Origin of the sequence: Burkholderia sp. AU38729 (assembly GCF_020419725.1) — a bacterium.
Taxonomy (GTDB): Bacteria; Pseudomonadota; Gammaproteobacteria; order Burkholderiales; family Burkholderiaceae; genus Burkholderia.
The window spans coordinates 1-227,656 of record NZ_JAIZQO010000011.1 but is presented as its reverse complement, the minus strand read 5'-3'; the positions used below and the strand labels follow the sequence as shown (position 1 = coordinate 227,656).

Annotated in this window: 201 protein-coding genes and 1 pseudogene (1 of these 202 cut by a window edge); 80 read left to right on the top strand and 122 right to left on the bottom strand. The window is 67.6% G+C overall.

The window, feature by feature from the left end; all coding sequences use genetic code 11:
* The 6 genes from LGM56_RS27865 to LGM56_RS27840 all read right to left on the bottom strand — a co-directional run.
* A protein-coding gene (locus tag LGM56_RS27865) for a glutathione S-transferase family protein (protein ID WP_226207297.1) crosses the window boundary here: on the bottom strand, positions 1 to 233 show its beginning. It extends 391 nt beyond the left edge of the window; 233 of the gene's 624 nt are visible here — the first part of the coding sequence; it begins with the start codon at positions 231 to 233; its stop codon lies off the left edge, out of view.
* A gap of 72 nt (positions 234 to 305) precedes the next feature.
* Entirely contained in the window at positions 306 to 1,805 is a 1,500-nt protein-coding gene (locus LGM56_RS27860) for a TIGR01777 family oxidoreductase (protein ID WP_226207296.1), read from the bottom strand.
* Entirely contained in the window at positions 1,802 to 2,674 is an 873-nt protein-coding gene (locus tag LGM56_RS27855) for a thiol-disulfide oxidoreductase DCC family protein (protein ID WP_226207295.1), read from the bottom strand. Before LGM56_RS27855 ends, LGM56_RS27860 begins: the two co-directional genes overlap by 4 nt.
* 99 nt (positions 2,675 to 2,773) lie before the next feature.
* Positions 2,774 to 3,244, bottom strand: coding sequence for a DUF2269 family protein (locus LGM56_RS27850; RefSeq protein ID WP_089496068.1), 471 nt, complete (start codon positions 3,242 to 3,244; stop codon positions 2,774 to 2,776).
* Entirely contained in the window at positions 3,241 to 4,548 is a 1,308-nt protein-coding gene (locus LGM56_RS27845; protein WP_226207294.1) for an SDR family oxidoreductase, read from the bottom strand. The genes LGM56_RS27850 and LGM56_RS27845 overlap by 4 nt, the downstream gene beginning before the upstream one ends.
* A gap of 88 nt (positions 4,549 to 4,636) precedes the next feature.
* Positions 4,637 to 5,170: a GbsR/MarR family transcriptional regulator gene (locus LGM56_RS27840; protein WP_011353812.1), complete on the bottom strand. Its 534-nt coding sequence runs from the start codon at positions 5,168 to 5,170 to the stop codon at positions 4,637 to 4,639.
* Positions 5,171 to 5,334: 164 nt separating this feature from the next.
* Between LGM56_RS27840 and fabV the strand changes: the two genes are divergently transcribed.
* A complete protein-coding gene (fabV, locus tag LGM56_RS27835; RefSeq protein WP_226207293.1) occupies positions 5,335 to 6,537 on the top strand; it encodes an enoyl-ACP reductase FabV in 1,203 nt (400 codons plus the stop codon).
* 64 nt (positions 6,538 to 6,601) lie between these two features.
* Here fabV and LGM56_RS27830 read toward each other — a convergent pair whose 3' ends face one another.
* Entirely contained in the window at positions 6,602 to 7,306 is a 705-nt protein-coding gene (locus LGM56_RS27830) for an SDR family oxidoreductase (protein ID WP_226207292.1), read from the bottom strand.
* A 341-nt stretch (positions 7,307 to 7,647) separates the two neighbouring features.
* Here LGM56_RS27830 and LGM56_RS27825 point away from each other — a divergent pair, with 341 nt between their 5' ends.
* Positions 7,648 to 8,232 (top strand): TetR/AcrR family transcriptional regulator, encoded by a 585-nt coding sequence (locus tag LGM56_RS27825; RefSeq protein ID WP_226207291.1) that lies wholly within the window; start codon positions 7,648 to 7,650, stop codon positions 8,230 to 8,232.
* A gap of 76 nt (positions 8,233 to 8,308) precedes the next feature.
* Here LGM56_RS27825 and LGM56_RS27820 read toward each other — a convergent pair whose 3' ends face one another.
* The 3 genes from LGM56_RS27820 to LGM56_RS27810 all read right to left on the bottom strand — a co-directional run bounded on the left by LGM56_RS27820 (position 8,309) and on the right by LGM56_RS27810 (position 10,324).
* A complete protein-coding gene (locus LGM56_RS27820) occupies positions 8,309 to 8,887 on the bottom strand; it encodes a hypothetical protein (protein ID WP_226207290.1) in 579 nt (192 codons plus the stop codon).
* Between the two features lie 109 nt (positions 8,888 to 8,996).
* Positions 8,997 to 9,782: a YhfC family intramembrane metalloprotease gene (locus tag LGM56_RS27815; protein WP_226207289.1), complete on the bottom strand. Its 786-nt coding sequence runs from the start codon at positions 9,780 to 9,782 to the stop codon at positions 8,997 to 8,999.
* 11 nt (positions 9,783 to 9,793) lie between these two features.
* Positions 9,794 to 10,324: a GNAT family N-acetyltransferase gene (locus LGM56_RS27810; protein ID WP_089428904.1), complete on the bottom strand. Its 531-nt coding sequence runs from the start codon at positions 10,322 to 10,324 to the stop codon at positions 9,794 to 9,796.
* Between the two features lie 205 nt (positions 10,325 to 10,529).
* On the opposite strand from LGM56_RS27810, the gene LGM56_RS27805 reads away from it, so the two are divergent.
* The 3 genes from LGM56_RS27805 to LGM56_RS27795 all read left to right on the top strand — a co-directional run bounded on the left by LGM56_RS27805 (position 10,530) and on the right by LGM56_RS27795 (position 11,953).
* Complete coding sequence (locus LGM56_RS27805) at positions 10,530 to 10,895, top strand: ArsR/SmtB family transcription factor (RefSeq protein WP_089428903.1); 366 nt, start codon at positions 10,530 to 10,532, stop codon at positions 10,893 to 10,895.
* Positions 10,867 to 11,352: an SRPBCC family protein gene (locus LGM56_RS27800; RefSeq protein WP_089496063.1), complete on the top strand. Its 486-nt coding sequence runs from the start codon at positions 10,867 to 10,869 to the stop codon at positions 11,350 to 11,352. The genes LGM56_RS27805 and LGM56_RS27800 overlap by 29 nt, the downstream gene beginning before the upstream one ends.
* A 124-nt stretch (positions 11,353 to 11,476) precedes the next feature.
* Entirely contained in the window at positions 11,477 to 11,953 is a 477-nt protein-coding gene (locus tag LGM56_RS27795; RefSeq protein ID WP_226207288.1) for an SRPBCC family protein, read from the top strand.
* Positions 11,954 to 11,981: 28 nt separating this feature from the next.
* Here LGM56_RS27795 and LGM56_RS27790 read toward each other — a convergent pair whose 3' ends face one another.
* The 4 genes from LGM56_RS27790 to LGM56_RS27775 form a co-directional block, all read right to left on the bottom strand.
* Positions 11,982 to 13,106, bottom strand: coding sequence for an amidohydrolase family protein (locus LGM56_RS27790; protein ID WP_226207386.1), 1,125 nt, complete (start codon positions 13,104 to 13,106; stop codon positions 11,982 to 11,984).
* Positions 13,107 to 13,113: 7 nt separating this feature from the next.
* Complete coding sequence (locus tag LGM56_RS27785; protein ID WP_089496062.1) at positions 13,114 to 14,421, bottom strand: MFS transporter; 1,308 nt, start codon at positions 14,419 to 14,421, stop codon at positions 13,114 to 13,116.
* 82 nt (positions 14,422 to 14,503) lie between these two features.
* Positions 14,504 to 15,784 (bottom strand): CaiB/BaiF CoA transferase family protein, encoded by a 1,281-nt coding sequence (locus LGM56_RS27780; protein WP_226207287.1) that lies wholly within the window; start codon positions 15,782 to 15,784, stop codon positions 14,504 to 14,506.
* On the bottom strand, positions 15,781 to 16,767 hold the full coding sequence (locus LGM56_RS27775) for a hydroxymethylglutaryl-CoA lyase (protein ID WP_206151014.1): 987 nt from the start codon (positions 16,765 to 16,767) through the stop codon (positions 15,781 to 15,783). The genes LGM56_RS27780 and LGM56_RS27775 overlap by 4 nt, the downstream gene beginning before the upstream one ends.
* A 172-nt stretch (positions 16,768 to 16,939) precedes the next feature.
* Here LGM56_RS27775 and LGM56_RS27770 point away from each other — a divergent pair, with 172 nt between their 5' ends.
* A complete protein-coding gene (locus LGM56_RS27770; protein WP_089496059.1) occupies positions 16,940 to 17,761 on the top strand; it encodes an IclR family transcriptional regulator in 822 nt (273 codons plus the stop codon).
* Between the two features lie 141 nt (positions 17,762 to 17,902).
* On the top strand, positions 17,903 to 18,541 hold the full coding sequence (locus LGM56_RS27765; RefSeq protein WP_226207286.1) for a 2-hydroxychromene-2-carboxylate isomerase: 639 nt from the start codon (positions 17,903 to 17,905) through the stop codon (positions 18,539 to 18,541).
* Between the two features lie 53 nt (positions 18,542 to 18,594).
* Here LGM56_RS27765 and LGM56_RS27760 read toward each other — a convergent pair whose 3' ends face one another.
* Positions 18,595 to 19,578: a LysR family transcriptional regulator gene (locus LGM56_RS27760; protein WP_226207285.1), complete on the bottom strand. Its 984-nt coding sequence runs from the start codon at positions 19,576 to 19,578 to the stop codon at positions 18,595 to 18,597.
* A gap of 101 nt (positions 19,579 to 19,679) precedes the next feature.
* On the opposite strand from LGM56_RS27760, the gene LGM56_RS27755 reads away from it, so the two are divergent.
* A complete protein-coding gene (locus tag LGM56_RS27755) occupies positions 19,680 to 20,912 on the top strand; it encodes an MFS transporter (protein WP_226207284.1) in 1,233 nt (410 codons plus the stop codon).
* A 429-nt stretch (positions 20,913 to 21,341) separates the two neighbouring features.
* Positions 21,342 to 22,034: a phosphatase PAP2 family protein gene (locus LGM56_RS27750; protein WP_226207283.1), complete on the top strand. Its 693-nt coding sequence runs from the start codon at positions 21,342 to 21,344 to the stop codon at positions 22,032 to 22,034.
* 100 nt (positions 22,035 to 22,134) lie between these two features.
* Here LGM56_RS27750 and LGM56_RS27745 read toward each other — a convergent pair whose 3' ends face one another.
* From LGM56_RS27745 to LGM56_RS27735, 3 genes are all read right to left on the bottom strand, one after another.
* Positions 22,135 to 22,794 carry a glutathione S-transferase family protein gene (locus LGM56_RS27745; RefSeq protein ID WP_089496054.1) on the bottom strand — a complete coding sequence of 220 codons (660 nt, stop codon included), beginning with the start codon at positions 22,792 to 22,794 and terminating at the stop codon, positions 22,135 to 22,137.
* Positions 22,795 to 22,920: 126 nt separating this feature from the next.
* On the bottom strand, positions 22,921 to 23,991 hold the full coding sequence (locus tag LGM56_RS27740) for a rhodanese-like domain-containing protein (RefSeq protein WP_226207282.1): 1,071 nt from the start codon (positions 23,989 to 23,991) through the stop codon (positions 22,921 to 22,923).
* Between the two features lie 141 nt (positions 23,992 to 24,132).
* Positions 24,133 to 24,786 carry a peroxiredoxin gene (locus tag LGM56_RS27735; protein ID WP_089428890.1) on the bottom strand — a complete coding sequence of 218 codons (654 nt, stop codon included), beginning with the start codon at positions 24,784 to 24,786 and terminating at the stop codon, positions 24,133 to 24,135.
* Between the two features lie 293 nt (positions 24,787 to 25,079).
* On the opposite strand from LGM56_RS27735, the gene LGM56_RS27730 reads away from it, so the two are divergent.
* Positions 25,080 to 25,985 carry an HTH-type transcriptional regulator ArgP gene (locus tag LGM56_RS27730; RefSeq protein WP_226207281.1) on the top strand — a complete coding sequence of 302 codons (906 nt, stop codon included), beginning with the start codon at positions 25,080 to 25,082 and terminating at the stop codon, positions 25,983 to 25,985.
* 150 nt (positions 25,986 to 26,135) lie between these two features.
* Positions 26,136 to 26,348 (top strand): DUF1059 domain-containing protein, encoded by a 213-nt coding sequence (locus tag LGM56_RS27725; RefSeq protein WP_089496053.1) that lies wholly within the window; start codon positions 26,136 to 26,138, stop codon positions 26,346 to 26,348.
* A 112-nt stretch (positions 26,349 to 26,460) separates the two neighbouring features.
* On the opposite strand, the gene ltaE is transcribed toward LGM56_RS27725, so the two are convergent.
* The 3 genes from ltaE to LGM56_RS27710 form a co-directional block, all read right to left on the bottom strand.
* Positions 26,461 to 27,474 carry a low-specificity L-threonine aldolase gene (ltaE, locus tag LGM56_RS27720; RefSeq protein WP_226207280.1) on the bottom strand — a complete coding sequence of 338 codons (1,014 nt, stop codon included), beginning with the start codon at positions 27,472 to 27,474 and terminating at the stop codon, positions 26,461 to 26,463.
* A gap of 167 nt (positions 27,475 to 27,641) precedes the next feature.
* Positions 27,642 to 28,196, bottom strand: coding sequence for a YMGG-like glycine zipper-containing protein (locus LGM56_RS27715; protein WP_226207279.1), 555 nt, complete (start codon positions 28,194 to 28,196; stop codon positions 27,642 to 27,644).
* Between the two features lie 13 nt (positions 28,197 to 28,209).
* Positions 28,210 to 28,536 carry a hypothetical protein gene (locus tag LGM56_RS27710; protein ID WP_039364383.1) on the bottom strand — a complete coding sequence of 109 codons (327 nt, stop codon included), beginning with the start codon at positions 28,534 to 28,536 and terminating at the stop codon, positions 28,210 to 28,212.
* 500 nt (positions 28,537 to 29,036) lie between these two features.
* On the opposite strand from LGM56_RS27710, the gene LGM56_RS27705 reads away from it, so the two are divergent.
* The 3 genes from LGM56_RS27705 to LGM56_RS27695 are packed head-to-tail and all read left to right on the top strand — an operon-like array spanning position 29,037 to position 31,638.
* Positions 29,037 to 30,449 carry a cytochrome ubiquinol oxidase subunit I gene (locus LGM56_RS27705; RefSeq protein ID WP_089496050.1) on the top strand — a complete coding sequence of 471 codons (1,413 nt, stop codon included), beginning with the start codon at positions 29,037 to 29,039 and terminating at the stop codon, positions 30,447 to 30,449.
* A gap of 30 nt (positions 30,450 to 30,479) precedes the next feature.
* The gene (gene cydB, locus LGM56_RS27700; protein WP_226207278.1) at positions 30,480 to 31,487 is read left to right on the top strand and encodes a cytochrome d ubiquinol oxidase subunit II; all 1,008 of its coding nucleotides are present in this window, start codon (positions 30,480 to 30,482) and stop codon (positions 31,485 to 31,487) included.
* Positions 31,459 to 31,638, top strand: a complete 180-nt coding sequence (locus LGM56_RS27695; protein ID WP_089496049.1) for a hypothetical protein — start codon at positions 31,459 to 31,461, stop codon at positions 31,636 to 31,638. The genes cydB and LGM56_RS27695 overlap by 29 nt, the downstream gene beginning before the upstream one ends.
* Before the next feature lie 175 nt (positions 31,639 to 31,813).
* Here LGM56_RS27695 and LGM56_RS27690 read toward each other — a convergent pair whose 3' ends face one another.
* On the bottom strand, positions 31,814 to 32,425 hold the full coding sequence (locus LGM56_RS27690; RefSeq protein WP_226207277.1) for a hypothetical protein: 612 nt from the start codon (positions 32,423 to 32,425) through the stop codon (positions 31,814 to 31,816).
* A gap of 167 nt (positions 32,426 to 32,592) precedes the next feature.
* Between LGM56_RS27690 and LGM56_RS27685 the strand changes: the two genes are divergently transcribed.
* Positions 32,593 to 33,498 (top strand): LysR substrate-binding domain-containing protein, encoded by a 906-nt coding sequence (locus LGM56_RS27685; protein ID WP_226207276.1) that lies wholly within the window; start codon positions 32,593 to 32,595, stop codon positions 33,496 to 33,498.
* A gap of 64 nt (positions 33,499 to 33,562) precedes the next feature.
* Here LGM56_RS27685 and LGM56_RS27680 read toward each other — a convergent pair whose 3' ends face one another.
* The 7 genes from LGM56_RS27680 to LGM56_RS27650 form a co-directional block, all read right to left on the bottom strand.
* Positions 33,563 to 33,847 (bottom strand): helix-turn-helix domain-containing protein, encoded by a 285-nt coding sequence (locus tag LGM56_RS27680; protein ID WP_089459154.1) that lies wholly within the window; start codon positions 33,845 to 33,847, stop codon positions 33,563 to 33,565.
* A 254-nt stretch (positions 33,848 to 34,101) separates the two neighbouring features.
* The gene (locus tag LGM56_RS27675) at positions 34,102 to 34,296 is read right to left on the bottom strand and encodes a YqaE/Pmp3 family membrane protein (RefSeq protein ID WP_089441448.1); all 195 of its coding nucleotides are present in this window, start codon (positions 34,294 to 34,296) and stop codon (positions 34,102 to 34,104) included.
* A 122-nt stretch (positions 34,297 to 34,418) separates the two neighbouring features.
* A complete protein-coding gene (locus LGM56_RS27670) occupies positions 34,419 to 34,952 on the bottom strand; it encodes a TIGR00725 family protein (RefSeq protein ID WP_226207275.1) in 534 nt (177 codons plus the stop codon).
* Positions 34,945 to 35,778, bottom strand: coding sequence for an ABC transporter permease (locus LGM56_RS27665; RefSeq protein WP_226207274.1), 834 nt, complete (start codon positions 35,776 to 35,778; stop codon positions 34,945 to 34,947). Before LGM56_RS27665 ends, LGM56_RS27670 begins: the two co-directional genes overlap by 8 nt.
* A 10-nt stretch (positions 35,779 to 35,788) precedes the next feature.
* Positions 35,789 to 36,877 carry an extracellular solute-binding protein gene (locus LGM56_RS27660; protein ID WP_226207273.1) on the bottom strand — a complete coding sequence of 363 codons (1,089 nt, stop codon included), beginning with the start codon at positions 36,875 to 36,877 and terminating at the stop codon, positions 35,789 to 35,791.
* A 26-nt stretch (positions 36,878 to 36,903) separates the two neighbouring features.
* Complete coding sequence (locus LGM56_RS27655; RefSeq protein ID WP_226207272.1) at positions 36,904 to 37,947, bottom strand: ABC transporter ATP-binding protein; 1,044 nt, start codon at positions 37,945 to 37,947, stop codon at positions 36,904 to 36,906.
* Between the two features lie 7 nt (positions 37,948 to 37,954).
* Complete coding sequence (locus LGM56_RS27650) at positions 37,955 to 38,806, bottom strand: ABC transporter permease (protein WP_089475835.1); 852 nt, start codon at positions 38,804 to 38,806, stop codon at positions 37,955 to 37,957.
* A gap of 161 nt (positions 38,807 to 38,967) precedes the next feature.
* Between LGM56_RS27650 and LGM56_RS27645 the strand changes: the two genes are divergently transcribed.
* Positions 38,968 to 39,864 (top strand): LysR substrate-binding domain-containing protein, encoded by an 897-nt coding sequence (locus tag LGM56_RS27645; protein WP_089496040.1) that lies wholly within the window; start codon positions 38,968 to 38,970, stop codon positions 39,862 to 39,864.
* A 91-nt stretch (positions 39,865 to 39,955) separates the two neighbouring features.
* Here LGM56_RS27645 and LGM56_RS27640 read toward each other — a convergent pair whose 3' ends face one another.
* Positions 39,956 to 41,632, bottom strand: coding sequence for an alkaline phosphatase family protein (locus LGM56_RS27640; RefSeq protein ID WP_264171007.1), 1,677 nt, complete (start codon positions 41,630 to 41,632; stop codon positions 39,956 to 39,958).
* A gap of 317 nt (positions 41,633 to 41,949) precedes the next feature.
* Between LGM56_RS27640 and LGM56_RS27635 the strand changes: the two genes are divergently transcribed.
* Positions 41,950 to 42,174 (top strand): hypothetical protein, encoded by a 225-nt coding sequence (locus LGM56_RS27635; RefSeq protein WP_027790361.1) that lies wholly within the window; start codon positions 41,950 to 41,952, stop codon positions 42,172 to 42,174.
* Positions 42,175 to 42,230: 56 nt separating this feature from the next.
* On the opposite strand, the gene LGM56_RS27630 is transcribed toward LGM56_RS27635, so the two are convergent.
* Positions 42,231 to 46,034 carry a DUF748 domain-containing protein gene (locus tag LGM56_RS27630; protein WP_226207270.1) on the bottom strand — a complete coding sequence of 1,268 codons (3,804 nt, stop codon included), beginning with the start codon at positions 46,032 to 46,034 and terminating at the stop codon, positions 42,231 to 42,233.
* A 148-nt stretch (positions 46,035 to 46,182) separates the two neighbouring features.
* Positions 46,183 to 47,619, bottom strand: coding sequence for a DUF1254 domain-containing protein (locus tag LGM56_RS27625; protein ID WP_226207269.1), 1,437 nt, complete (start codon positions 47,617 to 47,619; stop codon positions 46,183 to 46,185).
* Positions 47,620 to 47,957: 338 nt separating this feature from the next.
* Here LGM56_RS27625 and LGM56_RS27620 point away from each other — a divergent pair, with 338 nt between their 5' ends.
* The 3 genes from LGM56_RS27620 to LGM56_RS27610 all read left to right on the top strand — a co-directional run bounded on the left by LGM56_RS27620 (position 47,958) and on the right by LGM56_RS27610 (position 51,838).
* Complete coding sequence (locus LGM56_RS27620) at positions 47,958 to 48,209, top strand: toxin HicA (protein ID WP_226207268.1); 252 nt, start codon at positions 47,958 to 47,960, stop codon at positions 48,207 to 48,209.
* A complete protein-coding gene (locus LGM56_RS27615; protein WP_060074480.1) occupies positions 48,206 to 48,529 on the top strand; it encodes a type II toxin-antitoxin system HicB family antitoxin in 324 nt (107 codons plus the stop codon). Before LGM56_RS27620 ends, LGM56_RS27615 begins: the two co-directional genes overlap by 4 nt.
* A gap of 219 nt (positions 48,530 to 48,748) precedes the next feature.
* Positions 48,749 to 51,838 (top strand): heavy metal translocating P-type ATPase, encoded by a 3,090-nt coding sequence (locus tag LGM56_RS27610; protein WP_226207267.1) that lies wholly within the window; start codon positions 48,749 to 48,751, stop codon positions 51,836 to 51,838.
* Positions 51,839 to 52,165: 327 nt separating this feature from the next.
* On the opposite strand, the gene LGM56_RS27605 is transcribed toward LGM56_RS27610, so the two are convergent.
* From LGM56_RS27605 to LGM56_RS27590, 4 genes are all read right to left on the bottom strand, one after another.
* The gene (locus LGM56_RS27605) at positions 52,166 to 52,645 is read right to left on the bottom strand and encodes a GNAT family N-acetyltransferase (protein WP_226207266.1); all 480 of its coding nucleotides are present in this window, start codon (positions 52,643 to 52,645) and stop codon (positions 52,166 to 52,168) included.
* 165 nt (positions 52,646 to 52,810) lie between these two features.
* Positions 52,811 to 52,966, bottom strand: a complete 156-nt coding sequence (locus tag LGM56_RS27600) for a hypothetical protein (RefSeq protein WP_006481665.1) — start codon at positions 52,964 to 52,966, stop codon at positions 52,811 to 52,813.
* Between the two features lie 175 nt (positions 52,967 to 53,141).
* Positions 53,142 to 54,551, bottom strand: a complete 1,410-nt coding sequence (locus LGM56_RS27595; RefSeq protein ID WP_226207265.1) for a flagellar hook-length control protein FliK — start codon at positions 54,549 to 54,551, stop codon at positions 53,142 to 53,144.
* A gap of 92 nt (positions 54,552 to 54,643) precedes the next feature.
* Complete coding sequence (locus LGM56_RS27590; protein WP_089496033.1) at positions 54,644 to 55,342, bottom strand: MgtC/SapB family protein; 699 nt, start codon at positions 55,340 to 55,342, stop codon at positions 54,644 to 54,646.
* Positions 55,343 to 55,456: 114 nt separating this feature from the next.
* Between LGM56_RS27590 and LGM56_RS27585 the strand changes: the two genes are divergently transcribed.
* The gene (locus tag LGM56_RS27585) at positions 55,457 to 56,566 is read left to right on the top strand and encodes an AGE family epimerase/isomerase (protein ID WP_226207264.1); all 1,110 of its coding nucleotides are present in this window, start codon (positions 55,457 to 55,459) and stop codon (positions 56,564 to 56,566) included.
* Here the strand turns inward: LGM56_RS27585 and LGM56_RS27580 are convergent.
* Positions 56,539 to 58,158, bottom strand: a complete 1,620-nt coding sequence (locus LGM56_RS27580; protein WP_089433469.1) for a methyl-accepting chemotaxis protein — start codon at positions 58,156 to 58,158, stop codon at positions 56,539 to 56,541. The genes LGM56_RS27585 and LGM56_RS27580 overlap by 28 nt on opposite strands.
* Before the next feature lie 270 nt (positions 58,159 to 58,428).
* Here LGM56_RS27580 and LGM56_RS27575 point away from each other — a divergent pair, with 270 nt between their 5' ends.
* A complete protein-coding gene (locus LGM56_RS27575; protein WP_011353771.1) occupies positions 58,429 to 58,872 on the top strand; it encodes a PaaI family thioesterase in 444 nt (147 codons plus the stop codon).
* Between the two features lie 22 nt (positions 58,873 to 58,894).
* Here the strand turns inward: LGM56_RS27575 and LGM56_RS27570 are convergent, their stop codons facing one another.
* The 5 genes from LGM56_RS27570 to prpB all read right to left on the bottom strand — a co-directional run bounded on the left by LGM56_RS27570 (position 58,895) and on the right by prpB (position 66,300).
* Positions 58,895 to 59,947 (bottom strand): CaiB/BaiF CoA transferase family protein, encoded by a 1,053-nt coding sequence (locus LGM56_RS27570; RefSeq protein ID WP_226207263.1) that lies wholly within the window; start codon positions 59,945 to 59,947, stop codon positions 58,895 to 58,897.
* A 182-nt stretch (positions 59,948 to 60,129) separates the two neighbouring features.
* Positions 60,130 to 61,320 (bottom strand): 2-methylaconitate cis-trans isomerase PrpF, encoded by a 1,191-nt coding sequence (gene prpF, locus LGM56_RS27565; protein WP_089496028.1) that lies wholly within the window; start codon positions 61,318 to 61,320, stop codon positions 60,130 to 60,132.
* A gap of 26 nt (positions 61,321 to 61,346) precedes the next feature.
* Positions 61,347 to 63,941 (bottom strand): Fe/S-dependent 2-methylisocitrate dehydratase AcnD, encoded by a 2,595-nt coding sequence (gene acnD, locus LGM56_RS27560; RefSeq protein WP_226207262.1) that lies wholly within the window; start codon positions 63,939 to 63,941, stop codon positions 61,347 to 61,349.
* 78 nt (positions 63,942 to 64,019) lie between these two features.
* Positions 64,020 to 65,192, bottom strand: coding sequence for a 2-methylcitrate synthase (gene prpC, locus LGM56_RS27555; protein WP_031400290.1), 1,173 nt, complete (start codon positions 65,190 to 65,192; stop codon positions 64,020 to 64,022).
* A gap of 214 nt (positions 65,193 to 65,406) precedes the next feature.
* On the bottom strand, positions 65,407 to 66,300 hold the full coding sequence (gene prpB / locus LGM56_RS27550; RefSeq protein WP_226207261.1) for a methylisocitrate lyase: 894 nt from the start codon (positions 66,298 to 66,300) through the stop codon (positions 65,407 to 65,409).
* 170 nt (positions 66,301 to 66,470) lie between these two features.
* Here prpB and prpR point away from each other — a divergent pair, with 170 nt between their 5' ends.
* A complete protein-coding gene (gene prpR / locus LGM56_RS27545; protein ID WP_226207260.1) occupies positions 66,471 to 68,453 on the top strand; it encodes a propionate catabolism operon regulatory protein PrpR in 1,983 nt (660 codons plus the stop codon).
* Positions 68,454 to 68,488: 35 nt separating this feature from the next.
* Here prpR and LGM56_RS27540 read toward each other — a convergent pair whose 3' ends face one another.
* Positions 68,489 to 69,109, bottom strand: coding sequence for a CGNR zinc finger domain-containing protein (locus tag LGM56_RS27540; RefSeq protein ID WP_226207259.1), 621 nt, complete (start codon positions 69,107 to 69,109; stop codon positions 68,489 to 68,491).
* A 277-nt stretch (positions 69,110 to 69,386) separates the two neighbouring features.
* Here LGM56_RS27540 and LGM56_RS27535 point away from each other — a divergent pair, with 277 nt between their 5' ends.
* Entirely contained in the window at positions 69,387 to 69,770 is a 384-nt protein-coding gene (locus LGM56_RS27535) for a VOC family protein (protein WP_226207258.1), read from the top strand.
* 109 nt (positions 69,771 to 69,879) lie between these two features.
* Here LGM56_RS27535 and LGM56_RS27530 read toward each other — a convergent pair whose 3' ends face one another.
* The gene (locus LGM56_RS27530) at positions 69,880 to 70,728 is read right to left on the bottom strand and encodes an ureidoglycolate lyase (RefSeq protein ID WP_089496023.1); all 849 of its coding nucleotides are present in this window, start codon (positions 70,726 to 70,728) and stop codon (positions 69,880 to 69,882) included.
* Between the two features lie 664 nt (positions 70,729 to 71,392).
* Here LGM56_RS27530 and LGM56_RS27525 point away from each other — a divergent pair.
* Positions 71,393 to 72,214 (top strand): IclR family transcriptional regulator, encoded by an 822-nt coding sequence (locus tag LGM56_RS27525; RefSeq protein WP_226207257.1) that lies wholly within the window; start codon positions 71,393 to 71,395, stop codon positions 72,212 to 72,214.
* A gap of 173 nt (positions 72,215 to 72,387) precedes the next feature.
* Positions 72,388 to 72,939, top strand: coding sequence for a hypothetical protein (locus LGM56_RS27520; protein ID WP_039349620.1), 552 nt, complete (start codon positions 72,388 to 72,390; stop codon positions 72,937 to 72,939).
* Between the two features lie 688 nt (positions 72,940 to 73,627).
* On the opposite strand, the gene LGM56_RS27515 is transcribed toward LGM56_RS27520, so the two are convergent.
* From LGM56_RS27515 to LGM56_RS27495, 5 genes are all read right to left on the bottom strand, one after another.
* Positions 73,628 to 75,985: a GNAT family N-acetyltransferase gene (locus LGM56_RS27515; protein ID WP_226207385.1), complete on the bottom strand. Its 2,358-nt coding sequence runs from the start codon at positions 75,983 to 75,985 to the stop codon at positions 73,628 to 73,630.
* Positions 75,986 to 76,588: 603 nt separating this feature from the next.
* The gene (locus LGM56_RS27510) at positions 76,589 to 76,888 is read right to left on the bottom strand and encodes an H-NS family nucleoid-associated regulatory protein (RefSeq protein ID WP_089475849.1); all 300 of its coding nucleotides are present in this window, start codon (positions 76,886 to 76,888) and stop codon (positions 76,589 to 76,591) included.
* 103 nt (positions 76,889 to 76,991) lie between these two features.
* A complete protein-coding gene (locus tag LGM56_RS27505) occupies positions 76,992 to 77,264 on the bottom strand; it encodes a hypothetical protein (RefSeq protein WP_226207256.1) in 273 nt (90 codons plus the stop codon).
* Positions 77,265 to 77,325: 61 nt separating this feature from the next.
* Positions 77,326 to 77,853: a BON domain-containing protein gene (locus LGM56_RS27500; RefSeq protein WP_089496019.1), complete on the bottom strand. Its 528-nt coding sequence runs from the start codon at positions 77,851 to 77,853 to the stop codon at positions 77,326 to 77,328.
* Positions 77,854 to 77,910: 57 nt separating this feature from the next.
* Positions 77,911 to 79,389 (bottom strand): sigma-54 interaction domain-containing protein, encoded by a 1,479-nt coding sequence (locus LGM56_RS27495; RefSeq protein WP_089496018.1) that lies wholly within the window; start codon positions 79,387 to 79,389, stop codon positions 77,911 to 77,913.
* A 316-nt stretch (positions 79,390 to 79,705) separates the two neighbouring features.
* Between LGM56_RS27495 and LGM56_RS27490 the strand changes: the two genes are divergently transcribed.
* The gene (locus LGM56_RS27490; protein WP_089428826.1) at positions 79,706 to 81,109 is read left to right on the top strand and encodes a GntP family permease; all 1,404 of its coding nucleotides are present in this window, start codon (positions 79,706 to 79,708) and stop codon (positions 81,107 to 81,109) included.
* A gap of 247 nt (positions 81,110 to 81,356) precedes the next feature.
* Entirely contained in the window at positions 81,357 to 81,620 is a 264-nt protein-coding gene (locus LGM56_RS27485; RefSeq protein WP_089496017.1) for a DUF4148 domain-containing protein, read from the top strand.
* 77 nt (positions 81,621 to 81,697) lie between these two features.
* Here LGM56_RS27485 and LGM56_RS27480 read toward each other — a convergent pair whose 3' ends face one another.
* From LGM56_RS27480 to LGM56_RS27470, 3 genes are all read right to left on the bottom strand, one after another.
* Positions 81,698 to 82,063 (bottom strand): 5-carboxymethyl-2-hydroxymuconate Delta-isomerase, encoded by a 366-nt coding sequence (locus tag LGM56_RS27480; protein ID WP_226207255.1) that lies wholly within the window; start codon positions 82,061 to 82,063, stop codon positions 81,698 to 81,700.
* 73 nt (positions 82,064 to 82,136) lie between these two features.
* A complete protein-coding gene (locus LGM56_RS27475) occupies positions 82,137 to 83,732 on the bottom strand; it encodes a thioredoxin family protein (RefSeq protein WP_226207254.1) in 1,596 nt (531 codons plus the stop codon).
* Positions 83,733 to 84,005: 273 nt separating this feature from the next.
* On the bottom strand, positions 84,006 to 84,506 hold the full coding sequence (locus tag LGM56_RS27470) for a GNAT family N-acetyltransferase (RefSeq protein ID WP_226207253.1): 501 nt from the start codon (positions 84,504 to 84,506) through the stop codon (positions 84,006 to 84,008).
* A gap of 571 nt (positions 84,507 to 85,077) precedes the next feature.
* On the opposite strand from LGM56_RS27470, the gene LGM56_RS27465 reads away from it, so the two are divergent.
* From LGM56_RS27465 to LGM56_RS27455, 3 genes are all read left to right on the top strand, one after another.
* Positions 85,078 to 87,423 (top strand): phosphocholine-specific phospholipase C, encoded by a 2,346-nt coding sequence (locus tag LGM56_RS27465; RefSeq protein ID WP_226207252.1) that lies wholly within the window; start codon positions 85,078 to 85,080, stop codon positions 87,421 to 87,423.
* A gap of 270 nt (positions 87,424 to 87,693) precedes the next feature.
* Positions 87,694 to 87,963 (top strand): hypothetical protein, encoded by a 270-nt coding sequence (locus tag LGM56_RS27460; RefSeq protein WP_039349596.1) that lies wholly within the window; start codon positions 87,694 to 87,696, stop codon positions 87,961 to 87,963.
* A gap of 153 nt (positions 87,964 to 88,116) precedes the next feature.
* Positions 88,117 to 89,112, top strand: coding sequence for a DedA family protein/thiosulfate sulfurtransferase GlpE (locus LGM56_RS27455; RefSeq protein WP_226207251.1), 996 nt, complete (start codon positions 88,117 to 88,119; stop codon positions 89,110 to 89,112).
* A 55-nt stretch (positions 89,113 to 89,167) separates the two neighbouring features.
* On the opposite strand, the gene LGM56_RS27450 is transcribed toward LGM56_RS27455, so the two are convergent.
* From LGM56_RS27450 to LGM56_RS27420, 7 genes are all read right to left on the bottom strand, one after another.
* Complete coding sequence (locus LGM56_RS27450) at positions 89,168 to 90,628, bottom strand: OprD family porin (protein WP_089496172.1); 1,461 nt, start codon at positions 90,626 to 90,628, stop codon at positions 89,168 to 89,170.
* 165 nt (positions 90,629 to 90,793) lie between these two features.
* On the bottom strand, positions 90,794 to 91,813 hold the full coding sequence (locus LGM56_RS27445) for an ABC transporter ATP-binding protein (protein ID WP_226207250.1): 1,020 nt from the start codon (positions 91,811 to 91,813) through the stop codon (positions 90,794 to 90,796).
* Positions 91,810 to 92,802 (bottom strand): ABC transporter ATP-binding protein, encoded by a 993-nt coding sequence (locus tag LGM56_RS27440; RefSeq protein WP_089496011.1) that lies wholly within the window; start codon positions 92,800 to 92,802, stop codon positions 91,810 to 91,812. The genes LGM56_RS27445 and LGM56_RS27440 overlap by 4 nt, the downstream gene beginning before the upstream one ends.
* A gap of 1 nt (position 92,803) precedes the next feature.
* Entirely contained in the window at positions 92,804 to 93,706 is a 903-nt protein-coding gene (locus LGM56_RS27435) for an ABC transporter permease (RefSeq protein WP_089496010.1), read from the bottom strand.
* A gap of 13 nt (positions 93,707 to 93,719) precedes the next feature.
* The gene (locus LGM56_RS27430) at positions 93,720 to 94,658 is read right to left on the bottom strand and encodes an ABC transporter permease subunit (protein WP_089496009.1); all 939 of its coding nucleotides are present in this window, start codon (positions 94,656 to 94,658) and stop codon (positions 93,720 to 93,722) included.
* 11 nt (positions 94,659 to 94,669) lie between these two features.
* Positions 94,670 to 96,283: a peptide ABC transporter substrate-binding protein gene (locus LGM56_RS27425; RefSeq protein ID WP_226207249.1), complete on the bottom strand. Its 1,614-nt coding sequence runs from the start codon at positions 96,281 to 96,283 to the stop codon at positions 94,670 to 94,672.
* 179 nt (positions 96,284 to 96,462) lie between these two features.
* Positions 96,463 to 97,041, bottom strand: a complete 579-nt coding sequence (locus tag LGM56_RS27420; RefSeq protein WP_069252724.1) for a cupin domain-containing protein — start codon at positions 97,039 to 97,041, stop codon at positions 96,463 to 96,465.
* A gap of 503 nt (positions 97,042 to 97,544) precedes the next feature.
* Between LGM56_RS27420 and LGM56_RS27415 the strand changes: the two genes are divergently transcribed.
* Positions 97,545 to 99,065 (top strand): peptide MFS transporter, encoded by a 1,521-nt coding sequence (locus LGM56_RS27415; protein WP_089475860.1) that lies wholly within the window; start codon positions 97,545 to 97,547, stop codon positions 99,063 to 99,065.
* 120 nt (positions 99,066 to 99,185) lie between these two features.
* A complete protein-coding gene (locus LGM56_RS27410) occupies positions 99,186 to 99,392 on the top strand; it encodes a hypothetical protein (protein ID WP_089441397.1) in 207 nt (68 codons plus the stop codon).
* 46 nt (positions 99,393 to 99,438) lie between these two features.
* Here LGM56_RS27410 and LGM56_RS27405 read toward each other — a convergent pair whose 3' ends face one another.
* From LGM56_RS27405 to LGM56_RS27395, 3 genes are all read right to left on the bottom strand, one after another.
* Entirely contained in the window at positions 99,439 to 100,563 is a 1,125-nt protein-coding gene (locus tag LGM56_RS27405) for an OpgC domain-containing protein (RefSeq protein ID WP_226207248.1), read from the bottom strand.
* 397 nt (positions 100,564 to 100,960) lie between these two features.
* Entirely contained in the window at positions 100,961 to 101,860 is a 900-nt protein-coding gene (rarD, locus tag LGM56_RS27400) for an EamA family transporter RarD (protein WP_226207247.1), read from the bottom strand.
* Between the two features lie 19 nt (positions 101,861 to 101,879).
* The gene (locus tag LGM56_RS27395; protein ID WP_069253069.1) at positions 101,880 to 102,176 is read right to left on the bottom strand and encodes an acylphosphatase; all 297 of its coding nucleotides are present in this window, start codon (positions 102,174 to 102,176) and stop codon (positions 101,880 to 101,882) included.
* Between the two features lie 176 nt (positions 102,177 to 102,352).
* Between LGM56_RS27395 and hpnA the strand changes: the two genes are divergently transcribed.
* Both hpnA and LGM56_RS27385 read left to right on the top strand, forming a co-directional pair.
* Positions 102,353 to 103,360, top strand: coding sequence for a hopanoid-associated sugar epimerase (gene hpnA / locus LGM56_RS27390; protein ID WP_059780150.1), 1,008 nt, complete (start codon positions 102,353 to 102,355; stop codon positions 103,358 to 103,360).
* Between the two features lie 108 nt (positions 103,361 to 103,468).
* A complete protein-coding gene (locus tag LGM56_RS27385) occupies positions 103,469 to 104,911 on the top strand; it encodes a phage tail protein (RefSeq protein ID WP_226207246.1) in 1,443 nt (480 codons plus the stop codon).
* A 121-nt stretch (positions 104,912 to 105,032) separates the two neighbouring features.
* Here the strand turns inward: LGM56_RS27385 and LGM56_RS27380 are convergent, their stop codons facing one another.
* Entirely contained in the window at positions 105,033 to 106,220 is a 1,188-nt protein-coding gene (locus LGM56_RS27380; RefSeq protein WP_011353722.1) for a glycosyltransferase, read from the bottom strand.
* A 402-nt stretch (positions 106,221 to 106,622) separates the two neighbouring features.
* Here LGM56_RS27380 and ispH point away from each other — a divergent pair, with 402 nt between their 5' ends.
* Together ispH and hpnH are read left to right on the top strand one after the other, a co-directional pair.
* Positions 106,623 to 107,564, top strand: a complete 942-nt coding sequence (ispH, locus tag LGM56_RS27375) for a 4-hydroxy-3-methylbut-2-enyl diphosphate reductase (protein WP_089495999.1) — start codon at positions 106,623 to 106,625, stop codon at positions 107,562 to 107,564.
* Positions 107,565 to 107,576: 12 nt separating this feature from the next.
* The gene (gene hpnH / locus LGM56_RS27370) at positions 107,577 to 108,737 is read left to right on the top strand and encodes an adenosyl-hopene transferase HpnH (RefSeq protein ID WP_039349540.1); all 1,161 of its coding nucleotides are present in this window, start codon (positions 107,577 to 107,579) and stop codon (positions 108,735 to 108,737) included.
* Between the two features lie 231 nt (positions 108,738 to 108,968).
* On the opposite strand, the gene LGM56_RS27365 is transcribed toward hpnH, so the two are convergent.
* Together LGM56_RS27365 and LGM56_RS27360 are read right to left on the bottom strand one after the other, a co-directional pair.
* A complete protein-coding gene (locus tag LGM56_RS27365) occupies positions 108,969 to 109,457 on the bottom strand; it encodes a hypothetical protein (protein ID WP_226207245.1) in 489 nt (162 codons plus the stop codon).
* A 226-nt stretch (positions 109,458 to 109,683) separates the two neighbouring features.
* Positions 109,684 to 110,061, bottom strand: coding sequence for a hypothetical protein (locus LGM56_RS27360; RefSeq protein ID WP_226207244.1), 378 nt, complete (start codon positions 110,059 to 110,061; stop codon positions 109,684 to 109,686).
* A 490-nt stretch (positions 110,062 to 110,551) separates the two neighbouring features.
* On the opposite strand from LGM56_RS27360, the gene LGM56_RS27355 reads away from it, so the two are divergent.
* The 3 genes from LGM56_RS27355 (at position 110,552) to LGM56_RS27345 (ending at position 112,860) form a co-directional block, all read left to right on the top strand.
* Positions 110,552 to 110,905 carry a DOPA 4,5-dioxygenase family protein gene (locus tag LGM56_RS27355; RefSeq protein WP_089495996.1) on the top strand — a complete coding sequence of 118 codons (354 nt, stop codon included), beginning with the start codon at positions 110,552 to 110,554 and terminating at the stop codon, positions 110,903 to 110,905.
* A 117-nt stretch (positions 110,906 to 111,022) separates the two neighbouring features.
* Entirely contained in the window at positions 111,023 to 111,454 is a 432-nt protein-coding gene (locus tag LGM56_RS27350; RefSeq protein WP_226207243.1) for a nuclear transport factor 2 family protein, read from the top strand.
* Positions 111,451 to 112,860, top strand: a complete 1,410-nt coding sequence (locus LGM56_RS27345; protein ID WP_226207242.1) for an MFS transporter — start codon at positions 111,451 to 111,453, stop codon at positions 112,858 to 112,860. The genes LGM56_RS27350 and LGM56_RS27345 overlap by 4 nt, the downstream gene beginning before the upstream one ends.
* Positions 112,861 to 112,925: 65 nt before the next feature.
* Here the strand turns inward: LGM56_RS27345 and trhA are convergent, their stop codons facing one another.
* From trhA to LGM56_RS27330, 3 genes are all read right to left on the bottom strand, one after another.
* Positions 112,926 to 113,546, bottom strand: a complete 621-nt coding sequence (gene trhA / locus LGM56_RS27340; RefSeq protein WP_039349524.1) for a PAQR family membrane homeostasis protein TrhA — start codon at positions 113,544 to 113,546, stop codon at positions 112,926 to 112,928.
* Between the two features lie 181 nt (positions 113,547 to 113,727).
* Positions 113,728 to 113,934 (bottom strand): YbdD/YjiX family protein, encoded by a 207-nt coding sequence (locus tag LGM56_RS27335; protein ID WP_011353713.1) that lies wholly within the window; start codon positions 113,932 to 113,934, stop codon positions 113,728 to 113,730.
* 12 nt (positions 113,935 to 113,946) lie between these two features.
* Positions 113,947 to 116,025 (bottom strand): carbon starvation CstA family protein, encoded by a 2,079-nt coding sequence (locus tag LGM56_RS27330; RefSeq protein WP_089428804.1) that lies wholly within the window; start codon positions 116,023 to 116,025, stop codon positions 113,947 to 113,949.
* A 268-nt stretch (positions 116,026 to 116,293) separates the two neighbouring features.
* Between LGM56_RS27330 and dapF the strand changes: the two genes are divergently transcribed.
* The 5 genes from dapF (at position 116,294) to LGM56_RS27305 (ending at position 120,695) form a co-directional block, all read left to right on the top strand.
* Positions 116,294 to 117,109, top strand: a complete 816-nt coding sequence (gene dapF, locus LGM56_RS27325) for a diaminopimelate epimerase (protein WP_226207384.1) — start codon at positions 116,294 to 116,296, stop codon at positions 117,107 to 117,109.
* A complete protein-coding gene (locus tag LGM56_RS27320) occupies positions 117,100 to 117,993 on the top strand; it encodes an RNA polymerase sigma-70 factor (RefSeq protein ID WP_226207241.1) in 894 nt (297 codons plus the stop codon). The genes dapF and LGM56_RS27320 overlap by 10 nt, the downstream gene beginning before the upstream one ends.
* A gap of 177 nt (positions 117,994 to 118,170) precedes the next feature.
* Positions 118,171 to 119,193: a LysR family transcriptional regulator gene (locus LGM56_RS27315; protein ID WP_226207240.1), complete on the top strand. Its 1,023-nt coding sequence runs from the start codon at positions 118,171 to 118,173 to the stop codon at positions 119,191 to 119,193.
* Between the two features lie 205 nt (positions 119,194 to 119,398).
* Positions 119,399 to 120,154 (top strand): SDR family oxidoreductase, encoded by a 756-nt coding sequence (locus LGM56_RS27310; protein WP_226207239.1) that lies wholly within the window; start codon positions 119,399 to 119,401, stop codon positions 120,152 to 120,154.
* Positions 120,155 to 120,179: 25 nt separating this feature from the next.
* Positions 120,180 to 120,695, top strand: a complete 516-nt coding sequence (locus tag LGM56_RS27305) for an Ohr family peroxiredoxin (protein WP_089475879.1) — start codon at positions 120,180 to 120,182, stop codon at positions 120,693 to 120,695.
* A 55-nt stretch (positions 120,696 to 120,750) separates the two neighbouring features.
* Here the strand turns inward: LGM56_RS27305 and LGM56_RS27300 are convergent, their stop codons facing one another.
* From LGM56_RS27300 to LGM56_RS27290, 3 genes are all read right to left on the bottom strand, one after another.
* Positions 120,751 to 121,179 carry a PRC-barrel domain-containing protein gene (locus LGM56_RS27300; RefSeq protein WP_089495988.1) on the bottom strand — a complete coding sequence of 143 codons (429 nt, stop codon included), beginning with the start codon at positions 121,177 to 121,179 and terminating at the stop codon, positions 120,751 to 120,753.
* Positions 121,180 to 121,405: 226 nt separating this feature from the next.
* A complete protein-coding gene (locus LGM56_RS27295) occupies positions 121,406 to 122,536 on the bottom strand; it encodes a 3-deoxy-7-phosphoheptulonate synthase (RefSeq protein WP_089495987.1) in 1,131 nt (376 codons plus the stop codon).
* A gap of 192 nt (positions 122,537 to 122,728) precedes the next feature.
* Positions 122,729 to 124,045: a lipase family protein gene (locus tag LGM56_RS27290; RefSeq protein ID WP_226207238.1), complete on the bottom strand. Its 1,317-nt coding sequence runs from the start codon at positions 124,043 to 124,045 to the stop codon at positions 122,729 to 122,731.
* Between the two features lie 401 nt (positions 124,046 to 124,446).
* Between LGM56_RS27290 and LGM56_RS27285 the strand changes: the two genes are divergently transcribed.
* The 3 genes from LGM56_RS27285 to LGM56_RS27275 are packed head-to-tail and all read left to right on the top strand — an operon-like array spanning position 124,447 to position 126,718.
* The gene (locus tag LGM56_RS27285; protein ID WP_226207237.1) at positions 124,447 to 125,001 is read left to right on the top strand and encodes a hypothetical protein; all 555 of its coding nucleotides are present in this window, start codon (positions 124,447 to 124,449) and stop codon (positions 124,999 to 125,001) included.
* Positions 125,001 to 125,453, top strand: coding sequence for a hypothetical protein (locus tag LGM56_RS27280; protein WP_226207236.1), 453 nt, complete (start codon positions 125,001 to 125,003; stop codon positions 125,451 to 125,453). Before LGM56_RS27285 ends, LGM56_RS27280 begins: the two co-directional genes overlap by 1 nt.
* Positions 125,453 to 126,718 (top strand): hypothetical protein, encoded by a 1,266-nt coding sequence (locus LGM56_RS27275; protein WP_226207235.1) that lies wholly within the window; start codon positions 125,453 to 125,455, stop codon positions 126,716 to 126,718. The genes LGM56_RS27280 and LGM56_RS27275 overlap by 1 nt, the downstream gene beginning before the upstream one ends.
* Positions 126,719 to 126,809: 91 nt before the next feature.
* Here the strand turns inward: LGM56_RS27275 and LGM56_RS27270 are convergent, their stop codons facing one another.
* Positions 126,810 to 127,514, bottom strand: a complete 705-nt coding sequence (locus tag LGM56_RS27270; RefSeq protein WP_089495984.1) for a YceH family protein — start codon at positions 127,512 to 127,514, stop codon at positions 126,810 to 126,812.
* 402 nt (positions 127,515 to 127,916) lie between these two features.
* Between LGM56_RS27270 and LGM56_RS27265 the strand changes: the two genes are divergently transcribed.
* Positions 127,917 to 128,681: an SDR family oxidoreductase gene (locus LGM56_RS27265; RefSeq protein WP_226207234.1), complete on the top strand. Its 765-nt coding sequence runs from the start codon at positions 127,917 to 127,919 to the stop codon at positions 128,679 to 128,681.
* Positions 128,682 to 128,722: 41 nt separating this feature from the next.
* Here the strand turns inward: LGM56_RS27265 and LGM56_RS27260 are convergent, their stop codons facing one another.
* Genes LGM56_RS27260 through LGM56_RS27250 form a run of 3 tightly spaced genes read right to left on the bottom strand, consistent with a single transcriptional unit; the run spans position 128,723 to position 131,156 of the window.
* Positions 128,723 to 129,430, bottom strand: coding sequence for an MOSC domain-containing protein (locus LGM56_RS27260; protein ID WP_226207233.1), 708 nt, complete (start codon positions 129,428 to 129,430; stop codon positions 128,723 to 128,725).
* A complete protein-coding gene (locus LGM56_RS27255; protein ID WP_089495981.1) occupies positions 129,427 to 130,323 on the bottom strand; it encodes a dihydrodipicolinate synthase family protein in 897 nt (298 codons plus the stop codon). The genes LGM56_RS27260 and LGM56_RS27255 overlap by 4 nt, the downstream gene beginning before the upstream one ends.
* 50 nt (positions 130,324 to 130,373) lie before the next feature.
* Positions 130,374 to 131,156 carry an aldolase gene (locus LGM56_RS27250; RefSeq protein ID WP_226207232.1) on the bottom strand — a complete coding sequence of 261 codons (783 nt, stop codon included), beginning with the start codon at positions 131,154 to 131,156 and terminating at the stop codon, positions 130,374 to 130,376.
* A 134-nt stretch (positions 131,157 to 131,290) separates the two neighbouring features.
* On the opposite strand from LGM56_RS27250, the gene LGM56_RS27245 reads away from it, so the two are divergent.
* Together LGM56_RS27245 and hutC are read left to right on the top strand one after the other, a co-directional pair.
* A complete protein-coding gene (locus tag LGM56_RS27245; RefSeq protein ID WP_226207231.1) occupies positions 131,291 to 131,833 on the top strand; it encodes a helix-turn-helix domain-containing protein in 543 nt (180 codons plus the stop codon).
* Between the two features lie 30 nt (positions 131,834 to 131,863).
* On the top strand, positions 131,864 to 132,601 hold the full coding sequence (gene hutC, locus LGM56_RS27240) for a histidine utilization repressor (RefSeq protein WP_069252748.1): 738 nt from the start codon (positions 131,864 to 131,866) through the stop codon (positions 132,599 to 132,601).
* 82 nt (positions 132,602 to 132,683) lie between these two features.
* Here the strand turns inward: hutC and LGM56_RS27235 are convergent, their stop codons facing one another.
* Together LGM56_RS27235 and LGM56_RS27230 are read right to left on the bottom strand one after the other, a co-directional pair.
* Positions 132,684 to 133,532 carry a phytanoyl-CoA dioxygenase family protein gene (locus LGM56_RS27235; RefSeq protein ID WP_089495978.1) on the bottom strand — a complete coding sequence of 283 codons (849 nt, stop codon included), beginning with the start codon at positions 133,530 to 133,532 and terminating at the stop codon, positions 132,684 to 132,686.
* Positions 133,533 to 133,571: 39 nt separating this feature from the next.
* Entirely contained in the window at positions 133,572 to 134,375 is an 804-nt protein-coding gene (locus LGM56_RS27230; RefSeq protein WP_089495977.1) for an ABC transporter substrate-binding protein, read from the bottom strand.
* 445 nt (positions 134,376 to 134,820) lie between these two features.
* Between LGM56_RS27230 and LGM56_RS27225 the strand changes: the two genes are divergently transcribed.
* Positions 134,821 to 135,345: an XRE family transcriptional regulator gene (locus tag LGM56_RS27225; RefSeq protein WP_306427112.1), complete on the top strand. Its 525-nt coding sequence runs from the start codon at positions 134,821 to 134,823 to the stop codon at positions 135,343 to 135,345.
* 277 nt (positions 135,346 to 135,622) lie between these two features.
* Here LGM56_RS27225 and LGM56_RS27220 read toward each other — a convergent pair whose 3' ends face one another.
* The 6 genes from LGM56_RS27220 to LGM56_RS27195 all read right to left on the bottom strand — a co-directional run bounded on the left by LGM56_RS27220 (position 135,623) and on the right by LGM56_RS27195 (position 148,433).
* The gene (locus LGM56_RS27220; protein WP_089495974.1) at positions 135,623 to 136,483 is read right to left on the bottom strand and encodes a hypothetical protein; all 861 of its coding nucleotides are present in this window, start codon (positions 136,481 to 136,483) and stop codon (positions 135,623 to 135,625) included.
* 124 nt (positions 136,484 to 136,607) lie between these two features.
* Positions 136,608 to 138,356, bottom strand: a complete 1,749-nt coding sequence (locus LGM56_RS27215; RefSeq protein WP_413226804.1) for a ShlB/FhaC/HecB family hemolysin secretion/activation protein — start codon at positions 138,354 to 138,356, stop codon at positions 136,608 to 136,610.
* Positions 138,357 to 138,409: 53 nt separating this feature from the next.
* Positions 138,410 to 138,961 (bottom strand): hypothetical protein, encoded by a 552-nt coding sequence (locus LGM56_RS27210; protein WP_226207230.1) that lies wholly within the window; start codon positions 138,959 to 138,961, stop codon positions 138,410 to 138,412.
* 234 nt (positions 138,962 to 139,195) lie between these two features.
* Positions 139,196 to 139,468 (bottom strand): hypothetical protein, encoded by a 273-nt coding sequence (locus LGM56_RS27205; RefSeq protein ID WP_226207229.1) that lies wholly within the window; start codon positions 139,466 to 139,468, stop codon positions 139,196 to 139,198.
* A complete protein-coding gene (locus tag LGM56_RS27200) occupies positions 139,465 to 147,519 on the bottom strand; it encodes a hemagglutinin repeat-containing protein (protein ID WP_226207228.1) in 8,055 nt (2,684 codons plus the stop codon). Before LGM56_RS27200 ends, LGM56_RS27205 begins: the two co-directional genes overlap by 4 nt.
* A 239-nt stretch (positions 147,520 to 147,758) precedes the next feature.
* Positions 147,759 to 148,433 (bottom strand): ankyrin repeat domain-containing protein, encoded by a 675-nt coding sequence (locus LGM56_RS27195; protein WP_226207227.1) that lies wholly within the window; start codon positions 148,431 to 148,433, stop codon positions 147,759 to 147,761.
* A gap of 185 nt (positions 148,434 to 148,618) precedes the next feature.
* Here LGM56_RS27195 and LGM56_RS27190 point away from each other — a divergent pair, with 185 nt between their 5' ends.
* Entirely contained in the window at positions 148,619 to 149,479 is an 861-nt protein-coding gene (locus LGM56_RS27190) for a LysR family transcriptional regulator (protein ID WP_069252751.1), read from the top strand.
* 98 nt (positions 149,480 to 149,577) lie between these two features.
* Here LGM56_RS27190 and LGM56_RS27185 read toward each other — a convergent pair whose 3' ends face one another.
* The 3 genes from LGM56_RS27185 to LGM56_RS27175 form a co-directional block, all read right to left on the bottom strand.
* Complete coding sequence (locus LGM56_RS27185) at positions 149,578 to 150,051, bottom strand: nuclear transport factor 2 family protein (RefSeq protein ID WP_089484770.1); 474 nt, start codon at positions 150,049 to 150,051, stop codon at positions 149,578 to 149,580.
* A gap of 68 nt (positions 150,052 to 150,119) precedes the next feature.
* Positions 150,120 to 151,304: an amidohydrolase family protein gene (locus LGM56_RS27180; RefSeq protein WP_226207382.1), complete on the bottom strand. Its 1,185-nt coding sequence runs from the start codon at positions 151,302 to 151,304 to the stop codon at positions 150,120 to 150,122.
* Positions 151,305 to 151,389: 85 nt separating this feature from the next.
* Entirely contained in the window at positions 151,390 to 152,589 is a 1,200-nt protein-coding gene (locus LGM56_RS27175; protein ID WP_226207226.1) for an amidohydrolase family protein, read from the bottom strand.
* Positions 152,590 to 153,053: 464 nt separating this feature from the next.
* On the opposite strand from LGM56_RS27175, the gene LGM56_RS27170 reads away from it, so the two are divergent.
* Positions 153,054 to 153,701: a glycine zipper 2TM domain-containing protein gene (locus LGM56_RS27170; RefSeq protein WP_089428777.1), complete on the top strand. Its 648-nt coding sequence runs from the start codon at positions 153,054 to 153,056 to the stop codon at positions 153,699 to 153,701.
* A 221-nt stretch (positions 153,702 to 153,922) separates the two neighbouring features.
* Here the strand turns inward: LGM56_RS27170 and LGM56_RS27165 are convergent, their stop codons facing one another.
* The 3 genes from LGM56_RS27165 to LGM56_RS27155 form a co-directional block, all read right to left on the bottom strand.
* On the bottom strand, positions 153,923 to 155,314 hold the full coding sequence (locus LGM56_RS27165) for an amino acid permease (RefSeq protein ID WP_089433510.1): 1,392 nt from the start codon (positions 155,312 to 155,314) through the stop codon (positions 153,923 to 153,925).
* A 106-nt stretch (positions 155,315 to 155,420) separates the two neighbouring features.
* Positions 155,421 to 156,671 carry an NAD(P)/FAD-dependent oxidoreductase gene (locus LGM56_RS27160; RefSeq protein WP_226207225.1) on the bottom strand — a complete coding sequence of 417 codons (1,251 nt, stop codon included), beginning with the start codon at positions 156,669 to 156,671 and terminating at the stop codon, positions 155,421 to 155,423.
* A gap of 31 nt (positions 156,672 to 156,702) precedes the next feature.
* On the bottom strand, positions 156,703 to 157,056 hold the full coding sequence (locus LGM56_RS27155) for a RidA family protein (RefSeq protein WP_089475899.1): 354 nt from the start codon (positions 157,054 to 157,056) through the stop codon (positions 156,703 to 156,705).
* Positions 157,057 to 157,352: 296 nt separating this feature from the next.
* On the opposite strand from LGM56_RS27155, the gene LGM56_RS27150 reads away from it, so the two are divergent.
* From LGM56_RS27150 to LGM56_RS27140, 3 genes are all read left to right on the top strand, one after another.
* Positions 157,353 to 157,988, top strand: coding sequence for a helix-turn-helix domain-containing protein (locus LGM56_RS27150; RefSeq protein WP_011353677.1), 636 nt, complete (start codon positions 157,353 to 157,355; stop codon positions 157,986 to 157,988).
* A 135-nt stretch (positions 157,989 to 158,123) separates the two neighbouring features.
* Entirely contained in the window at positions 158,124 to 158,633 is a 510-nt protein-coding gene (locus LGM56_RS27145) for a GNAT family N-acetyltransferase (RefSeq protein ID WP_226207224.1), read from the top strand.
* A 281-nt stretch (positions 158,634 to 158,914) separates the two neighbouring features.
* Positions 158,915 to 160,273, top strand: coding sequence for an aspartate aminotransferase family protein (locus LGM56_RS27140; RefSeq protein WP_089495964.1), 1,359 nt, complete (start codon positions 158,915 to 158,917; stop codon positions 160,271 to 160,273).
* Positions 160,274 to 160,422: 149 nt separating this feature from the next.
* Here LGM56_RS27140 and LGM56_RS27135 read toward each other — a convergent pair whose 3' ends face one another.
* Positions 160,423 to 161,598 carry a M20 aminoacylase family protein gene (locus LGM56_RS27135; protein WP_226207223.1) on the bottom strand — a complete coding sequence of 392 codons (1,176 nt, stop codon included), beginning with the start codon at positions 161,596 to 161,598 and terminating at the stop codon, positions 160,423 to 160,425.
* Between the two features lie 49 nt (positions 161,599 to 161,647).
* Positions 161,648 to 162,880: a diaminopropionate ammonia-lyase gene (locus tag LGM56_RS27130; protein WP_226207222.1), complete on the bottom strand. Its 1,233-nt coding sequence runs from the start codon at positions 162,878 to 162,880 to the stop codon at positions 161,648 to 161,650.
* Positions 162,881 to 163,038: 158 nt separating this feature from the next.
* Here LGM56_RS27130 and LGM56_RS27125 point away from each other — a divergent pair, with 158 nt between their 5' ends.
* On the top strand, positions 163,039 to 163,515 hold the full coding sequence (locus LGM56_RS27125) for an Lrp/AsnC family transcriptional regulator (protein WP_226207221.1): 477 nt from the start codon (positions 163,039 to 163,041) through the stop codon (positions 163,513 to 163,515).
* A gap of 71 nt (positions 163,516 to 163,586) precedes the next feature.
* Here the strand turns inward: LGM56_RS27125 and LGM56_RS27120 are convergent, their stop codons facing one another.
* The 14 genes from LGM56_RS27120 to LGM56_RS27055 form a co-directional block, all read right to left on the bottom strand.
* Positions 163,587 to 165,311 carry a tannase/feruloyl esterase family alpha/beta hydrolase gene (locus LGM56_RS27120; protein WP_226207220.1) on the bottom strand — a complete coding sequence of 575 codons (1,725 nt, stop codon included), beginning with the start codon at positions 165,309 to 165,311 and terminating at the stop codon, positions 163,587 to 163,589.
* Between the two features lie 33 nt (positions 165,312 to 165,344).
* Entirely contained in the window at positions 165,345 to 166,493 is a 1,149-nt protein-coding gene (locus LGM56_RS27115) for a porin (RefSeq protein ID WP_226207219.1), read from the bottom strand.
* Positions 166,494 to 166,556: 63 nt separating this feature from the next.
* The gene (gene mhpT, locus LGM56_RS27110; RefSeq protein WP_089495959.1) at positions 166,557 to 167,762 is read right to left on the bottom strand and encodes a 3-(3-hydroxy-phenyl)propionate transporter MhpT; all 1,206 of its coding nucleotides are present in this window, start codon (positions 167,760 to 167,762) and stop codon (positions 166,557 to 166,559) included.
* A 211-nt stretch (positions 167,763 to 167,973) separates the two neighbouring features.
* Positions 167,974 to 169,881: a feruloyl-CoA synthase gene (locus LGM56_RS27105; RefSeq protein WP_413226803.1), complete on the bottom strand. Its 1,908-nt coding sequence runs from the start codon at positions 169,879 to 169,881 to the stop codon at positions 167,974 to 167,976.
* Entirely contained in the window at positions 169,878 to 171,326 is a 1,449-nt protein-coding gene (locus LGM56_RS27100) for an aldehyde dehydrogenase (protein WP_226207217.1), read from the bottom strand. The genes LGM56_RS27105 and LGM56_RS27100 overlap by 4 nt, the downstream gene beginning before the upstream one ends.
* A 71-nt stretch (positions 171,327 to 171,397) precedes the next feature.
* Positions 171,398 to 172,228 (bottom strand): p-hydroxycinnamoyl CoA hydratase/lyase, encoded by an 831-nt coding sequence (locus tag LGM56_RS27095; protein ID WP_089495957.1) that lies wholly within the window; start codon positions 172,226 to 172,228, stop codon positions 171,398 to 171,400.
* A gap of 234 nt (positions 172,229 to 172,462) precedes the next feature.
* Positions 172,463 to 172,966, bottom strand: coding sequence for a MarR family winged helix-turn-helix transcriptional regulator (locus LGM56_RS27090; RefSeq protein ID WP_226207216.1), 504 nt, complete (start codon positions 172,964 to 172,966; stop codon positions 172,463 to 172,465).
* A gap of 172 nt (positions 172,967 to 173,138) precedes the next feature.
* A complete protein-coding gene (locus tag LGM56_RS27085) occupies positions 173,139 to 174,041 on the bottom strand; it encodes an SMP-30/gluconolactonase/LRE family protein (protein ID WP_226207215.1) in 903 nt (300 codons plus the stop codon).
* A 51-nt stretch (positions 174,042 to 174,092) separates the two neighbouring features.
* Positions 174,093 to 175,112, bottom strand: coding sequence for an L-arabinose ABC transporter permease AraH (gene araH / locus LGM56_RS27080; protein WP_089428760.1), 1,020 nt, complete (start codon positions 175,110 to 175,112; stop codon positions 174,093 to 174,095).
* 32 nt (positions 175,113 to 175,144) lie between these two features.
* The gene (gene araG / locus LGM56_RS27075; protein ID WP_226207214.1) at positions 175,145 to 176,689 is read right to left on the bottom strand and encodes an L-arabinose ABC transporter ATP-binding protein AraG; all 1,545 of its coding nucleotides are present in this window, start codon (positions 176,687 to 176,689) and stop codon (positions 175,145 to 175,147) included.
* A 20-nt stretch (positions 176,690 to 176,709) separates the two neighbouring features.
* Positions 176,710 to 177,723: an arabinose ABC transporter substrate-binding protein gene (locus tag LGM56_RS27070; RefSeq protein ID WP_089495953.1), complete on the bottom strand. Its 1,014-nt coding sequence runs from the start codon at positions 177,721 to 177,723 to the stop codon at positions 176,710 to 176,712.
* Positions 177,724 to 177,797: 74 nt separating this feature from the next.
* Positions 177,798 to 178,727 carry a Gfo/Idh/MocA family protein gene (locus LGM56_RS27065; protein ID WP_089495952.1) on the bottom strand — a complete coding sequence of 310 codons (930 nt, stop codon included), beginning with the start codon at positions 178,725 to 178,727 and terminating at the stop codon, positions 177,798 to 177,800.
* Positions 178,728 to 178,763: 36 nt separating this feature from the next.
* Positions 178,764 to 179,693 (bottom strand): dihydrodipicolinate synthase family protein, encoded by a 930-nt coding sequence (locus tag LGM56_RS27060; RefSeq protein ID WP_226207213.1) that lies wholly within the window; start codon positions 179,691 to 179,693, stop codon positions 178,764 to 178,766.
* Between the two features lie 103 nt (positions 179,694 to 179,796).
* A complete protein-coding gene (locus LGM56_RS27055) occupies positions 179,797 to 181,548 on the bottom strand; it encodes an IlvD/Edd family dehydratase (RefSeq protein ID WP_226207212.1) in 1,752 nt (583 codons plus the stop codon).
* A gap of 114 nt (positions 181,549 to 181,662) precedes the next feature.
* Here LGM56_RS27055 and LGM56_RS27050 point away from each other — a divergent pair, with 114 nt between their 5' ends.
* Entirely contained in the window at positions 181,663 to 182,613 is a 951-nt protein-coding gene (locus tag LGM56_RS27050; protein WP_089443755.1) for a LysR substrate-binding domain-containing protein, read from the top strand.
* A gap of 24 nt (positions 182,614 to 182,637) precedes the next feature.
* Here LGM56_RS27050 and LGM56_RS27045 read toward each other — a convergent pair whose 3' ends face one another.
* Positions 182,638 to 183,114: an OsmC family protein gene (locus tag LGM56_RS27045; protein WP_089495949.1), complete on the bottom strand. Its 477-nt coding sequence runs from the start codon at positions 183,112 to 183,114 to the stop codon at positions 182,638 to 182,640.
* Between the two features lie 131 nt (positions 183,115 to 183,245).
* Here LGM56_RS27045 and LGM56_RS27040 point away from each other — a divergent pair, with 131 nt between their 5' ends.
* On the top strand, positions 183,246 to 183,887 hold the full coding sequence (locus LGM56_RS27040; protein ID WP_226207211.1) for a GntR family transcriptional regulator: 642 nt from the start codon (positions 183,246 to 183,248) through the stop codon (positions 183,885 to 183,887).
* A 134-nt stretch (positions 183,888 to 184,021) separates the two neighbouring features.
* On the opposite strand, the gene LGM56_RS27035 is transcribed toward LGM56_RS27040, so the two are convergent.
* A complete protein-coding gene (locus tag LGM56_RS27035; protein WP_226207210.1) occupies positions 184,022 to 185,062 on the bottom strand; it encodes a LacI family DNA-binding transcriptional regulator in 1,041 nt (346 codons plus the stop codon).
* Positions 185,063 to 185,251: 189 nt separating this feature from the next.
* On the opposite strand from LGM56_RS27035, the gene LGM56_RS27030 reads away from it, so the two are divergent.
* From LGM56_RS27030 to LGM56_RS27010, 5 genes are all read left to right on the top strand, one after another.
* Positions 185,252 to 186,400 (top strand): ABC transporter ATP-binding protein, encoded by a 1,149-nt coding sequence (locus LGM56_RS27030; RefSeq protein WP_226207209.1) that lies wholly within the window; start codon positions 185,252 to 185,254, stop codon positions 186,398 to 186,400.
* A gap of 9 nt (positions 186,401 to 186,409) precedes the next feature.
* Positions 186,410 to 188,395, top strand: a complete 1,986-nt coding sequence (locus tag LGM56_RS27025) for a beta-galactosidase (protein ID WP_226207208.1) — start codon at positions 186,410 to 186,412, stop codon at positions 188,393 to 188,395.
* A 63-nt stretch (positions 188,396 to 188,458) separates the two neighbouring features.
* The gene (locus tag LGM56_RS27020) at positions 188,459 to 189,718 is read left to right on the top strand and encodes an ABC transporter substrate-binding protein (protein WP_226207207.1); all 1,260 of its coding nucleotides are present in this window, start codon (positions 188,459 to 188,461) and stop codon (positions 189,716 to 189,718) included.
* Positions 189,719 to 189,772: 54 nt separating this feature from the next.
* Entirely contained in the window at positions 189,773 to 190,726 is a 954-nt protein-coding gene (locus LGM56_RS27015) for a carbohydrate ABC transporter permease (RefSeq protein WP_226207206.1), read from the top strand.
* Positions 190,727 to 190,743: 17 nt separating this feature from the next.
* A complete protein-coding gene (locus LGM56_RS27010) occupies positions 190,744 to 191,595 on the top strand; it encodes a carbohydrate ABC transporter permease (RefSeq protein ID WP_089475931.1) in 852 nt (283 codons plus the stop codon).
* 192 nt (positions 191,596 to 191,787) lie between these two features.
* On the opposite strand, the gene LGM56_RS27005 is transcribed toward LGM56_RS27010, so the two are convergent.
* The 3 genes and pseudogenes from LGM56_RS27005 to glcC all read right to left on the bottom strand — a co-directional run bounded on the left by LGM56_RS27005 (position 191,788) and on the right by glcC (position 195,612).
* A complete protein-coding gene (locus LGM56_RS27005) occupies positions 191,788 to 193,794 on the bottom strand; it encodes an ATP-binding protein (protein ID WP_226207205.1) in 2,007 nt (668 codons plus the stop codon).
* Between the two features lie 325 nt (positions 193,795 to 194,119).
* A pseudogene (locus LGM56_RS27000) lies at positions 194,120 to 194,569 on the bottom strand (DUF6306 domain-containing protein); the annotation flags it as partial.
* A 272-nt stretch (positions 194,570 to 194,841) separates the two neighbouring features.
* Entirely contained in the window at positions 194,842 to 195,612 is a 771-nt protein-coding gene (gene glcC, locus LGM56_RS26995; RefSeq protein WP_089428743.1) for a transcriptional regulator GlcC, read from the bottom strand.
* A 222-nt stretch (positions 195,613 to 195,834) separates the two neighbouring features.
* Here glcC and glcD point away from each other — a divergent pair, with 222 nt between their 5' ends.
* The 8 genes from glcD to LGM56_RS26955 all read left to right on the top strand — a co-directional run bounded on the left by glcD (position 195,835) and on the right by LGM56_RS26955 (position 206,618).
* Positions 195,835 to 197,334 carry a glycolate oxidase subunit GlcD gene (glcD, locus tag LGM56_RS26990; protein WP_226207203.1) on the top strand — a complete coding sequence of 500 codons (1,500 nt, stop codon included), beginning with the start codon at positions 195,835 to 195,837 and terminating at the stop codon, positions 197,332 to 197,334.
* Positions 197,334 to 198,410: a glycolate oxidase subunit GlcE gene (glcE, locus tag LGM56_RS26985; protein ID WP_226207202.1), complete on the top strand. Its 1,077-nt coding sequence runs from the start codon at positions 197,334 to 197,336 to the stop codon at positions 198,408 to 198,410. Before glcD ends, glcE begins: the two co-directional genes overlap by 1 nt.
* Before the next feature lie 24 nt (positions 198,411 to 198,434).
* Positions 198,435 to 199,655, top strand: coding sequence for a glycolate oxidase subunit GlcF (gene glcF / locus LGM56_RS26980; RefSeq protein WP_226207201.1), 1,221 nt, complete (start codon positions 198,435 to 198,437; stop codon positions 199,653 to 199,655).
* 19 nt (positions 199,656 to 199,674) lie between these two features.
* Positions 199,675 to 200,079, top strand: a complete 405-nt coding sequence (locus tag LGM56_RS26975) for a GlcG/HbpS family heme-binding protein (protein WP_089443739.1) — start codon at positions 199,675 to 199,677, stop codon at positions 200,077 to 200,079.
* Positions 200,080 to 200,122: 43 nt separating this feature from the next.
* Positions 200,123 to 202,297, top strand: a complete 2,175-nt coding sequence (locus tag LGM56_RS26970) for a malate synthase G (protein WP_226207200.1) — start codon at positions 200,123 to 200,125, stop codon at positions 202,295 to 202,297.
* 529 nt (positions 202,298 to 202,826) lie between these two features.
* A complete protein-coding gene (locus tag LGM56_RS26965; RefSeq protein WP_226207199.1) occupies positions 202,827 to 204,389 on the top strand; it encodes a sensor domain-containing diguanylate cyclase in 1,563 nt (520 codons plus the stop codon).
* 169 nt (positions 204,390 to 204,558) lie between these two features.
* On the top strand, positions 204,559 to 205,944 hold the full coding sequence (locus tag LGM56_RS26960) for a cache domain-containing protein (protein ID WP_226207198.1): 1,386 nt from the start codon (positions 204,559 to 204,561) through the stop codon (positions 205,942 to 205,944).
* Positions 205,945 to 205,973: 29 nt separating this feature from the next.
* Positions 205,974 to 206,618, top strand: coding sequence for a response regulator (locus LGM56_RS26955; RefSeq protein WP_089495933.1), 645 nt, complete (start codon positions 205,974 to 205,976; stop codon positions 206,616 to 206,618).
* 57 nt (positions 206,619 to 206,675) lie between these two features.
* On the opposite strand, the gene LGM56_RS26950 is transcribed toward LGM56_RS26955, so the two are convergent.
* Positions 206,676 to 208,199 carry an MFS transporter gene (locus LGM56_RS26950; protein ID WP_226207197.1) on the bottom strand — a complete coding sequence of 508 codons (1,524 nt, stop codon included), beginning with the start codon at positions 208,197 to 208,199 and terminating at the stop codon, positions 206,676 to 206,678.
* Between the two features lie 144 nt (positions 208,200 to 208,343).
* On the opposite strand from LGM56_RS26950, the gene LGM56_RS26945 reads away from it, so the two are divergent.
* Positions 208,344 to 208,982, top strand: coding sequence for a TetR/AcrR family transcriptional regulator (locus tag LGM56_RS26945; RefSeq protein ID WP_089475944.1), 639 nt, complete (start codon positions 208,344 to 208,346; stop codon positions 208,980 to 208,982).
* Positions 208,983 to 209,064: 82 nt separating this feature from the next.
* Here LGM56_RS26945 and LGM56_RS26940 read toward each other — a convergent pair whose 3' ends face one another.
* Complete coding sequence (locus tag LGM56_RS26940; protein ID WP_089495929.1) at positions 209,065 to 209,661, bottom strand: phospholipid-binding protein MlaC; 597 nt, start codon at positions 209,659 to 209,661, stop codon at positions 209,065 to 209,067.
* A 322-nt stretch (positions 209,662 to 209,983) separates the two neighbouring features.
* Between LGM56_RS26940 and LGM56_RS26935 the strand changes: the two genes are divergently transcribed.
* Entirely contained in the window at positions 209,984 to 212,617 is a 2,634-nt protein-coding gene (locus tag LGM56_RS26935) for an MMPL family transporter (protein WP_089495928.1), read from the top strand.
* Positions 212,610 to 213,584, top strand: a complete 975-nt coding sequence (locus tag LGM56_RS26930) for a VacJ family lipoprotein (protein ID WP_226207196.1) — start codon at positions 212,610 to 212,612, stop codon at positions 213,582 to 213,584. The genes LGM56_RS26935 and LGM56_RS26930 overlap by 8 nt, the downstream gene beginning before the upstream one ends.
* A 115-nt stretch (positions 213,585 to 213,699) precedes the next feature.
* On the opposite strand, the gene LGM56_RS26925 is transcribed toward LGM56_RS26930, so the two are convergent.
* The 5 genes from LGM56_RS26925 to LGM56_RS26905 all read right to left on the bottom strand — a co-directional run bounded on the left by LGM56_RS26925 (position 213,700) and on the right by LGM56_RS26905 (position 219,104).
* Positions 213,700 to 214,356: a phosphorylase gene (locus LGM56_RS26925; protein ID WP_241022391.1), complete on the bottom strand. Its 657-nt coding sequence runs from the start codon at positions 214,354 to 214,356 to the stop codon at positions 213,700 to 213,702.
* A 51-nt stretch (positions 214,357 to 214,407) separates the two neighbouring features.
* Positions 214,408 to 216,381, bottom strand: a complete 1,974-nt coding sequence (gene shc, locus LGM56_RS26920) for a squalene--hopene cyclase (protein ID WP_226207195.1) — start codon at positions 216,379 to 216,381, stop codon at positions 214,408 to 214,410.
* A gap of 15 nt (positions 216,382 to 216,396) precedes the next feature.
* Entirely contained in the window at positions 216,397 to 217,650 is a 1,254-nt protein-coding gene (gene hpnE, locus LGM56_RS26915; RefSeq protein ID WP_226207194.1) for a hydroxysqualene dehydroxylase HpnE, read from the bottom strand.
* Positions 217,651 to 217,663: 13 nt separating this feature from the next.
* The gene (gene hpnD, locus LGM56_RS26910; protein WP_226207193.1) at positions 217,664 to 218,512 is read right to left on the bottom strand and encodes a presqualene diphosphate synthase HpnD; all 849 of its coding nucleotides are present in this window, start codon (positions 218,510 to 218,512) and stop codon (positions 217,664 to 217,666) included.
* A gap of 259 nt (positions 218,513 to 218,771) precedes the next feature.
* Complete coding sequence (locus tag LGM56_RS26905) at positions 218,772 to 219,104, bottom strand: hypothetical protein (protein WP_226207192.1); 333 nt, start codon at positions 219,102 to 219,104, stop codon at positions 218,772 to 218,774.
* 175 nt (positions 219,105 to 219,279) lie between these two features.
* On the opposite strand from LGM56_RS26905, the gene LGM56_RS26900 reads away from it, so the two are divergent.
* The gene (locus tag LGM56_RS26900) at positions 219,280 to 220,164 is read left to right on the top strand and encodes an alpha/beta fold hydrolase (protein ID WP_226207191.1); all 885 of its coding nucleotides are present in this window, start codon (positions 219,280 to 219,282) and stop codon (positions 220,162 to 220,164) included.
* A gap of 54 nt (positions 220,165 to 220,218) precedes the next feature.
* Here the strand turns inward: LGM56_RS26900 and LGM56_RS26895 are convergent, their stop codons facing one another.
* The 3 genes from LGM56_RS26895 to LGM56_RS26885 are packed head-to-tail and all read right to left on the bottom strand — an operon-like array spanning position 220,219 to position 222,141.
* Positions 220,219 to 221,157 carry a GGDEF domain-containing protein gene (locus tag LGM56_RS26895; RefSeq protein ID WP_089443728.1) on the bottom strand — a complete coding sequence of 313 codons (939 nt, stop codon included), beginning with the start codon at positions 221,155 to 221,157 and terminating at the stop codon, positions 220,219 to 220,221.
* The gene (locus LGM56_RS26890) at positions 221,154 to 221,780 is read right to left on the bottom strand and encodes a chemotaxis protein CheC (RefSeq protein WP_039344650.1); all 627 of its coding nucleotides are present in this window, start codon (positions 221,778 to 221,780) and stop codon (positions 221,154 to 221,156) included. Before LGM56_RS26890 ends, LGM56_RS26895 begins: the two co-directional genes overlap by 4 nt.
* Positions 221,773 to 222,141, bottom strand: a complete 369-nt coding sequence (locus LGM56_RS26885) for a response regulator (protein ID WP_039344648.1) — start codon at positions 222,139 to 222,141, stop codon at positions 221,773 to 221,775. Before LGM56_RS26885 ends, LGM56_RS26890 begins: the two co-directional genes overlap by 8 nt.
* A gap of 473 nt (positions 222,142 to 222,614) precedes the next feature.
* Here LGM56_RS26885 and LGM56_RS26880 point away from each other — a divergent pair, with 473 nt between their 5' ends.
* Positions 222,615 to 224,873 carry a hybrid sensor histidine kinase/response regulator gene (locus LGM56_RS26880; RefSeq protein ID WP_226207190.1) on the top strand — a complete coding sequence of 753 codons (2,259 nt, stop codon included), beginning with the start codon at positions 222,615 to 222,617 and terminating at the stop codon, positions 224,871 to 224,873.
* Positions 224,874 to 224,925: 52 nt separating this feature from the next.
* Here LGM56_RS26880 and LGM56_RS26875 read toward each other — a convergent pair whose 3' ends face one another.
* Complete coding sequence (locus tag LGM56_RS26875; RefSeq protein WP_011353625.1) at positions 224,926 to 225,480, bottom strand: NADPH-dependent FMN reductase; 555 nt, start codon at positions 225,478 to 225,480, stop codon at positions 224,926 to 224,928.
* A gap of 366 nt (positions 225,481 to 225,846) precedes the next feature.
* On the opposite strand from LGM56_RS26875, the gene LGM56_RS26870 reads away from it, so the two are divergent.
* Positions 225,847 to 226,446, top strand: a complete 600-nt coding sequence (locus tag LGM56_RS26870) for an RNA polymerase factor sigma-70 (protein WP_069252807.1) — start codon at positions 225,847 to 225,849, stop codon at positions 226,444 to 226,446.
* The gene (locus LGM56_RS26865; RefSeq protein WP_089446749.1) at positions 226,424 to 226,645 is read left to right on the top strand and encodes a zf-HC2 domain-containing protein; all 222 of its coding nucleotides are present in this window, start codon (positions 226,424 to 226,426) and stop codon (positions 226,643 to 226,645) included. The genes LGM56_RS26870 and LGM56_RS26865 overlap by 23 nt, the downstream gene beginning before the upstream one ends.
* Positions 226,646 to 226,779: 134 nt before the next feature.
* Here LGM56_RS26865 and arsC read toward each other — a convergent pair whose 3' ends face one another.
* Positions 226,780 to 227,136, bottom strand: coding sequence for an arsenate reductase (glutaredoxin) (gene arsC, locus LGM56_RS26860; RefSeq protein WP_089495921.1), 357 nt, complete (start codon positions 227,134 to 227,136; stop codon positions 226,780 to 226,782).
* Positions 227,137 to 227,656 lie beyond the last annotated feature (520 nt).

Genomic DNA, 227,656 nt, shown 5'->3' with positions numbered 1-227,656 from the left:
CCGTAGCGGTTCGCGAGGTAGCGGATGATCGTGTTCGATTCCCAGAGCACGAAATCGTCGTCCTTGATGACGGGCACGAGACCGTTCGGATTCAGCGCGAGATAGGCCGGATCGTGGGTCGTGCGGAAGCCCGCGCCCCAGTCTTCCTGTTCGAACGGCAGGTTCAGCTCGGTGCACAGCCACAGCACCTTGCGAACGTTGATGGACGGGATCTTGCCGAGGATGTGCAGCATGCAGTCTCCTTGTGAGGTCGGATGCGGAGCGCCCGGGACGCACGACACGCGCCGAACGCGTTCACGCCGAGTTTATACGCGACCTCGGGGCAAGCGACAGGTCATATGCGGAAAATCCGCATGCGGGCGATTCGTCAGGTCACGCAGCGCGTGCTCGGCCGTCGGGTACCGGAACATGAATCCGTCCTGATGCAGGCGTGCCGGCATCACGCGCTGCCCGTCCAGCAGCAGCTCGGCCATCTCGCCCATCGCGACCCGCAGCGGCGCGGCCGGCACGTGCAGCCAGGCCGGGCGGCGCAGCACCTTCGACACGACCTGCACGAACTCGCGCTGGGTCAATGGCGCGGGTGCGACCGCGTTGTAGACGCCGTGCATGCCCGAATTCACCATCGCACGCGCGATGATCCGCAGCACGTCGTCCCGGTGGATCCAGCTCATCACCTGCGTGCCGTCGCCGAATCGTCCGCCCATCCCGAAGTAGTGCGGCAGCAGCATCGGGCGCAGCGCGCCGCCGGGGCCGAACACGACGCCCAGCCGCAGCACCACCGAACGAACGCCATGACGCTCGAGCGGTTGTGCCGACTGCTCCCACTGCCGGCACAGCGCCGACATGAAGCCGGAGCCGGCGCTGCTGCTTTCATCGAGCCGCTCGTCCGAAGGACGCACGCCGTAGTAACCGATCGCCGATGCCTGGATCCACGTGCGCGGCTTGACCTCGGCGGTTTCGACCCAGCGCATCAGCGATTCCGTCACGCCGACGCGGCTGGCGAGCAGCACCGCCTGCCGGCCCTTGCTCCAGCGTGCGCCGAGCACCGGCGCACCCGCGAAATTGATGACCGTGTCGAAACGCTCGTGCGGCTGCAGCTGTTCGACGGACGTCACGCTGCGCACGCGGCCGTGAAACTGGTAGGCCGCGCGCAGCGGATCGCGCGCCAGCAACGTGACCGCATGCCCAGCATCGAGCAGATGGTTCACGAGGGTTTCGCCGATGAAGCCGGTCCCGCCAGTGACGAGCACATTCCCCGGCGGCTGCCCCGCGAACGGATTGACGACCGGCTCGCGTCGCGCGATCCGGCAGGCCGCGATTCCGTCGCGGATTCCCGAAATCGTCACACCGACGGCAAAGAGGCTCAGCACCCAGCCGCGCCAACCGAGATCGAGCGCCTGCAGCGCGGTCGGCTCGTGCGCCCACGTGGCCAGCTGCATCGCGATCATTCCGAACAGCGCGCCGCCGTTGACGGCCAGCAGCGTGTGCAGCACGCGTTCGGTCGCCGGCAGCTTGCGGCTCTGGTCCTCGACGACGAAATCCCACAACGTCAGCACCACCTCGACGACGACCACCACCGCGAGGGCCGCGACCCACGCGCCGTGAAAGGCGACGTTCGCGATCGATGCGAACACGAGACCGTAAAGCACGGAGCGCACCGCGTGAATTCCCAGCTCGAGCCGCGCGCGCGGGCTATGCGGCAGATCCTGCGTGAGTTCGTGGTGATAAAGCGTATCGAATGCGCCCATCGCGCCCTGCACGATCAGCAGGTTGAGCGCCCAGTCGTAAGCAGGCAAGGTGTTCATACCGCGTCCCTCCTCCAAAGCCAGACAAGCGGCGACACCATCGCGACGAGTGCCGCCGCGTCGATCGCCACGTGGCCCGATACCTGGGCCTGCAATGAAAACAGCACGTCCTGCGGCGCCCAGATCAGCAGGCCGGCCAGCAGCCATCCCCACACTTCCCGTTTCTGCAACCTGTTGCCGAGGTGCACGAGCGCCAGCATCCAGACCGACGCGCATTGCACCGTCGCGCCCATCAGCGACATCCACCAGATCTGCTGCGCACGCGCCGCGTCAGGTGCCGTTCCCGTCCAGAAATGCAGCTCGATGGCGCGGTGATACGCGTCGAGCCACGGCGCGCTTGCAACCCAAGGAACGGCAACGCCGACGAGCAGGTGTGCAAGCGCCGCGCAGTACATCCAGGTCACGACGATCCGGCGCGCCGCGTCACCCACCGGACGATCCGCCGTGGGTGCGGCAGCACGGTCGCGACCGCTACCGCACGCCGCTCCGTCGCACGGCGCTTCGGCGCGATAGCCGAGCCAGCGCGATACCGCATGCCGGTTGCGCGCAAAGCGGCGATATAGCAGCGCCAACGCACCGCGCACGGCCGGCACGCGCAGCAACCGGACGACCCAGCGACGGCCGGTCAGCGCCTGGGCGGCCAGGATGCTGTCCACGCCGGTCAGCATGCGTCCGTCGGGCAAACGCGCGTGCAATTCGCGGTTCAGCGCGGGCAGGTCGACGCCCAGCGGCGCGGGATCGAAAACCGGCTCGGCGATATCGACGAAAGCCAGCCGGCGTCGCGCGTCGCGGGCCCCGAGACGCTTGATCTCCGCCACGCATAACGGACATCGTCCGTCGAAGTACAGCACCAGTTCATTTGAGTCCATGATTCGCATTCCTTCTTTTTTCTGTCGCATGCCTCATGAATCGATCGACTGCTTTCCGCTGTGCCGAACCGCTGCTTCTGTTCAGCGGCACCGGCACACTTACATCGGCTTGAGCACCATCAGGAAGTAGACGGTCAGCATTGCGAAGAACGCCGGATAGCCGAGCAGTTCCCAGCGCTTCGCGTAAAGCCAGTAGCGTTCCGGCAGCGCGGCCTCGCCGCTCGCATGAGCGAGCTTCGCCATCGCGGCCAGTTCGACCTGCAGCCACACGACCGGCAGCCAGCACACGCCGGCGATCGCGTACAGCACGATCGACGCCATGAGCCACGGCGTATCCCACGGCCAGCCGGCCGTATGCGCGAGCCACAGGCCCGATGCCGGCTGGAAGATCACGGCCGGGGTCGTGAACCACCAGTCCGCGCGCACCACGAGCCGCGACACGGCCGCAATGGCGGGCACCGAGCGCGTGCGGTTCGCGAAGAACAGGTAGAACGCGGTGCCGAACCCCGTGCCAACCAGCAGCACCGAGGACAGGATGTGAAGCGCCTTGATGACGAGATAGGTATTCATGGTTGTTCTTCTTCTGAAAAAAGGATCAACAGGATCGCGAGAATCGGTACGTTCTTGAGCACGGGGCCGAACGGTTCGGCGAGCAGGCCCGGCATCGTGACCGCGATGACGGCCGAATACGCGACGATCAGCGCGGCTTGCGCGGCCCACAGGCGGCGCGACGGCGCGACGACGGTTGCGACGCCGAACGCGAAGTCCAGCGCGCTGGCCGTATAGAGCGCGATCAGCGCGGGCAGCCCCGTCAGGTGCGCGGGTGCGAGCAGCGCGAGGCTTGCGTGCAGCGGATGGATGAACGCGCTGGCGATGGCCGTCCAGATCCACACGATCGCCAGCGCGCCCAGCAGCAGCGGACGACGCCACATCGCGAGCGCGTCGCGACGCAGCGCCGCGGCGTCCGCGCCGATGAAGCCGTCGATTCCGCGCGGCGGCCGGCCGAGCATCGCCGTGGCGGCAGCCGGATCGCCGGTGTTCCCGCCACGCAGCATCGTCCACGTATCGCGCGTGAACATCGCGCCCGGCAGCGTGCCGAGGAGCACGGCCGCCACACCGGCCAGCGGGCCCGGCAATCCGATGCGAACGGCCGGCGCAAACCCCAGCGCGGCGCGGTAGCGGGCCAGCATCTCGCGGTATTCGACTTCGTCGGTGCCGACCACGTCGATCACCGGGTGGCCGGCCGCCGGCGCATCGACGCACCGCGCGACGACTTCGGCGAGATCGTCGACGTGCACGGGGCGCAGCCGCTGATGGCCGCCCGCCGGCAGCACCTGCACCGGCAGGCTCGCGAGCATCCGGAAAAACCGCGCCGACGCGCCGTCCGTGCCGTAGACGAGCGCGGGACGCACGATCCGGAAGTCGATCGGCAGCGTCTGCAGGAAGCGGTCGGCCGCGACCTTGCTCGCGAAGTAGCGCGTATCGCCACGCTCGACGCCGAGCGCCGAAATCTGGATCACGCGCCGCACGCCTGCGCGGCAGCACGCGGTGAAGAGCGCGCACGGCGCGGCGCGATGCACGGCGTCGAGCGTCGCGCCGCGCTGATCGGCAAGGAGGCCGACCGCATTGATCACTACGTCGACGCCTTCCAGCCGCGCGAGCCACGCGTCGGGGTCGACGTCCTTCGCGAAGTCGATCGCGACGTCGGACGGGCCGGCCGCCTGACGCACGCCGCGCAGCACGCGATGGCCGCCGGCTTCGAGCCGCGCGCACAGTGCCCGCCCGATGAAGCCGTTCGCCCCGCACACGAGCACGGTCATGCTGCGCGCCCCGGTGCGGCCAGGCGGGCAGGTCGACGGCAAGACGGTGTCCATTTTCATCCTCTATTTACAGTTATTTCTGTACAGACAGAAATAACGACCCCAAAAAAAGCGGGCTGGCTGCCCGCACCGCGTGTCCTGCTTACTTCGACGGCTTGCGCCTGACCGTCTGGCTGATCTTCGCGCCGATGCCGAGCGCCTTCATCAGCGTATCGGGCTTGAGCCGCAGCATCTCGTCCGACCAGGTCGTGAGCGTCTCGACGAACTGCAGCGTGTCGCGGATGCGTTGCTCGGTCTCACGGCTCTCGTTCGCGATCTCGGGATTCGTCAGGCAGTCGCGCAGCACCGTGAGCGTCGGCTCGATCTCGCGCTGCCGCCGCCCTTCGACGATCAGCTTGAACAGTTCCCAGATGTCGGTCGACGTCTCGAAGTGGTCGCGGCGGTCGCCCAGCACGTGCACGACTTTCGCCAGCCGCCACGCCTGAAGCTCTTTCAGGCTCGTGCTGACGTTGGAGCGCGCCACGTTGAGCGTCTCGGCGATCTCGTCAGCCGCGATCGGCCGGCCGGCCAGATAGAGCAGCGCGTGGATCTGCGAGACGGTGCGGTTGACGCCCCACCGCGAGCCCATTTCGCCCCAGTGGAGAATGAATCGTTCGGCAATCGGTGTGAGTTCCATGACGTGAAATTTAGGCATTTCAGTTATTTCTGTCAAGAGAGAAATAACCGGACGAGCCGCCCGGTTCCGGAAGCGTCCGCCCGCGATCGGCCGCTTCCTTTACAATGCGCGGGATTTTCCGAATTCAGGCCGTCCCAGCCTTTCTGACTAGAGTAGAGGTTTCCATGATCATCAAACCGCGCGTGCGTGGCTTCATCTGCGTGACGACTCATCCGGTCGGCTGCGAAGCCAACGTCAAGGAACAGATCGACTACGTGACTTCGCACGGCCCGATCGCCAACGGCCCGAAAAAGGTGCTCGTGATCGGCGCGTCGACCGGCTACGGCCTCGCTGCCCGGATCTCGGCCGCCTTCGGCGCCGACGCGGACACGCTCGGCGTGTTCTTCGAGCGTGCCGGCAGCGAGACGAAGCCGGGCACGGCCGGTTGGTACAACACCGCTGCGTTCGAGAAATTCGCCGCCGAAAAGGGGCGCTATGCGCGCAGCATCAACGGCGACGCATTCTCCGACAAGGTCAAGCAGGTCACGATCGACACCATCAAGCAGGATCTCGGCAAGGTCGATCTCGTCGTCTACAGCCTCGCGGCACCGCGCCGCACGCATCCGAAGACGGGCGAAACCATCAGCTCGACGCTCAAGCCGATCGGCAAGACGGTCACGTTCCGCGGCCTCGACACCGACAAGGAAGTGATCCGCGACGTCACGCTGGAGCCGGCGACGCAGGAAGAGATCGACGGCACCGTCGCCGTGATGGGCGGCGAGGACTGGCAGATGTGGATCGACGCGCTCGATGAAGCCGGCGTGCTGGCCGACGGCGCGAAGACCACCGCGTTCACGTATCTCGGCGAGCAGATCACGCACGACATCTACTGGAACGGCTCGATCGGCGAAGCGAAGAAGGATCTCGACAAGAAAGTGCTGTCGATCCGCGACAAGCTCGCCGCGCATGGCGGCGACGCGCGCGTGTCGGTGCTGAAGGCGGTCGTCACGCAGGCCAGCTCGGCGATCCCGATGATGCCGCTGTACCTGTCGCTGCTGTTCAAGACGATGAAGGAAGCCGGCACGCACGAAGGCTGCATCGAGCAGGTGTACGGCCTGTTCAAGGACAGCCTGTATGGCACGAAGCCGCACGTCGACGAAGAAGGCCGCCTGCGCGCGGACTACAAGGAGCTCGATCCGCAGGTGCAGGCGAAGGTCGTCGCGCAGTGGAACCACGTGACGAACGAGAACCTGTACGAGCTGACCGACTTCACCGGCTACAAGACCGAGTTCCTGCGGCTGTTCGGCTTCGAGATCGCCGGCGTCGACTACGACGCGGACGTGAACCCGGACGTGAAGATCCCGGGCATCATCGACACCACCGTCTGACGGTACGGCCCGCCGCCCCCGCTGCACGCGCAGCCGGGGCAGCGGGCTCGGGATACCGGCGGCTTCAACGCGGCGCCGGTTCTTCCAGATAAACGCCCGACGACAGCGTGGCCTTCACCTGCCGCGTGAACTCGTCGGTCGACACTTCCTCCTCTCCCGCCTCGATCGCTTCGTATGCCTGGCGCACGACGTCGACCGGCGTCGCCTTCGGCACGTCGAGGCCGGCCGTCAGGTCGGTGTCGATGAAGCCGGCATGCAGCCCGACGACCTGCGTGTGCTGCTCGCGCAGCGAATGGCGCAGCCCGTTGGTCAGTGCCCACGCAGCCGATTTCGACACGCCGTAGCCCGCCAGGATCGGCCGGTTCACCCAGCTCGCGACCGACAGGATGTTCAGGATCGCGCCGCCGCCATTCCCGGCGAGGCTGCCCGCGAACGCGCGCGACATCGCCAGCATCCCGAACACGTTGGTTTCGAAGTGATCGCGCAATGCGTCGGGCGCGCCGTCGTCGGTCAGGCTGCCGAGCCGCGCAATGCCCGCGTTGTTGATCAGCAGCGTGACGTCGCGGGCGGCATCGGCCGCCGCGGCGACGGCTGCCGGATCGGTCACGTCGAGCTTCACCGGCACGACGCCCGGCAGCGTCACGGTGGCCGGATCGCGCGCCGCCGCATAGACCTTGCGCGCCCCTCTCGCCAGTGCCTGCTTCGCGAACTCGAGCCCGAGCCCGCGGTTTGCGCCCGTGATGAACACCACTGCACCTTCGATCTTCATGTTCGTTCCTTTCGCATGATGAATCGCATGCGCGCCGGCTCGCCGCGCGCCTGAGATCCGGTGGAAAACCAGCCTGCCCTTGCTTACCGAACCGTGGCGCCGCCGCCGGCAGACGGCGAGCCGCCCGCTGCCCGTGACCCGGCGGCGCCCAAGACCCCGACCGCTTGCCATCCGGTGTGCCGGCCGCGGCTTTGCGCCCGCCGCCAAGTCGGCTACACTCGATGTCAATGTCGATCACCATCGTCTTTGCGGTGCATTGTGTTCTCGCCCCTCGGGCATGTCAATGGTGATCGCCATTGTGTTTTCCAATCGACGCGATCGACAAAATCAGGGAGGGATCTATGGGCGTGTCAAGACAGCAGGCTGCCGAGAACCGGAGCGCGATCGTCGCGGCCGCCGAGCGGCTGTTCCGCGCGCGCGGCGTCGACGCGGTCGGGCTCACGGAGCTGATGAAGGAAGCCGGCTTCACGCAGGGCGGCTTCTACAACCACTTCAAGTCGAAAGACGCGCTGGTGGCCGAGGTGATGGAAAAGGCGATGCAGGACCGCGCGGATTCGCCGAACGCCGGCAGTCTCGACGCGCAGGTGGCGTTGTATCTGTCGGCCGCGCATCGCGACAACGTCGAGGCCGGATGCCCGCTGTCCGGTTTCGCGGGCGATGCGCCGCGCCTGACCGACGCGGCGCGTGCATGCTATGCGCACGGCCTCGCCACCTACCTCGATCGGCTGGAACGGATGGTGGCCACGGAAGGCGCGACGTCGGCGCAGACGCGTCGCGATGCGGTCGCGGTCTTCAGCCAGATGGTCGGCGCGCTCGTGCTGTCGCGCGCGATCGCCGGCACCGATCCGGCGCTGGCCGACGAGATCCTCGCCGCCGGGAGGGAGACGCTCACCGCCGGGCGCGACGATCCGGGCGCACCGGCATAGCCGCGCCCAAACGTCATGCTGCGTCGACCTGTGCGGCGTGTCGGCGTGCGCGGTGATATTTCAACGTCTTGCCGCGCTATTCGACCGCCCGTGCGGCATCCCACAGCGGCTGTGCGCCGCGCGCCGCATTCCAGGCGGCAAAACGCGTGCGCCACGCTTCGAACGGCTCCGCCAGCGGATGGCGCGGATCGTCGCTGAGCGAATATGCCATCCCTTCGATCAGCCAGCGCGGCCGGGTCGCGACGGCCAGGTTGCCGAGCACTTCGGCCTGCCGGTGATGGATCAGCTCGTGCGTGAGAAAGTAGGTCTGCCAGCCGCGCGGTGCGATCACCACGCCGAAATTCCCGAGCGTCAGCGCCGCGCGTTGGCCCAAGCCGAACGCATCGGCGCACGCTCGCGTCGAGCAGAACACGACGCGCGGCGCCGCCTGGAATGCACCGACGGCCGCCGCCGCGCGCGCATAGCCGTCGCGATAGAGCTGCCGCGCGTCGCCGAGCTTCGCGGCATCGTCCGTGCAGATATCGGCGCTCGGGCACGACACACCGGGGACCAGCGCGGGCGCGACGACGCGCAACGGCTTGACGAGCGCATACGCGGCAATCGGCAGCGCGACGAGCAGGCCCGTGAGGGCGAAAGCGACATGGGAGCGTTTCATCGGGGCGGTGGTTCCGGGGCGTTCTCGTTCTGCTGAAGTCTTCCTGCGTGAATATATCGGACCGGCGATGTCCGCGGCCCTGCTCGATTCTCGAACGGCGCCTTGCCAATCAGGCAACAGGCCCCGTGCTGGCCTCGCCGGCACCCGTCATCCGGCGGCTCCAGCGAACACCCAGCCACAGAAGCGCGACACCGCACACGAACAGGAGCACCTCGACCAGCACGGTATCGACATGCCAGTACCGCGTCAGCAGTACGGCGGCGAGGTCGAACAGGAAATGAAACGCGATCGCATACGCGAGCCAGCGCTTCGTGCCGCGGACGAATGCCTGCAGCACGATCAGCGACAGCCCCACGTGCGCGGCCATGGCGCTCACACGCTCGAACAGCGCGAGTAACGGCGACGCGAGTGTCATGCCGGAGAACTGCGACCCGATCAGCGACTGCGCACCTTCAGGCACCACGACGCCTGCTCGCGCGAGCAGGTAGGCGGCAGCGAGCGCGATGAATCCGACGCCGACCAACAGCATCGCTTCCAGCCCGCCGTGCCCGAGCCCGAGCATCACGGCCGTCGGCGCATCATGTCGCTTCGGCAGCAGATACCGGAAAGCGACCCAGCGCCCGCACTCCTCGAAGATGCCAGCCGTCAGCGCCGCGAACACGAGCATCGTCAGGTGCCAGCGGGGATCGTGCGCGAGCCAGTGGAACAACGGCACCTGCCACGACAGGCGCAGCACCGGCTGGAACACGAAAAAGGTCAGCATCCCGTAGAAAAACACCCGCAACGGCACCTGCGTGCGGCGCCGCCATGCGACCGCGAGCAACACCGGCGCGGTCAGCGCCACGACACCCGCCGCGAGTGTGAGGAACAGGAGCGCCGGGGCGACGGGATGCATGACGAATGCCGTTACGCGAGCTGCTTGTGGAAATACGTCGTCGCGCAGAGCGTGCCGTCGGGCATCAGCGCATAGTTCGGCACGACACCGACACGCTGCCAGCCGGCCCGCTCGTACAGCCGCTCGGCGTCGCCGCCCGTCACGGTGTCGAGCACGAGCACGGTCTTGCCCGCGTCGCGAGCGGCCGCATCGGCCGCCGCCATCAGCCGCGCGGCGATGCCCTGCCGGCGCGCGTGCCGCGCCACGAGCATCTTCGAGATATCGGCGCGATGCGGCTGGTTCTCCGGCTGCGCGGTCACGACCTGCACGGTGCCGACGATCCGGCCGGCCGCGTCCTCGGCAACGAGCAGGATGCGCTCGCCGTTCGCGACGCCGTCGGCGACGTTCGTCCAGAACGCGACGGCGGTCGCCCGCTCGATCGGCAACATGAAGCTGACGGACGCGCCGCCCTCGACGCAATCGATCAGCACGTCGGCGAGTGCCTCGACACAGCGCTTCGCTTCGTCCGCGCCGACGCGGCGGACGGTAACGGATTCGGTCATGCCAACTCCGGTAGTCAGTTGGGTCGCACTCGCGGGTTCGGCGTGCGTCCGGATGGGAAGGAAACACCGGCCTGCCGTCGCGGCTCGCGCGACGGCGGCAGGCGCTCGGCAACCCCGCACCCGGTCGGCGCGTGTTACCGCCCCATCATCCTACGCGACGAAAATTTCCGTTGCATCGCCGTTCGCCTCCCCTATACTTAGCCACATGGCTAACTTTCAACCCGGCATCAGCGACGTTTTCCACGCCCTCGCCGATCCGACGCGCTGCGCGATCGTCAGCATGCTCGGCCACGGCGAACGGACCGTCTCCGCGCTGGCCGAACCGTTCGACATGGCGCTGCCGTCGTTCATGAAGCACGTCGCCGTGCTCGAGCGCAGCGGTCTCGTCCAGACCCGCAAGGCCGGCCGCTCGCGCACCTGCACGCTGGTCGGCAGCCGGCTGACCGAAGCCGAGGCATGGCTTGCCGAGCAGCGTGCGCTGTGGGAAGCCCGATCCGATCGTCTCGTCGAATTCGTCGAACGCCGTCACCAGGAGGAGCAAGATGTCAGCCAGCCCCGTCGACCCCGTTGAAGCCCACGATCTCGTCATCACGCGCACGCTGCGTGCGCCGCGCCACGCGCTGTGGCGTGCATGGACCGACCCCGAACTGCTGAAGCAATGGTGGTGCCCGAAACCGTGGACCACCGAAGTGCGCGCGTTCGACCTGCGGCCGGGCGGCGCCTTCCACACCTACATGCGCGGCCCCGATGGGGGCACCAGCGACAATCCCGGCTGCTTCCTCGAGATCGTGCCGGAATCGCGCATCGCGTTCACGTCGATGCTCACGGGCGGCTGGCGGCCGCAGGCGCCGTGGATGGGCTTCACCGCGATCATCACGATGGCCGACGACGATATGGGCAGCCGTTACGAAGCGCGCGTGATGCATCCGGACGCCGCCACGCGCGAGCGCCACGAAGCGCTCGGCTTCTTCGAGGGCTGGAACACCTGCATCACGCAGCTCGACGAATTCGCGGCCGCATTGCGCTGAGCCGAGCGCGACCGCGTGTGCGGTCATTGCATGCCGCCGTTCGCGCGCCTAGGATTCCTGAAGGAAGCATGACGACACGCCGGCCGCCGGCGTGCACCGTCGTGCGCACGCCGCGGGAGGCCACATGTTGCACACGCACACGCATTCGACCCGGGTCAGCCGGCACCTGAACGCCCCGCGCGGCCGCGTCTACCGCGCCTTGCTCGATCCGCACGCGGTCGAGCAATGGAAGGTGCCCGACGGCATGACCTGCCGCGTGCATGCGTACGACGCGCGCGAAGGCGGTGCGCTGCGGGTATCGCTGAGCTACGACGCGTCGTCGGCCGGCACCGGCAAGACCACCGCGCGCACCGATACCTATCACGGCCGCTTCGTCACGCTCGTGCCGGACGAGCAGATCGTCGAGATCGACGTGTTCGAAACCGACGACCCGATGCTGCGCGGCGCCATGACGATCACGATCACGCTGTCCGACGAAGCGGGCGGCACGCGCGTGGACGCGGTGCACGACGGGGTGCCGCCGGGCGTGCCGGCCGCCGATAACGAAACGGGCTGGCAGATGGCGCTGGCGCGGCTCGCGGCGCTGGTGGAGGCCGGGTAAGCAAGCGCCGGACCCGTCGCGGCGCGCGTCAGCCGAGCCGGTAAGCGCGCGTGACCGTGCCGCGGAACAGCGCGTCGCGCTCGTCAGGGCTCGCCTGCGCGGTCAGCCGCTTGAACGCATTCCAGCCGTTCACGAACGAATACGAGCCCTTGTCGACCGGGAAATTGCTCTCGAACATGCAGCGTCCGGGGCCGAACGCGTCGATGCAGGTCATCATCCACGGCTTCCACGTGTCGGCGAGTTGCGCGGAAGACGGCGGCCGTTCGCTCTTCTCGAAATCGAAACCGTTGATGCGCATCCCGAGGCCGCCGACCTTCACGTACACGTTCGGCAGTTGCGCGAGCGTGCGCATCGACGCCGACCAGCGCTCGAACACCTCCGGCCGCTTGTCGGCATAACTGGCGATCCGCACGATACCGCCGCAGTGATTGATGATGACGCGCGTATCGGGGTTCGCCTTCGCCAGCTCGAACAGTTCGGGCAGTTGCGGGAAGAACAGCCACGCGTCGTACGAAAGCCCGAGCGGCGCGAGCTGCGCGACGCCCGCCCGGTACGCGGGATCGAGCAGCAGCCCGCGCGGCACCGCCGACAGCGGATTGGCGAGCGTCGAATCGGCGTCCCAGGTCGTCAGGTGACGAACGCCGCGGAAGCGCCCGCGACCGGCTTCGAGATGCGCTTCGAGCACCTCGCGCACGCGTTCGCCGAGACGCAGGTCCGCGTGGCCGACGATGCCTTTCGCGACCGCCACCGGGCCGTGCTGCAGCGGTTCGGTCACGCCGGCGACGTAGGCCGTCTCGCCCACTGGTTTCAGTTCGGCCGGGCCCGAGTCGCGATAGCGCGTCTGCGCCTGCATGTAGACGGACGCCTGGATGTTGTGGCCCGAGCGCGCATCCTGCAGATAGTCGTCGAGCATGTAGATCCAGCCCGGCCGCTCATAGAAATGATGATGCGCGTCGACGATCGGCAGGTCGGGCTCGAGCGCGGGTTCGAGCGCCGACGCGAGCCAGTCGGGGCGGACCGCGAGATAGTTGCTTTGCGTCGTCATGCGGGAAACTCCTTCCTGGGTGGCCGCGCGCGTCCCCGTGAACGCGGGCAGCGCGAGCGAGGCGGCGGCCGCGCCGAGCAGCCGGCGTCGCTTGATCGACATCGTCATATCCATGTCATTCGCTCCGGTCGAACGCATACAACGACAGCGTGAGCAGCGTCGTGATCGCCAGCACGATCGCGAGGCCGAGCATGCCGGCGGTAAAGGTGCCGAAGCTGTCCTTCAGGTAGCCGACGAGATAAGGGCCCGCGAAGCCGCCGAGCGCGCCGATCGAGTTGATCAGCGCGAGCCCGCCGGCCGCGGCCTGGCCGGACAGGAAGCGCGACGGCAGCGTGTAGAAGATCGTGCGGCCGGCGATCGTGCCGATCAGCGCAAGCGTGATGCCGACGAGTGCCGGCCCGAGCGTCAGGAAGTGCGTCGACACGCCGAGCGCCACCGCGCCGATGAACAGCCCGATCGCCAGGTTCGCGACCGGGCCGCCGCGCCGGTCCACGCGCTTCGCCCACCACAGCAGCGCGATGGTCGCGAAGAAGTACGGCACCGCGGACAGCCAGCCCGTCTGCATCGTCGACATGCCGTGCGCCTTCAGCATCTGCGGCAGCCAGATGCCGATCCCGTAGGACCCCATCGTGAAGCCGAACGAGATCAGCGCGAGCAGGTACACGCGCACGTCGCGCAGCGCGACGCCGAAGCGCTTCTTGCGGCCGGCGGCCGCGCCGTCGCGCTCGAACGCACGCTGCAGCGCCGCCCGCTCGTCGTCGGACAGCCACGCGGCATGCGCCGGCGAATCGGACAGCAGCTTCAGCACGAGAAAACCGAGCGCGCACGCCGGCAGCCCTTCGACGATGAACATCCACTTCCAGCCGGCCAGCCCGAGCACGCCGTCGAGCTGCAGCAGCCACGTCGACAACGGACCGCCGATCAGCGACGACAGCGGCGTCGACACGGTGAACCACGCCAGCACGCGCGTGCGGTAGCTCGCCGGAAACCACACGGCAAGGAAGAAGATCACGCCCGGAAAGAATCCGGCTTCGCCGATACCGAGCAGCAGCCGGATCGCGTAGAAACTCGTCGGCCCGGTCGCGAGCGCGGTCGCAGCCGCCATCAGCCCCCACGTGATCATGATGCGGGCAAGCCAGCGCCGCGCGCCGAAACGGTACAGCGCGAGATTGCTCGGCACCTCGAACAAGCAGTAGCCGGCGAACATGATCCCCGCGCCCCAGCCGAACTGCGTCGCGGTCAGCCCGAGGTCGCGGTTCATCGTCAGCGCCGCGAAGCCGACGCTCGTGCGGTCCAGATAGTTGAAGAAGTACGCGAGCGCGAGCAGCGGAATGAAGCGCCACGCGGCCTTGCGCACGGCCCGTTGCTCGAGCGACGCGTCGGTCTCGCGATCGTCGGCCAGTGCCGGGGAAGCGGATGTCATGGTTGTCTCCGTGGAGGGGGCGGCCGCGCCCGTGCGTGGCACGGCCGGGACGCCTTTGTTCGTTCGGTGAATCGCGGCCGCGCTACGCGCTCGCCAGTTCGTTCGGTGACGGCGCGCCGCCCGGCGCCGCGTCGTCCGCGCCATGCTGGCCCGCGACGACGCCGGCTTCGATCAGCGCACGCGCATCGTCCGGCGTGTAGCCGAGCTCGCCGAGCAGCGCGCGCGTGTCCTGGCCGAGTGCGGGCGGCGCCGTGCGCAGCCGCAGGCGTTCGCCGGCAAGCGTCAGCGGCAGCAGCGCGGTGCGGGTGTCGACCGGCCGCCCGGCGCTGCTCGCGTCGGCCGGCAACGTCACGGCCTCGAGGCCGCCCGTGGCGAGCAGGTGCGGATCGTCGAACAGGTCCTGCGGTTTCGTGATCGGCGCGTACGGCAGGCCGTTCGATTCGAAGATCGCGCCGATCTCCGCGGCCGAATGCGGCGCGAGCCGCGCGCGCAACTCGGGCAGCAGCCAGTCGCGCGCCTGCACGCGCAGGTTGTTGGTCGCGACGCGCGGATCGTCCTTCAGCGCGGCCAGGCCGAACGCGTCGCAGAACAGCGCCCACTGCGTGTCCGATACGACCGCGAGAAAGATCTGTTCGTCATCCTTGACTGAAAACACGTCGTAGACGGCCCACGCGGAAATCCGGCTCGGCATCGGCGATGCGGCCTGCCCGGTCACCGCGAACTGCATCATGTGCTGCGCGACGAGGAACACGTTGTTCTCGAACAGCGAACTCTGCACCTGCTGGCCGCGGCCGGTGCGTTCGCGCTGCGCGAGCGCGGCCATCGCGCCGATCGCGCCGAACATGCCGCCCATGATGTCGTTCACGCTCGCCCCCGCGCGCAACGGCCGCCCTTCCGGGCCCGTCATGTATGCGAGGCCGCCCATCATCTGCACCACTTCGTCGAGCGCGGTGCGATGCTCGTACGGCCCCGGCAGGAAGCCCTTGTGCGACACGTACACGAGGCGCGGATTCAGCGAGAAGAGCGCCGGATAGCCGAGGCCGAGCCGGTCCATCGTGCCGCTCTTGAAGTTCTCGCTGAACACGTCCGCGGTCGCGACGAGTCGCAGCACGATCTCCAGCCCGCGCGGATCCTTCACGTCGACCGCGAGGCTCTTCTTGTTGCGGTTGAACATCCCGAAGAAGCCCGCGCCGGAACCGCGCAGCGCGCGCGTGCTGTCGCCCGCGATCGGTTCGATCTTGATGACCTCCGCGCCGAGATCGGCGAGCAGCATCCCGCAGGTCGGGCCCATCACCATGTGCGTCATCTCGATCACGCGCGTGCCTGCGTACGGCAGCGTCGAAGCCGGTTGTTGGTCGTTCATTGCGCGACTCCCGTCAGGCATCCTTCCGGTTGCACCGCGCTCGGAGCGCGGCCGTCCGCGTAACGGAAGCCCTTCGGCAACCCGGCGTCCGGCACATGGCCGTATAGCGCCTCGGCCGGCAGCGCCGCGTGCAGGATCGCGCGCGCGGCGAGCAGCGCGTCGACGTCGATACCCGTGTCGAATCCCATCGCCTCGAGCAGGAACACGAGATCCTCGGTAACGATGTTGCCGGTCGCGCCCGGCGCATACGGGCAGCCGCCGAGGCCGCCCTGGCTCGCGTCGATCGTGGTTACGCCCGCGTCGAGCGCCGCGACCACGTTCGCGAGCCCCTGCCCGCGCGTGTTGTGGAAATGCGCGCCGCCGGCCTTGTCGCCGACTTCGCGCTGCAGCCGCAGGAACAGCCGGCGCACCTGCGCCGGATTCGCATAGCCGCTCGTGTCGGACAGCCCGATCTCGTCGACGCCGCATTCGGCCATCGCCGCCGCCATCGCGATCGTCTCGTCGTCGCTCACCGCGCCCGCGATCGTACAGCCGAACGCGACCGACACGCCCGCCTCGATCTGCACCGACGGAAACCGCTCATTGCGCAGCGCGACGATCGCACGCACCTCGTCGATCATCTGCGCGGGCGTCTTGCGGATGTTCGCCAGCGAATGCGCTTCCGTCACCGAGACCGGCAGCGTCAGCTTGTGCACGCCGGCCTCGAATGCGCCCTCGGCGCCGCGCAGGTTCGGCGCGAGCGCGGCGACGTGCAGCCCGGGAATCGCCAGCGCGTGCGCGACGACTTCGCGCACATCGGCCATCTGCGGCAACAGCTTCGCCGGCACGAACGACCCGACCTCGATCTCGCGCAGGCCGGCCGCGGCCAGCGCGGTGATCCAGCGCAGCTTGCCGGCCGTCGGCATCACGGCCTGGATGCTCTGCAGGCCGTCGCGCGGCCCGACCTCGCTGACCAGCACCTTCGGATATTCGGAAACGCTCATTTGACACCCCATCGTTCTGTCTGAAAGAACATAGTTCTGTTTGATAGAACTCTATGCGCGCGTTGAATGGGCGGTAAGCGGGGTATACCCGTGAGATTGCGATTTTTTGGAACTTGAGTTCTGTCAGGCAGAACGATATAGTCGATCGATCGTCCTCAGAAGGAAGCAGGGAGTGCCCAAGACTCAAACCGATCACGCCGGCAGCGAGCCCGATTCACCGGTCGAAGAAGCGTCCAGCGGCGTCGCCGTGCTCGATCGCGCGTTCGCGATCCTCCGTGCGTTCGGGCAGACCGACGACCGGCTGTCGCTCGCGGAGCTGTCGCGCCGCACTGGGCTGTACAAGAGCACGATCCTGCGCCTGCTCACGGCGCTCGAACATGGCGGCTTCATGCGCAAGCTCGACGACGGCCAGTACGCGATCGGACACGAGCCGCTGCGGCTCGCGGCGCTGTATCAGCGTTCGTTCCGGGTCGGCCCGGTGGTCGAGCCGCTGCTCGAGACGCTGAGCCGCGAACTCGGCGAAACGGCTTCGTTCTACGTGCGCCAGGGCGACATGCGCTCGGTGCTGTACCGGGTCGAGCCCGCCCGTGCGGTGCGCGTGTCGATTCGTGTCGGCGAGGAGTTTCCGGTGCGCCAGGGCGCGTCCGGGAAGGTGCTGCTGGCGTTTACCGACATGCAGGATGCGCAATGGCACGACGTGCGCGAACAGCTGTGGGCCGCGTCGTACGGCGAGCGCGACCCGGAGACGGCGTCGGCATCCGCGCCCGTGTTCGGGGCGGCCGGCGAGTGTGTCGGCGCGCTGACCGTATCGGGCCCGAAATCGCGGCTCGCCGACGCACCGGCCATGGCGGCGGCGCTCGCGATGCTGTTGCCGCTCGCACAGAAGGCGACCGTCGCGCTCGGCGGCTCAGGCGCACGCTACGACGCAGCGGCCGTGCGCGACAGCCTCGCGCGGCTCGCATCGCCAGCGGACCACGGCGACGCGGCGTCATAACCGGCAGCGGCGCGCGCCTGGCCACGCCACTGCGCAAAAGGCGGCTGCGTGCGACACTGGCCGCCGATGCATGCATCGCGCGCCGCCTGCGGGCGTGCCGCGCGAGCCACCGCCAACCGGACACGCTTGAGGGCCGCCACCATGAACGCCGCGCGCACCGCCACCTGGTATTTCGATTTCGTTTCGCCGTTCGCCTACCTGCAGCAGGAGCAATTCGACCGGTTGCCGGCCGCCGCCGCGTTCGAGCCGAAGCCCATCGTGCTCGGCGCACTGCTCGCGCACTGGGGCCAGAAAGCGCCGGCCGAGATCGCGGCGAAACGCGTCTTCACCTATCGCCACGCGCAATATCGCGCGGACAAGCTCGGCATTGCGTTCCGGATGCCGCCCGCGCACCCGTTCAATCCGATCAAGCCGCTGCGCCTCGCGATCGCGATGGGCAATTCTCCCGACGCGATCCGGCGGATCTTCCGGCATATCTGGCGTGACGGCCAGGACGTGTCGACGCCGGAAGGTTTCGCCGCGCTGTGCGAAGCGGTCGGCTTTCCGGAAGGCGTGACGGCCGTCGACGCCCAGCCGGTGAAGGACGCGCTGCGCGCGAACACCGACGATGCGATCGCGCACGGCGTATTCGGCGTGCCGACCTTCGCACTCGACGGCGACCTGTTCTGGGGCGAGGATGCGACCGATATGTACGCCGACTGCGCGACGTCGCGCGCATGGCTCGATTCGCCCGAGGTGCGCCGCATCAGCGCGCTGCCTGAAGGGATCCGGCGCGGCTGAAGCCGCTGCGGCCGCCCGCCGCCCTCCGCTTGCGGCACATCCCGCATCGGAGGTCAGGTATCGCGCCCTTCGACGAGCCCCGGCACGGCCTCGCGCATCATCGCGGCGAACCGCACGAGCCGCGACGGATAGAACTGCGCATGCGGGTAGGTCAGGTAGACGGGCAGCGGCGCGGCCTGCCACTCGGGCGCGAGGTGCACGAGCTCGCCGCGCGCGAGGTGATCGGCCAGCATCCATGACGAGCCGACGCACGCCCCCACCCCCAGCAGCGCCGCACTGCGCAGCGCGTACAGGTTCGCGGTGGTGATGCGCGGGCGCATCGCAATGCGTCGCGTCTCGCCCGTGACCGAATGCGTGAGCGCCAGCTCCGTGCGGTAATACGTGCGCAGCGCGAGCCACGGCAGCGCGGCGAGCGCATCGGGGTCGGCCGGCACGTCGGCGCCGTTCAGCACGGACGGCGAGGCGACCACGAAGCGCGGCACCTTCGAGAGCCGGATCGCGACCACGGCCGGATCGGTCGGCTCCCCCACCTGGATCGCGCAATCGATGCCGCTGCCGACGAAATCCCGCACCTCGTCCTGCAGCAGCCACTCGACCGACACGCGCGGATAGTCGCGCAGGAACCGCGCGAGCGGCTCGACGAAACGCTCCTGGCCGAACGCGTGCGGCACCGCGACCCGCAACAGCCCGTCCGGCTCCTCTTGCGCGCCGCGCAGATCGGCCTCGAACGCCGCCCAGTTCGCCAGCAGTTCCTTCGCGCGCTTGAAGCAGCGCTCGCCGTCGACGGTCAGCCGCATCGTGTGCGTGGTCCGCTGCAGGAGCCGCATGCCGAGCGAGCGCTCGAGCGCCTGCAGCCGCCGGCTGATCGTCGGCTGGGTCGTATGCAGTTGCGCGGCCGCGGCCGACAGGCTGCCGGCTTCGACTATGCGTACGAAGGTTTCCATCAGCTCGAAACGATAGCCGGCGCCGTCCACCGGCACCGCCTGAATGCGCGCAGACCCGCCAGCAGCGGGAGAGAACGGAGATTTTTCGGTCATTCGTGAAGCGTATAACAAATCTGCACAGGGCGGCACTACCGTGGCCGGCCGCATGCCGCCACACTCGCGTCCATTCCTTCATCGCAACCAGGATGCACGCCATGTCCACCCCGTCCCGTCTCGATGCCGCGCCCCGCGCCGCTCACGCCCCGGCCCACCCGGCCGCCCATTCGATGCCCGATCGCCGGCTCGTGCTGCTGCTCGCGGCCGCCGCCGGCCTCGCGGTCGCGCCGCTCTACTACGCGCAGCCGATGCTCGGCGCGCTCGGGCCCGATCTCGGCGCGTCGGCACGGGCGATCGGCTTCGTGCCGACGCTCACGCAACTCGGCTATGCGCTCGGCATCCTGCTGCTCGCGCCGCTCGGCGACCGTTTCGACCGCCGCCGCGTGATCGTGACCAAGGCCGCGACGCTGGTCGTCGCGCTGCTGCTCGCCGCCATCGCGCCGTCGCTCGGGCTGCTGCTCGTGGCGAGCTTCGCGATCGGCCTTGCGGCGACGATGGCGCAGGACGTCGTGCCGGCCGCCGCGACGCTCGCGCACGACGCGCATCGCGGCCGCATCGTCGGCACGGTGATGACGGGGCTGCTGCTCGGCATCCTGCTGTCGCGGGTCGTGGCCGGGTTCGTCGCCGAAACGGCCGGCTGGCGCGCGATGTTCGCGCTCGCGGCCGTCAGCGTCGCCGTGATCGGCGTCGTGGCCGCGCGCGGGCTGCCGCACTTCGAGCCGACCACGCGCCTGCCGTATCGCGCACTGATCGGGTCGCTCGGCCAGTTGTGGCGCCAGCATCCGGCGCTGCGCCGCGCCGCGCTCGCGCAGGGGCTGCTGGCCGTCGGGTTCAGCGCGTTCTGGTCGACGCTCGCGGTGATGCTGCACGGCGCACCGTTCCACCTCGGCAGCGCGGCTGCGGGCGCGTTCGGGCTCGCAGGTGCGGCTGGTGCGCTGGCCGCGCCGATTGCCGGGCGCCTGGCCGACCATCACGGCCCCGAACGCGTCACGCGCATCGGCATCGGTATCGCGACGGTGTCGTTCGCGTCGATGGCCGCCGCACCGTTGATGTCGGCGCATGCCCAGCTCGTGCTGCTCGCGGTCGCGACGATCGGCTTCGACCTCGGCGTGCAGGCCACGTTGATCGCGCACCAGGCAATCGTCTACCGGATCGACCCCGCGTCGCGCAGCCGCCTCAACGCGGTGCTGTTCGTCGGCATGTTCATCGGGATGGCGGCCGGCGCCGCGATCGGCAGTTTGTTGCTCGCGCAACTAGGCTGGAATGCGGTGACCGGGCTGGCCGTCGTGACGTCGCTCGCCGCGCTCGCCGTGCGGATCTGGCGCCACTGAAATTCCGCATCGCACGCCCAAGGCGGGCAGGCCCACAGGGCTTGCCCGCCTTTTCTTTTATTTTCGATCGCCGCACGCATGACGCGGCGCAACTCGGCCGATTCGTGCGCATCCGGCACGAAAAGCCCCCATCCCGCGCAAGGTCCACACCCGCTCGAACGAATGTCCAGTTCAACCGATTATTTTTCCGGCGGCCGTGTGCATCGATGCGAAAACGTCGGACGATTCGATGCGCCCCGCCACGTGGCGCTCGCCCATCCGGCCCCACCGCACCGCCCCGTTTTATCAGGGGATTCCCGGTATTTTTTCGCATTTTCTTCGAAATATCGGGTGACATACTTGCCCCCCGTTGCGCTCCGGTGCGAGCGCGCTTTTCGATCCTGCCGGCCGCATGTCATGCGCTGAGCGTCCGCCCGGGTCGCACAGAACATGAACGATTTCGACACCCCGATCCAGACCTTCCTCACCCACATCACGTTCGGCCCGCTGATGAATCACGCGATCCGCGTGATCGCGGGCCTGTACACGTTCAAGGGCTTCGTGCTCATTCCCGTGCTGTGCTGGCTGTGGTTCCAGCCCGGCCCGAACCGCGAGCGGCAACGCGAGCGGGTCGTCGCGACGATCGCGAGCGGGCTCCTCGCGCTCGCGTTCGGCCGGCTGCTCGCGCAGGTGCTGCCGTTCCGCGTACGGCCGATCTACAACCCCGACCTGCACCTGCACTTTCCGTCGGCGGGGCTCCGCGCGGCCACGCTGCAGGCATGGAGTTCGTTTCCGAGCGATCACGCGATGCTGTGGATGGCGATCGCCACCGGCATCTTCATCATCGCGCGCCGCGTCGGCGTGTTCGCGCTGGTGTATGCGGTCGTGTTCATCTGCGTGCCGCGCGCGTATCTCGGCTTTCACTACCCGACCGACCTGATCGCGGGCGCCGCGATCGGCATCGCGCTCGCGTGGCTGCTGACGCGCGATGCGATCCGTTCGCGCTTCGCGCCGCAGGTGCTCGCGATGATCAAGCGCTTTCCCGCGCCGGCCTACACGCTCGCGTTCCTGCTGTGCTTCGAGCTGATCACGCAGTTCGACGAACTGCTGACGCTCGCGCAGTCGGCCACCCACACGATGTGACGGGGAGACGCCGCGATGCTGCCGCTGCTGACGTTCCGCCGCCCCGGCACGCGCTGCCGGCCATGCGCAGTGGCGGCGCGCCGCGCGTCGCCCGCGCCGATCAGTCGCGATCAGGCGCACCCAGCGGAAAGAACGGGCGAAACGGCCGCGCCTCGTCGACCGCGCGCGCGAACGACGGCCGCGCCAGCAGACGCCGGCGATACGCCAGCACGTTCGCGAACGACGGATCGATCCGGTGCGTCCAGTCCGCGTAGAACAGGAACGGCGCCGCGCCGCAATCGGCGAGGCTGAAGCGGTCGCCGGCCGCCCATTCGCGATCGGCCATCTTCTTGTCCAGCCACGCGTACGACGTCTCCAGCATCGCCCGCGCATCGGCCACCCCGCGCGCATCGCGCTCGGCCTCCGGCCGCAGCGCGTCGAACACGACCTTCTGCTGCGGCGTCGACACGTAGTTGTCGAAGAAACGATCCATCGTCCGCACCTCGAGCGCCGCGTGCGGATCGTCGGGCAGCAGGCGCACGGGGCCCGGATAATTCAGGCCGAGATACTCGATGATGATCGACGCCTCGATCACCGTGCGGCCGGCATCGACGAGCACCGGAAAGCGCTTCAGCGGCCACAGCGCGGCCAGCTCCTGCATCGGCTTCGGATCGTCGTGCGCGAGCACGCGATACGCGAACGGCGTGCCGTTCTCGTACAGCGCGGTCAGCACCTTCTGGCAGTAGGACGAAAAGGGATGGGCGTAGAGCGTGGGCATCATCGTGCGGTCTCTCAGGGTTTCGGCGCCGCGTGATGCGGCGCCACGTGATCGGATACCTTGACGACGAACGGCACGCGGCCGTTTCGACAGCGAGTCGGCATTTATTTTGCCGTGCGAGTGGGGGCGTTACGATCGGCCGTCCATCACGACGCGCCCTTCGGCACGCCAGCGCAGCATCCCGCCACCGAGATTCGCCACCGTGTCGAAGCCGGCCTTCAGCAGAATGACGGTCGCCTGCGCGGAGCGCCCGCCGGCCCGGCACACGGTCACGACCGGCCGGTCGCGCGCGATCTCGCCGGCGCGCGCGGCCAGTTCGCCGAGCGGAATCGGCGTCGCGCCGGGCAGGTGGCCGAGCGGGCCGGCGAATTCGTCCGGCTCGCGCACGTCGACGACCTGCACCGCCGGCAGATGATCCTCGAGCCATTGCGGATCGATTTCCCAGAACCCGGCGAACGTATAGACGAGCGGCGCCCAGTCGGGCGCGGCCTGCACATCGGGCGCGTTCGCGGCGACGCCGCACTGCAGGTTCGCCGGCACCGCGACGTCGATCTGGCGCGGATGCGCGAGCCCGAGGTTGCGCATGTAGCCCGCGAAATCGTCTTCGCTCAGGTCGCCGCCGAGACGCGGATTGAAGCGCCGCTCCTCACCGACGCTCGTCACCGTGAGCCCGCGATAGTCGTGCGCCGGATACAGCAGGCACGCGGCCGGCAGCGTGAAAAGCCGGCCGTGCACCGCGCGATACAGCGCGCGCGGGTCGCCCTGCTGGAAATCGGTGCGGCCCGTGCCGCGGATCAGCAGGCAATCGCCGGTGAACGCCATCGATTCGTCGTCGAGCACGAGGCTGATGCAGCCGCTCGTGTGGCCGGGCGTCGCGCGCACGGTCAGGTAGCGCGCGCCGAACGCGCAGCGGTCGCCGTCGTTCAGGTAGCGGTCGGCGCCTTGCGCGCCGCTCGCGGCCGAGATCGCGATCGTGCTGCCCGTGCGCTGCTTCAGCAGCCACGCGCCCGTCACGTGATCGGCATGCACGTGCGTGTCGACGGTCGCGACGAGCCGCAGCCCGAGCTCGTCGAGCAGCGCCGCGTCGCGGCGTACCTGCTCGAACACGGGATCGATCAGCACCGCTTCGCGCGACGCGCTGTCGGCAAGCAGGTACGTGTACGTCGACGATTGCGGGTCGAAGAGTTGCCGGAAGATCATCGCGAAGTCGCTCCGTCGCTGGTTGAAGCTTGTTCGATGCGTACCTGATGCTGTCGTCCGGCCCGCGCCGCGACCTTCGCTATCGCGCGGGCCGCCCCCGTCGTGGTCCGGCATCGCCGGCATCCGGCCGGCACGGTGCGGTCAACGCGGCTGGGTCACGTAGCGCAGGTACGGCTTCAACGTCCGGAAGCCGTCCGGGTACTTCTGCTTCGCCGCATCGTCCGATACCGACGTCGGAATGATGACATCGTCGCCGGGCTTCCAGTTCACCGGCGTCGCCACCGTATGCTTCGCGTTGAGCTGCAGCGCGTCGAGCAGGCGCAGCACCTCGTCGAAATTGCGCCCCGCGCTCATCGGATAGACAAGCATCGCCTTGACCTTCTTGTCCGGCCCGATGATGAAGACCGAGCGAACCGTCGCGTTGTCGACCGCCGTGCGCGGGCCGCCGCTCGCATTCGGATGAATCATGTCGTACAGCTTCGCGACCTTCAGCTCGTCGTCGCCAATCAGCGGATAGTTGACCGCGTGACCCTGCGTTTCGGCGATATCCGCCACCCACTTCCGGTGATCGCTGACCGGATCGATCGACAGCCCGATGATCTTCGTGTTGCGCTTGTCGAATTCCGGCTTGAGCCCGGCCATGTAGCCGAGTTCGGTCGTGCACACCGGCGTGAAATCCTTCGGATGGGAAAACAGGATCGCCCAGTGGTCGCCGATCCATTCATGAAAGCGGATCGTTCCCTCGGTGGTCTCCGCGGTGAAATCGGGCGCGTCCTCGCCTAGTCGAATCGACATGTTCGTCTCCATCAAGTGGGTATCGTCACGACGCCCGCGCCGCGGCTTGCGCGCGACGCGCGATCGTCCGCGCGCGAAGGGCCGGCATGGCACATGCCGGGCGCCGCGCGTTCATATAGCCTAGTTCAAAATGCGCGCGCCACCGGCATGCGGCGTGCGGTATGCATGCGTGCCGCGGCCGATTCCGACGATGAATGCGGTGCGGCAGAACCTCGCGCCGCCCCCGGCCGCCGGTACGCACTGACTTACACTACCGGCTGTTCTCGTCTTACGTTCACAGGAATCCCGCCGACATGTCGATGACGATCGATCCGAAGCAGGCCGCCGCGCTGCTGGCCGTCGCCGACACGGGCAGCTTCGAGCAGGCCGCCGTGCGCCTGCATGTGACCGCCTCCGCCGTCACGCAGCGGGTCCGCGCGCTGGAAGCGAGCCTCGGCACGCCGCTGGTGCTGCGCACGCGGCCGTGCCGCCCGACGGTGGCCGGGCAGCGCGTGCTGCAGCACCTGCGCCGCGTCGCGCTGCTGCAGGCCGACCTGCAAAGCACGCTCGCGACCGAGCGCGAATCGCCGATCTCGGTCACGATCGCGCTCAATTCGGACAGCCTCGGCACGTGGTTTCTGCCGGCGCTGACGTCCGTGCTCGCGGGCGAGCGCATCCTCTTCGAGCTGATCGTCGAAGATCAGGACCACACGTTCGCGTTGCTCGAAAGCGGGATGGCGGTGGGCTGCGTGACGACCGAGCCGAAGCCGATGCGCGGCTGCCTCGCGACGCCGCTCGGCACGATGCGCTGCCGGCTGCTCGCGGCCGCCGCGTTCGCGGTGCGCTGGTTTCCGCGCGGGCTGAACCGCACGAGCGCGCGCAAGGCGCCCGTCGTCGCGTATTCGCGGCGCGATACGCTGCAGTCGTCGTTCCTGAAGGAGAAGTTCGGGTTGCCCGACGGCGCGTACCCGTGCCACTACGTGCCGGGAACCCATTCGCATTTCGCGGCGGTGCGGCACGGGCTCGGCTACGCGATGGTGCCGGAGCCGCTGATCGGCAGTGCACCGCTCGACACGCAGGGGCTCGTCGATCTCGCGCCCGCGCATCCGACCGACGTCACGCTGTACTGGCACGCGTGGACCGTGCAGTCGCCGACGATGGCGTCGTTGTCCGAGCGGGTCGTCGAAGCGGCGCGGCGGCTGCTTGCGCCGCTGCCGTAAGCACCGCCATCGCCACAGTCCGCGGTGTGCGGTATACCTGAAGGCGAGAAACCCCGCCGCGCCGCCTATACTTTTTCCATCGGCCTCGCGAACGCGCCGCGCGGCCGATCACGCCTATCCGGCCGCGCCCTTTCCCGCAAGGAGAACGTCATGTCTCGCCGCTACATCGATTGCCGCGAGTTTCCCAGCGCGACGAATTGCTCAGTCGCGATTTCCGCCGACTCCGACAACGAACTGCTGGAGGCCGCCGTGCAGCATGCGGTCCAGGTGCACCAGCACACCGACAGCGCCGAACTGCGCACGCAACTGCAAGCGCTGTTCCGCGACGGCACACCGCCCGCCGATGCACCCCGGCAAGCATGATCCGCCGGCTCGCCTGATATCGACAGACGGGTTGCCCCATCGCCCCCGTCGCCTCTCCGCCCCCTGCTTCGCGCCATCGGGCCGGCGTCCCCGCCGGCCGGCGCATTCCCCCTTACGCGCGGCGTTGCGCGAAATACGCACCGACCGCGTCGATGAACGTATCGATGTCCGCGCGCGATACGTCGCAGTGCGTGACGAAGCGCGACGCGTACAGCATCTGCGTGAGAATCCCGCGTTCCTTGAGCCACGCCTCGAGCGGCGCGCAATCGGCTTCGGGGAATTGCGCGAACACCATGTTCGTCGCGTGCGACAGTACCTTCACGGTATCGATCCGCGCGAGGCCTTCGGCGAGATGCGCGGCATTCGCGTGATCGTCCGCGAGCCGCTCGACATTGTGGTCGAGCGCATACAGGCAGGCCGCCGCGAGAATGCCCGACTGCCGCATCCCGCCGCCGAGCACCTTGCGCCAGCGCTGCGCGCGCTCGATCAGCGTACGGTTGCCGACCAGCACCGAGCCGACCGGTGCGCCAAGCCCTTTCGAGAAGCAGATCGACACGCTGTCGAACGGCGCGCCCAGCTCGGCGATCGAACGCCCCGACGCGACGGCCGCGTTGCATACGCGTGCGCCGTCGAGGTGCAGCGACAACCCGCGGCTGCGCGCGAACGCGGTGGCTTCCTGCACGTAGCCTGCCGGCAAAACCTGGCCGCCGATCGTGTTTTCGAGCGCGAGCAGGCGCGTGCGGGCAAAGTGATTATCGAGCGGCTTGATCGCCGCGGCGATCTTCGCGAGCGGCAGCGTGCCGTCCGGCGCGTTCTCGATCGGCTGCGGCTGGATGCTGCCGAGCACGGCCGCACCGCCGCCTTCGTACTTGTAGGTGTGCGCGAGCTGGCCGACAATGTACTCGTCGCCACGCTCGCAATGGGCCATCAGCGCGGCCAGGTTGCTCTGCGTGCCGCTCGGGAAGAACAGGCCGGCTTCCTTGCCGGCCCGCTCGGCCGTCACCGCCTGCAGGCGCAGCACGGTCGGGTCGTCACCCCATACGTCGTCGCCGGTTTCGGCGGCAGTCATCGCGGCCAGCATTGCCTGGCTCGGACGTGTCACGGTATCGCTGCGTAAATCGATCATCGCTGAGTCCTGGGTAAACGCGGACCGGAACCGATGCGTCCGGCCCTGCCGAAACGAGACTCAGAGTGTACGCAATTCATGCAGCGTGTGCGTATCGAAGGTCGCTGCGCGCACGGCTCACCTGGCGCACGTGCGCGCCATGCCGTACGACGCCGCCCGGGCCGCCGTCAGTAGCGCGGCGGCGGCGGTTGAACGCCCGCCGGCGGCATCGGCGGCGCCGCGCGCGGTGCGCCCCCATATCCGCCACCGCCATACCCGCCACCGCCACTGCCGCCGCTCATCCCGCCCGGCACCGGCACGCGGTTGCCGGTCGCGTACATGCATTGCAGGTAGCCATAGTCGTAGCGGCGCTGGATGTCGTAGGCCGAGCCTTGCGCGGCACCGGCGCCGACCACGCTGCCCGCGAGCAGTCCCGCACCCGCGCCGACGGCCGCACCCGTGCCGCCGTTGAACGCCGCGCCGGCCGCCGCACCCAGTGCGGTGCCGACGGCCGCGCTGCCGACCGCACTCGCGGTCGACGCCTGCCCGGCGCTCACGCCGCCCGATTGCTCGAACGCGTATTGGCGGCAGTTCGCATCGTCGGCGCGGAACTGGTCGAACGACTTGCCGGTGCCCGGCAGCGCCATCACGCTCGGCCCGGTCGGCATGTATGCGCACGCGCCGAGCAGGCCGGCCAGCGCCAGCGCGGCCGGCACGCGCAGCGGTCGAAATACGGATTTCATCGTCGCGCCTCCGTCACTGCGGCCGCGCCGGCACCGATCGCCAGCCCGACTTGCAGGTCTTCACATACGGGTAGTAATGCTTCGACGCGTCGCAGTAGTACCAGAGGTTCGCGTCGCCTTCGTCCTGCGGCTGGCCCTTCTCGACGTACTCGGGCGGCGGCCCCGGATCGACGGGCACGGCAACGACGGGCGGCGGGTAGTAGTAAGGCGCGGGGACGACGGGGTAGTAATACGGGTAGCCGGGGCCGATATAGACTCCGACCCGAGCGGCATGCGCCACGCCGCCCGTCGCGATCGCCACTGCGGCCACCGCGCCCAGTGCGAGCTTCAATCCATTCACGTCACGTTCTCCGGCTGGCGGTTCGTCGATGCGAACCCGACATCCCGAACGCTACGCCGCGCGCGATCCGTCATCCATTACGGGCCGGCGCGCCCATGTTGCGCGGCGTTACCCATGTGACAAACCCCATCGGCCGCGGCCCGCCGGCACGACCGCTTGCGTTACGCGATAACGCACTGAAACGGTTCGGCCGCGCGGGCGCCGTGACGCGCCGTGTCACGCGACGTTTGCGTCCGCGCCGAACCGTTCCGATGACGCGACGCGCCATATTGCCGCACGTGCGTCAGACCGCCACGCCGCGGCCGCGCGCGCCGCAAGCAGCCTTCTTGATACGAATCAACGATTTACCCTGGAAATGCGCGCGACGGGCTGGACATCTGCGACGAGTTGGCGCATTTCGCGGTGCAACATCGCGGCCCATACTCCAGCCAACCCCGACGCCCATCCGCCGGGGTCCGCCGGCACCCGCCGGCGGGTATCGTCAGCCTCGGTCAACTGGTATGGACACCGCTCTTTCGGCCCTCGATCTGGCCCGCCTGCAATTCGCGTTCACCGTCTCCTTTCACATCGTCTTTCCGGCGCTGAGCATCGGCCTCGCCAGCTTCATCGCCGTGCTCGAATATCGCTGGCTGAAAACCGGCAAGCAGTACTACAAAACCCTCTGCCTGTTCTGGTCGAAGATCTTCGCGGTCGCGTTCGGGATGGGCGTCGTCTCCGGCGTCGTGATGAGCTACCAGTTCGGCACGAACTGGTCGGGCTTCTCGAGCTTCGCCGGCGCCGTCACCGGGCCGCTGCTGATGTACGAGGTCATGACCGCGTTCTTCCTCGAGGCCGGCTTCCTCGGCATCATGCTGTTCGGCTGGAACCGCGTGAGCCCGCGCGCGCACTTCGGCGCGACGCTGATGGTCGCGATCGGCACGCTGATCTCGACGTTCTGGATTCTCGCGTCGAACAGCTGGATGCAGACGCCGCAGGGCTTCGAGATCGTCGACGGCCGCGTCGTGCCGACCGACTGGTTCGCGATCATCTTCAACCCGTCGTTCCCGTACCGCCTGTTCCACATGGCGATCGCCGCGTTCATCGTCGCCGCGCTGGTGGTGGCCGCGACCGGCGCCTGGCACCTGCTGAAGGGCCGCCGCGACAAGGGCGTGAAGAAGATGTTCTCGATGGCGCTGTGGCTGCTGCTGGTACTCGCGCCGCTGCAGGCCCTGATCGGCGACCAGCACGGCATCAACACGCTGAAGCACCAGCCCGCGAAGATCGCCGCGATCGAAGGGCTGTGGGAAACGGAAAAGGGCGGTACCGCGCTCAACCTGTTCGGCATCCCTGACATGAAGGCGGAAACGACCCGCTACGCGGTGAAGGTGCCGCACCTCGGCAGCCTGATCCTCACGCACAGCTGGGACGGGGAGATCCGCGGCCTGAAGGAATTCCCGCCGGAAGATCGCCCGAATTCGACGGTCGTGTTCTGGAGCTTCCGCATCATGGTCGGCCTCGGCTTCGCGATGATCGGCCTCGCCGCGCTCGCGTGGTTCCTGCGCCGCCGCGGCCGCCTGTATGAATCGAAGTGGTTCCAGCGCTTCGCGCTCGTGATGGGCCCGACCGGCTTCGTGTCGCTGCTCGCGGGCTGGGTGACGACCGAAGCGGGCCGCCAGCCGTGGGTCGTGTATGGCGTGATGCGCACCGCGCATGCGGTGTCGCCGCTGTCGGTGCAGCAGGTCAGCCTGTCGATGATGACTTTCGTGATCGTGTACTTCCTCGTGTTCGGCACCGGCGTGTACTACATGCTGAAGCTGATGAAGGCCGGCCCCGCGCTGCCCGACGTGAAGCACGACGACACCCCGGACACGCGCCCCGACCACACCGCGCGCCGCCCGATGTCGGCCGTCGACGAGCCGCTCGAGACCGTCTGAGCCCACCCTTTTTCGCATACGAGAAAACCTATGGACGTCACCGTAATCTGGGCCGCGATCATCGCATTGGGGCTCTTCATGTACGTCGTGCTCGACGGCTTCGACCTCGGCATCGGCATCGTCTTCCCGTTCTTCCCGGACGAGAAGGAACGCGACCTGATGATGAACACCGTCGCACCCGTGTGGGACGGCAACGAGACGTGGCTCGTGCTCGGCGGCGCCGGGCTGTTCGCGGTGTTTCCGGTCGTCTATTCGACCGTGCTGTCGGCGCTGTACCTGCCGCTGATCTTCATGCTGGTGTGCCTGATCTTCCGCGGCGTGTCGTTCGAGATCCGCGCGAAGGCGCGGCGCACGAAGCAGCTGTGGGATCTCGCGTTCATCGGCGGCTCGGCCGGCGCGACGTTCTTCCAGGGGATCGCGCTCGGCGCGTTCCTTCAAGGCATCAACGTGAAGGATGGCGTATTCGCGGGCGACCCCTTCGACTGGCTCACGCCGTTCAGCCTGCTGACCGGCCTCGGCCTGATCGTGACCTATGCGCTGCTCGGCTGCTGCTGGCTCGTCGCAAAGACGGAAGGCGACCTGCAGCGGCGCCTGCATCGCGTCGTGTGGCCGCTGACGGTCGTGCTGCTCGGCTTCATCGCGGTCGTCAGCCTGTGGACGCCGCTGCAGGATCCGGCCATCGCGCAGCGCTGGTTCGACTCGGGGCTGTTCTGGCGCCTGCTGCCGGTGCCGTTCCTGGTCGCCGCGTGCGCGGTATGGATGCGCCGCGCGGTGCGCGCCCGGCACGACATGACGCCGTTCGTGCTCGCGCTGGCGCTCGTGCTGCTCGGCTACGTCGGCCTGCTCGTCACGCTGTTCCCGTATGCGATTCCCCAGACGATGACGATCTGGGAAGCCGCGGCACCGCGTTCCAGCCAGACCTTCACGCTGGTCGGCGCAGCGGTTATCCTCCCGATCATCATCGCCTACACGACGATGGGTTACTGGGTATTCCGAGGCAAGGTGCGCCATGAAGACCAGCATTACTACCACCACTGATTCCGCCGATCGCCAGCCCGATGCGCCGAAGCCGCGCATGCGCGGCTGGATGTGGTTCGTCGTCCTGTGGGCGGGCGGCGTGCTCGGCGCCGTCACGCTCGGCTATGCGTTCAAGATCTTCATGAACCTGACGCTGTTTGCGGTGAAGTAGGCGAAGCGGCTGCCGGGTCGAGCGACGATCCGGGCAGCCGTTTTCTCGTCGACGGCTGCCGCTTCGGCCGGATGCACCGGGCGACGCGCCGACATCCGTGGCCATTCTCCGGGCAGCGGCGCGCACTCCGCTCCCGCTCCCCCTTGCGCTCCCGGCGCCGGCACCTGCGTGCCGCTCACCGCTCGCACGACGTCGTGCACATCGCCTTGTCCATCGCGCTGAAGAAGGTCTGGTAGTAATCGGGCTCGACGATGGTCTTCATCCGCGAGTCGCCGTTGCTGTCCCATACCGTGCGGTCGAATCGCGCACGCACGATCGCGTCGTGTGTCGCCGTCACGCGAACCGTGACGACGGCGGCAATCCGCTCGTGATCCGGCTTCGCGGGCAAGCCGCCGATGCGCGCCTTCAGCGCGCCGCGCAGCAGTTGCCGCCACTTCGGAATCAGCGTACCGCTGCGCCCACCCTCGATCAGCCCCGAATCGCGATCGACCGTCACCGGCGCATAACCCTGCGCGCGCAGCACGCCGGCCACCGCGTCGAGTGCGCGCCCCTGCGTCGCACCGGCATAGCGGCGATCGGTCATCATGCGCAGCGTCTGCTGCTCGCTTTCGGACAGGTCGACTTCGGTCTGGCTCGAGCTGTAGCGCACCAGCGATCCCCCGCTGCCGATCTGGCGTTCGTTCTCCGGCTTCGACGCACATCCGGCCAGTAGCGCGAGCAGCCCGGCACAGGCGAGCGCCAGCGCGCCGCGGCCGCGCGCCGGCGGCACCGCTGCCTCGCGACGCATCGCGCGCCGGGCGCGAAGTCGGCGGCGAATTACGGTTGATCGGCAATCGGGTGGCGCTATGATCGTCATCGCGGTGTTCTCCTGTCGGCGCCATCATAGGGACACGCCCCGACCGCCACAAACGACATTTTTTGACCCACTGTGTAGCTTTTCTTCGCGATCTCACGATGCGCCGATTGCCGCCCCTGAACGCGCTGCGCAGCTTCGAAGCTGCCGGCCGCCTGCAGAGCCTCACCCTCGCCGCCGACGAGCTGAACGTGACCCAGAGCGCGGTCGCGCAGCAGATCCGCGTGCTCGAATCGTTCTTCGGGCAGAAGCTGTTCGAGCGCGACGGACGCTCGTTGCGGCTCACGCCACGCGCGCGGCATTACCTCGTCGACGTCGCGAGCTGCCTCGGCCGGCTCGCTCAGGCGACGGGGCAGATGTTCGAACCCGGCGGCGGCCATCCGGTGCGGATCAACACGTCCGTCTCGTTCGCGCACGGATGGTTGCTCACGCAACTGGCTGCGTTCCATGCCGACCATCCGGACATCGACGTGCAACTCGTCACGACGCCCGACAACGAGCGCGACCAGTTCGACGAAACCTGCGACATCGTGGTTCGTCGCTATACACCGGAGCTGCGCCGCAAGGGGTTCGTGTCGCGGCCGCTGCTCGCGACCGTCGCGGTGCCGGTGTGCGCGCCGGGCCACCCGGTGCTCGACCAGGCGCGCACGCCGGCCGACCTGCGCAACGCGCCGCTGCTGCATTACGCGGGTTTGCCGCAGGCGTGGCAATACTGGTTCCATCAGGCGGGCTCGGTCGTCACCGAGACGCTGCGCGGGCCGTTTTATCGCGAGTTCTTCCTGATGATCAAGGCTGCGGCAAGCGGGCTCGGCGTGTGCCTCGCACCGCGCGCGGTGGTGCGCGACGACATCGAGCAAGGGCGGCTCGTCGCGCTGTTTCCGGAAGTCCACCTGGAAGCGCCGCCGTTTCATTGCCTGTATCGCGACGACGACGATCCGTCGCTGCGCACGTTCGTCGACTGGCTGTTCGCGCGGGCGGAGGCGCTGGAGGGGGCGCCGCCGGGATAGCCGGCGAGGGGTAGAAAGCAGGAACCGATGAAGCAGCCCAAGGCGGCTGCACCGTCACGTCCAGCTAGGCGTTCTGTCGCACCACACCGAGCTTCAATCCCAGCATGCCGAAGATGCGGTTCATCGTCTGTACCGTCCCGTCGCTGCGGCCTTGCTCGATATCCTGAATCGTCTTCGTCGACACACCGGCGAGCTTGGCCATTTCCGCGCTGGTCAGCCGCATCGCCTTCTTCAGATGACGTACCGATTCGCGCAACGACCACTCGGGATGCGCGAGCACGTCTTCGATCGCTTGTCGTCGGAGCGAAAGCTGTTCGGGAAGCGGCAGCGCGTTATAGCGTTTGTCCATTGCGTCACCCGTGCCTAGCGCAACGCATCCCGCTCACGCGCCAGCCGCTCGAGCCCCGGCTTCAGAAAGGCATGGACATCGTGCTCCAGCTTGAAATCAGAAGTCGTCAATTATTGGAAATACCGTCATTTCGTTGGAAATCTATACAAATTGCAACGAATAGCACATACAACTTATGTAGATTTCTGCCGAAACATGAATCCTTGCCGTTACTTCAGGCAGTGCTGAAAGCGCTCGGATTCTCGTTCAACGACCTATCGCCGCTCGCGCAGCGCCGCCTCGATCTTCCGATCGGTCTTGTACTGGCTCAGCGCATACACCGACCAGATCGCGGCCGGTATCCAGCCGATGATCGTGATTTGCAGGATCAGGCAGATGATCCCGGCGATCGGGCGGCCGATCGTGAAGAACTGGAACCACGGCAACAGCAGGGCAAGCAAAAGGCGCATCTGGACTCCTTTCGAGGCATCGTTGAAGGTTCATGCATCGCCAATATGGCGAGTTGTCCGCGCCATTTCAAGTCCGCTGCCGGCGATCCCCGGACGAGAAGCCTCAAACTCATCCCATCGACCTAAGCCGCGTCGGCCAGCCACCGCGCGACCCGCGCCACGAGCGGATCCGCTTCGTCGAAGCATTCGGCGCCCGCCACGCGCGGCGCGTCGCAAATCGCGAACACCGGCTTGCCCCACTGCAACCCGAGCGCGATCTCGGACAGCGTGCCGAGCCCGCCGCCGACTGCGATCAGGCACAGCGACGCACGCGCGACCAGTGCGTTGCGCGTGATGCCGAGCCCGGTCGGCAGCGCGACGCTCAGGTAGGGATTCGCGAGCGTCGCATCGTCTTCCGGCAGCAACCCGATCGCGCACCCGCCGGCCGCATGCACGCCGCGCGCGGCCGCCTCCATCACGCCCTGCTTGCCCCCGCCGACGATGGCGACACCCGCCGCCGCGAGCGCGTGCGCGATCCGCTGCGCGACCCGCATCTGTTCGTCGGTCGCCTCGCGCGGACCGATCACGCCGACCGGCATGCGATGCCGCCGCGCGCCGCGCTGCCGTTGCGCGAGTTGCGCCAGCGCGTCGCACGCCGCTTCCGACCACTCATCCATGACGTCGTTGCCGTACAAGGCCTTCTCCCAACGCAAGAACGCAGGTGCAGATCGCCGTCAGCACGATCGACAGCACCGCCGCCTGCGAGAAATCGGTTTGCCCGTCCGACAGCTTCAGATACATCAGCAGCGGCAGGATGTTGATCTGCGTGCCGGCCAGCGCGAGCGCCGTGCCGTAGGTGCCGAGCGCGATCGCCGTGACGAGGCACCACGCGGACGCGACCGACGGCCACAGTTCGCGCCACGCGACGTCGAGCCACGCACGCCACGGGCGCGCGCCGAGCGTCAGTGCCGCCTCGAGCGGCCGCCGGTCGAGATTCGCGAGCGCCGGGTAGATCATCAGCGCGACCCGCGGGATCAGGTAGTACGCATACGCGACCGCCAGCCCCGGCATCGTGTAGATCGCGCCGCCGAGCACGGTCGGGTCCGCGCCCAGCGACGCCGCGAGCGTGGTGACGAAGCCCGCGCGGCCGAACGCGAGGATGAAGCCGTACGCGATCACGAGCCCGGAGAACGCGAGCGGCACGCCGAGCAGCGCGAGCGTCCAGTGGCGGCGGGCAGGCGACTGCCCCGCCAGCGCGAACGCGACCGGCACGCCGATGCCGACCGACAGCGTGCCGGCGCCCACCGCCAGCGCCAGCGAATGCGCGATCGCATCGGCGACGAGCGGATCGTGCAGCACCACGCCGAACGCACGGCCGCCGTCCGTGAACGCCGAGCCGACGAGCGCGGCGAGCGGCAGCGCGAAGCACACCGCCAGCAATACCGCCGCCGGCACCGCGCCGAAGCGGCGCAGCACACCGCGTTCCGCCAGGGAGGTCTGCATCGTGTGCCCCTTACTGACCGAGCGTCGCTTGCGACCAGAGCTGGTCGATCTCGGCCTTGCGTGCGGCCGCCTTCGCCACGTCGAGCGGACGCACCTGCGGCGCCTTCGGCAGCTTCGCCGCGACATCCGGCGCGACCGGCGTGCCGGGCACGGCCGGCCGCACGAAGCCCTGCGCGAACAGCGCCTGACCGGCGTCGCTCATCACCAGGTTGAGCCAGAGCTGCGCGGCGGACGGGTTCGGGCCGTTCTTCACGAGGCTCATCGCATACGGCGCCGATACGCTGCCGTCCTGCGGAATCACGACGTCGGCCGCGTCACCCATGCCGTCGACGTACTTCGCCTTCAGGCCGTCGTTCTCGTAGCCGATCAGGATCGGGATCTCGCCCTTCACGAACTTCGCGTAAGGCGTCGTGCCTTCGACGCGCAGCACGTTGCCCGCGCGCTTCAGCTTGCCGAAGAATTCCGTGCCGGGCTTCGGGTTCTCGACGCTGCCGCCGTTCGCATACGCGGCCGCGAACACGGCGACCTGCCCCTGCCCGGTCGAACGCGGGTCGAGATAGACGACCGCGTTGCGATACTCCGGCTTCAGCAGGTCGGACCAGCGCTGCGGCACGTTCTTCACGAGCTTGCGGTTGACGAGGAACGCGATGTTCAGCGAGTGCACCGCGAACCAGCGGCCGTCCGCCGAGCGAAACACGTCCGGCAGCTTGTCGAAGTTGACCGGCTTGAACGGCGCGACGACATCCTTGCTTTCGGCGTCGAGCGCCGACGCAGCGAAGTAGTACGCGGTATCGGCCTGAGGACGGCGGCGCGACTTGTCGAGCGACACCACGGTCGCGGCCGAGCCGATGTCGTTGTAGGTGATCTCGACCTTCGGATAGCGCTTGCGGAACTCGGCGAACAGCGCCTTCCAGTTGGCCCATTCGGGGCCTGTGTCGAACGAGACGACGAGCCCTTCGTCGGCGGCCTTCGCATACAGCGCGTCCTCGCCCGGATATAGCGGCGCGGCGTGCGCCGGCGCGGCGGCCAGCGCCGCGAACGCGCAGAGCGCCAGCACGCCGGCGCGTAGGGTCTTCACAAGAGGGTGGCCTGCAGGCATCGGGGATCTCCGTTGAATGAAAGGGGTCATTGCGCGTCCGGCGCGGCCGGCAGCACGAGCAGATGGCGCGGGTCGATCGCGATCCGCCGGGTGGCCGGCACGCGGCCTTCGCACAGCAGCGGGTCGGCCGAGCCGGCGGGAAGGAAGTCGTAGCGTTGCGTCGCGCCGAAGTAGCGCACGTCGCCCGGCGCGCCGTCGATGCAGTTCACGCCGTGCGCCGGCGGATCGGCCTCCACGTGCTCGGGCCGCACCAGCACCTCGACCTCGGCGCCCGGCCGGTGCCCGCCGGTCTCGACGCGCAGCGTCGCGAACCGCACGTCGACCGTATCGTGCGCGGTCACGCGGCCGCGCAGCAGCGTCGAATGGCCGACGAAGCGCGCGACCTGCGCGGACGCGGGCCGCTCGTACAGGTCGCGCGGCGTGCCCACCTGCAGCACGCGCCCGCCGTCGACGATCGCGACGCGGTCGGCCATGCTCAGCGCCTCGTCCTGGTCGTGCGTGACGAGCAGCGTCGTCGCGCCGCACGCGCGCTGCAGCGCGCGAATCTCGTCGCGCAGCTGATGGCGGATGCCGGCGTCGAGCGCGGCCAGCGGCTCGTCGAGCAGCAGCAGCTTCGGCTCGATCACGAGCGCACGCGCCAGCGCGACGCGCTGCTGCTGCCCGCCGGACAGCATCGCGATGCCGCGCTCCGCCTGCGCCGCCAGGCCGACGCGCTCGAGCATGTCGCGCGCACGCTGCCGCCGCGCATGCGCCGCGACGCCGCGCATTTTCAGCCCGTACGCGACGTTATCCGCCACCGACAGGTTCGGGAACAGCGCGTAGTGCTGGAACACCATGCCGACCTCGCGCCGCCACACCGGCACGCCGGCCATGTCGGCGCCGCCGATCGCGATGCGGCCGCTGCCGCCGTCGAGCAGGCCGGCCGCGAGCCGCAGCAGTGTGGACTTGCCGGACCCGCTGCGCCCCATCACCGCGAGCAGCTCGCCTTGCGCGGCGGACAGCGTGACGTCGTCGACGCCGTGTCGCGCGCCGGGATACTGGAAACTGACGTGTTCGAACTCGAGACTCATGACGGACTCACTTCATACGTTGCACGGTGCCGACCGATACGAGCGTCGCGAGCACGGCGAGGACGAGCAGCACGACGGTCGCCGCGCAGGCCATCCCCGACGCGCCGTAGAACGCCTGCAGCAGCACGATCGGATAGTTGCGATAGCGAAAGCCAGCGATCAGGTTCGAGATCTGGAATTCGCCGATCGACAGCGCGGCCACCATCACGAGCCCCGAAAACAGGCTGTGCCGCAGGTTCGGCAGCACGATCGTGACGAACTGGCGCAGCGGCGTCGCACCGAGCGTCGCCGCGCAGGCCTCGAGGCGCGCGAGCCCGAGGTGGCGCAGATCGCTGAGCAGCGTCTGCAGCAGGTACGGCAGCGTCAGCACCGCGTGGGCCCCGATCATCAGCGGCAGCGTGCCGAGCCAGGGCAGCGTGTCGCCGCTGAAGATCGCGATATAGCCGAAGCCGAGCGTTAGCGCGGGCACGGCCACCGGCATCAGCATCACGACGCGCGTCGCCATGCCGCGCCCGGCCTGCGCACGGTGATGCAGCGCATACGCGAGCGGCAGGCCGACCGCGGCGTTCAGCGCGCAACACGCCAGCGCCACCGTCAGGCTCACGCCGAATGCGCGGGTGAAGCTGCGATTTCCGGCGAGATCGGCGAACCAGTGCCAGGTGAAGCCGGTCGGCAGCAGCGTGTTGGTCCACGACTGGCCCACCGAGCCGATCAGCAGCAGCGCGATCGGCAGCAACAGGTAGAGCCCGAACACCGCGACGAGCGCGTGCAGCAGGAAGCGTCCGGCACTCGGGCGCACCGGCCTGTTACGCGAAATCGGAACACCATCGGCCAGGGCCGGGGCGGTAGACGCAGGCATGAAAACACTCGCGGACAAGAGACGAAGACACCGCGCAACGCCCGCCGGGCGGGGCTGTCGCGCGTTTTCTGGATGGCCGCAGTGTGCGGATCCGACATGGCATCGTCATGAAAAAAACGTACAAAGCCCGCATCGATCTGTGCGCCGAAGGAATAGTCGCGATGAAGCACCTGTATCCGAACGTCTCGGAACTGCACGCATTCACCTGTTCTGCGAAGTATCTGAACTTCTCGTACGCGGCCCGCGAACTGGGCCTGACGCCCAGCGCGGTCAGCCGGCAGATCGCGAATCTCGAGGCGCTGTTCGGCGTGAAGCTGTTCGTGCGCGAGGGGCGCAGCCTCGCGCTCACGCGTGCCGGACAGGTGTACCACGCACGCGTCGCCGGCCCGCTGCGCGAGATCGGCAACGCGTCGATCGAACTGCTGAGCGCGCGCGAAAACGGCGACCTGCTGACGATCGCCAGCGTGCCGACGTTTACGACCAAGTGGCTCGTGCCGCGGCTCTCGCGCTTCCTGGCCGTCGCGCCCGGCGTCACGCTGAGCTTTCGCCGCCATCTCGCGCACGGCGACATCTTTCCGTTCGGGCTCGACGCGGCGATCCGCTACGGCGACGGGGCATGGGAAGGGGTGCGAAGCGATTACCTGGACGGGCGAACCTTCGTGCCGGTCTGTACGCGCGAATTCGGCGAGCGGCACGCGTTGCGCACGCCCGCCGACGCCGTCACGGCGCCGCGCCTCGTGCACGAGCAGGCGGAAATCGCGTGGTCCGCGTGGGCGGAACGCCATCGCGCGACGCAGATGAATGCGCTCGCCGGGCCGCGCTTCGAACAGTATTCGGTGCTGATCCAGGCCGCGCAGGCGGGACTCGGGCTCGCGCTCGTGCCGCGTTTCCTGATCGCGGACAATCTCGCGGCCGGCACGCTCGTCGAACCGTTCGATGCGCCCGTCGAGGTCGACGCGCAGGGGCACTACCTGTGCTACGCGCCGGAGCGCCTCGAGACGAGCGAAGCGTTGCGGCACTTCAGGGCATGGATGCTGGACGAATGCGCGCCGGCGTAAGCCGGCCCGCATGCGTCACGCGGCGGGACGCGCTCGACCGCGCGTCCCGCCGTACCGGACACCGCCGGGCAGCGGTGTCCGGCAGCCGTCGTCAGTGCCGATCGATACCGAGCCCCGGCAGCACGCCGGTGTTCTCGGCCACCACCGCATGCAGCAGGCGCGGGTTCGCACCGAGCAGCCCGAGGATCGTCGGCGCGACCTGCTTCGTGCCGACCGTGTCGGTCACCGTGCGTGCGCGATGCAGGCCCGGATACGACACGAGCAGGCCGAGGTGGCTGTCGTCCGGCGCGTTGCCGCCGTGCTCCTCGTCCTTCTTCGTGCTCGACGTGTAGATCACGCCCGGATTCGGCTGGACGACGATGTCCGGCGTGCGGCCGTTGGCCGGATCGCCGAAGCGCTCGGCGAGCGCCGCGCCGTACAGCACGTACGCCTGCGGGCCGTCCGCGCAGATCCCCGGCGCGTTGCAGCTGAGGTTCGCCTTCAGCGTCTGCACCACGGCCGTGCGCTGGTTGCGGTCGCGCAGCCAGATCAGGCCGACGTCGTCGGTCTGCACGAAGCCCGTGTCGACCAGGCCGGAGCCGTCGTTCAGGTTGCCCGTCTTCGTGTTGTTCTGGCCGAAGTTGCCGTTCGGGTCGATGTAGTTGTTCGCTTCGAGCAGCTTCGTCAGCGTGTCGCCGTTCTTCACGAGCTTCGTGCGATCGGCCGGCGACTGGCCATGCTTCGCCGTGACGATCACGGCCGTCGACGCATACAGGTTCGCCTGCTTCAGCGCCGCGACGACATGGCCGATCGAGTTGTCGACGTACGTGATCGCGTTCGCGACCTGCCCGTTCGGCGTGAAGTTCGCATCGAGATAGCCGCCGCCCTTCGCGACCGGCGCCTTCTGCGCGACGCTGAGCGTCTGGAAGTTGCCGCCGAACAGCGTCGGCACCGGCGCGCTCTTCGTGCCCGTCGAGTCACGGCCGTTGATCTGGTTGATCAGCGCCTGCACGTGCAGGTTGTCGAACTGCGCGGTATGCGAATAGACGTCGGTGTAGTCCGTCTTCGTCACCGGGTCGATCGAGTTGATCTCGGTGCGCATCAGATCGTCGACGCCGGTGCCCGACGGCCCGTTCAGCCAGTCGTAGCCCCACGCGTGCTTGTCGGCCCACGCGGTGGTCGCGTTCGGGATGCCGGCCTTCACGGCCTCGAACACGGTGTTGGTCTTCACGTAGTTGTGCGGATAGACCGGCACGCACTTGCCGTTGACCTTCGCGTTCGGGATCGCCTGCGGGTTGAACGCGCCGCCGCCGTTCAGGTGGACCAGCGCGCCGCCGTTCTGGGCGTCGATGCCGGTCGTCTCGTCGAACACGACGTTCCAGCCCTGCTTGCCCGAGCAGCTCGTGTCGCCCGGCGCGTACAGGTTGCGGTCGTACGACACGTCGTAGAACAGGCCGGCCGTCTTCGGCGAGCCGCCCGTCACGAGCGCGGCGAGGCCCGGAAACGAATCCGACAGGCCCGGCGTGTAGGCATTCGTGTACGTCACGCCGTGCTGCGCGAGCACCGCGAGGTTCGGGCACGTGTTCGCGCCGATGCAGCGCGCGAGATCCTGCTCGTGCAGGCCGTCGACGCTGATCAGCAGCACGTGCTTCACGACGCGGCTCGCGTGGCCGCGATCCTCGCCGTGACTGTCGTCGTCCTGCTGCGCGGCGTGCGCACCCGCACCGGCGAGCGCCAGCGCGCTCGCCACCATCGCCACCACCTTCCGCTGCTTACCAAGGAAAGACATGATCACCCCACCTCTTCGATTGACGTTGAACTGCGTGACTTGCCATCAGGCGCGCAAGACTATGGCTGCGCCGTGGGTCGCTCGCATGAAGCGGGGCTTTCTGTTTTCTATCAAACGTAACCAATCGCAAGTGACGCGAATCATTCGCAAAGCAAGGTGACCTGGCGCACATTGCGACGGGCGCGCTCACCTGCCGGCACTACACCGGTGCATCGGTCAAACCGCCGGCAACGTCATCGGCCGCACGATTTTTTTTCCGGCTTGGCGCGCGACTATTGGCGTGTGATAAAGGGTTTTCCCTGACCCGGAGCACGAGTATGTCGACCCTAGAAGCCCTCCGGTTCGTGCTGGACGATGCACGCACCCCCGAAATCATTCGCCACCATGTCGTCGACGCGTTGCAGTACGCGTTGCGCAACTACGGACAGGTGTTCACCGCGAAGGAAGTCGAATGGCTGGCGCAGTGGGACGACGCGCGTCTGCCGCTGGCTGCCAAGAAGGAACTGGGCAAGCGCGAGGAACCGGCGATCGCCGCGCGCTGAAGGAAACGCGCCGCCGCGCCCGAACGGATGAACGGACGCGGCGGCGGATGGCCTGCTTACTGCAGGCCGAAGTCGACGCGGGTGGTCGCGCCTTTGTCCTCGATGCCCTTCGCATCGAGCTTCGGCGCGACGACGAACACACGGCTCGAATCGATCTTCCCGTCGAGGTATTGACGCACGGCCTGCGCGCGCTGCTGCGCGAGCGCACGCAGCGCGTTGTCGTCGGCCGGCGCGTGCTCGGCGAGCGCCTTTTTCATGTCGGCGTCGGGCAGCGTCTTCTGCAGGCCGATCACGTTGCGCGGCTTCTTGAAGTCGGCGGCCTTGTACGCGCGCGTCAGGTACTTGCTGTACTCGGCCGGCTCGACCTTCACCGACATCGGGTCGATGCTCTCGCCCTGCCCGATCACGTCCTTCAGCTTCTGCTGGCGCACGAGCCGCTCGACGTACGCGTCGCCGAGCCCCGACGTGTCCTTCGCCGGATCGACGCGGCCGATCAGGTCGAGGCGGATCGACGGCTTCTCGGTCAGCATCTTCACGACGGTGTCGAGCTTCTTCTGCTGCGCGTCGTCGAGCTGGTACGAGCCCGGCGCGAATTCGACGTAGCCGAGATCCTCGCCGCCGCCGCCGAATGCATGCGCGAGCAGCGAGAACGGCGACGTGACGGCCTTCGCGATCAGGTTCAGCACCGCGCGCCAGATCAGCCCGCCGACGCTGAACTCCGGATTCGACAGCGAGCCCGACACCGGCAGGTTCACGTCGATCTGGCCGCGCGTGTTCTTCAGCAGCGAGATCGCGAGCTTCACCGGCAGCCGGGTCGCCGTGTCGTTCTCCACATGGTCGCCGAACGTGAGCTGGTCGATGAAGATGTGGTTGTTCGCCTTCAACTGGTCGTTCGCCAGTTCGTAATGCAGGTCGACGTTGAGCTTGCCCTTCGTGATCGGGTAGCCCGCGTACTTCGCAGAATACGGCGTCAGGTTGGTCAGCTCGATGTCGTGCGCGGTCGCGGTGAGGTCGAGCGCCGGCTTCTCGATCAGCGGGTTCACCGAACCCTTGATCGAGATCGGCCCGTTGCCCGCGAGGTTCGCGGCGACGTCGACCGGCGCGGACGTCGTCGAATCCGTGCCGAACGCGCCGACCGTGCCCTTGATCGCAATGAGGTTCGCCGTGTAGTTCGGCTTGATGAAGTTGTCGGTGTACGTCACGCGGCCGTTCTGCAGCAGCAGCTCGCCGAAATGCATGCGCACCGGGTTCTGCGGCGGCGGCGCGGCCTTCACGACCACCGTCGCCGAGGCGGCGGCCGGTGCCAACGCCTGCTGCGCGGCCGCGGCCGACGCGGCCTGGGCGGCGTCCGGCGGCGTCATGCCCGGCGACAGCGGCACCGGCTCGCCCTTGCTCGCGTCACGCGTGAGCGACTGCGCGGGGCCCGTTTCCTTCGCGACCACGTCCTTCAGGTTCAACCGCCCCTGCGCGTCGAGCAGCACGCGGCCGTAGAAGTTCGAGAACGTCACGCGCGCGGCATCGACGTCGGTGCCCTTCTCGTCGTAGTTCGCCTTCAGGTTCGTCAGCGCGAGCGAGCGCCAGCCCGCGAACGGGTCGGAGGTCGCCTTGTCGAGCATCCGCACGTCGACCAGCGCGACATCGCCGCGGTAGGTCGCGCGCGGCGCACCCTTCACCTGCGCGAACGTCAGGTTGCCCTGCGCGTTGAGCAGCGCACTGGCGATCGTCGCGTTCAGCGCACTGCCGAAATACGGCTCGAACGCGGCCGCGTCGAGGCGGTTGCCGTTGATCTTCAGGCCGAGCTTCAGCGGCTGCGCGGTCACGTCGCCCGTCACGTTCAGCGAACCCTTGCGGTTCAGCGTCGCCTTCAGCTGCACGGGCAGCGGCCGGGTCAGGTCGTCGCTGATCTTCTGCACCGCCAGGTCCAGCGGCTTGATCGCCAGCTTCACCGGGCGCGGCGTCGACAGGTCGGTGAAGTTCGCGGCGGAATCCTTCACGTTCAGCGCGTCGATCCGGTAATGCCACGACGGCGCGGCGGCCTCGGCCTTGCGCGCGACCGTGCGCTTCGGCACCGCGGCCTGCGCGGGTTCGGCCAGCGCCGCGAGGTCGATCTTGCCGTCCTTCAGGCGCTGCACGTCGAGCGCGAGCCCGCTGACGTCGACGCTGGCGATCTCCGCGATGCGCGTGGCCACGTCGACCTTCGCGATCTTCGCATGCGCGTCGGGCAGCACGATCGCGGGCGCCTTCGCATCGGGTGTCGCGATCTTCAGTGACTTCAGGCTGACCGTGCTGTCGGCAACCTGCGCGGCGAGCGGCGTCTTGCCCCAGTCGGCCTTCGCGTTGACGGTCGCGCCGAGCGTGCCGTCGAGCACGCGCGCCCGCGTCGCCTCGCCGAGGTACGGCTGCAGCGCCGGCAGCGCGAGCGCGGCGACCGTCAGCTTGCTCTCGACCTGCTTCTCCGCGAGATTGAACGCGCCTTCGGCCGTCACGTCGCCGCCGCGCGACAGCGACGTCGACAGCGTGTATTTCGCGGGCGTCTTGCCCTGCATCGTGAAGCCGTCGAGCGTCGCGGCGAGCTTCGTGAGCGACAGCGCGGTCGGCGTCGCCGGCACGCGGTCGTCGACGTTGACCGTGCCGCCGTCGATCGCGAAATGGCGGATCGTCAGGTCGAGCGGCGGCGCCTCCTTCGTTGCAGCTTCGACCTTCGCGCCGCTGGCGGTGGCTGCGGCAGCGGCGGAAGCGGCGGCGGCCCCCGACGCCGCCGGCTTGCCTTCGGCGGCCTTCGAGGCGGCTGCCGGCTGCGCGGCGAGCTTCTCGACGTTCAGCACGCCCTGCTTGTCGCGCGACAGGTCGACCACCGGCTGGTCGATCCGGATCTCGTCGAAATGCATCGCGTTGCGCAGCGGTTCGAGGCTGGCCGCCGCGACGTGCACGCCGCGCGCGGCGAACAGCGGCGCGGACGCATGGTCCGTCACCTTCGCGTCCTTCAGGTCGACGGTGCCCGACACGCGCAGCGCGGGCGTCTCGCCGCTCATCACGAAATTGACCGCGAGGTCGCTGCTCAAGAGGCCGCTCGTCACGGCCACCGGCAGCTTCGCCGGCACGTACGAGATCAGCTTCGGCACGTCGAGGCCGTCGAATTTCAGCGCGATCTCCGATTCGCGCGACTGCGCGAACGGCTTGGTCTTGCCGTCGATCGCGATCGGGCTGCCATCGAAGCGCGCGCGCAGCTTCGGCTCGACGAAGATGTCGGTCTTCGAGGCCAGCGTCGCGATGTACGGAATGCCGAGCGTCCAGTTGTCGACGACGTGCTTTTCGTTCAGCAGACGGTCGTCGAAATCGATCCGGCCGTTGTTGACCTGGATGTTCGACACCGAGAACTGCGTCGGCTTGCTTTCGGGTTTCGGCGACGGCGTCGAGAACTTCTCGATCAGGTCGGTGAAGTTGAAGCGTTGCGCGTCGTAGCGGACGATATGAAAGCGCGGCGAGTCGAGGCGCACTTCATTGACGATCGGCGCGCCGCGAAACAACGACGACCACGACGGCCGCACGACGAGCTTCGCGATGTCGATGAAGTCGCCCTGGCCGCCTTTGTCGCCGAGATGGATGCCGTCGGCTTCGAGGTTCAGCGTGTAGGGGTTCAGCGCGATGCGCTGGATCGTGGCGGGCCGGTCGAGCTGCTTGCTCAACTGCTGTTCGGCGATATGGCGGATCAGCGGCGGCGCCGCGAAGAACCCGAGCAGTCCGAATAAAACGATGAAGATCAGCAGGCCGATGCCGATGCGCCGGGCCCGGCGCGAACGTGCAACGCCACCGAGGGCATGGAGGGTGGAGGGTACGGTTTCTTTGTCTGCGCTTGCCATGCTTGAATGCCTCGGGATGGAATGCCGGGCCGCGCCGGAGAACCGGGCGGCCGCGCACGCTATCCCGAAAGTATAGGCTCAGGAGGGGACGGGACGAGGTTCGGGCGCCGTCGCGCCCGCCGGTCGGACAGCGCCGCCGGTCATCCGTTCATTTCCGGACGACGACGGGCGGCATCCACGACCCGTCGCTCGCCTGCGGCTTCGGCGCGTACAGGCGCAACGCGAGTGCGAAATCGGCGCGCGGCGCCGGCAGCCAGTTGGCCGCCTGCGTGCCGCCCGGCGACGCCGACACGACGATGTCGATCGAGCCGTCGTGGTTGCGGCGCAACCGGTCGCGATCGCCGAGCGAACGGCGTGCCGACCCGACGTCGGGCAGCGCGCCGTTGGTCGAATAGGGCGTCAGCGTCCAGAATGCACGCACCGGCGGCAGCGCGCCCGGCGCGAAATGCAGCACGTAGCGGTTCGCGCCGTTCAGCGGATGGCCGTCGCTGTCGACGCGGACGACCGCGAGCGTTTCGTCGTCGCGCGTCGCGGTGCCGAACTGCGTGTAGGCCGCGTACGCGCGCAGCGTGTAGTCCTGGCCGTACTTGCCGGCCGTATCGCCGATCCAGCTCCAGCCGTTCGCGTTCAGCAGGTTCGACGGCGGGGTCGAGAGCCGCGCGCGCGCCTCGGCGACGCCGGCCGTCGCGGCCGCGAGGCGGTTGCCCGCCCACAGCACCGGGTAGCCGGCCGACACGCCGATGTCGCCGAGCAGTTCCTGTGCGTGCGCATCGTCGGCCGGCGCCGGGTTGTCCTGCAGCGCCTGCGCGAAGCGCGTGAAGAACGCCTTCGGATCGAGTGCGGCCACCTGCTCGGCCGGCGTGCCGCCGCCCACCGCTTCGGACGGCGCGCTGCCCGCATGCACCGCGACCGACGCGCCGCGCGCCGCGCCCGTGTAGACGGACAGCGGCACCACGCGGATCGCGCGCTGCAGTTTCTTCACGTTCGTGAGGTCGCGCCCGCCGCTCGTCTGCAGCCGGACTTCGAGCCACGCATTGGCCGACGGGACGTCGATCCGGACCGCGCCCTTCGGCAGCGTGCCCTGCCAGTCCTTCACGGCGAAGGCAATCGTTTGCGATCGCGCGCCGCCGCGTGCCCCGCGTGCGGCCACGCTCGACGACGACCACAGCACGTTCGTCCACATGTCGAGTGCGCGCGCATCCCAGTAGCGGCCGCGCGTGTCGGGCAACGTGACGATCACGGGTTCGGTCGCGACGTCGAGCCAGCCGGTCGAGTCGAGCGTGTCGACGCCCGGCAGCGGCGGATTGACCGCGCCGACGGGCGGCAGCGCCTGCGCATGGCGCAGCGTGTTGAGCGGCGCCTGCCCCGGTTGCGCGCCGTCGCCGCCCGTCGCCGCTTCCTTCGCGACGTCCATCAGCACGAGCGGATACGCGTAGACATAGGAGTCGACGACTTCCGCGCGCATCCAGCCGGTTTTCCGCTGGATGGCGTCCGGTTGCGACGCGCACCCCGCTAGCAACGCCATGATGGCGAGCGACGCGCACGCGCGCCGCAGAGAAACTGATTCCTGCTGGTTTTCAATCATCGATTACTGGCCGAATATCGTTCTTTTCAGTCAACGCCTTGTTCGACTTGCGAATGGCGAAAGCAAGGCACCCCAGCCTGCCCGGACAACCGTCTCGCTACGGTTCATAACGGTGGGCGCTGATGTCAGGCCGGTATCATAGCGCCTCAGGGCATCCCCCAATATGCCGATTAGCGGGTGGCGCGTATCCGCGGGCTGACCAGTCCCAAATGTTTCGCCGGATCTCCAGGAAAATTGGGGCGGCATCGAGGCGATGTCGGCCGACTTCGGATCGGTCTCAGCGGCAATCGAGTTGTCATCTGGATTGACAAGTGGTGTCACTATTGACACCATTCAGCATGGCAAGCGATTGGAAGATCCTCGAGCAAATGAGGCGCGAGCCCGCGAATGTGCGATTCGGCGATCTGTTCAAGGTCTGCGAGACGCACTTCGGCCAGGCCCGCCAATCCGGTTCGAGCCACGCCATTTTCAAGACACCGTGGCAAGGCGATCCTCGAGTGAATATCCGGAGCGATCACGGGAAAGCCAAGGCCTATCGGGTGCGGCAGGTTCTCGACGCGATCGACCGACTCAAGGAACAGAAATCATGACTCAAGACCACTTTACGTACCGCGTAACGTGGTCCCCGGAGGACGGGGAGCACGTCGGCCTGTGCGCGGAGTTCCCGTCTCTTTCGTGGCTCGACGCGACGCCGGAAGGCGCGCTCGCCGGCATCCGCCGGCTCGTCGCCGATGTCGTGCGCGACATGACCGCGAACGGCGAAAAGGTGCCCGAACCGATCGCCGACCGCACCTATAGCGGTGAATTCAAGGTCCGCATCCCGCCGCAAGCTCACCGTGCGCTGGTGATCCAGGCCGCCGAACAGGGCGTCAGCCTGAACCGTCTCGCCAGCGCCAAGCTCTGCGCATAGCCAGCCACGCGATTGCGTGCAAGCACGTGACGCCCGGCCTTCCTCGTGGAAGCCGGGCGTTCGCTTTTTCCGGGTCGTGGCACCCTGTGATCAGGGATGGCCTTGAGCCGATCCGCCCGCCTTGCATCGCATGCATCAACCACCGCTTGACCTTACCATCGTGGGAATGTTGATACTGCGATCATTGGCGGCATGAGCCGCGCATTCAGGGAATCCGACATGACTGAACCACTTGCCTCCGCAGCGCTGCATACGATCGAGCTGAGCATCGACGGCATGCATTGCGGCGGCTGTACGGGCCGCGTGCAACGGGCGCTGGCCGCGGTGTCGGGCGTCGTCGAGGCGGCGGTTGACCTCGACACGCACACGGCGACGGTGACTGCGCACGATACTGTCGAAGCCGCGCAACTCGTCGAGGCGGTCGACGCAGCCGGCTACCGCGCCGCCGTGCGCGACCCGCTGGTCGAAGACGCCGCGACGCCGCATGCCCATCCTGTCGAAGCCTCACCCGCGCCGATGGCCGCAGCCGCTTCCACGACCCGCCACCCGCTTCCGGCCGACAGCACCACCATCGAACTCGATATCGACGGGATGACCTGCGCATCGTGCGTGTCGCGCGTCGAAAAGGCGCTGGCGAAGGTGCCGGGCGTCACGCGCGCGTCGGTCAACCTCGCGACCGAGCGCGCCACCGTCGATGCCGCGGCGAACGTTTCCGCCGTGCAACTGGTGGACACCGTGAAGCAGGCCGGCTACGGCGCGACGCCGACGGTAACGGAGGCCGGCGTCGCCGCGTTCGCGCCTTCGTCGCCTACCGCGCCCGCCAGCATCGAACTCGACATCGACGGGATGACGTGCGCGTCCTGCGTATCGCGTGTCGAAAAGGCGCTGGCGAAGGTGCCTGGCGTCACGCGTGCGTCGGTCAATCTCGCGACCGAACGGGCCACCATCGACGCCGCGCCCGATGTGACCGCCGTACAACTCGCCGAAGCCGTGAAACAAGCCGGCTATGGCGCGACACCGGTGGCCGGCGCCGCGATCCCGCCGGCAGCCTCCATCGCCCCCGCCGATCTCGAACTCGACATCGGCGGGATGACCTGCGCATCCTGCGCCGGCCGCGTCGAAAAGGCGTTGGCCGCCGTGCCGGGCGTCGCACGCGCTTCCGTCAACCTCGCGACCGAGCGTGCGTCGGTGCACGGCGCCGGCGCGCTCGACGCCGCGACGCTGATCGCAGCCGTCACCACGGCCGGCTACCGCGCGTCGCTCTCCGCCGCATCATCAGCCGGCGCCACCGCCGGGGCTGACGCGCAACCGGGCAGCCCCGCGCAAGACCCGGACGCCCGCAAGCACCTCGAAGCGATTCGCGAACGCGATCTCGTGATCTGGTCCGCCGTGCTGAGCGCGCCCCTTGTCGCACCGATGCTCGTCGCGCCGTTCGGCATCGACCTGATGCTGCCCGGCTGGCTCCAGCTCATGCTCGCGTCGATCGTCCAGTTCGGCTACGGCGCGCGCTTCTACCGCGCGGCCTGGCACGCGGTGAAGGCCCGCACCGGCAACATGGACCTGCTCGTCGCGCTCGGCACGTCGGCCGCGTACGGGCTGAGCCTGTGGATGCTGCTGCGCGCCCCCCTGCATCCCGGCCACCTGTATTTCGAGGCGTCGGCCGTCATCGTCACGCTGGTGCGCTTCGGCAAGTGGCTCGAGTCGCGCGCGAAGCGCCAGACCACCGACGCGATCCGCGCGCTGAACGCGCTGCGTCCCGACCGCGCGCGCGTCGTCGAGCACGGCGTCGAGCGCGACGTGCCGCTGGCGCAGGTCCGCGTCGGCACCCGCGTCAGCATCCGTCCCGGCGAGCGCGTGCCGGTCGACGGCCGGATCGTGTCGGGCCGCTCGCACATCGACGAATCGCTGATCACCGGTGAAAGCCTGCCCGTGCCGAAGGACGACGGCGACCCCGTCACGGCCGGCTCGATCAACGGCGAAGGCGCGCTCGTCGTCGAAACCACCGCGATCGGCGCGGAGACGACGCTCGCACGCATCATCCGCCTCGTCGAATCCGCGCAGGCCGAGAAGGCGCCGATCCAGCGGCTCGTCGATCGCGTGAGCGAGGTGTTCGTGCCGGCGATCCTCGGCATCGCGTTGCTGACGCTGGTCGGCTGGCTGATCGCGGGCGCCGGCACGGAAACCGCGATCCTCAACGCGGTCGCGGTGCTGGTCATCGCGTGCCCGTGCGCGCTCGGCCTCGCGACGCCCGCCGCGATCATGGCCGGCACGGGCGTCGCGGCCCGGCACGGCGTGCTGATCAAGGATGCGCAGGCGCTCGAACTCGCGCAGCGCACGACCGTGATCGCGTTCGACAAGACCGGTACGCTGACCGAAGGCAAGCCGTCCGTGACCGCGTTCGAAGCGGTCGACGTGCCGCATGACGAAGCGCTTGCGCTCGCGGCGGCGGTGCAACGCCAGAGCGACCATCCGCTCGCGCGCGCCGTGGTCGCCGCGCACGACGCCGACCTGGCCGCACGCGGCGGTGCGGGACCGTCGCCCGTCGCCGCCGATGCGCGTGCGGTGGCCGGACGCGGCGTGGAAGCGCGCGTCGGCGGGCAGTTGCTCGCGCTCGGCAGCACGCGCTGGCGCGACGAGCTCGGCATCGCGGTGCCGCCCGCGCTCGACGCACGCGCGGCGGAGCTCGAGCGCGCGGGCAACACGATCTCGTGGCTGATGCGCGCCGACGCGCCGCGCGCGTTGCTCGCGCTGATCGCTTTCGGCGACACCGTGAAGCCGGGCGCCCGCGACGCGATCGCGGCGCTGTCGGCGCGCGGCGTCGCGAGCGTACTCGTGACGGGCGACAACCGCGGCAGCGCGGCCGCCGTCGCGGCGTCGCTCGGGATCGCCGAGGTGCATGCGCAGGTGCTGCCCGACGACAAGGCGCGCGTCGTCGCCGAGCTGAAGCGCACGCACGGCGGGATCGTCGCGATGGTCGGCGACGGGATCAACGATGCGCCCGCGCTCGCCGCGGCCGATGTCGGCATCGCGATGGCGACCGGTACGGACGTCGCGATGCATACGGCCGGCATCACGCTGATGCGCGGCGATCCGGCGCTCGTCGCCGACGCGATCGACATCTCCCGACGCACGTACCGGAAGATCCAGCAGAACCTGTTCTGGGCGTTCGTCTACAACCTGGTCGGCGTGCCGCTCGCGGCGCTCGGCTGGCTGAACCCGGTGATCGCGGGCGCGGCGATGGCGTTCTCGAGCGTCAGCGTCGTGACCAACGCGTTGCTGTTGCGGAGATGGAAGGGGCGCGCGCGGTGATGTGTGCCGGTGATGTGTGCTGGTGACGTGTGCCGGTGACGTATGCCGGTGACGTGTGCCGGTGACGTGTGCCGGTGACGTGTGCCGGTGACGTGTGCCGGTGACGTGTGCCGGTGACGTGTGCCGGTGACGTGTGCCGGTGACGTGTGCCGAACGGCCGGATGGCCGTTCGGCGCTTGGCGCTTGGCGCTTGGCGCTTGGCGCTTGGCGCTTGGCGCTTGGCGCTTGGCGCTTGGCGAACAGGAAGGATCGTGAGGTCGGCCAGCATTGGCCGATCGCGGCGGGGCGAACCGCCAGCACACGACGACGCGGCGCCGGCCGGTGGCTTCAGTCCGAAATGACTGGCTTGATCAAGGTCGTCGTGATCGGCGCGAAGCCGCACGCACGATACAGCGCGCGGGCTGCCACGTTGTGATTGAACACCGACAGCCCGATCTCGGTGACGCCGTACCGGCGTGCCTCGGCATCGAGCGCCTCGAGCGTACGCGTGGCCCAGCCCTGGCGGCGCCGGGACGGGGCGATGTCGAGGTCGTAGATGAACAGCGTGCGGTTCGGCCCTTCAAGCACGATCGCGTACCAGAGGTCGCCCACCGCGTCGCCGCTGGCGCCGTCGATGAGCACGACGAGGGTCTGGCCGGAGGTACGCAGGCCGTCCGGCAGCAGCGTGTCGAAACAGGCGCGCGCCCGGCTGGCCGCGTCTTCGACCGCATTTTGTCCGGATGAAACGAGATCGCTCGCGTAGCCGTCGATGGCTCGCGTGCGGTACGCGTGGAATTCGCTGGCCGTCATCGGCCGCATTTGCAGCATGGCCCGGTCACCGTGTACGGAATCGGACTTCCAGTGTAGCGGGACGGTCGCGCCGGCGCGCGATGCAGCGGCGGAAAGCGGACAGGCAGGTACGGCAGGCGCCGCGCTGACAGCGAATCAGCGAATCAGCGAATCAGCGAATCAGCGAATCAGCGAATCAGCGAATCAGCGACGGTACAGGACGATCGGCACGAGGTGTGCACGGCGCACACGCTCGGCTTCGGCACGACGTGCAGCGTACGAGTATTCGGCGTCGAGCGGCAGGTGCGGAGACACGAAAAGGTCGTCGATCTTTTGCAGCAGGGCGAGGATGAAGCTCATGTGAGACTCCTGACAGATGTGGCTAGGGTTTTCCCTTAGATGGACTCCATTCTAAGGGTTTTCCCTTAACTCCGCCAGCGCACCGCATCAGTTTGCCGCATGCGCGCGACGGCGGATCGCCGATATATCACGGCGATCCTTGCTCCGTCGGGCTTCCAGGATAGGGTCGAAACAATTAACGCGTGCGGCGAGCGCGCTTCGCGACGGCCGCTTCGCGGTTCGCGTTGCGCTGAAGCCGGTCGACTTGCGACAGAAGCGCTTCGTGATGCTCTTCGAGCGTCATCAGCGTTGCCTGCTGTGTCGACAGATCGGCCGCGAGGCGATCGATCCGCTGCTGCTTCGTGGCGACGTCCTGCTTCAGGTGCGCGATCTGCCGAGTCTGCATCACCAGTGCGACGAGCCCGGCCAGCACGACGACGGCCAACGCCAGCAGCAGGCGGTTGACGCGACGCATCTCGCGATCGGCCGTGCGCGCCAGGCCATCCACATCGGCCTGCAGGACGGCCAGCCGGTCGGTCAGCGGGCGCAGGTGCGTATCCGGATCGAAGGCCGGCGCGGCCGGTTGCGTGCGCTCCGCCGACGGCTTCGTGACAAAGGAGGCAGCGGAAGCCAGCGGCTGCGTAACGGGGGATACGGTGGCGGCGACCCGCGGCGCGGCGTCATGGGCCTTCGCGGCGTTGGCCGTGTTCGCCGTGTTCGCCGTGTTCGCGGCAATCACCGGCTTGGCCGGCTGCGCCGACGTCTGCGGCTCGACCGTCGACACCGCGTCCGGCGCCGCGCTCACCGCGGTCGCTTCCGGCACCGTGCCAACGCTCGTCACGACCGGCGCGGATTGCTCCGTTGTCGCGTCGCTTGCACCGGCAGCCGCCCGGCGTTTGCCGCCCGACGACGCACGGCGTTCCTTCACGGCACCACCGGAGGACCGCCCTTCGCGGGATTTAACGGCGGCAGCAGCAACAACAGCCTTCTCAACTTCACCATCAGCCGCTTGAGACCCGGTCGCCTTCGCCGCAGCACCATCGGTTGCTTGCAACTTGGTCACCACCGTTGCGGCGCCATCGCTCGCAGGCCCATCGGCGGCCTTCGATGCGACGCCATCGGCCAGGGGAATATCGACCGCCTTCATCCCAGCCGCGCCAGAAGCCGGTACGACGTCGACGTTTGCGTCACCACCACCTTCAGGCGACGAAACGCCATGCGCCACCGTCGCGTCTCCAGGCGTCACCGCACCTTCCGCTGCTTCCACATGTCCTGCCGCGGCCACCCCATCCGGCGCACTGAACCCGTCCAGCGCAGCCTGCCGCCCGGACGCCACATCGTCCGCGACATCGACCGCAGCCTCGGCTTGCGCGCCCGCTTCGTCACGCGCCGTAGCCGGCACACGCTCACCCGGCTCGAGCACCGGATCGCCGAACAGGTCGAACGTCCGTTCGTCGCGCGACGCGTCGCCGGCCGGCGCACTGCCGGACCGCACCGTCGCCCTTGCTGACGTACTGCCCGCGGCAGCAGCCGAGCGCGGGCGCGAACGGGCCGACGAACGATTGGAACGGGAACGGGAGCGAGGCGAGGAAACGGATTCGGTCATGGAAATCGGATGGCGGGGCCCGCAAGCGCGGAACCGGATGTCGAACGGAATCGGTGGTCGGCCATTGTCGCATGCCCCATCGCCGATTCCGCCTATTCGTCGCCCGACAACCCATTGCCCTCTTCGAAACGCGTGACGCCCTTCAGCGCGCGCAGCTTGTCGCAGATCGCCTGGTATTCGAGTGCCGACACCCGCGCAAGCGCGATGCGCACCTCGTCATGCTCGCCCGTGTCGTCGGCGCGCTGCACGATGAACTGCTTCACGCGCGCACTGTCCGGGCCAAGCGCCGCGTGCAGCGAATCGAAGTTCAGCGTGCCGCTCACGACCGTCAGCGCGAGCTGGCGCCGCTGGCGCACCGTGAAGTAGCGTCGCTCCAGCGGCTTGATGCCGGCCAGGATGATCAGGATGATGATCGTCGCCGAAATCGACGCGACGTAGAGCCCGCCGCCCACCGCGAGGCCGATCGCGGCGACCGACCACAGGCTCGCGGCCGTCGTCAGCCCGCGCACGATCTCGCCGCGCAGCAGGATCGAGCCCGCGCCCAGGAAGCCGATGCCCGATACGACCTGCGCGGCGATCCGCGACGGGTCGAGCACGATGTGCTCGCTGCTGCCGAGTACGTCGGCGAACCCGAACGCCGACACGATCATGATCAGCGTCGAACCGACACAGACGAGCATGTGCGTACGCAGGCCGGCCGCCCACGACAGACGCTCGCGCTCGAAGCCGATGACGCTGCCCAGCGCCGCCGCGAGGACGAGCCGCATCACGAGTTCCAGGTTGCTCAGCATGCGATTTATCTCCTTTTTTGGTGTCGGCGGTGCGGAATGTTTTATCCTTGGCCCCGGTCGCGCCGATCCTCCGGGCCGCGCCCACACGTTTCGAACCCAGCGCTCAACCCCGTCATGTCCGTTTCCGACTCCGCTTCCGCCCAGGCCGCCCAGCTGCGCCACCATTTCGCGCACGTCGTCTTGCCGATCTGGCGGGGTTCAGGGTTCGACCAGACATTGCAGTTGCCGTTCGAAGCCGTCGATCCGGCCACCCATGCGCCGCTGCCCGTGACACGTTATCGCGCAATGGCCTCCGCCCGGCAACTGTTCGTGTTCGCGCAGGCCGGCGACATCGCGCACGCGGCCACGCTGTTCGACGCGCTGGGCCGCCACTTTCGCGACCCGCGCCACGGCGGCTGGCACTACAGCGTGGACGCGCAGGGCGCCCCGCTCGACACGACCAAGGATCTCTACACGCACGCCTTCATCGTGTTCGCGTGCGCCGCGTGGTATGCGGCGTCGGGCGACGCCGCCGCACGCCAGGCAGCCGAAGAGACCGCCGCGCTGATTCAGGACCGCTTCGCGCCGCACCGCGGCGACGCGCTGCTCGACGCGGCGCGCCACGCCGATTTCTCGTCATCCGGCAGCGGGGCGCTGCAGAATCCGCTGATGCACCTGACCGAAGCGTGGCTCGCGGCGGCGGCCGCATTCGGCGACGCGGCGTTCGACGACGCGCTCGCGCGCACCGCGCAGGCCGTCGAGCGCACGTTCGTCGATGTGGCAACCGGCTGCGTGGCGGAGCTGCCGCTCGGCGCGGCCGACAACCGGTTCGAGCCCGGCCATCAGTTCGAGTGGTTCTATCTGGTCGATGCGGCCGGCGCGCGGCTCGCGCAGACCGGGCTCCCCGGCGCGCTGGCGCGCGCATTCGTGTTCGCGGAGCAATACGGCGTCGATCCGCAGACGGGCGGCGTCTGCGCGGCGCTCGACGCGCAAGGCGCGTGCATCGACGGCACGCAGCGGATCTGGGCGCAGACCGAGTACCTGCGCGCGCTCGCGACGCACGGCGGCACGCCGGCCTCCGCGCCGCTCGCGCGGCAGATCGAACGCTTCGCCGCGCGCTTCCTGCATCCGCGCGGCTGGTTCGAGTGCAAGACGGCGGACGGGCAGGTGGCGCGCGCCGACATGCCGTCGACGACGCCCTACCACCTCGAGACCGCCTACGCGGCGCTGCCGGCCGGCGCGTAACCCGCGTCGTCGAACGACGGCGCCGCGCGCTCGCCGCGTGCGGCGCGGCCGTCGCCCAGTTCGAACACCGACACCGCCTGCATCAGGTGCGCGGTCTGGTCGTTCAGCGACGCGGCCGCCGCTGCGACCTCCTCCACCAGCGCCGCGTTCTGCTGCGTGAGCTGATCCATCTGCGTGACGGCCTGGTTCACCTGCTCGATCCCGACACTCTGCTCGACCGACGCCGCCGTGATCTCGGACATCGTCTGCACGACGCGCGTGATCGACGCCGACACCGTCCGCATCGCATCGCCGGCGCGCTCGACGAGCTCCGCGCCGCCGTTGATCTGCGCGACCGAATCCTCGATCAGCGCCTTGATCTCCTTCGCCGATTGCGCGCTGCGCTGCGCGAGCGAGCGCACCTCACCCGCGACGACCGCGAAGCCGCGCCCCTGTTCGCCTGCACGGGCGGCTTCCACGGCCGCGTTCAGCGCAAGGATGTTGGTCTGGAACGCGATGCCGTCGATCACGGAGATGATCTCCGCGATCCGCCCCGAGCTCTGCGCGATGCCGCGCATCCGGTCGATCACGCTGTCGACCACGCCGCCGCCGTGGCTCGTCGCCTCGAGCGCCGCGTCGGCCAGCGCGCTCGCCGCACGCGCGCTGTCGGTGTTCTGCCGGACGGTCGCCGTCAGCTCCTCCATGCTCGCGGCCGTTTCCTCGAGCGACGCGGCCTGCGTGCCGGTGCGCGCCGACAGGTCGGCGTTGCCGCCCGCGATCTCGCCCGCGCCGAGGTGGATCGCGTCGGACGCCTGGCGCACCGTTCGCACGGTGCCCGCGATGCTCGTCTGCATCGTGGCGAGGCCGCGCAGCATCCGGTCGATCTCGAACACGCCCCCTGCCCGCACGACCTCATCGAGCCGGCCCTGCGCGATCCGCTCGAAATGGCGGCCGGCTTCTTCCAGCGGCGCGACGACCGCGCGCCGCGCGGCCGCGTAGATCGCCGCGCTCGCCACGAGCATCGCCACCAGCAGCACGATGCCGACCGACTTGAACCAGAGCATGCCGCCGTCGATGGTGTCGAGCGCCGTGCGGCTCGATGCGCCGCCGTAGTCGGTGAAGCGGCGCAACTCGGCGATATAGGCGTCCTGGATGCTCTGCGTCGGCTGGTCGAGGAAAGCCTGGATGTTGTCGGCGTCGAGGAACTGCACGAGTTCGCCGAGCGCGCCGCGCAGCGCGCGATAGCGCTCGGTAAGCGCCGCGACGCGCGCGCGGTTGGCATCGTCGACCGGCTGCGCGGCCGTCAGCGCGGCGAACGCCTTGTCCGCTTCCGCGAGCGACGCGCCGGCATGGCGGATGATGTCTTCCGGCTTCGGGCCGCCGCGCACCATCCGCGTGCCGGCGCGTGACAGGTTGATGCGCGCGTCGAGCAGCTGCTGGGTCGCCTGGCTGGCCGCCTCGACCTGCGTGATCGCGACGTTCGACAGATCGTCTACGCCGCTGCGCGTCGACTTGAGCGCCCAGAAGCCGAGCGCCTCGATCGCGAACAGGAAGACGCAAAACACGGTCAACACGCCGAGCAGACCCGACGCGAGCTTGATTTTTCCGAACATGGGGGAGATTCCTGGAAAGCGGACGATGAGGCAATGCCCCGGCATTAGCGGCATTTCTTCGTCGGACTTTAGGTGCGGACGGCAACGAAATTCACGTTGTCCGCGCATTCCAGCGGAATCCCCCGCAAACAGGGAAATCTACGGCATTCGACGCAATAATCGCGTCGCATCACGCTGGAAATTGCGCGAAATGTGGACGAATTTCCTTGCTTATCGGCATCCCCCTTCCTAGAGTTCAGCGCAAGCGGGCACTCATTTCGAGGAAAGTCGATGACCGACATCACGGACCACGCGCGCGGCGCATTGCGCGCGCAACCGTTCAGCATGCTGCTGGGCACGGAGCTGATGCATATCGGCGACAACGAAGTGTCGCTGTGCCTGCCCGTGCGTGAGGAACTGCGGCAGCAGCACGGTTTCGTGCACGGCGGCGTCATCAGCTACCTCGCGGACAACGCGCTGACGTTCGCCGGCGCGCTCGTGCTCGGCCCGCGCGTGATCACCGCCGAATACAAGATCAATTACCTGCGGCCGGCCGTGAACGGCACGCTCGTCGCCCGCGCGAAGCTCGTCTACGCGGGGCGGCACCAGGCGACCTGCCAGTGTCATGTGTTCGTCATCGACGGCGACCACGAGCGGCTCGTCGCGATCGCGCAGGGCACGATCAACCGCGTCGGCGACGGCAAGATGCCGGATGCGCCGGAGGAAACGGCGTGAGCGGCCGGCAGCCGGTTTCGCGCTAACCCGCCCCGTCCCCCGTCAGCGGCAAAAACCGCGGCGCCACGCGCACCCGCACGTTGCCGTTCTCATCCGTCCGATAGATCCCGCGCGCCGCGTTGTGCGGATGCACGGCCGCATCGGCCACGCTCAGCACCGGCGCGAAACACGCGTCGGTGCCTTCGAGCAGCGCGCGCCAGTGCGCGGACGACTGCTGCGCAAATATCTCTGCGAAACGCGCCTTCAGCGCGGGCCAGCGCGTACGGTCGTACTGCGACGCCGGATCGACGTCGGTCAGCCCGAGCCGTTCGACCAGCAGCGCATAGAACGGCGGCTCGAGCGCACCGATCGTCACGCATTCGCCATCCGCGCAGCGATACACGTCGTAGAACGGCGCATCGTGAAAGAGGCTCGGCTGCGCGCCGTCGAGTTGCCCGTTCGCGCGCGCCCACAGCGCCAGCGAACCGAGCATCGACACGATGTCGACGATCGCGCCGTCGACCACGCGCCCCGGGCCGCCGCCGCGCACGTCGAACAGCGCGCAGACGATCCCGAACGCGAGCCCAAGCGCGCCGCCCGCATCGCCGACGACGGTCGGCGGCAACCCCGGCCGCCCGTCGCGCGGCGCGGACAACGACAGCAGCCCCGTCAGCGCGACGTAGTTCAGGTCGTGTCCGGCCGCCGCCGCGAGCGGGCCGTGCTGGCCCCAGCCGGTCATCCGCCCGTACACGAGCGTCGGCTTGCGGCGTGCGCAATCGTCGGGCCCGAGGCCGAGCCGCTCCATCACGCCGGGCCGCAGCCCCTCGATCAGCGCATCGGCCTGCGCGATCAGGTCGAGCGCGGCGTCGCGGCCGGCCGGCGACTTCAGGTCGAGTTCGACGATCGTCTTGCCTTCGCGCAGCAGGTCGCCGTCGCGGGCCTGCAACGCGTCCGGCGCGCTCGTGCGGCCGGACGGGCGCGCGATCAGCGTGATCCGCGCGCCCATCCCGGCGAGCATCCAGCCCGCGAGCGGGCCGGGGCCGAGACCTTCGAATTCGACGATATGGATGCCGGAAAGCGGCGCATCGAGCGGCATACGATTCTCCTGTCTGTGTCGCGTATCGCGACGGTCTCCGATGCCATACGCCTCGCATCGGATCGCGCCCGTCACGCGGGCGTCAACGCGTCAAATGAAAAATCCCTGCGTCGCGGGGGCCGCTTCGCAGGGATCGGGGTGAGCCGCGCGCATTCCGGCTGCCTTGCCGGAACCGGCCACGCTCAGAACGCGTCGCCCGGCACCCTCACCCAGCCTTCCATCAGCACGCGCGCACTGCGGCTCATGATCGCCTTGGTGACGGTCCACTCGCCGTTCTCGAGCTGCGCTTCCGCGCCGACGCGCAGCGTGCCCGACGGATGCCCGAAGCGCACCGCGTTGCGTTCGCCGCCGCCCGCCGCCAGGTTGACGAGCGTGCCGGGGATCGCCGCGGCCGTGCCGATCGCGACCGCCGCCGTGCCCATCATCGCGTGGTGCAGCTTGCCCATCGACATCGCGCGCACCAGCAGGTCGACGTCACCCGCGTTCACGCGCTTGCCGCTCGATGCGACGTAGTCGGCCGGCTTCGCGACGAACGCGATCTTCGGCGTGTGCTGACGCGTCGCGATTTCATCGAGCGTGTCGATCAGGCCCATGCGCAGCGCGCCGTGCGCGCGAATCGTCTCGAACTTCTCGAGCGCCTTCGCATCGCCGTTGATCGCGTCCTGCAGCTCGGTGCCCGTATAGCCGATCGCTTCCGCCTCGACGAAGATCGTCGGAATGCCCGCGTTGATCATCGTCGCCTTCAGCGTGCCGACGCCCGGCACCGCGAGATCGTCGATCAGGTTGCCGGTCGGGAACATCGACCCGCCCGCCCCTTCTTCCTCGGCGGCCGGGTCCATGAACTCGAGCTGCACTTCGGCCGCCGGGAACGTGACGCCGTCCAGCTCGAAATCGCCCGTCTCCTGCACCGCGCCATTCGTCACCGGCACATGCGCGACGATCGTCTTGCCGATGTTCGCCTGCCAGATCCGCACGGTCGCGACGCCGTCGCGCGGCACGCGCGAAGGATCGACGAGCCCGCCGCCGATCGCGAACGGGCCGACCGCCGCCGACAGGTTGCCGCAGTTGCCGGTCCAGTCGACGAACGCCTTGTCGATCGACACCTGACCGAACAGGTAGTCAACGTCGTGGCCGGGCCGCGCGCTCTTCGACACGATCACCGTCTTGCTGGTGGACGACGTCGCGCCGCCCATCCCGTCGATCTGCTTGCCGTACGGATCGGGGCTGCCGATCACGCGCAGCAGCAGCGCGTCGCGCGCGGCGCCCGGCGCCTGCGCGGCGTCCGGCAGGTCCTGCAGCCGGAAGAACACGCCCTTGCTGGTGCCGCCGCGCATGTAGGTCGCGGGAATCCTGATTTGAGGAGTGTGAGCCATGTGTGCGTTATCCCTGTGTGACGCGATCAAGCCGCCTGCGACGATTCGAGGAAGTCCTGCGCGAAGCGCTGCAGCACGCCGCCCGCCTCGTAGATCGACACTTCCTCGGCCGTATCGAGCCGGCACGTCATCGGCACCTCGACGCGCTCGCCGTTCTTGCGATGAATCACGAGCGTCAGGTCGGCGCGCGGCGTGCGCTCGCCGATCACGTCGAAGGTCTCGGTGCCGTCGATGCCGAGCGTCGTCCGGTTCGTGCCCGGCTTGAACTCGAGCGGAAGCACGCCCATCCCGATCAGGTTCGTGCGGTGGATCCGCTCGAAGCCTTCGGCGGCGATCGCCTCGACGCCCGCGAGCCGTACGCCCTTCGCCGCCCAGTCGCGCGACGAGCCCTGGCCGTAGTCGGCGCCGGCGATCACGATCAGCGGCTGCTTGCGATTCATGTACGTCTCGATCGCCTCCCACATCCGCATGACCTTGCCGTCCGGCTCGACGCGCGCGAGCGAGCCCTTCTTCACCGCGCCGTCGACGATCGCCATCTCGTTGATCAGCGTCGGGTTCGCGAAGGTCGCGCGCTGCGCGGTCAGGTGATCGCCCCGGTGCGTCGCGTACGAGTTGAAGTCCTCTTCCGGCAGGCCCATCTTCGCGAGGTATTCGCCGGCCGCGCTGTCCAGCAGGATCGCGTTCGACGGCGACAGGTGATCGGTCGTGATGTTGTCGCCGAGCACCGCGAGCGGGCGCATCCCCCGCAGCGTGCGCTCGCCGGCCAGTGCGCCTTCCCAGTACGGCGGACGGCGGATGTACGTGCTCTGTGCGCGCCATTCATACAACGGTGCCGCGCGCTCGCCCGCATCGGCGCTGCGCGCGAACATCGGTTCGTAGACCTTGCGGAACTGCTCGGGCTTCACGCTCGACGCGACGATCGCATCGATCTCCTCGTCGGTCGGCCAGATGTCCTTCAGCATGACGGGCTGGCCGTCCTGGTCGTGGCCGAGCACGTCCTTCTCGATGTCGAAGCGGATCGTGCCGGCGATCGCATACGCGACCACCAGCGGCGGCGATGCGAGGAACGCCTGCTTCGCATACGGGTGGATACGGCCGTCGAAGTTGCGGTTGCCGGACAGCACGGCCGTCGCGTACAGGTCGCGATCGACGATCTCCTGCTGGATCTTCGGGTCGAGCGCGCCCGACATCCCGTTGCAGGTCGTGCATGCGAACGCGACGATGCCGAAGCCGAGTTTCTCGAGTTCGGGCAGCAGGTTCGCTTCTTCCAGGTACAGCTCGACCGCCTTCGAGCCGGGCGCGAGCGAGCTCTTCACCCACGGCTTGCGCGTGAGGCCGCGCGCATTCGCGTTGCGGGCGAGCAAGGCCGCCGCGATCACGTTGCGCGGGTTGCTGGTGTTCGTGCAGCTCGTGATCGCGGCGATGATCACCGCGCCGTCGGGCATCTCGCCCGCCTTCTCTTCCCACTGGCCGGCGATCCCGCGCGCGGCGAGATCGGACGTCGGCAGCCGCTTGTGCGGGTTCGACGGGCCGGCCATGTTGCGCACGACGCTCGACAGGTCGAACGTCAGCGTGCGCTCGTATTGCGCGTTGGCGAGCGTATCGGCCCACAGGCCGGCCGCCTTCGCGTAGGTCTCGACGAGCTTCACCTGCTCGTCGCTGCGGCCGGTGAGGCGCAGGTAGTCGGTCGTCTGGCCGTCGATGAAGAACATCGCGGCCGTTGCGCCATATTCTGGCGCCATGTTCGAGATCGTTGCGCGATCGCCGAGCGTGAGGCTCGCCGCGCCTTCACCGCGGAATTCCAGGTACGCGCCGACCACCTTTTCCTTGCGCAGGAATTCGGTCAGCGCGAGCACGACGTCGGTCGCGGTGATGCCGGGCTGGCGCTTGCCGGTCAGCTCGACGCCGACGATGTCGGGCAGGCGCATCCACGAAGCGCGGCCGAGCATCACGTTCTCGGCTTCGAGGCCGCCGACGCCGATCGCGATCACGCCGAGCGCGTCGACGTGCGGCGTGTGGCTGTCGGTGCCGACGCAGGTGTCCGGATACGCGACGCCGTCTTGCGCCTGGATCACCGGCGACATCTTCTCGAGGTTGATCTGGTGCATGATGCCGTTGCCCGGCGGGATCACGTCGACGTTCTCGAACGCCTTCTTGGTCCACTCGATGAAGTGGAAGCGATCCTCGTTGCGGCGATCCTCGATCGCGCGGTTCTTCGCGAACGCGTCCGGATCGAAGCCGCCGCATTCGACCGCGAGCGAGTGGTCGACGATCAGCTGCACGGGCACGACCGGGTTCACCTTGGCCGGGTCGCCACCGCCGTCGGCGATCGCGTCGCGCAGGCCGGCGAGATCGACGAGCGCCGTCTGCCCGAGGATGTCGTGGCACACGACGCGCGCCGGGAACCACGGGAAATCACGTTCGCGCTTGCGCTCGATGATCTGCTTCAGCGAATCGGCAAGGATCGCCGGATCGCAGCGGCGCACGAGGTTTTCGGCGAGCACGCGCGACGTGTACGGCAGCGTGTCGTAGGCGCCGGGCGCGATCGCTTCGACCGCGGCACGCGCGTCGAAATAGTCCAGCGACGTGCCGGGCAGGGGTTTGCGGTTGGCGGTATTCATGGTGTGGGGAACTCGGGTATGGCGTCCGGCGCACGCCGGCCCCCGTCACGCGGGAGGCCGGTGTGCGCGGTGGGCATGTCAGCGCTTTTCGATCGGCACGAACTGCAGGTCTTCCGGACCGGTGTAGTTCGCGCTCGGGCGGATGATCTTGTTGTCGATGCGCTGCTCGATGATGTGCGCGCTCCAGCCGGACGTGCGCGAGATCACGAACAGCGGCGTGAACATCGCGGTCGGCACGCCCATCATGTGATACGACACCGCGCTGAACCAGTCGAGGTTCGGGAACATCTTCTTCGCTTCCCACATCACCGATTCGAGGCGCTCGGCGATGTTGTACAGCTTCAGGTCGCCCGCTTCCTTCGACAGCTTGTGCGCGACGCCCTTGATCACCTTGTTGCGCGGATCGGAGATCGTGTAGACCGGGTGGCCGAAACCGATCACGACTTCCTTGTTCTCGACGCGGCGGCGGATGTCGGCTTCGGCATCGTCCGGCGAGCTGTAGCGGCTCTGGATCTCGTACGCGACTTCGTTCGCGCCGCCATGCTTCGGGCCACGCAGCGCGCCGATCGCGCCGGTGATCGCCGAGTAGATGTCCGAGCCCGTGCCCGCGATCACGCGGCCGGTGAACGTCGACGCGTTGAATTCGTGCTCCGCGTACAGGATCAGCGACGTGTGCATCGCCTCGACCCACGACTTCGACGGCGTCTTGCCGTGCAGCAGGTGCAGGAAGTGGCCGCCGATCGAATCGTCGTCGGTTTCCGTCTCGATGCGCTTGCCATTGTGCGAGAAGTGATACCAGTACAGCAGCATCGAGCCGAGCGATGCCATCAGGCGGTCGGCGATGTCGCGCGCGCCCGGCAGGTTGTGGTCGTCCTTCTCCGGCAGCACGGTGCCGAGCACCGACACGCCCGTGCGCATCACGTCCATCGGGTGCGCGGACGCCGGGATCTGCTCGAGCGCCGCCTTCAGCGCGTTCGGCAGGCCGCGCAGCGCGCGCAGCTTCGTCTTGTACGCGGCCAGTTCGGTCAGGTTCGGCAGCGTGCCGTGCACGAGCAGGTGGGCGATTTCCTCGAATTCGCACGATTCGGCGACGTCGAGAATGTCGTAGCCGCGATAGTGCAGGTCGTTGCCGGTCTTGCCGACCGTGCACAGCGCCGTGTTGCCGGCCGTCACGCCAGACAGCGCCACCGACTTCTTCGGCTTGAATGCGCCTGCGGCGGCCGGTGCTGCTGCGTCTTTCGTCTCGCTCATGTTTCTGCTCTCCAATGTGTATCTGGGGTATGGGCTGTCGGCCGGACTTGGCGCTTTAGCGCCTAGTCCGGCCCCATGCTTCGCGGTCGGCCGGACTTGGCGCTTCAGCGCCTAGTGCGGCCCCATGCTTCGCGGTCGGCCGGACTCGGCGCTTCAGTGCCTGGTCCGGCCCCATGCTTCGCGGTCCGGAATCGTGTCCCGGCGCGCGGGCGCGTTACTTCTTGCCCTGCGCGAACAGCTCGTCGAGCTTGCGCTCGTATTCGTGATAACCGAGGAAGTCGTACAGCTCGGCACGCGTCTGCATCGTCTGCACGGCTTCCTTCTGCGTACCGTCGCGGCGCACCGTCTCGTAGAAGTTCAGCGCGGCCTTGTTCATCGCGCGATACGCGCCGCAGCAGTACAGCGCGATATCGACGTTCGCCTCGCGCAGCTCGTCGACCGTGAACAGCGGCGTCGAGCCGAATTCGGTCAGGTTCGCGAGGATCGGCACCTTCACGGCGGCCTTGAAGCGGCGGTAGTCGTCGAGCGTCTTCATCGCTTCCGGGAAAATCATGTCCGCGCCGGCTTCGACGTAGGCCACCGCGCGCTCGATCGCCGAGTCGATCCCTTCGGCGGCGGCGGCGTCGGTGCGTGCCATGATCACGAACTGGTCGTCGGTGCGCGCATCGACCGCTGCCTTGACGCGATCGACCATTTCCTCGATCGGCACGACTTCCTTGCCCGGACGGTGGCCGCAACGCTTCTGGCCGACCTGGTCTTCCAGGTGCACGGCCGCGACGCCGGCCTTGATGAACGAGCGCACGGTGCGCCCGATGTTGAACGCACCGCCCCAGCCGGTATCGATGTCGACCAGCAGCGGCAGGTCGGTCGCGTTGGTGATCCGGTTCGCGTCGATCAGCACGTCTTCCATCGTGCTGATGCCGAGGTCGGGGATCCCGAGCGAGTTCGCGGCGACGCCGCCACCCGACAGGTACACGGCCTTGAAGCCGACGGCCTGCGCCATCTTGGCTGCGTAGGCGGTGATCGCGCCGACCACCTGCAGCGGCTGCTCCGCCGCGACTGCCGCGCGGAATTTCGCGCCGGCGCTCTGAAGATGCGTATTGCTCATGAACGGCCTCCTGAAGGAACGACCATTAACAGCAAGGACCGGGCCAGCTCGCGCCACGTCGCTAACCCACTGATTCTTAAGCATCCGGCACGGGCGTCGACGTGCCCGGCGATTTCAATTCAGCAATTTCATGTTTCAAAAATGAAATCGCGCGCGCATAATCGACCGCCATGGACCTCTCCTCGACCAAGCCCGTCGGCCCGGCCGATCGCGCGGCGCGCCCGCGCATCTGGGCGATGGGCATCAGCCGCCTGCGCGACCTGTTTCGCGAGATCGCCGGCGAATTCGACGAACGCGCCGACGTGCGCATCGTGACGCGCGCCTATGAGGATGCGCTCAGCGCGATCGCCGAGGCCGGCACCGCGCGGCCCGACGTGATCGTCGCGGCCGGCTCGAACGGCGGCTTCCTGAAGACGCGTGCGCAGGTGCCGGTGGTGGTCGTGTCGCCGACCGGTTTCGACGTGATGCAGGCGCTCGCGCGCGCCCGGCGCGACGCGTCGCGGATCGCGCTCGTCAGCGCCGGGGAAACGCCGCCCGAAGTGCGCCGCTTCGTCGCCGCATACGGCCTCGACGTGCAGTTTGCGTCATATCAGTCCGCGCAGGAAGCGGAAGCCTGCGTGCACGACCTGCACGACCGCGGCATAGAGACGATCGTCGGCCCCGGCCTCGTCACCGACCTCGCGGCCAGCGCCGGCATGGGCGCGGTGTTCCTGTATTCGCACGCGTCGGTGCGCAAGGCCGTCGAGACGGCGCTCGAAGTCGCGTATGCGACGCATGCCGAGGCGTTCCGCCGCCAGCGGCTCGACAACCTGCTCCAGCACCTGCGCGACGGCGTGGTCGCGCTCGACGCACACGGCCGCGTGGAAGCGATCAACGAACGGCTTGCGTCGGCGCTCGGGGTCGAACCCGCGGCGGCCGTCGGCCGCGCGCTGGTCGACCTGCGGCCCGAGCTGCGCACGCTGCGCGGCGAGGACGGCGACGCGCTCGCGACCGTGCGCGGCGTACGCTACGTCGTGCATCGCGGGCCGCTCGTCGATCGCGGCGTCACGTCGGGCAGCGTGCTGACGTTCCAGGAATCGCGCGCGGTCGAACGGCTCGACCGCGCATTGCGCTCGCAGCCCACCACGCAGCAATTCGCCGCGCGCTACGCGCTCGACGACGTGGTGGGTGCATCCGTACCGATGGCGCGTGTGCGCGAGCTCGTGCGCCGCTACGCGAAATCCGATGCGACCGTGCTCGTGCTCGGCGAAAGCGGCACCGGCAAGGAAATGATCGCGCAAAGCCTGCACGCGCTGTCCGCGCGGCGCAGCTACCCGTTCGTCGCGGTCAATTGCGGCGCGTTTCCGGAGGCGCTGCTCGAGAGCGAGCTGTTCGGCTATGAGGAAGGCGCGTTCACCGGTGCGCGGCGCGGCGGCAAGACCGGCCTGTTCGAAGCCGCCCACCGCGGCACGCTGTTTCTCGACGAGATCGGCGAGATGCCGCCGTCGCTGCAGAGCCGGCTGCTGCGCGTGCTGCAGGAGCGCGAGGTGATCCGCCTCGGCTCGACCGAGCCGATCCGCATCGACGTGCGCGTGATCGCCGCGACGCACCGTCCGCTGCTCGTGGCCGTCGAGGCCGGCACGTTCCGCGCGGATCTCTATTACCGGCTCAACATCCTGAATGTCGGCCTGCCGCCGCTGCGCGAGCGCGCCGCCGACATCCCCGCACTCGCGGCCACGCTGCTCGTGCAGGCCGCACGACGCGAACCGCGCCTCGCCGAACGCCTGCGCGACTCCGACGATGCCGCGCGCGTGCTCGGCGTAACGCAGGCTGCGCTCGCACGCTACCGGTGGCCCGGCAACGTGCGCGAACTGCAGAACGTGATCGAGCGGATCGCGGTGGAGCTGGCCGAGGCAGCCGATGAAAGCGATCCGGCCGCCGCGTGCGGCGCGCTCGATCCCGACGCGCTGCAGGCGATCGCACCCGAGCTGTTCGCGGCACCACCCGACGCGGCCGACAGCGACGACGCGCAGACACTGCACGCGCGCCGCCGTCGCGCGGAAGCCGACGAGATCCGCGCGGTGCTCGACGTATGCGGCGGCGACCGCGACCGCGCGTGCGCGATGCTCGGCATCAGCAAGACGACGCTGTGGCGGAAGTTGTCGGTGAAATGAATATGGCGGCTGCCGCGCAATGACCGGGCCGACCGTCAGTCGGCCTTGTGATAGTGGCGGTATGCCTTCGCGCGATTGCCGCACGACGACATCGAGCACCAGCGGCGGCTGCCGTTCTTGCTGTCGTCGATGAACAGCCACTGGCAGGCATCGTTCGCGCAACGCTTGACCTTTGCGAGCCGCGCGCCGCCGAGCAGGTCGATCGCCGACCACAATACCGGGCTCAGCAGCCCGGCCAGCGTCGCACCCCCTTCCCCGATCCGCCACGCATAACCGCCATCGACGCGTGCCAGCGCGACACGCGGCGCCGCTTCCGCCAGGAAGCCGCCGAGCAGTGCGAGATCGTCCACCTGCGGCTCGCGCTGTTCGGCCTGCGCAAGAAAGAGCCGATACAGCGCCTCGCGCAACGCGAGCGCGTGCGCGAGCATCGCCGGCTCCCCTTCTTCTTCGCCGTGCGCGCGACACGCTTGCGTAAGGCCGGCCGGCACGCCTGCCTGGTCGCGACACCACGCCAGCAGGTCGTCCATCGTGCCGAAGGTTTCCGTCGGCGGATCGCTGCCGCGCCAGTACAGCGTGTTCGCGAAATCGATGCTCAGGGTTTCGGGGGGCGCCGGAATCAGGCAGTCCATCGTGACGGAAGGTTGCGTATCGCTCATGCCCGGATCGTATCTAACCACCATGCCGGTTGACAAGCCCGCGAGCGCTTCCTAACATAACCAGCATGGTAGTTATAAAAGGTTTGCTGCACTGACACCCGCCTCAGTTCAAGGAGCCACAGATGATCGATCGTCTTTTGTCCGGCGTTATCCACAACAACCGCGGCCGCGCGTTCTACGACAGCACACTCGGCACACTCCGCTACAAGCGGCTGGCATGGTGGTTATAAGCAGGTTTGCCGCGCTGACATCCCCTCTTCAGTCCAAGGAGCCACACATGATCGATCACCTTTCGTTCGGCGTTGCACACGTCGGCCGCAGCCGAGCCTTCTACGACAGCACGCTCGGCGCGCTCGGCTACAAAAGGCTGCATACCGACGACGAATCCATCGGGTACGGCGCAACCGAGCCGCAGTTGTGGCTGCAATATGCACCTCGCCCTGTCGCCCCTGATCCCGACTCGGGGATGCACCTGTCGTTCAAGGCCGCTTCGCCCGTCGAAGTCGACGCGTTCTACCGCGCCGCACTCGAGCACGGCGGCCAGGACAACGGCGGGCCCGGCAAGCGCGACCACTACGGGCCGGGCTACTACGCGGCGTTCGTCGTCGATCCCGACGGATATCGGCTGGAAGCGCATTGCGAACTCGACAAGGTCGTGTAATCGCGCTCGCGTCACCCAAGACAAGGGCCCGATTCCGCGCCATGCGGAATCGGGCCCTTGCTATCGAACTGCCGGCGGCGGTCGTTCGACGGAATCGCCAGGTGCGTGGCTATCGCGCGTCGCGCGTGTGCTGCAGTTGCTCGCCGAGTCCTTCGACACCGAGGCGCACCGTCTGGCCGGCCTTCAGGAATACCGGCGACGGCTTGATGCCCATGCCGACGCCCGGCGGCGTGCCGGTCGTGATCACATCGCCCGGCTGCAACGTCATGCAGCGCGACAGATAGGCGATCAGCTGCGCGACGGTGAACACCATCGTACGCGTGTTGCCGTTCTGATAGCGGTGTCCGTCGATTTCGAGCCACAGGTCGAGACGCTGCGGATCGGGCACCTCGTCGCGCGTGACGAGCCACGGACCGATCGGGCCGAACGTGTCGAAGCCCTTGCCCTTGTCCCACTGGCCGCCGCGTTCGATCTGCCATTCGCGCTCGGACACGTCGTTGACGACGCAGTAGCCCGCGACGTAATCGAGCGCGCGCGCTTCGTCGACGTCCTTGCAGGTCGCACCGATCACGACGCCCAGCTCGACTTCCCAGTCGGTCTTGACCGAGCCCTTCGGGATATCGATGCCGTCGTTCGGGCCGCAGATCGAGCTCGTCCACTTGCCGAACACGACCGGCTCCTTCGGCACCGGCATGCCGGCTTCGGCCGCGTGATCGGCGTAGTTCAGGCCGATGCCGATGAACTTGCCGACCTGCCCGACGCACGCGCCGATGCGCGGCTCGCCCGACACCAGCGGCAACGTGGCCGGATCGATCGCGCGCAGCCGCGCGAGACCTGCGTCGGACAGCACATCGCCGGACAGATCCTGCACCTGCGCGGACAGGTCGCGAATCCGGCCGTCCGCGTCGAGCATCCCGGGCTTTTCCTGGCCGGACGGGCCATAGCGAAGCAGTTTCATCGTGGTCAACCTCTGTTGTCGAATGGGACAGGATTCCGGCCGACGCGGCCATTCGCGGCCGCGCGCCGGACTGATTGTCGATCGTCGATTGCGCGCGTCGACGCCGCATCCGGCATGCCGTCGACGCGCGAGGGTCGCGCGGGCGCAGCGATCGCGGCGCCGCACGGAAGTATGGCGCGCATCGAACGGGCGGCCGCCGGTCTGCGCATCGGCGACGACGGCCCGGCACCCGCGACATGGTCCGGCCCGTACCGGCCGGCTTCACACGCGGCCGCACCGTCGCTGGCCCGCCAGCCTTTGTACCATCGGCCGCGCGCCGTGAAATGACGCGCGACGGATACCGACTATTGGTGCGCCCGCCGGCGCTGCGGCGCAGCATCGCGGGCAGCGCCACCGCCCGATTTCCTTTCGGATACCTTGAACCGGTGCCACCTGTCATGAATACCGGGTATTCGGGGCTTCCCTGTCATCCCGAACAGGAATCGATCCGTTCTTATCCGGTAACGATCGGTAAAAAGACGCTGCATTGCACACTAAATGTTTGTTGTTAAGCTCAAACGGATGGCGTTCGTCGCCACACGCGGGCTCGACACAAGCGTGTTGCAGAATCGGTCAGCGTGCGTCGCCAATCGATCGAAAGTAATCCCCCAACTTCACACCGACAATGCAAACAACCAACGACCTGCTTCCCGGCTGCGACGCACGGGAATCGATGGGCGCAATCGACCGCTATCGCGCACCCGCGCTCGACAAGGGTCTCGACATTCTCGAACTCCTGTCGGAGCAGAAAGAAGGCCTCACCCGCACCGAAATCACGAAGGAACTCGGCCGCAACGCGAGCGAGATCTACCGGATGCTCGAACGCCTCGTCGCGCGCCGCTACGTGATGCGCTCGACCGGCGGCGACCGCTACACGCTCAGCCTCAAGCTGTTCTCGCTCGCGCACCGCCATCCGCCGATGAGCCGGCTGATCGCCGAGGCCTTGCCGCCGATGCAGCGTTTCGCGGATTCCGCCGAGCAATCGTGCCACCTGTCCGTCTACGATCGCGGCAACCTGCTCGTGATCGCGCAGGTCGACGGGCCCGGCCCGTGGGGCGTGTCGGTCCGGCTCGGCTCGCGTGTCGGGCTCGTCGATACGGCATCGGGGCGCGTGATGCTGGCGTTCCAGGGTGCCGAGCAGCGCGCGCACATGCTCGCCGAGCACCGCAAGGTCAAGGGCGAAGCGCCATTGAACGAGCAGGAACTCGCGTATGCGTGCCAGTCCATCCGGCAGGACGGCTACCTGCGCGAGGACAGCCGTCAGGCGTACGGCGTGACCGACCTGACCGCACCGATCCTCGGGCCGTCCGGCCATGCGATCGCGGTGCTGACCTGCCCGTACATGCGCCGGATCGATGCGCACATGGCGCCGTCCGTCGACACGGTCGTCGAAGGGGTGCGCGAGACGGCCGCCCATCTGTCGATGTGCCGCGACGAGACCTGCTGACGCGCAGGCGCGGCGGAGCGCACCGGCGGCGGCGCTATCGCGTTGCCCCCGGTCGCGCGCAACCCCTCTGCGGAGCGCGATGCACGGTGCCATATCGTGCGCCCACGGCGCTACGCTAAAATAGCGGCCCTCTCAAAAACTACGGCGGCCGGTTGTCGCGGCCGTCGTGTCCGATGGATGTCATGGCCAAACTTCTGAACGATCAAGAATTCCAGCGTTTCTCCGAACTTCAGCAGAAGCAGGCAAGCTTCACGATCACGCCCGAAGAGGCGGACGAGCTGCGCGATATCGTCGCGCGCGCGCAGAAGAAGCGCGACGATCGTACCGCTGCAATGCAGGCGATCGAGAGCTACATCGAGCAGTTCGACATCACGCCCGACGAACTCTTCTCGCCCGAACAGATCGGCGACGCGGCCCGCACCTATGGGCTCATCACGGCGACCAAGAAGGAGCGCACGCTGCCGCCGTCGATCACGTTCAACGGCAAGCCGTACCAGTGGACCAAGACGCTTCCGGACGACGTGCGCGGCGCGCTGTTCGAAGCGTTCACGTCCGGCGAATCGGTCAAGCGCTTCATCGCAATGCCGAAGGACACCGCGCGCTGTGCGCTGACGATCGCCCGCCTCGAGCGCGAAACCGGCGCCGTCTATGCCGATCCGCACCTCGAGGAACTCGCGATTTCTCGCGATCAGGTGAACGACGCAGCGTCGAAACTTGCTGCCTGAATGTCGCCACGGGCACGGTTCATGCGTGCCCGCACCCCGCGTAACGCCGGCCCAGGCCGGCGTTACGCTTGCGGGAGACGTGCATCCGCACGCTCCCGAAAAGCCTCACCTTTGCGTCCCGCAAGCACTCACCTGACCCTCCCGAATAAGCTCACCCAGGCTCCTGGAGACCCTCACCCAAGCGTCCCGGATGTCCTCACCGACGCTTCCCGCAGATCCTCACCCATGTGCCCCGGAAAGGCTCACCGGCGGCTCCCGCAGGTGCTCACCGGCCCTTCCCGGGAAGGCTCACCGAGTGTTCCTGTATCGGCTCACCAAGCGCTCCCGTATCGACTCACCCCAACCTTCCCGGAGAAGCTCACCGACAGCTCCCGAAAAGTCTCACCTTTTGGGGAAGTTCGAATTTTCGAAGGTGGAATGCGGCGGTAAATGCGTGACGACACCTTGTCTGAAACAGCGGCGCGGAGCGTATATCGCGGCAAGCGGTACGCGTCTCGCGGTGCCGGATCGGTGCCATTTGCGCGTCGATATTTCCGCTGCGAACAGGCGCCGACACTTTCTCGGTTGCTTCGCTCGCGACGCAGGTTCGAATGCTCTGCATTCCTGACCGGCAACATGCCGAACGTGCCGGGAGGCCGGAGACATCCACCGCATGCAACGTCTCCGCGTGTCGGGCCGCCGACAGACGCTACGGCTGCAACTTCATCCTGAAGCCCACGACGCCAGGCTCCTCCGTCGTCGACACCGCAAACCCGCACGCCTTCGCCAGCGAGATCATCGCCGTGTTCTCGCGCAGCGCCTCGCCGATCATCCAGGCGGTTCCGCGCGAGCGCGCGTAATCGATGATGCGGGTCATCAGCAGCCGGCCAAGCCCCTTGCCCTTCTGATCGGGTCGTACCGCGATCGCGAACTCCGCCGTCTCGTTGTCGGGATCGGCCACCGCGCGCACCACCGCGAGCGTGTGGTCGCGGCCCGACAGATCGGTGAACGACACGATGAAGGCCATCTCACGGTCGTAATCGATCTGCGTCATGCGCGCGACCTGCGAATGATCGAAGCTGCGCACCGCGCCGAAGAAACGCATCCGCAGATCTTCCGGCGTCATCGCGCCGAGCAGTTCGTTGTGCGCGGCCTCGTCTTCCGGACGGATCGGGCGGATCGTCACCGTCTCGCCGCGCCACTCGAGCGTCTGCTCGAGGTGGCGTGGATACGGCATGATCGCGAGCCGGCTGCGCCCCGCTGCCAGCGTGATGCGCGGCGCGATCACGTGCGCGCGGTCGGACAGCACGCGCAGCGTGACCGACATCGCAACGACTTCACGCACGTCGCAGACGACCTGCGACAGCGCCGTCAACGCATCGAGCGTCGGCTCGATGGGGGTGCTGCGCGCATACGGCGAGCGCTGCATCACCGCGCGGGCAAGCACGGTGTTCAGCGGCGGCAGGCCATAGACGACGAACGGCGCCGATACGCCGTCCGCGGGCGGCACGGCATAGCGAAACACCGGGCCGAAGTTCGAATCGTCGTACATGTCGACGGTGACATCGACGACTTTCTTTCCGGCCGGCTCGACGGCAGGCTCGCCCTGCAGGCCAAAATGAGACAGCCAGCGCAGCGCGGCTTCGCCGGTCAGTTCATGCTGGCCGGCTTCGACCCTCCGGCGCGCATCGGCCTGCGCGGATGCCACGCACTCGGCCGGCTGCAGCGGCGTACCCTCGGGCGTTTGCATCAGCAGTTGCCGCCCGAGGTTGTAGTCGACGAGACGCGCATACGCGCGCGCGAGCCGCTGCGGCGTGGTGTGCACCGGAATGCCGTTCGCGTGCAGCGCATCGCGCGTCGCCGCGTCGACCGCGCCGAAGAAACACGCGAGGATGCCGCGATGCGCGTACTGCCGTGATTCGATCAGCGTATGCGCAACCGCATCGGCCGGCGCGCTGTGGGAAGTCGAATGGACGACGAACAGCGTGCCCGTTTGCGGGAACGGTGCGAGCGCCTTGACCGCCGCGGCGAAATGCTCGGGGCGCGCATCGTCGCCCAGCGTCAGCGGATTGGCGGGCGATGCGAGATGCGGCAGCGCCGCCGACACCGCAGATGTTGCCGCGGGCGACCAGTCGGTCAGCACATCGCGCACTTCGGCCACCGCATCGACCGCGAGTTTCGCGACACCCGCATCGCTCGTCACGAGCGTGGCCGCGCCGCGCGCCGTGACGCGGCCGACGCCGAGCGTCTCGATCTCGTCGAGCAGATCGTCGAGCGCATCCACCCGCACCATCCCCGCGCGCTGGAACGCCGCCGTATAGAGCGCGTCGCCGGGATCGGCGCGGCCGGTGCGCAATGCGAGCACCGGCTTGTTGCGTGCGGCCGCGCGCGCGGCCGACATGAACTTGCGCGCGGCGCGCACGGTATCGAGTTCGAGCAGGATCGCGCGCGTGCCGGGATCGCTCGCGAGATAGTCGAGCACGTCGCCCGCATCGACGTCGGACTCGCCGCCGAGCGCGACGACGTGCGAAAAGCCGAGGCCCCGTGCATCGGCCCAGCCGAGCACCGCGTTCGTCAGCGCGTTCGATTGCGACACCCATGCGACGCCGCCCGATCGCGCCGTATAGGCCGGCGCGCCGAAATGCGCGTGCCGTGCAGGCGACAGCACGCCGAGGCTGCCCGGCCCGACGATACGGAGCACGAACGGCTTCGCCGCCTTCAGCGTGCGATCGAGCGCGGCGCGATCGGCATCGGTACGCGCCTCGCCGACGATCACCGCAACGCGCGTGCCAAGCTCGCCGAGCTTGCGCACGATGCCGGCCCAGGTCGCGGGCGGCGTGCAAATCACGGCCACCGACGGCGGCGCGGGCAACCGGTCGACATCGGCAACGACCGGATGCCCGTGCAGCTCACGATACTTCGGATTGACGGGCCACACGGGCCCCTCGAATGCACCGTCGAGCACGCGCGACCACACCATCGCGCCGATACTGCCCGCGCGCGACGACGCACCGACGACCGCAACGGACTTGGGCTGGAACAACGCATCGAGATGGCGAACGGTCACATCGGCTCCCTGCGGTAACGAAAGACGACCCGATCGGCATGCGGCACGGACAGGCCATACGCCGATCGACGCGAACCCCAAGCATAGGCGAAGCGCATGCGGCTGCCTATATGTCGAACGGCCGACTGTTCGACCCACGTCAACGCTCGCATCATGGGCCTGCAACACCAGCACGGAAGCCATCGCCGCGCGCCGGCCGAGCCCCTCCGCTCGGCGCGCACGGTGCAGGCGTGCAGCGCGACGCTGCGTCCGCTTCGTCAAAGGTGAGGATTTACAGGAGCCAGGGTGAGACTCTTCGGGAATTGCGCGGCGCCACGCGCCAACATGCGAACGGTGATCGGATTTCGCAGCATGCGTGCACCACGAGAATGGCGCAGGCCAATGCGCATGCGCTGCGCAATTGCGCGGCTGTTTACCGGAATTCACCGCGATATTCCGTCGAATCGCAGCGAATTCGCAAAACGGGATCCGTTAATTGCGCGGCGTCGTAGTTCAATACGCCGTCGGGAATCGCGCCGGAAATGCGCAAAAACAAAACGGTGCGACGGCCGCATGGCCGTTCGCACCGTCAGTCAGTACGCGAAAGGTGAGGTTTTTCGGGAGTCAGTCCTTGATCAGGAAACGCTCGCGATTCTTGCCGAGCCAGGTCGGCGAGCGCCCGCGGCCACTCCAGGTTTCACCCGTCTTCGGATTCAAATATTTGGGCGGCGACACACGCTTCGGCTTGGCTGCGCCAGCGGCCGCGCCCACCGGACGAAACCCGAGTTCTTCCGGCGTAATGTCGTATTCCTCGATTTTCGCGCGGATATCGGCAATCGCATCGGCAATCGCCTTTTCGCGTTCCTTGTCGATCTTTTGCTGAAGCCGTTCGAGCTGCGCGGTCAGTTGCCTGTAGGTCGCCATATGGATGGGACTCCGTGAGTGTTATTCGTGAAAAATAGATGACGCTCAGCCAACAGAAAAACACTTCGCCCGATCGTGACCGCCTCAGCCGGTTATCTCGGGATCAATAACCGCTCTTTTTCTTGCACGCGAAGAGAAGATTTCGCGTGGCGTCATCGCTCGATTGCTGAATCACTTCGAAATCGCCGTTGCAGATCGCCCGCGCATTGTCGGTGCAATTGCTCCAGTCGCTACCGGTGCATTGCACCTGGGTAGTCGGACGCCCGTCCGAAGTGAACAGCGGCGCGCTGCCGCCACACCCGCCGAGCCCTGCAATCAGAGCCAACACAACGGCCGCCCGAGGCCACCGACAGACCGACGCAAGCATGTGTTTCATTGTGGTTCCCGTCAACCTTTTTTTGAATGCCGCGAGTATGCCATGCGCGACCCTTCGGCCGTCAGTTCGGCGTACGGCCGGGTTGCCCGCGCGCCTTGTACGGCAAGCGCTTGCGTGGATCGTCGGTGATGCGAACGAACACCTGCTCGACGTCCGGAAGCGCCTCGAGTTCGCGCTGCAACGCCGGCTGATCGAACGCCGTATCCGCACATCCTTCGACGTAAATGAAACGTCGCTGCACGGTGATCCACAGGCTCGTGCCATGCAGCCGATCGGAGCCGGCGAAGTGCGCCTTCACGGCATCGGCGATCGGTGCGTCATACATATAGGAATTCGGCTTCGTGCAGCGATGCGCAAGCCAGCAGGTGGTGCCGCGTTCGGCGCGGTAATGCGCGTCGTCCGTCATCTCGGCCCGGGTCATCCATGGGCCGAGCGGCAACGGGCATTCGGCCACGTCCCGCGACAGCGCGATGAACGGATCGTTGTACCAGTTGCGCCGCGCCTCGGGTGCATCGGTGTCGCCGGACTGCGCGAACGCGGCGGTCGCCAGCCACATGGTCAGCCACCCTGCGATGCCGATCCGTTTCATCGTGATCTCCTGTTGTTCGATGCTTCACGTCCGAGCGCGCCGGCTTGGCCGTCTGGCTTACCGGTCGATGCCCAGCGCCGCCAGTTTCTTGTACAGCGTCGCGCGGCCGATCCCGATGCGCGCGGCCGCTTCCACCACCTTCCCGTCGCAGGCCGCCAGCGCATCGATCAGGAACTGGCGCTCCCACGCCGCCAATGCATCGGCATACGAAGCGGCCGGCACAGCAGGCCGCTCGCCCGCGCGCGGTTCGACCGGTGCCACGGCCAGCGGCTGCGCCGGCACGGCACCGTCCGTCGAGACGCGCACCGGCCCAAGGAACGGCGCGAGCGCGCGCGCATCGATCACCGACCGGTCCGACAGCATCAGCGCGCGTTCGAGCGTGTTGCGCAACTCGCGCACGTTGCCCGGCCACGGATACGCACACAGCATCCGCAGCGCATCGTCGGTCAGCTCGCAATGGGCGGCGCGCCCGTGCTGCGCGGCCAGTTCCTCGAGCGTCGCGTAGACGAGCGCCGCGATGTCGGACGCGCGCTCGCGCAGCGGCGGCGCGTGGATCGTCAGCACGTTCAGCCGGTAATAGAGATCCGCGCGAAAACGCCCGGCCGCGACCAGCGCCGGCAGGTCGGCGCTCGTGGCCGCGATGATCCGGACGTCGGCGCGCACGATCCGGTTCGAGCCGACCGGCTCGAATTCCTTGTCCTGCAGCACGCGCAGCAGCTTGCCCTGCAGCGGCAGCGGCATGTCGCCGATCTCGTCGAGAAACAGCGTGCCGCGATCGGCCAGCTCGAACTTGCCGATGCGCCCCTTGCGATCGGCGCCCGTGTACGCGCCAGGTGCCGCGCCGAAGAATTCGGTTTCGAGCAGCGTGTCGGGAATCGCGGCGACGTTGACGGTCACGAGCGGCTGGAGCGCGCGCGCCGACGCCGCGTGAATCGCATGCGCAAGCAGTTCCTTGCCGGTGCCCGTCTCGCCGAGCAGCAGCACCGGCGAATCGACCTGCGCGGCGCGGCGCGCCTGACGCTTGGTTTCGAGGCTCGCGGCGCTCGTGCCGACGAAGCTCGCGAACGTGTATTTCGCGCGGCGCGCCTGCGCGAGCGAACGCTGCGTCGCGATCAACTGCTGCTGAAGCTGGGCGTAGCGGGAAAAGATCGGCGTAAGCGTCTTCAACTGGTCGAACAGCGCAAAGCCGATCGCGCCGACCGTCTCGCCGGCCTCGTTCTTCAGCGGCAGGCGCGTGACGACGAGCGGCTCGCGGCCCGTCTCCATGATGTCGAGCAGGATCGGCTGCCCGGTCGACACGACCTCGCGCATCAGGCTGTTCGGGATCACGGCCTCGCAGTCGAGGCCGACGGCCTGCTGCGGATCGGCGAAACCGAAGCGCGCCGCGTACCGCTCGTTCATCCACACCACACGCGCATCGCGATCGACGACCACCGTGCCCGCGCTCGAATCCTCGAAGGTCCGGAACAGCGACTCGGCGGCGCGCCGCAGCACGTCGCCGTAGTTGACGGGCAGGCGGGCCCAGTCATTCATCATCGTGTCGTCGTCTCCGTGTATTCTGGGCCGGCTGTCTCCGGAACGAGACGGATTATCTCACTCTGGAGACACGCCGCAATGCGTTGTCCGGGAAAGCCCTGCCCGATTCCATGGGCTGGCCGAACGGCCATTTCGTCTCCGGATGGAGACGTTTTATGTAGAATCCTCAGACAACGACCGGCGCGGGCCCGCCAGTCTCCGGCGGACCCATGTCCGGCGGTGCAATCCGGCCGATGGCACGAAACCTGCACGAACCTGAGCCGGTCCGCGGCGCGTCCCGCGATCGAACAACAACCAAAGCCATTAGGAGACTCCCTTGTCTTTCGTGATCGTCCTCGCCGCGCTGGCGTTCCTGATGTTCGCCGCGTATCGCGGCTACAGCGTGATCCTGTTCGCGCCGATCGCCGCGCTCGGCGCGGTGCTCCTGACCGAACCCGCCGCCGTCGCGCCGGTCTTCTCCGGCATCTTCATGGAGAAGATGGTCGGCTTCGTCAAACTGTATTTCCCGGTGTTCATGCTCGGCGCAGTGTTCGGCAAGGTGATCGAACTCTCCGGGTTCTCCGAGTCGATCGTCCATGCGGCGATCCGCTACATCGGCCGCTCGCGTGCGAATGCGGTGATCGTCGCGGTGTGCGCGCTGCTCACCTATGGCGGCGTATCGCTGTTCGTCGTGGTGTTCGCGGTCTATCCGTTCGCAGCCGAACTCTATCGCCAGAGCAACATCCCGAAACGGCTGATGCCCGGCGCGATCGCGCTCGGCGCGTTCTCGTTCACGATGGATTCGCTGCCCGGCACGCCGCAAATCCAGAACATCATCCCGACCACGTTCTTCAAGACGACCGCCTGGGCCGCGCCGGTGCTCGGCACGATCGGCTCGCTGTTCATCATCGTCGTCGGCCTCACGTATCTCGAATGGCGCCGCCGTTCGGCGATGGCGAAGGGTGAAGGCTACGGCACGTCGCTCGTCAACGAGCCGGAGCGCGTCGAGACCACGTCGCTGCCGCATCCGGCGCTCGCGATCCTGCCGCTGATCCTGGTCGGCGTGTCGAACTTCGCGTTCACGAAGCTGATTCCGCAGTGGTACGGCGCCGCGTCGTACACGGTCGCGCCGGACGTGCTGCCCGGCGTGCACGCGCCGGTCACGACGTCGATCAAGACGGTCGTCGCGATCTGGTCGGTCGAGGCCGCGCTGCTGCTCGGCATCGTGCTGGTCGTGCTGACCGCATTCAAGCGCGTGAGCGGGCGCTTCGCGGCCGGTTCGAAGGCTGCCGTCGCCGGTGCGCTGCTCGCCGCGATGAACACCGCGTCGGAATACGGCTTCGGCGGCGTGATCGCCGCGCTGCCGGGCTTCCTCGTCGTCAGCGATGCGCTGAAGAGCATCCCGAACCCGCTCGTCAACGCGGCCGTGTCGGTCAGCTCGCTCGCCGGTATCACGGGCTCGGCGTCGGGCGGCATGAGCATCGCGCTCGCCGCGATGTCGGACCTGTTCATCAAGGGTGCGCAGGCCGCCAATATCCCGCTGGACGTGCTGCACCGGGTGGTCGCGATGGCCAGCGGCGGCATGGACACGCTGCCGCACAACGGCGCGGTGATCACGCTGCTCGCGGTCACGGGCCTCACGCACCGCGAGTCGTATCGCGACATCTTCGCGGTGACGATCATCAAGACGCTCGCGGTGTTCTTCGTGATCGCCGTGTATTACACGACGGGGCTCGTGTAACACCCCGCGGCGGCCCGTCTCCGGGCCGCCGCCCGCCGGCCGCGTCGATGCGGCCGGCCGCGCCTCCACCCATCCCCCCTTTCTGCCGCACGCCGCCCACGCGCGCTCGCCGGCTCACGCATTGTTACCCGCAGCAGAACACTACGTTGGTCGCAGCGGCATTTTTCGCGCGTCGGGCGAGGCCTACACTGCTTTCAACGGTGACCGCATGCAATCGGCGCCGTCGAAAACCTGGAGGTATCCGCTCATGAACCCGCTCATCCGCACCATCGCCGTCGCCGCCGTCTTCGCCGCACCCCTCGCCGCGCAGGCGCAAGCCAGCCAGCCGCTCACGCGCGCCGAAGTTCATGCCGAAGTGGTTGCACTGAGAAAGGCCGGCTTCCAGCCGAGCGACTGGTTCTACCCGGCCAGCATTCAGGCGGCCGAAGCGAAGATCGCGCGGCAGCAGGGTGCGCCGCGGGCCGCGGGCGCCGGCTACGGCAATCGCGGCACGTACTCCACGGGCCAATAGTCCGGTTTCGAATCCGCCGGCCGTGCGCGCATCACCGCCGCGTTCGCGGCTCGCGCGGCACGCACCGCACCGTCCGCTCAGCGCGGCTCGATGCTCGCTTTCGCGTAGGACTCGCGTTCCAGTTCGAGTATTTCCGCGCTCAGCTGCAGGTGCGTGCCGGGCGGCGCAACGACGTGCCGCTTCAGTTCCGCCAGTACCTGCTCCGACAATTCACGTTTGACGTCGGTCGTCCGGCCGCTCAGCACCGCGAGCGTCGCGTGGACGAACGCGCGCGGCGCCGGCGACGTGCCGACCGCGAATGTATCGAACCGCAGCGCGCGGCTCTTGATGTCGAGCTCGTTGAAATGACCGGACGCGGCGAGCGCGGCATTGAGCGCGCGCAAGGTCGCGGCGCCGTCGAACCCGTCGAGGTTCGCGGAGTATTCGAGCGTCAGGTGGGGCATGGTGTCGGTGGCCTCGTGGGTATCGGGACAAGCGCCGGAAGGCATCCCGACAGCCCACGCAGTGCCACCGGATCTATGCCTTGACCGGCTGGATCAGGCGCGCGCAGGCACTTGCCTGCGGATCGCCGGCGGGCAGTTTCCCACAGATGCCGTCGAACTGCTTCGCGATCGATTTGACCGATGCATCGTGTGCGCCGCTGGCGCGCCACTGGTTCAACTGCGTGACGACCTTGGTCAGCGCGCGCAGGTTCGCGCCGTAGAACGCGTCGCGCGTCTTGTCGGCCTGCGCGAGCACGCTCGCGGCAATCCCTTCGATGCGCGCCGAATCGTCCGGCGCCAGTTGGACCGCATTCGCAAAATAGGTCGCGCCCCAGCGCAGCTTCGTCGCCGGCCCGCTCGCCGCGTCATAGGCCTTGCGGTACCAGTCGAGCGCCGCGGCCTTGTCGCCGCGCGCCTTCGCATTCGCAGCCAGCCCGGACATGAAGTAGTACGGCGTGGACGAGCGCGTCAGCTCGGTCTTCAGCAATGCATCCGACTCGTCGTACAGCCCCGCGTCGGTCAGCGTGTCGGCCCCTTCGCTGACGAGCGCCTGCCGCTCGTAGGCATTCGCGGCGCCCTGCACCGACGCGGCGATCTGCTTGCGCGCCGTGTCGGCCAGCGCCGGCGCGGCCAGCGGTGCCCCCTTGCGTGCGTCGCCGCGCGCGAGCAGCACGCGGCCGTGCAGCGCCATCAGCCGGTCGATCGACGACAGCGTGGTATCGGTCGACAGGCGCGCGAGGGCCGTGTCATAGGCGCCGCGCAATTTCGCGCGCTGCGCGTCGTCGCCGCCGAGATACGCGACCACGCGCGCGGGCGCCGCAACCAGCACGTCCGAGTCGGCGCGCGACAACACCGGATCCTGCAGCACCGTGCGCAACGAATCGGCAAGCGCCGCCTTGTCGAGCGCGCCGGCCTGCGCCGGATCGTCGGACGCGGCGACCACGGCCGACTTCAGCGCGAAACGCGCCGATTCGGCCTTCGCGCCGGCCGCGCGTGCGCGTTGCGCGAGCGACTGCAGCGTCTCGGCGACGCGATCGGCCGCCACCGGCAGCGCGCCGTCGGTATCCCACGAATAGTCGGCCAGCAGGCGCCATTCGTCCGGCGTCAGCGACGCACCATTCTTCAGCGCGGTCGCGAGCGTCTGCCGCACCGGATGCGCGGCCGTCATCCCGAGCGACAGCGCCTGCATGTAGCGATCGAGATCGGCTTCGCCCGGCAGCCGCGTCACTTCGGTGCCGTCGGGACGGAACAGGATCATCGTCGGATAACCGTGCACCTTGAAACGCTCGCCGAGCTTCTGCGCGCTTTCGGTATCGCCGTCGAGATACACGGGCACGAAGAACGACGAGCGCGTCTTGAATGCCTGCTGGCTGAAGATCGTCGACTTCACCTGGTTGCACGACGGGCACCACACCGCGCCCCAGTAAAGCAGCAGCGGCTTGCCGGTGCGCTTCGCCAGCGCGAAGGCGGCGTCGACGTCGCCGTGCTGCCACGCGATGCCGGGCGGCAGGTGCGCGCCATCAGGCGCGGCGCTCGCCGCCGGGGCGCCCGTGGGCGTGGCAGCGGCAAGCGCCGCACCCGCGGCGGCGAACAGGCAGGCGGCAGTCAGATTCCGGAGAGCAGTTTTCATCGAAGCGGGTCCGTTGAAAGAGACGGTTGCGGGATAGGTGCGGCGCGCGAAGCGATGGCTGGGAAGTCACAGCCATGAAGCGATGACGATGAAGCCTGCCGACGTGCAACGCCGCGCATGATCGTTTCGGAAAAACGCACGCCGGCCGAGGCGGCCGGCAAATCCTTCGACGATACGACGGGCACAGCCGGCAGAAAACGAACGAATTCTCGAATGAATATGACATGCGGCATCGCGGCCGCGCGTGCTGTCAGATACGCGTCGGCCGAGCCTTCACTGCCGCGGCTTGATCCGCGCCATGTGATACACGGACGCATGCGCGCCATCGCGCAATGCATAGCCCGGCGATTCACCTTCGACCCGGAAGCCATGCTTCTCGTAGAGTGCGACAGCCGCAAGGTTGTCGGTGAACACGGTCAGCTCGAGACGCGTGATGTTCAGCCAGTTTTCCGCGAGATCGATTGCGGCCGCGAGCAACCGGCTGCCGACGCCGCGCCCGTGGTGCGTCGCGTCGACCATCATGCCGAGCCCTGCCGCATGGCGACGGCGCGGATTCTGTTCGGGATGCAGGCCGAGATGGCCGACCAGCACGCCGTCGATTTCGGCGACGAGGCTCACGCCATGCTCGCGCACGCCGTCGAGCCGCTTCTGCCATTTCTCGAGCGACGGAAACGGATGCTGCAACGTATTCGCGTACACCGCGGGATGCGCGGCGATTTGCCGGATCGCGTCGACGTCGTGCGCCTCGCTGTGCCGGATCGTGATGTCGGTCATGGGTGGGCCGGTTCCGAAAAGTCGCGCCAGTCGCGCGGGCTGCGACACGTGCGCAGCAACGTGTCGAGCTTATCCGATTTCACGCATTTGAAACATGGGCGTCATGCGATGCCGTTGCACCCGCAACGATGCGCGAGTACCCCCTCCATCGCGAACCGGAAAAATATGACCGATTTCTCACGCCCCGATCGGTAATTCCTGACCCATTCCGTCGCGCACCGCTTCCCGATTAATCGTTGCGCACACAACGTCATACGCACGACATGCGATGTCATGTCTTCATCACGTCGACGTCACGCCGCCTCCCTAGACTGGGCGCCGCCCAACCCGGCATGTGCCGGGCCGGTGTGTGCCGGCGTCCCGGCCGCGCATCACGAGCGCGCGTTGCACGGGATCGCGGCGACGGCCAACGCATCCGCGCGACACCACGCATCGCGCGATGCACGCACCTCCGCCACACGCGGCCGATGCACTCGAACGCACACTCCGCGCGAATCGTCCCAGGGGGGCGATGCACGGGCGCCGCCAGACGAAGTCACGAACGCTCCCATCATCACAGGACCCGAACGCCATGACGTCACGCCGCAAATTCCTCCAGCAAACCGCTACTTCCGGCCTCGCCGCCGCCGCACTGTCCGCGTTTCCGCCGAGCATCCGCCGCGCGCTCGCGATTCCCGCGTTTCACGAAACGGGCACCATCCAGGACGTGAAGCACGTCGTGCTGCTGATGATGGAGAACCGCGCATTCGACAGCTACTTCGGCACGTTCAAGGGCGTGCGCGGTTACGGCGACCGCTTCGCGGTGCCGTCGCCGAACGGCCCCGACGTGTTCTACCAGACGTACACGAAAGCGACGCCCGCCACCACCGTCACGCCGTATCACCTCGACGCAAACCAGGGCAACGCGCAGCGCGCGGGCGGCACGCCGCACACGTGGGCCGATGCGCAGGCCGCGTGGGATCACGGCCGGATGAACCGTTGGCCCGACGCGAAGACGCCGCTGTCGATGGGCTATTACGACGCGGCGGAAGTAACGTTCCAGCGCGCGCTCGCCGATGCGTTCACGCTGTGCGACCACTACCACTGCGGGATGCACACGGGCACGATCGCGAACCGCCTGTTCTACTGGAGCGGCACCAACGGCCCGAACGGCATCAGCCCGGCCGACGGCAGCCGCGTGAAGATCGCCGCGCTGAACAACCAGTTCAACGGCGGCAACGACATCGGCCCGTCGAGCCAGGGCTGGACCTGGACCACCTACGCCGACCGGCTGCAGCAGGCCGGCGTGAAGTGGAAGGTGTACCAGAGCCTGATCGACAACTTCGGCTGCAACGAGATGATGAGCTTCCGCCACTGGCGCGCGGCGATCGAGCAGATGCCGCCCGCGCGCCGGCCGGCGTACGTCGCGTCGACCGACATCACGCAGCCGGTGACGGCGGCCGGCGCGTTCTACGATCCGGCGATCGACGATCCGCTGAGCCCGCTCGCGAAGGGGTTCGGCAACACGATGCCGTACGGCTTCCTCGAATCGTTCCGCGACGACATCCGCAACGGCGCGCTGCCCGAGGTGTCGTGGATCATCCCGCCGTCCGTGTACAGCGAACATCCGGGGCCGTCGAGCCCCGCGCAGGGCGGCTGGTACGTGCAGGCCGTGCTCGATGCGCTGACGGCGAACCCGGAGGTATGGAGCAAGACCGTGCTGCTGGTGAACTACGACGAGAACGACGGCTTCTTCGACCACATGCCGTCGCCGGCCGTGCCGTCGCGTAACGCCGACGGCACGCTCGCGGGCGGCCACACGCTGCGGGACGCCGACGTCGCCGCCGAGTACCACGACTTCACGCCGGCCACGTCGAGCCAGCCGGCGATCGACGGCCGTCCGTACGGCCCGGGCCCGCGCGTGCCGATGTGGGTCGTGTCGCCGTGGAGCCGCGGCGGCTGGGTCAATTCGCAGGTGTTCGACCATACGTCGACGCTGCGCTTCCTCGAAAAGCGCTTCGGCGTCGCGGAGCCGCAGATCAGCGCGTACCGCCGCGCGGTGTGCGGCGACCTGACGAGCGCGTTCAACTTCCGCTCGCCGAACCACGAACCGCTGCCGACGCTGGCGGGCCATACGACGAAAAGCCAGGTCGACGCGCTGAGCGCCGCGCAACAGGCCGCGCCGAAGATCGTGCCGCCGGCCGCGCCGTCGCTGCCCGCCCAGGCGACCGGCGTGCGCCCGTCGCGCGCGCTGCCTTACGAACTGCATGCCAGCGCGCGTACCGATGCCGGCACCGGCGCGGTCACGCTGAAGTTCGCGAACACGGGCCGCGCCGCCGCCGTGTTTCACGTCTATGACAAGCTGCACCTCGACCGCCTGCCGAGGCGCTACGTCGTCGAACCGGGCAAGACGCTGCACGGCGACTGGGCCGCGCGCGCCGACAACGGCGGTAAATATGACCTGTGGGTGCTGGGCCCGAACGGCTATCACCGCCGCTTCACCGGCGACCTCAGCCGCCTGGCCGGCGCACGCGCGCCGCAGCCGGAAGTGCGCGTCGGCTATGCGGGCGCGAGCGGCAACCTCCATCTGAAGCTGCACAACCACGGCGGCGGGACGGTGCGCTTCACCGTGAAGTCGAACCAGGTCTACGGGCCGCTGTCCGGCCATGGTGCGCACGACGATCGCGGTCGTGGCCACGGCAACGAGGACGGCAACAGCCAGGGTCATGGCCACGGCACCGGTACCACGTGGACGGTCACGGTGCGCGCCGGCGACCAGGCCGAGCTGCACTGGCAGCTCGACTCGACCGGCCACTGGTACGACTTCATCGTCACCGCGGACAGCGACGCGAGTTTCTCGCGCCGTGTCGCCGGCCGCGTCGAAACCGGCCGCCACTCGGTCAGCGACCCGGCGATGGGGCTCGCCGACCGCTTCTGATGCCGCCGCGGCGACGCGCGCCGCGCCGCGCGTCGCCGCCCGGGCCGGCCCGGCCGCGCACGGCGGTCAGGCGCCGGCCGCGGCTGTGCCCGATCCGGCGCAAACGCCCGCCCGGCGCGGCTCAAACATCAGATGGATCCATGGTTCAGCCCTCAATTCCCCCCAACGAAATTGCTCCGAATTGCGGCCCGTTCGCGTTAAACTGCGCCAAGCTGCATTCAACAAAGACATCTTCGCCACTACGGCATCCACGATACGAGGATAGGTTCGATGCGCACTACCGGCTCATCCGGGGCAATGACCCTGCTCACCGAACACGACCCGACCGACGGTCGCGAACTGCGCTCGCTCCGGCTCGAAGCAACCGGTGACGGCAAGAGCGTGCTGCTGATCGAGATCGACGAACGCAAGCCCGGCATCCACCGCGAAGTCCGCTACGAGATCACGCCGGCCGAACTGATCGCGGCGATCCGCTCGCACGGCGCCGAGCTCCCCGGCGAAAACCACGGCGCCGCGTCGCTCGCCCGCACCTCCTCCTGATTTCGAACGGTGAGCCGCGCGCAACGCGCCGGCTCACCGCGCCGCCTGCCGCCGTCAGGCACGTTGCGTTATTCCCGCCGCTGACTTGAAAAAGGCCGATAATCGGCCCATCTGCGTGCTTTCCGCGCGCGTTTCCTTTTTCGGCCAGCCGTCATGCTCCTCCGCGACCTCGTCGCCCAATACGGGCCGCTTCTCGTCTTCGCCAACGTGCTCGCGGCGGCCATCGGGCTGCCGGTGCCCGCGATGCCGACGCTCGTGCTGTTCGGCGCGATGTCCGCGATGCATCCGGCGATGATCGGCTCGCAACTGGTCACGGTGGTCGTGCTGTCGGTGCTCGGCGCGCTGATCGGCGATACGGTCTGGTACCTCGCCGGCCGGCGCTTCGGCGGCACGACGCTGAAGACGATCTGCCGCCTGTCGCTGTCGCGTGACAGCTGCGTGAAGAAAACCGAACGCTTCTTCGGCCGCTACGGCGTGCGCGTGCTCGCCGTCGCGCGCTTCATTCCGGGGCTGTCGCTCGTGTCGGTGCCGATGGCCGGCGCGTTCGGCACGCGCTATCGCACGTTCGTCGGCTACGACGCGCTCGGCGCCGCGCTGTGGACGATCGTCGGGCTGATGGTCGGGCTGATGTTCGCTCGCCAGATCGACTGGCTGTTCGCCGGTGCGGGCCAGCTCGGCCGCGCGGCGCTGCTGGTGGCCGTCGCGGTGCTGGCCGTGTACGCGGCGATCCGCTGGATGCGCCGCCGCGCGCTGATCCGCCAGCTCGCGAGCGCGCGGGTCGGCGTCGACGAGCTCGACGCGATGCTGCGCGATACGTCCGCGCCGGTGGTCCTCGACGTGCGCTCGCCCGAGCACCGCAAGCTCGACCCGTTCACGATTCCCGGTGCGCAGTTCGCGGACGAACGCCAGATCGGCGACATCGTCGCGCGCTATCCGTTCTCGCAGAAGTTCGTCGTGTACTGCTCGTGCCCGAACGAGTTCACGGCCGCGTTGATGGCGAAGCGCCTGCTCGACGCCGGCTTCACCGATGCGCTCGCGCTGCGCGGCGGCCTCGATGCATGGCGCGATACCGGCCGCCAGCTCACGTCGCTCGTGGAAGAGATGCCCGCTGCGAACGATCCGGTCGCGGGGCTGCACAAGCCGGCCTGATCGCGTCGATCGAAGGCCGGCCGTGCGAGGCGGGGGGCGCCTGCGCCCCCTGCGATCAGAACGCGTGCAGCGGCAGGTTCACGACCAGGCGGTACTCGGTGTTCGTCGCGTCCGAGTAGTGTGCCGAGCCGGCGTGCCACATCGCGATGAACGTGACCTTCGTGTCCTTCAGCTTGCCGCTCTGGAACGTGTACGACGGGATGAAGCCGAACTCGTGGTGACGGCCCTGCACCGGCGCGCCGTTGCTCCAGTAGATGCTCGACTTGCTCGGGTCGTTCGCCGCACCCGCGCTGCCGTCCGCCCCCCAGCCCGTCACGCCCCAGACCATTGCCTTGAAGCCCGGCAGGCCCGCTTCCTTGCCGTAGAACGTGTAACGCAGCTGCAGCGACTTTTCGTGCGGCGCGTTGTAGTCGACGTCCATCGAGTTGGTCAGGAAGATGCCGTTCGTTTCGTTCAGGTAGTCGAAGAACTGGTCGCCGAGCACCTGCTGGAAGCCGAGCAGCAGCTCGTGCGGGCCGTGCTGCGCGGCCAGCGACAGGCTGTATGCGTTGTTGTTGATCTTGCCTTGCAGCGCATCGCCCGTGTCGTGCGTCGAGTAGACGTTGCCGAAGCCCGTCCACTTGATCGTCTGCGGGCTGCCGATGCTGTGCTTCACCGACGCGTAGTACTGGTGCCACACGTCGTCGGCCTGGTTCGCGTACAGCGCGATTTCGCCGTTCGGCGAGTAGTCCCACGTGCCGCCGACGTACGACAGGCGGTTGATGCGCGTGCCGCCGTATTGCGTCGTCAGGTTGGTGAGCGTCGTGTGACCGCGCGCGTCGGTCTTCGTGAAGCTGCCGGCCTCGAGCATCACGTTCTTGAATTCATTGCTGACGAGCGTCGCACCGAGGAACGTCGGCGGCAGCGCACGGTTGTCGTGCTGCTCCATGAACGGGTTGTCGACGGCCTGCAGACCGTACTTGACCACCGTGTTCGAGATGCGTGCCTTCACGTCGTAGATGCCGGGATAGGCCCAGGCGAGCTGGTTGCCGCCACCGCCGCCCTTCGCGATGTGCACCATGCTGCCGGCGCCCTGGCCACCGTCGAGCTTCAGCGCCGCATACAGCGATGCGTCGAAGCCGATACCGATCAGGCCCGTCGTGTAGCCCGACTCGAAGTTCGCCATCGCGCCCTGAACCCACGCGTGGCGATGCGGCCCGCCCTTGGCGTCGAGCGTGTCCGCATAGTTGCGGAACAGGAAGTTGAGATGGCTGTCGGCAATGAAACCCTTCGACTGCGACTGGGCCGACGGCTCGTCGGGCGGCGTGACGGCCTGGTTCGCTTCGGCGTTGATGATGGCGTTCGGGGTCGTTGCCTGCGCAACGGTCGTGCCCGGTGCGGCCTGCGCGACCGTCAGCGGCGCGGGGGCCGCGTCGTCGGCGTGCGCGACGCCCGTCAGCGAGACACCGGCGAGCGCCGGCAGCCCCCAGGCAAGCAGCATTTTCGATGCCGTCCCGATCGTCTTCTGTTTTTTCATCGTCATTCTCGTCTTGTGTTGATATCGTCCACGCCGGTTGCGATCCGCGCCCGGCCCCCCGGCGCGCCCGATTAAGGACGCGCCTGTACCCGCGGCGCGAAGATCGTTCGCGCCGCACCTACCCCTGTTGACCTGCCTTGGTTATGTTTGCTGCGTCACTTCAGCTCACGCCGCACCCGCGCGGATGCACGCGACACGCGCGGCCGACCCCTGCCGAACTTCCGGCAGCGGCACGTCCTGCGCGCACGCGTCGATCGCGACCGGGCAGCGCGTGCGGAACGCGCAGCCGGACGGCGGGTTGAGCGGCGAGGGCATCTCGCCCGCCAGCAGCATCGGACGGCGAGCACGCTCGCGCGCCGGCTCCGGCGTCGGCGCCGCGTCGAGCAGCGCCTTCGTGTACGGGTGCTGCGGCACGCCGTACACGTCATGCCGCGTGCCGAACTCCATCACGCGGCCGAGATACATCACGAGCACACGCTGGCTGATGGCCTTCACCACCGCCAGATCGTGTGCAACGAACAGATAGGACAACGACAGTTCGCGTTGCAGGTCGCGCAGCAGGTTCACGATCTGCGCCTGGATCGACACGTCGAGCGCCGAGACGGGCTCGTCGCAGATCACGAGCTTCGGCTCGCCGATCAGTGCACGCGCGATGCCGACGCGCTGGCACTGCCCGCCGGAGAATTCGTGCGGATAACGCAGCAGGTGATGCGCGTTCAGGCCGACGCGTTCGAGCATCGTGACGACACGACGGCGCACCTCGGTGCGGCCGAGGCCGGGCTGGTGCGTGACGAGCGGCTCCGCGACGACCTGTTCGATCGTCATGCGCGGATCGAGCGACGCGAGCGGATCCTGGAAGATCATCTGCACTTCGCGCCGCATCGTGGTGCCGCGCAGGTGATCGGGCGCCACGGCTTCGCCGCGCCATTTCACCGTGCCGGCCGTCATCGGCACGAGGCCGATCAGCGCGCGCGCGAGCGTCGACTTCCCGCAGCCCGATTCGCCGACGAGCCCGACGGTCTCGCCGCGCTTCACGTCGAACGACACGCCGTCGACGGCGCGCAGCGTCCCCTTCGGCGACCACGGATAGCCGCCGAGCGGCACGCGGAAATGCACTTTCAGACCCTCGACGGACAGCAGCGTGTCGTCCGTCGCGCCGGCTTGGCGGCGTTCATTGACGCTCATCGCAGACCTCCCGTCAGATCGGCCACCGGACGGTGGCATGCGCGCACCGCGCCCGCGGCGCCATAGGTTTCGAGCGCGGGGCGCGCCGCGCCGCAGCGTTCTTCCGCATACGTGCAGCGTTTCGCGAACGCACACCCGGCCGGCGCGGTGCCGGGCATCGGCGGATTGCCGGGAATCGCGACGAGCGGCGCATCGTCCGCGTCGGTCAGGCGCGGCAGCGCGTTGAGCAGGCCGATCGTGTACGGATGCGACGGCGCCGCGAAGATCGATTCGGCCGGCGCGTATTCGACGGTGCGGCCCGCATACATGACCATCACGTCGTCCGCGAGGCCCGCGACCACGCCCATGTCGTGCGTGATCAGCACGATCGCCGTGCCGCGCTCGCGGTTCAGCTCGCGCAGCAGGTCGATGATCTGCGCCTGCACGGTCACGTCGAGCGCGGTGGTCGGCTCGTCGGCGATCAGGATTTCCGGCTCGGACAGCAGCGCCATCGCGATCATCACGCGCTGGCGCATGCCGCCCGAGAACTCGTGCGGATACATGCGGATGCGGCGTGCCGCGTCGGGGATTCGCACCGATTCGAGCGCCTCGATCGCGCGCTTCGTGGCTTCCTTGCGCGACAGCTTGCGATGCAGCTGCAGCGTCTCGGTCATCTGGCGCTCGATCGTCAGGAACGGATTGAGCGACGTCATCGGATCCTGGAAGATCATCGCGATCCGGTCGCCGCGTATCTTGTTCAGCGCGCGTGAATCCATCTCGAGGAGGTTGTCGCCGCGATAGCGCGCGGCACCGGTGGTCGTGCCGTTGCCGGCCAGCAGGCCGAGCATCGCCATCACGGTCTGGCTCTTGCCCGAGCCCGATTCGCCGACGATGCCGAGCGTCTTGCCGGCTTCGAGCGAGAACGACACGCCGCTCACGGCGTCCACCGGCGGCGCGTCCTTGCGCGTGAAGCGCACGCCGAGGTTGTCTACTTCCAGCAGTGCACCCATTTCAGCGATCCTTCGGGTCGAGCGCGTCACGCAGGCCATCGCCGACGAAGTTCACGCAGTAAAGCGTCACGCACAGCATGACGGCCGGGGCCAGCAACAGCCACGGCGTCGATTCCAGTTTCTGCGCGCCGTCCTGGATCAGCACGCCCCAGCTCGTCATCGGTTCCTGCACGCCGAGGCCGAGGAACGACAGCACCGATTCGGTCAGCACGATGCCCGGCACCGAGACCGTCGCGTACACGACGACCACGCCGAGCAGGTTCGGCACGATGTGGCGCCGCACGATCGACGCCGGCGTCACGCCGATCGCCCGTGCCGCATCGACGAACTCGCGGCTGCGCAGCGACAGCGTCTGGCCGCGCACCACACGCGCCATGTCGATCCACGAGAACGCGCTGATGGTCAGCACGACCAGCATGAACGAGCGGCCGAACAGGGTCATCATCAGGATCGCGATCAGCAGGTACGGGATCGCGTACATCATGTCGACGATGCGCATCATCACGGAGTCGACACGGCCGCCCGCGAAGCCCGCGGTCGCGCCCCATGCGACGCCGAACAGGCCCGACACGAGCGTGCCGAGCAGGCCGACCTCGATCGACACGCGGCCGCCGATCAGCGTGCGCACCAGCAGGTCGCGGCCGAGCTCGTCGGTGCCGAACCAGTGCTGGTTGGCCCAGGTCGGCGGCAGGCTGATCGAGCCCCAGTCGCTTGCCGAAGGATCGGCCGCGAGCAGCCACGGGCCGACGAAACAGGCAAGCGTGATGAGCGCGAGCAGCACGAGGCTGAACACGGCCGCACGGTTGTGAAGGAAGCGCGCCATCGCAAGCGCGAGCGGCGAGCGCGAACGCGGCGGCGAGTCGGTCTGCACGGGCAGGCCGACGACGGGAGTAGTCGGAGTCATCGCTGTGCCTCGCTCAATAACGGATGCGCGGATCGAGCCACGCGTACGCGAGGTCGACCAGCAGGTTGAACAGCACCGCGCAGACGGTCGTCAGCACGACGAGGCCGAGCACCAGCGTGTAGTCGCGGTTGATGGCACCGTTCACGACGAGCTGCCCGAGCCCCGGCAGCGCGAACACCGATTCGGTGACGACGGCCGCCGTGATCGACGTGATGCAGACCGTGCCGAACAGCGACACGACCGGCATCAGCGCGGGCTTCAGCGCATGGCGCAGCACGATCGTCGAGCCCGGCAGGCCCTTCGCGCGCGCGGTGCGGATGTAGTTGCTCGACAGCGTCTCGATCATCGAGCCGCGCATCACGCGCGCGAGCAGCGACATGTTGATGAAGGTCAGCAGCACGATCGGCAGCAGCCGGTACTGCCAGCCGCCGTCACCCCAGCCGCCCGCGGGCAGCCAGCCGTTGCCGGACGACGTCTTCAGCAGGATCGCGAAGATCCACACGAGCACGGGGCCGAGCACGAACGGCGGGATGACGTTGCCGAAGTTGCCGATCAGCATCACGAAGCGGTCGATGAAGCTGTCGCGGCGCACGGCCGCGACGGTGCCGAGCAGCACGCCGCACACGATCGAGATCGGGATCGACACGCCGCCCACGCCGAGGCTCACGGGCAGCGCCTTCTTCACGAGATCGTTCACCGACCAGTCGACGTAACGGAACGACGGGCCGAGATCGCCGTGCAGCAGCGCGTTCAGGTACAGCAGGTACTGCTTCCACAGCGGCTCGTCGAGGTGGTACTTCGCGTTCAGGTTCGCGAGCGTGGCCGCGGACAGCTGCTTTTCCGTATCGAACGGGCCGCCGGGCGTGAAATGCAGGAGCAGGTAGCAGACGGTGACGACCGCGAGGATCGTCGGCACCGCCCACAACGTGCGCCTCAGTGCGTAGGCCAGCATGATCGCTCCGCTCAGTGCTTGATCAGGTACATGTCCTGCGAAGCACGCATGTCGATCACGTTCTTCAGCGAATAGCCGCCCACGTACGACTTCACGAGACGGTCGGCCGAATACTGGAACAGCGGCACCATCGGCGTGTCGTTCAGCGCCGTGTCGTGCGCCTGCGTGAGCAGCGCGGCGCGCGCCTGGTCGTCGAGCTTCTGGTTCCCTTCGTCGACGAGCGTGTCGACCTGCTTGTTGCAATAGCCGACGGTGTTCTGCGCGCTGCCGCAGCGGATCAGGTCGAAGAAGGTCATCGCGTCGTTGTAGTCGGCGAACCAGCCGTCGCGCGCGATCTGCACCTTGCCGTCATGCCGCTGCTTCATCAGCACCTTGAATTCGACGTTCTCGAGCTTCGTGTTGACGCCGAGCTTCGTGCGCCACTCCGATGCGGTGAACAGCGCGACCTTCTTGTGCAGGTCGTTGGTGTTGTACGTGAGCGTGAACGACAGCGGCTTCGCGTCCGAGTAACCGGCCTGCTTCAGCAGGTCCTTCGCGGCCGCGATGCGCTTGGCCATCGGCCACGACGCCCATTCCGGCGTAAACGGTTGCTGCACGCCCTTCGTGCCGTTCGGCATCAGGCCGTACATCGGCTTCTCGCCGGCCTGCGTGAGCTTCGACGTGAGCACGTCGCGATCGATCACCATCGACAGCGCCTGGCGCACGCGCTTGTCCTTCAGCGCCGCGTCGCTGTTGTTCAGGTAGTAGTAGTACGTCGCGAGCTGCAGGCCCTGGCGAAGCTCGCCGCCGAACTGCTTGCTGACCTGCTGGAAGATGCCCGACGGGATCGAGTAGCTGTAGTCGATCTGGCCGGCCTGGTACATGCGCATCGCGGTTTCGTCGCTTTCGATCGGCAGGTACGTGACCTTGTTGATCACGACCTTCGACGCGTTCCAGTACTTCGCGTCCTTCGTCGCCACGATGCGGTTGTTCGGCTGCCAGTCGACGAGCTGGTAGGCGCCGTTGCTGACGATGTTGCCCGGGCGCGTCCATGCATCGCCGAACTTCGCGACGACGTCCTTGTTCACCGGCACGAGCGGCGCCATCGCGGTCAGCTCGGGGAAGAACGCGACGGGCACGTCGGTCGTCACCTCGAGCGTGTACGGATCGACCGCGCGCACGCCGAGCGTCGACGGTGCGGCCTTGCCTGCGATGATGTCCTTCGAATTCTTGATGAACTCGACGAGGATCGTGTATTTCGAGCCCGTCTTCGGATCGACGAGGCGCTGCCAAGAATAGACGAAATCGGCGGCCGTCACCGGCTGGCCGTTGCTCCACTTCGCGTCACGGCGAAGCTTGAAGATCCACGTCGTCGGCGACTTGCGCTCCCACGACAGCGCGACGCCCGGCACGACCTGGCCGGCGGCATCGATGCGGGCCAGCCCTTCGAACAGGTCGAGGCCGATCGTGTTGCCGGTCCACGACTCGATGTGCGCGGGGTCGAGCGATTCGACTTCGGCGGGCACCTGTCGCGTCAGGTCCTGTTGAGGCGCGAGCGCGACGTTCGACGGAACGGTAACGGCGTGGGCGGCAGGCGTCAGGGCGAGCGCGGCCAGCACGGCCGACATGGCATGCAAGGATTTCATCGTGGCAGTCTTGAGAAAGGTTGTTCGGTGAGCGTCGCGCGGCGGATGCCGCGGATTACGCTTGAGACGCTGACGGGCGCAGCGATTGAGGAGGCCCGTGATTCTCGTATTGCATTTTAGTATTCCTTACGTTTCTTTCGACAGGTATTCCGTCTTCGAAACGAAGGAATACCTGTGCGTTAGAACAGCCTCGGTGTACCGACCCAGACCACCACCGACTCGATCTTCGCGGTGTTGACCCAGCTGTGCGGGACCGTCGACTGATAGTGCGAGCTGTCGCCGGCCTGCAGGACGAACGTCTTGCCTTCCAGCGTCAGCGACACTTCCCCTTCAATCACATACAGGAACTCCTCTCCTGCATGTGTCGTCACCTCGGACCGCTTCTGCCCCGGCGGCATCCTCACGAGGATCGCCTCCAGCTGGCGCCCTTCGGATACGTTCGTCAGCCGCGCGAACAGGTTCGCCGAATCGGCAAACCCGAAGAAGCGCAGCTGCTCGCCTCGGCACACCGAGCGTTCCTCGCTCGGCGTATCCACGAAGTACTGCACCGTCACACCGAGCGCGTGCGCGATACCGGCCAACGATGTCAGCGACGGCGACGCGAGCCCGCGTTCGACTTGAGACAGAAACGGCTTCGAAATCCCCGCGGCGGTAGCGGTGTCGTCGAGCGTGCGCTTGAGTCGTTGGCGCAACGCGCGAATCTTGCTGCCCAGCGCGGCAGCATCTGCAGCCCGCGAGTTTTCAGTGGGGGGAACCATAGCAGGCCGAAAAGTGATCGTCAAAAAATGTTTGATGGAAAATAACTAAGTTAGAACGATATAGCTTAGTCTTCGGGTTCGCCCACGTCTTCGGTGTCAAGCCCGGTGCACTAAACGGGACACGAAGCGAGCGAAACGACGCGCTATCTTGCCAGACTCGCCGGCTTCACAGGCAAGCTGCAAGCGGCTCTCCGGGAATCTTCGGAGGACCTGCACGAAAGCTTACAAATAGATGATGAGACGAATGTTCCTGAAAGCTGCTGCCACATTGGGAGTTTCCCTAGGTGGCAGACACCTGACGCACCGGACCGGCAGCCGTTACCATGCGCGCGCCGGTCGGGGCCCCTCTCCGCCATTCCCGGCGGAGTCAGACCCCGGCCCGGGCTAACCGCCCGACTGTTCCATCGCCAGCACGTAGCCTACCCGGCCCCATTGTGCACCGGCGCCAGTTCGACCCCAAAAAGACGACGCGTGATCCGTGCCGTCCGTTTCAAACGAGATTGATGATGCAACCACCCGTTTCACAAACCCGATCGTTCACGACGGTCTTCCTCATCGAAATGTGGGAGCGCTTCGGCTACTACGGCATGGCCGCGCTCCTGGTCCTCTTCATGGTCGACCGGCTCGGTTTCACCGACAGCCATGCGAACCTGACCTGGGGTGCGTTCACCGCACTCGTCTATGCGGCGCCGTCGATCGGCGGCTGGATCGGCGACAAGGTGCTCGGCGCGCGTCGCACGATGATCATCGGCGCGGCCGTGCTGTGCGCCGGCTACCTGATGCTGTCGGTCCCGAACGATCAGCTGACGTACATGTACGCGTCGCTCGGCGTGATCGTCGTCGGCAACGGCCTGTTCAAGGCCAACGCGGCCAACCTCGTGCGCCGCATCTATGAAGGTGACGACGCGCGCATCGACAGCGCGTTCACGATCTACTACATGGCGGTCAACATCGGCTCGACGGTGTCGATGCTCGCGACGCCGTGGATCAAGGATCACTGGGGCTGGCACGCCGCGTTCGCGGTCTGCTGCGGCGGCATGCTGCTCGCGATCCTCAACTTCATGCTGATGCATCGCACGCTCGCGCACGTCGGCTCGCTGCCGGACGACCAGCCGATCCGCTGGAAGCGCCTCGGCGCGGTCGCGCTGGGCGGGGTCGGGCTCGCGCTGATCACGCTGTACGTGCTGCAGCACAAGCAGCTCGCCGTCGCCAGCGTGTGGACAGCGGCGTTCGCGATCCTCGCGATCTTCGCGTACATGATCGCGAAGTCGGAGCGCTCGGAGCGCGCGGGCCTGATCGCGGCGCTCGTGCTGATCGGCCAGGTGATCCTGTTCTTCATCTTCTACGTGCAGATGTCGACGTCGCTGACGCTGTTCGCGCTGCGCAACGTCGATCCGCGCTTCATGCTGTTCGACACGACGCTGTTCACGTGGAGCGCCGCGCAGTTCCAGGCGCTGAACCCGATCTGGATCATGCTGCTGAGCCCGGTTCTCGTGTGGGTGTACAACGCCGTCGCGAAGAGCGGCCGCGACCTGCCGGTCGCCGCGAAGTACGCGCTCGGCTTCGGCGCGGTGGCCGCCGGCTACCTGGTGTTCACGATCAGCGGCCGCTACGCGGTCGACGGCCGCGTGTCGTCGTGGTTCATGGTGTGGGGCTACGGCCTCTACTCGCTCGGCGAACTGCTGGTGAGCGGCCTCGGCCTCGCGATGATCGCCCGCTACGTGCCGGCGCGCATGAGCGGCTTCATGATGGGTGCGTACTTCGTCGCGACCGGCGTGTCGCAGTATCTGGGCAGCGTCGTCGCGAACTTCGCGCAGATGCCGTCGCACGAACTGCCGGCCACCGAATCGCTGCCGTTGTACCTGTCGCTGTTCGAGAAGCTCGGCTGGCTCGCCGCGATCGGCATGGTGCTCGCGCTGCTGCTGCTGCCGCTGATGAACCGCCTGTCGCGCCAGCACCAGCGTTGTGCAGAAGCGCGCCGCGAAGAAGCGCCGCAAGCGCAGGGCGTCGCCACCGCGCAGTAAGTAATATCCCTCGGCGTGCGGCGTGCACGCCACATTCTCCCGCCAGGCACGCGAACGCGTCCTACACTGGTTGCAGGAAGCGCATCCGCTTCGCGAGATGCGCACTGGCGGGAGAAGACGATGAAAAGCAAAGCAACGCGGCTCTTGAGGATACTGTCGGACATCCGGCACGCTCAGCGCTGCACCGCGATACGTGCCGCGCGCGCCGCGGCCGAAGCCGACGCGGTACTCGCGGAACGCGACGATCCGGCGCCCGACGAACGCGACGACGCCGAATCCGACGACGCCACCCCCGTTCCCCGCTCCCGTATCGACTCACCTCACTGACGCCGCGCGGCACATTCCGTGCCGCACGCGCTGCTTCCCGCGCCCCTCATGCGGCCGCGCCGCGCCACCGCGCGATCCACGTTCCCGAGCCGGCCACGGCCATCATCAGCCCGAGCGCGCATGCGTCGGCCACGAGGCCCACGCCGACGTGCCGCAGATCCGCGCTGCGCACGACCGGATGCAGCAGCGAATCGATGACGAGCGAGATCGCCGCGCCCGCGACGAAGCAGATCAGCCCGCGCTGGCCCACGGCCACGACGGGTCGCACGCCCTGCGCGATCCGCGCGATCCAGCCGAAGCGCACGCAATCGGCCATCAGCCACGCGATGGCCGCGAAGCTCACGACGCGCGGCAGCGCGAGATCGCGCTTGAACACGCCTTCCGGCAGCGGCAGCCCCGAGAACAGTTTGTAGCTCGCGCAGCCGAGCACGACCGCGCATGCGAGCCCCGTCGCGGCGGCCCCCCAGCGCCCGAGCGCGATGCGCCGGTAGAACGGCTGGCAGCGTGCGAGCACGCCGGCGACGAACATCAGTTGCCACGCGAACGGATTGAAACTCCAGCGGAACCCGTCGGCATCCAGCAGCTCGGGGCCGAGCCAGCCCGCCGTCAGCCACGACGCGATACTGAGCGCGACCAGCAGCCACGGATGCCGGCGCGCGAACGGCACGAGCACCGGCGACGCGAGCGCGAACAGCACGTACATCGGCAGCACCGACGCGAGATAGGGCTGACGCTGGAACGTCAGCAGCTCGGCTGCGCCCGTCAGCGGCGACGCGAGCATCACGCTGACGTCGTCGAGCGCGAGGTTCGGCGCATCGATCCCGTAGTGGTCGAGCGCGGCCGACACGACGAGCATCAGCGTCGAGGTCGCGAGAAACGCGCGGTAGATCTGCATCGCGCGGCGCACGAAGCGCTTTTGCGCGGCGCGCGCGCCGTGCCGCTCGGCAATCGCGCCATAGGCGCTCGCGGTCGCGAAGCCGCCGAGAAAGACGAAGACCTCGGCCGCATCGCACAGCGCGAATGCGTGCAGCGTGACGCGCGACAGCACGCTCGCGCCGATGTGATCGACGACGATCATCAACAGCACGATGCCGCGGAAGAAATCGACTTCGATCAGGCGGCCGCTGCGCGACGGCGCAAACGTGGCGGAAGGCGGCGGGCTCAACGACATGAGCCCCCCTGCACGACGGCGGTGCGGCACGCACCGGAGAATGGATCGGGGAGAAGCAGGCGAGCGCGATCAGCGGCGATACGCGTATGCCCGCATCGCGCCAACCCGGCCGGCCAGGCACGGAGATGACCGTTCATTGAAAGGCTGCATACGAAGGGAAGTCGGTAAGGTCAGTCTACTGGCCGATCCGGGGAGACCCTAAGTAACAAAGTGCAACCGAATCTTCTGTTCGATTACACGTGCGAGCCTTGTCGCGCAAGGCGGGCAGCGTCGCCAGACTCGCGCCAGCGCGACGCCAGTTTGCGGTCAGCATCGATGGGTTCGACCGCTGCGGCGTGGTGGTTTTGCGAGGCGCGACGCGGCACGCCGCATGCAGCCGCCGCGTCGCGATCGACGTTTATCCGTGCGCGGGCAGGCGCCGCATCAGCATCGCGCTGTGCCACGCGGTGAGCGCGACGGCGACCCAGATCGGCCCGTACGTCGCGAGCTTCGCGATGCTCAGCGTCTCGCCGAGCAGCAGCAGCGACACCGCGACGAGCAGCACGGGTTCGACGTAGCCGAGAATCCCGAACAGCGCCATCGGCAGCATCCGGCTCGCCTTCAGGTAGCTGGCGAGCGCGAGCGTGCTGAGCACGCCGAGGCCCGGCAGCAGCACGGCCCACAGCACCGCGTGGTCGGCCACCTGCGTCGTGCTCGTCGCGACCATCGCGAACGCGATCGGGCACAGCAGCACGATCTCGACCGCGAACGCGGCGAGCGAATCGGCGTTGATCCGCCGGCGCAGCACGAAATACGGCGGATAGCCGAGCGCGACGACGAGCGTCGGCCACGCGAACGCGCGCGTCGCCCACACTTCGTGCGCGACGCCGAGCGCGGCGCACGCGACCGCCGTCCATTGCAGCGGATCGAGCCGTTCGTGATAGTAGAAGCGGCCGACGAGCACCATCGTCAGCGGCAGCAGGAAATAGCCGAGCGACACTTCGAGCATGCGGCCGTGCAGCGGCGCCCACAGAAACAGCCACAACTGCACGCCGAGCAGCGCGGCGCTCACGGGCAGCGCAATCAGCAGGCGCCAGTCGCGCACGCTGCGCCGCAGGAGGTCGACGAGCGCGGGCCAACGGCCGCGCAGCGCGATCAGCGCGAGCGCGCCCGGCGCGGTCCACAACACGCGCCACGCGAAGATGTCGAGCCCCGTGAGCGGCGCCAGCAGTTTCGCGTAAGCGGACATCAGCGCGAACAGTGTCGACGCCATCACCGACAACACGAGGCCGCGCCCGGCCTCCGGATACCCCGTCATGATCGTTCCGCGCCTCTTCTTATTGCTGCTGGAAGCGCTCGAAGCGTTTCTCGGTCTTGCGTTCCTCGAACGTCACCTCGGTCACGCGCGCGGCCGGCGGCCCGTGGCGCAGCCACGCGAGCATCCGGTCGATCTGCGCGCCGGGGCCCTGGATCATCGCCTCGACGGTGCCGTCCTCGAGATTCGCGACCCAGCCGCGCAGCTTCAGCGCATGCGCCTCGCGCACCGTCGCATGACGGAAGCCGACGCCCTGCACGACGCCGCGCACCCGCACGTAGTAGGTCTCGATCCGTTCGTCCAGTTCATTGCGGCTCATCGCGTCGCCCTCCCGTTGCATTCAAGCCCGGCATTGTAGTCGCGTCGGCCGCTTCGCACACGGGCCGGAGCCGCTTCGTGCCCGTCACGGCCTGGCGTCGCCGCCCGCGCCGACCACGTACAATCTCGCCGATGCTCAACCGCCGCGCCGCCCGCGCGCGGCCCTGAAGGAAACGCATGACTGATACCTCCCGCGATCTCGTTCTCGTCACCGGCGCATCCGGCTTCGTCGGCTCGGCCGTCGCGCGCATTGCGCAGCAGAAAGGCTATGCGGTGCGCGTGCTCGTGCGCCCGACCAGCCCGCGCACGAACGTGGCGGATCTCGACGCCGAGATCGTCACCGGCGACATGCGCGACGAGGCGTCGATGCGCGCCGCGCTGCGCGGCGTGCGCTACCTGCTGCACGTGGCGGCCGACTACCGGCTGTGGGCGCCCGACCCTGACGAGATCGAGCGGGCGAACCTCGAGGGCGCGGTCGCGACGATGCGCGCGGCGCGCGCGGAAGGCGTCGAGCGGATCGTCTATACGAGCAGCGTCGCGACGCTGAAGGTGACGAGCGCCGGCGATCCGTCCGATGAAAACCGGCCGCTCACGGCCGAGCAGGCGATCGGCGTCTATAAGCGCAGCAAGGTGCTGGCGGAACGCGCGGTCGAGCGGATGATCGCCGACGAAGGGCTGCCGGCCGTGATCGTCAATCCGTCGACGCCGATCGGCCCGCGCGACGTGAAGCCGACGCCCACCGGCCGCATCATCGTCGAAGCCGCACTCGGCAAGATTCCCGCGTTCGTCGACACGGGGCTGAACCTCGTGCATGTGGACGACGTCGCGCACGGCCACTTCCTCGCGCTCGAGCGCGGCCGGATCGGCGAGCGCTACATCCTCGGCGGCGAGAACCTGCCGCTGCAGCAGATGCTGGCCGACATCGCGCAGATGACGGGCCGCAAGGCGCCGACGATCGCGCTGCCGCGCTGGCCGCTCTACCCGCTCGCGGTCGGTGCGGAAGCGGTCGCGAAGTTCACGAAGAAGGAGCCGTTCGTCACCGTGGACGGGCTGCGGATGTCGAAGAACAAGATGTATTTCACGTCCGCGAAGGCCGAGCGCGAACTCGGCTACCGGGCGCGCCCGTACCGTGAAGGGCTGCGCGATGCGCTCGACTGGTTCGGCGCCGCGGGCTACCTGAAGTAACACAAAGCGGCGTGCTTCACGCCGCTTTGCGCACTTTGTTACACGTCGCGCGCGGCCCGCTACCGGCGCAGCGGTTAAAATCGCGGGTCTTACGCAGAGAAGACACGCATGAACCTGAACGATCAGATCGCTTCGCTCGCCACGGGCGTCGATCAGCTCCTCCACGATCACCACGCCGCGCAGCAGGCGGCCCGCAGCGCCGAAGCCTTCGCGCGCGCCGCGGCAGCGGAGGCCCGGGCCGCGGCCGAGCGTCACGCCGCCGCGGAAGCCGAAGCGCAGGCCGCCGCACAACGCCACACGGCAGCAGCAGCCGATGCCGAGGCGGCGCAGCAGCGCCATGCCAGCGCGGCCGCCGCGGCCGAAGCCGCCGCCCAGCGTCATACCGATGCCACCGCGCAAGCCGAAGCCGCGTCGCAGCGCCATGCGGAAGCCACCGCGCTGACCGAAGCACTCGCGCAGCGTCATGCGGATGCCGAAGCGGCGTCGCAGCGCCACGCGGCAGCGATCGCCGAAGCCGAGGCCGCCGCGCAGCGCCATCACGCGGCTGCCACCGAAGCCGAAGCGGCCGCGCAGCGCCATGCAGCCGCGACCGTCGAAGCCGAGGCCGCCGCGAAGCGGCACGCGGAAGCCACTGCCGAAGCCGAAGCGGCCACGCAGCGTCTCGCGGCTGCCATCGCCGAAGCCGAAGCTGCCGCGCAGCGCCATACGGCTGCGATCAAGGAAGCCGAAGCGCTCGCGCAGCAGCACACGCAGGCGATCGCGGAAACGCAGGCCGCCGCGCAGCGTCATGCCGAGGCGACCGCCGAGGCCGAAGCCGTCACGCAACGCCATACCGAAGCGATCGCGCAGGCCGAGGCGGCCGCGCAGCGCCACGCCGATGCCACCGCGCAGGCGGAGGCCGTCACGCAGCGTCATGCCGAAGCGATCGCACAAGCCGAAGCGGCTGCACAGCACCACGCGAAGGCCATCGCCGACGCCGAGGCGCTGGTCGAGGCCGTCGTCAAGGAAGCCGCGACGAGCGCAGTCGCCGCCACGGCAGTGGCAGCCGAAGTCGTCGAACCTGCACCGGCCGGTACGCCGGCGGCGGAACCGGCCGTGATCGCGCCCGCGGCGGCGGCGGCCGAAACGGTGGATGCAACGGCCGACGCTGACACGGCCATCGTCGCGACGGCGCAAGCCGAAACGCCGGTTGAAGCCGACGTCGCCACCACCCCGGCCCCGTCCGACAAAGCGACGCTGCACGTGTCGCGCCCGACGCAGAACGAACTCACGCTGACCATCAACGGCGAATCGATCACGCTGCATCCGGAACAACTGGGCCAGCTGATCGAGGAACTCGCGCATGCGCGTGCGTCGATGCAGCCCGAGCCGCCGCCCGGCATCCCGGCCGGCTGGCGCTTCGTGACGACGAAGAACCCGATGATGGCCGTGCAGAAGCAGTCGAATGGCGACCGCCTGCTGGTGGCGCGCCATACGGGCTACGGCTGGGTGCCGTTCACGTTCTCGCCGGATGTGGTGGTCCAGATGTACATGATGCTGACGCAGCGCTAAACGCCGGCAAGCCGCACCGCCCGCCGAACAGGCACCGTCCAAAACGAAACAGCCCGACCGGTTTCCACCGATCGGGCTGTGTGCTTTCCGGCTGCCGGGAGGCACGCCTCCCGGGCAAGACTCAGCGATCCACCGGCGCCTGCACGCGCGCCTTCCACTGGCCGCCCTTGCCGCGCCAGTAGCGCCACGCGGACGCGAACGTCGCGCCGACGTAGAACAGCGCGACGAGCGGCAACGCCGGCGCCCACAGCGGCGAGCGCCGGTAGTAGCGCAGCATCGGCGCATACGCGGCGCACATCGACGCCCACGCGAGCCACGCCGGCCACGCGCGCGCACCGTACGCGAGCGCCGCGGCGGGCGGCACGAGATAGATGATCGTCATCCCGAGCAGCGTGCCGGCCAGCAGCAGCGGCGAGTAGTGCAGCTGCGTGAACGCGGTGCGCGCGATCATGTTCCAGATGTCGCGCCAGCTGTCGTACGGGCGCAGCGACACGCTGCGGTCGGCCAGGTCGAGCCGGATCGGATGGCGGCCTTCGCCGCGATGCTTGATCTGCGCGGCAAGGCTGCAGTCGTCGATCAGCGCGCCGCGGATCGACTCGATGCCGCCCGCTTCCTCGAGCGCCGTGCGCTTGACGAGCATGCAGCCGCCCGCGGCGCCGGCCGTCCGGTTGCGCGGGTTGTTGATCCACGAGAACGGGTAGAGCTTCGCGAAGAAGAACACGAACGCCGGGATCAGCGCCTTTTCCCAGAACGAATCGCAGCGCAGCCGCACCATCAGCGACACGAGATCGCGGTTCTCGGCCTGCGCGCGCGTGACGAGCTGCGCGACGGCGTCGGGCGGATGGCCGATGTCGGCATCCGTCAGCAGCAGGTAGTCGGCCGGCAGGCCGAGCGTCTGCACCGCGGCGATCCCCTGCGACTGCGCCCACACCTTGCCCGACCAGCCGGCCGGCAGCGGCTTCGCGGCCAGCACCGTCAGCCGGTCGGCGCGGTTGATCGCGAGCGCGGCCGCGCGGGCTGCGTCGGCGGTGCCGTCGTCGCTGTGGTCATCGACAATGATCAGATGAAAGTCGCCCGGGTAATCCTGCTCGAGCAGCGAAGTCGCCGCCCGGGCGATCACGTCGGCCTCGTTGCGCGCCGGCACGACCGCGACGACGGCCGGCCAGCCGGCCTCGGCCGCCGCGCCGCGCGCCTCGGGCGGCAGCGGCCGCGCGGGCACCGCGCGCCAGAAGCCGCCGCGCGCGACGAGCAGCACGATCCAGATCATCAGCGACAGGCCGGACACCAGGAATGCAAGAACCAGCATCATCGGCGCGCCTCCTGTCGGGCGCCGGCATCGGCAAAATCAATAGGGGTCGGGAACAAAACACCCGAAACCGCACGGGCGGACGGGCAATACGCGTAAGAATCGACGGTCATCGAATGGCCTTGAAATGAGCGCGACGCCGGGCAGCCGGAGCGGCTGCCCGCGAAACCGCGTAGTTTACTGGGTTCCGCGCGCGCCAGCGCCGACGCGGTTCTCCCGCAAATGCAACACGCCGGACACAGCACCAGAGCAAGGACTTCCCGATAGAGTTAAAATGCGCGATTAATTCGGGGTTCCGGGGCCTGGCCGGCCGGTTCGTTCCTGCCTTCATAACATCAAGCCGGGGCGAGCGAGCGAGTGCCAGCTCCTCGAACCCCGGCGTCTGTCGTCGGAGTTCGCTCACTTATGCGAGTCATCCTTGCCCAGCCCCGCGGCTTTTGTGCGGGGGTTGTCCGTGCGATCGAGATCGTCGATCGCGCGCTGCAACAGCACGGTGCGCCGGTCTATGTGCGTCATGAGATCGTGCATAACCGGCATGTCGTCGAAAATCTGCGTAATAAAGGGGCCCGATTCGTTGAGGAACTCGACGAGGTGCCCCACGGCGCTGTCGCGATCTTCAGCGCGCACGGTGTCGCCCAGACGGTCGAGCGCGACGCGGAAACGCGCGGGCTCGACGTACTCGACGCCACCTGCCCGCTCGTCACGAAAGTGCACGTGCAAGGCCGCCAGTATGTCGCGGCGGGCCGCCGGCTGATCCTGATCGGCCATGCGGGCCACCCGGAAGTCGAGGGGACGATCGGCCAGATTCCGGCCGAGGTGATCCTCGTGCAGAGCGAAGCCGAAGTCGCTACGCTGACGCTGCCCGTCGACACGCCGGTCGCGTACATTACGCAGACCACGCTGTCGGTCGACGATACGCGCGGCATCATCGAAGCGCTGCAGCGCCGGTTCACCGACCTCGTCGGCCCGGACACGCGCGACATCTGCTACGCGACGCAAAATCGCCAGGCCGCCGTGCGCGAGCTGAGCGAACAGGTTGACGTGCTGCTGGTCGTCGGTGCGACGAACAGCTCGAACTCGAACCGCCTGCGCGAGATCGGCACCGAAAGCGGTGTGCCGAGCTATCTCGTCGCCGACGGTTCGGAAGTCAAGGCCGAATGGTTCGCGAATGCGAAAACCGTGGGCCTGACCGCCGGGGCGTCCGCGCCCGAGGAGATGGTCGAAGATGTCATCGGCGCGTTGCGCGCGCTGGGTCCCGTCGACGTCACGACGATGGCGGGCCGTGAGGAAAAAGTCGAATTCAAGCTGCCGGCGAAGCTCACGCAAGCTGTCGCCCGCGAAGTTTAAGGAGGACATCTCTTGTCTATTCCGCTGCTCCAGCAAGTCCGCGTCGGCGCGTACATCACGCGCCAACACCTGTCCGGCAACAAACGCTATCCGCTCGCGCTGATGCTCGAGCCGCTGTTCCGCTGCAACCTCGCGTGCAACGGCTGCGGCAAGATCGATTACCCGGACCCCATCCTGAACCAGCGTCTGTCCGTCCAGGAATGCCTGGAAGCGGTCGACGAGTGCGGCGCGCCGATCGTGTCGATCGCGGGCGGCGAGCCGCTGCTGCACAAGGAAATGCCGGAAATCGTCCGCGGCATCATGAAGCGCAAGAAGTTCGTCTACCTCTGCACGAACGCGCTGCTGATGGAAAAGAAGATGGACGATTACCAGCCGAGCCCGTACTTCGTCTGGTCGGTCCACCTCGACGGTGACGCGCAGATGCACGACCACTCGGTGTCGCAGGAAGGCGTGTACGACAAGGCGGTCGCGGCCATCAAGGAAGCGAAGCGCCGCGGCTTCCGCGTGAACATCAACTGCACGCTGTTCAACGATGCGATCCCCGAGCGCGTCGCGAAGTTCTTCGATACGCTGAAGCCGATCGGCGTCGACGGCATCACCGTGTCGCCGGGCTACGCGTACGAGCGCGCGCCGGATCAGCAGCACTTCCTGAACCGCGACAAGACGAAGAACCTGTTCCGCGAAATCCTGAAGCGCGGAGAAGGCGGCAAGCGCTGGTCGTTCAGCCAGTCGTCGCTGTTCCTCGACTTCCTGGCCGGCAACCAGACGTACAAGTGCACGCCGTGGGGCAACCCGGCGCGTACGGTGTTCGGCTGGCAAAAGCCGTGCTACCTGGTCGGCGAAGGTTACGTGAAGACCTTCAAGGAACTGATGGAAGACACGAACTGGGACAACTACGGCGTCGGCAACTACGAGAAGTGCGCGGACTGCATGGTCCACTGCGGCTTCGAAGCGACCGCCGTGATGGACACGATGGCGCATCCGCTGAAGGCGTTCGCCGTGAGCCGCAAGGGCATCAAGACCGACGGCCCGTTCGCTCCGGACATTCCGATCGACAAGCAGCGCCCGGCCGAGTACGTGTTCTCGCGTCACGTCGAGATCAAGCTCGAGGAAATCCAGCGCGCCGGCAAGGGCAAGCTGCAAAAGGCGGCGAAGCCGGCAGCCGCAGCTTAAGCGCGTTTCGCCACGCGGAGGCCACGCCTCCGCGCCGGCGGGAAAAGATGAAGCGCCACGGAGTCCGCTCCGTGGCGCTTTTGTTTTGGGCCGCGGTTTTGCCTCGCGTTTCGCCGTCACCGTATCGATTGCCGCGACAGCCACGCCTGCGCTGAATCAGCGCGACTGTGTGGGCTGCGCCGGTGCGGCCGGCCCTGTCTCCTCCATCCTCCCTGCGAAACCGGTGCGACGCTACGCGGCCAGCGATTCGGCCGCATGCAGGCGCATCTTCTGCGCCGCGCCCGCGACGAGCGCCGGCTGGCCGCTCGATGCAAACGCGCAGACGTGCTCCCACAGCTCGGCCAGCCGATGCCGCGTGAGCGTCGTGACGCACGTGTCGTGCGCCGTAAGCACCTGCTCGAGCACCGCGCATTCGTCGTCGCGCAGCGTCCATGCGCCGCTTTGCGCGGCGCGCGCCACGCCCGTATCGAGCGCACGCTCCGCGTCGACGCACAGGTCGATGTCCGCATCTGCAAACACCGCATCGTCGAGCGCCAGGAACACCAGGTAGACGCTCGTGCGCAAGCGCATCAGCAGCGCCTCGCTGCCATGCCCGCTACGCAGCGCGACGAGCGCCATGTGGCATTTCAGCGAGATGTCGCGCGCATGCACGGGCGGCAGCGGCAGCAGCCACTCGCGGGTCAGCGGCACGTGGCGACGGTTCTTCCGGGCGCCCTTCATGATGGGCTCCCGTCGGCGGGCGCATCGCTCGCGTCGAAAGCCGGCCATGCGATGCGGCACGCAACGGCGTCGCGGCGCGCATCGCGCAGATGCTGCGCACGACGCCGCGCGCCGTGCCCATCGTCGCGCCGTTGCGTCGCTCGTGCGTCCGGCGGCCGGCGCGGCGCCGACGCGCGCACGCCGCCGCCGGCAAATCGGATCGTGCAAGGCATGCTCGTCTCCTGCATCAGAACGTGTTCTCGCCCTTCAGGTAGTACGCGGTCTTCACGAAGAACGCCTTGACCGGATGGCCGCCCTGCACGTCGCGCGCGGCGCGCGCTTCCATCGCGGCACGCGCTTCGCGCGACCGGTCCGGCACCGGGTTGTGGACACGTTCGAGTGCACGCTGCATCGCAAGCGGATAGTTCTGGTTGCCGGCCGACGTTGCGCGATAACCCGCGCGCGTCATCTGCACCAGTTGCGCGTCGGTCTCGGCACGCGCCGCCGACCAGCTCGACAGCGACGCATTCGATGCGCCGTCGGTCACAGCGGACTGGGCGAAACTGACGGCGGGCAGCGCAACGAGTGCGCAGGAAAGTACCGCAACGGGAACGAGGGATCGCATAGTGGCCTCCAGGTGGTTGTCCCCGCATCGATCGTATTCGACGATGCGTTGAAACCATCGTATGACGCGCTGCATTCCGTATGAATAGCCGATTCTGCAATTGATATTTTCGGTGTCGACACCCGGTGCGCAAATCGCGTCATGCGCGAATCCCGCCAAACAGGCATTTCTTTATTTCATTCAACGCCCTGATCGCGTTTGTTCAGACGATCCGAAGCAGCGCACGCCGCGCTTTTTCAATTTCGGAAATGACATGTTGCCGATGCGATCACCACCGGCGCACCCGCCGACAAGGCTTCCGGCGTGATATCGCGCGTGGATACCGCAATCGCCGGCCCAATCGAATCGAACGTTTTTCGTGATTCAGGACAAGTCATCCCAATCCAATTGCCGGATCGCGACACGACGTGCACGGCAAGGACGCGCGATAATCAAGCATCGGCCGTTTCGCACGGCACCTCATGCATTCCCATTCTCATCGAGTCCTTCCATGGCAGCCCTCGACACCACCACCATCCACAGTTGGCACGCACACGTCTATTTCGATGCGGCCAGCCGCGACGCGGCCTGGGCGTTTCGCCAGCTCGTCGACGAACGGTTCGGCGCGGTCATCGAACTCGGCCGCTTTCACGAACGCCTCGTCGGCCCGCATCCGGCCTGGTCGTACCAGATCGCATTCGACGCCGCGCGCTTCGACGAGATCGTGCCGTGGCTCGTGCTGAACCACGGCGCGCTCGACATCTTCCTGCATCCGAATACGAACGACGAACTGCGCGACCATCGCGATTGCGCGGTGTGGATCGGGAAGTCGTATCAGCTGAATCTCGACGCGCTGGCCGGATAACAGCCGGCACGCGGCCGCCTGCGCCGCGGCGACATCCATGTTTCGGGTCGACGTGAAACGTCCCGCGGCGGCGCGCCCCTACAGTGGGTTCCGTTACCGATGCTTCCGGAACCCGCCATGTCACACGCCCACGCCGATGCCCGGCACATTTATGAAGGCTGGCACGCGGCCGTCGTCGCGCGCAACGTCGATGCGCTGATGGCGCTGTATGCCGACGACGCGGTGCTCGAAACGCCGCTGATCGTCGTCACGCTGCCCGATCATGGCGCCGGCGTGCTGCACGGCAAGGCCGCGATCGGCGCGTTCTTCGAAGCGGGCCTGCGCAATCCGGGCAACAAGCTCGGGCGCTGGTACCGCACCGGGTTGTTCTTCTCGAACGGCCGCCAGCTCACGTGGGAATATCCGCGCGCCACGCCGGACGGCGACCAGGTCGATCTCGTCGAGGTGATGGAGCTGCGCGACGGGCTGATCGCGCATCATCGCGTGTACTGGGGATGGGTCGGCTTTCTCGCGCTGCGCGCCGCCACGCCGGCGCCGGAGCGCGCATGACGGCCGCCGTGCCGAATCGCGCCGCGGCCTGCCGCATGCTCGCCGCGACCTGCGTGAGCTACACGCTCGTGCTGCTCGACGCATCCATCGTCAACGTCGCGCTCACCGACATCGCCCATACGTTCGGCAGCCGCGTGGCCGGCCTGCAGTGGATCGTGAACGCGTACACGCTCGCGTTCGCGAGCCTGCTGATGACAGGCGGCACGCTCGGCGACCGGCTCGGCGATCGCGACGTCTATATCGCCGGACTCGCGGTCTTCGTCGCTGCGTCGGCGCTGTGCGGCGTCGCGCCGACCCTCCCGGCGCTCGCGATCGCCCGCGCGTTGCAAGGCGTCGGCAGCGCGATGCTGGTGCCCTGCTCGCTCGCGTTGCTCAACCGCGCCTTCCCCGAACCGGCCGCGCGCGCGTCGGCGATCAGCCTGTGGATGGGCTGCGGCGGCATCGCGATGGCGTCGGGCCCGCTGATCGGCGGCCTGCTGATCCATCTGTTCGGGTGGCGCAGCCTCTTCTTCGTGAACCTGCCGCTCGGGCTGGCCGGCATCTGGCTCGGCCGCTCGGTCGTGCGCGCCGCCGTCGTCGACGCATCGCGGCATTTCGACTGGGGCGGCCAGGCCGCGGCCATCGTTGCGATCGCGGCCCTGATCGGCACGTTGATCGAAGGCCCGTCGCTCGGCTGGCGCTCGGCGCCGATCATCGGCGGCGCGGTAACGAGCGTCGTCGCGTGGAGCGCGTTCATCGCGATCGAAGCGCGGCGCCGCGAACCGATGCTGCCGCTCGCGTTCTTCCGCAACCGGCTGTTCGCCGGATCGACGTTCGTGTCGATGGCGTCGGCGTTCGTGTTCTACGGCCTGCTGTTCGTGCTCAGCCTGTTCTATCGGCAGGTCCGCGGCGCGAGCCCGCTCGACACGGGGCTCGCGTTCCTGCCGATGACCGCGATGGTCGCGCTCGGCGGGCTGGGTTCGGGCAGGCTGGTTGCGCGCTTCGGCGCGCGCGGCACGATGTGCGCGGCGTTTGGGCTCTATGCGGCCGGCGCGCTCGGCATGACGGGCATCGGCGCGACGACACCCGCATGGCTCGCCGTCGCGCCGATGCTCGCGATCGGCTTTGCATCGGGATTCATCTCGCCGGCCGCGACGTCGCCGGCGCTCGGGACGGTCGACCGGCGCCGCGCCGGCGTGGCGGCGGCCGCGCTGAACGCGGCGCGCCAGAGCGGATCGGCGCTCGGGGTGGCAATTTTCGGTGCGTGCATCGCGACGTTGCAGCCGTTTCCGGCGGCGATGCGGGTGGCGCTCGGCATCGCGACCGGAATGTCCGCGCTCGCCGCCGCGACATGGTGGGTCACGGCGCGGCCGACACGGGTACCCGGCGAACCGGCCACGCCGCTACAAACCGTCACGCGTCGCTAACGCATGCTCCGGCAGGTGCGCGCGCGGCGGCACGGCGCGCCGTCATTGCCTCAACCGCCCGTCGCTCACGCGACATACATCGCGACACTGACGAACTGGCACAGGCTCCCGGCCAGCACGAACAGATGCCAGATGCCGTGCCCGTGGCGGATGCGTTCGTCGTTGATGAAGAAGTAGATGCCCGCGCTGTAGATCAACCCGCCGGCCACGAGCCACGCGGTGCCGACCGGCGGCAGCGCATGGATCAGCGGACGCACCGCGACCAGCGCGAGCCAGCCCATCGCCACGTACAGGATCATCGACAGCAGGCGCGTGCGCCGCCCGAGCGTCAGCTCCTGCACGATCCCGAACACGGCCAGCCCCCAGCTCACGCCGAACAGCGACCAGCCCCACGGGCCGCGCAGCGTGACCAGCGTGAACGGCGTATAGCTGCCGGCGATCAGCAGGTAGATCGCCGAGTGGTCGCACTTCTGCAGGATCGCTTTCAGGCGCGGATTGCGCACGCTGTGGTACAGCGTCGAGATCGCATAGAGCAGGATCAGCATCGCGCCATACACGCTGAAGCTCACCACCTTGTATGGATCGCCTTCGAGCGCGCCCATCGTCACGAGCGCCACGAGGCCGACCACCGACAGCACCGCGCCGACGAGATGGGAAATGCTGTTGAAACGCTCACCGACATGCACGACGTGTTCTCCTGCGGGTCCATCGGGAAAAGAGGAAACCCTATGATACCGGCCGGCGGAATTTGCCGTGCTGCGTTCAGGCAAACGGCGCAGCGCGCCGCCGGCCCGCCAAAGAAAAAAGCGCCGCGACATGCATCGCGGCGCTTCCCTTTCGATGACCGAACCGCCTGGGCAGCCCGGTTCAGCAGCACTTCCCCGCGCCCGACCCGTACCGCGCGTTCTGACGCTCGCGGAAGAATTCCTCATACGTCATCGGCTCGCGGTCCGGATGGGTCGCGCGCATGTGCGCGACGTAGGTGTCGTAGTCGGGCAGGCCGACCATCAGCCGCAACGCCTGCCCGAGGTAACGCCCCGCGCTGCGCAGGTCGCTGCCAAGATCGCTGAACATCGCGGCCTCCCCTTAACGTCCGCTGCCGAGCGCCTGCGCGGCCGGCATCGCTTCGTACGGCGTCTCGCGCACCGTCGGCTTCGACTCGCGGCGCGCGCGCAGCACGGCGATCACGCCGTACACCGCGATCGCCACGACGACGAAGATGAACAGCCCGGCCAGCGCCGCATCGATGTAGTCGTTGAAGATGATCCGCTTCATCTGCGCGATCGACTTCGCCGGCGCGAGCACCTTGCCTTCGTCCACCGCGGCCTGCAGCTTCGCGGCGTGCGCGAGGAAGCTGACCTTCGGGTTCGCGTCGAAGATCTTCTGCCAGCCGGCGGTCAGCGTGCAGATCAGCAGCCACACGGTCGGCACGATCGTCACCCACGCATAGCGCTCGCGCTTCATCTTGAACAGCACGACGGTGCCGAGCACCAGCGCGATCGCGGCGAGCATCTGGTTCGAGATGCCGAACAGCGGCCACAGCGTGTTGATGCCGCCGAGCGGATCGACCACGCCCTGGTACAGGAAGTAGCCCCACGCGGCCACGCACAGCGCGGTGGCGACCAGGTTCGCCGGCAGCGACTCGGTGCGCTTGAGCGCCGGGTGGAACGTGCCGAGCAGGTCCTGCAGCATGAAGCGGCCCGCGCGCGTGCCGGCATCGACGGCCGTCAGGATGAACAGCGCCTCGAACAGGATCGCGAAGTGATACCAGAACGCCATCATCGCTTCGCCGCCGATCACCTGGTGCAGGATGTGCGCCATGCCGACGGCCAGCGTCGGCGCGCCGCCCGCCCGCGCGATGATCGTCGTTTCGCCGACGGCCTTCGCGGTCTGCGTCAGCATGTCGGGCGTCAGCACGAAGCCCCATTGCGTGACGGTGTTGGCGACTGCTTCCGGCGTCGAGCCGAGCACGGCGGCCGGTGCGTTCATCGCGAAGTAGATGCCCGGCTCGATCACGCAGGCAGCAACCAGCGCCATGATCGCGACGAACGATTCCATCAGCATCGCGCCATAACCGATGAAGCGCGCGTTGGTTTCGTTGTCGATCAGCTTCGGCGTCGTGCCCGACGAGATCAGCGCGTGGAAGCCCGACACGGCGCCGCACGCGATCGTGATGAACAGGAACGGGAACAGGTTGCCCGACCACACCGGGCCCGTGCCGTCGACGAACTTCGTCAGCGCGGGCATCTTCAGTTCCGGCGCGACGACCAGGATGCCGATCGCGAGGCCGAGGATCGTGCCGATCTTCAGGAACGTCGACAGGTAGTCGCGCGGCGCGAGCAGCAGCCACACCGGCAGCACCGACGCGACGAAGCCGTAGCCGATCAGGATCCACGTGAGCTGCGTGCCCGTGAACGTGAACCACGCGGCGAGCGTCGGCGAATCGTGCACGTGCTGGCCGAACGCAATCGATGCCATCAGCAGCACGAAGCCGATGATCGACACTTCGCCGATGCGGCCCGGACGGATGTAGCGCGTGTAGACGCCCATGAACAGCGCGATCGGGATCGTCGCGGCGACGGTGAACGTGCCCCACGGCGAATTGGTCAGCGCCTTCACGACGATCAGCGCGAGCACCGCAAGGATGATCACCATGATCAGGAACGCGCCGAACAGCGCGATCACGCCGGGCACCGTGCCGAGCTCCATCTTGACGAGATCGCCGAGCGAGCGGCCGTCGCGGCGCGTCGAGATGAACAGCACGATGAAGTCCTGCACCGCGCCGGCGAACACGACGCCGGCCAGGATCCACAGCATGCCGGGCGTGTAGCCCATCTGCGCGGCGAGCACGGGCCCGACGAGCGGGCCGGCGCCGGCGATCGCGGCGAAGTGATGGCCGAACAGCACGTACTTGTTGGTCGGCACGTAGTCGAGGCCGTCGTTGTACTTGACGGCCGGCGTCATCCGCAGCCCGTCGAGCTGCATGACCTTGCTGGCGATGAAACGGCTGTAGAAGCGATACGCGATCAGATACACGCAGACTGCGGCGATCACGATCCAGAGGGCACTGACGCGCTCGCCGTGTGCGAGTGCGATCGTGCCGAACGCGAACGCGCCGAGCAGCGCGACCGCGATCCAGAGCAGGGTACTGGAAGCCCGATTCATGGCGTCTCCTGGTCTCCAATGTGTTTTTGAGTGGATGCGGCGAGGGGCCGAACCCGCGTGACGTCGATGCGTCGTACCGCAGCCTCGCAGAGGTCGCGGCGATGGGCCGTAGTATTCCGCGCGACCGGGGCGGCTTACAAGCGGATAACTACGTATGCGGAGCTACGTAGAATTACGTAGATGCATGGCGCGGGCACGATATCGTGCGGCGATTGATCGCGAACGGCGAGCCACGTACAGTGTTCGCCTGCCCCCTTCCGGAACTGTCATGCCGTTCGGATTTCAGAAGATGAACGCGAATGGCGATGACTTCGCCATCGTCGACCTGCGCGGTCAGGATCAGGACCAGAATCAAGCGCACCCCATCGCCCCTGATCTGGTGCGGCGCATGGGCGACCGGCGTTTCGGCATCGGCTTCAACCAGCTCGCGATCGTGTCGGACTGCGACGACGCGGCGGCCCGCGTCGCGTTCTGGAACGCGGACGGCACGCCGCTCGACACCTGCGGCAGCGCGACGCGCGGCGTCGCGTGGCAACTGATGCGGGAAACCGGCATGACATCGCTCGTGCTGCGGACGCCCCGCGGGTATCTCGTGTGCTCGACGGAGGCGAACGGCCTGATCACCGTCGAGATGGGCCGGCCGCTCACCGGCTGGCGGGACGTGCCGCTCGCCGAGGCACTCGACACCCTCGCGCTGCCGCTGCCCGGCGCGCCGGCCGCGTGCAACATGGGCAATCCGCACTGCACGTTCTTCGTCGACGATCTCGGCACGATCGATGTCGCGGCGCTCGGCCCGGCCATCGAAACGCACCCGCTGTTTCCGGGGAAAACCAACGTGCATTTCGTTCAGGTCATCGATCGCACGCATATTCGCCTGCGCATCTGGGAGCGCGGCGGCGGCGTGCCGCTCGGTTCGGGATCGTGTTCGTGCGGGGCGGTCGTCAACGGCATCCGGCGCGGGCTGCTCGACGAGAGCGTGCGGGTCGAATGCGACGGCGGCGACGTGACGGTGCGTTGGGATGGCGCTGGCAGCGTGCTCCTGAGCGGGCCGGTCACATTTGGGTTCAGCGGAGTATGGCTGTGACGGCCGACGACACACACACGTTCCAGGCACTGCGTCCGCGCCTGCAGAAGATCGCGTACCGGATGCTCGGCTCCATCGCGGACGCCGAGGACATCGTGCAGGACGTCTGGCTGCGCTGGCACGACACGGCACGCGACGGGATCGAGAACACCGAAGCGTGGCTCGTCGCCGTCACGACACGCACGTCGATCGACCGCCTGCGCGCCGCGAAGCGCCGGCGCGAGCAATACACCGGGATCTGGCTGCCCGAGCCGGAACTCGACGCATCACCGGCCACGCCCGAGGAAATGATCGAGCGCGCGAACGACGTGTCGGTCGCGTTCCTGCTGCTGCTCGAACGGCTGACGCCGGAGGCGCGCGCCGCCTTCCTGCTGCATGAAATCTTCGAGATCGACTACGACCGGATCGCCGACGCGATCGGCAAGACCGAAGCCGCGTGCCGGCAACTCGTCAGCCGTGCCAAGGCGCGGCTGCGCGACGACGGCTCGCCTCGCCACGCGGTGCCGCGCGAAACGCACCACCGGTTGCTGCAGACGTTCTCGCACGCGCTCGCGCAGGGCGACTTCCCGTCGATCCAGGCGCTGCTCGCCGAGGACGCGACCCTGATCGGCGACGGCGGCGGCAAGGTCCGGAGCGTCCCGAGGCCAATGGTCGGCAGCCGGCGTGTCGCACAACTGTTCTATGCGACGTGGCTGCGCCACGGCAGCGGGGTCGAGATGCGGTCCGTCGTGCTCAACGGCCAGTGGGCCATGCTGCGCTTCATCGACGGACAGCTCGACGCCGCGATGTCGTTCGAGACCGACGGCACGCGCATCGTCCGGATTCTCGTGCAGCGCAACCCCGACAAGCTCGCCCGGATCGCGGCAACCTGCATCGCCGGTTGACGTGCGCGCCTCGCGCGCCAGCGAAGCTCGAGCTCGTGCTCGTGCTCGTGCTCGTGCCGGAAAAAATCCTGCCCGCCCGTCGCCGCGTCCCTTTTTTAAAAAAGATAGAGGACGGTGTCACAGGCCGCTGTGCTGAAACGTCTAGCCGCGTATGGACACCACGATTACAGCACCTTCATGCCAGATACTTCCATCCGCCGCCCTGACGCCGACGATCCGTTCGCGCGCAGCTTCTCGACCTGCTACGCCGGCGTGGTCACCTTCCTGGCCGTCGTCACCGAAGGCAGCTTCGCCCGTGCCGCCGATCGCCTCGGCGTCGGCCGCTCGTCGGTCAGCCGCCACGTGCAGCGGCTCGAGGACCGGCTCGACGCGCGCCTGTTCCAGCGCACGACGCGCAGCATGTCGCTGACGCGCGAAGGCGAACGCTTCTATGAAAGCTGCCGCCCCGGCATCGAACAGCTCGCGCAGGCGCTCGAGGACATGCGCGAGCTGCGCAGCGGCCCGCCGAGCGGACACCTGCGGATCGGCTCGACGCCCGGCTTCGGCCGCAAGATCATCGCGCCGCTGCTGGGCGATTTCCACGCGCAGTATCCGGACATCACGCTCGAACTGCTGCTGAACGACCGGCCGGCCGATTTCTCCGACGACCGCATCGACGTCGCGTTTCGCGACGGCCGCATGGAGGACAGCGCGATCGTCGCGCGCCAGTTGATTCCGATGCAGATGATCGTCTGCGCGTCGCCGTCGTACGCGCACCGGCACGGCTTGCCGCGTCACGTGGACGAGCTGGCGCAGCATCGCTGCATCAACCTGCGCACCGCGTCGGGCCGCGCCGCGGAATGGGAATTCAAGGTCGACGGGCTGGCGCAGCAGCACCAGCTCGCCGCGCATCACACCTTCAACGACATGGATCTGGTCGTGCGCGCGGCGCTCGACGGGCTCGGCATCGCGCAACTGCCCGCGTACCAGGTGTGCGACCTGCTCGCCGACGGGCAACTGGTGAGCTGCCTCGGCCAGCACGCGCCGGACGACGGCGGACACTATCTGTGTTACCTGAGCCGCAAGCACCTGCCGACGCGCATCCGCGCATTCATCGACTACATGATCGAACAGACGCGCGCACGCGACCTGCAGTGCCTCACGACGATGACCACGATGACTACCGTAACGACGACGGCGCCGCTGGAGCCGGTCGATTGATGCATTCGAAGCAACACCGTGAGCACCGGTGGGGCTCTACCGGATCGCGCGGCATCTGCCTACGATGCGGGTTGATCGAACGGCGTGCGGGCATCGCGGCGCGCCATTCGGCAACGTGCCGGCGCACGCGTGCGAATGCAATGCGCGCCGGCTTCGACCGATTCAGGCGGCGCGCCTCCCGCGCGCCCGTTCAAGGAGAGCAATCGTGAAGATCGTCGTGATTGGTGGTACCGGCCTCATCGGCAGCAAAGTCGTCAGGAACCTGATCGCGCGCGGCCACGACGCCATGGCGGCAGCGCCGTCGACCGGCGTCGATACGATCACGGGCGCGGGGCTGGGCGACGCACTGGCGGGCGCGGACGTCGTGGTCGATCTCGCGAACTCGCCGTCGTTCGAGGAAGCGGCCGTGAAGGCATTCTTCGAGACGTCGGGGCGCAACCTGTTCGCCGCGGAGCGCGCGGCGGGCGTGCGCCATCACGTCGCGCTGTCGGTGGTCGGTACCGACCGCCTGCAGCAAAGCGCGTATTTCCGCGGCAAGCTCATTCAGGAAGACCTGATCCGCGCAGCAGGCGTGCCGTACACGATCGTGCGCTCGACGCAGTTCTTCGAATTCGTCGGCGCGATCGCACAGGCGAGCGCCGATGGCGACACCACGCGGCAGGCCACCGCGTTCTTCCAGCCGATCGCGTCGGACGACGTCGCGGCCGCCGTCACCGATGTCGCGCTCGACGCACCGCGCAACGGCATTGCCGAAATCGGCGGCCCCGATCGGGTGCGGATCGCCGACCTGGTCGACCATTTCCTGAAGATCACGCACGACCCGCGCACGGTGGTCAGGGACGCAGGCGCCGATTATTTCGGCGCGATACTGCAGGACGACACGCTCGTCCCCGCGCCCGGCGCGCGCCTCGCTGCGACGACCTTCGATACGTGGTTCAAAAAAAACCAGCCCGCGCGCTGAGCCGCACCGCAGGATCGCGCACGCCATGACGCCGCTACGGCCACCGCCGCTCTCGCTGCTCGACAAGTATCGCGGGCGGGAACCGCAGACGCTCTATTCGACGACGGTGACCGTCACGGGCGGGGCGGCGGAGCATGGGCGCGCATCGGGTGTCGCGCGTTCCGACGACGGCCGCCTCGACGTGGCGCTGCGCCTGCCGTCCGCACTGGGCGGCCCGGGCGACGGCCCGAACCCGGAACAGCTGTTTGCCGCGAGCTATGCAGCGTGCTTTCATGGGGCGCTGAGCCTGCTCGCCACGCGGGCCGGCGTGTCGATCGCCGGCGCGTCGGTCAGTGCATCGGTCGACTTCTGCCGCGATCCGGTGGATGGGCTGTTCATGCTGAACGCGAACATTCGCGTGCAGCTGCCGGGCGTCGAGCGCACGGTGGCGGAAGAACTCGTCCGCAATACGGAGCGCTTCAGCCCTTATACGAAGATGGCGCACGAAGGCATCAGCCACATCGTGGCGCTCGCGCCTCCGGACGATCCGTCGAACGGCTGACCGCAAACAAAATACCCGGCGCGTTGCGCGCCGGGTATTGCCAATCCGTGCTGGCTCAGTGCTTGTCGTCGACCTTCTTCGGCTTCGGCGGCGACGGCACCTTCGCGTACTGGAACGCGGGCGTCGCCTTCAGCGCATCCTTCGTCGCGCCCGGCAGGTAGATGTTGCCGCTGCGCACGTCGAGCGATGCGATCGGCACCGCGACGTCATGCGCGGCCACGCCGAGGAAGCCGCCGGCCGACACGATCGCCGCCGATACCGAGCCGTCCGGCGCGACGATCAGGTCGCGCACGGTGCCGACCTTCTGGTTCTCGTCGTTGTAGACGGCCTTGCCGAGCACGCTCTTCTTCACGCTCCAGCCTTCGAGCAGCGCCTGCGATTGCTCGACGGTCACGCTGAGCGGCTGCGCACCCGCGATCTGCGCATGTGCGCTGACGCTCGAGGCGAGGACGGTTGCTGCGATGAGGGTCTTGTAGAAAGCCATGCTGTCATGTACTCCGGTTCGGTTGTTGTCGGTGTCGGCGGCCGGCCAAGGCGCCTCCGTGCATGCGCCGTGTGAAACGAAAAGGCCTCTGTACGACGCATCACACCGGCCCATGTTAGCGCCACTCGCGAAACGCTGCATCGGACGTGATGACGCAGCCGCTGTCAGCCACCTCTTGCCATGGCGACATTACGGACACCGCAACGAATCGCGTACATCGCCCTCGTCACGCGTTGCGCGACTGCGCACGCCGTTGCCGCACCGCCGCTGCCAGCACGTCGAGCACCGGCTCCGTCTGCGTCCAGCTCAGGCACGCATCCGTGATCGACACACCGTACTTCAGCGGCACGCCCGGCTTCAGGTCCTGGCGGCCGGCCTCGAGATGGCTCTCGACCATCACGCCGACGATCCGCTGCTCGCCCTGCGACAGCTGCCGCGCGAGATCCTGCGCGACGTCGATCTGGCGGTCGTGCGACTTGTTCGAGTTCGCGTGCGAGCAGTCGACCATCACCTGCTCGCGCAGGCCGGCCTTGCGCAGCACCGCGCAGCTCGCCTCGACATGCTCGGCGTCGTAGTTCGGGCCGTTCTTGCCGCCGCGCAGGATCACGTGCGCGTCGTCGTTGCCGCGCGTCTCGAAGATCGCGGCCATCCCCATCTTCGTCATCCCCATGAACGCATGGCTCGCGGCCGCGGCGACGATCGCGTCGGACGCGACCTGCACGCCGCCGTCGGTGCCGTTCTTGAAGCCGATCGGGCAGCTCAGGCCCGACGCGAGCTGGCGATGGCTCTGGCTCTCGGTCGTGCGCGCGCCGATCGCGCCCCACGCGATCAGGTCGGCGATGTATTGCGGGCTCAGCAGGTCGAGGAATTCGGTCGACGCCGGCAGGCCCAGTGCGTTGATGTCGAGCAGCAGTTGCCGCGCGGCGCGCAGCCCTTCGTTGATGCGGAAGCTGCCGTCGAGGCGCGGATCGTTGATGTAGCCCTTCCAGCCGACCGTCGTGCGCGGCTTCTCGAAGTAGACGCGCATCGTGATCAGCAGGTCGTCCTTCAGCGCATCGGCGGCGATCTTCAGGCGGCGCGCGTAATCGAGCGCCTGGTCGTGGTCGTGGATCGAGCACGGGCCGACGACGAGCAGCAGCCGGTCGTCGCGGCCGTGCAGAATGTCGCCGATCGCGCGGCGCGTATCCTCGACGAGCGTCTGCGTGGCGGCCGGCACCGGCAGTTCGTCCAGCAGCAGCGCCGGCGAAATCAGCGGGCGTACGGCGCCGATGCGGACGTCGTCGATGCGCGTGGTGTCCTGCGTCGCGTCGGCGCTGCCTACCTCGCGATCGTGGGAAGGATTGTCGAGGTTCTGCATGGTGATTCTCCGGGGGACGTCTGGAATGATGGGCAGGCTCGATTATGGCACCCGGACGGGACGGTGGCGGGCTGCGGCGGGGGGGACCGACGTGGCGCCCTTGCCGCAGCGCGACGCAGATCAACAGGCGAAAAAAAAGGCGACCCGCGGAGGGTCGCCCGGACACGCGCCGCATCGCACGCGGCGTGGCGGCTAGTGCAGCGTCTCGGGCGCCAGCGAATTGCTCGGTAGCAGCGACGTCAGCCAGCAATTGCTCGGCGCGGCCTTCCCGTTGAAACGGTCGTAGAGCCACGGCAGCATGCCGGCCACCCACGGCACGATCGCGCCCGCATGTTCGAGCGGATACTCGTTGTACACGACCGGCGTGCCGCTGGCACAGAACTTCTGCGCCAGCGCGCGCACGTCGTACGCCATCATCACGCCGTCGCCCACCTGGCTGCTGAACGTGCCATCGAGCGCGCCCGCCGTGCCCTGGCCGATGAACATCGGGATCGTCGGCGAGGCGGCCAGCCCCGCATTCACCTTGTTCGCATAGGTCACGTACACGGGAATGCTGTTGATGTCGTTCGCGTATTGCGGCTTGAACAGCGTGCCCCAGCGCAGCCCCGTGTACTTCGGCAGGATGTAGGCGAGCGACTGGCTCTGGATGTCCTTGAACACGGCGACGCCGGTACCGCTGAGATAGGGCGTCAGGTCGAAGCCGTAGCCGCGCGACAGCCCGGCCAGCGCGGCCGCGGCCACCCCGCCCCACACGATGCTGCCGTCGACGTAGCGCAGGTTGTGCGCGGGATCGACCAGCACGCCGCCTTCCGCCGCGCCGACGAGCTGCCTGTTGATCTCGGGCGCATAGCTCGGCGCGAGCTGAGCGGCCCAGTTCGTCGCGATCGCGCCGCCGGAATAGCCGATCATCGCGACCTTGCTCGACGGATTCAGGCCCGTGGACGGCGTATTGAGCGCCGCGCGGATCGAATCGAGCGTCGTCATCCCGTATTCGGGGCCGGCGGCGAAATCGGCCGTCTGGCCTTCCGTATCGGGCACGATGACGTTGTAGCCGAGCAGCAGCAGCGTCGACAGCGGAATCGATTCCGCGCTGTAGAGCAATGTGCCGACGTTGATGATCTTCGTGACGTCGCGGTCGCCGGCGATCACCTGCGACGGCTCGTCGTACGGATTCAGCGAATCGTAGGCCGACTGGTACGAGATGGCCTGGCCGTTGCTGACCGGGCTCCGGATCACGGACGTCACGTTGACGACCGGCTGGTTCAGCGCGTTATGGGTGCGATACAGCAACTGCTGCGCGGTCAGCGCGGTGGGGATGCCGGCCACGTGGTAGGTGACGTTGCGCGTCTTGAGCACCGTGCCCGGTGGAATCGATGCCAACGGCGTGGTGCCGGTGTACGTGTAGAACGGGTCGGATAGGATCGGCGCGGCGGCGCTGGCTGCCGGCGCGGTGATGGCCAACGCGGCGGACATCGCTGCCGCGGCCATCATGAAACGTCTTGAGAACATGGTTGGGGCCCCTGGGATAACCTGCTTTCATCGAAGGAAGTTCGCGGTGTTGCAGACCATCGCGTGTGCCGCTTCAAAACCGTTTCCGAGCCATCGACTGTCTCCTGTGAATGAGTAATCCGGCCTGTTCCGCACCTGTAATTTTAGTAGGACTACAAACCGGATGAATTGAAGCACAACGAGCGCGCGCTCGACGGGCGTTTTCGATTGTTTGAAGGTAAACGTCTAAATCGGTCGCCGCGCGATGCGGGTGGCGCAGGCCATTCGGCCGACTGTCCGCGTGTTGTCGAAGTGCCGTACGATCACGGCTGTCCGGTACCGAAGGCCCCGTCGTGCGATGCCGGTCGCGCCGCATACTGACTGCCTGTAACCGATCGCCCCCGCCCAACCGATACGCCACGATGACCGTCTCCGAACTGCTCCGCGCCATCCGCCAACCGTATGCCGACCTGCTCGCGAAAGCGGCGGCGCAACCGGCCGTGATCGTCGAACCGGCCTACCGGCGGGCCGACGGCACGCTCGCCACCGAAGGGCCGCTCGCGTTGCCGTGCCGGGCCGACCTCATTGCCACGGAAGGCGAATCGGCCGGCCAGCCGGCGATGGTCGATTCCGCCACGCAACTGGCATTCGAGCCGTTGGCGTTCGACCTCGAAACGGCGGCCGTGTCGATCCGCCCGTTCGTGTGGGACTGGGCTGCGATCGAGGCCGATGGTCTCGACGAAAGCGCGGCCGTCGAGGCGTTTAGGGCGTGGTTCTTCGCGTGGTTCGACGTCGACGACGAGAACACGGCGGCCGAAGACGGCCTGCACGGCATCGCTCACTACCTGTCGGAACCGGTTCGCACGGAACAGGGGTGGCGCGTCAATGCGGATCTCGGCTCCGCGCCCGAGACGGCCGTCGAGGATCTGCTGTTCCGGCTCGTCGATGCAGGCGCGACGCGGATCGTGCTAGGTTGATGCCGCACTTCATTCTTCACCGGCTCATCATGAAAAAAATCCTTGCCGCCCTGCTGCTCTGCGCGTCGCTGCCCGCGTTCGCCAAGGTCTCCACCGACGTGTACTGCTTCAAGTCGGACGGCGACAAGCCCGTGCGCTTCGAGATGCGCACCTACTACGACGACGCCCTCGGCTGGTCAGGCGGCATGGTTCGCTATGCGAAAGCGAAAACGGCGCTGCCGCTGGTGGTCGAGCACGTGGACGAGGAAGTGCTCGCCGAGGGCCGCCCGCACCAGTTCACGACAACCTGGGTCGAGATGGTCGACGGCAGGATCAACGGGCGGTACGAGATGATGTCGCAAGGCGCGATGATCTATTCGATGACCTATACCAGCGCGCGCACCGGCAAGCAGACCGCGTTCGGCAGGGTACTGGACGTCGACGCGTCCGAACAAACCGGGTGCCGCTGGTGATGCGCCCGCTGATCCGGTTCGTGCTGGTGCTGTTCGCGCTGCGCGCGGGCTGTGTCGATGCCGCGCCGCGCACGGTCTACGAAGGAACGCTGCAAGGCGCCGGCGCCGTCGTGATGGAACTCGACGATCGCCCGGCTGCGGATGGTTCAATCTCGGGCCGCTACTTCTATGCGCAGCACGGCGTCGATATTCCGCTGCACGGCACGCCCGCGCAACTGGTCGAACCGCTCGTGCGATCGCAATTGCCGGACGATGCCCGCAGTTCGTTGGGATTCGGCCAGCAAGCCGATTTCGATCATGCCGCGGCCACCTGGCAGGGCACGCGGGACAAGGCCGGCTATCGCGGCCGCTGGATCGATGCGCGCTCTGGCAAGTCACGCAATTTCACGCTGCGGCGCGTTGCGGAATACGATCCCGATGCGGTTGCGCCCGGTGCCGTCGATGCCGTCACCAACAGCATCGCCGGTGGCGTCGGCAGCGGTATCGCAAGCGGCGTGGCCATCGACATGCGGCAGGCGCCTTATGCGACGCTGAAGCTTGCCGGGCACGCGCAGCCCGCAGGCCCCGAGATCGGCGACGGCACCGTTGCGTACCGGATGTGGCGCGACCCGCGCACGAAGCTCATGTATCCGCGTCTGAGCCGTCATCCCGATCCGGCGATCATGGCACGCGTCAACCGCCTGCTCGAGCAGCAGCACTGGCAGATCAATCTCGCCGCGCTCGAATGCGCGTCGACCCGCTATTCCGACGACGGGCCGGCCGCCGGTTCGCTCGGCGGCTTCGACGACGAACAGGTGACGGTCACGTGGCTGTCACCTGCGGCACTCGGCATCGTGGAATCGGGTAGTACGTACTGCGGCGGCGCCCATCCGAACAATCACTACGATCCGGTCACGTTCGACCTGTTGCGTGGTACGTATCTCGACTGGGATCGCGTGATCGACGCGACTGCGGCGGGCAAGGACGGCGAACCGGCAGCGAGCCCCGCGCTGGTGAACTTCATTGCGCGGTTGCGTGACAAGGCCGAATCTGGCGCTCACCCGACGGACGGCGACGGCGATTCGATGGCGTGTGCTGATGTGTTCCCGCAGTATCTGGCGCTCGAATTCGATGCGCCCGGCAAGCTGTCGTTCACCGTCTCCGGCATCGGGCACGCGATGGGCGCCTGCCTCGGGCCGCAACTCGATGCGCCCTTTGCGGCGCTGGCACCGATCCTGAAACCGGGCGGTTCGCGTTATCTCGTACCGGGTGTCAAGCTGAAGTAACACGGCGGTGCGTGGCCGTGCCCACATCGCGCACCGGCCCGGCCGTGTGGCGACGGGGCCGGGCGATGCATACGCCCCGCAGCCGCTGATGTCAGGACGCGCCTTGCGCGTCGACGTCGATGCCCAGCTCGCCGGCCATCCGCAGAACCAGCGCATTCAGCCGCGCCACTTCATCCGCGAGGCGCTTCTGTTCCGCCTTCAGCGCTTCGAATTCGGAAGGCGGCACGGAATCCGCACCGCCGGCCTCCGCGCTCGCGAAGTCGGCCAGGTTCACTTCGCCGCACATCAGGTGCATCCAGCGGTTCTCGCGCGCCCCCGGCGCACGCGGCAGCCGGACGACGAGCGGCTGCGTGCGCGCCGCGAGTTCGTCGAGGAACGCCTCGACCGACGAGATGTCCGCGAAACCGTGCAGGCGCGCGCTGTTCAGGCGCAGTTCGGCGGCCGTCTGCGGGCCGCGCAGCAGCAGGATCGTCAGCAGCGCGATCGCCTGGCTCGGAATGCCGAGCACGCGGTTCATGTTGTGCTCGAAACGCGGCACGCGGCTGCTGCTGCCTTCCATCACGATGCTCAGGTGCTTCAGTCCGTCGAGCGCGGTCGTGACCTCATCCTCGCTCACGTTCATCACCGGCGAGCGCGCGGTTTTCTGGTTGCAGCCCGCGGTCAGCGCATTCAGCGACAGCGGATAGGTGTCCGGCACCGTGTGCTGTTTCTCGACGAGCACACCGAGAATGCGGGCCTCGAGGGGCGTGAGTTCGCGAAGGGCGCGTGGCGTGGGCGTATCCGGCGTGGTGTTCATGGTGGCGTCGCAGCGTGCAGCAGGTGAAGGGAAACGGTCGCGGCCCGTCCGGCATCGCGCACGGGCGAGCCATATGATAGCTCGCGTCGCGTGGCCCGGCGCCGCACGGCGCGCCGGCGCGCGCACTTGCCGCAGCAGGCTTTCGTCCAACGTATCGGCGAGCGGGCGCCACGCGGCGTGGGATACGCATGGCACCGCGGATTCCGCCTCCGCACGCGCGGCCGCGTTTGCGCGACACGCATGCGAGCGCTACGATATGCGTCACCCCGACGCCCGCGGCGCCGCGTGACCGCCTTCGCACGCCACACCACGCATCGCCCGTCACGCACGCCATGCCGCCACGCATGCGCACCGCGCGTCGACGCCGCTCATCCCGTTCACCTCTTCGAACCGCTCACCGCCATGACCGCATCCTCTTCCGCACCGCACGTGCGCGCCATCGTCACCGGACACACGCGCGGCCTCGGCGCGTCGCTCGCCGAACAACTGCTGCTGGAAGGCGTCGCCGTGCTCGGCGTGTCGCGCAGCCGCCATCCGTCGCTCGCGTCGCAAGCCGGCGACCGCTTCGCCGAAATCGAACTCGACCTGTCGGACCCGGCGGCCGTCGCGGCCTGGCTGGCCGGCGACACGCTGCGCCGCTTCGTCGACGGTGCGTCGATCGTGCTGCTGTTCAACAACGCGGGCATCGTCGACCCGATCGGCCCGCTCGCTGCGCAAGACCCGGCGATCGTCGCACGCGCGGTTGGCGTGAACGTCGCGGCGCCGCTGATGCTGTCGGCCGCGCTCACGCAAGCGGCGGGGGCCACGACCGAATGCCGGATCCTGCACGTGTCGAGCGGGGCGGCACGCAACGCGTACGCGGGCTGGAGCGTCTACTGTGCGACCAAGGCGGCACTCGATCACCATGCGCGCGCAGTCGCGCTCGACGCGAACCGCGCGCTGCGGATCTGCAGCGTCGCGCCGGGCGTCGTCGATACGGGCATGCAGGCGACGATCCGCTCGACCAGCGAAGACAACTTCCCGATGCGCGAGAAATTCGACCAGTTGAAGTCGAGCGGCGCACTCGCGACGCCCGAAGCGGCCGCGCGACATCTGATCGGCTATGCGCTGAGCGACGCGTTCGGCTCGGTACCGACGGCCGACGTGCGGGAACTGCCGAGCCACTGAGTCACGCGGAACGCGGAACGCGGAACGCGGCACGCGGCGCGTCATCGCCCTTCGAGCCGCTTCGTCCAGTCTTCGACCTGCCGCTCCGTTCGGCGCCTTTCGAGCATCGTGCGCCAGCCGGGCGGCAATATCGGCACGTCGCACAGCGCATCGAGCGCGGCCATGTCGAGCGTGCGCCGGTACAGCACGTCGAGCACCGTCGCCAGCGGCCATCGCGGGTAGCGGCGCTCATGCAGCGCCAGCACGTCACCCGACTCCACCCAGCCTTCCTGCAGCACGCGGTAGTACCAGCCGGTCCGGCCGCTTTGCTGCACGAGCGCGGCCATCCGCGGATGATCGAAACGCGCGTTCAGCTTCCAGCACGGCTGCCGCGACTGCGACACCTGAAGCACGGCGCCGCCCAGCGTGAACACGTCGCCGAGACACACGTCGTGCTCGGTCACGCCGTGCGTCGACAGGTTCTCGCCGAACGCGCCCGGTTGCGCGAGCACGTCACGCGTGCCGATCTGCGCCGACCACCACGCATAGTGATCGTGCGCATAGTGGTGCACCGCCTTGTCAGGGCCGCCGTGATGCCGCGCATCGGCCTGCTCGTCGCCGGCAAAGCCGAGCGTGCCCAGCCACAGACGCGCGCCGACCGGCTGCTTGTCGATCGCACTGGCGTGCGGCGTGTCGGCCAGCGGCCGGCACTTGCCGACCCGCACAGCGCCGATGGCGGCCGAGATCAGAGGTCGTGCCGTATCGCTCATGTCGTCACTCCGTCCGGCAGCGCCGCGAGCAGGCGTTCGAGTTCGCGCGTGCGCGCGTCGCCGAGCGGCATCAGCGGCTTCCTCGGTTCGCCGGCATCGAAGCCGCGCAGGCGCAACCCGGCCTTCACGGTCACCGGCAACCCGCCGTTGACGATGAACTGCAGCAGCGGCAGCTGCGCATGAAAGACCGTCCTCGCGCGCGCCAGGTCGCCCGCCTGCATCGCGTCGAACAGCGCCAGCGGCAACGCCGCATTCAGGTTCGGCGCGGCCGTGCACCATCCGGCCGCACCCGCCGCGAGCGCGGCGAGCGCCATCGGATTGCTGCCGTTGTAGAACGGAATCGCGCCGTCGCTCAGTTGCGCGAGCCGGTGCATCCGCCCGATGTCGCCGGTGCTCTCCTTCACCATCGTCACGTTGTCGACGGTCTGGCAGATCGACGCGATCAGGTCGGGCGACATGTCGACGCCGCTCGTCGCGGGGTTGTTGTACAGCATGATCGGGATGCCGATGGCAGCGCCGATCGCGCGATAGTGCGCGACGATCTCGTCGTTGGCGAGCTTCCAGTACGACACCGGCAGCACCATCACCGCATCGGCGCCGGCCTGTTCCGCGAAGCGCGCGCGGCGCACCGCGCCCGCCGTGGTGAGATCGGAAATGCCGACGACGGTCGGCACGCGCCGCTTCACCGCACGAATCGACGCGGTGGCGACCGCCTCCCATTCGGCGTCGGACAGGTACGCGCTTTCGCCGGTGCTGCCTAGCGGGGCGATCGCGTGGACGCCGTCGGCAATCAGCCGCTCGATCAGCGCTTCGAGTGCTTTCAGGTCGACGCCGCCGTCAGCGGAGAACGGCGTAACCGGGTAGGCAATGATGCCTTTCAGCAGGATGGACACGATAGGTATTCCTCAACGATGATCTGGGGCAAGAACGACGAATCGCCCGCTCATGCGACGCAATCCTGATGCGTCCGCAATGCCCGGCGCGCGTAGTAGTCGAACGTCACCGCATCGCGCTTCGGCTTCGAAATCCAGTCGTGCGCTTCGCGCGCCAGCGCCGGAGGCATCGGCTTGATTTCGCCGGCCGCCATCGCGAGCAGCTGCAGCTTCGCGGCCCGCTCGATCAGCAGCGCGAGAATGCACGCTTCCTCGATCGTCTTGCCGACCACGAGCTGGCCGTGATGCGACAGCAGGATCGCGCGCTTGCTGCCGAGCGCCTTCGAGATGATCTCGCCCTCCTCGTTGCCGACCGGCACGCCGGGCCAGTCCTTCAGGAACGCGCAATCATCGTACAGCGGGCAGGTATCCATGTGCGATACGACGAGCGGCTGCTCGAGCATCGACAGCGCCGCGACATGCGCCGGATGCGTATGGATGATGCAGTTCACGTCCGGGCGCTCGCGGTAGATCCACGTGTGGAACCGGTTGGCCGGATTCGGGATGCCTTCGCCGTCGACAACGTCGAGATCCTCGTTGACGCGCAGCAGGTTCGCCGCCGAGATCTCGTCGAAACCGAGCCCGAGCCGCTGCGTGTAGTACGTGCCGGCGTCGGCCGCGCGGCAGGTGATCTGCCCGGCCAGGCCCGAATCGTGACCGGCGTCGAACAGGATCCGGCACGTGAGCGCGAGCTTCTGCCGCGCGGACCAGCCGCTGTCGCCCACCGCGTTGTCCAGACGCCGCTCCGCCAGCGCGACCAGCGCCTCCTTCGCCAGATTCAGCGTTTCCGCCATGTTCACCTCCTGAATGGATCGGGTCGGTCGCGCCGTCCGCGGCCGCTTTCCCGGCAAAACATGACACACGATACACCACAGGACACATAGTGTCATGCGTTACAATCGGTTTTTCGAAGGACACCTGGCGCCCCATGACGATTCGCCTGAAGCTGCTCAGAAAACAGAAGGGCTGGACGCTCGACGTGCTGGCCGACGAGACGGGCCTCACCAAGAGCTACCTGTCGAAAGTCGAGCGCGGCCTGAGCGTGCCGTCGATCGCGGTCGCGCTGAAGGTATCGAAGGCACTGAACGTCGACGTCGAGCAGTTGTTCTCGGAAAACCGCAATCGCGAGCTGATCACGGTCACGCGCGCCGGCGAGCGCACGGCGATGGGCGCCGCAGCCGACAGCCAGGCCCACCGCTTCGAAAGCATCGCGGCCGGCGTCGCGCCGAAGAAGATGTTGCCGTTCGTCGTGCATCCGCCGCACGAATTCGTCGCGTCGACGTTCCGCGAGCACGAAGGCGAGGAATTCCTGTTCGTGCACAAGGGTCGCGTCGAAATCGAATTTCCGAACGAGACGGTGCAACTCAAGACCGGCGATTCAGTCTATTTCAACGCACTCATCCCGCACCGCACGCGCAGCCTCGGCACCGCGCAGGCGGAGATCCTGGTCATCGTCAGTCACGACGACTAGCATCGTCACCTTTTCGCGCAAGGATCCCCGATGGTCACGAAGGCCACCGCACCGTTCCAGCAGATCAAGACGCTCGTTCGCCAGAACGTCGAAGCGGGCGACTGGCGCCCCGGGGACCGCATCCCGTCCGAGCTCGATCTCGCCGCCCAGTTCGGCGTCGCACGCATGACGGTCAACCGCGCGCTGCGCGAGCTGACCGAGGAAGGCGTGCTGAAGCGCATCGCGGGCGTCGGCACGTTCGTCGCCGAAGTGAAGCCGCAGTCGAACCTGCTGATGATCGCGCACATCCGCGACGAAATCCGCGCGCGCGGGCACGAATATCGCTGCCGCGTGCTGAGCCAGTCGAGCGAGCCCGCGTCGTTCGATGTCGCGGCTGCATTCGGCCTGCCGGTCAACACGCCGGTGTTTCACGTGGTGTGCGTGCACGAGGAAAACGGCCGCCCGATCCAGCTCGAGGATCGCTACGTGAACCCGGCCGCCGCGCCCGGCTTCATCGACCAGGATTTCCAGGTCGAGCCGCCGTCCGAGTACCTGTTCAACAACGTGTCGCACGACGAACTGGAGATCGAGCACGTGGTCGATGCGTCGCTGCCGACCGGCGAACAGGCGCGGCTGCTCGACATGCGCGCCGACGAGCCGTGCCTCACACTCACGCGCCGCACCTGGACGAACGGGCAGCCCGTCACGTTCGTGCACTTCCTGCATCCGGGCAACCGCTACCGGCTCGGCTCGCGCTTCAAGCCGGGCGCCGGACGCCACCCGACCTGATCCCTTTCCCCACGTACAAAAGCACGCGGCGGCCGTTTCGTCAGAAAGCGGCCGCCGCGTCCGTCATGCACACCCGCCCGCGTCAGATCGCGCGGGCCTGCCCCGCGCCGCGCGACCACACGACAGGAAACAGCGGGTGATCGAGCGGCGCGCCGTCGGGCAGCTGCTCGGCGAGCCCCGGGAAATCGGGCGACGTCTTCCAGCGGCGCGGCGCGTGACGGATATCGTCGCCGACGAAGCGGATCGAGAACGCGCGCCGACGGTTCTGCGTCCCCCCCGACGCGTGCAGCGTGAGCATCCGGAAACACACCATGTCGCCGGGCTCGAGCGCCCAGTGGCGGATCGGAAACGCCGCGCGGTCGCCTTCGATGTCGGGCAGGTCAGCCAGGCTCCCTTCCGGGAACCACTTCGCTTCCTTGTCCATGAACGTGCGCGGCATCAGCCACGGCCCGAGATGCGAGCCCGCGACGAATTCCAGCGTCGATTCGAGCGGCACCGGATCGACCGGAATCCACATGCTGACGTTGTCGTCGCCTTCGATGTTGTAGTACGGCTGATCCTGATGCCACGGCGTGCGCTGCCGCGTGCCGGGCTCCTTCACGAGCAGGTGGTCGTGATGCAGTCGCACGTGCTCAGTGCCCATCAGCGCGGCGGCGACCGACGGCGCCGGCGAGCGCACGATGAAGTCGCGATACGCGTCGTTGTGCTGCCAGTTGCAGAAATCCTCGAAGAACCAGCCCGGATCGTCGGGCCGGCTCGCGACTTTCGCGCGCTCGCTCGGCTGCGCGAGATTCGTGTCGATGCCGGCGCGCAGCGCGGCGACTTCGTCGGGCGAGAAGATGCCCTTGATGCAGACCGCGCCTTCCTCGCGGAACGCGGCGATCAGTTCGGGCGTCACGGCTTGCGCGACGCGGTCCTGGATACTCGTCATGGTGTGCCTGTCGATGGAGTGAATCACGGAATCACTGATTCACGGTGCGGACGTCAGTTGCTGCTTCGCACCGTAGATGTCGAAGTCGAAATATTTGGCGGCGATCTTCTGGTACGTGCCGTTCGCGCGGATCGCGACGATCGCGTCGTTCAGCTTCTTCTTCATCGCTTCATCGCCCTTGCGCACACCCATCGCGACGCCGTAGCCGGTGATCCGCACGTCGGTCACGTCGGGGCCCGCGAACGCATAGCCCTTGCCGCGCGGCGTTTTCAGGAATGAGTAGCCGGCCTGCGTCTTGTCCTGGAAGGTCGCGTCGAGGCGGCCGTTGACGAGATCCTGGTACACCTGGTCCTGGTTCTGGTACGAGACGATCGTCACGCCCTTGGTCGCCCATTCGGCCTTCGCGTACGCCTCCTGCGTCGTGCCCTGGTCGATCCCGACGCGCTTGCCCGCGAGCGACGCGGCGGTCGGCAGCAGCGTCGAACCGGCCGGCGCGACGAGCGCACCCGGCGACGCATACAGCTTGTTCGAGAAGTCGATCTGCTTGAGCCGCTCGTCGGTGGCCGTCATCGCGGACATGATCACGTCGAACTTGCGCGCGCGCAGCGCCGGAATCATCCCGTCGAAGCCCTGCTCGACCCACACGCACTTCGCATGCAGTTGCTCGCAGATCGCATTGCGCAGGTCGATGTCGAAGCCGGCGAGCGAGCCGTCGGGCTGCTTCGCCTCGAACGGCGGATACGTGGGGTCGATGCCCCAGCGGATCGTCGACGTGTCCTGCGCGAACGACACGAGCGGCGCGAACGCCAGCGCGGTAACGAGGAGCTTTGCAGTGCGGTTCATGGCGTGTCCTTGATGGTCTCGACGCGGCGGGTGAACGCCGGCGTCCGGTGGGGAGCGTTACGCCGGATCACCCGGCGCGGTGCGCGAAAGACAGGGACTTCGATGAAACTGCGATGCAGTCTAGACCGCTCAATTTTTGTGCGCAAGCGGGGGAAATGGGGGTGGGGTGAGTAGCGGGTGCGCGGGGGGCCAAAATCAGGGAGGAAAAATTGGGTTGCGCTTACAAAAGGGCTGTCTGGCGGGATTTTTCTGGCTCTTTGCGGTGTTTACCCTGTGCGACGCACGCCCGCCACAGGGCGTGATTTTCCCGATATCTGTAGGGTGACGATGTCTATAGCGGCGATCTCATCACGGTCTTGACCAAGCGTGTCCAGCGGTGTGGGCGATGCGCCCTAGACCACGGTGGAATTCCCCGACGACGAAAACCCGCCCAGAGATGTAAGACATACCTTACATAGAAGATCGCCGTACCCCACGGCAGGAGGTCGCCACGCAACGCTATGAAATTGGTCAGGCTGTCGCAAAACGGCGGGCAGAACTCGACCTCACGCAGGCCCAACTTGCGAAACTCGCCGGCTTGTCTCGCCTCACCGTGAACCAGCTCGAATCTGGCAAAGTCAAGGATCTCGGCGTCAACAAGCTGATTACGCTGCTCAGCGTGCTCGGCATCGAACTCCTTGCGCTACCGCGGCAGCCGCAAAACGGTCTCTACAAGGCCGTTGTGAGTTCAAACGTCAGTTACAAGGGTGAATTGACCGAACGGCTGCTGGCCGACGCATTGGCTACCGGACGGATTCCGACGGGATATGAATCGCAGTTTTCCGTCATCCTCGACGAAGTGCCGCTGCCGGTGGTGGTGAAAGCCGCCGAGGAAGCCGCCGAGCGCTCAGGCACGCCGCTGCGGAACATCTGGAAGAGTCTCGCCGCGTGGTCGAAGGATCTGCATCTTTCTCGGGAAGTGTGGGGGTAGCCACACCGGGTGCTTTACCCGACGGCCGGTGGCAGCACCTGTTCCGTCACGCACTCGAACATCGGCCGCCGACTGACTTGCCGCACCTTGAATCCCGCGCTGCTGATGTGGCTACCGCTACATCGCGGGCAATGGGGACGCGGTTCGTGACGCTCCGACAGGATCGATGCGATCTGGTCCATGAGGAACGCCGTCAATGCCTTGTCCTCCCCCGAATCCGCCGGGCGCGACGACGACGCTGCCACGCGTCGTGTTGTTGCTGCAACCGCAGGCGTCGTCATCGGCACGACAACACCACGACACCGCCAATCCCCTGCGTATTCGGCAGCGTTGCCGAGTAGCCGAGCGCCACCATCGGCTGCGCCATGTCATGTCCCACCACAACCGACTGGATGGACAACTGTCCCTCGGTCGAAGCGGCATTCAATGGCGTCTGGGACTTCGTCAGCGTGTACGGGGTATTGGCCAGATTGATCGACAGGCTCAGGTCGTTCAGCGTGCGCGTGCCCAGATCGAGCGTGGCTGAAGTCGTTCCCAGCGTGCCGGCCGGGCCGCCGTTGTTATTGGCGACGGTATCCGCGATCAATTGCGTGCAGACCAGCGTTCCGCTCGTCGCCGACAACGACAGCGGCGTGCCGACCGCGTAGTGGACGCCCTGCTGGATGTTGTAGGTATTGCCGTCCGTGTCCATGGCTTGAACCCATCGACCAATCGCGACGTCACTGCCCACACCCTGGATGTCGGTCACCATGCCGTGGTCGAGGCCGAGGCAATCGGTTGCCGCGGCCGAGGAGGCCAGCGTGGTAAACGCACCGCTTGCTTGCTGAACCTGGCTCGAGGCCGGTGCCGCCGGTGCCGTGAAATTTCGGCCTTTCTGATACTCCGTGGGCAGACTCGGGACAACCACCACGGCGAACTGTCCGTTGCTGGCTGTAACCGAAGACGCGGAACCGGAATAGGTAAAGCTGCCGTTCGGTCTGCACGCGGCTTGTGCGGACGGGGCAGTGGTTTCGGATGAGGACGACGAGGACGATCCCGTACCGGGTGTGCTGCCGTCGTCTCCACCGCCGCACGCGGACAGCGTTGCCGTGATCAGCGCAACCGCGAGAAGACGGGGGGAGCGAAAGAATTCCTGCATCGTATGGTTCTCCAGGTTTCCCCACTCATGGGGGGAGGTGTGGTTAGGACGAGGCGACGTCGCCTCGCGGACGGCGACGCGCAGACGTGCCGGACAGCACTGACATCGCCCGTCGATTCAACGATCAAAACTGCGAGGTCAACTGGAAGCCGACCGTCACGCGTGCCGTGTCGAACCCCGACGGCTTATAGACCGGCGTGCCGGCGAACAGGTCGTAGGCGTACGCACCGAACCGCGTGCCGACGCTGCCCTTGATCCCGATCGCAGCGCCTGCCAATTGCGTGCCGACCAGCGCGACCGGTTGCGGACCCCACACGCGTCCGTAGTCGAGACCCGCATAGGCAGCGTGCCCAGTTTGGGCGATCGGCGCCTGCAGTTCGTTGCGCCAGTAGAAGCCGCGTGCCGCGGCGAGCATCGTCTCGCCGTCGAAGCCGCGTACCGTGTAGCGGCCGCCGATCGTCAGATCGTCGATGTAGTACAGCGTGTTGCCCGTGTACTGGCCGTGGACCGTCGTCACGTAGCGCAGCGGCTGCCGCGCGATCGCGAACGGCACGGACAGGTTGCCGTCCAGCACGGCCATCCGATAGCGATAGGTCGGACCGCCGCCGAAAGCGAGGATGTCGTCCTGCGCGCCGAATGCGCCGACGCCCTGCCGGTAGGCCAGCGTGCCGTCGAACTGGGCGCCGCCGAAGTAGTGGCGCTCGGTCAGGCCCAGCTCGACGAACGTGTTGTTGCGGCGCTGCTGCGGAATCTCCGTGTCTTCGATGAAGCTCTGGCCGAAACGGCGCGACAGGCGAATCTGCGCGCCGAGCACGTCGTTCTGGCTGCGTGCGAGCACACGGTGCAGTTTCAGGTCGACCGTCTTCGAATTACCGCTTGCGACGAAGGTCTGGTTTACACCGGCGATCTGCTGGTAGTAGGTGTTCGTGTATGCGGACAGCGTCGCAGTCCAGTAGCCCCACGGGATCGAATAGAAGCCGTTCCAGCCGTGCGAGCCGAGTCCCTTGTCGCCGAGTTCGAGATCCTGGCTCACGCCGATGTTGAAGACGTCGTTCAGGCCCAGGGGGTTGTCGATGCCGAGTGACAGGTTGCCCTGCAGCTTGCCGGTCGCGCGCGTGCCGGAGTTGTCGATCGACGCGACCACCGTCCACGGCCTGCCGCGCTTTACGTCGAGCACGACATCGCTTTCGCCCGGCACGTCGGCCGGAACGATCTGCATCGACACGTCCTGGTTCGATACGCGCTTCATCTGCTCGAGCCCCTGCTCGAGGTCGCGCAGGCTCAGCAGTTCTCCGGCGCGGGTCGGGAAGGCGGTTTTCCAGGTGCCGCGCAGTTTTTCGTCGGTGAAACGCACGTGGCGGATCACGCCGGGGATCAGTGCGAGCGTCAGCATGCCGGACGACAAGTCCTGTTCGGACAGCAGCACGCGCGTCGTGAGGTAGCCGCGAGACAGGATGACCTGCGACAAGCCCTTGACGAGCGTGTCGACGCCTTGTTTGCCTACACAGGCGCCGACGTAGTGATCGAGCCAGTCGCGCGCGAACGCAAAGCGGTCCTGCGGCAGTGCCGATGCGGCTTGGGCCTTCACCCCATCCGGTAGTGCCTCGGGTACATCCAGCGTGAATCGGTCGATCGGGAAGCACGGCGTTTCTTCCGGCAGGGCGGGATGGATCTCGACACGCGAGACGTCCGAACGTACCGTCGGCGCGTCGATCACTGCTTCGCGCCGCTGCGCGTCGCGTTGCTGTTGCAACTGCTGCTGTTGTTCGGCATTCGCGCGTGCAGCGGCTGCGGCATCGGCCGGCGTCGGCGGGTGTTGCTGCGCGCCAGCCGATAGCGAAACCAAAGCCAGCGTCATTACCATTGGCTTCATGGAGAGGCTCGTTACTGTGTGAACCACGCGGGGAGTCACTATGGTAGTGGCGGTCACTTTACTGTCGGCTTGTTCGTGCCAGCACCGTTGACGCGAACCAATTCAAAGTCTGCGGAACCACCGTGCTTATAAGCAAGGAACAAGCGATACTCACCCGGCTTGATTTCGAACGGTTTCTCCTTGAAAAGAAGATTACTTGACCGACTTACCATCGGGAAGTTATCGAAGACGATGAAAGGTTCATTGGACATCATTCCAGTTAACCCACATCTCACGTAGGTCCCGTTGCTACCTTCGGGTCTTCTCCGTGCATCGGACGTCTCGCACACTCGCGGCGTGATTGTGTCGAACTGCGTACCGTCTTTCCTGTAGAGACGAAACACCGGGAGATTATTTCCGGCAGCATCGCCCCGGATAACGGACACCGTTGATACGTCCCAGCTTCGCCCCTTGATGTTGGCCACCCGGTAAGTCCCATAGAACTGCTCCAAGCTCTCGGCAGCCTGACCTTTCAATCCCTGGTTTTCACCCGCGAGATCCGGGGCAAGCACGGAACATGCACCAAGGAGCGGGAAGAGAATCGCAGCAATGAATTTTATTTTCACGATGACTTAAAAATCAATTTTCTTAATATTAAAAAACTTTCACCCATTCGATACGAATAGTGAGTTCACCGTCCGCCCGGCTAGCTTACGTAAAACGCTATCGCCCTGACCTCTTCCCTTCAGCAAACCGGATCGATCGACGTTGTACCCCGAAAACGTCATCGACTCACCACCCACAACCCCACCAGCCTCCCCATTGCAATCATGTTTGTTACAAATGTGACCATATTTCACTCACTTCTTTACTTCCTCTTTGTCGCCGCCTGATTCGTAGCTCTTGCGAGCCCTCTTGTAGCTATTGTCAAAAGGTTTGATTTTTAGCAAATGTGCTCTGCTCGCATACCCGCCAACTGCCGCAACTCCCAACCCAAGCAACACCAGGAATCCTCCATACGGTGCTGGTGGCACGTATTTGCATGCGACAAAAATTATTAGAAGACCGATGACAAGCAGGATCGCCCGAACCCATCCTGAAAAATTCCCATCTTCAATAAATCGAATCTTCATTTATTTTTCCAAAAATTAACGAAATCATTCCAGTATTTATTCATGGAATTCTTCATCTGCTGACCTGCACTGCTGTTGTTGAACATGTTCGCCGTTTCATTTATCGCCGGGCCGAACCCCGGTGCTCGATCTGACAAATTTCCAGCGATCAGACCGGTGATGCCGGATACGGTGTATTGGCCTACGTCTGGCTTAACGATTTGCCCCAATGCATCGGCATAAAATCCAGCAACCGTAGCCGCATAAGCTGCTACTGAAAAACCACCAGAGTATGGTGATGGAATCGCCGCCATCGCAGTAACAGCCGCACCAAACCTCGCGACATTCGTTGAAAAGATCGACGTCGCATCCGCCGTCGTGTTCCTCATAGAGTTCGCATCCGACTTGTCGAACTTCGTGAACGGCCCGGTCAGCTTGATACCAGAGCCGTCTTTGCCGGTCTGGTCATAAGTGATGTTCGGCACGCCACCCTGTTCCTCCCCGGAATTCCTCAGAATGAAGCTTTGCAACTCCGAATTCGGCTGTACCGTGATCTGTGTCAGTATCGGCTTGCCATCATCCGTCGTGCCTGCGTATTGCCACCGTGCTCCAGAATCAGTGGGCATCTGTCCGACCAACGTATCAGGGGTACCTAACTCTCGGTCTCCGGCAATCGAGCCGCTCATGATCCGCATCTGGTCCTCGATTTGCTCTAGCGTGTACTTGCCACCGCTCTTTGCAGCCAGTTGCTTCGCGAGCACCCTTTCGTCCGGATGCAACTGCCGATTAAACCGATCAACGTTATACCCAGAAAACGCCCCCGACTCGCCGCCAATAACCCCACCCGCCCCCGTCGCGATCACGTTCGCCACGATGTTGCCCAGCGCCTGATTCAGGTTGGCGTTGCCGGTCGGATCGCTGCCCGCGATCGCGCTGCTCAGGTCGTTCAGCTTGCCTGCGGCGATCGACGATATCGCCGCGCCAGCGGCACCACCCACAGCGTTTCCGCCGGCTAGCCCCGTCACCAGTGCCGCGCCAGCACCCTGCATCAGCGCGCGGTTCGCACCACCTTCCTTCCACGCGTCGACGCCGGCCTGGTCGCCATTCGCTTTCGCTTCCTCCATCATCTTGTCCGCGTAGTCGCCGATCCGCCGCGACACCGCTTCACCTGCCGCGCTGGCCGCCGCCATCATGTCCGCCTGCCGGTCCAGCAGGTTCTGCATGTCGGGCAGCTTGGCCACCGTGCCGTTCGTATCGGTCGTGTCGCGGTTCAGGCTCGCCACATCCTGCTGCTGGTTTGCGGAATCGGTAATCGTGACGGTTCCCGCGCTCACGCCGCTCTGCGTCGTCGCGCTGTCGCTGCCGCTGTCGTGCTGGCCGAGCATCGGCGATGCACCACCGGCATTCTTGCCCGATCCGCTGCCATGCGTGCTGTAGTTCATCCCACCGTCACCGGTCGTCGCGCCCGCACTGAAGCCGCTCGAGCTCGCATCGTAGCTCGACTGATTCTGGATATCCGAGAAGGAGAGGGACCCCGTCGTCAGCGCATTCTTCGACGCGTCCGCATCGCTTGCGATCACCCCCCCTTTCAGGTCAGTATTGCCCGCGACGTTGATGTTGAAGCCGCCATCGCCCGCCTGAATCCCGGCCTGTTCATTCACGCCCGCGTAGCTGCCCGTCGCGTTGCCCTTGCTCTGACTGAAGTTCGCGCTGGCGCCGCCCTGGCTGACGCTGAAGCCGCCGCCCGAACTCGACTGATGTGCCGCACTCGACAGCGTGTCCTGCACGCTCGCGATGTTCAGGTTGCCGCCCACGTCGGTATTCACCTGATTGCCGCTCACGTTCGAGCCGATGATGTTCGTATCGCCGCCCGAGATGATCGTGACTGTATTCGCCGCGTTCACGTGACTGTTGTTCTGCGTGGCCAGATCGCTGTTGCCGTCGCCGTTGGCCTTCGACATCGCCGCCGACACGCCAAAGCCGCCGGTGCCCACCGACACGCCCACGCTCGCGCTCTTCGACTCGTTCGTGCTGCGCGTGGAATCGGTATCCGTTGTATTGACGATGTTGACCTGATTCTTGGCTGCCAGAATCACGTCGGTCGCGTTCACGTCGGAACCGGCGATCGTCACGTTGCCGCTACCCGGTTGCCCATTGCCCGTCGCCGCAAACGCCACCGTTCCGCCCGCATTCACGCTTGAGCCACGATTCGTCACGCTGTCCTCCGTGAACGCGCTCTTGCTATGGCTGCTGCCGACGCTGACATCGACCTTGAATTCGGGCGTTGCGCCTCCGGCCAGCGCGGCCGCGCCCGCGCCGACTGCATCGATCGCGCCGCTGGCGGCCGCCATCCCGTGCAGCGTTGCTGCTCGACCATCCTGACGCTTGCTGGCCGCGCGCGACTGGTCCACCACGTTCGACACCGCGTCGATCACCGGCGCCTTCAGCGCCAGCGTCAGCCCGCTCTTCGACACTTCCTGCGTCTCGCGACGATGACCGGTGTCCTGCGCCGCATCGATCGTCACGTTCGCGCCCGTGCCGCTGATGTCTTGCGCGGCAATCAGGTCGCTGCCCGTCACGTGCAGGTCATTCCCGGCGGTGACGCTCAGATTGCCGTTCAACGAACCGATCGTGCTGCCATTGTTCGACACCTCGCTCGTCTGGCTGGTCGTCTTCAGCGAACTGCTACCCACCGATACCGACAGGCCGCCGCCTGACATCAGTCCCGTTTCCTTCTTCTGGTAGTAGCTCGACGACTCCAGGGTATCCTGCGTTGTCGTCACCGTCACGTTGCGCGCCGCGCTCAGTGCGACGTCGTTCGTGCCGACGACCGTGCTGCCCTGGATATTCAGATCCTTGCCACTCGCGATCGTCACACCATCCGCCGACACCAGGCTGCCCTGATTCAGCGTCATTGTCTGGTCGATCCCACTTGCGACCTTCGTGCCGCTCACCACACCGCTGCGACTGTGCGTTTCGTGCGAGTTCAGGTCGTGCGTCTCGGTTGCGGCACCGATGTTCACGTCGCCAGCCGCCGCCAGCGTCGCATTGCCCTGGTCCAGGCTGATCGCGCTACCGATCACGTTCAGGTCCTTGCCGGCCACGATCGCCACGCTGTCGCCACCGGTCAGCGTCGTGCCGGTCAAGGCCTGATCCGATGTATGCAGCGTCTCCGCATAGCTGCGGCCACCGCCGCCGCCCGAGCTGTTACTGTTCACGGTCGACGTCTCGCTCGCAGCACCCAGCGTCACGGTGCCGCCAGCGGCGACGGCGCCACCGCCACCCAGTTCAATCTGTGCACCGTGCGCGGTCAGGTCGTTGCCGACCGCGATGCCGGAGACACCGCCGACCTTGACCGAACTGCCGACGCTTCGGTTGATGTCCGTGTCCGATACGCCGTTTGCGCGCTCGGCCACCTTATGCTCGCCGACCTGCTGCGCGCCGAGCGTCCAGTCGCCACCGACCTGCATCCCGAGATCGCCGCCGATGCTCAGATTGCCGGCGTTCTGCTGGAAGTTGCCGCCGGTCACGATCGCCACGTCGCCGGCGACGTCGATGCTCGCTTGCGGCCCGAGCGTCGTCGAGACACGCGTCGCGCCGTCGGCGTTTGTCTGGCTTCGCGTCTGCGTCGCGGTATCGAGGATCAGGTCGCCGCCGGCCACCAGCGCCAGGCTGCCGGCCTTCACGCTCGCCGAGGTCAGGTCGACCGTGCCGGTCGTCGCCAGCGTCATCTGGCCGCCGCTTTGCAGCGCGCCGAAGCGGTTGTGGAGGCTCTGGCCACCGATCGACAGGCTGTCCGCTGCGCGGATCGTGCCGCTGTTCGAGAACGACTGCACCTCCTTCAGATCGATATCGCCGCCGGCGATCAGCGGGCCGTTCATGTCTTGCTGGCTTGCCTTGGCCAGATACACCACGGGCACCAGCACGGACTGACCGTCGACGACGCGCGTCTCCAGCAGCACCACGTTGCTCGTGAGCTGTGCGACCTGTTCGGCCGACAGACCGATCCCGAGCGGCAGATTGAGCGACTTCGCCAGATCGGCACCGGACGACAACAGCGCCCGGTACATCGATTCGATGTCCGTGTACGGCCCCAGCACCGCCTTGCCGGTCAGGGAGGTGAGCTGATTGCGCACCAGCCATTGCTCATAAAATCCGCCGCCCAGACGCTTCTCCGTCCGGTCCGGGTTCAGCCCGAGCTGCTGCAGGTAGTAGTCGCTCGACATGAACGAGCGCGTGTTCGTGAATGCCGGATTCGTTTCGATCAGGTAGTTCGCGTTCGGCACCGGGTTCGGGTGGAACAGGCCGCCCTGCGGAATCGTCAGGTTCGTCAGCACGTCGACTGCCGTCGCACTAGCGATTACCCGGTCGATGCCGCCACCGACGGCGCTCACGTCAACGCCCGGCGGCAGCCCGATCGATGGAATCCCCGCATTGCCGGCCGGGTTGTCGATGCTCACGCCCGTGCCGGAGAGCGTACCGTTTGCGACGAAGCTCGATTCGTAGCCCGGCAGCGCGTACTCGCGCAGGTCCGACGGCGCGTTGCAGCCCGGCGTATCGCAGAACGAATAGCTCCAGAACTTGGTGCCGTCGTAGTTGCGGTACCAGTAATTGCCGGTGTAGGTCACCTTGATCTGGGGCGCAAGCTGCCCCTTCCAGCTGTCCTGATCGAGCGTGCCGGGCATCGCGATGTCACCGGCTGCCGTCACCCGGCTCCAGTAGTTCTGGAACGTGTCGACTGACGAAGCATTCAGGTTGCCGCCCAACACAATCTGCGCTTCCGGGGTGATCTTCGAGATCAGGTTCGCCAGCGGCGTGCCCGCATAGGTCGTGTACTGGTACGTGCTGTTGTATTCGCCACCGTGCGGCGGCTCGACGTAGACACCGCCGATGCTGTCGGGATTCTTCACGCCGACTTGACCAGTGCGGCCGGAAAGGCTGATGCCAAGACTCTCGAGCAGCGCAGCATCAACCTGCGAGGTCCACGCCGTCTGCATCTCGCGACGCGTGTTCGTCACGAGACCGGCATGCAGTGCCATGTCGCCGTCCGATTGGATCAATCCCGACTGGTTCAGGATATGCGCAGCCTTCGTGTAGTGGCCGGCCGCATCCTTGCCGCCCGCCAGCACCACGCGACCCAGGCCGTAGATCGCGGTCAGCGCCGGAGTATCGGTCGCGGTCGTATCGTCGCGGTTCTCGATGTTCTGCGCGAGCAGCTCGAGCAGTCCGTCGCTGTCCGACGCACCGATCAGCGCGGTCGGGCCGAGGTTCACGATCGTCGACGCTGCGGCCAGCGATACGCTGCCGCCCACCAGTGTGCCGGTGTTGATCAGCACGTCCGACTGCGTACGCAGCAGGCCGCCGGCCGCCATCGTGCCGCTGTTGGCGATGTCGCCGGCGTCGATGCTCAGGTCGTTCACGCCCATCAGGCCGCCGACGTTGTTGAACGTACCCGGCAGCGTAAACGCCAGATTGCGACCGGCGTTGAACTGGTAGTCCGACGTGTTCGTAAAGTCTCCTTGCAGGTACAGCGCCAGGTCGTTCGCCGCGCTGTACGCACCACCGCCGTAGAGCGAGCTCGCGTTGACGGAAAGATTTCGCGTCGCGCCGATTTGGCCACCCGCATTGGATACCGCTCCGGTCGTCGTGATATCGACGTCGCCATCGGCGCCGATTCGACCGACGTCATTGATCAAGCTGTCCGTACGAAGCTGCACGTTCGCGCCGCCGAGCCGCCCGCCTTGGGTGTTGGTCACAGTGCCAGCGTCGAGCGACACGTCACCGTTGGCCGCGACCGAGCCGCCCGCATTGTTCAGTTCACCGCCAACGCTCGCCGAGACCGAACCGAGCGCAGCCAGCATGCCACCGATGTTGTCGAAGGTGCCCGCCGACAACCCGACCGACCCGCGGCTCACGATTGAGCCGCCGGCGTTCGTCAGCCGCCCCGACCCGAGGCCGGGCATCAGGATCAACGCGCCCGTACCAGCGTGAATGATCGTGCCACTTGCGTTGTTCAGCATCGCCGGCGCGAGCGTCAGGTTCGTGCCGTTGGTCTGGATCGTGCCGCTCGCGTTGTCGAGCGTGCCGCTGACGTCGAGCGTCGTGTCCTGATTGCCGTACTGTGTGAGCGAACCGTGCGCATTGTGCAGGTCCGTGGCCTTTACGTTCAGCCGGTCCGCGGCGATTGCGCCGTCGCGGTTGTCGAGCAGGGCCGTCGTGACTTTCAGCGCCTGCCGTGCCGTCAGGCTGCCGCGGTTGATGACAGCGCCGGCCTTCACGGTCACGTCGCCGTTGCCGCCGATCACGCCGCCTTGCGCACCGGTCGCCGTCGTACCCCCGGCATTCGTCAGCTGGCCGGTCGTGGACAACGACAGGCCGTCGCCATTGAGTGACACGATCCGACCCGCCGAGTTGTCGAGCGATGTACCCGACACCGACAGGGCGCCGCCGCTCTGCATCGTGCCGGCGACGTTCTCGATATCACCCGCATTCAGCGTCAGGGCGCCGTCGGTCACGAGCGTCCCGTCCTGGTTCGCGACCTGTCCTGACGTATTGATTGCGAGCGGGCCGACTGCGGAGACCTGTCCGCCCCGGTTCGACAGGGCGCCTGCCTCGAGCGTCGTGCCGGCCTGGCTCGACAGCGTGCCGTGGTCGTTGACGAGCGTGCCCGCGGCACGCGCTTCGATCGCGCGTTGCGCGCTGGTCGTCGCGTTCGTCAGGTTGAGGTTGCCCGCCTGCGCGAGCAGCGAAACGTTTGCGTTCGCAGCCGTCTTCGAGCCCGACAGATCGATACCGCTGCCCGTCAACGTGACGTTGCCGCCCGCGACGTTCTGGCCGGTCGCCGTCAACCGGCCGGCAGTGGTGACGGTCAGGTCACTATTGCTGCTGACCGCGCCATCCGCATTGACACCGGCGCCAAGCGAGCCGGTCGACGCAACGCTGCCGGCCGAAACGTTCAGCGCCTGCTGCGCCGCCAATGCGCCGCTATTCGACAGCGTACCGGCCGTCGACACCGAGACGTTTTGCTGCCCGTACGTTGTGCCGCTGTTCTGGATGCCGTCTTGCGCCGTGACCGCGAGATTGCCGGCGGCGCTCGTCTTGCCGGTCAGCACGAGCTGGCCATTCGACTGCAGCGTCAGGTTGCCCGACTGCGCGGCGATTGTTCCGGCATTGGCAACCCCAACACCGCGCTCATTCGAAACCAACAGGATGCGCTCGGCATACATGCCGCCCAGTTGACTGACGTCAATTGCCACACCCAGCGCGGCGCCGTCGCCTTGAATCGGCGTGGCAGCGAGTGCATGGTGGTCGACCTGATTCGAACCGGCGATCACGTTCAGGTTCTTTGCATAGATCGCCGCATTGGCCTGTACGGCACGGGAGATAAGATCCACCTGGTCGACGTTCGACGCGTTCAGGCCCGCGCCCTGGACCGTGATCAGTCCACGGTTGACCTGATAGCCCGCAAGCGAGCCGTCAGCGCCGTAGTACGGTTGGCCAGTCGTCAATGTGGCGCGGCTGGTGTTGATGAAGCCGCCGCCGTCCACCACGATGCCGGCGGGGTTCGCGAGCACGACTTCCGCGCGATTGCCTGCGACCTCCACGTAGCCGCGAATCTGGCTTGCAGCCGTGCTGTTGACCTGATTGACGATGATGCGTGCCGACTGTCCGGGCCCGAAGTTCGGGTTGCCGTTAATCATCCCCGCCTGCTGCGTCGGGACCATCGTCGGCGAGTTGTTCAGCAGCGCGCCGTTGCGTTGGACGTCGAATTGATTGTAGTTGTTGATCGATACACCCGCGCCGCTTGGTGCGGCGATGTTGACTTGCGGCAAGCCGTTCGGCGTCTGGAGGACGTGTGTCGGCGCGCCCGGTGTCGGCACGATTTGCGCCGGTGCGATTGCAGGCATGACGCCCAGCGCGGTGGCGATGGCCACAATCGACGCGCTGCGCAACACGCGAAGAGCACGAGTCTCACCATCGGCTGACTTCCCCGTAGCAGTCGCGGTTTCTGCAACCGCCACCACCATCCCTCGGCGTCTGGAATACACCAGACGGTGGGTCTCTTTGTTCATCGTTCTTCTGCTGGTCTGAATTCGACCGATGAACCATAACCCGAAGCATCGAAAGCAAAGCGTTACACAACGACAAACGTTTCTTAAATACTACGAAACAATAAAAATCAGACTCGTCCAATTGACGTACGTCGCATACAAAGCTCGCACGAAAGCGAATAGGATTGTCGCCTCGGCCGCGGTGGATCGACCGAGTACCAACGGCGTACTCACGCGCAAATCGTACCCTCCACTGATACCTACCGCCCTCCCGCCGCCACCAGAATCCGCTCGATCCGCGCATACCCTCGGCTGCGCGCATGCTGCAGCGGCGTCTCGCCGTTGGAGTCGGCCAGATTGACGTTCGCGTGCCCATCCACGAGCAGCTGCACGATCCGCACATACCGCTCGCTGCCGTCGCCGAGCATGATCGCCTCCAGCAGCGCGGTCCAGCCGAGCCGGTTCACATGATCGACGTTCACGCCCGCATCGATCAACGTGCGCACCGTATCGACATGCCCGCGCTCCGCCGCCGGAATCAGCGCGGTGCCACGATAGCGGTTCGTGCTGCGCAGGTCGGCGCCATGCGCGAGCGTCATCCGCAGGATGTCGAGATGGCCGCGCGTCCCGGCATACAGGTACGGGCTGTCCTGGATCGCATCCTTCGCGTTGACGTCCGCGCCCGCGTCGATCAGCACGCGCGCCGCATCGACATGATTGCCGTGCGTCGCAATCAGGAGCGCCGTGCGACCCTGCCCGTCGCGCGAATCGATCTGCGCGCCGCGCTCGAGCAGCGTGCGCACTTCGCCCGCATCGCCGCGCTCCGCCGCGCTGCGCAACCGGCCTTCGAGCGCGCCGCCGTCGGCGGCGGCCACCGCCGACGTAAGCGTGGTCAACGCGAACGCGCCGATGATCGCGATCCGTTTGAACAACATCCCGTTTCCTCCTTGCGTGCCGCGCACGCCGATATGCGGCCGCTGCAATACGTCAGGCGCCCCAATGGCACCCCGTGACGCCACGCCGGGTCCGGCGAAACCGCGATTGCCCACTCCGTCCGGCCATGTTAAAAGTCGTCGCACACATTTGGAAATGAAATGTTCGAATCCGCAGAAGTGCAGAAATGAATAGACCCCTGTTCGACCTCGACCTGCTGCGCGCGCTCGTGATGGTCGCCGACTGCGGCAGCTTCACGACGGCGTCCGCGCGCCTGCATTCGACGCAGTCGACGGTCAGCCAGAAGGTGCGCCGGCTCGAGGAAATCGCCGGGCACCGCCTGCTCGACCGCGGCACGCGCGACGTGCGGCCGACCGACGCGGGCGTGACGGTGCTCAGCTATGCACGCCGCATGATCGCGCTGAACGACGAGATGCTGGAAGCGCTGTCGGGCGCCACGGTCGCGCTGACGATCCGGCTCGGCGTGCCCGACGATTTCGCGGCGGGCCGCACGACGCATGCGCTCGCGGCGTTCAAGCGCGCGCATCCGCAGGTGAAGCTCGAAGTGACGTGCGGGCTGAGCCGCGACATCAGCGCGGCATACGACCGCGGCGAGCTCGATCTCGTGCTGATCAAGCAGCGGCGCGACAGCCGCGAGGCCGTCGTGCGCTGGCCCGAAAAGCTGCGCTGGATCGACAGCGCGAAGCATCCGACGATCGATCTCGACCCGGTGCCGATCGTCGTCTTCCCGCCGCGCGGGCTCTATCGCGACGACATGATCAAGGCGATCGAGGAGCGCGGCCGCCGCTGGCGGATCAGCTTCACGACGTCGAGTCTGAGCGGCATCCAGGCCGCCGTCGCGGACGGGCTCGGCATCAGCGTGCTGCCCGCGCGCGTGGTGACGGACGAGCACGTCGTGTTGACCGCGAAGCAGGGCTTCGCGCCGATCGAGCACATGGACATCGCGATCCTGCATCGGCCGACGGCCGACCCGATGGTCAGCGAACTGACGAAGGCGCTCGCGACGATGCTGGAGTTGGAGGAGTAGCAAGCAGGCCGGATGCGGCGGCAACGTGAAGGACGCCGCGGCACGGCCGATGCGACGAGATCGCGGGCACGTCGATACGCCCACGCGCCCGGCCCCCGTCAGAACATCGTGTTCCCGTTCGCGGCCTGCTCGGGCACGGGTTGATTGACGTCCCAGTGCTCGACGATCTTGCCGTTCTCGAGCTTGAAGATGTCCATGATCGCGCTGCCGCGCGTGCCGGGTTCGCGCACCGCATGCACGTGCAGGATCACGTAGTCGCCGTCGACGAACGAGCGCTTGATCTCGCTGTGCGACTGCGGATACTTGTCGCGCAGGAACGCGACGAACTTGCGGAAGCCGTCGCGGCCGTCGGCCGCGTTCGGGTTGTGCTGCACGTAGCGATCGCCGACGTACGCGAGCGCGGCGTCGGCGTCCTTCTCGTTCAGGCCTTTCTCGTAGAACGCGAGCACCGTCCGCCGGTTGGCTTCCTGCTGCGCGTCCGTTGGCCCGGCCGCCACCGCGTGCGCGGTGGTCACGGCGAACAGGGCCGCCGCCATCCATCGTGCGGCCCGTGCCGCTGTCGTGCGTCGCATCGTCGTCTCCCGGGCAATCCCGCTGAAAACCCGATCATACCGGGGGCGACGCAGCGCTCACGCTTCACTCAGACCAGCGCCCCGTTGCGCGCGACGATCTTCCCCGACGACACGACGAGCCGCCGCACCGGCCGCGCAACGACAGCCTCGGCGAACGTCAGCGCGTCGACCAGCACGACGTCCGCGCGGCTGCCCGGCTGCAGCCCGTAACCGTCGAAGCCGCAACCGCGCGCCGCGCCGTGCGTCACGCAGTCGAGCGCGACTTCGAGCGCATCGTCGCGGCGGAAATCGTTGCGCATGCCGATCAGCATCGCGCGTTCGAGCATGTCGGGCGACCCGTACGGCGTCCACGTGTCGCGCACGCCGTCGTTGCCGCCGATGACCGTCACGCCCGCCGCGCGGCACGCGGCCACCGGCGGCACGGGCACCGCCGCGGGCGCGGTCGTGACGAGCCCGACGCCGAGTTCGGCCATCCGCGCGAGCAACGCATCGCGCTCGCGTTCGGCGATATCGCCGAGACAGAACCCGTGGCTGATCGTCACCTTGCCCTGCATGCCATGCGTAGCCGTGCGCTGCAGGATCAGGTCGAGCGAATACGCGCCCATCGATCCGCGCTCGTGCAGATGGAGGTCGAGCCCGCGGCCGTGACGCTCGGCGATCGCGAACAGCACGTCCACCGCTTCGACCGGATCGCCTTCGATCGCGCACGGGTCGAGCCCGCCGAGCAGATCGGCGCCGGCGGCCAGCGCTTCGGACAGCAGCGCAGCGGTGCCCGGCCGCTTGAGCACGCCCGATTGCGGAAACGCGACGATCTGGATCTCGACCTGCCCGCGCAGCGTCTCGCGGGTCGCGAGCACACCGTGCAGATGCCGCAGCCCGGCTTCGGTATCGATGTCGACGTGCGTACGGATGCGCGTCGTGCCGGCCGCGAGGAACGCACGCGCCAGCGCGAGCGACGCGGCGCCCGCGTCATGGCCGCTCGTCGCGCGATAGTGGCGCTCGTTCTCGATGCGGTCGACGAGGCGCGGCCCGACCTGGTTGCGATACCACGGCATGCCCCAGTGCGTCTTGTCGAGGTGCGTGTGGCCTTCGACGAGGCCGGGCAGCGCGAGCGCGCCCGCGCCGTCCTCGATCGCGCAGCCGGCGGGCGCGTCGAGCGACGGGCCGACGCACGCGATGCGATCGCCTTCGATCAGGATGTCGAGCGCGGCGTCGGCGTTCGGGCGGACGTTGCGGATCAGCAGGTTCGTCATGTCGGTTCCGGTGAGGTCGGTCAGTGCAGTCGGTGCGTTCAGTGCGAAGGGGGCACGGCGCATGCCGTGCCGCCGATCAGGTCGGTCAGCGCGTGAAGCGCAGCGCGGGAGCGAACGGCGCGCCGGTGTCGCTTTCGCCGCGGCGGAACACCCAGCGCTCGGCCGGCACGCCCGCGACGGCCGCCGCCGCATTCGGCGCACGCACCGCGACGAACGTCGCATCGCAGCCGACTGCGATTCCATAGTTGTCCTTGCCGATCACGCGCGCACCGGCGTGCGTCGCCATGTCGAGCGCGATGCCGAGCGCTTCGTCGGTGTAGAAGCCCGAACGATAGCCGACCATCATCGCGCGCTGCAGCATGTCGCCGTTGCCGTACGGCCACCAGACGTCACGGATGTTGTCGTTGCCCGCGAACACGTGCACGCCCGCGTCGCGCAGCGCCTGCACCGGCGGAAACGCGCAGTCGCCCGGCGCATTCGTCAGGATCGACACGCCGGCTTCCGCCAGTGCCGCCGCCGTGCGCTGCACGTCGTCATCGCTTACCTGGCCGAGCGCATACGCATGGCTCACGTTCACGCGGCCACCGAGCCCCGCCGCGCGCGTGCGCGCCGCGATCCGCAGCAGCTGCGCGATGCCCGTTTCACCGGGCTCGTGCAGGTGGATGTCGATCTTCGCGCCGCGCTTCTCGGCGATGCCGAACACGATGTCGAGCTGGCCGTCCGCATCGCCGTCGAGCGTCGTCGGGTCGATCCCGCCGACCACTTCCGCGCCTTCGCGCACGGCCGCGTCGAGGATCCCGGCGGTGCCCGGGCACGTGACGACGCCGGCCTGCGGAAACGCGACGAGTTCGATATCGACGATCCCGCGCCATTGCTCGCGCGCGGCCATCACGGCCTGCAGGTTCGACAGGCCGGTGGTTGCATCGACGTCGACGTGGCTGCGCATCGCGACCGTGCCGAAGGCGGCGGCCTGCGCGATCAGCGCGTTCGCACGCTCGACGATCGGCGGCGCGGCCGCGAGCTGGCGCTTCTCGACCGCAAGCCGCTCGCGCAACGTGCCGACCGGTTCGTGCGGCACCCAGCGATCGCCGACGAAGCTCTTGTCGAGGTGGATGTGGCCGTCGACGAAGCCGGGCAGCACGACGCGGCCGTCGAGGTCGATCGTTTCCGCGCCGGGCGCGGCGGCGCAAGCGGCGCCGATCGCGGCAAAGCGGCCGTCACGGACGACGAGGTGGATGGGCTGGCCGCCGGCGTCGACGGCGTTGATGAAGAGACGATCGGTCATGGCTCGGAAGGTGGGGCGGTCGCGGCACGTCGCCGGCGCGGACAGGGGAAGGCACCGCAGCCGGCACGGCGCGACCGTTGACAGGGAATCCGGCCACGATATCGGACGCCGTCGCCCGAGGCCAATTAAATGTCGCGATGCCGCGCATTCGATTTCGCGATGCGCGGCGCGCGCGGCCGCCGGGCCTGGCACGGGGATGGGGCGGGATCACGGGGAAGACGGCGGAAAGGCCGAAGGTCGCGCAGTATCGGCATCGCCGGAATGCGGATGTCCGGAAGGCGTGTCGCGCCCTTGCCGGGCGTCGCTTTCGCGCGCCGCCCGCGCGGCGATTTACGCGGCAACAGACTTTACACGTTGTTACCCGGCCGCACCGGACGCGCCTCCGGCCATTCCTTATACTCACGCCGAGTTCGCCACCCGTTCCGGCATTCGTCGGCGAACCCGTTGCCGATGCAGGAATCATCATGATGCGCATGCCTTCCACGAAGACCGTTCTGTTCGCCTCGCTCGTCGCCGTCGCGGCGCTTCCGCTGACCGCCTGCGTCGCGCCGGGTTACTACGGCGCGCAGCCGGGGTATCCGCAACAGCAGCAATACGCGACGCCCGGCTACGCGCAGCCCGCGTATTCGCAACCGGGTTACGTGCAGCAGCAACAGCCGTATCCGAACCAGGCGCCGCAGCCGTACGATCAGTACGGCAACCCGCAGCAATACGGATCGCAGCCGTATGACCAGTACGGCAATCAGCAGCAGTACGGCAACGGCTACGGCACGCAATACGGCACGGTCTCGAACATCCAGCCGGTCAATGGCTCGGTCGGCCCGTCGGGCGTCGCCGGCACCGTCGTCGGTGCGCTGGTCGGCGGCCTGGTCGGCAACCAGTTCGGCCGCGGTCACGGCCGCGATGCGGCCACCGTGATCGGCGCGCTCGGCGGTGCGGTGGCCGGCAACCAGATCGGCCAGCAGATGGGCGCCGCGCAAGGCCCGAGCAGCTACCGGATCGACGTGCAGGTCAGCGACGGCACGATGCGCTCGTTCGACGTGCAGTCGCCGGGCAACCTGCGTCCGGGCGATCGCGTGCAGATCAACGGCAATCAATTGTCGCGTTATTGATTCCGATGCGGAGCGCCTGACCTGATCGGGCGCCTCGTCGCGCGTTCGGCGTCGGGCACCGGTTCGGCGCGACGGCGCGCCTGTTTCACCTCGCTCTCGATCTTCATGCCCGCGCGGCGCGCATCACGCGCCGCCGATATTTCCGCGACACCCTCGCCCGCAACGCCCCCGTCGCGCGATCACTCCCACGCTCACCCGCACCGGTGCCCCGGGCATCGGCGTCACACCCGCTCGACGCCGAGCCCGACGCGCGTCGACCGCGCCGCCGCCTGCAGGTGCCGCGAACGCCGGTAAATAATCGCCATCAGCGCCATCACCGCCGCGCCGGCATACAGCGACCCGCGCGTCGACGGATCGACGCCGAGCATCACGAACACGAACGCGACGAACACGAGGCAGATCCACGACGTGACCGACGCGTACGGCATGCGGAACGCCACCGTCTCGCCGCGCGCGGCCAGCGCGCGCCGGAACCGCATGTGGGTCAGCACGATCATCGCCCAGATCACGGCCACGTCGAACGACAGGAACGACATCAGCCAGCCGAACACGCGCGCCGGAATCACATAGTTCAGCACCACGCCGACCGACATGAACAGCACGGTCGCCCGCACCGCGCGCGACGGCGACCCGCTTGCGCTCAGCGCCGCGAACGACGCGGGCGCGAGGCCGTTGCCGGCCATGCTCGACAGCATGCGCGCGCCGCTGAACACGATGCAGTTGAAGCTCGACAACGCGGCCGTCACGACCACGAAGTTGACGATGCCGGCCGCCTGCCGCAGCCCGAGCGATTCGAACGTCGTCACGAACGGGCTGCCATGCTCGCCGAGCTCGTGCCACGGATACAGCGCCATGATGATGAACAGCGCGCCGACGTAGAAGATCAGGATGCGCCACAGCACCGAGTTGATCGCGCGCGGGATCATCTTCTGCGGCTCGCGCGCCTCGCCGGCGGTGAGGCCGATCATCTCGACGCCCGCGAACGAATACGCGACGATCGGCAGCGCGCTCACGACCCCGAGCACGCCGTGCGGAAACACGCCGCCGTGGCGCCACAGGTTCGACAGCCCGACGGGCTCGCCGCCATGACCGATCCCGGTGAACACGATCAGCGCGCCGCCCGCGATCATCAGCACGATCGTCACGACCTTCACGATCGCGAACCAGAACTCCAGCTCGCCGTACACCTTCACGTTGAGCAGGTTGAACGCCGAGATCGCGGCGATCGCCGACACGACCCACAGCCACTGCGGCACGTCCGGAAACCAGAAGCCCATGTAGATGCCGATGGCGGTCGTCTCCGCGACACCGACGCCGACCATCAGCAGCCAGTAACTCCAGCCGACCACATAGCCGGCGAACGGCCCGACGTATTCGAACGCATACGCACCGAACGAGCCGGACACCGGCCGGTGCACGGCCATCTCGCCGAGCGCGCGCATGATCAGGAAGATCATCGCGCCGCCGATCAGGTAGGCGACGAGCGCGCCGGGGCCGGCCGCCTTGATCGCGGACGCCGAGCCGAGGAACAGGCCGACGCCGATGGCCATGCCGAGGGCCATGAACGAAATCTGGCGCGCGCCGAGTTCGCGCCGCATCGTGTGCTGTTGCATGTTGTCTCCAGTCGTTGATCGTCGCGGCGAGCCGGATCGGCAGGCCGCTGGATGGAGCGGCCGGCGTCGTGTGCCGGCCGCCCTGCTGCAGCGCACGGTCGCCGGTTCAGCGGCCGTGCAGAAAGCGTTCGACGCGAAACGGCGTCGGGTCGACGAACGGCTGCGTGCCGGTCATCAGGTCGGCGATCAGCCGGCCGGTCACGGGGCCGAGCGTGAAACCGTGATGCGCATGCCCGAACGCGAACCACAGACCGCGGTGGCGCGGCGCCGCACCGATCACGGGCAGCATGTCGGGCGTGCACGGCCGGCGGCCGAGCCACGGCGCGCCGTCGACGCGCGCGCCGAGCGGAAACAGCTCGCGCGCGACCGGTTCGACGGCGGCGAGCTGGACGGGTGTCGGCGGCGTATCACAAAGCCCGAGCTCGACGCCGGTCGTCAGGCGGATGCCGCGCGTCATCGGCGTGATCAGGAAACCGCTGTCGGCATCGAGCACGGGCCCGTTCAGCCGCGCGCCCGGCTGCGCCGCGTAGTGCATGTGATAGCCGCGCTTGACCGCGAGCGGCAGCGTGTAGCCGAGCCGTTCGCACAGCAGGTCCGACCACGGCCCGAGCGCGACGACTGCGGCGCGCGCGCCGACCAGGCCTTGCGCGGTGTCGACGCGCCAGCCGTTCGCGGCCGACAGCGTCAGCGCATCGCCGGTCAGGATGCGGCCGCCGAGCTGCTCGAAGCGGCGCGCATACGCGGTCACGAGTGCATTCGGATCACTGATCGAATCGGAGCCCGTGTAGCGCAGCGCGCCGACCAGCGCGCGGCTCAGGTTCGGCTCGGCGTCGCGCAGCGCGGCCGCATCGAGCGCGTCGAAGGTCACGCCGTATTCGGCGCGCCAGCGCTCGGCGTCACGCGTTTCGGCATCGCGCGTCGCGGCCGTGCGGAACACCTTCAGCCACCCGCCTTCGCGCAGCAATGCGCCGGCGCCGGACGCGTCGATCAGCGCGCGATGCTCGGTCACGCAGTGTTCGATCAGCGGCGCATACGCGCGCGCGATCTCCGCATGGCGCGCCGGATGCGAGTTGCGCCAGTAGCGGTACAGGAACGGAATCAGTTTCGGCAGCGCGCCAACGTGATAGCGGACATCGGGCGAGCGGTTGCACGCGTATTTCAGCAGCGTGCCGAAGCCGCGCGGAAACGCATACGGATACACGCCTTCGCGCTGGATCAGCCCGGCATTGCCGAGCGACGTCTCGTTGCCGGGCGCCTTGCGGTCGACGAGCGCGACCGACAGGCCGCGCTGTTGCAGGTGCACGGCAACGGACACGCCGATCATGCCGCCGCCGAGAACGAGCGTGTCGAATGTCATCGTGAGTGCCTCGGGGCGCGCGGCGCGGGCGTCAGGCGAGCGCGGTCACGGCGATCTCGACGTCGAGACCGGGTTTCATCAGCAACGCCTGCACACAGGCGCGGGTCGGCGCGTGGCCGGCCGGCACCCACGCGTCCCACACCGCATTGAAGGCGTCGAAGTGCGCGGCATCGCTGAGCCATATGTTGGCCGTCAGCACGCGGGTCTTGTCGATGCCGGCCGATGCGAGCAGCGCGTCGATGCGCGTGAGGATTTCGGTCGCCTGCACGGCGATCGGCGCGCCGGCCGTATCGGGCACCTGGCCGGCCAGGTGGACGAAGCCGTTCGCGATCACGACCTGGCTCATGCGCGCGCTCGTCTGCAGACGTTGGATTTCACTGGACATGATGGTTTGCACCTTCGCAAGGCCGGCCGCGACCGGCCGGGAAAATAAATGGCTGGGAAAGCCGCTGCCGTGTGCGGAATCGTCGGGCAACCGCCGCACGGGCGAGCTGCGCCGATACGCACACGTGTCGTTCACGCCGGCCGCACCGGCTCCGCGAGTTTCGCGCCGTCCGATGCTAGAGTGGCCGTCACGCCCACCGTCGGCGATTTCGACGAAAATTATCATATACGAGAAAATTTATTCTCGTATACGACAAAACCCGTATTCACGTCACGGACGCCGCGCCCCCTATCCGCATGCCCAAATCCACCGTCCCCGTTCCGCCGCCCACCGACGCCGCGCCGCAGCTCGACCACCAGACGGTCGGCGCGCGGCTGCGCGACGCGCGCAAGTCGCGCGGCCTGACGCTCGCGCAACTGTCCGAGCGCTCCGGTATCGCGGTGTCGACGATTTCGAAGGCCGAGCGCGGCGACATCGCGCTCACCTACGACAAGTTCGCGGCGCTCACGCATGCGCTAGCGCTCGACTTCGACACGATGTTCGGGCGCCCCGCGCCGGCCGGCGCGATGACGCCGTCGTTCACGCCGGCCGGCCAGCAGATGGTCTATGACACGCCGAACTACGCGTACGGGATGCTCGCGAACGACCTGACCGGCAAGCGGATGGTGCCCGTGCGCGGGCGCATCCATGCGCGCAAGCTGTCGGACTTCGCCGACTACATCCGGCACAGCGGCGAGGAGTTCGTGTTCGTGCTGAGCGGCGAGCTGGAGCTGCGCTTCGAGAACGGCCATGCGTACCGGCTCGGCGCCGGCGACAGCCTGTATTTCGACAGTGCGGTCGGGCACGTGTACCTGAGCCTCGGCGACACCGATGCCGAGGTGCTCGCGTGCTGCGTCGACGGCGATGCCAAGCGGCCGCGCGACGCGATCTGACCGTCTGAATGCGATCACGCGGCGGTGCCGAACGTCGCCGCGCAACACCGGGATTCCTATTACGATAAGGACGATGCATCCCGCGGCCCCAGCGGCTCGCGCCGGCATGCACGACCATCAACCGGAACGACCCCGATGACGATCACCACCCGCCTGCTCGATGCGGCCGACGCCGCCCGTTTCCAGACCGTTCGCCTGCGTGCGGTCGACACCGCCCCCACCTCCTTCCTGCCGACGCTCGACGAAGAATCCCAGGTGCCGGTCGACGAATTCGCGACGCGCATCACGCCGACCCGTGAACGTGCGGTGTACGGTGCGTTCGACGGCGATACGCTCGTCGGCATAACCGGCGTGCGCCGCGATGCGCGCGTGAAGATCGCGCACAAGGCGACGATCTGGGGCGTGTTCGTCGATCCCGCATATCGCGGGCAAGGCATCGCGCAAACGCTGCTCGAGAGCGCGACCACGCACGCGGCGCGGGAATGGGACTGCAAGCAACTGATGCTGTGCGTGAACGAGGTCAACGCCACCGCGGAGCGGCTGTATGCGTCGCAAGGGTTCGTGCGGTTCGGGACGGAACCGCGCTCGATGTTCGTCGATGGGCGGTTCTACGACGAACACCACATGGTCAAGACGCTCGGGTAACGCGACACGGCGGCGAGCGGGCATCGAGAGACGCAGCCCTATGCGGCCTTGTGCCCGCCTCGTCCGCCTCCGGCCGGACGTCAACGATGTAAGCGCCCGCCAACTTTCCATGCAATAAAGCCGGCCGGGCCGCTCCGCGCCGGTTTATGCGCAAAAACTTTTATAAAAAATATCCACCATTCGGCAGCGCCGCAGCCAACCCGCCTCCGTCATTTCCCCCCTGTTCGTCCCCCCTCCGCCCGCGCTATCGTCTCCGTACCTTCACAGCCCAGGAGCTGCCTTTGCCTTCCCGCCACGGAGTCGACCTCATCCGCGCCCGCGCGCTGTTCGATCGCGAGCGCCGTGCATTCACCGAAGCCATGCCGGTCTCCCGCGCCCTGTCCGCGGAAGCGTCCGAGCACTTGCTGTTCGGCGTGCCGTTGCACTGGATGCAGGACTGGTCGACGCCGTTCTCGCTGTATGTGAAAGAAGCGCGCGGCGCGACCTTCACCGACGTCGACGGCCACCGCTATGCCGACTTCTGCCTCGGCGACACCGGTGCGATGTTCGGCCACGCGCCCGAACCCGTCGCGCGGGCACTCATCGAGCAGGCCACGCGCGGCTACACGACGATGCTGCCGAGCGAGGATGCCGCGTGGGTGTCGCGCGAACTCGCGCGCCGCTTCAAGCTGCCGGTCTGGCAATTCGCGTTGAGCGCGAGCGACGCGAACCGCTTCGTGCTGCGCTGGGCGCGCGCGGCCACCGGCCGCAACACGATCGTCGTGTTCAACGGCTGCTATCACGGCACCGTCGACGACGTGTTCGTCGATCTCGTCGATGGCCGCCCCGTGCAGCGCGACAGCCTGCTCGGGCAGTCCTACGACCTGCTCGCGAACACGCGCGTCGTCGAATTCAACGATCTCGCCGCGCTCGAAGCCGCGCTGAAAGGCGGCGATGTCGCCTGCGTGCTCGCCGAGCCCGCGATGACGAACATCGGGATGGTGCTGCCCGATCCGGGCTTCTGGGAGGCGGCACGCGAACTGACGCGCCGCCATGGCACGCTGCTCGTGATCGACGAAACGCACACGATCAGCAGCGGACCGGGCGGCTATGCGGTCGCGCACGATCTCGAGCCGGACATGCTGGTGGTCGGCAAGCCGATCGCGGGCGGCGTGCCGTGCGCGGTGTACGGGTTCAGCGCCGAATTCGCGGAACGCGCGAAGCAGGCGAAGCTGAACGCGCCGCCCGGCCACTCGGGGATCGGCACGACGCTCACCGCGAACATGCTCGCAATGCATGCGATGCGTGCGACGCTCGCCGAAGTCGCGACCGACGCGGCCTATGCGCATATGTTCGAACTCGCCGCGCGGCTGGCGACGGGGCTCGAACAGGCGATCGCGAAACACAAACTGCCGTGGTGCGTGACGCGCATCGGTGCGCGCACCGAGTTTCAATTCGCGCCCGTGCCGCCGCGCAACGGCACGCTCGCCGGCGCGCAGCTCGACAGCGAACTCGAGCACATCGTGCACCTGTACCTGCTGAATCGCGGCGTGCTGATCACGCCGTTCCACAACATGATGCTCGTATGTCCGCAGACGACGGCCGATGATGTCGACCGGCTCGTCGCGCAGTTCGACGCGTGTCTCGGCGAGCTGGTGTGATGCAGTGACATTCGCGGCAGGCAACACATCGCGCGATCGCGGCCACGATGTGTTGCCTGCGGCTGCGGCGTCGCTCGTGTCGCGTGACAGTGAAACGGACCGCCGCACAGCGAGCCGTTCCCGTCGCATCCGCCTCATGCAGCGATGCGCTACTTCGCCTTCAACGCCCGCCGCGCCACTTCCGCGAAATACCGCGCGCCGATCGGCAGGATCTCGTCGTTGAAGTCATAGCCCGCGTTATGCAGCGGCACGCCGCCGCGCCCTGCCGCCTCCCCGTTGCCGATGAAGACGAAGTTGCCGGGTACGGCCTGCAAGAACGCGCCGAAGTCTTCCGAAATCATCATCGGCTGGACGTTCGCGTCCACGTTCTCCGCGCCCGCCACCTGCGCCGCGGCCCGCACGGCCGTGTCGACCCATTCCGGCGAATTCACCGTCGGCGCGAACTCGTGCGTGTACTCGAACGTGCAGGTCGCGCCGTGCGTGCGGCAGATCCCTTCGCTGATCTCGCGCATCCGCGTGGCCAGCAGCGCCTGCACGTCGCGCGAATAGCTGCGCGTGTCGCCCTTGATCGTCACCGTCGACGGCAGCACGTTGCGCAGCCCGTCGGTGATGAACTCCGTGCACGAGATCACGGCTTGCTCGCCCGGATCAAGATTGCGCGACACGATCGTCTGCAGCGCGAGCACGACCTGCGCGCCGATCACGATCGGATCGATGCCCATGTGCGGGCGCGCCGCGTGCGTGCCGCGCCCGTCGATCCGGATCACGAAGTTGTCCTCGCTCGCCATGATGCCGCCCGCACGCGTCGAGAACGTGCCCGCGCGCATGCCCGGCATGTTGTGCGCGCCGAAGATCGCGTCGACCGGAAAGCGCTCGAACAGCCCGTCGGCCATCATCGCCTTCGCGCCGCGGCCGTGCTCCTCGGCCGGCTGGAAAATGAAACGCACGGTGCCGTCGAAATCCTTGCGCTCGGCCAGCAGCTGCGCGGCGCCGAGCACCATCGACATGTGGCCGTCGTGCCCGCACGCATGCATCTTGCCGGGCGTGCGCGACGCGTGTTCGCGGCCCGGCGCGTGCTCGGCGATGTTCAGCGCATCCATGTCCGCGCGGATGCCGATCGCGCGCTTGCCGGTGCCGGCCGTCAGGTTCGCGACGAGTCCCGTGCCGCCGATCCCGCGATGCACGTCGAGCCCGAGCGTCGTCAAGATGCGCGCGACGTAGTCCGACGTGTTCACCTCTTCGAACCCCGTCTCCGGATGCTGGTGCAAGTGGCGGCGCCAGGCCTTCAGTTGCCCCTGCAGCGTGCTTTCTTCGGTTGCGTCCATCGCGTTGGCCTCGTCAGTCGTGGTCGATCGGGATCGGTCGGGATGTCGTTCAGGCCGCCACTGCCGCGCGGTCCAGCCAGGCGCGCTGCCGCGCGAGCACGGCATCGGCCGTTTCGCCGACGCAGTTCCGGTACACGGACGGCGCCGTCGCGCCTTCCGTATTGATCGCCAGCACGCGCGAGTGCGCATCGAGCCCCACCTGCCGCGCGAGCGCCGGGTCGCGCATCAGCACCTCGAGCCCCGCGACGCCGGCCGCGCCCGATTCGCCGGCCACGAGCGGCACGTCGCGTTCACTGCCGGCCGCGAGGCCGCGCATCGCCTGCACCGCGTCTTCGTCGTCGATCAGCATGAAGTAGTCGATGCACATCTCGAGGAAGTCCCACGCCAGCGGCGACGCCTCGCCGCACGCGAGCCCGGCCATCACCGAGTCGACGCTGCCGGTCGCCCTGGACGCGCGCCCCGCGAGCGCACTCTGGTACAGGCAGTCGGCCTGGCGCGGCTCGACGACGACGAAACGCGGCCGCTGCACGCCGTCGCGCTCCCACAGGTAACTCGCGACGCCCGCGGCGAGGCCGCCCACGCCACCCTGCAGCAGCACGTGCGTGAACGGCCGCCCGTCGTCCTCAGCCGCCTGCGCGGCCGCCTCGGCGGCGATCACGCCATAGCCCTGCATCACGTCGCGCGGAATCGCTTCGTAGCCGTCGTACGACGTATCCGACACGACATACCAGCCATTTGCCTGCGCGAGCTGCGCCGCGCAGACGACCGACTCGTCGTAGTTCCCCTCGATGCGCACGATCCGCGCGCCGTACGCGGAGATCGCGCGTTCGCGCTCGGCGTCGACGTTTGCGTGCAGCACGATCACGCACCCGCAGCCGATCGCACGCGCGGCGGCGGCGAGCGCGCGGCCGTGATTGCCGTCGGTCGCGCTGATCACCGTCAGGTCGGCCAGTTCCGCCGCGTAGCGGCCGGTGACGAGCCCTTGCGGATCGAAATCCTGCGTGCGTCGCAGCCGCTTCACGAGCCGCACGAGCGCGATCGGCGCGCCGAGCGCCTTGAAACTGCCGAGCGGCGAACGGCACGACTCGTCCTTCACGCTGACGCTCGCGACGCCCAGCCGTGCGGCGAGATCGGGCAGCGCGCGCAGCGGCGTGCGCGCGTTGCCGACGAGCGGCCAGTGCGACAGCCACGCGCCGCTCTCGTCGGCCGATGCGATGTTCATCACGCGGCGCAGCGCGTGGGGATAGGCGGCGCGCGAGGCGCGGGGGTTGGCGATCAGCATGGCGGGCAGCACTCCGTGAGTCGGTTCGGGTCGGGCGCGCACGGGTTGCACGCGCCGCCGGTTCGAAAAATAATATTGCGCATGCGGATCAATAAAATCGCCAAATCGGCGGCCGCCACGCAAAAATTTCTCATTCTTCCGAGGTTTCACGCGCCATCATGATCACCCCACTCGATGCGTTCGATCGCAAGCTGCTGATGGAAATCCAGCGCGACGCGCAAACGCCGCAAAGCGAGCTCGGCGCGCGCGTCAACCTGTCGACCGCGGCCGTGAACCGGCGCCTGAAACGTCTCGCGGACGAAGGCGTGATCGAGCGCTATACCGCTGTCGTCGCGCCGGACAAGGTCGATCACCCGCTGACGATCGTCGTCAACGTCGAGGTCGAAAGCGAGCAGATCGACCAGCTCGACGCGATGAAGCGGAGCTTCGAGCGCTGCCCGCAGATCCAGCAGTGCTACTACGTGACGGGGGAATGGGATTTCGTGCTGATCCTGGCCGTGCGCAACATGGATCAGTACAACGCGCTCACGCGCGAGCTGTTCTTCGCGAACAACAACGTGAAGCGGTTCAAGACGCTGGTGAGCATGAGCCGCGTGAAGGTCGGGCTCGACGTGCCGGTCGAACCGGGCGAGTAAGTGAGCGGTTGCTTGCATGAGGCGACCGGCGCACGAATGCATGCGCCGGCCGCCTCCCATCGACGGCTACGTCAGCGACAACTGAAGCTCGACGCCGAATTCACGTCGCCCGATCCGTTGTAGCGCGCCACCTGCGGGTACGGGCACAACGGCCGCGTACGCCCCGCGCCCCATGACGCCGGCACGTCCGCATTCGGCACCGCGTTCGTCGCATCGCGCGCGGCGGCCACCACCGCACCCGGCGCCTGCCCCTGTTCGACCCACGCGACGAGCGGCGTCAGCAGGTCGAACTGGTCGGCCGCCGGGCCGCCCGAGCAATGGTTCATCCCCGGCACCGGATAGAAGCGCGCGAAATCCGACGCATCGCCGCCGTTCGCCTGCGCAACCCGCGAGTACCAGTCGCGCGTATCGTCGAACGAGAACACCGGGTCGCCCGTGCCGTGATAGACGAGCAACTTCGCACCACGCGTCTTCAGCGCGGACAGGTTGGTCTCGTCGGGCGGCGTCATGAACGTCCATGCGGATTGCGTGTACACGCCGCTGGTCGCGAAGATCGCCGGCGCGTCGTTGTCCATGTCGAAGCCGAGCGCGAAGCCGGGCAGGTTCGCGAGCGCCGCGGCGGTTTTCGGCGGCGTAGTGAACGTGAACGCCATCGCGGCCGGGTCGAGCGTGATCGAATTCGACTGCTTCCACGCGGCCCAGCCGCCGCCGGCGATGCCCGGATCGTACGGAAAGCCCGCGTAGAGCGCCGTGCCCGCGCTGTTGCGTGCGCCGGTGAACACGTTCTCGAGCGCGGTCTTCTGCGCGGTCGTCAGGCAGGCACCCGTGCGCGTGCCGTTCGCGCAGGTCGGGATGTCCGTATCGACGCTGAAGTGCGCCTGGCACGCGGCAACGTCCTGCACCATCCCGTCGGCCGCGCCGTCGAGCGCATCGCATTTCTCGAGGATCTTCGCGCCGACGAACTGCCGCTCCGCGTCGGTGAAGCCGCTGCGGATATCCGGCAGCCCGTTCGAGCCGGTCGCCGATGCGATCTTCGCGAACTGCTGCGCGCCGTACATCTCGCCGATCGCCGCCTTCGGCAGATGAAAGCCCGGATCGCCCGCGATGATGCCGTCGTAGTCCGCCGGGTTGCGCACCGCCGTGACCATCGCGTGACGGCCGCCGTTCGAGCAGCCGCCGAAATAGCTGCGGTCGGGCGCCTTGCCGTACGCGAGCCGGATCACCTGCTTGGCCATCGGCGTGAGCGCATCGACCGCGCCGTAGCCGTAGTCGATGCGCGCCTGCGGATCGAGGCCGAACAGCGGGTTCTGCGCGGCGCTGTGCCCGGAATCCGAGCTGATCACCGCGAAGCCCTGGTTCAGCGCGTCGGTCAGCGGCCCGCCGCCGCCGATCTCACCGGTCGCGGTCACGACGTTGCCGTCGAGGCCGCCGTTCGCCTGGTAGAAGAAGCGGCCGTTCCACGCCTTCGGCAAGCGCATTTCGAAGCCGATCGCATAGGTCTTGCCGTCGACCGTGCTCACGCGCTCGTTCATCTTCCCTGCGATCACGCAGTGCTCGGCGATCGGCTTGCCGGCCACCGTGAGCGCGCCGGCAGCCGCGGTCGTCACCGACGTGAACGACGTATTCGCATACGCGAGCTTCGCGGCGAGCGCGTCGCAGGTCTGCGCCATCGCGGCCGGTGTCGCGGCGCTCAGGTGCATCGGTGCGGAATTCACCGAATCGTCGCCGCCGCAACCGGCGAGCATCGCGGCGGCGGACAGCGGCGCAATACAGAGGAATGCAGATTTCCTGTTCAAGATAACTCCCGTTCGGTTCGTCACGCCGGTGAATCAGAACATGTGCCGCACGCCGACCATCGCGCCGAGCTGCCCCATCCCTTCGCCGGGTGTCGTGCCGGGCCCGCCGCCGCTGACCGAGTAGCGCGCATGCGCGCTGTTCCACAGATACGACGACTGTGCGTAGACCGCCGTGCGCTTGGTCAGCAGATAGGTCGCGCGCAGCGTGGCCATCGTCGCGCGCGTGTCGTGCGCGCTGTTGACGATCCGGTAGCCTTCGCCGTCGACGACGAAATCGGGCTTCACCGCATACGACGCGCCGACGAAGAACAAATCCGAATGCGCGCCGGCCGCGGCCGGCGAACCGGTCGACACGCGCCGCCCGATCCAGCCCGCGCCGATCTTCGCGCCGGCCGCCTGCGCATACGCGCTCACGTGCGCGCGCGCGTCCTTGCCGCCGCTGCTGGTGAACGGAACGGGCGCCACGCCGTCGAAGAAGTTCGCGGCCGCGCCGGTGCCGCCGCGCTGTTCCTCGTACGACGCCGCCGCACCGAAATAAGCGCTGTCGTACTTGAGCATCACCGACCAGTTGCGGCACTGCACCGCGTCGCCCGGCACTTGCCCCGCGCACGTGCCCTGCCCCGGCGAGTTGCCGGTGCCCGCGCCGTCGCGGCCGAACGAATACGCAGCGCCGAACGTCACGCCGCGATACGCGCCGACGTAGGTCACCGCGTTGTCGGCGCGGCCGTTCGGCACGTACGCGTCGAACGAGCCGAGCCCGTAGATGTCGGGGCCGATGATGTCCGCGCCCTGCAGCGCGAGATAGGTCATCGTGTACTGACGGCCGAACGCGAGCGTGCCGAAACCGCTCTTCAGCCCGACGAACGCCTGGCGCCCGAACAACCGGCCGCCCTGGCCGAGATCGCCGCCGCGCACGTTGAAGCCGCTTTCGAGCGTGAACACCGCCTGATAGCCGCCGCCGAGATCCTCGGTGCCGCGCAGCCCCCAGCGCGACGGCAGCTCGCCCGTCACGCCCGGCATCCGCACGACGTGGTCGCCTGCCGCGTTCGCGTGCGACACGTATTCGACGCCCGTATCGATGATCCCGTACAGCGTCACGCTCGACTGCGCGTGCGCGACCGGCGCGGCAAATGCGCAGCACGCGCCGGCGGCCAGCAGGCCGTTCCTTGTCTTCGTTTTCATTCGTTGCGTCTCCAGACCTTGAGTAAGCGCGCTCTGACGGCGCGCATTGATAAAAACGAACCGTCAGTCGCCGGCTTGCGGGCGGCGAATCAGCACGAATGCAGCGAAGGCCGCGACGAGCGTGACGGGGATGCTCGCGCCGATCACGACCGGCGCGCTGCGGCCCGCGGCCAGCAGCGTCGCAGCCGCGAGCGGCCCGACGACGGAACCGAGCCGGCCGACGGCCACCGCCGCGCCGACACCCGTGCCGCGCATCGCGGTCGGGTAGTAGATCGCCGCGAGCGCATACAGCACCGACTGACCGCCGACCACGAACATCCCGGCCGCGAACGCGGCGGCCGCGAGCGACGCGAAGCCGGGCGCGGCCGCGAGCGCGGCGAGCGACAGCACGATCCCGATATACATGCCGCCCACCACGCGCGACGCGCGCATCCGGTCGAGCGCCGCGCCGATGCCGAGCGCACCCAGCCCCGCGCCGACGTTGAACGCGATCTGCACGAGGCCGACGTGTGCGCGATCGAGCCCGCGCGAGGCCATCAGCGACGGCAGCCAGTTCAGCAGGAAGTACAGGACGATCAGCGTGCAGAAGTAGCTGACCCACAGCGCGACCGTCGACGTGGTGCGGCCGTCGCCGAACAGCGTGCGTGCGACGCTGGACCGCGCGGCCGGCGTGCCCGCTACGTCGAGATACGCACGCGATTCCGGCAGGAACCACACGAGCAGCGGCACGAGCAGCAGCGGCCCCACGCCGCCGACGTAGAAGATGTGTCGCCATTCGGTGTCGCCCGCGAGCAGCACGCCGATCACCGACGCGATCACGCCGCCGAACGGGATCCCGCAGTACATCGTCGCGACCGCGCTGCTGCGCGAGCGCGGCTCGACCGCTTCGGACGACAGCGCGATCAGGTTCGGCATCGCGCCGCCGAGGCCGATGCCGGTCAGCACGCGCACGACGACGAGCATCGCGAACGTCGATACCTGCGCGGTCGCGAGCGACAGCAGCCCGAACAGCACGACCGATGCGATCAGCACGCGCTTGCGGCCGATCCGGTCGGCGAGCCGCCCGCCGAGCATCGCGCCCGGCAACAGCCCGAAGGTGCCCGCGCTGAACGCGATGCCCATCTGCGATACGGACAGCCCGAATTCGCGCGCCATGCGCGGCGCGGCGACGCCGACCGACTGCAGGTCGAGCCCCTCGAGGAGGGCGATCGCGAAACACAGCGCGAGCGTGGTCGCGACCGTGGGTTTTTCGGCAACGTAAGTGTTCATCCTGTCTCCAGTCCCATGTCTTGTAGTCGGTCGGCCCGGTAACGGCCGCCGCGCGCCGTCGCCGGCCAGTGGCGATGCGGCGCGCAAGGTGTCGTCCGAACGGCCGCCTTTATCAGGCAGCCTGATTCACTGGCCGCAAGCATGCCTGCCGGTATCGTGGCCGGCCGGTCGTTGTGCGTGCTTGTTGCTGCTTACTGCTCGCGCGTACTGCTTACGCGTAAATCACGTCGGGATCGCGCCGCGCCGGGTCATACAGCGCGTCGATCGTCGCCGCGCGATGCTTCTGCACGGCCGCCTGGTTCAGCGAACCCTTGTCGGTCACTTCGCCTAGATCGAGCGACGGCGGCGTGTCGATCAGCCGGATGCGCGCGACGAACGTCGAACCGCCGCTCGCCTGCCGGTTCAGCTCGACGAGCCATTGCTCGAACACCGCGCGCACGGCCGGCGCGCGCAGCACGTCGGTCACCGACGCATCGGCCGCGAGCCGCGCCAACGCACGGCACGCGTCGACGCGCGGAAACACCAGCAGCCCGATGTCGTCGCGATTGATCCCGGTGACGACCACGTCCTGCACGTACGGCGCACCGCTCGACACCGCGTTCGCGCGCAACGGCCCGACGCTGACGAACGTGCCGCTGCTCAGCTTGAAATCCTCGGTCAGCCGCCCGTCGAACAGCAGCCCGAGCGCCGGCCGCGCCGGATCGGCGAACACGCCCGCATCCCCGCTGCGGTAATAGCCTTCGTCGTCGAATACGTCGCGCGGATCGACGTCCGCGTGCCAGTAGCCGCGCATCACGTTCGGCCCCTTGAAACGCAGTTCGAGCTTGCCGCCGCACGGCACGAGCTTCGCGTCGCAGCCGGGCGCGGGCAGCCCGATATAGCCGGCGCGCATCAGCGGCCCCGTCGTGAACAGGCACGACGGCGACGCCTCCGTCATCCCGAGGCCGGCCATGATCCGGATGCGCTCGCCGCAATGCGCGTGGGTCACGCGGTCGAGCCGGTCCCACGCGGCCTGCGACAGGCCCGCGCCGCCGAAGAAATACAGCTTCACGCGCGAGAAGAACGTGTCGCGCAACTCGGCATCGCGTTCGAGCGCGGCCGTCAGTTCTTCCCAGCCTTTCGGCACGTTGAAATAGATCGTCGGCGCGATCTCGCGCAGGTTGCGCACGGTTTCGTCGAAGCGGCCGGGCATCGGGCGGCCGTCGTCGATATACAGCGTGCCGCCGTTGTACAGCGCGATGCCGAGGTTGTGACTGCCGCCGAACGTGTGATTCCATGGCAGCCAGTCGACCAGCACCGGCGGTTCGCGCGTCAGTTCGGGCATCGTCTGGCGCAGCATCTGCTGGTTGCTGCACAGCATCCGGTGCGTGGTCGGCACGGCCTTCGGCTGCTTCGTCGAGCCGGACGTGAACAGGATCTTCGCGAGATGATCGGGGCCGACCGCCGCGTGGATCGCGTCGATCGTGCGCGGGGGGGTGGCGAGCAGGCGCGAGAGCGGCACCGCGCGGCCCGTTCCGTCGGCGTCGACATCGTCGTCGTGTGCGACGATCAGCGCCGCATCGGCCGGCGACACGGCGTCGAGCGCGCGCGCGAACGGCGCACGTTCGGCAACGAACACCGCACCCGGCTTCAGCACACCGAGCGTGTGACGCAGCTTGCCGTAGTCGGTCGACACCAGCGAATACGCGGGCGAGATCGGCGAGTACGGCACGCCGGACAGCATCGCCGCGAACATCAGCTGCAGATGCTCGAGATCGTTGCCGGACAGCACCGCGAGCGGACGCTCGGCCGACAGCCCGAGATCGACGAGGCCCTGTCCGAGCGCGCGGGCGCGGTCGAGCATCTGCGCGTAGGTGATCTCGATCCAGCGGCCGTCGTCGCCGCGCTTCGCGGCCAGCACGCGATCGGGATGCGCTTGCGCGCCGTTCACGAGGCAGTCGGTCAGGCGCGTCGGGTAGTCGCCGAGCGGTTCGCGCGAACGCAGGTACCACGCGCCATTTTCCGCGCGACGAATCTCGGCCGCGCCGACGGCGACGGCCGCCGCGCGATAGCGCACGCCGCCGGTATCTTGTGCGGCCTCGCCCGGAGGCTTCGCTACATTCATCGTCGCCTCGCTCATATCGGGTAATGCCGCGGCGTGGTCTGCACGGTGATCCAGCGCAGCTCGGTGAATTCGGCGATCGATGCACGGCTGCCGAAGCGGCCGTAGCCGCTCGCCTTCGTGCCGCCGAACGGCATCTGCGCCTCGTCGTGTACGGTCGGGCCGTTGATGTGGCAGATCCCCGATTCGATCCGTCGCGCGACCGCCATCGCGCGCGCGATATCGCGGCTGAACACGCTCGACGACAGCCCGAACTCGCTGTCGTTCGCGAGTGCGACCGCTTCGTCGTCGCTGTCCGCGCGCAGGATCGCGACGACCGGCGCGAACGATTCCTCGCGATACAGACGCATGTTGCGCGTCACGCCATCGACGATCGCCGGCTGCATCGTCGCACCTTCGACGCGACAGCCGAGCGTCAGATTCGCGCCATGCACCCGCGCATCCTCGACGAGCGACGCCGCGCGCGCGGCGGCCGCCGCGTCGACCATCGTGCCGAGCGGATGGCCGGCCAGCGGATCGCCTGCGACCAGCGTGCGCGCCTTCGCGGCGAGGCGTTCGACGAGCGTATCGGCAACCGCCCGCGCCGCGATCACGCGCTCGGTCGACATGCAGATCTGCCCCTGGTTGAAGAACGCGCCGAACGCGATCGCGTCGACGGCCGCGTCGAGATCCGCATCGTCCAGCACCAGCACCGGCGCCTTGCCGCCGAGTTCGAGCAGCACCGGTTTCAGGTGCGCCGCCGCGTGGCGCGCGATGATGCGCCCGACATGCGTCGACCCGGTGAAGTTGATGCGCTTCACGTGCGGATGCGCGATCAGCCGCTCGACGAGTTCGGGTGCGTCGGCCGCCGCGTGCGTGATCACGTTGACCACACCCGCGCCGAGCCCCGCTTCATCCAGCACCGCGCCGATCAACGCATGCACGCCGGGGCACGCTTCGGATGCCTTCAGCACGACCGTGTTGCCGCACGCGAGCGGCATCGCCAGCGCGCGCGTGCCGAGGATCACCGGCGCGTTCCACGGCGCGATGCCGAGCACGACGCCGCACGGCACGCGCATCGCGAGCGCGAGATTGCCGGGCACGTCGGACGGGATCACGTCGCCGGCGATCTGCGTCGTCATCGACGCGGCCTCGCGCAGCATGTTCGCCGCGAGCGTCACGTTGAAGCCGATCCAGCCCGGCGTCGCGCCGGTTTCGGCCACGCCGGTCGCGATGAACGCGTCGATGCGCGCGTCCATCAGGTCGGCCGCCTTCAGCAGCAGCCGGCGGCGCTCGGTCGGCGCGAGCGCCGACCAGGCGGGAAACGCGCGGTGCGCGGCGTCGATCGCCGCGTCGGCGTCGGCGAGGCCGGCCGCCGGCGCGCGCGACGCCAGCGCGCCCGTCGCGGGGTTGAAGCGGTCGAAAGTGCGGCCGTCGCGAGCGTTGCACCACTCGCCGGCGATCAGCATCCGTCTGTCGGTCATGTTGTCTCCTGCCTTGCCTGTCTCTTGCGATTACGCCGGCGGGGAAGCCGGCGGCTGCGTCCGCGCTTGTATCAGCGCTTGTAAGCCTGCAGGCCCGGCTTGATCGTCTTGTCGTCGAGGAACTGCTTCAGACCCTGCTCGCGGCCGCGCTCCGGGTCACGCAGCTGCGCCTGGTCGAGCTTCGCATACAGGTAATCCTCGCACTGTTCCCACGTGAGTTCGCGCGAACGCTTGAAGCCGTGCTTCGCCGCGCGCAGCACGACCGGGTTCTTGTCCATCAGACGCGCGGCAAGCGCAATCGTCGCTTCACGCAGTTCGGCCAGCGGCACGCTGCTGTTCACGAGGCCCATGTCCGCTGCTTCGGTGCCGGTGAACGTGTCGCCGGTCATGATGTAGTGCAGCGCGCGGCGGTGCCCGACCGTGTCGGCCATCGCCTTGCTGACGAGGTTGCCCGGCGGGATGCCCCAGTTGATCTCCGACAGCCCGAACACCGCTTCGTCGGCCGCGATCGCGAGGTCGCACGCGACGAGCGGCGAGAAACCGCCGCCGAAGCACCAGCCGTTCACCATCGCGATCGTCGGCTTGTTGTACATCCGCAGGCGGCGCCATTGCCATTCCGATGCGTCGCGGCGCACTTTTTCCTGCAGCGCGTCGGAGCCGCCGTCGATCTCGCGGAAATATTCCTTCAGATCCATGCCGGCCGTCCACGCGGCGCCCGCGCCGGTCAGCACCAGCACCTTCGCCTCGTCGTCGAACTCGACCGCGTCGAGGACTTCCAGCATCTCCCGGTTCAGCGTCGGGCTCATTGCGTTGCGCTTCTCGGGGCGATTCAACGTCACCCACGCGATGCCGGCCTCCACGTTCACTTCAACGGTCTGCCAGCGGTTGTCGTACTTGCTCATGTCTGTTCCTGTCGTTCGTTTCCAGTGCGATTCGGTGCGCAGCATTCCTGCTGCGGACGGCTTCATTTAATATCAGGCTACCTGATATTGCAAGCGGCACGCGCGCCGGTGTAAACCCGGATCGGAAAGCGGAGAAAGCGGCGGGAAATCAGGGAGCGGTCGGGCGGCCGTCGATGGCGCGGACGAAACGAGCGCGGGCCCGGCGGGCCCGTGTCGTGAAAATCGGGGAAGCGGTCAGCCGCGCAGGTTGCGCGAGAACAGTTCGAGCGCGCGCTGCACGTGCGCGGCGTCGTCGGCCGAGATGTCACCGAGCATGCGTTTTTCGAGCGGGCGCAGCACGGCTTCACATTCACGCAGCATCGCCGCGCCTTCGTCGGTCAGCGTCAGCAGGATGATGCGGCCGTGCGACGGGTCGGCTTCACGCGTGACGAAACCGCGGGCGGCCATCACGCTCATCACTTCATTCGCCGATTGCGGCGTGATCCACGAGCGCTCGGCCAGTTGCGCGTTCGACGATGCGCCACGCGCCTCGAGCACCGACAGCGCCGTGTACTGCGCGAGCGTGATGCCAAGCGGGGCGAGCGCGTCGGTCATGTGGCGGCGCAGCAGCCGGTCGAGACCGCCGATCACGTAGGTCAGGCGCTGCTGCACGCGCGCCTTCGGCTTGTCGACCGTTGCGCGGGCGGCGGGCTTCGTGGCGTTCTTCGGATTCGCGGGTTTGGTTGGTGCGGAACTCATGGTGCGGGCGGGATGGAATTGCGGGCCATCTTACCAGCACGTCGGGAGGTGAACAGGGCGTTCCAGGCATGCCGGACAGCCGCTGCGCACTCACGCGCGCATGGCGAACCGCCGGCCCGGCCGCGAAACCCGCTGCGTCAGCGGCATCCCATTAACGGCTTTCCGTATGCACTCAGCCGCGCGGCGTTCCCGCAAACCGCGCCGTCGGCAACCCCGCGTGCCGCGTCTGCACGACGAACACACCGCCCGCATGCGGGTCGTCGGCCAGCGCATCGTCACTCAACCCGATGCGCGCGCTCGTCACGTACAGGCGGCCCTCACCGTCGAGCGCCGTGCAACTCGGCTGCGCGGTCGGTACAGCCACGCGATCCGTCTCGACACCGTCCGGCCCGTAGCGCACGACCCGCCGGCCACCCCACTGCGCATTCCACAGGCCGCCGTCGCGATCGACGATCGAGCCGTCCGGATCGCCGTCGGCATCGGTGAGCCGCGCGAACGGCCGCACGTTCGCGACATCGTCGCCTGCACGGTAATCGCACACGAAAATCTCGCGCACCAGCGAATCGCAGAAATACATCTTCGTGCCATCCGGCGAGAACCCGATGCTGTTCGCAATCGCGGCCGTAGGCAACGCAAGCCGTTCGAGCGTGAGATCGGCATTGAGCCGATAGAACCCGCCAACCGCGCGCGGCGGCTCGCTGCCTTCGTCCTTCATCCCGAACACGAACGCGCCGGAACCGTCGCAGCGCCCGTCGTTCAGCCGCGTCGGCAGCTCCGGCTCGACGTCGACGATCCGCGTGAACGCGCCGCTGCGCAAATTGAAGAACGCGAGATGCGTCGCGAGCCCGACGAGCAGCACGTCCGGGTCGTCGGTCAGCGCGAAGCACGCGAGCCGCTCGGGCATCGCCCACGGCGTGAGGTCGGAGCCATCCGCACGGCAGCGCCACAGTTGCGCGCCTTCGATGTCCACCCAATACAGCGCGTGCGTCCTGTCGCACCACGTCGCGCCTTCGCCGAGCGTGTTGCGGGTGTCCGCCAGCAGCGTCGCCTGCGTGGCCGGATGAATCTGTTGCATGCCGTCTCCCGATATCTGTCGCTTATGCAGGCGGCCGCGCGTTCGCCAGGGTCAGATCTTCATCGCGCGCCGCTGGTTGCGACGATACTGGTCGAACAGCACCGCGAGCAACAGAATTCCGCCGCGTATCAGATATTGGTAAAACGTCGGCACGTTCAGCAGGCTCATCGCATCCTGCACGGAGCCCATGATCAGCACGCCGACCAGCACGCCGGAGATCGTCGCGACGCCGCCCGTCAGCGACACGCCGCCCAGCACGCACGCGGAAATCACACCGAGTTCGAGCCCGACCGACGTCTTCGGGTCGCCGAGGCTCATCCGCGACGCGAGCATCACGCCGGCAAAACCCGTCACGAGCCCCTGCAGCACGAACACGGTGATCTTGATGCGCATCACCGGCAGCCCCGCGAGCAGCGCGGCCTCGCCGTTGCCGCCCACCGCGAGCACGTTCTTGCCGAACACCGTCTTGCGCAGCAGGAAGCCGAACACGACGAAGCCGACGATGTTGCTCCAGATCGGATACGAGATGCCGAGGAACGAGCCGCCGCCGAGATCGAAGAAGCGTTCCTCGGAGATCATCACCGCGTCGCCGTTCGACGTGATGAACGCAAGCCCGCGCACGACCTCCATCATCGCGAGCGTGACGATCAGCGAGTTGATCCGCCAGCGCGCGATCAGCACGCCGTTGACGAGCCCGACCGCGCCGCCCGCGAGCACGCCGCCCGCGATGCCGAGCACGACGCTGTGCGTCGCGGTGATCAGCGTCGACGCGACGACGCCCGAGAACGCGACGATCGACGCGACCGACAGGTCGACCTCGCCGAGCGCGAGCACGAACATCATCGTCACCGCGATCGAGCCGATCAGCGTGACCGACAGCAGCAGGCCCTGGATGTTGCGCGGCGTGAGGAAGTCCGGCACGGTCAGCGACAGCGTCGCGAACAGCACGAGAAACACCATCACGATGCCGGAGCGGTTGATCAGCTGCCACACGCCGCCGCGCGCTCGCGCAGGTACGACGGCGGCATCGGGGGACGGGGAAGTGCGTTGGGGTTGCATTGCCTGGCTCATGTCGTTTGCATCCGGTTGATCGTTGCGGGGCGCTAGCGCGGCAGCGCGAGCTTGATCAGCGCGTCGGGCGTCGCCTGCGCCTTCGCGACCTCGCCCGCGATCCGCCCTTCCTTCATCACGATGATCCGGTCCGACACGCCGATCACCTCGGCCAGGTCGCTCGACACGAGGATCACCGTGCGGCCCGCTTCCGCGAGTTCGTAGAACAGGTTGTAGATTTCCGCGCGCGCGCCTACGTCGATGCCGCGCGTCGGCTCGTCCATCAGGAACACGTCGATGCGCTCGGCCAGCCAGCGCGCGAGCACGACCTTCTGCTGGTTGCCGCCGGACAGCGCGCCGATCGGCGTGTCGCCGTCGCGGGTCTTGATCGCGAGCCGCTCGATGTAGCGTTGCGCGAGTTCGCGTTCGCGCCGCCCGTCGAGCAGCACCCGCGCCGGGCTGAAATGCCGGCGCGCGCTGATGTTCAGGTTGTCGGCCACCGACGCGATCGCGACGATGCCCTCCTGCTTGCGGTCTTCCGGGCACAGCGCGAGGCCGGCGCGCACCGCGTCGCGCGGGCTCCCGAACGCCACCCGCTTCCCGTTCAGCTCGACGTGCCCCGCGCTCGGGCGCGCGGCACCGTACAGCAGCTTCATCAGCTCCGAGCGGCCCGCGCCGACGAGCCCGAAGAAACCGACGATCTCGCCGCGCCGCGCGGTGAACGACACCGGCTCGGACAACCCGGGCCCCGCCAGCCCCTTCGCCTCGATCAGCACGTCGCCGGCCGGGCGCGGCCGATAGCCGTACACGTCCTCGATCGAGCGGCCGACCATGCAGCCGATCAACCGGTCGCGGTCGAGATCGGTGACGGAATCGAACGTGTCGATGCGGCGGCCGTCACGGAACACCGTCACGCGGTCGCACAGTTCGTACACTTCCTCCATCCGGTGCGTGACGTAGATGATCGCGCGCCCTTCCGCGCGCAGCGCGCGGATGATCCGAAACAGTTGCGTGGTTTCGCGCGCGGACAGCGAACTCGTCGGCTCGTCGAACGCGATCACGCGCGCGTCGCGCATCAACGCCTTGCCGATCTCGATCATCTGGCGCTGGCCGATCGACAGGTACTTCACCGGGATGCCCGGATCGATGTGCTCGCCGAGCCGCTCCAGCGCATCGAGCGCGCGCGCGGCGAGCGTGCGTTCGTCGACCACGCCGAGCCGGCTCGGCAACTGCCCGAGCATCAGGTTTTCGGCGACCGTCAGCTCGGGCACCAGATGCAGCTCCTGGTAGATGATCGCGATGCCGGCCTCGAGCGCCGCGCGCGTCGACGTGAAGCGCTGCTCAGTGCCGTTCAGCGTCAGCGTGCCGGCCTGCGGCTGGTTCACGCCGGACAGCACCTTCAGCAGCGTCGACTTCCCCGCGCCGTTCTCGCCCATCAGCCCGTGCACCTCGCCCGCGCGCACCGACAGCGACACGGCGTCGAGCGCACGTACGCCCGGGAACGTCACCGTGATGCCGTCGAGCGCGAGCAGCGGGCCGCCCGGCGGCGTCTCGGCGGCATCGTTGCCGGATACGGCCGTCATCGTCTGCGTCGTCATCGCGTTCTCGCCTCGTGCGCTCAGATGCCGAGCTCGGCACGCACCGCCTGCCAGTTCGCACGCGTCATCAGCTTGCCACTCGTCTGCGTGTCGGCCGGCGGCGTCTTGCCGTCGCGAATCCATTCGACGAGGTTCTGCGTGCTGTCCTTGCCGTGGTTTGTCGAGCTGACCGCGATCGTCCCGTAGAAGCCGGTCGGCTCCTTCTTCTGGAATTCGGCGAACGCCTCGCCCGCGCCGTTGATGCCCACGCCGATCACGTCGGCCGCCGGGATGTGCAGCTGCTCGGTCGCGCGCACCGCGCCGAGCACGGTTTCCTCGTTCAGCGCGTAGACCACCCACTTCTTCACGTTCGGATGGCGCGCGAGCACCGGCGCGGCCGCGCTGAAGCCGCCTTCGTCGTCGGTCGTCTTCTGCGGCGCGTCGAAGATGTTCTCCTTGCGGAAACCGTTCGCGAGCAGCGCCTGCGTCGCGCCGTCGGTGCGCAGCTTCGCGGTCGGCAGCTCGTAGTTCGTGATCCGCAGCGCGCCGACTTCCTCGGGCTTCCAGCCGCGCCGCTTCATCTCGTCGGCGATCGCCTGGCCGACCTGGTTGCCGATCTTGGTCGCCGACATCCCGAGGTGCGGCACGTTCGGCAGCGGCTTGCCGGTCGAATCGACGAGTTGGTCGTCGACGGTCACGAACTTCATGTTGTAGCGCTTCGCGCGTGCGGCGATCGCCGGGCCGAGGCGCACGTCCGGCGCGCAGATCACGAAGCCCTGCGCGCCCTGCGAGCCGAGGTTGTCGATCGCGGCCAGCACCTTCTCGCCGTCGGGCGTGCCGATCTTCACGACCGAGAAATTCTCCTTCTGGCCGAGCGCGGACGCCGCGTTCTGCTCGTTGATGAACCACGCCTGCTCGGGCATCTTCACCAGGAAGCCAATCTTCAGCGGTGCGTCTGCGCGCGCGGCGCCCTGCATGCCGAGCGGCGCGATGCACAGTGCGGCAAGCAGCGCGCGCAAGGTATGGCGGCGGATCGTGTGAGTCGTGCGGTTCATGCGGTGTCTCCTTGATATCGGCTTGTGCCGTAATGATTCGTCGTGTGCGATCGCGCCGCGGCGCGCCCGCGTGATCAGCGGCCGAACGCGTCGGTCTGCACGCGCCGGCCGAACAGGAACGCATCGGCGACGAGCCGCAGCGGCCGCACGTCGACGTCGCTTTCGCCACGCGCGATCAGCGCATGGAAGTGCGCATACAGCGCCGGATACTCGCGTTCGGGGCCGAGCTCGACCGGCTCGCCCGCGATCGACAATTGCGCGCCGCCGCGGCTGATCGCGAGCACGCCGTCGGCCGTGTCGACCGCGATCTCCCATTGCTCGACCGGGCCGTGCCGCCAGTCGAATTCCGCGCGCACCGGCACGCCGTCGGTATCCGCGCAATCGAGTTCGGCGGCGATCGGCGTCTGCACGTCGCTCGGCACGATGAGCGTCGCCTCGCGCAGCACGAGCTCGCGCGGCAGGATGCGCGTAACGATCGACAGCGCGTTGATGCCCGGGTCGAACACGCCGAGGCCGCCCGGCTCCCAGATCCATTGCTGCCCCGGATGCCAGCGCCGCACGTCCTCTTTCCAGCGCACCTGCACCGCGCGGATCGCGCGCGTCGCGAGCCAGGCGCGGGCGGGCTCCACCGCACTCGCGCAGCGCGAATGCCAGGTCGCGAACAGCGTGAGGCCGCGCTCGCGCGCGAGCGCTTCCAGCACGGCCACTTCGCCGAGCGTCGCGCCCGGCGGCTTCTCGAGCATCACGTGCTTGCCGGCTTCGAGCGCGGCGCGCGCCTGCGCATAGCGCACCTGCGGCGGCGCGCACAGCGACACGGCGTCGAGCTCGCGCTCGGCGGCCAGCAGCGCGCGCAGGTCGCGATAGTTGCGCACGCCGGCGACTTCCGCGTGGCGGCTCGCGCACGCGGTCAGCTTGAAACCCGGTTCGGCGTCGATCGCCGGCAGATGCTGGTCGCGCGCAATCTTGCCGATGCCGACGACCCCCAGCGAAACCTGATCACTCATCGTGCATGCCTCCTTCGCGAATCGTTCGGTGACCGTTCAGTGCGCCCAGCGCAGCACGAGCGGGTCGAGCCGGCGCGCGATCGCGAGCAGTTCCGCGCGCGTGTCCGGATGCAGTTCCGGCATCGGATGCCGCGGCCGCTCGCACGCGATCACGCCGCCTGCGCACATCAGCGCCTTCGCGGTGAGGATCCCGGACTGGCGGTTCTCGTGATTGATCAGCGGCAGCCAGGCCTGGTAGCGCGCGTAGGCGTCGTCATGGCGCCCTTCGCGCCACGCTTCGAGGATCGGCCGGATGCCGTCCGGAAACCCGCCGCCCGTCATCGCGCCGGTCGCGCCCGCGTGCAGGTCGGCGAGCAGCGTGATCGCCTCCTCGCCGTCCCACGGCCCCTCGATGGCATCGCCGCCGAGCCGGATCAGCTCGCGCAGCTTGTTCGCGGCGCCCGGCGTCTCGATCTTGAAGTACGCGACCTGCTCGATCTCGAGCGCCATCCGCGCGAGGAACGGGGCCGACAGCGCGGTGCCGCTCGCGGGCGCGTCCTGGACCATGATCGGGATCGCGATCGCATCGGATACGCGCGCATAGAACTCGAAGATCTGCGCTTCGGGCACGCGGAACGTCGCACCGTGGTACGGCGGCATCGCCATCACCATCGCCGCGCCGAGCTGCTGCGCGCGCAGGCTGCGCGCCGCGCACACCTGGGTGCTGTAATGCGACGTCGTGACGATCACCGGCACGCGGCCCGCGACGTGCTCGAGGATCGTGCGCGTGAGCACGTCGCGCTCGTCGTCGGTGATCGCGAACTGCTCGGAGAAATTCGCGAGGATGCACAGCCCGTCCGAGCCCGCGTCGATCATGAAATCGACCGCGCGCTTCTGGCTCGCGAGATCGAGTTCGCCGGTATCGGTAAACGTCGTCGGAACGACGGGGAAAATGCCGCGATAGCGCGGCGCGCTGCTCGATGTCATGGTTCGCGTCCTGCTTCGGCCTCGGTGACGACCGGCCGTCATGCGTTTACGGTTTCACGTTGCGCGGGCCGTGAGAGCCCGCAACCGGCTGCCGCGCAGCCGCTCAATGCGAATGGCTCGGTACCTCCGCGCCGCGCGTACCGACCAGGAAGTCGAGGTCGCACCCCTCGTCGGCCTGCAGCACGTGATCGATGTACAGCCGTGCGTAGCCGCCCTTGCCGAGCTGGCCGGCCACGCCCGGCGCCGCGGTCGGATCGACGTCCGACAGGCGGCGCTGCAGTTCGTCATCCGTAATGTCGAGATGCAGCGTGCCGGCCTCGCAGTCGAGCTCGATCCAGTCGCCGTTGCGCACGGCCGCGAGCGGCCCGCCGGCGGCGGCTTCCGGCGCGACGTGCAGCACGACCGTGCCGTACGCGGTGCCGCTCATCCGCGCGTCGGAAATCCGCACCATGTCCTTCACGCCCTGACGCAGCAGCTTCGGCGGCAGCCCCATGTTGCCGACCTCGGCCATCCCCGGATACCCGCGCGGCCCGCAGTTCTTCAGCACCATCACCGAGCTTGCGTCGATGTCGAGCGCCTCGTCGTTGATCGTCGCCTTGTAGTGGTCGAGGTTCTCGAACACCACCGCGCGGCCGCGATGCTTGAGCAGCTCGGGGCTCGCCGCCGACGGCTTCAGCACCGCGCCGCGCGGCGCGAGATTGCCGCGCAGGATGCGGATGCCGCCGTCCGCGATCAGCGGCCGGTCGAGCGGGCGGATCACCTCGTCGTCGTAGTTCGGCGCTTCGCGCACGTTGTCCCACAGCGACTTGCCGTTCACCGTCAGCGCATCCGGGTTCGGCAGCAGCCCGCCTTCGCCGAGCCGGCGCAGCACCGCCGGCAGGCCGCCCGCGTAATAGAACTCTTCCATCAGGAAGCGCCCCGACGGCATCAGGTCGACGATCGTCGGCGTGTCGCGGCCGATGCGCATCCAGTCTTCCAGTTCGAGCGGCACGCCGATGCGACCCGCGATCGCCTTCAGGTGGATCACCGCGTTGGTCGAGCCGCCGATCGCCGCATTCGCGCGGATCGCGTTCTCGAACGCCGCACGCGTGAGGATCTTCGACAGCACGAGCCCTTCGAGCGCCATCTCGACGATGCGGATGCCGGACATGTGCGCGAGCACGTAGCGGCGCGAATCGACGGCCGGAATCGCCGCGTTGTGCGGCAGCGCGACGCCGAGCGCCTCGGCCATGCACGCCATCGTCGACGCGGTGCCCATCGTGTTGCAGGTGCCGGCCGAGCGCGACATCCCGGCCTCCGCCGACAGGAAGTGATGGACGTCGATCTCGCCGGCCTTCAGCGCTTCGTGCAGTTGCCACACGGCGGTGCCGGAGCCGATGTTCTTGCCTTCGAGCTTGCCATTCAGCATCGGGCCGCCCGACACGACGATCGCCGGCACGTCGCAGCTCGCCGCGCCCATCAGCAGCGCGGGCGTCGTCTTGTCACAGCCGGCCAGCAACACGACCGCGTCGATCGGGTTGCCGCGGATCGCCTCCTCGACGTCCATCGACGCGAGGTTGCGCGTGAGCATCGCCGACGGGCGCAGGTTCGATTCGCCGTTCGAGAACACCGGGAACTCGACCGGGAAGCCGCCCGCCTCGGAGATCCCGCGCTTCACGTGCTCGGCGAGCTTGCGGAAGTGCGCGTTGCACGGCGTCAGTTCGGACCACGTATTGCAGATGCCGATGATCGGCCGGCCGTCGAACTCGTGATCGGGGATGCCCTGGTTCTTCATCCAGCTCCGGTACATGAAGCCGTTCTTGTCGTTCGAGCCGAACCATTGGGTGGAGCGCAGCCTGGGTTTCGTTGCCGACATCGTCAGTCCTGTGGTGACGGGATACCGGCGCAGTCTAGGCAGAATTTTGATAACTGGCTAATGACGTTTTTGGCGATTACGATATCGATTCCGATATCGATATAAACCCGTACGATGCCCGAAGCCAGCCCGTGGGGAAACCGTGGCCGCCTGAAGACGCGCCAGCTTCTGCTGGTCGTCGCGCTTGCCGACGAAGGCAGCATTCACCGCGCGGCGGCCGCGCTGAACATGACGCAGCCGGCCGCGTCGAAGCTGCTGCGCGAACTCGAGGAATCGATCGGCGCGGTGCTGTTCGAGCGCCTGCCGCGCGGGATGCGGCCGACGCTCTACGGCGATGCGCTGATCCGCCATGCGCGCGCGGCGCTCGGCAGCCTCGACCAGGCGCATGAGGAGCTGGCCGCGCTGAAGGCCGGCCATCTCGGGCACGTGGCGGTGGGGGCGATCACGTCACCGGGCCTGCGGCTCGTGCCGCCGGCCGTCGCCGCGGTGAAGGGCACGCATGCCGGCCTGCACGTGTCGGTCGAGATCGACACCAGCAACGTGCTGCTCGAACATCTCGCGCAGGAAAAAATCGACATCGTGATCGGCCGGCTCTCCGCCGAACACGACAAGCTGCGGCTGCGCTACGAGCCGCTGACCGGCGAGCCGGTGGCCGCCGTCGTGCGGCCCGGCCATCCGCTGCTCGCGCAAGCGCCGCTGTCGCTCGCGGACGTGCAGCGCGCCGCGTGGGTCGTGCCGCCGGCCGGCAGCGTGCTGCGCCACCGCTTCGATCTCGTGTTCCAGCGCGCGAGCCTCGCGCCGCCGGCGAACCTCGTCGAGACGTCCGCGCTGCTGTTCATCACGCAGCTGCTCGAACAGAGCGACATGATCGCGGTGCTGGCCGAGGACGTCGCGCGCTACTACGCGCGGCACGGGATCGTCACGGTGCTGCCGCTGGAGATGGATTGCCGGATGGACGATTTCGGGATCATCACGCGCACCGACCGGCTGCATTCGCCGGCCGTCGCGATGATGGCCGATGCGATTCGCGCGGCGGCGCGGGAGGTTTACGGTGTCGCGCTGTGACGTCGTCGCGGCGGTTCCAGTCGACTACGCGGCGGCGAACTCGATCACCGGTTCGCAGCGGATCGGAAAGTTGACCGAGTTCGCGATATAGCACTTCGCGTGCGCGTCATGATGCAGATGTGCCGCCCGTTCGCGATCGTCGCCGGCCTGGATCGTCACATGCGGGCGCAGCACGATTTCCGTGAAGCAGCCTTCATCGGCACTGTCGACCATCGTGCCTTCCGCGTTGTCGACATACGCAAGCACGCGAATACCCGCTTCCGAGCACAGATGCAGGTACCAGAGCTTGTGGCACGCCGATGCCGACGCCAGCAACAGGTCTTCCGGATTCCAGCGCGCGGCGTCGCCGCGAAACGCCGCGTCCGACGAACCGGGAATATCCGGCTTGGAACCGGCCCGGATCAGATGATCGCGCCCGTACTCGCGATACCCCGACGTGCCGGTGCCGCGATTGCCCGTCCACTCTACTGCGACGCGATACGTGTGTTCGCCAGATGCCATCTCGCTCTCCATTGATGTGGGTTGCTTCGGCCGGGCCGGATGTCGCTTTGCGAAGCCCGCCTGCGCTCGCCATTTTGGCACCGGATTCCCATTTGGTATACCATTATTCCAAATTGACGGAACATGCAGGCATGGAAGCCAAACTCGATTCCACGGCGGACGCGGTCGCCGCCTCGTTGCGGGACATGATCATCAACGGCGAGCTGGAAGCCGGCGAGCGGCTCGTCGAACGCGACCTGGCCGACCGGTTCGGCATCAGCCGGATTCCGATGCGCGAGGCGATCCAGCGCCTGGAGCGCGAAGGCTTGCTGGACATCTTCAGGAATCGCGGCGCCGTCGTGCGCATGCTGAGCGCGTCGGACGTGCAGGAAATCTACGACCTGCGCGCGCTGCTCGAAGGCGACGCGATCTACCGGAGCGTGAAGCGGCTCGACGACGAAACGCTCGCCCGCGCCGAGCTCGTCCATCGTTTGCTCGGCGATGCGGCCGTGCCGCGCCGGCAGGGTGAACTGAACCGCGAATTCCACGCGCTGCTGTATTCGTGCTGCGGCAACACGCGGCAGTTGAAGACGATCGCGGAACTGCGCAGCCAGGTTGAACGGTACGAGCGTCTGCAGGCCACGCTGCTCGCCGATACGCCGTCGTTCCAGGTCGAGCACGAGGAGATCCTGCAGGCGTGCCGCGAACGCAATGCGCGCGCGGCGCGCTCGATGACGGTCGCGCATCTGGAATCAGCTAGAAGCATCGTGATGCGGCTCGTCGAAGGCGGGTGAGGACGGCGGTGCGCTTACCGCTTACCGCTTACCGCTTACCGCTCGCCGTGTGCCGTTTGCCAAGGCGAGCGCCACCCGACGCCGGGTCGCAACGATCACGACAGCGACCTCAACCTACTCGCCGCCGCCACGCATCAAACCGAAGGCGTCGCGCCCCCGCCCGCCACACGCCCGGTCGTCCCCCGCACCACCAGCCTCGGTCGCGGCGCGGTCCGCACGCACGGTGCCGCGTCGCGCTGACCACCCGCCTCGCGCAGCGCATTGAGCAGTTCGACCGCCAGCCCGGCGGCCTCGGCGGTCGGGATCGCGACGGTCGTCAGCGTGGGCCGCGTGTCGCTCGCCAGGTGAATGTCGGTAATCCCGACGATCGACAGATCATCGGGCACACGCCGGCCGCGATCGGCCGCCGCATGCATCGCGCCGATCGCCGGCAGGTCGTTGGTCGCGACCAGCGCGGTCAACCGCGGGTGCGCATCGAGCAGCCGCCCCGCCGCGCGCACGCCGCCTTCGATCGAATCGGGCTCGGCCTCGACGATCGACGCATCGAGCCCCGCTTCGCGCATCACGTCGACGAAGCCGTCGTAGCGCGCCGCCTGCACGCCGCTCGCCGACCCGCCGACGATCACGCCGATGCGCTCGTGGCCCAGTTCGAGCAAGTGCCGCGTCGCGATCCGCCCCGCCTCGCGGAAATCGATCGCCACGCACGGCAATCCATCGGGCGGCGCTTCCGGTCGCTCCCACAGACACAGCACAACCGGCACGCCGCGTGCCGCCACGTCGCGCAAATCCGGCAGATGCAGGTTCGCATTCGTCACGAGGATGCCTTCGGAGATCGTGCCGGCGATCTGGTCGAGATACGCACGCCCCTGCAACGGATCTTCGTTCGTGTTGCAGACGATCAGGAACTGCCCGTTGCGCCGCACCGCACGCTCGACCGCCAGCGCGAACTCCGGATAGAACGGGTTCGCGATGCTCGACACCATCAGCGCGACCGTCGGCGCGCGCCCTTCCGCCAGCGCCCGCGCGGCGAGATGCGGCCGATACCCGAGCGCCGCCACGGCCTCCAGCACCCGCGCCCGCGTCGCCTCGCCCACCCGGCCGCGGTCGCGCAACACGTTCGACACGGTCGCGGCCGTCACGCCGGCACGGCGCGCCACTTCATCCAGGGTTGCCATCACTTGCTCACTATATGAGACGTCTATCCAGTATTTGCTTCGCTCACCGAAGCGGCGCACTATCGCCGCACACCCTGCCGCCCAACCGACGGGCGCGACTCGGCCGCGATCGCATCGCCTCTTTTTTTGATCGCGATGATTAAGCGCTTAATCACTGATGAAAGCGCATTAGAACATGGAGCGGAGACAATGGCGAGCATCTCGATGCGGCGCGTGCAGAAAGCCTATGGCGATCATGCGCCGGTCATTCGCGACGTCGATCTGGAGATCGGCGCGCACGAGTTCTGCGTGTTCCTCGGGCCGTCCGGATGCGGCAAGTCGACGTTGTTGCGGATGATCGCCGGGCTCGAGGATCTGAGCGCGGGCGAGCTGTCGATCGACGGCCGCCGCGTCGACGACGTGCCGGCCGCCGAGCGCGGCGTCGCGATGGTGTTCCAGAGCTACGCGCTGTTTCCGCACATGACGGTCTACGAGAACATGGCGTTCGGGCTGAAGCTCGCGCGCGTGCCGAAGGCGGAGATCGACCGCAAGGTGCGCGATGCCGCGCGCATCCTGCAGCTCGACACGCTGCTCGATCGCAAGCCGAAGGCGCTGTCGGGCGGACAACGGCAGCGCGTCGCGATCGGTCGCGCGATCGTGCGCGAGCCCGGCGTATTCCTGTTCGACGAGCCGCTGTCGAATCTCGACGCCGCCCTGCGCGGCCAGACCCGCATCGAAATCGCGAAGCTGCACCGGCAGTTCGAACGCGCGAGCGTCGTCTACGTGACGCACGACCAGACCGAAGCGATGACGCTCGCCGACAAGATCGTGCTGCTGCACGCCGGCGCCGATACCGCTCAGCACGGCAGCATCGCGCAGATCGGTGCGCCGCTCGACCTCTACCACCACCCGGCGAGCCGCTTCGTCGCGGGCTTCATCGGTTCGCCGCGCATGAACTTCCTGCCGGCCGTCGTGACCGCCTGCGATGCGCATCGCACGACCGTCACGCTCACGCCGTCCGGCGAAACCTTCGTACTGCCACGTGACGGCTCGGCGCTCGGCGCGGGCGCCACCGTGACGCTCGGCATTCGCCCCGAACACCTGACGCTCGGCGCCGCACACGACGCGACGGCGCTCGCGCGCGACGTCGCACTCGTCGAACGCCTCGGCGAACAGACCTACGTGCATCTCGACCAGCCCGGCGGCCACTCGATCATCGCGAAGGTGCCCGGCGACGCGCAGGTGCGCAGCGGCGAACGCGTGCGCGTGCATGCGCCGGCCGCGGCCTGCCATCTCTTCACCGAAGACGGCCGCGCGGTGCCCGCGTGCGCCGACGTCCACGTTCACCACTACGCATAAGGATCGGGCATGCGCCTCGGAGTCTGTTACTACCCGGAACACTGGCCGGAAACGATGTGGGCCGATGATGCCCGCAGGATGAAAGCGCTCGGCATCGAGCAGGTGCGGATCGCCGAATTCGCGTGGAGCCGTATCGAGCCGTCGCCGGGCGAATACGACTGGGGCTGGCTCGATCGCGCGGTCGACGTGCTCGGCGCGGCCGGCCTCGAGATCGTGATGTGCACGCCGACGGCGACGCCGCCGAAATGGCTGGTCGATCGCCACCCCGACATCCTCGCGATCGGCGCGGACGGCCGGCCGCGCGCGTTCGGCTCGCGCCGCCACTACGACTTCTCGTCGCCGACCTATCTCGAGGCGTCGCGCCAGATCTGCACGGCGGTCGCCGAACGCTACGGCCGCCACCCGGCCGTGCGCTACTGGCAGACCGACAACGAGCTGGGCTGCCACCAGACCGTCGTCAGCTACTCGCCGGCCGCGCTCGTGCGCTTCCGTGCGTGGCTGAAGGCGCGCTACGGCACGATCGACGCGCTGAACCGCGCGTGGGGCACCGTGTTCTGGAGCATGGAGTATCGCCATTTCGATGAAGTCGACGCGCCTGTCGGCACCGTGACTGAGGCCCACCCGTCGCACCGCCTCGACTACCGGCGCTTCGCGTCGGACGAAGTCGCGCGCTATCACCGGATGCAGGTCGACGTGATCCGCGCGCATTCGCCGGGCCGCCCCGTCGCGCACAACTTCATGCAGCTGTTCACCGAGTTCGATCACTACGAAGTCGCGCGCGACCTCGACGTCGCGACCTGGGACAGCTATCCGCTCGGCGCGCTCGAGGAGCAATGGTTCGCACCCGACGTGAAAGCGCGCTGGCTGCGCACCGGGCATCCCGACTTCGCGTCGTTCAATCACGACCTCTATCGCGGCATGTCGAAGCTGCCGTTCTGGGTGATGGAGCAGCAGCCCGGGCCCGTGAACTGGGCGCAATGGAACCCCGCGCCGCTGCCGGGCATGGTGCGCCTGTGGAGCTGGGAAGCGTTCGCGCACGGCGCCGGCTGCGTATCGTACTTCCGCTGGCGGCAGGCGCCGTTCGCGCAGGAGCAGATGCATGCGGGCCTCCACACCCCCGATGACCAGCTCGACGAAGGCGGCCGCGAGGCGCAACGCGTCGCGCAAGAGATCGCGGCCGTGCACGACGCCGGCGCGGATGCGGACGGCACCGTGCGCGCTCCCGTCGCGCTGGTCTTCGATTACGAAGCGAAGTGGCTGTTCGAAGTGCAGCCGCAGGGCGCCGATTTCCATTACCCGCGCTTCGCGTTCGAGTACTACTCGGCGCTGCGCTCGCTCGGCCTCGACGTCGACATCGTGTCCGCGCACGCGCCGCTCGACGGCTACCGCCTCGTCGTCGTGCCGCCGCTGCCGGTCGTCCCGAACGATTTCGCCGCGCGGCTCGCCGCCTCCGGCGCGCATGTCGTGCTCGGCCCGCGCACCGGTTCGAAGACCGTCGACCTGCAGATCCCGCCGACGCTGCCGCCCGGCCCGCTCGCGTCGATCCTGCCGGTGCGCGTATGGCGCGTCGAATCGCTGCGGCCGAACGTGACCGAGCGGATCGACGGCACGCTGCGCGACGGCTCGCCGCTCGCAGGCAACGCACGCCACTGGCGCGACTTCGTCGAACTGCACGACGACACGCACAGCGTCGTGCGTGCACGCTTCGCCGACGGTCACCCGGCCTGCGTATCGCACGGCACGCTGCACTACTGGGCCGCGCTGTTCGACGACGCGACCACCACCCGGCTGTTCGCCGATGTCGCGGCCGAAGCCGGCCTCGCGCCCGCGCCGCTCGGCGACGGCGTACGCGTAAGCCGGCGCGGCGGCCTGACCTACGTTTTCAACTATGGCGACGCACCGCACACGATCGACGCGGTGCCGCCGTCCGCGTTCGTGCTCGGCACGGCGCAAGTCGGGCCGCAAGACGTGGCCGTGTATCGAAGCCGTTCGTAGCAACCGCGATCGGCGCCACGACGCGCCGGTCACGCACAACGACACCCAGGACTGGAGACACGTATGACCCATCGCCCCCTTCGCACCGCCGCCCGGCTCGCCACGGCCGCCGCTGTCGCACTGGCATCGCTCGGCATGACGACGCCCGCCGATGCCGGCACGCTGACGATCAACATCGCGTTCAAGGGCGCCAGCCAGCGCGCGGTCTGGCAGTCGACGATCGAAGCGTTCCACAAGGCGCATCCCGACATCGACGTGAAGGCGACCTTCGTCGACGAGGAAGCGTACAAGGTGCAGCTCCCTTCCTGGCTCACGACCGTCGCACCGGACGTCGTGAACTGGCACGCCGGCGAACGGATGGCGTACTACGCGAAGCGCGGGCTGTTCGAGGACCTGAGCGGCGACTGGACGAAGAACGGCTGGGGCACGATGTACGCGTCGACGCGCGACGCATCCTCGTACAACGGCAAGCAGTACGCGGCGCCGACCGTCTACTACTCGTGGGGGCTGTTCTACCGCAAGGACCTGTTCCACAAGGTCGGCATCGCCGACGAGCCGAAGACGTGGGACCAGTTTCTCGACGCGTGCAAGAAGCTGAAAGCGGCCGGCATCACGCCGATCGCGGTCGGCGGCCGCGACGCGTGGACCCTCGCCGGCTGGTTCGATTATCTCGACCTGCGCCTGAACGGCAACGCGTTCCACCAGCAACTGATGGCCGGCGACGTGCCGTACACCGACCCGCGCGTGAAGAAGGTCTACACGACGTGGAAATCGCTGATCGACGCGGGCTACTTCATCGACAACGCGCTGTCCTACGATCTCGACGGCGCGCAGCCGTTCCTGTTCCAGGGCAAGGCCGCGATGATGCTGATGGGCACCTTCATCGCGGCGGGCTTCCCGCCGAACGTGAAGCAGGAAATGGGCTACTACCGCTTCCCGATCATCGACCCGAAGGTGCCGACCGCCGAGGACGGCCCGGTCGAATCGCTGCACATTCCGGCGAAGGCGAAGAACAAGGCCGATGCGCACACATTCCTCGCGTTCGTCGAAACGCCCGAAATGGGCGCGAAGCTCGCGGAGGGGCTCGGCTCGCTGTCGGCCAACAGCAAGTCGCCGGAGCCGGCCGATCCGATCTCGCGTATCGGCTTCCGGATCCTCGCCGACACGAAGGGCGGTGTCGCGCAGTTCTACGACCGCGACATGACGAAGGAAATGGCGGACGAGGGGATGAAGGGCATGCAGCAGTTCGTCGCGAATCCCGCGCAGCTCGATACGGTGCTCGCGCAACTCGAACAGACCCGCAAGCGCATCTACAAGAAGTGACCGTGTGACCCAACCGGCGGCCCCGTGCCGCCGTGCCCGTTCAGGAGGTTTGCCGTGTCCAGTCCGATCACGTCCCCGCCGCCCGCCGGCGCGGGCGCCGCGCCGCCGCCACGCGGCGCATCCGCCGCCACCGCCCTGCCCGCGCGTCGCCCGTCGCCTGCCATGCGGCGGCAACAGCGCGCCGCGTGGCTCTTTCTCGCGCCGGCCTGCGCGATGGTGGCCATCTATGTGATCTGGCCGATCCTGTCGACGCTGTGGCTGAGCCTGTACAACTGGGACGGGATGACCGAGCGCACCTTCGTCGGTGTCGCGAACTACGTCGAACTGCTGCATGCGCCGACGTTCTACACCGCGCTGCGCAACAACGTGATCTGGCTCGCGCTCTTCATGCTCGCGCCGCCGCTCGGCCTCGCGCTCGCGTTGTACCTGAACCAGGCGGTGGCCGGCATCCGGCTCGTGAAGTCGCTGTTCTTCGCACCGTTCGTGCTGTCCGGCGTGGTCGTCGGGCTGATCTTCTCGTGGTTCTACGATCCGACGTTCGGGCTGCTCGCGCTGATCGCCGGGCACGGCATCCCGGTGCTCGGCGACGCGCGCTACGCGACGTTCGGCATCGTGTTCGCCGCGCTGTGGCCGCAGACCGCGTACTGCATGATCCTGTACCTCACCGGCCTCACGTCGCTCAACCCGGAACAGATCGAAGCCGCACGGATGGAAGGCGCGCGCGGCTTCGCGCTGCTGTGGCACGTCGTGCTGCCGCAACTGCGGCCGACCACCTTCATGGCGATCGTCGTCACGGTGATCGGCGCGCTGCGCAGCTTCGACCTGATCTCGGTGATGACGAGCGGCGGCCCGTTCGAAAGCTCGACCGTGCTCGCGTATTACATGTACGACCAGGCGATCAAGTACTACCGGCTCGGCTATTCCGCGTCGATTGCGGTCGTGCTGTTCGCGATCATGCTCGTCTACATCGTGTTCCAGTTGCGCCGCCTGCTGCGCAACGAGCAATAACCTGACCGGTGGCCATCATGTTTCCGACTCCCGTTGCCCAATGGAAGCCTGTCTCGCGCAGGCTGTACAAGTTGTCGCTGCCGGTTGCGCTGCTGATCTGGCTGTTGCCGATGATTGCCGTGTTCATTACGTCGGTGCGCTCGACCGAGGAACTGGTCGAGGGCCACTACTGGGGCTGGCCACGGCACTTCTCGATGATCGAGAACTATCGCGACGCGCTGACGACGTCGCCGATGCTGCATTACTTCTGGAACAGCGTGCAGATCACGGTGCCTTCAGTTGTCGGGTCGATTGCGCTCGCGGCGATGGCGGGCTTTGCGCTGGCGACCTACAAGTTTCGCGGGAGTACGGCGCTGTTCGGGACGTTCGTTGCCGGTAACTTCGTGCCGGTGCAGGTGTTGATGATTCCGGTGCGGGACTTGTCGCTGCGGCTCGGTGTGTTCAATACGGTCGAGGCGCTGATTCTTTTTCACGTCGCGTTTCAGACCGGGTTCTGCACGCTGTTCCTGCGTAACTTCATCAAGCAACTGCCGTTCGAGTTGATCGAAGCGGCAAGGATCGAAGGGGCGGGGGAATGGACGGTGTTTTACCGGATCGTGCTGCCGTTGATTCGGCCCGCGTTGGCCGCGCTGGCGATTCTCGTTTTTACGTTCGTGTGGAATGACTACTTCTGGGCGCTGTGTCTCACGCAAGGCGATGAAGCCGCGCCGATCACGGCAGGCGTGGCCGCATTGAAGGGGCAATGGACGACGTCGTGGAATCTCGTGTCCGCCGGGTCGATCCTGGCGGCGCTGCCGTCGGTCGCGATGTTCTTCGCGATGCAGAAGCATTTCGTGGCGGGGCTGACGTTTGGTGCGACAAAAGGTTAAGCACGCGGCCACGCTAATTCGTATCTCCCCCTCCGCATCGTGAGGTTGCCCGCTTCGGCGGGCTTTTTTTGTCGATGTGAATTAACGAAGAACAACAATAGAGCCTGCGAGACTACCTGGAACGATTTCCAATCAGCGCAGTGCTCGACGCCGCCGACGCCAAACGAAAAGCTCACAACACGCGGTGATAACTTAGGATGACGCTGCGCCTTCAGCGTCAGTCTCAGTCTCGTTATCCATGTCGGCTTCGTCCACCTCAAATACACCTTCGAGATACGCGGCATAGCGCTCTTGCAGATATTTCAGCGAAGCGTCGCGGTCCACCTGCACTTCTAACGCGTCTTGAAAGAACTTCAACCGCGCGCGGTTTTCTTCGATGACCTGCCCCCACGTCTTCGCGTAGATCGACAGATTGTCCTTCGTATGGACCAGCCCTTCGTCGTCCAGAACGCGATTCTCGGCGTACGGTGCAAGCTCATCACTGATAACCCAAAAGACCCACGTCGTGTCCACTTGCTTGAATCGCGGATCGCTCATAACCGAGAACGCATAGCTCTCAATCTGTGTGATCTCCGCCGCCGCTATGGGCACTTTGGGGGCTTTCAACTCGACGACCAAGTGGGTCAATTTGACAACGTGTCGCTTCGTAGCCTTGGAGAGCATCAAGTCCACGATGCCGCGCGTCTGCGAAATGTGTTTGACCGGCGCGTCAATAACAATGTTGGGGTCGAGCATCTTCTTATGCGCGATCAACACCTCAGTCAGCGATCTGTCGTCCACTGACAGGCTAAACTCCTCGCCAAACAGCCAGCAATTCTGCGCGATAATCCGGTGCAACTGTGAGCGCTCTTTCAATCGCCTCTTGGGCTCTGGGTCGAACAGCACTGCTTCCAGCCCGGTCAAAAACTTCAATCGGTCGGACACGATCTTCGCAGCACCGATGATTGCGGGTAGGGTCGTGTCCCGAAGGAGTTGTGCTAATTCTTCCCGCTGCCTTTTCGGCAGGTTCAGCACCTCGTCCAGAATGACCTGCAAGTCCTCCGGACTGCGCTCGATCGCCTGACGCAACATACGGAGTTGGAACTTGCGATTCTTCGGCTGGCTCGCGCCAAAATCGGGCAGGTGACGCGCGACGTTGACCGCCACGATGTCGAACACCTGACGTTCGACCTTCTCGACCGGTGTCCTAGCCTCGCCGCTGAACGGGTACACCGCCTCGTCCTTCCATTCCTCCACCACGGTCCGAGCATCTTCGGCCGCTCGCGTGCGGAAATGATCTTTAATGGTTTGCTGCGCCTCGCTAACTGCCAACAGAACGCCAGGCTGCATTTCCGACAGTTCGACCGTGCCTTCGTTCTGCGCTAGGTCGAAATAGGGCGACGCGAGGTAGCCAGAGAATTGGAACTGGCCGGGAATATGGAAGCGCCGGTCGACCTGAAGCAACGGGAAACGTTGCTCATTGCAGAGGTATAGAGCACGATTACCGTTCGTCTTCCACTCAACCACTTCCAGGCGAGCCCGGTAGTGTTTGTTGTCGACAACCAAATCGGTAAGGTTGAAGAATTTGCGACCCGCGATGGCTGAGTTTGAATTGATTGCCGTCCCGTCGAGCACGATCTTTGCATCCTCGTAGTCGGCGAGGTAAAGCGCGAAGACCTCTGTCAGTTCCTGACGACCATCCTCGGTCATGAAGGTACGGAAGTCCCGAATGGGTTCCGCAATGGTGAGCGTCATGCCAGTGCCGCCGCCCTCTTTCACCTCGGTCTCGTCGCTAATACTGACATGGCGAATATCGATGGCCGACATGTCGATGGTATACGTCCAAAGCTTGCCATCTCGACGATAGACAATCTTCCATTCTGCGACACGCCCGAGCGCGAACGCCTTAAAACGACCGCGCCCCTCCTGCCCGTGCAAGAACCGACCGGAAGCCGTCTGCGATCTGGACTTCTTCCACGAGCCGCCCAGCGACGTGAAACAGGATTCCGCTTCGGACCGTGGCAGCCCATCGCCGTCATCCTTCACGACGATGGCATTGAGGGAGTCAAGGTCGTTATATTCGAACGACACTTCAACGAGCTTGGCATCGGCGTCGAACGCGTTCCAAATCAGTTCAGACAACGCCGACACGGGCTTCGCACGCGTAATCTTCTCAAGGTAGTCTGGCTGGACCTCCACCGCGTACTGTTTCACCACCATGCCCCTTCTCCCGTTCCGTTTACCGCCGCGCTATTTTGATTGCAGCATTGTACCGTCGGTCGGGCCAAAATCCTTTTCTGCTCAGCGGTCGAACGACCGCTAGCAAAAGCACGTTCTGGAAAGACAAGCACCTCTCTTTCCCGGAAACGATCGGATTTCCTGGGAGCTACGTCACAGCTGTATGCATCGCAACGATCGGTTCAGACCTTGAATGACTGTTACGCTAAAGCAAGGGGCCGTAGAAAGATCGATTGTCGAACAGCCGGGAATGGCGAGAAGCGACATTTCCGGAAATTTGAGAAAGGCACTCTTCACGCCACTGTCGCTATGCCACTCCGGACTCGGCACCGCCGTCCTTGATCCGCAACTGCACATCAACCGCCCCAATATTCTTCTCATGCGCCACCAGCATCTGCGTGAGCGCATGGTGCATATCCGGCTGCACAAGCGTCGGCAGCAACGCCTGCAGCTTCCGCACAACCCACCGCTGCCCACGATTCAAAAACGCCAGCCGCTCGGCCAGGTCCTCGATCGCCATCGCCTTCTCATAGAACGCCCCGGTAGCATGCGTTGGCGTCGCATCGAGCGACCGAATCGCATCGACCAGTACCGCGCACCAGTGCGCCTCATCCTGCCGAATACTCGCGACGAGCCGATGAAGTTCGGGATCGTCGATTTCCGCCGCCGTCTCCGACGCAACCCGCGCACCTGCGCGCTCGGCTTCCAGCAGCTCATTCAACAACACAAGCAACGCGTCGCGCTGCGCATCAGCGAATTCTTCCGCTGCTTTGGCAGGGCGGGCGTCGTTCCCGTCGTCGTGGGTCCGGTTCGACATGCGATGTCCTCCGTTCAGGAAGCGTGGCGCACCGGTTCGCCCGGCGTGAATCCGCGGGCACTGCGCTCACGACAGCGTCCACGCATCACGGCTGACAACAGCGGGGCCACACGAAGAATGGCTCACAGTCTGACATAGCCCTGTGACATGCATCTGCAGACGACCCGCTGTGCGTGACGCGCATCAAGACACACCGCCACGCACAGCCGACCTCAAGTCCACCCTTCGAGCCTCAACGTCGACCGCACCAACCGCTGCTCCTCCTGCTCGATCTCGCGCAGATACTCGACGCACTGACGAATATGCTCGCTCGCGGCCTTGCGCGCCTGATCGGGCAACCGCCCCGTCACCGCGTTATAAAGCCGCGCATGCTGCCGATCGATCTGCTTTTTCAGCGGCTCGCGATGATAGAGGTTGTTCACCGACGCAAACACCGAACTCAACAGCAGATCCGTCAACGACTGCAGCGTATTCACGAGCACCGGGTTATGCGAAGCCTCACAGATCGCCAGATGAAACGCGTGATCGAGCTTCGCGCGCGCGGCCGGGTCGAGATCCTGCGCATCGGCCGCGGTCATCTCCTCATAGCGGCGCTTGATCAGGATGAAATCGGCCGGCGTCCCACGCAGCGCCGCGAGCCGCGCGGCCTCCGTCTCGAGCATCCCGCGCACCTCGAACAGATCGTACAGCGTGCGCGGCTGCGAGCCGAGCAGATGCATCATCGGCGTGATCTCGCGTTGCGGGGTCAGGCTCGCCACGAACGAGCCCTTGCCGTGCGTGGTGTCGATGATCCCGCGCGCACGCAGCAGCTTCATCCCTTCACGCACGGCCGTGCGCGACACGCCGAGCTTCTCGGTCAGCCGCCGTTCGGACGGTAATGCCTGCCCGGCCTTCAGCACGCCGTCGACGATCAGCTGCTCGATGCGCTCGGCAACGACGTCGGCCACGTTCCGCGCCGGGCCCACTCGATCCTGCGTTTCCATACTGGTATGACCACTCCGGAAGGATATCGGCGATTTTCCCACAAACCCTTTTAGCCATTCAGTTTTATGGCGACCGATATAGCAGATTTCCGGCCGCCTCATAAAAACTGGTATGACCACATTCTCCACGTCTGGACACGCGCGCGCCGCCCACCAAGAATCCCGTCCATCCGGCGCATCGCCCATCGCGGCCGCCGCATGAAGAAGACGGAGACAACCCCGATGAGTTTCATCTACGACGAACGGATCGACGGCCCACTCGCGACCGTCAGCCGCGACACACTCGTCGCCGCGCTGCACGCGGCGGCGCCCGGCCTCGACGTGCTGCACGAACGCGAGGCGCTCAAGCCGTTCGAATGCGACGGCCTCGCCGCATACCGCACGGTGCCGCTCGCGGTCGTGCTGCCCGACACGGTCGAGCAGGTGCGCGCGGTGCTGCGCGTCGCGGCCGCGCTCGGCGTGCCGGTGGTCGCGCGCGGCGCGGGCACCGGGCTGTCGGGCGGCGCGATGCCGCTTGAGAAAGGCCTGCTGCTCGTGATGGCGAAGTTCAACCGAATTCTCGACATCGACCCCGATGCCGGCATCGCACGCGTGCAGCCCGGCGTGCGCAACCTCGCGATCTCGCAGGCGGCCGCGCCCTACGGCCTCTACTACGCACCCGATCCGTCATCGCAGATCGCCTGCTCGATCGGCGGCAACGTCGCCGAAAACGCGGGCGGCGTGCACTGCCTGAAGTACGGGCTCACGGTGCACAACATCCTGAAGGTCGAGATCCTGACGATCGACGGCGAGACGCTCACGCTCGGCGCCGACGCGCTCGACGCGCCCGGCTTCGACCTGCTCGCGTTGTTCACCGGCTCGGAAGGAATGCTCGGCATCGTCACTGAAGTCACGGTGAAGCTGCTGCCGAAGCCACCGAGCGTGAAGGTGCTGATGGCGAGCTTCGACGACGTCGCGGAAGCCGGCTCGGCAGTCGCGCGAATCATCGGCGCGGGGGTGATCCCCGGCGGCCTCGAGATGATGGACAACCTCGCGATCCGCGCGGCGGAGGATTTCATCCACGCGGGCTACCCGGTCGACGCGCAGGCGATCCTGCTGTGCGAGCTCGACGGCTCGCCGGCCGACGTCGACGAAGACGCCGAACGCGTCGCCGCGCTGCTGCGCGACGCGGGCGCAACCGAGATCCGCGTCGCGCGCGACGAAGCCGAGCGCCAGCGCTTCTGGGCCGGCCGCAAGAACGCATTCCCGGCAGTCGGCCGCATGTCGCCGGACTACTACTGCATGGACGGCACGATCCCGCGCCGCGAGTTGCCGCGCGTGCTCGAAGGCATCGCCGCGCTGTCCGCCGAATACGCGCTGCCGGTCGCGAACGTGTTCCACGCGGGTGACGGCAACATGCACCCGCTGATCCTGTTCGACGCGAACCGGCCCGGCGAACTCGACCGCGCGGAAGCGCTCGGCGGCAAGATCCTCGAGCTGTGCGTCGCGGCGGGCGGCAGCATCACGGGCGAGCATGGCGTCGGCCGCGAGAAGATCAACCAGATGTGCGTGCAGTTCAACGCCGACGAAATCACGTTCTTCCACGCGGTGAAAGCCGCATTCGATCCGCAGGGCCTGCTCAATCCCGGCAAGAACATCCCGACGCTGCACCGCTGCGCCGAATTTGGCGCGATGCACGTCCATCACGGCAAGCTGCCGTTTCCCGAACTGGAGCGCTTCTGATGCGATGCGAAATCGAATCGATCGACGACAGCGCGGCGCTCGTCGCGCAGGTCGACGCGGCGATCCACGATCGCCAGCCGCTGCACATCCGCGGCGCCGGCACGAAGGCGTTCCTCGGCCGCCCGGTCGAAGGCCGCACGCTCGACGTACGCACGCATCGCGGCGTCGTGTCGTACGACCCGACCGAACTCGTCGTCACCGCGCGCGCGGGCACGCCGCTCGCCGAACTCGAAGCGATGCTCGACGCGGCCGGCCAGATGCTGCCGTGCGAGCCGCCGACGTTCGGCGGCGCGGCCACGGTCGGCGGCATGTTCGCGGCGGCGCTGTCGGGCCCGCGCCGCCCGTGGGCCGGCGCGGTGCGCGACTTCGTGCTCGGCTGCCGCGTGATCACCGGCCAGGCGAAGCACCTGCGCTTCGGCGGCGAGGTGATGAAGAACGTCGCGGGCTACGACGTGTCGCGGTTGCTGGCGGGCAGCTTCGGCTGTCTCGGCGTCGTGACCGAGGTGTCGTTGAAGGTGCTGCCGAAGCCGCGCGCGACGGGCGATCTCGCATTACAGCTTGGCGTGGGCGAAGCCGTGCAGCGCGTCGCCACATGGCGGCGCGCGGGGCTGCCGCTCGCGGGCGCATGCCACGCGGACGGCGTGCTGCGCGTTCGGATCGAAGGCGGCGAGGGCTCGGTGAAGGCCGCGCGCGACACGATCGGCGGCGAACGCATGGACGATCGCGACGATGCATTCTGGGCCCGGCTGCGCGACCTGGCGCTGCCGTTCTTCGACGATCCGCGCCCGCTGTGGCGCGTGTCGGTGCCGGCCTCCGCACCGCTCGACGCATTGCCCGGCGCGCAGCTCGTCGACTGGGGCGGCGCGCAGCGCTGGCTGAAGAGCGACGCGGCACCGGCCGACGTGCAGCGGTTCGCCGCGCAATGGGGCGGCCACGCAACCTGCTTCACACCGGGCGCGACGCGCGAGCCGTTCCAGCCTCTGCCGCCCGCGCTGCTGCGCGTGCATCGGCAGCTCAAGGCACAGCTCGACCCGCATGCGATTTTCAATCCCGGCCGCCTGTACGCCGATTTCTGACGCGAACCCGATCCCGACCCGCCGATGCAAACCAATCTCAGCGAAGCAAGCAAGGCCCTCGCCCGGGCCGACGAAGCGGAAGCGATCCTGCGCGCGTGCGTGCACTGCGGCTTCTGCAACGCGACCTGCCCGACCTACCAGGTGCTCGGCAACGAGCTCGACGGGCCGCGCGGGCGCATCTACCTGATCAAGCAGCTGCTCGAAGGCGAGCCGTGCGGCGAGCGCACGCAGCAGCATCTCGACCGCTGCCTGACGTGCCGCAACTGCGAGACGACCTGCCCGTCCGGCGTGCGCTATCACACGCTGCTCGACATCGGCCGCGCGGAAGCCGAAAAGCGCGTGCAGCGGCCGGCACGCGAGCGCCTGCTGCGCGCGGGGCTGCGGCATGTCGTGCCGCGCCCGGTGACGTTCGCCGCGTTGCTGAAGGCCGGCCGCGCGCTGCGCCCGCTACTGCCCGGCACGCTGCAAAACAAGATCCCGGCCGCCGTCCCCGCGGCCGCGCCGCGCCCGCCCGTGCGCCACGCGCGACGCGTGCTGATGCTCGAAGGCTGCGTGCAGCCGTCGCTGTCGCCGAACACCAACGCAGCCGCCGCGCGCGTGCTCGACCGGCTCGGTATCAGCGTGAGCCCCGCGCGCGAAGCCGGCTGCTGCGGCGCGACCGAATATCACCTGAACGCGCAGGAGGCCGGCCTCGCCCGCGCACGCCGCAATATCGACGCCTGGTGGCCCGCGATCGAAGCCGGCGCGGAAGCGATCGTGCTGACGGCGAGCGGCTGCGGCGCCTTCGTCAAGGAATACGGCGACCTGCTGCGCTCCGACCCCGTCTATGCAGAGAAAGCGCAGCGCGTCAGCACGCTCGCGCGCGATCTCGCCGAGGTGATCGGGGCCGAGCCGCTCGACGCGCTGGCCGGTTCGACGCCACGCCGCATCGCGGTGCATTGCCCGTGCACGCTGCAGCACGCGCAGCGCCTCGGCGGCGCGGTCGAACGCATCCTGAAGCAGCTCGGCTTCGATCTGACGAATGTCGCCGACGGCCATCTGTGCTGCGGCTCAGCCGGCACGTATTCGCTGACACAGCCCGAACTCGCGACGAAACTGCGCGACAACCGGCTCGATGCGCTCGAAGCCGCGCGGCCGGACCTGATTGTCACGGCCAACGTGGGCTGCCAGACTCACCTGAACGGCGCGGGCCGCACGCCCGTGCGCCACTGGATCGAGCTCGTCGACAACCATCTCGTCAACTGACTGATTCCGGAGGATTGCCATGCAGACGAAACCCGAACTCGAACTCGCCGATGCCGACCGCATGCTCGCCGCCGCCCGCGCGGAAGCGGAGCGCCACGGCTGGGCCGTGTCGATCGCCGTCGTCGACGACGGCGGCCACCTGCTCGCTTTTGCGCGCCTGGACGGTGCCTCGCCGGCCAGCACGTATATCGCGCAGGACAAGGCGCGCGCGGCGGCGCTCGGCCGGCGCGAGACGAAAGCGTATGAGGATATGATCAACGGTGGCCGCACCGCGTTTCTCAGCGCGCCGCTGACGGGGTTGCTCGAAGGCGGCGTGCCGGTCACGGTCGGTGGCCGGATCGCGGGCGCGATCGGCGTGTCTGGCGTAAAGTCCGAACAGGACGCGCAGATCGCCCGCGCCGGTACACAAAGCGTCGCAGCGTAACCAGCCAAAGCCGCGCGCGATTTTTTCCCCGGGAGGATTAACGATGATCGACCAAGCAGGACTGCAAGTCGCGCCAGCGCTGAGCCAGTTCATTGAAAACGAAGCGCTGCCGGGCACCGGCATCGACAAGGCCGCGTTCTGGAGCGGTTTCTCGGCCCTGGTGCACGACCTGGCGCCGCGTAACCGCGAGCTGCTCGCGGAACGCGACCGCCTGCAGCAGGAACTCGACACCTGGCACCGTGCGCACCCCGGCCCCGTGCGCGACCACGCCGCGTATCGCGCGTTCCTCGAACAGATCGGCTACCTCGTGCCGGTCCCGTCGAACGTCGCGGCAGCCACCGCGAACGTCGACAGCGAGATCGCCACGCAGGCCGGCCCGCAGCTCGTCGTGCCGCTGTCGAACGCACGCTACGCGCTGAACGCCGCGAACGCACGCTGGGGCAGCCTGTACGACGCGCTGTACGGCACCGATGCGCTTCCTGAAGACGGCGGCGCCGAACGCACCACGGCCTACAACCCGACGCGCGGCCAGCGCGTGATCGACTACGCGCGCAACGTGCTCGACAACGCGGCGCCCCTCGCGAGCGGCTCGCACCGCGACGCGCTGCGCTACCGCGTGCAGGACGGCCAGCTCGCCGTCGAAACCGCGAAGGGCGTCGTGGGCCTCGCGCAGCCGACGCAGTTCGTCGGCTACCAGGGCGCGGCCGACGCGCCGTCCGCGATCCTGCTGAAGCACAACGGCCTGCACCTCGAGATCCAGATCGACGCGTCGACGCCGATCGGCCGTGCCGATCTCGCGAACGTGAAGGACGTCGTGCTCGAAGCCGCGGTCAGCACGATCATCGACTGCGAGGATTCGGTCGCGGCGGTGGACGCGGAAGACAAGGTCCAGCTCTACCGCAACTGGCTCGGCCTGATGCAGGGCACGCTGGTCGAGGAAGTCGCGAAGGGCGGCAAGACCTTCACGCGCCGCCTGAACGCCGATCGCGAGTACACCACGCCGGCCGGCGGCACGCTGTCGCTGCACGGCCGCTCGCTGCTGTTCGTGCGCAACGTCGGCCACCTGATGACCAACGGCGCGGTGCTCGACCGCGACGGCAACGAGATTCCGGAGGGGATCCTCGACGGCGTCGTCACGGTGCTGTGCTCGCTGCACGACCTGAAGGCCAAGCGCAACTCGCGCACCGGCTCGATCTACATCGTGAAGCCGAAGATGCACGGCCCGGTCGAAGTCGCGTTCGCCGATACGCTGTTCGCGCGCATCGAGGATCTGTACAACCTGCCGCGCAACACGCTGAAGATGGGCATCATGGACGAGGAGCGCCGCACCAGCGTGAACCTCGCCGCATGTATCGCCGCGGCCGCCGCACGCGTGGCGTTCATCAACACCGGCTTCCTCGATCGCACCGGCGACGAGATGCACACCGCGATGGAAGCGGGCCCGATGATCCGCAAGGGCGACATGAAGTCGTCGGCGTGGATCCAGTCGTACGAGCGCAACAACGTGCTCGCGGGCCTGTCGGCCGGCCTGCGTGGCCGCGCGCAGATCGGCAAGGGCATGTGGGCGATGCCCGACCTGATGCACGCGATGCTCGAGCAGAAGATCGCGCATCCGCGCGCCGGCGCGAACACCGCATGGGTGCCGTCGCCGACCGCCGCGACGCTCCACGCGCTGCACTACCACCTCGTCGACGTGCAGGCCGTCCAGCAGGAACTCGAGAAGACACCGTACGCCAGCGAACGCGACGCGCTGCTCGAAGGCTTGCTGACCGTGCCGGTCGTCGAGCGCGCCGCGTGGAGCGAGGCCGAGATCCTGAGCGAAGTCGAGAACAACGCGCAGGGCATCCTCGGCTACGTCGTGCGCTGGGTCGAACAGGGCGTCGGCTGCTCGAAGGTGCCCGACATCCACGACGTCGGCCTGATGGAAGACCGCGCCACGCTGCGCATCTCGAGCCAGCACATCGCGAACTGGCTGCGCCATGGCGTGATCACCGAGGCGTTCGTGCTCGACGTGTTCAAGCGGATGGCGCGCGTCGTCGACCAGCAAAACGCCGGCGACCCGAACTATCGCCCGATGGCGCCCGGCTACGACCAGTCGACCGCGTTCAAGGCCGCGTGCGCGCTCGCGCTGCAGGGCACGTCGCAGCCGAGCGGCTATACCGAGCCGCTGCTGCACCGGTTCCGCCTCGCGTTCAAGGCACAGCAGCACGGCGGTTAAGCGCAGGCGTGCTTCACGAAACGGGCGGCCGCCCCGGCCGCCCGTTTTTCGTTTTCACGTTCGCCCGGCCGTTGAAACGAATAATCGGCGCCTATCGCATGCCTTCTTTTCCGCGTGCGTATGTCGCTCACCGGACGGAATTGGCGGCTGCATGCCGCACACCACGACCGTTCATGCCGCAAAGCCTTGTGCCACAACGCTCTGCCCGGGATTCGCAAGCACGGGATTACACAGTAATTTGATCCGGATCAACCGCCCGCAACATTTCTCGCGCGTGCGGATGCGCGCGTTATACTCCGTTGAATTCGCGTTGCCCGATTCGTCGGATCGTTGAATCGGCGCAGATGTCACCAGTGAATGCGTGATTTACCGGTATATCTGGCCGCGATTAACGATAATCGGCGTCCATTTTCCCCGCCGGCCGGCAGGAAGGCGTCGGAATGGCCGCGTACCGGATCGCCGCCGGCACGACATACGAACAATCGCATCGGCCCGCCTCCCGGCGGCAATGCCCACCGATCCACCGACCATGGCAGAAACCGACTACGCAATGCCCAGCGAATCCGGCCTGACGAGCCGTGTCGCCGCGCATCTGCGCCGGTTCCTGCTGCCGCACCTGATCTTCTATACCGGGCTGCTGATCGCGCTGGTCCTGCTGCTCCTGTGCGGGGTCGTGCTGTACGAGGGCCGCATCGACGCGCGCGACCGCTCGGCCGCGATGCAGCAGAATCTTGCGCTGATGGCATCGTGGGACATCGAGCGCAACATCGAGATCTATTCGCTGTCGCTGCAGGCCGTCGTCGAAGGCGAGAACGACCCCGAGGTCGTCAAGCTGCCGATGCCGCTGCGGCGCCAGGTGCTGTTCGACCGTGCGACGACCGCCAAGTACCTCGGCGGGATCTACGTGCTCGACGCGAAGGGCGACATCGAGGTCGACGGCAAGAGCGACGTGCCGCGCAAGGCCAACTTCGGCAACGAACCTTACTTCGTCGTGCACCGCGATCACCCCGACGCCGGCCTGTACGTCAGCCCCCCGTATCACTCGCGGATGCGCGGCGGCTCGCCGAGCATCGCGCTCAGCCGGCGGATCACGAAGCCCGACGGCTCGTTCGGCGGCGTCGCCGTGATGTCGATCCGGCTCGAATATTTCCAGAACCTGTTCTCCCGCCTGTCGCTGGGCGATCGCGGCTCGATCGCGCTGATCAACACGGACGGCAGGATGCTCGCGCGCGAGCCGTACGACCCGAAGATCGTCGGCCGCGACATCAGCCATGCCAGCACGTTCCGGCGGTTCATGACCGCCAATCAAGGCAGCTTCGCCGACACCGCGTCGATCGACGGCGTGCGGCGCCTGTACGTGTTCCGGCACCTCGAGAACCTGCCGCTCATCATCATGGTCGCGCGCTCGGAAGCCGATACCTACGCCGCGTGGTACGACCGTGCGATTCCGATCGGCTCCGCGATGGTCGCGCTCGCGATCGGCTTCGTCGGCCTGTCGCTGCTGCTCGACGTGCAGCTGCGCAAGCGCCACCGCGCGGAAACCGAACTGCAGGCGCTCGCGCGCACCGATGGCCTCACGGGCCTCGACAACCGCCGGATGCTCGACGTCACGCTCGCGCGCGAATGGCGCCGCGCCGCGCGCTCGCAGCACGCGCTGTCGCTGCTGTTCATCGACGTCGATTACTTCAAGCGCTACAACGACACGCAAGGGCACCAGGCCGGCGACGACGCGCTTGCCGCGGTCGGCCACTGCATCGCCGGCTGCCTGCGCCGCCCGGCCGATTACGCGGCGCGCTACGGCGGCGAGGAATTCGTCGTGGTGCTGCCCGACATCGACACGGACGGCGCGGTGACGATCGCCGAGACGATCCGCACCGGCATCCTCGATCTCGGCATCCGGCACGACGCCGGTGCCGCCGGCCGACTGACGGTGAGCATCGGCGTGACGACCAGCTATCCGGAACACGACGACGACATGCAGGGCGCGCTGAAGCTCGCCGACGACGCGCTGTATCGCGCGAAGGAAGGCGGGCGCAACCGCATCGTCGTGCACCCGGCCGCTTCCGGCGGCCTCGCGGCGCGGCAGGCCTGAACGGCCGGACACGCCACGCCGCCGGGCGACGGCCGCGCAACGGCCGGGCGGCCGCCGGGCCGCCGTCGCCGCCCGTGCGCAAAATCGCCGACAATGTCGCCTCGACCTGCCGCCGCACGGCTGACGCACCCGGCCGGCCCGCGCGGGTGCACGGCCGCTTCGCACCACCATGAGACTCAAGGCAAAGATCTTCCTTCTGGCCATCGTGCCGTTCCTGCTCGCGATCGCCGGCATCGGCTTCGGCGTGCGCCAGCAGGCGACGTCCCTCGCGCGCACGCAGCACGCGACGATCCAGGCCGCGTACCTGTCGAGCAAGGAAGTCGAGCTGAAGCACTACGTCGAGCTGGCGACGAGCGCGATCATGCCGCTCTACGACGCGAGCGGCCGCAACGCGCGCGACGACGCGATGCTGCGCACGCAGGCCCTCGCGATGCTGCAGAAGATGGATTTCGGCCCGGACGGCTATTTCTTCGTGTACGACCTGCGCGGCAATTCGCTGATGCATCCGCGCGAGCCCGAGCGCGTCGGCCACAACTACTGGTCGATGCGCGACCCGCAGGGCGCGCTGACGATCCAGAAGCTGATCGGCGCGGCGTCGAGCGGCGGCGGCTACGTGCGCTACGCATGGCAGCGACCGTCGACGGGCCGCGTCGCGCCGAAGCTCGGCTACGTCGTCGCGCTCGAGCGCTGGGGCTGGATGGTCGGCACCGGCATCTATCTCGACGACGTCGACACCGCGCTACAGCGCATCGACGCACGCGCATCCGCGAACATCGAGCGCACGATGAGCTGGCTGACCGCGATCGCGCTCACCGGCGCGGCGGCGATCGCCGTGTGCGCGCTGGTGCTGAACGTAAGCGAGTCGCGCAGCGCCGACGCGAAGCTCAAGCTGCTCGCGCAGCGTGTCGTCGAATCGCAGGAGCAGGAGCGGGCGCGGCTGTCGCGCGAGCTGCATGACGGGATCAGCCAGATGATGGTGTCCGCGAAGCTGATGCTCGAATCCGCGCTCGCCCGCTTCGAACGCGGCACGGCCCGCCTGCCCGAAGCCGAGCAGGCACTGGCATCGGGCGTCGGCCGGCTCGGCGACACGCTGCGCGAAGTGCGGCGCATCTCGCATGCGCTGCGTCCGTCGATGCTCGACGACCTCGGCCTCGCAGCCGCGCTCGAGCAACTGGTGCGCGAGCTCGGCGCCGAAAGCGGCATCGACATCGGCTATACGCAGGTCGCGCACAGCGGCGCCCGGCCGCTGCCCGAAGCCGTCAACACCGCGCTGTTCCGGATCGCCCAGGAAGCGCTCAGCAACATCGTGCATCATGCGCAGGCGTCGCGCGCGGCCGTCACGCTCGACGTCGGCGCGCAATCCGTCCTGCTGACCATCGCCGACAACGGCTGCGGCTTCGACGCCGAACGCTCGCAAGCCGACGCGCGCCGCGGCATCGGCCTGCGCAACATGCGCGAGCGCCTCGACGCGCTCGGCGGCATGCTGACGATCACGTCGCAGGTCGGCCACACGATCGTCGCCGCGCGCGTGCCGCTGCCCGGCGCCGCGTCATGATGCGCCCCATCACAGGAGACCTTTCACGCATGAGCGCCCCCGACACTGCCCGGCCCGTCGCCCGACTGCTGCTCGTCGACGACCACCCGCTCGTGCGCGACGGCTTGCGGATGCGGCTCGAAGCGGCCGACCTGTCCGTGGTCGGCGAAGCCGGCAACGCCGACGAGGCGCTCGCGCTTGCCGCGTCGCTCGAACCCGATCTCGCGCTGATGGACGTCGGCATGAACGGGATGAACGGCATCACGCTCGCGGGCGTGTTCCACGAGCGCTTTCCGGCCATCCGCGTGCTGATGCTGTCGATGCACGACAACATCGAATACGTGACGCAGGCCGTGCGTGCCGGCGCGAGCGGTTACCTGCTGAAGGATTCGCCCGCGAGCGAGATCGTGCGCGCGATCGGCGCCGTGCTGGCCGGCCAGACGTTCTTCAGCGAAGGGCTCGCCGCGCGGATGATCCACGCGAGCGCGACCGCGTCGCCGCTCGACCGGTTGACGCCGCGCGAACGCGACATCCTCGACGCGCTGGCGGAAGGGCTGTCCAGCAAGCAGATCGCGCAGCAGACGGGGCTGTCGGTGCGCACGGTCGAGACGCACCGGCTCAATCTGAAGCGCAAGCTGGAGATCGAAGGGCAGGCCGAGCTGATCAAGTTCGCGGTCGAGCATCGGCGGAGGTAGGCCATCCGACGGACGCCTCGATCCGCTGCGACAGGCTCTATCTGCCGCCACGCCACATCACTCCGGCTGTGACGACGTCACGCACGCCGCCGCCGCGCGTCCCGGCTGCTTCTCCGTTTCACGCCGCACCATCAGCATCACCGCAACCACAATACTGAGGATCCCGGAACACAAAACCGCGACCGAAAACCCGTGCGCCATCGCGTCCCGATACGCACCGAGCGGCGCCGGCTGCCCTGCCGCAAATACATGCTCCATCACCGCCTGTCGCGCGAGCGTATCCGCTTGCGCGCTGCCGGCCACCAGCATCGCGGCCGTCATCCGGTGCAGCGCCCCGACGCTCATCACGCTGCCGAGCACCGCGATGCCCATGCTCATCCCGGTCTGACGCAACGCGTTCATCGTCGCCGACGCCATGCCCGCGCGTTCGGCCGGCGCCAGTTCCATCACGGTCATGCCGGTCGCGGGCACCGCGAGCCCCATGCCGACGCCGAGCAACGCCAGCGCGACACCGACCGGCACATACGACGTGTCCGCGCCGAAGCCGGCCATGAGCGACAGCATCGCGCCGATCAGCCCGTATCCCCCCACCATCAGCGCATGCAACGGAATACGCGCCGCGATGCGCCCGAACAGCATCGACGTGATCGCCGTCATCACGAACTGCGGCATCAGTTGCCAGCCGGCCTCGGCCGGCGTGCGCCCCTGCGCCTGCTGCAGGAACAGCGACAGGAAGAACAGGCTGCTGTACCCCGAGAACCCGAGCACGAACGACGCGAGATTGGCGCGCACCAGCCGCCGGTCGCGAAACAGCCAGACCGGCAGCAGCGGCCGCTCGACACGCGTCTCGACTCGCACGAACACGACGAACGCCACCGCTGCGCCCGCCAGCGGCGCGAGCACCTTCGCGTGCCACGCGCCGGCTTCGCCGATGCCGATCAGCCCGTACGTGAGCAACCCGAGCCAGATCACGCTCAGCGCCTGGCCGAGCGGATCGAACGCCGCGTGCTGCGGATGCCGGCGCTCCGGAATGCCCCATGCGCCGAGCAGCACGGTCACGATGCCGATCGGCACGTTGACGAGGAAGATGTTCTGCCATCCGCCGTGCTCGACGAGCAGGCCGCCAACCAGCGGCCCGACGATCAGCGCGAGCGCACTGAACGCGGACCACCCGCCGATCGCGCGGACACGCTCCCGCGCATCGGGAAACGCATGCGTGAGGATCGGCATCGCGCCCGGTATCAGCAACGCACCGGCGAGCCCCTGGATCGCGCGCCCGATCAGCAGCGGCTCGATGCTGCCCGCGCATGCGCACACCACCGACCCCGCCGTGAACAGGACGACGCTGGCGAGCCAAACACGCTTGTGCCCGTAGCGATCGCCGAGCGGCCCGGCCGACAGCATGAACGCGGACAGCGCCAACGCATACGCGTTGACGACCCACTGGAGGCCACCGATATCGGTATCGAGCGCCGTCTGCAGCGTCGGCAGCGCGACGTTGACGATGCTGATGTCGAGCGTGGCGAGAAAGGTGCCGAGACAGGCGGCCAGGACGAGTGCGGCGCGACGGGAGCGAGGCATGGTGGTCAGCCCTTGACGGGCATCGAGATGAGAATGATTCTCATCATATATATCGACCGACCGTCGGTCAATGGACTGCGTTGGCCGTGAGCGGGACGCTGGCCTAAACTGCGGGCTTTGCATGAACGGGCGTCGAGCCGCGCGATGACGGACAGGACCAAGGCAGGACTCAGGACAGTGAAAGACGACACGCCGGCAGGCAAGCCGCGCACGAAGCCGGCAGAAGTGCGCCTCGAGGAACTGATGGCGGCGGCCGAGACGCTGTTTCTCGCGCAGGGCGTGGAAGCGACGACCATCAGCGAGATCGTCGAGCACGCGCAGGTCGCGAAGGGCACGTTCTATCACTACTTCGAATCGAAGTCCGACATGCTCGCCGCGCTCGCGCAGCGCTACACGGCGTCGTTCCTCGACCGTTTGCAGCACGCGGTGGACGCATGCGACGCCGACGACTGGCTTGCGCGCCTGCGCGCGTGGATCCGCGCCAACATCGAAACCTACGCGGCGACCTACCGCACGCACGACATCGTCTACACGAACCACCATCACCACGATCGCGCGAATGCCGACAAGAACGCGATCCTCGACCAGCTCGGCGCGATTCTCGACGGCGGCGCGCGGGCCGGCACCTGGCGGCTCGCGCACCCGCAGGTCACCGCGCTGCTGATCTATGCGGGCGTGCATGGTGCGACCGATCACATCATCGCGGCGCCGGAAGCGGATCGTGCCGCGTTCGTCGATGCGGTGGTCGACGATTGCCTGCGGATGCTCGGCGTCGGCGCGTAACGCGCCGCCAGCGCACAGCCATGAAAAAGGGCGCCCGAGGGCGCCCTTCGTGCATCCGGAATCCGGACCGCTCAGCGGCCGATCAATTCGTCCGCGAATTGTGCTTCTGCAGGTACGCGATCAGCCCATCGATGCCGCCCGATGCGAGCTGGCTCTTGAACTGGCCCTGGTAGACCTGGATCAGCCACGCGCCCGACATGTCGATGTCGTAGATCTTCCAGTCGTTGCCGACCTTGCCGAGACGATAGCCGACCGACTGGCTGTCACCCGGCGTCGTGACCGTCGACTGGACGAGCGCGTCGGCGCCCGACGCGCCGCCGGCCTTGAACGAGAACTTCGCGTCCTGGCTGCCGAGCTGCGCGAGCGATGCGGCGTAGGTGCGCGTCATCAGCAGCTTGAACTGCTTGTACAGCTCCTGCTGCTGTTGCGGCGTGGCCTGCTTCCACGCGTCGCCGACCGCGATGCGGGTCGTGCGCTCGAAGTTGGTCGCGGGCAGGAAGCGCTGCTCGACGACCGCCGAGACCTTCGCCATGTCACCGCCGCGTGCGGCCGGATCGGCCTTCATCGCGTTGACGGTACCCTCGACCGCATTGCGGACGATATCGACCGGCGCGCTCTGCGCAAAAGCGGAAACCGACACGGCGGCCGCCGCGACGAAAGCAAACAGTTGACGTTTCATACGAATATCGCTCGATGAGAAAAAACGACCGGTTCATTGCACCGGCCGACGGAGCAAAGTATACCGGGCCCGACGCCTCGGTGCGCCGCCGTGACCGACTGTTACCTTTCAGATCCTTTGTCACAGGCCGGCGGCGGCGCGTCGAAGCAGCCCGGCGCCGTTTATGTAAATATCCCCTTACAAACCGGCCAGCCACCGGTATCGATTCCGCCGCCGCGAACAAATCTCCTTCCGTTCTCGTAACCCCCAACGTCACGACCGCCGCCACGCCGCGCCGGTATACTTGGCTACTTTGCCCTTTCCAGCCGCTCCCCACCGCCACATGGTGACATCTCTCATCGTCCGACTCGTTGCATGGTCGGTACGCCGGCCCGTCTGGGTCGTCGTGCTGTCGCTCGTCATCGCCGCGCTCAGCGGCGTCTATGTCGCACAGCATTTCAAGATCAACACCGACATCAGCAAGCTCGTCGATGCGGAACCGCAATTCGCCGCGCTCGGCCACGCCGTCGACACAGCGTTCCCGCAACGCAACGGCACGATCCTCGCGGTCGTCGAGGCGCCCGCGCCCGAATTCGCGAATGCCGCCGCGCAGGCGCTGACCGAAGCACTGCAGAAGGATGCCGCCGCCGGCCGCATCGGCCAGGTCGCCGAGCCCGGCGGCGGGCCGTTCTTCGAGCACAACGGGCTGCTGTTCCTGTCGCCGCAGGAAGTCACCGATACGACCGCGCAGCTCGCGAGTGCGCGCCCGCTCGTCAACGAACTCGCGAAGAACCCTAGCCTGACCGGGCTCGCCACGACGCTCTCCACCACGCTCGGCCAGCCGCTGCTGACCGGCCAGGTGAAGCTGCCGACGATGGCGAAGCTGCTCGCCCGCAGCGCCGCGACGGTCGACGACGTGCTGGCCGGCAAGCCGGCCGCGTTCTCGTGGCGCGCGCTGGTCGACAACGATGCCGCGCGGCAGCCCGCGCGCGCGTTCGTCACCGTGCAGCCCGTGGTCAACTACGGCGCGCTGAAGGCCGGCGCGGCAACCAGCCAGGTGATCCGCGACGCGGCCCGTTCGATCGACCTCGAGAAGCGCTACGGCGCGGTCGTGCGCCTGACCGGCGAACAGCCGCTCGCCGACGACGAATTCGCGTCGGTCGAGGACGGCGCGGCGCTCAACGGCGTCTTCACGCTGCTCGCCGTGCTCGTCATCCTGTGGCTCGCGCTGCGCTCGAAGCGGATGATCGGCTCGGTGCTCGTCACGCTGTTCGTCGGCCTCGTCGTGACCGCCGCGCTCGGCCTCGCGATGGTCGGCTCGCTGAACATGATCTCGGTCGCGTTCATGGTGCTGTTCGTCGGCCTCGGCGTGGATTTCTCGATCCAGTACGGCGTGAAGTACCGCGAGGAGCGCTTCCGCGATCCGCGCATCGACCATGCGCTGATCGGCGCCGCGCACTCGATGGGCATGCCGCTCGCGCTGGCCACCGCGGCCGTCGCGGCGAGCTTCTTCTCGTTCATCCCCACCGCCTATCGCGGCGTGTCCGAGCTCGGCCTGATCGCGGGCGTCGGGATGTTCGTCGCGCTGCTCACCACGATCACGCTGCTGCCCGCGTTGCTGCGCCTGTTCGCGCCGCCGGGCGAATCGAAGACGCCGGGCTTTCCGTGGCTCGCGCCGGTCGACGATTACCTCGATCGCCATCGCAAGCCGATCCTGATCGGCACGCTCGTGGTCGTGATCGGCGCGCTGCCGCTGCTCGCATTCCTGCGCTTCGACTTCAACCCGCTGCACCTGAAGGACCCGAACAGCGAATCGATGGCGACGCTGCTCGCGCTGAAGGATTCGCCGGAAGCCGCCGTCAACGACGTCACGCTGCTCGCGCCGTCGCTCGCGCAGGCCGATGCGGCCGCGAAGCGCCTCGACGCGCTGCCCGAAGTCGGCCGCACGACCACGCTGTCGACCTTCATCCCCGCCGACCAGCCGGCCAAGCGCGCGGCGATCGCCGCGGCCGCGAGCGACCTGCTGCCCGCGCTGACGCAGCCGCCCGCGCCGCCCGCGACCGACGCGCAGCGCGTCGCCGCGCTCAAGCGCGTGTCGGACCTGCTGAGCTACGCGGCCGAAGATCACCCGGGCCCGGGCGCGGCCGCCGCGCAGCACCTGTCGGCGTCGCTCGCGAAGCTCGCCGCCGCGGATGCCGCGACGCGCGACCGCGCCGAACGCGCGTTCTCCGACACGCTGCGCATCGCGCTCAACCAGCTCGCGTCGCTGCTGCAGCCGCAGGGCGTCACGCGCGAATCGCTGCCGCCGCAGCTGGTGCGCGACTGGGTCGCGCCGGACGGCCATGCGCTCGTGCAGATTTCGCCGAAGGTGCCGAAGGGCGTCGACCCGGGCGACGACACGATGCTGCGCCGCTTCGCGAAGGCCGTGAAAGCCGCGGAGCCGGGCACGACCGGCGGGCCAATCTCGATCCTGCATTCGGCCGACACGATCATCAACGCGTTCCTGCATGCGGCGCTGTGGTCGATCATCTCGATCACGGTCCTGCTGTGGGTCACGCTGCGCCGCTTCGGCGACGTGCTGCGCACGCTGGTGCCGCTGCTCGTGTCGGGCGTCGTGACGCTCGAGCTGTGCGTCGTGCTCGGCATGCCGCTCAACTTCGCGAACATCATCGCGCTGCCGCTGATGCTCGGCGTCGGCGTCGCGTTCAAGGTGTATTTCGTGATGGCGTGGCGCGCGGGGCAAACCGGCTTGCTGCACTCGAGCCTCACGCATGCCGTCCTGTTCAGCGCCGCGACGACGGCGACCGCATTCGGCAGCCTGTGGCTGTCGCACCACCCGGGCACGTCGAGCATGGGCAAGCTGCTCGCGCTGGCCCTGACCTGCACGCTGATCGGCGCCGTGGTGTTCCAGCCCGTCCTGATGGGCAAACCGCGCGTCAAACGCGCCAAGAACCAATCGCAAGGAATCAATGAATAAGGTGCGAATCATTGCGGCGACCGTTGCCGCCAGCGCGGCGCTGACCGGCTGCGCGACGGGACCGAACCGCAACCCCAACGACCCGCTCGAGCCGATGAACCGGGCGATGTACAAGTTCAACGACACCGTCGACACGAACATCGCCCAGCCGATCGCGAAGGGGTACCAGAAGGTCACGCCGACGCCCGTGCGCACCGCGATCAGCAACTTCTTCTCGAACCTCGGCGATCTCGGCAACATCGCGAACAACCTGCTGCAGTTGCGCATCACCGATGCCACCGAGGATCTGATGCGCGTGGCGATGAACTCGGTGTTCGGCGTCGCCGGCCTGATCGACATCGCGACGCCCGCCGGGCTGCCGAAACATCACCAGGACTTCGGCCTGACGATGGCGCGCTGGGGCGTGCCGTCGGGCCCGTATCTCGTGCTGCCCGTGTTCGGGCCGAGCACGATCCGCGACGGCGTCGGCCGCGCGGTGGACGTGCGCTTCAACCTGCTGAACTACATCGAGCCGGCCGCGCGCAACCCGATGTACATCGCGCAGTTCATCAGCGCGCGTTCGGACCTCCTCGGTGCGACCGACCTGCTGAAGCAGGCCGCGCTCGATCCGTATTCGTTCGTGCGCGACGCCTACCTGCAGCAGCGCAAGTCGCTGACGTACCGCAGCCAGTCGTCGTCGGCCGCGCTGCCGGCCTACAACGAACCGGGTGAAGCGGGCGCCGTGCCGGCGGCGACGCCGGCCGTGCCGGGGCTGCCGAACTACGAGGATCCGGGCGATGCGGGCGGCGCATCGGGCGCCACGCCGAGCAATGCACCGGCCGCGCCGGGGCTGCCCCAGTACGACGATCCGGGCGCGGACAACGCGATGCCCGCGAGCGCGCCTGCTGCTGCGTCGGCCGCTGCGCCGGCTGCGGCATCGGCGGCCGCACCCGCGACGCCCGCGAGCGCGCCGGCCGTGCAGCAGTAACGCTGCAGCGGCCACCGCCGCAAAGACAAAGAGCGCTGCAGATGCAGCGCTCTTTTTTTGTCCGCGAGAAACGGAAAACCGGGGGGAGAAGGGCGGGACGGGCGGCGCGCGCCGCTCAGGCGATCCGCATCGCACCGGCACGCTCGAACGCGTGTCGCGCCTGGATCAGCGTCGTGCGCGCCGCGCGCGCATCGCTCGCGACCTGCAGCAGCGGGCCGAGCTGCGACGGCTGCTTCAGCAGTTCGCGCAGGATCGGCAGGATCGCCGTGCTGCCGTCGTCGCGCAGGCCGGCCGTTGCCGCGCGCGGCAACGTGCGCCACGCCGGATCGACGATCGCGCGGCACACCGCGAACGGTACGCCGCGCGCCGCCGCGAAGGCCGCCGCGATATGCGACTCCATGTCGACGGCGAGCGCGTCCTTCGCGCGATGCAGCGACGTCTTGTCCTGCTCGCTGATGACCGGTGCGCCGACGGCCGCGATCGTGCCGCGCGTGACGCGCGCCCAGACGGGCGTGTCGTGCAGCGCGGCGACGAGCCGTGCGCTCCAGCCTGCGTCGGTCTCGACACGGCCGAACGGCCCGTCGATCGCGCTCGCGACCACGAGCGCGCCGGGCGCCAGGTCGGGCGCGAGCCCGCCTGCCGTGCCGAAGCTCACGATGCCTGCGCAACCGCGTGCGGTCGCCTCGGTCAGCGCGCGTTCGAGGCGGTCGGCCCGTGCGGCAAAGACGGCTTCGACGCCGTCGCCGCGCGCGATGCGCGCCTCGAATGCCATCCCCGTCACGGCGATGACGGGCAGCGAGCCGGTGGATTGCGGCGCCACGCGTTACAGCCCGACCGTCACGCGCGTGGTGTTGTCGCGCTTCAGGTTGCGATAGCGGGCGAGCGCCCACAGCGGGAAGAACTTGCGATAGCCGTGATAGCGCAGGTAGAACACGCGCGGGAAGCCCGTCGCCGTGAAGCGCGTCTCGTCCCACAAGCCTTCTTCGTTCTGCTCGGCGATCAGGTAGTCGATGCCGCGCGCCACCGCCGGGTTGTTCACCTCGCCGGCCGCCATCAGGCCGAGCAGCGCCCACGCGGTTTGCGACGCGGTGCTCGGCGCCTGCTCGAAACCGCGATAGTTCAGCTTGTAGCTGTCGCCGTCCTCGCCCCAGCCGCCGTCCTTGTTCTGGATCGACAGCAGCCATTGCGCACCGCGCTTCATGCGCGGATCGTCCGGCGTCAGGCCGGCCGCATTCAGCGAGCACAGTGCCGTCCACGTGCCGTACACGTAGTTCATCCCCCAGCGGCCATACCAGCTGCCGTCCGGTTCCTGTTCCTTGAGCATGTAGTCGAGTGCGCGACGCGCCGGCTCGCTGTTCAGCGGCGTCTCGCCGAGCTGCGACAGCATCGACAGGCAGCGGCCCGACACGTCGGCCGTCGGCGGATCGAGCAGCGCGCCGTGATCCGAGAACGGGATGTTGTTCAGGTAGTACTGCGTGTTTTCCGGTTCGAACGCGCCCCAGCCGCCGTCGCTGCTCTGCATCCCGACGACCCACTCGCGCGCCCGCGCGATCGAATCGCGATACGCATCGTTCTGCTTGAGTTGCTGCGCGCGCTCCATCGCCACCGCGACCACCGCCGTATCGTCGACGTCCGGGTAGTGCGCGTTCGCGTACTGGAACGCCCAGCCGCCGGGCCGCACGTGCGGGCGGCGCGAGATCCAGTCGCCGCGCACGTCGAGGATCTGCAGCGGGCGCAGCCATTCGAGGCCGCGGATCGCGGCATCCTCGGCACGCGCGTCGCGCGTTTCGAGCAGCGCATGCGCGGCGAGCGACGTGTCCCACACCGGCGACAGGCACGGCTGGCAATACGCTTCATCGTCGTGCACGACGAGCAGCTTCTCGATCGACTTGCGCGCGATCGCGCGGTTCGGGTGATCTTCCGCGTAGCCAAGCGCGTCGTACATCATCACCGAGTTGGCCATCGCCGGATAGATCGCGCCGAGGCCGTCCTCGCCGTTCAGGCGCTCGTCGACGAACGACACGGCCTGGCGGATCGCGCGTTCGCGCGTGTAGTTCGGGAACAACCCGTCGACCGCGCGCAACGCATGATCGACCACGCGGAAGAACGCGAACCAGCCGGCGCTCTGGTGGCCCTGGCGCGGCAGCAGCCCGGCGTTGACGGGCGGATCGATGAACAGTTCGTCGATGCGCACGCCGCGCGGGTTCTTCGCGAGCGGGCGCTTCGCGTTCAGCACGAGCAGCGGCACGATCACGGTGCGCGCCCAGTACGAGACCTTCGACAGATGGAACGGGAACCACTGCGGCAGCAGCGTGATCTCGACCGGCATCATCGGCACCGCGCGCCACGGAATCGCGCCGTACAGCGCGAGCTGGATGCGCGTGAACACGTTCGACATCTCGGCGCCGCCCATCGCGTGGATGGCGCGGCGCGCACGTTGCATGTGCTCGGCGTTCTCGTCGTCGCCGATCACCTTCAGCGCGAAATACGCCTTCACGCTCGCGCTGATGTTCGGCGCGCCGTCGGTGAACAGCGGCCAGCCGCCGTCGGCCTGCTGGATGCGGCGCAGATACTTGCCGATCTTCTGTTCGAGCTCGAGGTTCGGCGTCTCGCCGAGATAGTGGACGAGCAGCACGTATTCGGCGGGAATCGTCGAATCGGCTTCGAGTTCGTAGACCCAGTGGCCATCCGCGTTCTGCGCGGCCAGCAGCGCGTCGGTCGCACGCGCGACGGCCGTATCGACGCCGGCCGGCACGGCGCCGGCGGACAGGGTAGCCATTTCGGTGAGATCGTTCATCGGTCCCTCTTTTACTTACTGTGTCTGGAGCACGTCCGCGGCCAGTTGGCCGGAGCGGATCGCACCCTCGATCGTGGCGGGCAAGCCGGTGGCAATCCAGTCGCCCGCCAGCACAAGATTGGTCCAGCGCGTACGCACGGCCGGACGCTTCATTTCCTGCGACGGCACCGCCGCAAAGCCCGCGCGCGGCTCGACGACGAGCTGCCACGCGGGGATGGTTGCCGGGTTCGCGCCGGTCACGCGCGCGACGTCTTCCCAGATGCGCCGCGCGAGCGTGTCGCGCGGCGTGTCGAGCCAGCGGCCCGCGTCGCGGATCGTCGCCGCGAGCTGGCCGCCGCCGGTGCGCACCGTATCGACCACACCGTTGACCACCGACGTCTGCAGCGGGTTGCCGGCCGGCGCTTCAGCCGCGAAATACGCGGTCACGACCGCGCTGAACGTGTCGGGCGCGGTGAGTTCGGGCACGAGCGGCTGCGCGACCTCGGGCGGCACGGCCAGCACGACGGCATCGCCCGGCGCGAGATCGATCCGCTCGCCGCCGACCGAAACCGCATCGACCGCGTTGCCGTGCGCACCGAATTCGAACGCGTCGAGCCGCGAGTTCAGCCGGATCTGCGCGCCGCCGTGCTGCAGCATCCGCAGCGCCGGTTCGACGAATGCGCTGCCGAGGCCGTGTCGCGCGACGAGCGGACGGCAAGCGGGGCCGCCCGCGGAAAACGTGCTGCACAGCGCCGCGCGCGCGAGTTCGGCACTCGCGTGGCGCGGCTCGACGTTCAGCACACCGAGGAAATACGGCCGCAGCCAACGTTCCCACAGCATGCCGTCGCATCGCATCGTCTGTGCGAGTGAGCGGCCCATGCGCGCGAACGCGAGCGGGGCGAGCGCGAGGTAGTCGAGCGGCGTCGTGTCCGGCGCGCGCGACGCGGCATCGAACAGCCACGACGGCCAGCGCCCGCCGCCGAAGCGCAGCGTCCAGCGCTGCTGCGACGCGACGTCGACGACCGGGAATTCAGGCAGCGCGGGCCCCGTGAGCTGGTCGGCCGCGCCGATCGCACGCAGGTAGCGCTGCGTCGCGGGCTGTCCCGCGAACACCGTGTGCAGCCCGCTGTCGAGCGTCGTGTTCAGCGTCCCGTCGAACCACGAGCGGCAGCGGCCGCCCGCATGCGCGTGCGCGTCGTGCAGCACGATGCGCCGCCCGCGGCGTTGCAACTCGACCGCGGCCGACAGGCCGGCAACGCCGGCGCCGATCACGTGGACGGTCCTGGGCATCGACTCGGTCGGCTCAGAACAGCGCGTAGCGCGCGGCGATCATCAGCATGCGCGCCTTCGGCTTGCGCAGCGGCGCGCGCGGGAACGCAAAGCCGCGTGCGATCGCGGCTTCGAGAATGCAGCGATACGCGCCCGACATGATGCGCGGCGCCTTCACCTGCGCACGCGCGCAGGTGTCCATCACCGCGTCGGCCTGGCGGAAGTGCTCGAGCGCGCGCTCGACGAGCGTCGCGCACACGCGCGGCAGCGCCGGATCGCGCACGATCGTCGCCGGGTCGGTGATCGCGATGCCTTCGCGCGCAAGCAACTCGCGCGGCAGGTAGCAACGGTTGATCGCCGCATCGTCGTCGATGTCGCGCAGGATGTTCGTCAGTTGCAGCGCGCGGCCGAGGTGATGCGACAGCTTGATCCCTTCGGCTTTCGGCATCCCGAAAATCCTCACCGACAGCCGGCCGGCCGCGCTCGCCACGCGATCGCAGAAGAGGTCGAGCGTCGGTTCGTCGGGCGCGCAGATGTCTTCGACCGCATCCATCGCCATCCCGTCGATCATCGCGTGGAAGTCGTCGCGCTGCAGGTTGAATGCACGGATCTCGCGATCGAGCGCGGCCAGGTGGCGCGGCGGGCGGCCGGCGAAGCACGCGTCGATGTCCGCGCGCCAGCGGTCGAGGCCCGCGTGGCGCTCGGCGCGCGGCAGGTCGCTGTCGGCGATGTCGTCGACCGCGCGGCAAAACGCGTAGACCTGGAACATCGCATCGCGCTGCGCAGCCGGCAGGATGCGCATCGCAAGATAGAAAGAACTGCCCGATGTGACGGCAGCGGCGTCGGTTTCTTGTTCGTCCACGACGGAATGGGAAACGGCCAAGACGAGCTCCACGGAGACACCCACGCGGGGCGATTGAAGAAGCCATGCCCGGCTGGGATGGTCAGGGTGTCAAATGCGTGCGAGATATGCGAACGATCGACACAGACAGGCACAAATTACCGGCCGGAAGCCGGAATTGGGCGAAAGTATAGCAATCTTTGAAGTTCGATGGCGGACACGCGCCACGTGCGGCGGCATGCCGGAAGCCGTTGGCCGGCAAGCGCGGCCGGCCCGGGCGGGCCTCGGCGCCGGCGGCGCGTCAGCCGTAGACGATGTCGCGTTGCAGGTCGAGCGCAATGAGCCCCATTTCGTGGGTGAGCTGCAGCATCGAGCGGCGTTCGAGGCGCGAGCCCATGAAGCTCGTCACGCGGCCGTCGGGCTCCGTAGTGAACTGGAATGTCGCGCCGCCCGTGCCGAACCACGCGCCCGGCACATCGGGCGATTCCTGCCAGTCGATCTGCGCGAACACGCGTGCGATGCCCGCACGCACCAGGTCGCCCGGGCCGATCGCCGGCGCGATGTCGCCGAGGTCGTCGAGCGAATAGGGGCCGGGCTTGTCCGGCCTCCGGTAGAAGAGATAGTCGACGTTCATGGGGCGCAATCGCAGGCAAAGCAACAAATTAGCGTGCTTCGCGATAAATTCAAATCAGATACGAACGAAATGTGGCCTGTACGAGACAAGAGGGACGGATCGAATCCGGCCCGTCAGGGCGCACACGGGTTCGTCTAAGATGACACCTTTCTCAAGATCTGAAGACCCGGACACCATGGAGACGAACGCAAGCGCCACCCCGCAGTCCGATCATCCCGTTTTCGTGCTCGTGCACGGCGCCTGGCACGGCGCGTGGTGCTACGCGCACGTCGCGGCCGCGCTGGCCGCGCGCGGCCACCTGTCGATCGCGCGTGACCTGCCCGCGCACGGCATCAACGCCCGTTTTCCCGCTTCCTACTTCGCACGCCCGCTCGACAAGGACGCGTTCGGCGCCGAGCCGTCGCCGGTCGCGAACACGACGCTCGACGATTACGCCACGCAGGTGATGCAGGCGGTCGACGACGCGTACGCACTCGGCCGCGGCAGGGTCGTGCTCGTCGGGCACAGCATGGGCGGCCTCGCGATCACGGCGGCCGCCGAACGCGCGCCGGACAAGATCGCGAAGATCGTCTATCTCGCGGCCTTCATGCCCGCGTCGGGCGTGCCGGGCCTCGACTACGTGCGCGCCCCTGAAAACAAGGGTGAAATGCTCGGCCCGCTGATGCTGGCGAGCCCGCGCGTCGCCGGTGCGCTGCGCATCGATCCGCGCAGCGGCGACGCCGCCTATCGCGAGCTCGCGAAGCGCGCGCTGTACGACGACGTGCCGCAGGCCGACTTCGAGGCCGTCGCGAACCTGATGAGCTGCGACGTGCCGGCCGCGCCGTTCGCGACCGCGATCCCGACGACGGCCGCACGCTGGGGCGCGATCGACCGTCACTACATCAAGTGCCTGCAGGATCGCGTGATCCTGCCCGCGCTGCAACAGCGCTTCATCGACGAAGCCGACGCGTTCGCGCCCGGCAACCCGACCCACGTGCACCAGCTCGACAGCAGCCATTCGCCGTTCATGTCGCAGCCGGCCGTGCTCGCCGGCGTCCTGGCCGACATCGCGAAAAGCTGAGCGCGGCACGCGCCCGGCGCATACGCTCCGCGCACGGCGGGGCGTATGCGCCACCTACGCATACGCGACCGACCGGTCGCGCCCGAGCCGCTTCGCGCGATAGAGCGCGGCGTCGGCCTCGTTGACGAGCACGTCGCTGGTCGGCGCGCCCGCCTTCGCACACGCGCCGCCGACGCTCGCCGTCACCGGCACGCTGACCCCCTCGGCATCGACCGGCACGCTGCCGATCGCATCGCGCACCTTGTCGGCCACGAGCATCGCCTCGTCGAGATTCGTGCACGGCAGCAGCAGCGCGAATTCCTCGCCGCCGAAGCGGCCGAACGTATCCTGCGCACGCACGATCGACGCGACGCGACGCGCGGTCTCGCGCAGCACGGCATCGCCGGCGGCATGCCCGAAGCGGTCGTTGATCGTCTTGAAGTGGTCGAGATCGAACAGCAGCACCGACAGGTCGCCGCCATAGCGCTGCCAGCGCGCGAATTCGTCGCTGAGCCGCGCCTCGAAGAAGCGCCGGTTCGCGATGCCGGTCAGGCCGTCGCGATTCGCGTGCTCGCGCAGCTTCGCGACCGCTTCCTCGCGCTCGCGCTGCATCACGCTCACATGCGTGACGTCCGAGATCGTCACGCACACGGCTTCGACGTCGCGGCCGCGCGTGAGCGGCATGAACGTGCAGTCCTGCTGCATGTAGTCGACCCCGCCCGTGATCGGCCGGTCGTGCTCGAAGCGGAACAGGTAGGGCCGCTGCTCCCACGAGCTGAACGCGAAGCTGCCGAGCTGGAACACGCTCTCGAGCTTGCGCGACAGCCACGCGCGCGGCAGGTCGGGAAAGCAGTCGAACAGGTTGCGGCCGATCACGTCCGCGGCCGGGATGCCGCTGTGGTCCTGCATGAAGCGATTCCACATCAGCACGGTCATCGCGCGGTCGAGCACGAACAGGCCGAAGCCCACCCGCTCGATCACGAGGTCGCTCAGCGACGAGGTGGCGGCCGTCATAGCGCGGACAGCAACGCGTCGAGCGCGTCGCCCATCAGCCGGATCGAATCCTCGGCCATCAGCATCACGAAGTGGGCGCGGAACGCGTGGTCCTCGAGCCCGAAGTTCACTTCCAGCAGCAATGCCACGCTCCAGGCCAGCTCGGTCGGCTGGAATACGTCGTCGAACGACACGTTCGCGCCGAGCAGCCCCGGCGGAAAGAACACGGGCTTGCGGCCGAGCTCGTCGAGGATCGACGCGACGCACGCGCCCATCAGCACGTTCGCGACGTCGAACACGACTTCGTCGGGGGTCGCCATCCCGCCGTACACGCCATCGCCGAACGTGCGGTCGACGACCGACATGAGCCGCGCGATGCTCGCGGTGCGGCACAACACGATCGCCTCGCCCTTGATGTCGGAACGAAAACCCTGGCGCACGGCGGTCACGTTGTCGTGAATGCCCGTCATCTCGCGCAGCGCGTCGCCCGCGTCGGTCGCTTTCACGACCCGCACGCGCGGCACCGACAGCTCGATGAAGTGCCCGAGCAACAACGCGAGCCGCGCGGCGGCGCGGCCCATTGCGAGGTTGGCGATCTCCTGCAACGCGTCGCGTTGCTCCGCCGTGAACACCGAGTCAGGCATACAACCCATACTCCTTGAGAATGGGCAGCAATGCCTCCGACGTCACGGGCTTGGCTACGAATGCGATCGCGCCCAATTCGCGCACGCGTGCTTGCGCCTGCGGCTGAATATCGGCGGATACCACGATCACGAACGTGTTCAGATCTTCGTGGCGCAGTGTCTCCAGGACCTGATATCCGCTCATGTCGGGCATCGTCAGGTCCAGAAACATTACGGAAGCTTTGCCGTCACGATAGAGCGCCAAGGCCTCTCGACCATTCGCGGCATACGCGACTTCGACGTCCCAGCCTCCCGGCAGCGCCTTTGTCAGAAGTTTGCGAGCGAGCAGCGAATCGTCGGCAATTACAATCGGCAAAGGCATGGGGCGATGCGGTATACGGAATGGTCTCTCTCGCGTTAACGACCGCGCGGCGCACTTCTTTAGGCGCCATGCGTTCGGGTGTGCGGGCAACCGTCTGGCGGCCGCGCGCGGGCGCCGCGACGCGGAGTGCGCGCGACGCACCGCGCGGCGAACACCGGCGGGCGCATATATCTGTCATAGGGAAAGCAAGGCGCGATTCTCTGAGTAAACCGGAGGCGATGCAACTCGCCATTTTCAGCATTTCGAACAGAATTGGTCCGAACACGCGCCATTCCGAAAACAGGCACGACCATTTTCGAGATAAGTACGCAAAATTTTTCCTTGTGTACGTTTGCGCTGCCGGATTCGTCGCGTTTTCAATCTGACAATTTCCCCCTGTCGAAACCAACAGGATGGCTGGCGTCCGGGGCCGTGCGGCGGGCCGTCGCAACTCGTTTATGATGGCAGGCACCTCTGCCTCGCCCGCTTCCTCGATGATGTCCAACCGGCCCGCCGATTCCCACGCTCCCGCCTCCCCGCCCGCCGACGACTGGCAGGACGACGGCAACTATGCGGCCGGTGCGCCCGAGCACGATTTCGCGGTGCGTCGCATGACGCTGATCGTGCTGCTCGTCGCGGCGATCGTGCTGCCGTGCATCTACGTCGTGGTGATGGCGTACAACGACCTGAAGACGCGCGAGGCCGCCGCGAGCGACGTGACGATGCGCACGGTGCGGGTGGCCGAGGAGCACGCGCTCAAGGTGTTCGACCTGAGCGAGACGCTCGATGCGCGCATCGTCGATCTCGTGCAGGACATGGACGACGCGACCGTGCGCAACCGGGAGTCCGACATCCACGAAGCGCTGAACACGATCGGCGGCGGCTATCCGCAGGTGGCCGCCGTGTCGATCTTCGGCGCGAGCGGGATGCTGCTCGCGAACAGCCTCTACTATCCGGCGCCCTACGCGTCGATCGCGAACCGCGACGACTTCGCCGGCATCCGCGACGGCAAGGTCATCGAACACATCTCGCGGCTGATGATGGGGCCGCTCAAGCTCGAGAACATTCCCGTGTTCAACACGGGCGTCGCGCGGCGCCATAGCGACGGTTCGTTCGCCGGGATGGTGTCGATCGCGCTGAAGTCGTCGTATTTCAACGCGTTCTACCGCGACCTGCTCGGCGGCGCGAGCACGCCGATGACGATGGCGCTCGCGCGCTCGGACGGCGCGGTGATCGCGTCGTATCCGCCGCCGCCGGCACTCGCGCACACCGATCGCGCCGTCACGTTCGGCGACGCGCGCAACGATCCGCGCGCCGGCGTCGTGCGCGTGCGCCACGACGGCGCGAGCAGCGAGATCGTCGCGTATCGCCAGGTCGGCAGCTATCCCGTCTACGTGACATGCGCGTACCGCACGTCGGCGATCTGGCATGAATGGTACGAACACCTGAGCGTGCTGTTCATCTCGATGTTCGCGCCGTCGGTCGCGCTGTGGTCCGTGATCTGGCTGTCGCTCAAGCGGCTGAAGGCGGAAGAGGAGGCGTGGGACCGCTGGCAGGCCGAAGCGTCGATGCGGCGCTCGATCGAATCCGCGTACCGGCAGTCGCGCAAGATGCAGGCGCTCGGCAATCTCGTCGGCAGCGTCGCGCACGACTTCAACAACCTGCTGATGATCATCTCGAGCAACGTGCAGATCGCGCGGCGGCGCGGGGTCCAGCATCTCGACAAGGAACTCGGCGCGATCGAGCGCGCGCTGAAGAACGGGCAGTCGCTCACGCGCCAGCTCCTCGGTGTCGCGCGCAAGCAGCCGCTGCACAACGAAACGATCGACGTCGGGCAATGGCTCGGCACGTGCCGCGAATTGCTGAAGACATCGCTCGGCTCGAAATCGTCGCTGGTCGTCGCGATCGAGCCGGGTGTCTGGCCGATCCGCGTCGACGTCGCGGAGCTCGAGCTCGCGGTGATCAACCTCGCGGTCAACGCGCGCGACGCGATGACGACCGGCGGCCGCTTCACCGTCGGCGCGCGCAACGTGACGCTGCGTCGCGAAGACGGTTTTCCGCTCACCGGCGATTTCGTGCAGATCTCGCTCGACGACACGGGTTCGGGCATGGCGCCCGACGTGCTCGCGCGTGCGTTCGAGCCGCTGTTCACGACGAAGGCGCAGGGGATGGGGACGGGGCTCGGCCTGCCGCAGGTGTTCGCGTTCTGCGAACGCTCGGGCGGCCTCGCGACGATCGACAGCGCGGTCGGCGCCGGCACGTCGGTGCGCCTCTACCTGCCGCGCGCACGCGTCGAGGATGTCGTCGCGCGGCCGCCGGCGGTCGTGCACGATGCGGGGGCGGGGGCGCTCGCCGGGCTGCATGTGCTGCTCGTCGAGGACAACGGCGAAGTCGCGGCCGGGACCGAAGCGCTACTGTCGCTGCTCGGGCACCGGGTGACCTACGCGCCCACCGCCGACGACGCGTTGCGCCTGATCGAAGGCTCGGCCGCGAACGACGCGTTCGATCTCGTGATTTCGGATATCCACATGCCGGGCCGCCTGAACGGCATCGACCTCGCCGAAGCGGTCGAACAACGGCCGGAGAAACTGCCCGTGATACTCGTCACGGGTTACGCGGAGGAGCTCGACCGCACGCGCACCGTCAACGTCCGCGTGCTGTCGAAGCCGTTCGACATCGCGCTGCTCGACGAGATCCTGCTGGGCATCCGTGAAGCGCGCGATGCACGACACGCGCGGCACGCCGGCACGTGACCCGCTGCGTGCGGGCCCGCGCCGGTGCCGGCGGCGTGATCGGGTGGGGCGCTCAGGCCGACTTCAGCAAGCGCACCCAGCCCGTGTAGCGATCGACGAAGCCCTGCAGGAACTTGCGGGTGTCTTCGCTGACGATCTGGCCCTGGTCGTCGATGCGCGCCGGATCGTGCTTGATGAACATCTCGGGCTGCCCGAGCGTCTTCACGTCGAGATACGCGAGCACGTTGCGCAGGTGCTGCTGCGCGAGCGCGGTGCCCGTCGCACCCGGCGACGTGCCGAGCACGGCACCCGGCTTGCCCGACCACGAGTTGGAACCCCACGGGCGCGAGCCCCAGTCCAGCGCATTCTTCAGCACGCCCGGAATCGAGCGGTTGTACTCGGGCGTGAAGAACAGCAGCGCGTCGGCGGCCTCGATCGACTGCTTGAAGCGCTTCGCGACTTCCGGGAAATCCGCGTCGTAGTCCTGGCTGTATAGCGGCAGCTCGCCGATCTCGACGAACTCGAACGAGAAATCGGCGGGGGCGAGCGAGATCACGGCGTGTGCGAGCGCGCGGTTCCACGAAGCGCGACGCAGGCTGCCGACGACCACAGCGATGCGATAGGACATGACATTCTCCTTCCGGTGAGTGAGGAATCGGATCGATTACTTCCGAACGGGCGACAAAGGTCTGTTTATAGGCAAGCCAGCCCGCGAACCGCCCCACGGGGCCGTCCGGCCGACTTTCCACAAGGTTTTCCACAGAAATTGTGGATAACTCGGCCGTTATGCTCTGACATTACAGATTGCCTACCGCGAGTCGTTGCCGACCCGCGACACAGGGTTCGGCAAGCATAGCGCAGCGCGCAGGCCGGTTTCGTGAATTCGTGACGGAACATGCATTGCAGGCCGGCACCGCGCCCAGTAAGCTGCTCGCACAGCGATGCGCCTGCCCTGTGGCGCACGCGCGATCGCTTCGAGACTTGCAACCCATTCATGCCGTCCGCCTACGACGATCCCGTTTATCTCGCGCAACTGCGGCGCGACCTGCTGCGCTTCGCGCGGCTCCAGCTCCGTGATGCCGATGCGGCCGAAGACGCCGTGCAGGAAGCACTCGCCGCCGCGTGGTCGCATGCGGGCGATTTCGCCGGGCTGTCGGCGCACAAGACCTGGGTGTTCGGCATCCTGCGCAACAAGCTGATCGACGTGCTGCGCGCGCGGCAGCGGACGGTGAGCCTGTCCGCGCTCGATGCCGAGCTCGACGGCGAATCGGTGCTCGATCGCGAGCTGTTCAAGGAAAACGGGCACTGGGCCGCGCATGCGAAACCGCGACCGTGGCCACGCCCCGAAACGCTGTTGCAGCAGCAGCAGTTCTGGACGCTGTTCGAGGCCTGCCTCGATCACCTGCCGGAGCAGATCGGGCGCGTGTTCATGATGCGCGAATTCCTCGACTTCGAAATGACGGACATCTGCAGCGAATTGACGCTGACGACGAATCATTGCAGCGTGCTGCTTTACCGGGCGCGCACGCGCCTGCGAACCTGCCTGAGCGAACAAGGATTAACGACCGAAGATGCTGCCGGGGAAATGTACTGACGTGACGCGACTGCTGTCGGATGCGCTCGACCGGCATCTGACCCTGCATGAGCGCCTGCAGGTGCGCATACACCTGCCGACCTGCAGTGGCTGCAGAGCCTATCGCGGGCAGATCGCGCTGCTGCGGACGGCCGCGAAAGCGGCGGCGGGGCGGGGGCCTGCCCCGGATGATGATGGTGTGTCGTCCGGGGAAGGCTAAGCCCGGATCGCTCGACGGCGATCGTCCGGGCCGTAGTGGCGGGCCGCCCGGTGATCGAGCTGGCTTCAATTGCCGATGCTCGTGCTAATGCTTGCGCTGGGCTGACGCAATCAGAAAAATACGGCGGGCAAGAATTATTCGAACAGCGCCTGCACCGATTCGGGCGGCCGGCCGATGGCGGCCTTGCCGCGGTAAACGACGATGGGTCGTTGCAACAGAATCGGATGAGCGGCAATTGCCGCATAGGCTTCCGCATCGGTCAGATCGGCGCGGGCCAGATTCAGCGCCTTGTACGGTTCCTCACCGTCGCGCAGCATGTCGCGAACCGGTCGGCCAAGCTGCCGATGCAGCGCTTCGAGTTCCTCGACCGTCGGCGGCGTCTTCAGGTACTCGACGACATTCAACGGCGCACCGGTGGTATTCAGCGACTCGACCAACGCAAGCGTCTCGCGCGACTTCGAGCATCGGGGGTTGTGGTAGATCGTGATCATCTTTCAGGCCTGGAGGGTAGAGCCCTGTATTGTAGCCAGGTCTGTATTGGGGGCTTGGCGGGGCAGGCGACGAGTAATCGGGAGACCGGGCGCGGATTCGCTGCTTCGTAGAGGCCGACGGATGATGCGGTGCGATGGATCGCGAAAGGGGAGTGCTGGTCGGGACGCGCTTCAATGAATTGGTGGGTTTATGCGCATAAAGGCGCGCGGAACTCTATCGCGGGATGGTGAATAAAGGTCCGCGCGCCTGGCCAATACGATGGGGTTCGGTCCGCAAAGGGTGTAGCCGATGGCGCTGCAGGCCGGTTGGTTTATGCGCATAAAGCGGGCGACTGCCGGGCATGAGGATCCTGCGATTCGCGGCGCGGTGAATACAGGCGCTTCGGTGTGCCTGCTTCGGTGTGCCTGCTTCGGTGTGCCTGCTTCGGTGTGCCTGCTTCGGTGTGCCTGCTTCGGTGTGCCTGCTTCGGTGTGCCTGCTTCGGTGTGCCTGCTTCGGTGTGCCTGCTTCGGTGTGCCTG

Excerpts from the sequence above, each read along its gene's own strand:
- LGM56_RS26925 (WP_241022391.1), bottom strand. The coding sequence starts at position 214,356 with ATGGCATTCGAGGCGCGCATCGCGCGCGGCGACGGCGTCGAAGCCGTC.
- LGM56_RS27795 (WP_226207288.1), top strand. The coding sequence starts at position 11,477 with ATGTTGCACACGCACACGCATTCGACCCGGGTCAGCCGGCACCTGAAC.
- LGM56_RS27500 (WP_089496019.1), bottom strand. The coding sequence starts at position 77,853 with ATGAAACGGATCGGCATCGCAGGGTGGCTGACCATGTGGCTGGCGACC.
- LGM56_RS27530 (WP_089496023.1), bottom strand. The coding sequence starts at position 70,728 with ATGAAACTGCTTCGCTATGGCCCGTCCGGCCAGGAAAAGCCCGGGATG.
- LGM56_RS27185 (WP_089484770.1), bottom strand. The coding sequence starts at position 150,051 with ATGCGACGCACGACAGCGGCACGGGCCGCACGATGGATGGCGGCGGCC.
- LGM56_RS26875 (WP_011353625.1), bottom strand. The coding sequence starts at position 225,480 with ATGTCCTATCGCATCGCTGTGGTCGTCGGCAGCCTGCGTCGCGCTTCG.
- LGM56_RS27365 (WP_226207245.1), bottom strand. The coding sequence starts at position 109,457 with ATGAAGGGCGCCCGGAAGAACCGTCGCCACGTGCCGCTGACCCGCGAG.
- LGM56_RS27190 (WP_069252751.1), top strand. The coding sequence starts at position 148,619 with ATGAATAGACCCCTGTTCGACCTCGACCTGCTGCGCGCGCTCGTGATG.
- rarD (WP_226207247.1), bottom strand. The coding sequence starts at position 101,860 with ATGACGGGGTATCCGGAGGCCGGGCGCGGCCTCGTGTTGTCGGTGATG.
- LGM56_RS27195 (WP_226207227.1), bottom strand. The coding sequence starts at position 148,433 with ATGTTGTTCAAACGGATCGCGATCATCGGCGCGTTCGCGTTGACCACG.
- cydB (WP_226207278.1), top strand. The coding sequence starts at position 30,480 with ATGGACGTCACCGTAATCTGGGCCGCGATCATCGCATTGGGGCTCTTC.
- LGM56_RS27740 (WP_226207282.1), bottom strand. The coding sequence starts at position 23,991 with ATGATCTTCCGGCAACTCTTCGACCCGCAATCGTCGACGTACACGTAC.
- LGM56_RS27780 (WP_226207287.1), bottom strand. The coding sequence starts at position 15,784 with ATGAACGACCAACAACCGGCTTCGACGCTGCCGTACGCAGGCACGCGC.
- LGM56_RS27620 (WP_226207268.1), top strand. The coding sequence starts at position 47,958 with ATGGCAAGCGATTGGAAGATCCTCGAGCAAATGAGGCGCGAGCCCGCG.
- LGM56_RS27160 (WP_226207225.1), bottom strand. The coding sequence starts at position 156,671 with ATGACATTCGACACGCTCGTTCTCGGCGGCGGCATGATCGGCGTGTCC.
- LGM56_RS27020 (WP_226207207.1), top strand. The coding sequence starts at position 188,459 with ATGACCCATCGCCCCCTTCGCACCGCCGCCCGGCTCGCCACGGCCGCC.
- LGM56_RS27580 (WP_089433469.1), bottom strand. The coding sequence starts at position 58,158 with ATGTTCGGAAAAATCAAGCTCGCGTCGGGTCTGCTCGGCGTGTTGACC.
- LGM56_RS27725 (WP_089496053.1), top strand. The coding sequence starts at position 26,136 with ATGTCTCGCCGCTACATCGATTGCCGCGAGTTTCCCAGCGCGACGAAT.
- LGM56_RS27510 (WP_089475849.1), bottom strand. The coding sequence starts at position 76,888 with ATGGCGACCTACAGGCAACTGACCGCGCAGCTCGAACGGCTTCAGCAA.
- LGM56_RS26895 (WP_089443728.1), bottom strand. The coding sequence starts at position 221,157 with ATGACGGCCGCCACCTCGTCGCTGAGCGACCTCGTGATCGAGCGGGTG.
- LGM56_RS27315 (WP_226207240.1), top strand. The coding sequence starts at position 118,171 with ATGCCAGATACTTCCATCCGCCGCCCTGACGCCGACGATCCGTTCGCG.
- LGM56_RS27460 (WP_039349596.1), top strand. The coding sequence starts at position 87,694 with ATGCGCACTACCGGCTCATCCGGGGCAATGACCCTGCTCACCGAACAC.
- LGM56_RS27385 (WP_226207246.1), top strand. The coding sequence starts at position 103,469 with ATGAACCTGAACGATCAGATCGCTTCGCTCGCCACGGGCGTCGATCAG.
- LGM56_RS27820 (WP_226207290.1), bottom strand. The coding sequence starts at position 8,887 with ATGAAACGCTCCCATGTCGCTTTCGCCCTCACGGGCCTGCTCGTCGCG.
- LGM56_RS27495 (WP_089496018.1), bottom strand. The coding sequence starts at position 79,389 with ATGATGAATGACTGGGCCCGCCTGCCCGTCAACTACGGCGACGTGCTG.
- LGM56_RS27045 (WP_089495949.1), bottom strand. The coding sequence starts at position 183,114 with ATGGCATCTGGCGAACACACGTATCGCGTCGCAGTAGAGTGGACGGGC.
- prpC (WP_031400290.1), bottom strand. The coding sequence starts at position 65,192 with ATGAGCGAGACGAAAGACGCAGCAGCACCGGCCGCCGCAGGCGCATTC.
- dapF (WP_226207384.1), top strand. The coding sequence starts at position 116,294 with ATGCCGTTCGGATTTCAGAAGATGAACGCGAATGGCGATGACTTCGCC.
- LGM56_RS27680 (WP_089459154.1), bottom strand. The coding sequence starts at position 33,847 with ATGGACAAACGCTATAACGCGCTGCCGCTTCCCGAACAGCTTTCGCTC.
- LGM56_RS27635 (WP_027790361.1), top strand. The coding sequence starts at position 41,950 with ATGTCGACCCTAGAAGCCCTCCGGTTCGTGCTGGACGATGCACGCACC.
- LGM56_RS27815 (WP_226207289.1), bottom strand. The coding sequence starts at position 9,782 with ATGCATCCCGTCGCCCCGGCGCTCCTGTTCCTCACACTCGCGGCGGGT.
- LGM56_RS27505 (WP_226207256.1), bottom strand. The coding sequence starts at position 77,264 with ATGAAACACATGCTTGCGTCGGTCTGTCGGTGGCCTCGGGCGGCCGTT.
- LGM56_RS27260 (WP_226207233.1), bottom strand. The coding sequence starts at position 129,430 with ATGAGCGATACGGCACGACCTCTGATCTCGGCCGCCATCGGCGCTGTG.
- LGM56_RS27290 (WP_226207238.1), bottom strand. The coding sequence starts at position 124,045 with ATGTTCTCAAGACGTTTCATGATGGCCGCGGCAGCGATGTCCGCCGCG.
- LGM56_RS27525 (WP_226207257.1), top strand. The coding sequence starts at position 71,393 with ATGCAAACAACCAACGACCTGCTTCCCGGCTGCGACGCACGGGAATCG.
- LGM56_RS27005 (WP_226207205.1), bottom strand. The coding sequence starts at position 193,794 with ATGGTGGTGAAACAGTACGCGGTGGAGGTCCAGCCAGACTACCTTGAG.
- hpnA (WP_059780150.1), top strand. The coding sequence starts at position 102,353 with ATGACTGATACCTCCCGCGATCTCGTTCTCGTCACCGGCGCATCCGGC.
- LGM56_RS27105 (WP_413226803.1), bottom strand. The coding sequence starts at position 169,881 with ATGAGCGAGGCGACGATGAATGTAGCGAAGCCTCCGGGCGAGGCCGCA.
- glcE (WP_226207202.1), top strand. The coding sequence starts at position 197,334 with ATGCGATGCGAAATCGAATCGATCGACGACAGCGCGGCGCTCGTCGCG.
- LGM56_RS27165 (WP_089433510.1), bottom strand. The coding sequence starts at position 155,314 with ATGCAACAGCACACGATGCGGCGCGAACTCGGCGCGCGCCAGATTTCG.
- LGM56_RS27805 (WP_089428903.1), top strand. The coding sequence starts at position 10,530 with ATGGCTAACTTTCAACCCGGCATCAGCGACGTTTTCCACGCCCTCGCC.
- LGM56_RS27440 (WP_089496011.1), bottom strand. The coding sequence starts at position 92,802 with ATGGGTGCACTGCTGGAAGTAGACAACCTCGGCGTGCGCTTCACGCGC.
- LGM56_RS27215 (WP_413226804.1), bottom strand. The coding sequence starts at position 138,356 with ATGAAGCCAATGGTAATGACGCTGGCTTTGGTTTCGCTATCGGCTGGC.
- LGM56_RS27295 (WP_089495987.1), bottom strand. The coding sequence starts at position 122,536 with ATGCAGAACCTCGACAATCCTTCCCACGATCGCGAGGTAGGCAGCGCC.
- LGM56_RS27235 (WP_089495978.1), bottom strand. The coding sequence starts at position 133,532 with ATGACGAGTATCCAGGACCGCGTCGCGCAAGCCGTGACGCCCGAACTG.
- LGM56_RS27355 (WP_089495996.1), top strand. The coding sequence starts at position 110,552 with ATGGCAGCCCTCGACACCACCACCATCCACAGTTGGCACGCACACGTC.
- LGM56_RS27450 (WP_089496172.1), bottom strand. The coding sequence starts at position 90,628 with ATGAAAAAACAGAAGACGATCGGGACGGCATCGAAAATGCTGCTTGCC.
- LGM56_RS27445 (WP_226207250.1), bottom strand. The coding sequence starts at position 91,813 with ATGAGCGTCAATGAACGCCGCCAAGCCGGCGCGACGGACGACACGCTG.
- LGM56_RS26965 (WP_226207199.1), top strand. The coding sequence starts at position 202,827 with ATGGCAGAAACCGACTACGCAATGCCCAGCGAATCCGGCCTGACGAGC.
- LGM56_RS27790 (WP_226207386.1), bottom strand. The coding sequence starts at position 13,106 with ATGACGATGTCGATCAAGCGACGCCGGCTGCTCGGCGCGGCCGCCGCC.
- LGM56_RS27100 (WP_226207217.1), bottom strand. The coding sequence starts at position 171,326 with ATGACCGACAGACGGATGCTGATCGCCGGCGAGTGGTGCAACGCTCGC.
- LGM56_RS27455 (WP_226207251.1), top strand. The coding sequence starts at position 88,117 with ATGCTCCTCCGCGACCTCGTCGCCCAATACGGGCCGCTTCTCGTCTTC.
- mhpT (WP_089495959.1), bottom strand. The coding sequence starts at position 167,762 with ATGAACACTTACGTTGCCGAAAAACCCACGGTCGCGACCACGCTCGCG.
- LGM56_RS27570 (WP_226207263.1), bottom strand. The coding sequence starts at position 59,947 with ATGCCGCTCGATGCGCCGCTTTCCGGCATCCATATCGTCGAATTCGAA.
- LGM56_RS27650 (WP_089475835.1), bottom strand. The coding sequence starts at position 38,806 with ATGCCTGCGTCTACCGCCCCGGCCCTGGCCGATGGTGTTCCGATTTCG.
- LGM56_RS27690 (WP_226207277.1), bottom strand. The coding sequence starts at position 32,425 with ATGCGTCGCGAGGCAGCGGTGCCGCCGGCGCGCGGCCGCGGCGCGCTG.
- LGM56_RS27155 (WP_089475899.1), bottom strand. The coding sequence starts at position 157,056 with ATGTCCAGTGAAATCCAACGTCTGCAGACGAGCGCGCGCATGAGCCAG.
- LGM56_RS26950 (WP_226207197.1), bottom strand. The coding sequence starts at position 208,199 with ATGCCTCGCTCCCGTCGCGCCGCACTCGTCCTGGCCGCCTGTCTCGGC.
- LGM56_RS27305 (WP_089475879.1), top strand. The coding sequence starts at position 120,180 with ATGACGCCGCTACGGCCACCGCCGCTCTCGCTGCTCGACAAGTATCGC.
- LGM56_RS27180 (WP_226207382.1), bottom strand. The coding sequence starts at position 151,304 with ATGACGAACCTGCTGATCCGCAACGTCCGCCCGAACGCCGACGCCGCG.
- LGM56_RS27585 (WP_226207264.1), top strand. The coding sequence starts at position 55,457 with ATGTCCGTTTCCGACTCCGCTTCCGCCCAGGCCGCCCAGCTGCGCCAC.
- LGM56_RS27480 (WP_226207255.1), bottom strand. The coding sequence starts at position 82,063 with ATGCCCCACCTGACGCTCGAATACTCCGCGAACCTCGACGGGTTCGAC.
- LGM56_RS26945 (WP_089475944.1), top strand. The coding sequence starts at position 208,344 with ATGACGGACAGGACCAAGGCAGGACTCAGGACAGTGAAAGACGACACG.
- LGM56_RS27065 (WP_089495952.1), bottom strand. The coding sequence starts at position 178,727 with ATGAGTGATCAGGTTTCGCTGGGGGTCGTCGGCATCGGCAAGATTGCG.
- LGM56_RS27350 (WP_226207243.1), top strand. The coding sequence starts at position 111,023 with ATGTCACACGCCCACGCCGATGCCCGGCACATTTATGAAGGCTGGCAC.
- LGM56_RS27435 (WP_089496010.1), bottom strand. The coding sequence starts at position 93,706 with ATGACTCCGACTACTCCCGTCGTCGGCCTGCCCGTGCAGACCGACTCG.
- LGM56_RS27090 (WP_226207216.1), bottom strand. The coding sequence starts at position 172,966 with ATGAGTTCCGCACCAACCAAACCCGCGAATCCGAAGAACGCCACGAAG.
- LGM56_RS27670 (WP_226207275.1), bottom strand. The coding sequence starts at position 34,952 with ATGGATGAGTGGTCGGAAGCGGCGTGCGACGCGCTGGCGCAACTCGCG.
- LGM56_RS27785 (WP_089496062.1), bottom strand. The coding sequence starts at position 14,421 with ATGACATCCGCTTCCCCGGCACTGGCCGACGATCGCGAGACCGACGCG.
- LGM56_RS27755 (WP_226207284.1), top strand. The coding sequence starts at position 19,680 with ATGTCCACCCCGTCCCGTCTCGATGCCGCGCCCCGCGCCGCTCACGCC.
- LGM56_RS26865 (WP_089446749.1), top strand. The coding sequence starts at position 226,424 with ATGCTGCCGGGGAAATGTACTGACGTGACGCGACTGCTGTCGGATGCG.
- LGM56_RS27610 (WP_226207267.1), top strand. The coding sequence starts at position 48,749 with ATGACTGAACCACTTGCCTCCGCAGCGCTGCATACGATCGAGCTGAGC.
- LGM56_RS27595 (WP_226207265.1), bottom strand. The coding sequence starts at position 54,551 with ATGACCGAATCCGTTTCCTCGCCTCGCTCCCGTTCCCGTTCCAATCGT.
- LGM56_RS27485 (WP_089496017.1), top strand. The coding sequence starts at position 81,357 with ATGAACCCGCTCATCCGCACCATCGCCGTCGCCGCCGTCTTCGCCGCA.
- LGM56_RS27800 (WP_089496063.1), top strand. The coding sequence starts at position 10,867 with ATGTCAGCCAGCCCCGTCGACCCCGTTGAAGCCCACGATCTCGTCATC.
- LGM56_RS27025 (WP_226207208.1), top strand. The coding sequence starts at position 186,410 with ATGCGCCTCGGAGTCTGTTACTACCCGGAACACTGGCCGGAAACGATG.
- LGM56_RS27645 (WP_089496040.1), top strand. The coding sequence starts at position 38,968 with ATGAAGCACCTGTATCCGAACGTCTCGGAACTGCACGCATTCACCTGT.
- prpF (WP_089496028.1), bottom strand. The coding sequence starts at position 61,320 with ATGGCTCACACTCCTCAAATCAGGATTCCCGCGACCTACATGCGCGGC.
- LGM56_RS27145 (WP_226207224.1), top strand. The coding sequence starts at position 158,124 with ATGACGATCACCACCCGCCTGCTCGATGCGGCCGACGCCGCCCGTTTC.
- LGM56_RS26905 (WP_226207192.1), bottom strand. The coding sequence starts at position 219,104 with ATGAACGTCGACTATCTCTTCTACCGGAGGCCGGACAAGCCCGGCCCC.
- LGM56_RS27470 (WP_226207253.1), bottom strand. The coding sequence starts at position 84,506 with ATGACCGACATCACGATCCGGCACAGCGAGGCGCACGACGTCGACGCG.
- LGM56_RS27520 (WP_039349620.1), top strand. The coding sequence starts at position 72,388 with ATGGATGTCATGGCCAAACTTCTGAACGATCAAGAATTCCAGCGTTTC.
- LGM56_RS27705 (WP_089496050.1), top strand. The coding sequence starts at position 29,037 with ATGGACACCGCTCTTTCGGCCCTCGATCTGGCCCGCCTGCAATTCGCG.
- LGM56_RS27130 (WP_226207222.1), bottom strand. The coding sequence starts at position 162,880 with ATGCTGATCGCCAACCCCCGCGCCTCGCGCGCCGCCTATCCCCACGCG.
- LGM56_RS27270 (WP_089495984.1), bottom strand. The coding sequence starts at position 127,514 with ATGAACACCACGCCGGATACGCCCACGCCACGCGCCCTTCGCGAACTC.
- LGM56_RS27465 (WP_226207252.1), top strand. The coding sequence starts at position 85,078 with ATGACGTCACGCCGCAAATTCCTCCAGCAAACCGCTACTTCCGGCCTC.
- LGM56_RS27810 (WP_089428904.1), bottom strand. The coding sequence starts at position 10,324 with ATGACCGAATCCGTTACCGTCCGCCGCGTCGGCGCGGACGAAGCGAAG.
- LGM56_RS27030 (WP_226207209.1), top strand. The coding sequence starts at position 185,252 with ATGGCGAGCATCTCGATGCGGCGCGTGCAGAAAGCCTATGGCGATCAT.
- LGM56_RS26870 (WP_069252807.1), top strand. The coding sequence starts at position 225,847 with ATGCCGTCCGCCTACGACGATCCCGTTTATCTCGCGCAACTGCGGCGC.
- LGM56_RS27735 (WP_089428890.1), bottom strand. The coding sequence starts at position 24,786 with ATGTCGATTCGACTAGGCGAGGACGCGCCCGATTTCACCGCGGAGACC.
- LGM56_RS27040 (WP_226207211.1), top strand. The coding sequence starts at position 183,246 with ATGGAAGCCAAACTCGATTCCACGGCGGACGCGGTCGCCGCCTCGTTG.
- LGM56_RS27655 (WP_226207272.1), bottom strand. The coding sequence starts at position 37,947 with ATGAGTCTCGAGTTCGAACACGTCAGTTTCCAGTATCCCGGCGCGCGA.
- LGM56_RS27765 (WP_226207286.1), top strand. The coding sequence starts at position 17,903 with ATGAACGCCGCGCGCACCGCCACCTGGTATTTCGATTTCGTTTCGCCG.
- LGM56_RS26970 (WP_226207200.1), top strand. The coding sequence starts at position 200,123 with ATGATCGACCAAGCAGGACTGCAAGTCGCGCCAGCGCTGAGCCAGTTC.
- LGM56_RS27060 (WP_226207213.1), bottom strand. The coding sequence starts at position 179,693 with ATGACATCGAGCAGCGCGCCGCGCTATCGCGGCATTTTCCCCGTCGTT.
- LGM56_RS26930 (WP_226207196.1), top strand. The coding sequence starts at position 212,610 with ATGAATAAGGTGCGAATCATTGCGGCGACCGTTGCCGCCAGCGCGGCG.
- LGM56_RS27200 (WP_226207228.1), bottom strand. The coding sequence starts at position 147,519 with ATGAACAAAGAGACCCACCGTCTGGTGTATTCCAGACGCCGAGGGATG.
- LGM56_RS27230 (WP_089495977.1), bottom strand. The coding sequence starts at position 134,375 with ATGAACCGCACTGCAAAGCTCCTCGTTACCGCGCTGGCGTTCGCGCCG.
- LGM56_RS27220 (WP_089495974.1), bottom strand. The coding sequence starts at position 136,483 with ATGCAGGAATTCTTTCGCTCCCCCCGTCTTCTCGCGGTTGCGCTGATC.
- LGM56_RS27845 (WP_226207294.1), bottom strand. The coding sequence starts at position 4,548 with ATGGACACCGTCTTGCCGTCGACCTGCCCGCCTGGCCGCACCGGGGCG.
- LGM56_RS27850 (WP_089496068.1), bottom strand. The coding sequence starts at position 3,244 with ATGAATACCTATCTCGTCATCAAGGCGCTTCACATCCTGTCCTCGGTG.
- LGM56_RS27425 (WP_226207249.1), bottom strand. The coding sequence starts at position 96,283 with ATGAAATCCTTGCATGCCATGTCGGCCGTGCTGGCCGCGCTCGCCCTG.
- hutC (WP_069252748.1), top strand. The coding sequence starts at position 131,864 with ATGGTCACGAAGGCCACCGCACCGTTCCAGCAGATCAAGACGCTCGTT.
- LGM56_RS27405 (WP_226207248.1), bottom strand. The coding sequence starts at position 100,563 with ATGTCGTTGAGCCCGCCGCCTTCCGCCACGTTTGCGCCGTCGCGCAGC.
- LGM56_RS27170 (WP_089428777.1), top strand. The coding sequence starts at position 153,054 with ATGATGCGCATGCCTTCCACGAAGACCGTTCTGTTCGCCTCGCTCGTC.
- arsC (WP_089495921.1), bottom strand. The coding sequence starts at position 227,136 with ATGATCACGATCTACCACAACCCCCGATGCTCGAAGTCGCGCGAGACG.
- LGM56_RS27095 (WP_089495957.1), bottom strand. The coding sequence starts at position 172,228 with ATGAGCAAGTACGACAACCGCTGGCAGACCGTTGAAGTGAACGTGGAG.
- LGM56_RS27825 (WP_226207291.1), top strand. The coding sequence starts at position 7,648 with ATGGGCGTGTCAAGACAGCAGGCTGCCGAGAACCGGAGCGCGATCGTC.
- LGM56_RS27730 (WP_226207281.1), top strand. The coding sequence starts at position 25,080 with ATGTCGATGACGATCGATCCGAAGCAGGCCGCCGCGCTGCTGGCCGTC.
- LGM56_RS27860 (WP_226207296.1), bottom strand. The coding sequence starts at position 1,805 with ATGAACACCTTGCCTGCTTACGACTGGGCGCTCAACCTGCTGATCGTG.
- LGM56_RS27590 (WP_089496033.1), bottom strand. The coding sequence starts at position 55,342 with ATGCTGAGCAACCTGGAACTCGTGATGCGGCTCGTCCTCGCGGCGGCG.
- LGM56_RS27345 (WP_226207242.1), top strand. The coding sequence starts at position 111,451 with ATGACGGCCGCCGTGCCGAATCGCGCCGCGGCCTGCCGCATGCTCGCC.
- LGM56_RS27855 (WP_226207295.1), bottom strand. The coding sequence starts at position 2,674 with ATGGACTCAAATGAACTGGTGCTGTACTTCGACGGACGATGTCCGTTA.
- prpR (WP_226207260.1), top strand. The coding sequence starts at position 66,471 with ATGGACCTCTCCTCGACCAAGCCCGTCGGCCCGGCCGATCGCGCGGCG.
- LGM56_RS27640 (WP_264171007.1), bottom strand. The coding sequence starts at position 41,632 with ATGTCTTTCCTTGGTAAGCAGCGGAAGGTGGTGGCGATGGTGGCGAGC.
- LGM56_RS26955 (WP_089495933.1), top strand. The coding sequence starts at position 205,974 with ATGAGCGCCCCCGACACTGCCCGGCCCGTCGCCCGACTGCTGCTCGTC.
- LGM56_RS27830 (WP_226207292.1), bottom strand. The coding sequence starts at position 7,306 with ATGAAGATCGAAGGTGCAGTGGTGTTCATCACGGGCGCAAACCGCGGG.
- LGM56_RS27335 (WP_011353713.1), bottom strand. The coding sequence starts at position 113,934 with ATGTTCAGCGATCTTGGCAGCGACCTGCGCAGCGCGGGGCGTTACCTC.
- LGM56_RS27175 (WP_226207226.1), bottom strand. The coding sequence starts at position 152,589 with ATGACCGATCGTCTCTTCATCAACGCCGTCGACGCCGGCGGCCAGCCC.
- acnD (WP_226207262.1), bottom strand. The coding sequence starts at position 63,941 with ATGAATACCGCCAACCGCAAACCCCTGCCCGGCACGTCGCTGGACTAT.
- LGM56_RS27415 (WP_089475860.1), top strand. The coding sequence starts at position 97,545 with ATGATGCAACCACCCGTTTCACAAACCCGATCGTTCACGACGGTCTTC.
- LGM56_RS27675 (WP_089441448.1), bottom strand. The coding sequence starts at position 34,296 with ATGCGCCTTTTGCTTGCCCTGCTGTTGCCGTGGTTCCAGTTCTTCACG.
- LGM56_RS26880 (WP_226207190.1), top strand. The coding sequence starts at position 222,615 with ATGATGTCCAACCGGCCCGCCGATTCCCACGCTCCCGCCTCCCCGCCC.
- LGM56_RS27395 (WP_069253069.1), bottom strand. The coding sequence starts at position 102,176 with ATGAGCCGCAATGAACTGGACGAACGGATCGAGACCTACTACGTGCGG.
- LGM56_RS27750 (WP_226207283.1), top strand. The coding sequence starts at position 21,342 with ATGAACGATTTCGACACCCCGATCCAGACCTTCCTCACCCACATCACG.
- glcC (WP_089428743.1), bottom strand. The coding sequence starts at position 195,612 with ATGGAAACGCAGGATCGAGTGGGCCCGGCGCGGAACGTGGCCGACGTC.
- LGM56_RS27715 (WP_226207279.1), bottom strand. The coding sequence starts at position 28,196 with ATGAAATCCGTATTTCGACCGCTGCGCGTGCCGGCCGCGCTGGCGCTG.
- LGM56_RS27615 (WP_060074480.1), top strand. The coding sequence starts at position 48,206 with ATGACTCAAGACCACTTTACGTACCGCGTAACGTGGTCCCCGGAGGAC.
- LGM56_RS27330 (WP_089428804.1), bottom strand. The coding sequence starts at position 116,025 with ATGAATCGGGCTTCCAGTACCCTGCTCTGGATCGCGGTCGCGCTGCTC.
- LGM56_RS27205 (WP_226207229.1), bottom strand. The coding sequence starts at position 139,468 with ATGAAGATTCGATTTATTGAAGATGGGAATTTTTCAGGATGGGTTCGG.
- LGM56_RS26975 (WP_089443739.1), top strand. The coding sequence starts at position 199,675 with ATGCAGACGAAACCCGAACTCGAACTCGCCGATGCCGACCGCATGCTC.
- hpnE (WP_226207194.1), bottom strand. The coding sequence starts at position 217,650 with ATGCCCAGGACCGTCCACGTGATCGGCGCCGGCGTTGCCGGCCTGTCG.
- LGM56_RS27760 (WP_226207285.1), bottom strand. The coding sequence starts at position 19,578 with ATGACCGAAAAATCTCCGTTCTCTCCCGCTGCTGGCGGGTCTGCGCGC.
- LGM56_RS26890 (WP_039344650.1), bottom strand. The coding sequence starts at position 221,780 with ATGCCTGACTCGGTGTTCACGGCGGAGCAACGCGACGCGTTGCAGGAG.
- LGM56_RS27660 (WP_226207273.1), bottom strand. The coding sequence starts at position 36,877 with ATGCCTGCAGGCCACCCTCTTGTGAAGACCCTACGCGCCGGCGTGCTG.
- LGM56_RS27135 (WP_226207223.1), bottom strand. The coding sequence starts at position 161,598 with ATGGACGCAACCGAAGAAAGCACGCTGCAGGGGCAACTGAAGGCCTGG.
- LGM56_RS27320 (WP_226207241.1), top strand. The coding sequence starts at position 117,100 with ATGGCTGTGACGGCCGACGACACACACACGTTCCAGGCACTGCGTCCG.
- LGM56_RS26940 (WP_089495929.1), bottom strand. The coding sequence starts at position 209,661 with ATGAAACGTCAACTGTTTGCTTTCGTCGCGGCGGCCGCCGTGTCGGTT.
- LGM56_RS27630 (WP_226207270.1), bottom strand. The coding sequence starts at position 46,034 with ATGGCAAGCGCAGACAAAGAAACCGTACCCTCCACCCTCCATGCCCTC.
- ispH (WP_089495999.1), top strand. The coding sequence starts at position 106,623 with ATGCGAGTCATCCTTGCCCAGCCCCGCGGCTTTTGTGCGGGGGTTGTC.
- LGM56_RS27665 (WP_226207274.1), bottom strand. The coding sequence starts at position 35,778 with ATGCAGACCTCCCTGGCGGAACGCGGTGTGCTGCGCCGCTTCGGCGCG.
- LGM56_RS27535 (WP_226207258.1), top strand. The coding sequence starts at position 69,387 with ATGATCGATCACCTTTCGTTCGGCGTTGCACACGTCGGCCGCAGCCGA.
- LGM56_RS27250 (WP_226207232.1), bottom strand. The coding sequence starts at position 131,156 with ATGGCGGAAACGCTGAATCTGGCGAAGGAGGCGCTGGTCGCGCTGGCG.
- LGM56_RS27125 (WP_226207221.1), top strand. The coding sequence starts at position 163,039 with ATGATCACCCCACTCGATGCGTTCGATCGCAAGCTGCTGATGGAAATC.
- LGM56_RS27035 (WP_226207210.1), bottom strand. The coding sequence starts at position 185,062 with ATGGCAACCCTGGATGAAGTGGCGCGCCGTGCCGGCGTGACGGCCGCG.
- LGM56_RS27625 (WP_226207269.1), bottom strand. The coding sequence starts at position 47,619 with ATGATTGAAAACCAGCAGGAATCAGTTTCTCTGCGGCGCGCGTGCGCG.
- LGM56_RS26960 (WP_226207198.1), top strand. The coding sequence starts at position 204,559 with ATGAGACTCAAGGCAAAGATCTTCCTTCTGGCCATCGTGCCGTTCCTG.
- LGM56_RS27150 (WP_011353677.1), top strand. The coding sequence starts at position 157,353 with ATGCCCAAATCCACCGTCCCCGTTCCGCCGCCCACCGACGCCGCGCCG.
- LGM56_RS27280 (WP_226207236.1), top strand. The coding sequence starts at position 125,001 with ATGCCGCACTTCATTCTTCACCGGCTCATCATGAAAAAAATCCTTGCC.
- LGM56_RS27430 (WP_089496009.1), bottom strand. The coding sequence starts at position 94,658 with ATGCTGGCCTACGCACTGAGGCGCACGTTGTGGGCGGTGCCGACGATC.
- LGM56_RS27285 (WP_226207237.1), top strand. The coding sequence starts at position 124,447 with ATGACCGTCTCCGAACTGCTCCGCGCCATCCGCCAACCGTATGCCGAC.
- LGM56_RS27055 (WP_226207212.1), bottom strand. The coding sequence starts at position 181,548 with ATGTCGGCAACGAAACCCAGGCTGCGCTCCACCCAATGGTTCGGCTCG.
- LGM56_RS27695 (WP_089496049.1), top strand. The coding sequence starts at position 31,459 with ATGAAGACCAGCATTACTACCACCACTGATTCCGCCGATCGCCAGCCC.
- LGM56_RS27420 (WP_069252724.1), bottom strand. The coding sequence starts at position 97,041 with ATGGTTCCCCCCACTGAAAACTCGCGGGCTGCAGATGCTGCCGCGCTG.
- LGM56_RS27685 (WP_226207276.1), top strand. The coding sequence starts at position 32,593 with ATGCGCCGATTGCCGCCCCTGAACGCGCTGCGCAGCTTCGAAGCTGCC.
- LGM56_RS27745 (WP_089496054.1), bottom strand. The coding sequence starts at position 22,794 with ATGATGCCCACGCTCTACGCCCATCCCTTTTCGTCCTACTGCCAGAAG.
- ltaE (WP_226207280.1), bottom strand. The coding sequence starts at position 27,474 with ATGATCGATTTACGCAGCGATACCGTGACACGTCCGAGCCAGGCAATG.
- LGM56_RS27380 (WP_011353722.1), bottom strand. The coding sequence starts at position 106,220 with ATGATGCTGGTTCTTGCATTCCTGGTGTCCGGCCTGTCGCTGATGATC.
- fabV (WP_226207293.1), top strand. The coding sequence starts at position 5,335 with ATGATCATCAAACCGCGCGTGCGTGGCTTCATCTGCGTGACGACTCAT.
- LGM56_RS27575 (WP_011353771.1), top strand. The coding sequence starts at position 58,429 with ATGACCGACATCACGGACCACGCGCGCGGCGCATTGCGCGCGCAACCG.
- prpB (WP_226207261.1), bottom strand. The coding sequence starts at position 66,300 with ATGAGCAATACGCATCTTCAGAGCGCCGGCGCGAAATTCCGCGCGGCA.
- LGM56_RS27775 (WP_206151014.1), bottom strand. The coding sequence starts at position 16,767 with ATGAGCGTTTCCGAATATCCGAAGGTGCTGGTCAGCGAGGTCGGGCCG.
- araG (WP_226207214.1), bottom strand. The coding sequence starts at position 176,689 with ATGACGACGCAGACGATGACGGCCGTATCCGGCAACGATGCCGCCGAG.
- LGM56_RS27275 (WP_226207235.1), top strand. The coding sequence starts at position 125,453 with ATGCGCCCGCTGATCCGGTTCGTGCTGGTGCTGTTCGCGCTGCGCGCG.
- LGM56_RS26935 (WP_089495928.1), top strand. The coding sequence starts at position 209,984 with ATGGTGACATCTCTCATCGTCCGACTCGTTGCATGGTCGGTACGCCGG.
- shc (WP_226207195.1), bottom strand. The coding sequence starts at position 216,381 with ATGAACGATCTCACCGAAATGGCTACCCTGTCCGCCGGCGCCGTGCCG.
- LGM56_RS26900 (WP_226207191.1), top strand. The coding sequence starts at position 219,280 with ATGGAGACGAACGCAAGCGCCACCCCGCAGTCCGATCATCCCGTTTTC.
- LGM56_RS27475 (WP_226207254.1), bottom strand. The coding sequence starts at position 83,732 with ATGAAAACTGCTCTCCGGAATCTGACTGCCGCCTGCCTGTTCGCCGCC.
- LGM56_RS26885 (WP_039344648.1), bottom strand. The coding sequence starts at position 222,141 with ATGCCTTTGCCGATTGTAATTGCCGACGATTCGCTGCTCGCTCGCAAA.
- LGM56_RS27605 (WP_226207266.1), bottom strand. The coding sequence starts at position 52,645 with ATGCTGCAAATGCGGCCGATGACGGCCAGCGAATTCCACGCGTACCGC.
- LGM56_RS27245 (WP_226207231.1), top strand. The coding sequence starts at position 131,291 with ATGACGATTCGCCTGAAGCTGCTCAGAAAACAGAAGGGCTGGACGCTC.
- LGM56_RS27410 (WP_089441397.1), top strand. The coding sequence starts at position 99,186 with ATGAAAAGCAAAGCAACGCGGCTCTTGAGGATACTGTCGGACATCCGG.
- LGM56_RS27010 (WP_089475931.1), top strand. The coding sequence starts at position 190,744 with ATGTTTCCGACTCCCGTTGCCCAATGGAAGCCTGTCTCGCGCAGGCTG.
- LGM56_RS27300 (WP_089495988.1), bottom strand. The coding sequence starts at position 121,179 with ATGGCTTTCTACAAGACCCTCATCGCAGCAACCGTCCTCGCCTCGAGC.
- LGM56_RS27540 (WP_226207259.1), bottom strand. The coding sequence starts at position 69,109 with ATGAGCGATACGCAACCTTCCGTCACGATGGACTGCCTGATTCCGGCG.
- LGM56_RS27050 (WP_089443755.1), top strand. The coding sequence starts at position 181,663 with ATGCCCGAAGCCAGCCCGTGGGGAAACCGTGGCCGCCTGAAGACGCGC.
- glcD (WP_226207203.1), top strand. The coding sequence starts at position 195,835 with ATGAGTTTCATCTACGACGAACGGATCGACGGCCCACTCGCGACCGTC.
- LGM56_RS27085 (WP_226207215.1), bottom strand. The coding sequence starts at position 174,041 with ATGCAACAGATTCATCCGGCCACGCAGGCGACGCTGCTGGCGGACACC.
- araH (WP_089428760.1), bottom strand. The coding sequence starts at position 175,112 with ATGAGCCAGGCAATGCAACCCCAACGCACTTCCCCGTCCCCCGATGCC.
- LGM56_RS27115 (WP_226207219.1), bottom strand. The coding sequence starts at position 166,493 with ATGAAAACGAAGACAAGGAACGGCCTGCTGGCCGCCGGCGCGTGCTGC.
- glcF (WP_226207201.1), top strand. The coding sequence starts at position 198,435 with ATGCAAACCAATCTCAGCGAAGCAAGCAAGGCCCTCGCCCGGGCCGAC.
- LGM56_RS27840 (WP_011353812.1), bottom strand. The coding sequence starts at position 5,170 with ATGGAACTCACACCGATTGCCGAACGATTCATTCTCCACTGGGGCGAA.
- LGM56_RS27360 (WP_226207244.1), bottom strand. The coding sequence starts at position 110,061 with ATGCGATCCCTCGTTCCCGTTGCGGTACTTTCCTGCGCACTCGTTGCG.
- LGM56_RS27600 (WP_006481665.1), bottom strand. The coding sequence starts at position 52,966 with ATGAGCTTCATCCTCGCCCTGCTGCAAAAGATCGACGACCTTTTCGTG.
- LGM56_RS27265 (WP_226207234.1), top strand. The coding sequence starts at position 127,917 with ATGACCGCATCCTCTTCCGCACCGCACGTGCGCGCCATCGTCACCGGA.
- LGM56_RS27070 (WP_089495953.1), bottom strand. The coding sequence starts at position 177,723 with ATGAACCGCACGACTCACACGATCCGCCGCCATACCTTGCGCGCGCTG.